The sequence below is a fragment of the Agromyces cerinus genome (assembly GCF_016907835.1).
GTDB classification, from domain to species: domain Bacteria; phylum Actinomycetota; class Actinomycetes; order Actinomycetales; family Microbacteriaceae; genus Agromyces; species Agromyces nitratus.
Genome location: NZ_JAFBCT010000001.1, coordinates 1,936,604 through 2,167,289, shown reverse-complemented (window position 1 = coordinate 2,167,289; position 230,686 = coordinate 1,936,604). Strand labels below are relative to the sequence as shown.

Annotated in this window: 197 protein-coding genes, 3 tRNA genes and 2 pseudogenes (2 of these 202 cut by a window edge); 137 read left to right on the top strand and 65 right to left on the bottom strand. The window is 70.2% G+C overall.

What is annotated here, in order from left to right:
* On the top strand, window positions 1-317 hold the 3' end of the coding sequence (locus JOE59_RS10010) for an ATP-dependent helicase (protein ID WP_204460214.1). 1,528 nt of this gene lie to the left of the window's left edge; 317 of the gene's 1,845 nt are visible here — the last part of the coding sequence; the start codon falls outside the window, past its left edge; it ends in the stop codon at window positions 315-317.
* Here JOE59_RS10010 and JOE59_RS18745 read toward each other — a convergent pair.
* Window positions 256-1,029, bottom strand: a pseudogene (locus tag JOE59_RS18745) (TOMM precursor leader peptide-binding protein); the annotation flags it as partial. The gene JOE59_RS10010 and the pseudogene JOE59_RS18745 sit on opposite strands and share 62 nt — an antisense overlap.
* An 87-nt stretch (window positions 1,030-1,116) precedes the next feature.
* Complete coding sequence (locus tag JOE59_RS10005; protein WP_307837026.1) at window positions 1,117-2,487, bottom strand: zinc-dependent metalloprotease; 1,371 nt, start codon at window positions 2,485-2,487, stop codon at window positions 1,117-1,119.
* Window positions 2,488-2,638: 151 nt separating this feature from the next.
* Between JOE59_RS10005 and JOE59_RS10000 the strand changes: the two genes are divergently transcribed.
* From JOE59_RS10000 to JOE59_RS09990, 3 genes are all read left to right on the top strand, one after another.
* Window positions 2,639-3,772 (top strand): YlbL family protein, encoded by a 1,134-nt coding sequence (locus JOE59_RS10000; protein WP_239560196.1) that lies wholly within the window; start codon window positions 2,639-2,641, stop codon window positions 3,770-3,772.
* Window positions 3,773-3,842: 70 nt separating this feature from the next.
* Window positions 3,843-6,737 carry a UPF0182 family membrane protein gene (locus JOE59_RS09995; RefSeq protein WP_204460213.1) on the top strand — a complete coding sequence of 965 codons (2,895 nt, stop codon included), beginning with the start codon at window positions 3,843-3,845 and terminating at the stop codon, window positions 6,735-6,737.
* 1 nt (window position 6,738) lies between these two features.
* Window positions 6,739-7,605, top strand: a complete 867-nt coding sequence (locus JOE59_RS09990; RefSeq protein ID WP_204460212.1) for a class I SAM-dependent methyltransferase — start codon at window positions 6,739-6,741, stop codon at window positions 7,603-7,605.
* Window positions 7,606-7,692: 87 nt separating this feature from the next.
* Here JOE59_RS09990 and JOE59_RS09985 read toward each other — a convergent pair whose 3' ends face one another.
* Complete coding sequence (locus JOE59_RS09985) at window positions 7,693-9,075, bottom strand: glycoside hydrolase family 18 protein (protein ID WP_204460211.1); 1,383 nt, start codon at window positions 9,073-9,075, stop codon at window positions 7,693-7,695.
* A gap of 276 nt (window positions 9,076-9,351) precedes the next feature.
* Here JOE59_RS09985 and JOE59_RS09980 point away from each other — a divergent pair.
* The 11 genes from JOE59_RS09980 (at window position 9,352) to JOE59_RS09935 (ending at window position 24,959) form a co-directional block, all read left to right on the top strand.
* Window positions 9,352-9,428, top strand: a tRNA-Met gene (locus JOE59_RS09980).
* A gap of 345 nt (window positions 9,429-9,773) precedes the next feature.
* Window positions 9,774-9,850: transfer RNA gene (locus JOE59_RS09975), tRNA-Met, on the top strand.
* A 334-nt stretch (window positions 9,851-10,184) separates the two neighbouring features.
* Complete coding sequence (locus tag JOE59_RS09970; RefSeq protein WP_307837025.1) at window positions 10,185-11,219, top strand: LacI family DNA-binding transcriptional regulator; 1,035 nt, start codon at window positions 10,185-10,187, stop codon at window positions 11,217-11,219.
* Window positions 11,220-11,303: 84 nt separating this feature from the next.
* Window positions 11,304-12,236 carry an ROK family protein gene (locus tag JOE59_RS09965; RefSeq protein ID WP_204460208.1) on the top strand — a complete coding sequence of 311 codons (933 nt, stop codon included), beginning with the start codon at window positions 11,304-11,306 and terminating at the stop codon, window positions 12,234-12,236.
* Window positions 12,233-14,038: a class I mannose-6-phosphate isomerase gene (locus JOE59_RS09960; RefSeq protein WP_204460206.1), complete on the top strand. Its 1,806-nt coding sequence runs from the start codon at window positions 12,233-12,235 to the stop codon at window positions 14,036-14,038. The genes JOE59_RS09965 and JOE59_RS09960 overlap by 4 nt, the downstream gene beginning before the upstream one ends.
* A gap of 212 nt (window positions 14,039-14,250) precedes the next feature.
* Entirely contained in the window at window positions 14,251-15,474 is a 1,224-nt protein-coding gene (locus JOE59_RS09955; protein WP_204460203.1) for an ROK family transcriptional regulator, read from the top strand.
* Between the two features lie 214 nt (window positions 15,475-15,688).
* Entirely contained in the window at window positions 15,689-16,966 is a 1,278-nt protein-coding gene (locus tag JOE59_RS09950; protein ID WP_204460201.1) for an ABC transporter substrate-binding protein, read from the top strand.
* Window positions 16,967-17,052: 86 nt separating this feature from the next.
* On the top strand, window positions 17,053-17,964 hold the full coding sequence (locus JOE59_RS09945; protein WP_204460199.1) for a carbohydrate ABC transporter permease: 912 nt from the start codon (window positions 17,053-17,055) through the stop codon (window positions 17,962-17,964).
* Window positions 17,961-18,920: a carbohydrate ABC transporter permease gene (locus tag JOE59_RS19100; protein ID WP_307837024.1), complete on the top strand. Its 960-nt coding sequence runs from the start codon at window positions 17,961-17,963 to the stop codon at window positions 18,918-18,920. The genes JOE59_RS09945 and JOE59_RS19100 overlap by 4 nt, the downstream gene beginning before the upstream one ends.
* Before the next feature lie 26 nt (window positions 18,921-18,946).
* Complete coding sequence (locus JOE59_RS09940) at window positions 18,947-21,472, top strand: glycoside hydrolase family 38 N-terminal domain-containing protein (RefSeq protein ID WP_307837132.1); 2,526 nt, start codon at window positions 18,947-18,949, stop codon at window positions 21,470-21,472.
* An 85-nt stretch (window positions 21,473-21,557) separates the two neighbouring features.
* The gene (locus JOE59_RS09935; RefSeq protein ID WP_204460196.1) at window positions 21,558-24,959 is read left to right on the top strand and encodes a glycosyl hydrolase family 95 catalytic domain-containing protein; all 3,402 of its coding nucleotides are present in this window, start codon (window positions 21,558-21,560) and stop codon (window positions 24,957-24,959) included.
* A 141-nt stretch (window positions 24,960-25,100) separates the two neighbouring features.
* Here the strand turns inward: JOE59_RS09935 and JOE59_RS09930 are convergent, their stop codons facing one another.
* Complete coding sequence (locus JOE59_RS09930; RefSeq protein WP_204460194.1) at window positions 25,101-25,358, bottom strand: hypothetical protein; 258 nt, start codon at window positions 25,356-25,358, stop codon at window positions 25,101-25,103.
* A 96-nt stretch (window positions 25,359-25,454) separates the two neighbouring features.
* A complete protein-coding gene (locus JOE59_RS09925; protein ID WP_204460192.1) occupies window positions 25,455-25,619 on the bottom strand; it encodes a hypothetical protein in 165 nt (54 codons plus the stop codon).
* Window positions 25,620-25,874: 255 nt separating this feature from the next.
* On the opposite strand from JOE59_RS09925, the gene JOE59_RS09920 reads away from it, so the two are divergent.
* Both JOE59_RS09920 and JOE59_RS09915 read left to right on the top strand, forming a co-directional pair.
* Window positions 25,875-26,039, top strand: a complete 165-nt coding sequence (locus JOE59_RS09920; RefSeq protein ID WP_204460189.1) for a hypothetical protein — start codon at window positions 25,875-25,877, stop codon at window positions 26,037-26,039.
* Window positions 26,036-26,308, top strand: a complete 273-nt coding sequence (locus JOE59_RS09915) for a hypothetical protein (protein ID WP_204460187.1) — start codon at window positions 26,036-26,038, stop codon at window positions 26,306-26,308. Before JOE59_RS09920 ends, JOE59_RS09915 begins: the two co-directional genes overlap by 4 nt.
* Window positions 26,309-26,351: 43 nt before the next feature.
* Here the strand turns inward: JOE59_RS09915 and JOE59_RS09910 are convergent, their stop codons facing one another.
* The 4 genes from JOE59_RS09910 to JOE59_RS09895 form a co-directional block, all read right to left on the bottom strand.
* The gene (locus JOE59_RS09910) at window positions 26,352-26,678 is read right to left on the bottom strand and encodes a DUF7882 family protein (RefSeq protein WP_204460185.1); all 327 of its coding nucleotides are present in this window, start codon (window positions 26,676-26,678) and stop codon (window positions 26,352-26,354) included.
* 45 nt (window positions 26,679-26,723) lie between these two features.
* Window positions 26,724-27,158, bottom strand: a complete 435-nt coding sequence (locus JOE59_RS09905; protein WP_204460183.1) for a hypothetical protein — start codon at window positions 27,156-27,158, stop codon at window positions 26,724-26,726.
* 99 nt (window positions 27,159-27,257) lie between these two features.
* Window positions 27,258-28,421 carry an MFS transporter gene (locus JOE59_RS09900; RefSeq protein WP_204460181.1) on the bottom strand — a complete coding sequence of 388 codons (1,164 nt, stop codon included), beginning with the start codon at window positions 28,419-28,421 and terminating at the stop codon, window positions 27,258-27,260.
* A gap of 21 nt (window positions 28,422-28,442) precedes the next feature.
* The gene (locus JOE59_RS09895) at window positions 28,443-28,805 is read right to left on the bottom strand and encodes an ArsR/SmtB family transcription factor (protein ID WP_204460179.1); all 363 of its coding nucleotides are present in this window, start codon (window positions 28,803-28,805) and stop codon (window positions 28,443-28,445) included.
* Window positions 28,806-28,894: 89 nt separating this feature from the next.
* Between JOE59_RS09895 and JOE59_RS09890 the strand changes: the two genes are divergently transcribed.
* From JOE59_RS09890 to JOE59_RS09860, 7 genes are all read left to right on the top strand, one after another.
* On the top strand, window positions 28,895-30,250 hold the full coding sequence (locus JOE59_RS09890; RefSeq protein WP_204460177.1) for an NAD(P)-binding domain-containing protein: 1,356 nt from the start codon (window positions 28,895-28,897) through the stop codon (window positions 30,248-30,250).
* 36 nt (window positions 30,251-30,286) lie between these two features.
* Window positions 30,287-31,174 carry a metalloregulator ArsR/SmtB family transcription factor gene (locus JOE59_RS09885; protein ID WP_204460176.1) on the top strand — a complete coding sequence of 296 codons (888 nt, stop codon included), beginning with the start codon at window positions 30,287-30,289 and terminating at the stop codon, window positions 31,172-31,174.
* A 35-nt stretch (window positions 31,175-31,209) separates the two neighbouring features.
* Window positions 31,210-31,947 (top strand): aquaporin, encoded by a 738-nt coding sequence (locus tag JOE59_RS09880; protein WP_239560194.1) that lies wholly within the window; start codon window positions 31,210-31,212, stop codon window positions 31,945-31,947.
* A gap of 24 nt (window positions 31,948-31,971) precedes the next feature.
* Window positions 31,972-32,382 carry an arsenate reductase ArsC gene (locus JOE59_RS09875; protein WP_204460174.1) on the top strand — a complete coding sequence of 137 codons (411 nt, stop codon included), beginning with the start codon at window positions 31,972-31,974 and terminating at the stop codon, window positions 32,380-32,382.
* Window positions 32,383-32,384: 2 nt separating this feature from the next.
* Window positions 32,385-33,053 (top strand): arsenate reductase ArsC, encoded by a 669-nt coding sequence (locus tag JOE59_RS09870; RefSeq protein WP_204460173.1) that lies wholly within the window; start codon window positions 32,385-32,387, stop codon window positions 33,051-33,053.
* Window positions 33,046-34,035 (top strand): thioredoxin-disulfide reductase, encoded by a 990-nt coding sequence (trxB, locus tag JOE59_RS09865; protein WP_204460172.1) that lies wholly within the window; start codon window positions 33,046-33,048, stop codon window positions 34,033-34,035. Before JOE59_RS09870 ends, trxB begins: the two co-directional genes overlap by 8 nt.
* 200 nt (window positions 34,036-34,235) lie before the next feature.
* Window positions 34,236-34,724 (top strand): universal stress protein, encoded by a 489-nt coding sequence (locus JOE59_RS09860; RefSeq protein WP_204460171.1) that lies wholly within the window; start codon window positions 34,236-34,238, stop codon window positions 34,722-34,724.
* Between the two features lie 80 nt (window positions 34,725-34,804).
* On the opposite strand, the gene JOE59_RS09855 is transcribed toward JOE59_RS09860, so the two are convergent.
* Window positions 34,805-35,200, bottom strand: a complete 396-nt coding sequence (locus JOE59_RS09855) for an SHOCT domain-containing protein (protein WP_204460170.1) — start codon at window positions 35,198-35,200, stop codon at window positions 34,805-34,807.
* A gap of 345 nt (window positions 35,201-35,545) precedes the next feature.
* On the opposite strand from JOE59_RS09855, the gene JOE59_RS09850 reads away from it, so the two are divergent.
* A complete protein-coding gene (locus tag JOE59_RS09850) occupies window positions 35,546-36,760 on the top strand; it encodes an AI-2E family transporter (RefSeq protein WP_204460169.1) in 1,215 nt (404 codons plus the stop codon).
* Window positions 36,761-36,776: 16 nt separating this feature from the next.
* Here JOE59_RS09850 and JOE59_RS09845 read toward each other — a convergent pair whose 3' ends face one another.
* Window positions 36,777-37,133 (bottom strand): carboxymuconolactone decarboxylase, encoded by a 357-nt coding sequence (locus tag JOE59_RS09845; protein WP_204460166.1) that lies wholly within the window; start codon window positions 37,131-37,133, stop codon window positions 36,777-36,779.
* A 154-nt stretch (window positions 37,134-37,287) separates the two neighbouring features.
* On the opposite strand from JOE59_RS09845, the gene JOE59_RS09840 reads away from it, so the two are divergent.
* The 9 genes from JOE59_RS09840 (at window position 37,288) to JOE59_RS09795 (ending at window position 45,835) form a co-directional block, all read left to right on the top strand.
* Window positions 37,288-38,052: an IclR family transcriptional regulator gene (locus JOE59_RS09840; protein ID WP_204460164.1), complete on the top strand. Its 765-nt coding sequence runs from the start codon at window positions 37,288-37,290 to the stop codon at window positions 38,050-38,052.
* A gap of 90 nt (window positions 38,053-38,142) precedes the next feature.
* Complete coding sequence (locus JOE59_RS09835; protein WP_307837023.1) at window positions 38,143-39,333, top strand: 4-hydroxybenzoate 3-monooxygenase; 1,191 nt, start codon at window positions 38,143-38,145, stop codon at window positions 39,331-39,333.
* 2 nt (window positions 39,334-39,335) lie between these two features.
* The gene (gene pcaH / locus JOE59_RS09830) at window positions 39,336-40,130 is read left to right on the top strand and encodes a protocatechuate 3,4-dioxygenase subunit beta (protein WP_204460163.1); all 795 of its coding nucleotides are present in this window, start codon (window positions 39,336-39,338) and stop codon (window positions 40,128-40,130) included.
* Window positions 40,123-40,740, top strand: coding sequence for a protocatechuate 3,4-dioxygenase subunit alpha (gene pcaG, locus JOE59_RS09825; protein WP_204460162.1), 618 nt, complete (start codon window positions 40,123-40,125; stop codon window positions 40,738-40,740). Before pcaH ends, pcaG begins: the two co-directional genes overlap by 8 nt.
* Entirely contained in the window at window positions 40,737-41,918 is a 1,182-nt protein-coding gene (locus JOE59_RS09820) for a lyase family protein (protein WP_204460161.1), read from the top strand. The genes pcaG and JOE59_RS09820 overlap by 4 nt, the downstream gene beginning before the upstream one ends.
* Window positions 41,915-43,156 carry a bifunctional 3-oxoadipate enol-lactonase/4-carboxymuconolactone decarboxylase PcaDC gene (gene pcaDC / locus JOE59_RS18735; protein WP_239560193.1) on the top strand — a complete coding sequence of 414 codons (1,242 nt, stop codon included), beginning with the start codon at window positions 41,915-41,917 and terminating at the stop codon, window positions 43,154-43,156. The genes JOE59_RS09820 and pcaDC overlap by 4 nt, the downstream gene beginning before the upstream one ends.
* A 17-nt stretch (window positions 43,157-43,173) precedes the next feature.
* Window positions 43,174-43,968, top strand: coding sequence for a CoA transferase subunit A (locus tag JOE59_RS09805; protein ID WP_204460160.1), 795 nt, complete (start codon window positions 43,174-43,176; stop codon window positions 43,966-43,968).
* The gene (locus JOE59_RS09800; RefSeq protein WP_204460159.1) at window positions 43,968-44,621 is read left to right on the top strand and encodes a CoA transferase subunit B; all 654 of its coding nucleotides are present in this window, start codon (window positions 43,968-43,970) and stop codon (window positions 44,619-44,621) included. The genes JOE59_RS09805 and JOE59_RS09800 overlap by 1 nt, the downstream gene beginning before the upstream one ends.
* Window positions 44,621-45,835, top strand: coding sequence for an acetyl-CoA C-acetyltransferase (locus tag JOE59_RS09795; protein WP_239560192.1), 1,215 nt, complete (start codon window positions 44,621-44,623; stop codon window positions 45,833-45,835). The genes JOE59_RS09800 and JOE59_RS09795 overlap by 1 nt, the downstream gene beginning before the upstream one ends.
* Before the next feature lie 12 nt (window positions 45,836-45,847).
* Here JOE59_RS09795 and helR read toward each other — a convergent pair whose 3' ends face one another.
* On the bottom strand, window positions 45,848-48,046 hold the full coding sequence (gene helR / locus JOE59_RS09790) for an RNA polymerase recycling motor ATPase HelR (protein ID WP_204463344.1): 2,199 nt from the start codon (window positions 48,044-48,046) through the stop codon (window positions 45,848-45,850).
* Between the two features lie 269 nt (window positions 48,047-48,315).
* Between helR and JOE59_RS09785 the strand changes: the two genes are divergently transcribed.
* Window positions 48,316-48,657 (top strand): carboxymuconolactone decarboxylase family protein, encoded by a 342-nt coding sequence (locus JOE59_RS09785; RefSeq protein WP_204460157.1) that lies wholly within the window; start codon window positions 48,316-48,318, stop codon window positions 48,655-48,657.
* Between the two features lie 9 nt (window positions 48,658-48,666).
* Here JOE59_RS09785 and JOE59_RS09780 read toward each other — a convergent pair whose 3' ends face one another.
* Window positions 48,667-50,925, bottom strand: coding sequence for a winged helix-turn-helix domain-containing protein (locus JOE59_RS09780; protein WP_307837022.1), 2,259 nt, complete (start codon window positions 50,923-50,925; stop codon window positions 48,667-48,669).
* A 228-nt stretch (window positions 50,926-51,153) separates the two neighbouring features.
* Between JOE59_RS09780 and JOE59_RS09775 the strand changes: the two genes are divergently transcribed.
* Window positions 51,154-51,561 (top strand): DUF7144 family membrane protein, encoded by a 408-nt coding sequence (locus JOE59_RS09775; RefSeq protein WP_204460155.1) that lies wholly within the window; start codon window positions 51,154-51,156, stop codon window positions 51,559-51,561.
* A gap of 108 nt (window positions 51,562-51,669) precedes the next feature.
* Window positions 51,670-52,503 carry a carbon-nitrogen hydrolase family protein gene (locus JOE59_RS09770; RefSeq protein WP_204460153.1) on the top strand — a complete coding sequence of 278 codons (834 nt, stop codon included), beginning with the start codon at window positions 51,670-51,672 and terminating at the stop codon, window positions 52,501-52,503.
* Here JOE59_RS09770 and JOE59_RS09765 read toward each other — a convergent pair.
* Entirely contained in the window at window positions 52,490-53,749 is a 1,260-nt protein-coding gene (locus JOE59_RS09765) for an aminotransferase class I/II-fold pyridoxal phosphate-dependent enzyme (protein ID WP_307837021.1), read from the bottom strand. The genes JOE59_RS09770 and JOE59_RS09765 overlap by 14 nt on opposite strands.
* A 203-nt stretch (window positions 53,750-53,952) precedes the next feature.
* Here JOE59_RS09765 and JOE59_RS09760 point away from each other — a divergent pair, with 203 nt between their 5' ends.
* From JOE59_RS09760 to JOE59_RS09740, 5 genes are all read left to right on the top strand, one after another.
* Window positions 53,953-55,704, top strand: a complete 1,752-nt coding sequence (locus JOE59_RS09760) for a S1C family serine protease (protein WP_204460151.1) — start codon at window positions 53,953-53,955, stop codon at window positions 55,702-55,704.
* Between the two features lie 142 nt (window positions 55,705-55,846).
* Window positions 55,847-56,878, top strand: a complete 1,032-nt coding sequence (locus tag JOE59_RS09755) for a glycosyltransferase family 2 protein (protein WP_239560191.1) — start codon at window positions 55,847-55,849, stop codon at window positions 56,876-56,878.
* A 5-nt stretch (window positions 56,879-56,883) separates the two neighbouring features.
* Window positions 56,884-57,696 carry a CDP-alcohol phosphatidyltransferase family protein gene (locus tag JOE59_RS09750; RefSeq protein WP_204460149.1) on the top strand — a complete coding sequence of 271 codons (813 nt, stop codon included), beginning with the start codon at window positions 56,884-56,886 and terminating at the stop codon, window positions 57,694-57,696.
* Window positions 57,697-57,748: 52 nt separating this feature from the next.
* The gene (locus tag JOE59_RS09745; RefSeq protein WP_204463341.1) at window positions 57,749-58,594 is read left to right on the top strand and encodes a glycosyltransferase family 2 protein; all 846 of its coding nucleotides are present in this window, start codon (window positions 57,749-57,751) and stop codon (window positions 58,592-58,594) included.
* 120 nt (window positions 58,595-58,714) lie between these two features.
* The gene (locus JOE59_RS09740; RefSeq protein WP_204460148.1) at window positions 58,715-60,013 is read left to right on the top strand and encodes a CDP-glycerol glycerophosphotransferase family protein; all 1,299 of its coding nucleotides are present in this window, start codon (window positions 58,715-58,717) and stop codon (window positions 60,011-60,013) included.
* A gap of 39 nt (window positions 60,014-60,052) precedes the next feature.
* Here the strand turns inward: JOE59_RS09740 and JOE59_RS09735 are convergent, their stop codons facing one another.
* Genes JOE59_RS09735 through JOE59_RS09725 form a run of 3 tightly spaced genes read right to left on the bottom strand, consistent with a single transcriptional unit; the run spans window position 60,053 to window position 62,347 of the window.
* Window positions 60,053-60,514 carry a GbsR/MarR family transcriptional regulator gene (locus tag JOE59_RS09735; protein WP_204460147.1) on the bottom strand — a complete coding sequence of 154 codons (462 nt, stop codon included), beginning with the start codon at window positions 60,512-60,514 and terminating at the stop codon, window positions 60,053-60,055.
* The gene (locus JOE59_RS09730) at window positions 60,507-61,313 is read right to left on the bottom strand and encodes an alpha/beta fold hydrolase (RefSeq protein WP_204460146.1); all 807 of its coding nucleotides are present in this window, start codon (window positions 61,311-61,313) and stop codon (window positions 60,507-60,509) included. The genes JOE59_RS09735 and JOE59_RS09730 overlap by 8 nt, the downstream gene beginning before the upstream one ends.
* A 17-nt stretch (window positions 61,314-61,330) precedes the next feature.
* Window positions 61,331-62,347 (bottom strand): hypothetical protein, encoded by a 1,017-nt coding sequence (locus tag JOE59_RS09725; RefSeq protein WP_239560188.1) that lies wholly within the window; start codon window positions 62,345-62,347, stop codon window positions 61,331-61,333.
* Between the two features lie 228 nt (window positions 62,348-62,575).
* On the opposite strand from JOE59_RS09725, the gene JOE59_RS09720 reads away from it, so the two are divergent.
* Window positions 62,576-72,559: a calcium-binding protein gene (locus tag JOE59_RS09720; protein ID WP_204460144.1), complete on the top strand. Its 9,984-nt coding sequence runs from the start codon at window positions 62,576-62,578 to the stop codon at window positions 72,557-72,559.
* Window positions 72,560-72,602: 43 nt separating this feature from the next.
* On the opposite strand, the gene JOE59_RS09715 is transcribed toward JOE59_RS09720, so the two are convergent.
* Together JOE59_RS09715 and JOE59_RS09710 are read right to left on the bottom strand one after the other, a co-directional pair.
* Window positions 72,603-73,364 (bottom strand): ABC transporter ATP-binding protein, encoded by a 762-nt coding sequence (locus JOE59_RS09715; RefSeq protein WP_204460142.1) that lies wholly within the window; start codon window positions 73,362-73,364, stop codon window positions 72,603-72,605.
* Between the two features lies 1 nt (window position 73,365).
* Window positions 73,366-74,184, bottom strand: a complete 819-nt coding sequence (locus JOE59_RS09710; protein ID WP_204463340.1) for an ABC transporter permease — start codon at window positions 74,182-74,184, stop codon at window positions 73,366-73,368.
* A gap of 82 nt (window positions 74,185-74,266) precedes the next feature.
* Here JOE59_RS09710 and JOE59_RS09705 point away from each other — a divergent pair, with 82 nt between their 5' ends.
* On the top strand, window positions 74,267-74,809 hold the full coding sequence (locus tag JOE59_RS09705; protein WP_204460140.1) for an ECF transporter S component: 543 nt from the start codon (window positions 74,267-74,269) through the stop codon (window positions 74,807-74,809).
* Between the two features lie 89 nt (window positions 74,810-74,898).
* On the opposite strand, the gene JOE59_RS09700 is transcribed toward JOE59_RS09705, so the two are convergent.
* The gene (locus JOE59_RS09700; RefSeq protein WP_307837019.1) at window positions 74,899-75,588 is read right to left on the bottom strand and encodes a phosphocholine cytidylyltransferase family protein; all 690 of its coding nucleotides are present in this window, start codon (window positions 75,586-75,588) and stop codon (window positions 74,899-74,901) included.
* Between the two features lie 1,121 nt (window positions 75,589-76,709).
* Here JOE59_RS09700 and JOE59_RS09695 point away from each other — a divergent pair.
* Genes JOE59_RS09695 through JOE59_RS09685 form a run of 3 tightly spaced genes read left to right on the top strand, consistent with a single transcriptional unit; the run spans window position 76,710 to window position 79,385 of the window.
* Entirely contained in the window at window positions 76,710-77,537 is an 828-nt protein-coding gene (locus JOE59_RS09695; protein ID WP_374191136.1) for an ABC transporter ATP-binding protein, read from the top strand.
* Window positions 77,513-79,087, top strand: coding sequence for a hypothetical protein (locus JOE59_RS09690; protein WP_204460137.1), 1,575 nt, complete (start codon window positions 77,513-77,515; stop codon window positions 79,085-79,087). Before JOE59_RS09695 ends, JOE59_RS09690 begins: the two co-directional genes overlap by 25 nt.
* A gap of 10 nt (window positions 79,088-79,097) precedes the next feature.
* Complete coding sequence (locus tag JOE59_RS09685) at window positions 79,098-79,385, top strand: DUF3039 domain-containing protein (RefSeq protein ID WP_074261323.1); 288 nt, start codon at window positions 79,098-79,100, stop codon at window positions 79,383-79,385.
* 7 nt (window positions 79,386-79,392) lie between these two features.
* On the opposite strand, the gene JOE59_RS09680 is transcribed toward JOE59_RS09685, so the two are convergent.
* On the bottom strand, window positions 79,393-80,667 hold the full coding sequence (locus JOE59_RS09680) for a nicotinate phosphoribosyltransferase (RefSeq protein ID WP_239560887.1): 1,275 nt from the start codon (window positions 80,665-80,667) through the stop codon (window positions 79,393-79,395).
* 100 nt (window positions 80,668-80,767) lie between these two features.
* Here JOE59_RS09680 and murI point away from each other — a divergent pair, with 100 nt between their 5' ends.
* The 3 genes and pseudogenes from murI to rdgB all read left to right on the top strand — a co-directional run bounded on the left by murI (window position 80,768) and on the right by rdgB (window position 83,001).
* Entirely contained in the window at window positions 80,768-81,613 is an 846-nt protein-coding gene (murI, locus tag JOE59_RS09675) for a glutamate racemase (RefSeq protein ID WP_204460133.1), read from the top strand.
* Window positions 81,610-82,384 (top strand): annotated as a pseudogene (gene rph / locus JOE59_RS09670) (ribonuclease PH). Before murI ends, rph begins: the two are co-directional and overlap by 4 nt.
* Window positions 82,385-82,389: 5 nt before the next feature.
* A complete protein-coding gene (gene rdgB / locus JOE59_RS09665) occupies window positions 82,390-83,001 on the top strand; it encodes an RdgB/HAM1 family non-canonical purine NTP pyrophosphatase (RefSeq protein WP_204460130.1) in 612 nt (203 codons plus the stop codon).
* Between the two features lie 106 nt (window positions 83,002-83,107).
* On the opposite strand, the gene JOE59_RS09660 is transcribed toward rdgB, so the two are convergent.
* Window positions 83,108-83,356 (bottom strand): WhiB family transcriptional regulator, encoded by a 249-nt coding sequence (locus JOE59_RS09660; protein WP_022893204.1) that lies wholly within the window; start codon window positions 83,354-83,356, stop codon window positions 83,108-83,110.
* Window positions 83,357-83,560: 204 nt separating this feature from the next.
* Between JOE59_RS09660 and JOE59_RS09655 the strand changes: the two genes are divergently transcribed.
* Window positions 83,561-84,028: a hypothetical protein gene (locus tag JOE59_RS09655; protein WP_239560185.1), complete on the top strand. Its 468-nt coding sequence runs from the start codon at window positions 83,561-83,563 to the stop codon at window positions 84,026-84,028.
* A gap of 61 nt (window positions 84,029-84,089) precedes the next feature.
* Here the strand turns inward: JOE59_RS09655 and bcp are convergent, their stop codons facing one another.
* The 3 genes from bcp to aroA form a co-directional block, all read right to left on the bottom strand.
* Complete coding sequence (gene bcp / locus JOE59_RS09650; protein ID WP_204460128.1) at window positions 84,090-84,566, bottom strand: thioredoxin-dependent thiol peroxidase; 477 nt, start codon at window positions 84,564-84,566, stop codon at window positions 84,090-84,092.
* A 78-nt stretch (window positions 84,567-84,644) separates the two neighbouring features.
* The gene (rsgA, locus tag JOE59_RS09645) at window positions 84,645-85,733 is read right to left on the bottom strand and encodes a ribosome small subunit-dependent GTPase A (protein ID WP_204460126.1); all 1,089 of its coding nucleotides are present in this window, start codon (window positions 85,731-85,733) and stop codon (window positions 84,645-84,647) included.
* Window positions 85,730-87,100: a 3-phosphoshikimate 1-carboxyvinyltransferase gene (gene aroA / locus JOE59_RS09640; RefSeq protein WP_204460124.1), complete on the bottom strand. Its 1,371-nt coding sequence runs from the start codon at window positions 87,098-87,100 to the stop codon at window positions 85,730-85,732. Before aroA ends, rsgA begins: the two co-directional genes overlap by 4 nt.
* Window positions 87,101-87,212: 112 nt before the next feature.
* Between aroA and JOE59_RS09635 the strand changes: the two genes are divergently transcribed.
* The 3 genes from JOE59_RS09635 to JOE59_RS09625 all read left to right on the top strand — a co-directional run bounded on the left by JOE59_RS09635 (window position 87,213) and on the right by JOE59_RS09625 (window position 90,442).
* A complete protein-coding gene (locus JOE59_RS09635; RefSeq protein WP_204460121.1) occupies window positions 87,213-87,890 on the top strand; it encodes a sigma-70 family RNA polymerase sigma factor in 678 nt (225 codons plus the stop codon).
* Window positions 87,887-88,138 (top strand): zf-HC2 domain-containing protein, encoded by a 252-nt coding sequence (locus tag JOE59_RS09630; protein ID WP_074261315.1) that lies wholly within the window; start codon window positions 87,887-87,889, stop codon window positions 88,136-88,138. Before JOE59_RS09635 ends, JOE59_RS09630 begins: the two co-directional genes overlap by 4 nt.
* 72 nt (window positions 88,139-88,210) lie before the next feature.
* A complete protein-coding gene (locus JOE59_RS09625) occupies window positions 88,211-90,442 on the top strand; it encodes an MMPL family transporter (RefSeq protein ID WP_307837018.1) in 2,232 nt (743 codons plus the stop codon).
* 71 nt (window positions 90,443-90,513) lie between these two features.
* Here the strand turns inward: JOE59_RS09625 and JOE59_RS09620 are convergent, their stop codons facing one another.
* Window positions 90,514-94,296: a multifunctional oxoglutarate decarboxylase/oxoglutarate dehydrogenase thiamine pyrophosphate-binding subunit/dihydrolipoyllysine-residue succinyltransferase subunit gene (locus JOE59_RS09620; RefSeq protein ID WP_204460119.1), complete on the bottom strand. Its 3,783-nt coding sequence runs from the start codon at window positions 94,294-94,296 to the stop codon at window positions 90,514-90,516.
* Window positions 94,297-94,438: 142 nt separating this feature from the next.
* Here JOE59_RS09620 and guaB1 point away from each other — a divergent pair, with 142 nt between their 5' ends.
* The 4 genes from guaB1 (at window position 94,439) to JOE59_RS09600 (ending at window position 98,845) form a co-directional block, all read left to right on the top strand.
* On the top strand, window positions 94,439-95,878 hold the full coding sequence (guaB1, locus tag JOE59_RS09615; protein WP_204460117.1) for a GMP reductase: 1,440 nt from the start codon (window positions 94,439-94,441) through the stop codon (window positions 95,876-95,878).
* Window positions 95,879-96,014: 136 nt separating this feature from the next.
* Window positions 96,015-97,343 carry a hemolysin family protein gene (locus JOE59_RS09610; protein ID WP_204460114.1) on the top strand — a complete coding sequence of 443 codons (1,329 nt, stop codon included), beginning with the start codon at window positions 96,015-96,017 and terminating at the stop codon, window positions 97,341-97,343.
* Window positions 97,340-98,377, top strand: a complete 1,038-nt coding sequence (locus tag JOE59_RS09605; protein ID WP_204460112.1) for a hemolysin family protein — start codon at window positions 97,340-97,342, stop codon at window positions 98,375-98,377. Before JOE59_RS09610 ends, JOE59_RS09605 begins: the two co-directional genes overlap by 4 nt.
* Window positions 98,378-98,470: 93 nt before the next feature.
* The gene (locus JOE59_RS09600; protein ID WP_204460110.1) at window positions 98,471-98,845 is read left to right on the top strand and encodes a VOC family protein; all 375 of its coding nucleotides are present in this window, start codon (window positions 98,471-98,473) and stop codon (window positions 98,843-98,845) included.
* 24 nt (window positions 98,846-98,869) lie between these two features.
* On the opposite strand, the gene JOE59_RS09595 is transcribed toward JOE59_RS09600, so the two are convergent.
* Window positions 98,870-99,508, bottom strand: coding sequence for an HAD family hydrolase (locus JOE59_RS09595; RefSeq protein WP_204460107.1), 639 nt, complete (start codon window positions 99,506-99,508; stop codon window positions 98,870-98,872).
* A gap of 23 nt (window positions 99,509-99,531) precedes the next feature.
* On the opposite strand from JOE59_RS09595, the gene JOE59_RS09590 reads away from it, so the two are divergent.
* Window positions 99,532-100,377, top strand: coding sequence for an ADP-dependent NAD(P)H-hydrate dehydratase (locus JOE59_RS09590; protein ID WP_204460105.1), 846 nt, complete (start codon window positions 99,532-99,534; stop codon window positions 100,375-100,377).
* Between the two features lie 37 nt (window positions 100,378-100,414).
* Here JOE59_RS09590 and JOE59_RS09585 read toward each other — a convergent pair whose 3' ends face one another.
* From JOE59_RS09585 to JOE59_RS09575, 3 genes are all read right to left on the bottom strand, one after another.
* Window positions 100,415-101,176 carry an amino acid ABC transporter ATP-binding protein gene (locus tag JOE59_RS09585; RefSeq protein WP_204460103.1) on the bottom strand — a complete coding sequence of 254 codons (762 nt, stop codon included), beginning with the start codon at window positions 101,174-101,176 and terminating at the stop codon, window positions 100,415-100,417.
* The gene (locus JOE59_RS09580; protein ID WP_307837017.1) at window positions 101,173-102,051 is read right to left on the bottom strand and encodes an amino acid ABC transporter permease; all 879 of its coding nucleotides are present in this window, start codon (window positions 102,049-102,051) and stop codon (window positions 101,173-101,175) included. The genes JOE59_RS09585 and JOE59_RS09580 overlap by 4 nt, the downstream gene beginning before the upstream one ends.
* Window positions 102,052-102,164: 113 nt before the next feature.
* Window positions 102,165-102,992 carry an ABC transporter substrate-binding protein gene (locus JOE59_RS09575; RefSeq protein ID WP_204460101.1) on the bottom strand — a complete coding sequence of 276 codons (828 nt, stop codon included), beginning with the start codon at window positions 102,990-102,992 and terminating at the stop codon, window positions 102,165-102,167.
* A gap of 94 nt (window positions 102,993-103,086) precedes the next feature.
* Between JOE59_RS09575 and JOE59_RS09570 the strand changes: the two genes are divergently transcribed.
* Entirely contained in the window at window positions 103,087-104,388 is a 1,302-nt protein-coding gene (locus JOE59_RS09570; protein ID WP_204460098.1) for a glycosyltransferase 87 family protein, read from the top strand.
* A gap of 25 nt (window positions 104,389-104,413) precedes the next feature.
* Here the strand turns inward: JOE59_RS09570 and JOE59_RS09565 are convergent, their stop codons facing one another.
* A complete protein-coding gene (locus tag JOE59_RS09565) occupies window positions 104,414-104,788 on the bottom strand; it encodes a hypothetical protein (protein WP_204460097.1) in 375 nt (124 codons plus the stop codon).
* A 63-nt stretch (window positions 104,789-104,851) separates the two neighbouring features.
* Here JOE59_RS09565 and JOE59_RS09560 point away from each other — a divergent pair, with 63 nt between their 5' ends.
* Together JOE59_RS09560 and JOE59_RS09555 are read left to right on the top strand one after the other, a co-directional pair.
* A complete protein-coding gene (locus JOE59_RS09560; protein ID WP_204460096.1) occupies window positions 104,852-105,169 on the top strand; it encodes a thiamine-binding protein in 318 nt (105 codons plus the stop codon).
* 57 nt (window positions 105,170-105,226) lie between these two features.
* Window positions 105,227-106,501, top strand: a complete 1,275-nt coding sequence (locus tag JOE59_RS09555) for an MFS transporter (protein WP_204460095.1) — start codon at window positions 105,227-105,229, stop codon at window positions 106,499-106,501.
* A gap of 34 nt (window positions 106,502-106,535) precedes the next feature.
* On the opposite strand, the gene JOE59_RS09550 is transcribed toward JOE59_RS09555, so the two are convergent.
* The 6 genes from JOE59_RS09550 to JOE59_RS09525 form a co-directional block, all read right to left on the bottom strand.
* Entirely contained in the window at window positions 106,536-107,186 is a 651-nt protein-coding gene (locus JOE59_RS09550) for a response regulator transcription factor (protein ID WP_056014193.1), read from the bottom strand.
* Window positions 107,186-108,448: a hypothetical protein gene (locus JOE59_RS09545; RefSeq protein WP_204460093.1), complete on the bottom strand. Its 1,263-nt coding sequence runs from the start codon at window positions 108,446-108,448 to the stop codon at window positions 107,186-107,188. Before JOE59_RS09545 ends, JOE59_RS09550 begins: the two co-directional genes overlap by 1 nt.
* The gene (locus JOE59_RS09540; protein ID WP_204460091.1) at window positions 108,445-109,602 is read right to left on the bottom strand and encodes a sensor histidine kinase; all 1,158 of its coding nucleotides are present in this window, start codon (window positions 109,600-109,602) and stop codon (window positions 108,445-108,447) included. The genes JOE59_RS09545 and JOE59_RS09540 overlap by 4 nt, the downstream gene beginning before the upstream one ends.
* 101 nt (window positions 109,603-109,703) lie before the next feature.
* A complete protein-coding gene (gene metX, locus JOE59_RS09535) occupies window positions 109,704-110,909 on the bottom strand; it encodes a homoserine O-acetyltransferase MetX (protein WP_204460088.1) in 1,206 nt (401 codons plus the stop codon).
* 129 nt (window positions 110,910-111,038) lie between these two features.
* Window positions 111,039-112,361, bottom strand: a complete 1,323-nt coding sequence (locus tag JOE59_RS09530) for a bifunctional o-acetylhomoserine/o-acetylserine sulfhydrylase (protein WP_204460086.1) — start codon at window positions 112,359-112,361, stop codon at window positions 111,039-111,041.
* A 157-nt stretch (window positions 112,362-112,518) separates the two neighbouring features.
* Window positions 112,519-113,571, bottom strand: a complete 1,053-nt coding sequence (locus JOE59_RS09525; protein WP_239560184.1) for an acyltransferase family protein — start codon at window positions 113,569-113,571, stop codon at window positions 112,519-112,521.
* 96 nt (window positions 113,572-113,667) lie between these two features.
* Between JOE59_RS09525 and JOE59_RS09520 the strand changes: the two genes are divergently transcribed.
* The 11 genes from JOE59_RS09520 (at window position 113,668) to JOE59_RS09470 (ending at window position 124,459) form a co-directional block, all read left to right on the top strand.
* A complete protein-coding gene (locus tag JOE59_RS09520) occupies window positions 113,668-114,453 on the top strand; it encodes an SDR family NAD(P)-dependent oxidoreductase (protein ID WP_204460082.1) in 786 nt (261 codons plus the stop codon).
* 2 nt (window positions 114,454-114,455) lie between these two features.
* Window positions 114,456-115,247 (top strand): potassium channel family protein, encoded by a 792-nt coding sequence (locus tag JOE59_RS09515; RefSeq protein ID WP_204460081.1) that lies wholly within the window; start codon window positions 114,456-114,458, stop codon window positions 115,245-115,247.
* 66 nt (window positions 115,248-115,313) lie between these two features.
* Window positions 115,314-115,838, top strand: a complete 525-nt coding sequence (locus tag JOE59_RS09510) for a phosphoribosyltransferase (RefSeq protein WP_204460080.1) — start codon at window positions 115,314-115,316, stop codon at window positions 115,836-115,838.
* Window positions 115,835-116,554, top strand: a complete 720-nt coding sequence (locus JOE59_RS09505) for a Type 1 glutamine amidotransferase-like domain-containing protein (RefSeq protein ID WP_204460079.1) — start codon at window positions 115,835-115,837, stop codon at window positions 116,552-116,554. Before JOE59_RS09510 ends, JOE59_RS09505 begins: the two co-directional genes overlap by 4 nt.
* A 15-nt stretch (window positions 116,555-116,569) precedes the next feature.
* Window positions 116,570-117,250, top strand: coding sequence for a uracil-DNA glycosylase (locus JOE59_RS09500; RefSeq protein ID WP_204460078.1), 681 nt, complete (start codon window positions 116,570-116,572; stop codon window positions 117,248-117,250).
* 54 nt (window positions 117,251-117,304) lie between these two features.
* Entirely contained in the window at window positions 117,305-117,883 is a 579-nt protein-coding gene (locus JOE59_RS09495; RefSeq protein ID WP_204460077.1) for a GNAT family N-acetyltransferase, read from the top strand.
* A gap of 68 nt (window positions 117,884-117,951) precedes the next feature.
* Window positions 117,952-119,376, top strand: a complete 1,425-nt coding sequence (locus tag JOE59_RS09490) for an amidase (protein WP_204460076.1) — start codon at window positions 117,952-117,954, stop codon at window positions 119,374-119,376.
* Between the two features lie 106 nt (window positions 119,377-119,482).
* Window positions 119,483-120,355, top strand: coding sequence for an ABC transporter ATP-binding protein (locus JOE59_RS09485; protein WP_204460075.1), 873 nt, complete (start codon window positions 119,483-119,485; stop codon window positions 120,353-120,355).
* 67 nt (window positions 120,356-120,422) lie between these two features.
* The gene (locus tag JOE59_RS09480; protein ID WP_204460074.1) at window positions 120,423-121,403 is read left to right on the top strand and encodes an iron-siderophore ABC transporter substrate-binding protein; all 981 of its coding nucleotides are present in this window, start codon (window positions 120,423-120,425) and stop codon (window positions 121,401-121,403) included.
* The gene (locus tag JOE59_RS09475; protein WP_204460072.1) at window positions 121,375-123,483 is read left to right on the top strand and encodes an iron ABC transporter permease; all 2,109 of its coding nucleotides are present in this window, start codon (window positions 121,375-121,377) and stop codon (window positions 123,481-123,483) included. Before JOE59_RS09480 ends, JOE59_RS09475 begins: the two co-directional genes overlap by 29 nt.
* Before the next feature lie 37 nt (window positions 123,484-123,520).
* Window positions 123,521-124,459, top strand: a complete 939-nt coding sequence (locus tag JOE59_RS09470) for a siderophore-interacting protein (RefSeq protein ID WP_204460071.1) — start codon at window positions 123,521-123,523, stop codon at window positions 124,457-124,459.
* Here the strand turns inward: JOE59_RS09470 and JOE59_RS09465 are convergent.
* From JOE59_RS09465 to JOE59_RS09425, 9 genes are all read right to left on the bottom strand, one after another.
* Window positions 124,422-124,865: a Fe-S oxidoreductase gene (locus JOE59_RS09465; RefSeq protein WP_239560182.1), complete on the bottom strand. Its 444-nt coding sequence runs from the start codon at window positions 124,863-124,865 to the stop codon at window positions 124,422-124,424. The genes JOE59_RS09470 and JOE59_RS09465 overlap by 38 nt on opposite strands.
* Window positions 124,862-126,382 carry a dihydrolipoyl dehydrogenase family protein gene (locus tag JOE59_RS09460; protein WP_204460070.1) on the bottom strand — a complete coding sequence of 507 codons (1,521 nt, stop codon included), beginning with the start codon at window positions 126,380-126,382 and terminating at the stop codon, window positions 124,862-124,864. Before JOE59_RS09460 ends, JOE59_RS09465 begins: the two co-directional genes overlap by 4 nt.
* Window positions 126,383-126,463: 81 nt before the next feature.
* Window positions 126,464-127,315 carry an arginase family protein gene (locus JOE59_RS09455; protein WP_204460068.1) on the bottom strand — a complete coding sequence of 284 codons (852 nt, stop codon included), beginning with the start codon at window positions 127,313-127,315 and terminating at the stop codon, window positions 126,464-126,466.
* A gap of 143 nt (window positions 127,316-127,458) precedes the next feature.
* Window positions 127,459-128,196: a PspA/IM30 family protein gene (locus JOE59_RS09450; RefSeq protein WP_204460067.1), complete on the bottom strand. Its 738-nt coding sequence runs from the start codon at window positions 128,194-128,196 to the stop codon at window positions 127,459-127,461.
* Between the two features lie 90 nt (window positions 128,197-128,286).
* Window positions 128,287-130,293 (bottom strand): TPM domain-containing protein, encoded by a 2,007-nt coding sequence (locus JOE59_RS09445; RefSeq protein WP_204460066.1) that lies wholly within the window; start codon window positions 130,291-130,293, stop codon window positions 128,287-128,289.
* A gap of 89 nt (window positions 130,294-130,382) precedes the next feature.
* Entirely contained in the window at window positions 130,383-131,840 is a 1,458-nt protein-coding gene (locus JOE59_RS09440; RefSeq protein WP_204460064.1) for a coiled-coil domain-containing protein, read from the bottom strand.
* Between the two features lie 159 nt (window positions 131,841-131,999).
* Window positions 132,000-132,072 (bottom strand) — tRNA-Arg (locus JOE59_RS09435).
* 65 nt (window positions 132,073-132,137) lie between these two features.
* Complete coding sequence (locus JOE59_RS09430) at window positions 132,138-133,319, bottom strand: ROK family transcriptional regulator (RefSeq protein WP_204460063.1); 1,182 nt, start codon at window positions 133,317-133,319, stop codon at window positions 132,138-132,140.
* A gap of 16 nt (window positions 133,320-133,335) precedes the next feature.
* Window positions 133,336-133,956: an iron ABC transporter ATP-binding protein gene (locus JOE59_RS09425; protein ID WP_204460062.1), complete on the bottom strand. Its 621-nt coding sequence runs from the start codon at window positions 133,954-133,956 to the stop codon at window positions 133,336-133,338.
* 39 nt (window positions 133,957-133,995) lie between these two features.
* Here JOE59_RS09425 and JOE59_RS09420 point away from each other — a divergent pair, with 39 nt between their 5' ends.
* The 8 genes from JOE59_RS09420 (at window position 133,996) to prfA (ending at window position 145,259) form a co-directional block, all read left to right on the top strand.
* A complete protein-coding gene (locus JOE59_RS09420; protein ID WP_204460061.1) occupies window positions 133,996-135,669 on the top strand; it encodes an arginine--tRNA ligase in 1,674 nt (557 codons plus the stop codon).
* Window positions 135,670-135,695: 26 nt separating this feature from the next.
* On the top strand, window positions 135,696-136,697 hold the full coding sequence (locus tag JOE59_RS09415) for an LmeA family phospholipid-binding protein (RefSeq protein WP_204460060.1): 1,002 nt from the start codon (window positions 135,696-135,698) through the stop codon (window positions 136,695-136,697).
* Between the two features lie 212 nt (window positions 136,698-136,909).
* Window positions 136,910-138,334: a diaminopimelate decarboxylase gene (gene lysA, locus JOE59_RS09410; protein ID WP_204460058.1), complete on the top strand. Its 1,425-nt coding sequence runs from the start codon at window positions 136,910-136,912 to the stop codon at window positions 138,332-138,334.
* On the top strand, window positions 138,331-139,641 hold the full coding sequence (locus JOE59_RS09405) for a homoserine dehydrogenase (RefSeq protein ID WP_204460057.1): 1,311 nt from the start codon (window positions 138,331-138,333) through the stop codon (window positions 139,639-139,641). Before lysA ends, JOE59_RS09405 begins: the two co-directional genes overlap by 4 nt.
* On the top strand, window positions 139,638-140,738 hold the full coding sequence (gene thrC / locus JOE59_RS09400) for a threonine synthase (RefSeq protein ID WP_307837016.1): 1,101 nt from the start codon (window positions 139,638-139,640) through the stop codon (window positions 140,736-140,738). Before JOE59_RS09405 ends, thrC begins: the two co-directional genes overlap by 4 nt.
* Window positions 140,735-141,706, top strand: a complete 972-nt coding sequence (gene thrB / locus JOE59_RS09395; RefSeq protein ID WP_204460056.1) for a homoserine kinase — start codon at window positions 140,735-140,737, stop codon at window positions 141,704-141,706. Before thrC ends, thrB begins: the two co-directional genes overlap by 4 nt.
* A 258-nt stretch (window positions 141,707-141,964) precedes the next feature.
* A complete protein-coding gene (rho, locus tag JOE59_RS09390; protein WP_204460055.1) occupies window positions 141,965-144,175 on the top strand; it encodes a transcription termination factor Rho in 2,211 nt (736 codons plus the stop codon).
* 7 nt (window positions 144,176-144,182) lie between these two features.
* Window positions 144,183-145,259: a peptide chain release factor 1 gene (gene prfA / locus JOE59_RS09385; protein WP_204460054.1), complete on the top strand. Its 1,077-nt coding sequence runs from the start codon at window positions 144,183-144,185 to the stop codon at window positions 145,257-145,259.
* 79 nt (window positions 145,260-145,338) lie between these two features.
* On the opposite strand, the gene epsC is transcribed toward prfA, so the two are convergent.
* Both epsC and cysK read right to left on the bottom strand, forming a co-directional pair.
* Window positions 145,339-145,917: a serine O-acetyltransferase EpsC gene (gene epsC / locus JOE59_RS09380; RefSeq protein WP_204460053.1), complete on the bottom strand. Its 579-nt coding sequence runs from the start codon at window positions 145,915-145,917 to the stop codon at window positions 145,339-145,341.
* A gap of 87 nt (window positions 145,918-146,004) precedes the next feature.
* Window positions 146,005-146,940 (bottom strand): cysteine synthase A, encoded by a 936-nt coding sequence (gene cysK, locus JOE59_RS09375; RefSeq protein WP_204460051.1) that lies wholly within the window; start codon window positions 146,938-146,940, stop codon window positions 146,005-146,007.
* 86 nt (window positions 146,941-147,026) lie between these two features.
* Between cysK and prmC the strand changes: the two genes are divergently transcribed.
* Complete coding sequence (gene prmC / locus JOE59_RS09370) at window positions 147,027-147,911, top strand: peptide chain release factor N(5)-glutamine methyltransferase (protein WP_204460049.1); 885 nt, start codon at window positions 147,027-147,029, stop codon at window positions 147,909-147,911.
* 11 nt (window positions 147,912-147,922) lie between these two features.
* Here the strand turns inward: prmC and JOE59_RS09365 are convergent, their stop codons facing one another.
* Window positions 147,923-148,930 (bottom strand): TetR/AcrR family transcriptional regulator, encoded by a 1,008-nt coding sequence (locus tag JOE59_RS09365; RefSeq protein WP_307837015.1) that lies wholly within the window; start codon window positions 148,928-148,930, stop codon window positions 147,923-147,925.
* A gap of 131 nt (window positions 148,931-149,061) precedes the next feature.
* Here JOE59_RS09365 and JOE59_RS09360 point away from each other — a divergent pair, with 131 nt between their 5' ends.
* The 15 genes from JOE59_RS09360 to JOE59_RS09290 all read left to right on the top strand — a co-directional run bounded on the left by JOE59_RS09360 (window position 149,062) and on the right by JOE59_RS09290 (window position 162,050).
* Window positions 149,062-149,970, top strand: coding sequence for an ATP-binding cassette domain-containing protein (locus JOE59_RS09360; RefSeq protein WP_204460048.1), 909 nt, complete (start codon window positions 149,062-149,064; stop codon window positions 149,968-149,970).
* Between the two features lie 5 nt (window positions 149,971-149,975).
* On the top strand, window positions 149,976-150,818 hold the full coding sequence (locus tag JOE59_RS09355; RefSeq protein ID WP_204460047.1) for an ABC transporter permease: 843 nt from the start codon (window positions 149,976-149,978) through the stop codon (window positions 150,816-150,818).
* A gap of 125 nt (window positions 150,819-150,943) precedes the next feature.
* The gene (locus JOE59_RS09350; protein WP_204460046.1) at window positions 150,944-151,807 is read left to right on the top strand and encodes an L-threonylcarbamoyladenylate synthase; all 864 of its coding nucleotides are present in this window, start codon (window positions 150,944-150,946) and stop codon (window positions 151,805-151,807) included.
* Complete coding sequence (locus JOE59_RS09345) at window positions 151,804-153,129, top strand: MraY family glycosyltransferase (protein WP_204460045.1); 1,326 nt, start codon at window positions 151,804-151,806, stop codon at window positions 153,127-153,129. Before JOE59_RS09350 ends, JOE59_RS09345 begins: the two co-directional genes overlap by 4 nt.
* Complete coding sequence (locus tag JOE59_RS09340; RefSeq protein ID WP_204460044.1) at window positions 153,126-153,602, top strand: Cg1360 family ATP-synthase-associated protein; 477 nt, start codon at window positions 153,126-153,128, stop codon at window positions 153,600-153,602. The genes JOE59_RS09345 and JOE59_RS09340 overlap by 4 nt, the downstream gene beginning before the upstream one ends.
* A gap of 181 nt (window positions 153,603-153,783) precedes the next feature.
* Window positions 153,784-154,563: a F0F1 ATP synthase subunit A gene (gene atpB, locus JOE59_RS09335; protein WP_239560178.1), complete on the top strand. Its 780-nt coding sequence runs from the start codon at window positions 153,784-153,786 to the stop codon at window positions 154,561-154,563.
* Window positions 154,564-154,608: 45 nt separating this feature from the next.
* Entirely contained in the window at window positions 154,609-154,842 is a 234-nt protein-coding gene (gene atpE / locus JOE59_RS09330; protein WP_022888426.1) for an ATP synthase F0 subunit C, read from the top strand.
* 28 nt (window positions 154,843-154,870) lie between these two features.
* Complete coding sequence (locus tag JOE59_RS09325) at window positions 154,871-155,434, top strand: F0F1 ATP synthase subunit B (protein WP_179549661.1); 564 nt, start codon at window positions 154,871-154,873, stop codon at window positions 155,432-155,434.
* Between the two features lie 3 nt (window positions 155,435-155,437).
* Entirely contained in the window at window positions 155,438-156,232 is a 795-nt protein-coding gene (locus JOE59_RS09320; RefSeq protein WP_204460041.1) for a F0F1 ATP synthase subunit delta, read from the top strand.
* A 77-nt stretch (window positions 156,233-156,309) separates the two neighbouring features.
* Window positions 156,310-157,950 (top strand): F0F1 ATP synthase subunit alpha, encoded by a 1,641-nt coding sequence (gene atpA, locus JOE59_RS09315; protein WP_204460039.1) that lies wholly within the window; start codon window positions 156,310-156,312, stop codon window positions 157,948-157,950.
* 94 nt (window positions 157,951-158,044) lie between these two features.
* Window positions 158,045-158,956 carry a F0F1 ATP synthase subunit gamma gene (locus JOE59_RS09310; RefSeq protein ID WP_179549664.1) on the top strand — a complete coding sequence of 304 codons (912 nt, stop codon included), beginning with the start codon at window positions 158,045-158,047 and terminating at the stop codon, window positions 158,954-158,956.
* Window positions 158,957-158,979: 23 nt separating this feature from the next.
* Window positions 158,980-160,443: a F0F1 ATP synthase subunit beta gene (gene atpD, locus JOE59_RS09305; protein WP_204460038.1), complete on the top strand. Its 1,464-nt coding sequence runs from the start codon at window positions 158,980-158,982 to the stop codon at window positions 160,441-160,443.
* Window positions 160,444-160,445: 2 nt separating this feature from the next.
* Complete coding sequence (locus JOE59_RS09300) at window positions 160,446-160,706, top strand: F0F1 ATP synthase subunit epsilon (protein ID WP_056014040.1); 261 nt, start codon at window positions 160,446-160,448, stop codon at window positions 160,704-160,706.
* A 10-nt stretch (window positions 160,707-160,716) separates the two neighbouring features.
* Window positions 160,717-161,289 (top strand): P-loop nucleotide/nucleoside kinase family protein, encoded by a 573-nt coding sequence (locus JOE59_RS09295; RefSeq protein WP_204460037.1) that lies wholly within the window; start codon window positions 160,717-160,719, stop codon window positions 161,287-161,289.
* Window positions 161,289-162,050 (top strand): YaaA family protein, encoded by a 762-nt coding sequence (locus JOE59_RS09290; RefSeq protein ID WP_204460036.1) that lies wholly within the window; start codon window positions 161,289-161,291, stop codon window positions 162,048-162,050. The genes JOE59_RS09295 and JOE59_RS09290 overlap by 1 nt, the downstream gene beginning before the upstream one ends.
* 24 nt (window positions 162,051-162,074) lie before the next feature.
* Here the strand turns inward: JOE59_RS09290 and JOE59_RS09285 are convergent, their stop codons facing one another.
* Together JOE59_RS09285 and JOE59_RS09280 are read right to left on the bottom strand one after the other, a co-directional pair.
* Entirely contained in the window at window positions 162,075-162,665 is a 591-nt protein-coding gene (locus JOE59_RS09285) for a DNA-3-methyladenine glycosylase I (RefSeq protein ID WP_204463331.1), read from the bottom strand.
* Between the two features lie 5 nt (window positions 162,666-162,670).
* Window positions 162,671-163,162, bottom strand: a complete 492-nt coding sequence (locus JOE59_RS09280; RefSeq protein ID WP_204460035.1) for a methylated-DNA--[protein]-cysteine S-methyltransferase — start codon at window positions 163,160-163,162, stop codon at window positions 162,671-162,673.
* A 92-nt stretch (window positions 163,163-163,254) separates the two neighbouring features.
* Between JOE59_RS09280 and JOE59_RS09275 the strand changes: the two genes are divergently transcribed.
* Window positions 163,255-164,496 carry a DUF4192 domain-containing protein gene (locus JOE59_RS09275; protein WP_204460034.1) on the top strand — a complete coding sequence of 414 codons (1,242 nt, stop codon included), beginning with the start codon at window positions 163,255-163,257 and terminating at the stop codon, window positions 164,494-164,496.
* On the opposite strand, the gene JOE59_RS09270 is transcribed toward JOE59_RS09275, so the two are convergent.
* Genes JOE59_RS09270 through JOE59_RS09260 form a run of 3 tightly spaced genes read right to left on the bottom strand, consistent with a single transcriptional unit; the run spans window position 164,483 to window position 167,837 of the window.
* Entirely contained in the window at window positions 164,483-165,934 is a 1,452-nt protein-coding gene (locus JOE59_RS09270) for an NAD(P)/FAD-dependent oxidoreductase (RefSeq protein ID WP_204460032.1), read from the bottom strand. The genes JOE59_RS09275 and JOE59_RS09270 overlap by 14 nt on opposite strands.
* Window positions 165,934-167,322: an aspartate aminotransferase family protein gene (locus JOE59_RS09265; protein ID WP_374191122.1), complete on the bottom strand. Its 1,389-nt coding sequence runs from the start codon at window positions 167,320-167,322 to the stop codon at window positions 165,934-165,936. The genes JOE59_RS09270 and JOE59_RS09265 overlap by 1 nt, the downstream gene beginning before the upstream one ends.
* A 32-nt stretch (window positions 167,323-167,354) precedes the next feature.
* Window positions 167,355-167,837 carry an Lrp/AsnC family transcriptional regulator gene (locus tag JOE59_RS09260; protein WP_204460027.1) on the bottom strand — a complete coding sequence of 161 codons (483 nt, stop codon included), beginning with the start codon at window positions 167,835-167,837 and terminating at the stop codon, window positions 167,355-167,357.
* A gap of 224 nt (window positions 167,838-168,061) precedes the next feature.
* Between JOE59_RS09260 and JOE59_RS09255 the strand changes: the two genes are divergently transcribed.
* From JOE59_RS09255 to JOE59_RS09195, 13 genes are all read left to right on the top strand, one after another.
* Window positions 168,062-169,102 carry an FHA domain-containing protein gene (locus JOE59_RS09255; protein WP_204460025.1) on the top strand — a complete coding sequence of 347 codons (1,041 nt, stop codon included), beginning with the start codon at window positions 168,062-168,064 and terminating at the stop codon, window positions 169,100-169,102.
* A 25-nt stretch (window positions 169,103-169,127) separates the two neighbouring features.
* A complete protein-coding gene (locus JOE59_RS09250) occupies window positions 169,128-169,955 on the top strand; it encodes a PP2C family protein-serine/threonine phosphatase (protein WP_204460024.1) in 828 nt (275 codons plus the stop codon).
* Between the two features lie 134 nt (window positions 169,956-170,089).
* The gene (locus JOE59_RS09245) at window positions 170,090-171,511 is read left to right on the top strand and encodes a serine/threonine-protein kinase (protein WP_204460022.1); all 1,422 of its coding nucleotides are present in this window, start codon (window positions 170,090-170,092) and stop codon (window positions 171,509-171,511) included.
* A complete protein-coding gene (locus tag JOE59_RS09240) occupies window positions 171,511-177,399 on the top strand; it encodes an Ig-like domain-containing protein (protein ID WP_204460020.1) in 5,889 nt (1,962 codons plus the stop codon). The genes JOE59_RS09245 and JOE59_RS09240 overlap by 1 nt, the downstream gene beginning before the upstream one ends.
* Before the next feature lie 12 nt (window positions 177,400-177,411).
* Entirely contained in the window at window positions 177,412-178,383 is a 972-nt protein-coding gene (locus JOE59_RS09235; protein WP_204460018.1) for an AAA family ATPase, read from the top strand.
* Window positions 178,380-179,702, top strand: coding sequence for a DUF58 domain-containing protein (locus JOE59_RS19095; protein ID WP_204460016.1), 1,323 nt, complete (start codon window positions 178,380-178,382; stop codon window positions 179,700-179,702). The genes JOE59_RS09235 and JOE59_RS19095 overlap by 4 nt, the downstream gene beginning before the upstream one ends.
* Entirely contained in the window at window positions 179,699-182,047 is a 2,349-nt protein-coding gene (locus tag JOE59_RS09225; RefSeq protein WP_204460014.1) for a transglutaminase TgpA family protein, read from the top strand. The genes JOE59_RS19095 and JOE59_RS09225 overlap by 4 nt, the downstream gene beginning before the upstream one ends.
* A complete protein-coding gene (locus tag JOE59_RS09220; RefSeq protein WP_204460012.1) occupies window positions 182,044-182,655 on the top strand; it encodes a zinc-ribbon domain-containing protein in 612 nt (203 codons plus the stop codon). Before JOE59_RS09225 ends, JOE59_RS09220 begins: the two co-directional genes overlap by 4 nt.
* A 119-nt stretch (window positions 182,656-182,774) precedes the next feature.
* Entirely contained in the window at window positions 182,775-185,789 is a 3,015-nt protein-coding gene (locus JOE59_RS09215; RefSeq protein WP_204460010.1) for an FtsK/SpoIIIE domain-containing protein, read from the top strand.
* Between the two features lie 148 nt (window positions 185,790-185,937).
* On the top strand, window positions 185,938-187,152 hold the full coding sequence (locus JOE59_RS09210) for an ABC transporter substrate-binding protein (RefSeq protein ID WP_307837013.1): 1,215 nt from the start codon (window positions 185,938-185,940) through the stop codon (window positions 187,150-187,152).
* Between the two features lie 2 nt (window positions 187,153-187,154).
* A complete protein-coding gene (locus JOE59_RS09205) occupies window positions 187,155-188,354 on the top strand; it encodes an ABC transporter ATP-binding protein (RefSeq protein WP_204460009.1) in 1,200 nt (399 codons plus the stop codon).
* A 2-nt stretch (window positions 188,355-188,356) separates the two neighbouring features.
* On the top strand, window positions 188,357-189,268 hold the full coding sequence (locus JOE59_RS09200) for an ABC transporter permease (protein ID WP_204460008.1): 912 nt from the start codon (window positions 188,357-188,359) through the stop codon (window positions 189,266-189,268).
* An 80-nt stretch (window positions 189,269-189,348) separates the two neighbouring features.
* Complete coding sequence (locus tag JOE59_RS09195; RefSeq protein ID WP_179552645.1) at window positions 189,349-190,164, top strand: ABC transporter permease; 816 nt, start codon at window positions 189,349-189,351, stop codon at window positions 190,162-190,164.
* A 148-nt stretch (window positions 190,165-190,312) separates the two neighbouring features.
* Here JOE59_RS09195 and JOE59_RS09190 read toward each other — a convergent pair whose 3' ends face one another.
* Window positions 190,313-191,302 (bottom strand): asparaginase, encoded by a 990-nt coding sequence (locus tag JOE59_RS09190; RefSeq protein ID WP_204460007.1) that lies wholly within the window; start codon window positions 191,300-191,302, stop codon window positions 190,313-190,315.
* Window positions 191,303-191,307: 5 nt separating this feature from the next.
* Window positions 191,308-192,684 carry a 4-aminobutyrate--2-oxoglutarate transaminase gene (gene gabT / locus JOE59_RS09185; RefSeq protein WP_204460006.1) on the bottom strand — a complete coding sequence of 459 codons (1,377 nt, stop codon included), beginning with the start codon at window positions 192,682-192,684 and terminating at the stop codon, window positions 191,308-191,310.
* An 82-nt stretch (window positions 192,685-192,766) separates the two neighbouring features.
* Here gabT and JOE59_RS09180 point away from each other — a divergent pair, with 82 nt between their 5' ends.
* Entirely contained in the window at window positions 192,767-193,252 is a 486-nt protein-coding gene (locus JOE59_RS09180) for an OsmC family protein (protein ID WP_204463329.1), read from the top strand.
* An 18-nt stretch (window positions 193,253-193,270) separates the two neighbouring features.
* On the opposite strand, the gene JOE59_RS09175 is transcribed toward JOE59_RS09180, so the two are convergent.
* Window positions 193,271-194,209, bottom strand: coding sequence for a hypothetical protein (locus JOE59_RS09175; RefSeq protein ID WP_204460005.1), 939 nt, complete (start codon window positions 194,207-194,209; stop codon window positions 193,271-193,273).
* A gap of 46 nt (window positions 194,210-194,255) precedes the next feature.
* Entirely contained in the window at window positions 194,256-195,014 is a 759-nt protein-coding gene (locus JOE59_RS09170; RefSeq protein WP_204460004.1) for a lysophospholipid acyltransferase family protein, read from the bottom strand.
* A gap of 92 nt (window positions 195,015-195,106) precedes the next feature.
* Here JOE59_RS09170 and JOE59_RS09165 point away from each other — a divergent pair, with 92 nt between their 5' ends.
* The 6 genes from JOE59_RS09165 (at window position 195,107) to JOE59_RS09140 (ending at window position 200,821) form a co-directional block, all read left to right on the top strand.
* On the top strand, window positions 195,107-195,745 hold the full coding sequence (locus JOE59_RS09165; protein WP_204460002.1) for a 4'-phosphopantetheinyl transferase family protein: 639 nt from the start codon (window positions 195,107-195,109) through the stop codon (window positions 195,743-195,745).
* Between the two features lie 144 nt (window positions 195,746-195,889).
* Window positions 195,890-196,981, top strand: coding sequence for a 1-deoxy-D-xylulose-5-phosphate reductoisomerase (dxr, locus tag JOE59_RS09160; protein WP_204460000.1), 1,092 nt, complete (start codon window positions 195,890-195,892; stop codon window positions 196,979-196,981).
* 82 nt (window positions 196,982-197,063) lie between these two features.
* Entirely contained in the window at window positions 197,064-198,389 is a 1,326-nt protein-coding gene (locus JOE59_RS09155; protein ID WP_204459998.1) for a M50 family metallopeptidase, read from the top strand.
* 115 nt (window positions 198,390-198,504) lie between these two features.
* Window positions 198,505-199,719 carry a sensor histidine kinase gene (locus JOE59_RS09150; RefSeq protein ID WP_204459996.1) on the top strand — a complete coding sequence of 405 codons (1,215 nt, stop codon included), beginning with the start codon at window positions 198,505-198,507 and terminating at the stop codon, window positions 199,717-199,719.
* On the top strand, window positions 199,716-200,378 hold the full coding sequence (locus JOE59_RS09145) for a response regulator transcription factor (protein WP_204459994.1): 663 nt from the start codon (window positions 199,716-199,718) through the stop codon (window positions 200,376-200,378). Before JOE59_RS09150 ends, JOE59_RS09145 begins: the two co-directional genes overlap by 4 nt.
* 131 nt (window positions 200,379-200,509) lie before the next feature.
* The gene (locus JOE59_RS09140; protein WP_204459992.1) at window positions 200,510-200,821 is read left to right on the top strand and encodes an SHOCT domain-containing protein; all 312 of its coding nucleotides are present in this window, start codon (window positions 200,510-200,512) and stop codon (window positions 200,819-200,821) included.
* Window positions 200,822-200,892: 71 nt separating this feature from the next.
* On the opposite strand, the gene JOE59_RS09135 is transcribed toward JOE59_RS09140, so the two are convergent.
* Together JOE59_RS09135 and JOE59_RS09130 are read right to left on the bottom strand one after the other, a co-directional pair.
* Window positions 200,893-202,197: a low temperature requirement protein A gene (locus JOE59_RS09135; protein ID WP_239560176.1), complete on the bottom strand. Its 1,305-nt coding sequence runs from the start codon at window positions 202,195-202,197 to the stop codon at window positions 200,893-200,895.
* Window positions 202,198-202,294: 97 nt separating this feature from the next.
* Window positions 202,295-203,479: an acetyl-CoA C-acetyltransferase gene (locus tag JOE59_RS09130; protein ID WP_204459990.1), complete on the bottom strand. Its 1,185-nt coding sequence runs from the start codon at window positions 203,477-203,479 to the stop codon at window positions 202,295-202,297.
* A 121-nt stretch (window positions 203,480-203,600) separates the two neighbouring features.
* Between JOE59_RS09130 and JOE59_RS09125 the strand changes: the two genes are divergently transcribed.
* The 6 genes from JOE59_RS09125 to JOE59_RS09100 all read left to right on the top strand — a co-directional run bounded on the left by JOE59_RS09125 (window position 203,601) and on the right by JOE59_RS09100 (window position 208,025).
* The gene (locus JOE59_RS09125) at window positions 203,601-204,374 is read left to right on the top strand and encodes a CoA transferase subunit A (protein ID WP_204463327.1); all 774 of its coding nucleotides are present in this window, start codon (window positions 203,601-203,603) and stop codon (window positions 204,372-204,374) included.
* A 1-nt stretch (window position 204,375) separates the two neighbouring features.
* On the top strand, window positions 204,376-205,008 hold the full coding sequence (locus tag JOE59_RS09120; RefSeq protein WP_204459987.1) for a CoA transferase subunit B: 633 nt from the start codon (window positions 204,376-204,378) through the stop codon (window positions 205,006-205,008).
* A 416-nt stretch (window positions 205,009-205,424) separates the two neighbouring features.
* A complete protein-coding gene (locus JOE59_RS09115) occupies window positions 205,425-205,751 on the top strand; it encodes a hypothetical protein (protein WP_204459985.1) in 327 nt (108 codons plus the stop codon).
* A gap of 16 nt (window positions 205,752-205,767) precedes the next feature.
* Window positions 205,768-206,526: a hypothetical protein gene (locus JOE59_RS09110; RefSeq protein ID WP_204459983.1), complete on the top strand. Its 759-nt coding sequence runs from the start codon at window positions 205,768-205,770 to the stop codon at window positions 206,524-206,526.
* A gap of 87 nt (window positions 206,527-206,613) precedes the next feature.
* Window positions 206,614-207,744: a flavodoxin-dependent (E)-4-hydroxy-3-methylbut-2-enyl-diphosphate synthase gene (gene ispG / locus JOE59_RS09105; RefSeq protein ID WP_179549697.1), complete on the top strand. Its 1,131-nt coding sequence runs from the start codon at window positions 206,614-206,616 to the stop codon at window positions 207,742-207,744.
* A gap of 74 nt (window positions 207,745-207,818) precedes the next feature.
* Window positions 207,819-208,025, top strand: a complete 207-nt coding sequence (locus JOE59_RS09100; protein ID WP_204459981.1) for a hypothetical protein — start codon at window positions 207,819-207,821, stop codon at window positions 208,023-208,025.
* Window positions 208,026-208,050: 25 nt separating this feature from the next.
* On the opposite strand, the gene JOE59_RS09095 is transcribed toward JOE59_RS09100, so the two are convergent.
* Both JOE59_RS09095 and JOE59_RS09090 read right to left on the bottom strand, forming a co-directional pair.
* Window positions 208,051-209,484 (bottom strand): RNB domain-containing ribonuclease, encoded by a 1,434-nt coding sequence (locus tag JOE59_RS09095; RefSeq protein WP_204459980.1) that lies wholly within the window; start codon window positions 209,482-209,484, stop codon window positions 208,051-208,053.
* A gap of 63 nt (window positions 209,485-209,547) precedes the next feature.
* Entirely contained in the window at window positions 209,548-210,573 is a 1,026-nt protein-coding gene (locus JOE59_RS09090) for a phosphotransferase family protein (RefSeq protein ID WP_204459978.1), read from the bottom strand.
* 71 nt (window positions 210,574-210,644) lie between these two features.
* On the opposite strand from JOE59_RS09090, the gene JOE59_RS09085 reads away from it, so the two are divergent.
* The 3 genes from JOE59_RS09085 (at window position 210,645) to JOE59_RS09075 (ending at window position 214,972) form a co-directional block, all read left to right on the top strand.
* On the top strand, window positions 210,645-210,863 hold the full coding sequence (locus JOE59_RS09085; RefSeq protein WP_074261228.1) for a hypothetical protein: 219 nt from the start codon (window positions 210,645-210,647) through the stop codon (window positions 210,861-210,863).
* A gap of 55 nt (window positions 210,864-210,918) precedes the next feature.
* Complete coding sequence (locus JOE59_RS09080) at window positions 210,919-212,682, top strand: proline--tRNA ligase (RefSeq protein ID WP_204459977.1); 1,764 nt, start codon at window positions 210,919-210,921, stop codon at window positions 212,680-212,682.
* Window positions 212,683-212,950: 268 nt separating this feature from the next.
* On the top strand, window positions 212,951-214,972 hold the full coding sequence (locus tag JOE59_RS09075) for a PhoX family protein (protein WP_204463326.1): 2,022 nt from the start codon (window positions 212,951-212,953) through the stop codon (window positions 214,970-214,972).
* A gap of 67 nt (window positions 214,973-215,039) precedes the next feature.
* Here the strand turns inward: JOE59_RS09075 and JOE59_RS09070 are convergent, their stop codons facing one another.
* Complete coding sequence (locus JOE59_RS09070; protein WP_204459976.1) at window positions 215,040-216,653, bottom strand: flavin monoamine oxidase family protein; 1,614 nt, start codon at window positions 216,651-216,653, stop codon at window positions 215,040-215,042.
* A gap of 167 nt (window positions 216,654-216,820) precedes the next feature.
* On the opposite strand from JOE59_RS09070, the gene JOE59_RS19090 reads away from it, so the two are divergent.
* The 5 genes from JOE59_RS19090 to rbfA all read left to right on the top strand — a co-directional run bounded on the left by JOE59_RS19090 (window position 216,821) and on the right by rbfA (window position 222,361).
* Window positions 216,821-217,375 (top strand): helix-turn-helix domain-containing protein, encoded by a 555-nt coding sequence (locus JOE59_RS19090; RefSeq protein ID WP_204459975.1) that lies wholly within the window; start codon window positions 216,821-216,823, stop codon window positions 217,373-217,375.
* Between the two features lie 132 nt (window positions 217,376-217,507).
* On the top strand, window positions 217,508-218,506 hold the full coding sequence (gene nusA, locus JOE59_RS09060; RefSeq protein ID WP_204459974.1) for a transcription termination factor NusA: 999 nt from the start codon (window positions 217,508-217,510) through the stop codon (window positions 218,504-218,506).
* 77 nt (window positions 218,507-218,583) lie between these two features.
* Window positions 218,584-218,844: a YlxR family protein gene (locus JOE59_RS09055; protein ID WP_204459973.1), complete on the top strand. Its 261-nt coding sequence runs from the start codon at window positions 218,584-218,586 to the stop codon at window positions 218,842-218,844.
* An 83-nt stretch (window positions 218,845-218,927) separates the two neighbouring features.
* Window positions 218,928-221,750, top strand: coding sequence for a translation initiation factor IF-2 (gene infB, locus JOE59_RS09050; protein WP_204459972.1), 2,823 nt, complete (start codon window positions 218,928-218,930; stop codon window positions 221,748-221,750).
* A gap of 122 nt (window positions 221,751-221,872) precedes the next feature.
* Window positions 221,873-222,361: a 30S ribosome-binding factor RbfA gene (gene rbfA / locus JOE59_RS09045; protein WP_204459971.1), complete on the top strand. Its 489-nt coding sequence runs from the start codon at window positions 221,873-221,875 to the stop codon at window positions 222,359-222,361.
* Here rbfA and JOE59_RS09040 read toward each other — a convergent pair whose 3' ends face one another.
* Window positions 222,362-223,252 carry an iron-sulfur binding domain-containing protein gene (locus tag JOE59_RS09040; RefSeq protein ID WP_204459970.1) on the bottom strand — a complete coding sequence of 297 codons (891 nt, stop codon included), beginning with the start codon at window positions 223,250-223,252 and terminating at the stop codon, window positions 222,362-222,364.
* 47 nt (window positions 223,253-223,299) lie between these two features.
* Between JOE59_RS09040 and JOE59_RS09035 the strand changes: the two genes are divergently transcribed.
* From JOE59_RS09035 to JOE59_RS18710, 3 genes are all read left to right on the top strand, one after another.
* Window positions 223,300-223,902: a nucleoside/nucleotide kinase family protein gene (locus tag JOE59_RS09035; RefSeq protein WP_204459968.1), complete on the top strand. Its 603-nt coding sequence runs from the start codon at window positions 223,300-223,302 to the stop codon at window positions 223,900-223,902.
* 273 nt (window positions 223,903-224,175) lie between these two features.
* A complete protein-coding gene (locus JOE59_RS18715; protein WP_239560173.1) occupies window positions 224,176-226,479 on the top strand; it encodes an InlB B-repeat-containing protein in 2,304 nt (767 codons plus the stop codon).
* Between the two features lie 341 nt (window positions 226,480-226,820).
* Entirely contained in the window at window positions 226,821-228,281 is a 1,461-nt protein-coding gene (locus JOE59_RS18710; RefSeq protein ID WP_239560165.1) for a hypothetical protein, read from the top strand.
* A gap of 130 nt (window positions 228,282-228,411) precedes the next feature.
* Here the strand turns inward: JOE59_RS18710 and JOE59_RS09020 are convergent, their stop codons facing one another.
* Window positions 228,412-229,407, bottom strand: a complete 996-nt coding sequence (locus JOE59_RS09020; RefSeq protein WP_204459966.1) for a ketopantoate reductase family protein — start codon at window positions 229,405-229,407, stop codon at window positions 228,412-228,414.
* A gap of 58 nt (window positions 229,408-229,465) precedes the next feature.
* Here JOE59_RS09020 and truB point away from each other — a divergent pair, with 58 nt between their 5' ends.
* Together truB and JOE59_RS09010 are read left to right on the top strand one after the other, a co-directional pair.
* Window positions 229,466-230,419, top strand: coding sequence for a tRNA pseudouridine(55) synthase TruB (gene truB, locus JOE59_RS09015; protein WP_374191121.1), 954 nt, complete (start codon window positions 229,466-229,468; stop codon window positions 230,417-230,419).
* Window positions 230,416-230,686 carry the 5' portion of a hypothetical protein gene (locus tag JOE59_RS09010; RefSeq protein WP_204459962.1) on the top strand. The gene runs 98 nt beyond the window's last position, so only the first 271 of its 369 coding nucleotides appear in the window; it begins with the start codon at window positions 230,416-230,418; its stop codon lies beyond the right edge, outside the window. Before truB ends, JOE59_RS09010 begins: the two co-directional genes overlap by 4 nt.

The following is a 230,686-nucleotide window of genomic DNA, read 5'->3' as shown; positions in this document are numbered from 1 at the left end:
TCGCCGCGGTGACGCTCGCGACCCTGCACTCGGCCAAGGGCCTCGAATGGGACCAGGTGCACATCGTCGGCCTCACCGAGGGCATGCTGCCCATCGCCTATGCGAAGAGCTTCGACGCGATCGACGAGGAGCGGCGGCTGCTCTACGTCGGCATCACGCGGGCACGGCGGCGCCTCGAGTTGAGCTGGCCGCGTCAGGGCGGCGGCTATCGAGGCGAACGGGAGCCGTCGCGGTTCCTGCAGGAACTCGGCACCCGCACTCGGGGTGCCGGCGGTGCGGCGTCGTCGGCACGGTCTCGCCCGGGCGCCCGAGCCTGATCGAGGCGCCCCGCAGGGGAGTGCGCGCGCCCGCGAGGCGGTCGTCGACGAGCGACGCCACGAGCGCGGCGGCGTCGTGCACCGCCCTCGGCGTGCAGCTCGCGGCCGGGCGCCCGGCGAGCTGCGCGGCGATCACGGGCCACGCGGGGTCGTCGTCGCGGCGCGCCAGTTCGAGGCAGCGCAGGCACGGCCCGTCGCCCGGCTCGACGAGCGGACCCACGCGGGTGCCCTCGTCGTCGAACACGATCGCGAGATGCGGCACGTCGGCGCGCAGCCACGGCAGGTGCCGCCCCGGGGAGACCACCCAGGTCGCCGCGACGACCGCGAGCGCCGTGTGCTCGACCTCGGCTTCGGCGGCGGGCACCGGTTCGTAGCCGAGGCGTGCGAGGTGTTCGGCGAGACGGTCGCTGATCTCGCGCGGTGCGTCGAGGGCGACGCATCGGGGCGATCGAACGGATGCCGCGGCATCCGTCGCCGGTTCGAAGGCCGGTGCGAGCAACTCGAGGAGTGCGTGCACGGTCTCAGCGGTGCCGCCGAGCGCGGTGCCGATGGTCTCGAGGGTCGAGGCCGAGGCGCCGTGCCGGAGCGCCGAGATCAGTCCCGTCTCGAACGCTCCGGGATCGCGCAGCACGACGCGCGGTGTCGCGCCGAACTGCAACTCGGCGGGGGAGCGCCACACGATGGGGAGGATCGGGTCGATGCGCGGTGACATGCCGAGAGCATGCCGGAAACGCTGCGGGCATCACGGAATCCGTCCACAGGCCGACGAGCGCACAGGAACCTCGAGCCCTGCCGCGGGTCAGCTCGTGGGTTCTTCGCCGTCTTCGCCGGGTGCCGCTGGGGTCTCGCCGCGCAGCAGCTGCTCGAGCGCCTGGTCGAACTCGTCGTCGGCCTCGGTCGTCTCGGTGCCGGTGAGGCGTGCGATGAGGGCCGCGGGGTCGTCGAGGTCGTCGGCCGTCGGCAGCAGGTCGGGGTGCGACCAGAGCGCGTCGCGCGCCTCGATGCCGACCGCATCGGTGACCGCGCGCCACATGGCGGTGGCCTCGCGGAGACGACGGGGGCGCAGCTCGAGGCCGACGAGCGTCGCGAAGGCGGACTCGGCCGGGCCTCCGGAAGCGCGGCGGCGGCGGATCGTCTCGGCGATCGCCACGGACTTCGGCAGTCGAGCAGTTGCGTCGGCGGTCGCTGCGTCGACCCAGCCCTCGACGAGCGCGAGCATCGTCTCGAGGCGGGCGAGCGCCGCCTGCTGCGATTCGCTCTTCGCACGGATGAGCGCGCCGTTGACGACGGCGTTGCGCAGTTCTTCGGTGTTCGACGGGTCGAAGCCCTCAGCGAGCTCTTCGAGGCGCTCGGTGTCGATGTCGATGCCCCGTGCGAACGCCGTGATCGCCGTGATGAGGTGCAGTCGCAACCAGCGCGCGTGCCGGAAGAGGCGGGCGTGGGCGAGCTCGCGCACGGCGAGGTAGAGCTCGATCTGGTCGGTGGGGATGTCGAGGTCGTTGCCGAACTCGGCGACGTTCTGCGGCAGGATCGCCGCTCGGCCGTCGTCGAGGAGAGGGATGCCGACGTCGCCGCCCGAGACGACCTCGGTGGCGAGCTGGCCGACGACCTGGCCCAGTTGCATCGCGAAGAGCGCCCCGCCGATGCCGCGCATCATGCGACTTGCGCCCTCGATCATCGAGCGCATCTCTTCGGGAGCCTGTTCGCTCATCACCCGCGTGAGGGCGTCGGAGATGGAGAGCGCGACCGGCTCGGCCAGCTGCGACCAGATGGGCATCGTGGCGGCGACCCATGCGCGCCGCGTCAGGAGCTCGGGCGTGGTCGGCAGGGCGCCGAAGTCGACGGCCTCGTCGAGCCACAGCGAGGCGACCTGGAACGCCTGGTCGAACCGTGCTCGCTCATCATCGGCGATCTGGCGCTGACCGGTCGCGGCGCGCTCTTCGCCCTGTTTCACCGCGACGGTCCAGTCGATTCCGTCGTCGGCCTTGTTCATCGCCTGCTGCAGTTGCGCGAACAGGGCGGCGAGGCTCGCCGGGTCGTTGGGCAGGCCGGCCGCTCCGGCGAGGCTCGAGGGATCGATGCCACCGCCGCCGGACAGCATCTCGCGGAGCATCTCGCGGAACTCGTCTTCGGGGCTCCGGTCGTCGGGCTCATCTTGCCGATCGGCCACTTTCGCCACCTCCCAGTCGCGTCTGGTTCAACCGTAACGCGGGGGCACGGCGGAGTGTCTGGGAAATGGCCTAGGCTGGGCGTTCCGGGTGTCCGCCCTTCGCGAACAGGGCCGGCACGCGCGTTCCAACACCCGCCCGGAAGGATGTCGGTTGAGCATCTTCGACGACGAGCCCCCACTGTCGGAGGACTCCCGCTGGAAGTCCGAACCGAGCACGGGGCGGCGTCCCCTGCGGGAGCGCATCGGATGGATCGCGCTCACCATCGCGATCGTCATCGCCGTGCTCTTCGCGTTCCTCCCCTCGCCGTACGTGATCGAGCAGCCCGGGCCGGTGTACGACACCCTCGGCGTCGCAGAGAACGCCGAGGCCGAAGAGGTGCCGCTCATCGAGATCCCCGATGAGACGACCTATCCCACCGATGGCGAACTCAACCTCCTCACGGTCTCGGTCGTCGGGCGCCCGGGGCAGACGCCGAGCTGGCTCGAGGTGCTCACCGCCTGGTTCGACGGCACCCGCTCGGTCATCCCGGTCGAGGCGATCTTCCCCCCGGGCATCAGCAGCGAAGACCGCGACGCCCAGAACCAGGCCGCGATGGTCGATTCGCAGCAGGACGCCATCGCGGCGGCGCTCGTCGAGCTCGGGTACGACTTCCCCCGCGAGGTGACCGTCGCGGGGCTCCTCGACGGGTCGCCCGCCGACGGCATCCTCGAAGAAGGCGACATCGTCGTCAGCTTCGCCGGCACCGAGGTGCATTCGATCAACGAACTGCAGACGGCGGTGCAGGAGCACGGTGCGGATGAACCGGCGCAGATCGAGATCATCCGCGACGGCGCCCCCCTCACCGTCGAGGTGACGCCCACCGTGCGCGACGGCAGGGCCGTGCTCGGCATCGGCGTGCGCATGGTCTACGAGTTCCCGATCGACGTCGAGCTGCAGCTCGACGACGTCGGCGGCCCGAGCGCGGGCATGATGTTCGCGCTCGGCATCGTCGACAAGCTGACGCCCGGGGCCATGACGGGCGGCGAGATCTTCGCCGGCACGGGCACGATCGACTCGGCCGGCCGGGTCGGACCGATCGGAGGCATCCGTCAGAAGCTCTGGGGCGCCGAGGGTGCCGGCGCCGACTGGTTCCTGGCCCCCGAATCGAACTGCGACGAAGTGAGCGGCAACGTGCCCGACGGGGTCACCGTCTTCGCGGTGGAGACCCTCGACCAGGCCCGAACGATCGTCGAAGACGTCGCCGACGGCGAGCTGACGGGGTCCTACGCCTCCTGCCCTGCGTGACAGGCGATTCAAAGGAATACGACCCTAGGATGGAATCCCGATCCCATCCCGACCGAGCACGAGGCCGAGAGTGTCAGCACAGCCGCAAGAACCGAGGGTCCAGCGCAGGCGCGCTCCGATCGCGATCACGATCGGCGTCGTCGCCGTGCTCGTCATCGCGTTCTTCGCCTTCGCCGGCATCTACGCCGACGTGCTCTGGTACGACCAGCTCGGCTTCCTCTCGGTGCTCACCACCGAGTGGATCGCACGCATCGTGCTCTTCGTCATCGGCTTCGCGGCCATGGCACTGCCGGTCTGGGGTTCCATCCAGATCGCCTACCGCTCGCGGCCCGTCTACGCGAAGCTGAACTCGCAGCTCGACCGGTACCAAGAGGTCTTCGAGCCGCTGCGGCGACTCGCGATGTACGGCATCCCCATCGTGCTCGGCATCTTCGCCGGCGTCTCGGCCTCGACGCGCTGGGAGGGCACGCTCGCGTGGCTGAACCGCACGCCGTTCGGCACGACCGACCCGCAGTTCGGGTTCGACGTCGGCTTCTACGTGTTCGAGCTCCCGTTCTACCGGTCCATCGTGGGCTTCGCCTCGGCGGTCGTGCTGCTGTCGCTGCTGCTCGTGATCGCCACGAACTACCTCTACGGAGCACTTCGGGTGAGCGGCCGCGAGGTCGTCATCTCGAAGTCGGCCCGCATCCAGATCGCCGTCACCGCGGGCATCTACCTGCTCCTGCAGGCCGTCAGCATCTGGCTCGACCAGTACGCGACCGTGACCGAGACGAGCACGCTCATCACGGGTGCCTCCTACACCGACGTCAACGCGACGATCCCCGGGCGGGGCATCCTCGCCGCCATCGCTGCCGTCGTCGCCGTGCTCTTCTTCATCACGGCGATCATCGGCCGTTGGCGCCTGCCGCTCGTCGGCACGGCGCTGCTCGTCGTGTCGAGCCTCCTCATCGGGTCGCTGTACCCGTGGGTCATCCAGCGCTTCCAGGTCGACCCGAGCGCGCGTTCGCTCGAAGAGCCCTACATCCAGCGCAACATCGACCTCACCCGAGACGCGTACGGCATCGCCGATGTCGAGGAGATCCCGTTCGAGGCGAAGACCGACGCCGAGCAGGGCGCGCTGCGAGCGGATGCCGCGACGACCGCGAGCATCCGCCTCATGGACCCGCTCGTGATCGGCCCCGCGTTCCAGCAGCTCGAGCAGTTCCGCCAGTACTACCAGTTCCCGTCGGCCCTCGACGTCGATCGCTACGAGATCGATGGCGCCTCTCAAGACACCGTCGTCGCCGTGCGCGACGTGAACCTCTCGGGCCTCGGCGACGCCGAGACCTGGTTCAACTCGCACCTCGTCTACACGCACGGTTACGGACTCGTCGCCGCCGCGGGCAACCAGCGCTCGGTCGACGGTCAGCCGGTGTTCCTCCAGTCCGGCATCCCGTCGTCGGGCGTGCTCGGCGACTTCCAGCCCCGTGTGTACTTCGGCGAGTCCTCGCCCGCGTACTCGATCGTGGGGGCGCCGAAGGATGCCAAGCCGATCGAGCTCGACTACCCGTCGGGCTCCGAGGGCGCCGACCAGACGCAGACGACCTTCGAGGGCAACGGCGGGCCGAAGCTCGACAACGCCTTCACGAAGCTCGTCTACGCCCTGAAGTTCCAGTCAGAGCAGATCTTCCTCTCCGACCAGGTCACGACCGATTCGCAGATCCTCTACGACCGCGACCCGGTCGAGCGCGTGCAGAAGGTCGCGCCGTACCTGAGGCTCGACACCGACACCTACCCGTCGGTCGTCGACGGCAAGATCGTCTGGATCGTCGACGGGTACACGCTCTCCGACCAGTACCCGTACTCCAACAAGGTCAGCATGAGCGAGGCGATCGCCGACAGCGAGACCCAGGCCCCGACGCTCGCATTCGATGACGTCAACTACATCCGCAACTCGGTGAAGGCCACCGTCGACGCATACGACGGCACGGTCACGCTCTACGCCTGGGACGAAGAGGACCCGATCCTCCAGACCTGGCAGAAGGTCTTCCCGACGACGATCGAGCCGATGAGCAAGATGTCGGGCGACCTCATGAGTCACGTGCGCTACCCCTCCGACCTGTTCAAGGTGCAGCGCGAGGTGCTCGGCCGCTACCACGTCACCGACGCGATCCCGTTCTACTCGCGTGAAGACGCGTGGACGACGCCGAAGGACCCGACCGCCGATGCAGCAAGCCAGCTGCTGCAGCCGCCCTACTACCTGACGATGCAGATGCCCGGTCAGGACGAGCCGAGCTACTCGCTCTATTCGACCTTCATCCCCGAGGCGCGAGGCGAGCAGAGCCGCAACGTGCTGCGAGGCTACCTCGCGGTCGATGCCGACGCGGGCGCGACCGACGGCGAACGCGCCGACGGCTACGGCAAGCTCAGGCTGCTGACGCTGCCCGAAGACGACAACGTGCCGGGCCCCGGCCAGGTGCAGGCGAAGTTCAACTCCGACCCGACGGTGTCGCAGTCGCTCAACCTGCTGAAGCAGGGCCAGTCGAACGTGATCAACGGCAACCTGCTCACCGTGCCCGTCGGCGGCGGCCTGCTCTACGTGCAGCCGGTCTACGTCGAGTCCACCGGCAGCACGAGCTACCCGCTGCTGCAGAAGGTGCTCGTCGCCTTCGGCGACCAGATCGCGTTCCAAGACACGCTCGACCTCGCGCTCGACGTGCTCTTCGGCGGCGACTCCGGCGCCGACGCGGGCGACAACGAAGTGGATCCTGGTGCGACTCCGCCGCCGCCCGACGAGGGCGGCGAGGGCGGGGAGACTCCCGCGGCTCCGAGCGACGAGGTGCAGGCCCTGCTGAACCAGGCGTCGCAGGCGCTGAAGAACAAGCAGGCGGCACTCACCGAGGGCGACTGGGCGGCGTACGGCGCCGCCGACGCGCAGCTCGCCGAGATCATCGCGAAGCTGCTCGAAGCCACCAAGGAGGAGTGACGTGGGCGTCGACCTGCGCGGTGGCGAGTGGCTCGACGACAACCTCGCCAACTGGGACGAGCGCGTCGCGGTGCACGTCGCGTCGGAGATGTACGACCGCACGCGGCTCCGCGAGGGCGGCGATGTGCTCGACCCGATCGTGCGCGAGACGCTCGCTCGCCTCTATCCCGATGGGCTCGAGGGTGTGCGGGTGCTGCACCTGCAGTGCCACTTCGGTTCCGACACCCTGTCGCTCGCGAACCTCGGCGCCACGGTCGTCGGCATCGACTTCTCGCCGCAGGCGGTCGCCGAGGCGCGTCGCATGGCCGACGAGCTCGGCCTCTCGCACCGCGCTCGGTTCATCGAGGCGAACGTCTACGACGCCCGCCACATGCTGCCCGAGCCCGAGTCGTTCGACCTGGTGTTCACCTCGTGGGGCACGATCGGCTGGCTTCCGGATGTCGCGGAGTGGGCGCGCATCGTGTCGTGGTTCGTGAAGCCGGGCGGCCGGTTCGTCTTCGCCGACGGCCACCCCGCCGCGTTCGTGTTCGACGGCGACAGCGGGCCCGGCGGCCTGCCCGCGTTCGCGTACCCGTACTCGAACGAGTCGCCCGACATCATCGACGACCCGAGCGACTACGCCGACGCCGAGGCGGCGCTCGCCAATGCGCGCACGTGGGAGTGGACGCATCCGCTCGGCGAGGTCTTCGGTGCACTGCGCGGAGCCGGTCTCGACATCGAGACGTTCACCGAGCACTACCGGGTGCCGTGGCGCATCTTCCCGGCGACGATCGATCTCGGCGACGGAATGTACGGCTGGCCCGCCGAGCAGTGGCTGCCGCTCTCGTACGAGCTCGTCGCGGTGCCGCGCACCCCATCGGGCGCGTAGCGCGAAGCGCGTATCGAGGCCACGGCCCCGATCAGCACGGATGCCTCGGAGCGAGTCCGCTCCGAGGCATCCGTCATTCTCGGGGAATCAGTCGAGCGGGCCCTCGTCTGCCGAGCGCAGTGCGTCGCCGAGTGCGTTGCCGAGCTCGTTGTCGTAGTCGCCCGAGAGGTCCCACCACATCGCGCCGCCGTAGCCCTGGCTCGCGAGCCACTCGGCCTTCGCCGTGACCGAGTTCGGGTCGTCGAGGCTCCACCACTGTCCGCTCGCCGCGTCGAACCGCCAGGAGGCACCGAGCGCCGGATCGAAGTAGCCCTCGCCGATGTCACGGATCTCGTAGTACGGCTTCGTGCCGATCGAGGTGACCGCGGGGTCGGGCGTCCACCCGGCGCGGTCGCCCACCGTCACACCGGTCCAGCCCTGCCCGTAGGCCGCGAGGCCCACGTTCAGCTGGTCGGGGCGGGCGCCGCCCGCGGTGTACAGCGCGATGGCGTTGTCGATCGCGAGGCCCCAGTTGTTGGCGCCGTCGGGGTGCAGGTTGCCCTGGTGGCCGGTGTTGCCGGTCCATCCGCCGGCGTAGTCGTAGCCCTGCACGTTGAGCCAGTCGATCGAGGCGAACAGGCGAGCCGTGTTCCATCCGCCGGCGTTCGTGTTCCAGCCGCCGGCGGGGCCGAACGCGGTGAGCAGGTAGCGCTCGCCGGTCTCGGCGCCGTACGCGTCGAGCTGCGCGCGGAACTCCTCCATGAGGGCGAGGAAGTTCTCCTTGTCTTCGGGCTTTGCACTCGCCGTCTCGCCGCCGTTGACGGGCCACTCCCAGTCGACGTCGATGCCGTCGAAGATGCCGGCCGCGGCGCCCGGCCCGCCGAGGGAGCCGACCTTCGGCAAGTCGCCCCTGAGGTAGACGTCGATGCACGAGGAGACGAGCGCGGTGCGGCTCTCGGGGGTCGATGCCGCCTCGGAGAAGTTGTCGGACCAGGTCCAGCCGCCGAGCGAGATGAGCACCTTCGTGTCGGGGCTGACCTCCTTGAGCTTCTTCAACTGGTTGAAGTTGCCGGCGAGTCGCTGGTGCTTGTTCGCCTTGTCCTTCTTGCCGTCGACGGAGTCGGCCGCCGTGACGAGTCGCAGGTAGTCGTTCTGCGCGTCGCCCTCGCCCGGGACATCCGTGATCTCGCACTTCAGGTTCGACGTGACGTTGCCGAAGGCGTAGTTGATGTGGGTGACGTCTTCGATCGCGCCCGTGCGAAGCAGGTCCTCGATCTGGTAGTCGCGGGTGACCGGGGTGTCCGCCATGAGGTAGCCGACCGAGCGGTATCCATTGATATCGGTCGGGCCGGCGGAGTCGGCGTGCCCGTGCCCGTGGCCGTGGCCGTTGCCGTCGCCGTGCGCGAGTGCGGGGGAGGCCGCAGCGGCGGCGATGAGTGCGGTGGCGGCGGCCGTGACGGCCGCTCCTCGGAGCAGATGGCGTGGTGACATTGAATCCTCATCGATCGTCGTCGGAGCCGTGCTGGGTGAACGGTTGCGGCGACCGTAGCAAGATCGGATCGAGTTTGGAAAGAGTCCTAACAAAGAATGTGGGATCGCGCGCATCGATCGCCGAGTTCGTTGCCGATTCCTCCATCGAATCGCGCGAGGAGTGCAGCGGCCGCACACGGCGTGAGGGCACGCGAACAGCGGATGGCGGGGCATCCGCACCCGCGACCGCCTCGATTCGACGGGGCTCGATACTCGTGATAGTGTTTCTTCTTGTGCCGCGGGGTGGAGCAGTTCGGTAGCTCGCTGGGCTCATAACCCAGAGGTCGTAGGTTCAAATCCTGCCCCCGCAACCAAGGTGTTCGTCAGAACGCACGAAGAAATCCCGGTCTCGAACGAGGCCGGGATTTTTGCGTTACATGGCGCTCCATGACGGGATCGATCTCGCGCCCGTGACCGGATGTTGCGGTCGGCGGCGATCACGGTGCTGCCGGTGTCGGACTACGTCGCGGCCTGGTAGCGGCGGGCGAATTCGCCATCTTCCTCACGAAGGAAGCTGCATTCGGCGGGCGCGCCATTGTCTTGTCTGGTCGAGCGCACTCGAACCGTGTCGTAGACTGATCAGATCATCGCAAGTAGCTGGATCGAGGAGACTCGATCCGACTCGAGACGATGGATGACTGCCGCGAGGCAGTCGGTGCCGCGGGGTGGAGCAGTTCGGTAGCTCGCTGGGCTCATAACCCAGAGGTCGTAGGTTCAAATCCTGCCCCCGCAACCACGGCGGCATTGAAGAATCGGATTCCGATTCTTGTGAAATCGCACAGAAGAGGCCGGGACTGAAGAAATTCAGTCCCGGCCTCTTCTATGCGTCCTGAAGTGACCCGAACGCAGATCGGGTCGCTCGAGGGGGTCGGGTCGCACGTGTGGATGACTTCCGCGGCTGGCTCTCGGCGGGAGGCGTCTCCACCCCGTGGCTCGGCCGCCGGTGAAGTTGGATCCTTCGTGAGCGGCGTGTGATGAGCGGGCTTGGTAACGTTCTCTCGACCGGCACCGTACCTCTCGCTGCGCTATTCAGGTGAGCAGCGGGCGAACAGTGCGGTCGAGAGAGGTGAGTGGGAGTGCCGGGGCAAGCAAGGTCGAACAAGCAGCCGACGATCCGTGAGGTTGCTGTTCATGCTGGCGTGAGTCCGATGACCGTGTCGCGCACATTGTCCGGTGGTGCGAATGTGCGGCCGGATCTTCAGGAGAAGGTTCTCGTCTCGATCCGCGAGCTCGGATATCACCGGAACGAGAACGCGCGAAGTCTTCGCCCTGGTCACAGCACCGGGTTGATCGGGGTGGCGATCACGAACCTCGGCAACCCGTACTACGGGAACTTCGCGCTCGGGGTTGAAGAAGTCGCGGCTCAGCACGGGCGACGCATCATCATCGGCAGCACGGGGGAGGACCCCGCGCGCGAACGCCAACTCGTCTCCGACTTCATCGGGCGTCAGGTGGAGGGCCTTGTGCTCGTGCCATCAGGAGGCAGCGGCGATCATCTGAGTCCCGACAGGCTCGGCGGAGTGCCTCTGGTGCTCGCTTCACGAGGTCTGGATGGACGCGACGTGGATACCGTGCTCCTCGATGATGTCGGAGGTGCGGCAGAAGGCACGAGGGCACTGTTGGAGGCCGGGCACACGCGTATCGCATTCCTCGGCAATGCTCGATCAGTGTTCACCAGCGAGCGGCGGTTCGAGGGGTTCGCTCGGGCGCTCGCCGAGCGCGGCCTCGTACCTGACGACGAGCTCGTGGAACGCGGCCAGCAGGACGTCGCGTCTGCTGAGGTCGCCACCCGTCGACTCCTCGATCTCGAGCATCCGCCGACCGCGATCTTCAGCGCCAACAATCGCAATTCAATTGGAGCTCTTCACGAGATCGCTCGGCGGCTGAAGACCGGTGAGGTCGCGGGCGCGATGCCCGCCCTGGCCAGCTTCGATGCCTTCGAGCTCGCTGGCCTGATGCCCGTGCCCGTCACCATCGTCGATCACGATCCTCGCGAGTTGGGGCGGCAAGCAGCGCACCTCCTGTTCGCTCGCCTCGGCGACGAGTCCGTGGGACGCGCGGCGAGGATCGTGGAACTGCCGATCCGGGTCGTCGCGGCGACGTAGCAGGTGCCGGCGTTTCGAGGCGGGATTGGAGCCGCATTCGATCTGGTAACGTTACCAATCGCATCGCAAACGGAAGGCACGATCATGCGAACCGCCGCAATCGATCTGGGTGGCACCACCCTCAAGCTGGGTGTGGTCGAGGACGGGGTGCTCGTGGCTCGGACCGAGCTCCCGCTGGCGCCGTCATTCCATCTCGATCAGGTCGCGACAGCCGTTCGCGCTCAGCTCGGCGGCGCCTCTGTCGACGCGGTCGGTATCGCGGTTCCCGGTATCGTCGATGCGGCCGGATCCAGGCTGGTGGCAGCGCACGGCAAGTACGCCGGCCTGCATCAGGTGAACCTGTCCGAGTGGTCGCTCGATGAGTTCGGTCGCCTCGCGCGTGTGGAGAATGATGCGCGTGCCGCCCTTGTGGGTGAAGTCACCGACGGCATCGCGGCCGGCGCTCGCGACGTCGTGCTGCTGACGTTGGGCACCGGGATCGGGACCGCTTCGATGATCGGCGGTCGCCTGGTCAGAGGCCGACATGGTCACGCCGGGATCCTCAACGGCCATGTCACGGTCGCGTACGACGGGCGACGATGCCCGTGCGGCAACATCGGCTGCGCGGAGACGTTCGCCAGTACCTGGGCGCTTCGGCAAGCCGTCGGTCGCGGCGAACTCGTGCCAGGTGCGGATCTCGCCGAGCGGCTCCACGCCCACGGCTCGATCGGCATCCGCGACATCGTCGAGACCCGACACGAACCGGCATCGGCCGCGGCGCTCGAACGCTTCTACGGTGTGTGGGCTGCCGTTCTCGTCACCCAGTGCCACGCATTCGATCCCGAAGTCGTGGTCGTGACCGGCGGGGTGATGCGGTCCGCGGATGTGATCCTCCCCGAACTCAGCCGCAGGGTTCACGACCGGCTCTGGTCTTCGTCGTTCCGGCCCCCGCTCGTCACCCCCACCGACCCGGCGACCTCGGTGCTCAGAGGCGTCGCCGCACTCGCTTCCACCCTCGACAACGAAGGACATCCATGACGACCGATCACCTGCCCGCCATCGCGAACGCGCAACCCACGGGCTACGTGAAGCTGCCCACCATTCCGCTGCCCGAGGGCAGTGAGGTGCTCATCGGTGACCAGGCGTGGCCTGCAGCCGTTCGCATCGCTCAGGAACGTGCGACCGGAGTGCCGCTCATCGCCGTCGACGTGTACCCCGGGGCCGACGTCGCGGCGCTCATGGCGAGCATCGCTGCGGCACTGCCCACCGCGGAGATCATCGGCGTCGAGGATGTCGCGGCTGCCGACCCGACGGTCATCGACGCGCTGATCGGACGTCATCTCACCGACGACCGCGTCTTCGGAGTGATGAGCCACTTCACGGTCGATGAGTTCTACGACGCCGGCAAGGTCGAGCAGCTCCGCGAGCGCATTGCCGCACGCCGATCGCCGATCGTCCTCGTCGGCTGGGGGGCCGACCTCATCGCCGAGCGGAGAGCAGACGCGCTCGTGCTCGTCGACATGGCCCGCTGGGAGATCCAGCAGCGGCAGCGGCGCGGCGCAGCCAACTGGCGTGCCGGCAACCACGACGAAGACGTGCTCCGGAAGTACAAGCGCGGGTTCTTCGTCGAGTGGCGGACTGCTGACCGGCACAAGCGCACCTTGTTCGACCGCATCGACCTGGTCGTGGATGGGAACGCCGCGACTGCGGTCGCGGGCGCCGTGACCGGCGATGCGTTCCGGGCGGCGATGCGGACCGCGACCACGCAACCGTTCCGCGTGGTGCCGTTCTTCGACCCTGGCGTCTGGGGTGGTCAGTGGATGAAGGAGAAGCTCGATCTCGACCCGACCGCCGACAACTTCGCATGGTGCTTCGACTGCGTGCCGGAAGAGAACTCGCTGCTCCTCGAGGCCGACGGGAAGGTCGTCGAGATTCCCGCCATCGACCTGGTCCTGAGTCAGCCACGCGAGCTGCTCGGCGAGCGGACCTTCTCCCGCTTCGGTGCCGAGTTCCCGATTCGATTCGACTTCCTCGACACCATGGGCGGGGGGAACCTGTCACTCCAGGTTCATCCGCTCACCGACTACATCCGGGATGCCTTCGGCATGTCGTACACGCAGGACGAGAGCTACTACATGCTCGACGCCGCCGATGACGCCGTGGTCTACCTCGGCGTCAAGCCGGGCGTCGACCCGAAGGAGATGTTCGAGTCCCTTCGCGCAGCAACGGACGGCAAGCACCCGTTCGACGCTGAGCGGTACGTGAACACCTACCCGGCGAAGAAACACGACCATTTCGCGATCCCTGCCGGCACGATCCACTGCTCGGGGGCGAACTCGATGGTGCTCGAGATATCGGCGACCCCGTTCATCTTCACGTTCAAATTGTGGGACTGGGACCGGGTCGGGCTTGACGGCGTGCCTCGGCCCGTCCACCTCGATCACGGGGAGCGCAACGTCCGGTGGGAGCGCGATGACGAGTGGGTCGACCGGAACCTGGTCGGCCAAGTGCAGGAGATCCGACGTGAGCCGGGCCTCGTGGAGGAACGCACCGGGTTGCACGAGCTCGAGTTCATCGAGGTGCGCCGCCATTGGTTCGAGCAAGAGGCGGCGCACGACACCGAAGGCACGGTCAACGTGTTGAACCTCGTCGAGGGCGACGAGGTGGAGGTCGTGAGCCCGACGGGCGCGTTCGCTCCATACCGAGTGCACTACGCCGAGACCTTCATCGTCCCGGCCGCCGTCGGGGAGTACCTCATCCGGCGCTCGTCGAACTCGCGAAGCGAGCGGTTCGCCACGGTCAAGGCGTATGTCAGGGGGACCCTCGCGAGCGACGACTGAGGCTGAGGGGACGAGGAGGCGTGCCGCGGCCGCGTACTCTCCTCGCGTGTCTTGCGCTCCATGGCATTCGCGTACTTCGGCGATTGTCCAGCGCGTTCGGGTGACTGGGATATGTTATCCACAGTCGATGGATGAAATAGGTCGCAGGACCGTTCGTCCACGCCCGAGCGGTGATGGCCCTCGGCTGTCGTTTCTGAGCGAAAGGGGAGCGGATGCCTCGTGGAACGAACCTGCCCGCTGTGGGCGGATTCAATCAAAGTGTCATTCTCGACTTGATTCGCCGCCATCCCGATGGCGTCAGTCGAGTCGAGATCTCCGAAATGACCGGGCTGGCGCCGCAGACGATCTCCAATGCATCCAAAAGGCTGCTCGAGGATGGACTCATCCGCGAGGGTGGGCGAAAGATCCAAGGTCGCGGCAAGCCTCGCGTGATCCTCGAGCTCATTCCGCAGAGCCGGTTCGCGGTCGGGGTGCACCTCGACCCGACGGTCATCACCTACGTCGTCCTCGATCTTCAAGGGTCGGTCGTCGCCCATCGTCGTGCCCGCACGCCGAGCATCGCCGACCCAGACGAGGTCGTCGTCGCGATCAGCGAATCCGTCGCGGCGATCATCGACGAGGCGGGGGTGAACCGTGAGCAGGTGCTGGGCATCGGCATCGCGTCGCCGGGGCCCATCGACCTCGCTCGTGGTGTCGTCGTCGACCCGCCGTTGCTCGAGGGCTGGCGCAATGTGCCGCTCAGGGATTCGTTGGCGCACCTGACGGGGATGCCGGTGGTCTTGGAGAAGGACGTGAACGCCGCAGTCGTCGCTGAGCTCTGGACCCACGCGGAAACCGCTGGTGACGTGGCGTTCTTCTACCTCGGCACCGGCATCGGCATCGGCCTCGCCATCGATGGCGAGGTCATCCGCGGCGTGACCGGGAATGCGGGTGATGGAGGAACGCTCGTCGTGCCGGCGCGTGGCCTCCCTCCCCGGCGGCGCAGCGAGAAGCTCGGTCATCTCGCCACTCCGCAGTACCTCGTCAGTCAGGCGGTGGATGAGGGCGTGCTCGCGGAGGCGCCCGATCCGCACGACCTCGCGGCGATCGATGACGCGTTCTCGATGCTCGTCGACAAGGCGTCTGCCGGCAACGAGGAGGCGGAGCGGATCCTCGATCGCGCTGCGGGTTTCATCGCGTCGGCGCTCGTCTCCGTCATCAACCTCCTCGACGTCGACGAGATCATCTTCGGCGGTCCGGCATGGGCGCGATTGAGCCGGCGCATGAGGCCGGAGATCGCCCAGCTTGTGGCCGACTCCCCGGATCGAACCGCACGGCGGCCCGTCGGCATGGTCGACAGTCGCGTCGGCGAGGATGTGGCCGCGGTGGGCGCTGCCTGCCTGGTGCTCGATGCCCGGCTGACGCCACGACCGTCCACGTTGCTCATCACCAGCTGAGGTCGGCTGGCGCTTTCCAGTTGACATGGAAAGTCATTCGTGATTTCGTACTCTCAATTAAGTCCATCATTTAGTCATAATGGTCTTCGTTACCAGGCTCCCGAAGAGTTGGGCCGGCCTGACCACCAACCCGACGGTCCCCGGACACCCCGGAGACCACACAGCACTATCGCGCTCCCGGACAGCCTGGAGCGCGATCATCAAGGAGGATGAAGTGAAGCGCAATCGAGTCTTCGCAGCAGTTGCCGTCGGCGCCATCTCACTGCTCGGCGTCACCGCATGCTCGACCTCGGCACCCAAGGACGACAAGGCGTTGACGTTCATGGTGTTCGAGACGCCGGCCCTCGACGCCACGTTCTGGGACGCGTCGATCGACAACGCACTCGAAGGACTGTCCGGTGTCACCGTCGAGAAGATCGTCAGCCCCGACGCGGACCGCAATGCCTACGCGAAGCAGCTCCAAGCGAGCGGCCAGTTCCCGGACATCCTGTCCTCCATCAACCCGAAGGACTTCCTCGACGCCGGTCTGCTCGAGCCCTTCGACCAGAGCTGGCTGAAGGAGAACTTCCTCCAGCCCGAGGCGAACAACATCGACGGCGAGACCTACATCCCGCCGACCAACGCCCAGGTCATCCCGCTCGTCTTCTACAACAAGCAGATCTTTGCCGACAACAACATCGACGTCCCCACCACGTGGGCCGAGTTCGCCGACGTCATCAGCAAGCTCAAGGCCGCCGGAGTCACCCCGCTCGAGCTCGCAGGTGCCGAAGCCTGGGCTGCGAGCATGCCGTTGGTCGGCCTGGCCAGCGCCGACGTGCTCGGACAGGACCCGGAATGGATCCAGAAGCGATACGACGGTGACGTGCACTTCACCGACCCGCTGTTCGCCGACGCGATGCAGAAGGCCGCCGACCTCGTCGACGCCGGAGCCTATGATTCCGCCGCGCTGAGCGTCGACTACGCCACCGCCAACCAGAACTTCCTCGACGGCAAGAGCGGCATGTACCCGATGGGCAGCTGGTTCACCGGCTCCAGCTACCTCACCCCCGAGCAGGCGGCCAACATCGGCGCCTTCCCGTGGCCGACCGATGACGGCACCGTCGTCATCCCGTTCAACATCGGCGGCACCACCTCGGTCGCATCGCAGTCGAAGGATGTCGGGAACGCCAGCGAGTTCGCCCAGAACTGGTCGCTCGACCCCCGCAACCTGTCGGTGCTCATCGAGACCGACGGCGCCTACCCGATGATGAAGAACCTCACCCTCGACGACTTCGATGTCGAGGTCAGCGATCTGTACACCGAGACCTACGGGCTCGTCACCGACGAGAACACCAAGGTCTCCGCGTTCGGCTGGATCAACAACGACGATGCGCTCGCCCCGGGTCTGAACGACCTGTTCTACGCCATGTCCCAGTCGCTGTTCTCCAACAGCGACGTCGAAGCACAGCTCGCGCAGCTCGATGCCGACTGGGATGCCGCCGTCGGCCAGTAGTCCGCTTCGCCGGCACCACGGGGGTGCGCCGCGGGACCCCATCGCCCCGCGGCGCCCCCCACCACACACCATCCGGAAGGATCTCCATGTCCACCCAGGTCGCCGCTCGACGGCGTGGCAGCGGCACTCGCCGCCGGGGCCTCAGCCTCGCCCCCGTTGCCTGGATCGCGATCGCGCTCTACGCCGCGTTCCTGCTGTACCCGATCGTGCAGAGCGTGATCCAGAGCTTCACTGACCGCAACCCGCTGAAGCCCGAGAGCTCCTTCGTCGGTTTCGCCAACTACATCGAGCTGTTCCAGGACCCGCGACTCGCCCGAAGCCTCGGTTTCACCCTCGTCGTCGTCGTCTTCGTCACCGTCGTCGCGAACACCCTCGGGCTGATGTTCGCGATGCTGCTGAACCGTTCCACCGTGAACTACCGCGTGATGCGAACCCTGATCTTCATTCCGCAGGTGCTCTCCGGCGTGATCGTGGCGTTCATCTGGCGGAGCATCCTGACGCAGAACGGTCTGCTCAACGTCACCCTGCAGAATCTCGGCCTGACCGACACCGCGATCTCCTGGATCGGAACGCCCGAGTTGGCGACGCTGTCCATCTGCGTCGTCGTCAGCTGGATCACGATCGCGTTCTCCACCGTCGTCTACACGGCCTCCCTCCAATCCGTCCCGGCCGAGCTGTACGAAGCGGCGAAAGTCGACGGCGCCGGCGTCTTCGGACGATTCCGGAACGTCACCTTCCCCATGATCGCTCCCGGCATGACGATCAGCGTGACGTTGTCATTGATCACCACCCTCAAGCTCTACGACGTCATCGCGGTGCTCACCGGCGGCGGTCCTGCGAACTCGACGAAGTCCGTCGCCTACTACTTGATCGACGTGGCGTTCACGAACAACCGGTTCGGATACTCGAGTGCCATCGCCATCTTCCTGCTCGGGCTGACCGCCCTCGTCGCCTACACCACCACCGGACTGCTCCGTCGACGGGAGGCCCACCTGTGAGCACCACGGACACGCCCATGGCATTCGCCGCCGGCGATGAAGGGACCACGTCCGAGCGCGAGGCCGAGATCATTCTCGCGTCGTTCGAAGACCCTGCGCCCCGCAGGTTCGGGCCGAAGAGCCGACGCCGGATTCTTCGTGCCGGGGGACACCTCGTCGCGGCCTGGCTCGTCACACTCGCGTTCGTGCTGCCGATCTACATCGCACTGTCCAGCGCGTTCAAGAGCCAGGATCAGATCCTCGCCAACCCCCTCGCGCCCCCGGCCCCGTTCACGTTCGACAACATCCTGACTGCGCTGCAACGACCCGATCAATTGGTCCAGAGCGGTCTGATGAACTCGATCCTCGTCACCGCGCTGACGCTCATCTTCCTGATTCCGCTGGCGTCGGCCCTCAGCTTCTGGATCTCGGAACGGCCCCCGGTGCTCAAGGGGATTCTGCTGGCCGTGTTCGCACTGGGCCTGATGGTGCCGCCGCAGGTGGTGCTGCAGCCGATCGTCTCCCTGCTCCAGACCATCGGGCTGCAGAACAGCTATCCGGGCCTCATCCTGTCCAACATCGGCGGGGGATACATGGCGTTCGCCGTGTTCGTGTTCGTCGGATTCCTCAGAACGCTGCCCAGCGAAGTCATCGAAGCTGCACGGGTCGACGGCGCCGGCGACCTGCGAATCTGGTGGACCATCGTGATGCCGCTGATGCGCCCGGCCACGGCGACCGTCGGGATCTTCCTCGGACTCTGGGTGTGGAACGACTTCCTCAACCCGCTGTTCATTCTCGGACCCCTGCAGGGGCAGACCATCACGACCGGTATCTACCAGTCCCTCGGTACCTACTCGACCGACTACGGCCAGCTGTTCGGCATCATGCTCCTCGCAGCGATCATCCCCGTCGTCGGCTACCTCGTCACTCAGCGCGAGTTCATTCACGGACTCATGTCCGGAGCCTCCAAGGGCTGATCGCGGTTCCGCGACCCTACCTCGCCGTGTGGGGTCTCCTCCGCATCGCGCGATGGCGCACCCGCATAGGTCCAGCACGTCGCGCTGTGAGCACCGCTCACGCGCACACGAAATCCCCTCTGAAAGGCAGCACCGTGTCAGTAACGTCCGTCGAGGAGATCCTCGTCCTGCACCACAGTCATCTCGATGTCGGCTACACCCACGCACAGCCCGTCGTCTGGCAGTTGCAGGGCGAATACATCACGCAGGCGGTCGAATGGCTCGAGGCCACCGCGGACTTGCCGGTCGAGGCGCAGCCCAAGTGGACCTGTGAGGCCTACGAACCTGTCTTGCGATGGCTTCGAGCGGCACCGCAATCGCAGATCGACCGGTTCGTCGCGTTGCACCAAGCAGGCCGGATCGGGGTCGCGGCGCTCCGATGGAACGTCAGCGCGCTGCCCGACCGGCCCGGCCTCAACCGACTGATCGAGGGCAAGCGCGAGCTCGAGGCCGTGCTCGGATCCCGTGTTTCGGTCGCATGCCAGCACGATGTGCCCGGAGCACAATGGGCACTCGCCGACGTGCTCCTCGACGCCGGTGTCGACATGTTGATCATGGGGGCGAATCTGCACTCCGGTCGCCCGGTGCAGCCACGCCCGGGCATGTTCGGGTGGGAGGCCCCATCCGGTCGGACCTTGCGCGTCTTCAACGGTCACCACTACACGATGTTCGACCAGTTGCTCTACTCGTGGGACGACTCGGTGGATCGAATGCAGGAAGGGTGGGAAGAGACATCCGCACATCTGCAGCGTTCCGGATACTCGCTCCCGTTCCTCTACCTGTCGAGCACCTGCTCGCCGGTGATGTGGGACAACGCACCACCGAATCCGTACCTGCCCGGTCTGATCCAACGGTGGAACGAGCGCGGCGAGGGCCCCACGATCCGGTACGCGACGTTCGACGACCTGCGCGATGCCGCCAGCGTTGTTCCACACGACCAGCTCGAGGTTCGCCGAGGCGACTGGACCGACTACTGGACCTTCGGTGCCGGGAGCACGCCGACGGCCACGTCGGCATCGCGGCATGCGAAGGCTCGTCTGCACGAGGTCGCGGCGATCGGAACGGACCGCCGCGATGTCGTGCACACCGCGCAGGAACGCACGGATCTCTTCGACGAGCACACCTGGGGGTTCTTCGACCCGTCGCCGGCGAACCCGCAGGCCGTGACGACCGAGCTGCTGAAACGCGCCCTGGCACATGAGGCCGACGAGCTGGCCGGCTTCGCCCTCATGTCAGGACTGGAAGCACTCGCGGAGAATCCGCCCGCCGATCGCGGGCTGTCCGGGGTACTCGTCGTCAATGCCGCTGATCATGCGCGCACCGTGCATCCTGAGATTCCGGAAGCCTGGTTTCGCGACGCCCGCCCTGCGGGGGAGCGCACCTACCGCGCCCGTCGCATGGCGTACGACTCCCGCCCGTGGCGCGTGCGCCTGCCGAATGACGAGGTGCGTCGGGTGCAGGGAATCGAACTTCCCGCTCGCAGCTACCGCATCGTGCCCTTCGCCGAGTTGCGTGGAGTCCAATCCTCAACGATCCAGCACCACACGGAGCAACAGCCGACTTTCGGTTCGCCGAGCTGGGACGCGTTCTCTGAAGTCGCGCGGGTCACGGGCACCATCGAAACCCCATTCCACCGAGTGCAGTACGACGGTGAGACGGGGCGGATCGTGTCGCTGTTCGACATCGTGAACGGGGCCGAGCTGACGAACACCGATGACGAGTACGACTTCTTCGAGTTCGTCCGCGAGCGTGCCGACGCCATGGTCGACGGCACCCGTGAGGCGTTCTACAAGCGTGATCTCGACGGTGAGAAGTTCGATCAACTCGGGTGGGATGCGTGGCGTCCGATCCGCGAACGTGCACGGCGGCCGCTGTCCTGCAGCGTCGTCGTCGAAGACGACCGCGCCACGCTGACACGGCGGATCGACGCGCCGGGTCTGAGCTTCTTGACGCAGCGGTTCACCTTCTCGAGCAGCTCGCCCGTGATCGAGGTCGATGTCGAGTTCGAGCTCCTCGCCGACACCACACCGCAGGCGATCTACTTCGTCACTCCGCTGAACATGCCCGCGAACTGGAGTGGGAGTTTCGACTCCGCTGGCGAGGTCGTCCGGCTCGATGACGATCAGCTCGAGGGTGCGTGCCGGGGATGGGCGACCGTGGAGACCTTCGCGGCGATCTCGGGCTCGTCACTCACGCAGGTGCTGTTCACTCCCGATGCGCCGCTCGTCCAGTTCGGCACCTTCCACTTCGGGCCACCGATGGATCGTGTGCCCCGTGACTCGAACCCGCGCATGCTGGCGTGGGCGTACAACAACTACTGGATGACCAATTACCCGCTGACCGAGCCGGGCGTGGTGCGCCTCCGGTTCGGATTCGCCTCGTATGCGCACGTCGCCGATCAGGAGCTGCGAGAGCGGGCCTACGACTTCGCCCACGCTCCGATCATCTGGCCGGTCACGACGCACGGGCGATCGCCAGGCGCGGGGCGCCTCACCGCCCCGTCGGCAGTGTGACACCGACTCGGAAGGAGAACCGGGCACGTCGGGGACGAGTTCGTCCCTCAGGAACATCAGCTGAGACGAATCGAGGAGGATTCGAATGAGAAACACACGCTATCGACACCGCATCGGCGCCGCAACGATCGCCGTGAGCATGTCCATCGGGTTGACGGCAGTGGCCGTGCCCGCGGCTGCGACGGTCGACGACGGCTCCGGTGCGGCACCCGGCCCCGCTTCAGCGGACTGGGAGCGGATCAGCGAGATCGTCGGCGGAATCACCGGAAAGTGGACCGGTGACGGCTACCCCGGTGCCTACTCCGACAAGGTGCCGAACACCGCACTGCTCGGCAACGGCGACCTCGGGGTGACCTCCGCCGGCGCGGCGGGCCAGAAATCCTTCCTGCTGTCGAAGTCCGACTTCGTCTCGGCGGGAGACCTCAAGGGCGTCTTCAACAGTGGCGACAACCTCACGAAGCCGCTGCCGATCGGCGGCATCACGATCCAGGAAGCAGCGGACGAGACCGCGCGGAACCTCGCGCCCGGCTACTCCGCGGTCACGGCGAGCTCGCAGCATCCCGACTTCGCACCGAAGCGCGCGGTGACCGGCACCCCTGCCGGTGAAGGCTGGGTGTCGCAGGTCGGCAAGCAGCAGTGGCTCGAGCTCTCGTTCGCCGAGCCGATCGACGTGCAGCGCTGGGTGGTCTGGAACGATGGCGGCGTCCGCCCCGGGCAGAGCAAGAACAACACGAGCGACTTCCGGTTGCAGGTCAGCGAGACCGGCGGGCCGAACGGGGTCTGGACCGATGTCTCGGTGGTCGACGACAACGCCGCCGACGTCTTCGACCAGAACCTGGAGACGAGCGTGCGCTCTGCGCACTTCCGGCTGTACATCACGGAGCCGCTGCAACCGAGCAACACCGATTCGTCTCCCCGTGCCCGGATCGGGCAGCTCGAGCTGTATGAATCGGCCAAGGCACCCGGGACGGCGGTCACCACGACCGAGACGCAGGACATCCTCAATGCTGAGGTCCGAACCTCGATGGCGATCGGCGGCGTGCCCGTCGACATGGAGACCTGGCTCGCACCGGATGCCAACGTGCTCGTCACCGAGGTGACCTCGAAGGGCGAATCCGCGGTCGATCTGGACGTGAAGACCTGGGGCAAGCCCGGAAACGCGAAGTACCCGGTGACGAGCGCGGAGGAGCACGGAGTCGCGACGGCCACGCGTTCGACCTTCAACAACGCACCGGCGAACCCGGCATCGTGGCGATCGCAGGCGACACTGGCGACCGCAGTGGTCGGAGCGGACGCTGCCGCAACCGCAGATTCCACGAAGGGCGAGGCGTACACCACCTTCACGCTCGAGCCGGGGGAGACAGTGCAGATCGTCACCGCCGTCGGCGGCGGCGGGAAGACGTTCGCACCCGACGGTTCACTGAACGGTGAGGACCCGAAGGCGGAAGCGCTGACGCTGCTCGCCGGCGCCGCCGACGCCGAACGCCTGGGCGACCTCGAAGCCGAGCGGACGGAGTGGTGGAAGGACTTCTGGTCGGCGTCGTTCATCGACCTGCCGAATCGACCCGAGGTCATGCGCTACTACTACGGAGCTCAATACTTGCTCGGCAGCACGTCGAGAGACGGCGAACTCGCTCCCGGCCTGTACGGCATCTGGCACACGACCGACAACCCGAGTTGGTCGTCGGACTACCACCTGAACTACAACTTCATCGCGACGTTCTACGGCACGGACTCGAGCAACCGGCCCGAGTTGTCATTGCCTGCTGCGGACGCGATGTTGAGCTTCATGCCGGAAGGTGAGCGCCGTGCCGCCGACCCGGCACAGTTGCGGCGGATCAATAGCGCCTACATCGACAGCCGACCCGATCTGCAGAACGGCATCGCCGACGCCGTGCTCTATCCGGTGGGAATCGGGCCGTGGGGGACGGTCACCGACGATCACTACCTTTCTGAAGCGCTCAATGCCGCGTACAGTGCCAACCCGCTGATCGAGTACTACCGATACACCCAGGACACGGAGTATCTCGAAAGCGAGGTGTACGACTATCTCGTGCACTGCGTCAACTTCTACGACGCATGGCTCGACAAGTCCGGTGAGGCGTACACGCTGTACGCCGGTTACAACGAGGGCTCGTGGGCGAAGAACCCCGCGGTGGAGCTCGCGGCCCTGAAGAACGTGCTCGGTGAGCTGATCGATGCGAGCGAGACGCTCGATCGTGATGCCGAGAAGCGAGCGCACTGGCAGGACCTCTTCGACCGCTTGGCGCCTCAGCCGACGAGCACGTGGAACGGCAAGCAGGTGTACTCGCTTGCAGAGAAGGAGTGGAAGAACGGTCAGTGGGTGCCGCTCGCGAATCCGGTGCCGGCGGACGGCAACATCATCCCGCTCGACATCGTCGTGCCGGGCGGTCAGCTCGGGTTCTACTCGCCGAGCGACGAGCTGGAGATCGCGCGCAATACCATCGACGTCTTCGGCGACGGTGCGTGGCGTCAGATCAACAACTTCCCCCGCATCTTCAACGACGCGGTGCAATCCCGGTATCCGGCCGGCACGGTGCTCGAGAAGCTGACCCGAACCATCAACGAGCAGATCCAGCCCAACCTGCGCATCAGCGACGGCGTGCACGGGGTGGAGAAGATCGGAGCCACGGCCGCGATCAACAACATGCTGCTGATGAGCGACCAGGGCGTCGTCAAGGTGTTCCCGAACTGGGTGGCAGGTGAGGATGCATCGTTTGCTCGGCTCCGTGCCGAGGGTGCGTTCGTCGTCTCCGCGGGCTACGACGGTGCCGCCAATCGCGTCGGTGAGGTCTCCGTCACGAGTGAGGCCGGGCAGCGACTGACGATCGCTTCGCCGTGGGCCGAAGGTGTCGACGTCTTCGATTCCGCCGGCGTGGAGGTCGAGACCGTGCACGGCACCGCCCCGAACTGGTCGAGCGAGGTGACCTTCACGTTCGACACGCGCAAGGGCGAGACCTACACGCTTCGATCCCACACGCCGAAGTTCGAGGTCGAGGTCGACAACGGCGAGGCATCGCCCTCAGCCGCACGGGCAGGTGAGACAGTGACGCTCACCGCGGACGCCCCGGCCGATTTCCACGAGTTCGACCGCTGGATCACGGATGAGGTGACCGTGGCCGACGACGGCGCCGCAACAACCACGTTCGTGATGCCAGATCACCAGGTGACCGCCGCTGCAACGTATCGCAGCACGGTTCCCGTGCTCGATTCACGGGTCTCGTACACGGATGACTATGCCTTGATCACCTTCCCGATTCGCGGCGCGAACGGCAAAAACTACGAGGTGTACGTGTCGAAGACGGGTGAGCCGGGTTCGTTCACGCAGTACCGCGACGTCCGATTCAACTCGAAGGGCGCCCGCCTGTACGGGCTGGAAGATGGCACCAAGGTTTACGCCTACGTCGTATACCGAACGGGTGGCGACGTGGTCGAAGTCACCGCTCCGGTTGTGATCGAACCGTAGGTCCCCGCCCATCGGGCGTGTGGGTTCTGAAGCCATCAGTACCCACACGCCCGATGCGTGCAGACGGCTCGCCCGAAACAACGCAGTGGCCGGTCGCCGCCTCGTCGCCGCACCGCACTCGACCAGACCCACGTGTAGCAGTCATGACCGTTGCGCTGCCATCGGACGTGCACCGCACCGTCGGTCCGGGGGTGCCTTGTGCTTCATCAAGTCGCGCAGCTCGAGCTCATTGAAGAGCATGGTGATGTCGCCGTCCGTGTCGGCAGGGTCGTCATTTCGGGGCAGGATGTCCCAGACCGTGAGATACAGGTGGTCACCGAGACGCTCGAACTTCGGGTGCTGCCGCCCTTCGAGCAGATCGGACACGATGAGCGGGTGCAGCCCGAGCTGATGCTGCACCTGCGAAGAGCTCCTCAGGACTTGGATTCGAGAGGCGAATCAGCTGGAGCGACGGGTGGTCGAGTGGAAGCGGTGCCCCCGCCGTGCGCTCGTCGTTCACACGCTGTTGCGCCCGGCGATCATCCGGATGAGCCAGGCGATCACCGCGATGGCGAGCAGGACGAGTCCGACCCACAGCAGGAAGTTGAGCGACTGCACGAGGCCGCCCGTGATCGCCAGGATGACGGCGACGACGACGACGATGATCAGCAGGATGTTCATGACGGTTCCCTTCGTCTCTCCGGGGACGTCGAGGTCACCGGGATATCCACGTGATCGAACGTTATGGCTGCGTGGAGGTTCAGGGGAGGGGGTTGACATCTCGCGCTCGCTGATCTGTCATCTCCGCCTCGCGCCGGGCGTCGTGGCCCGGACTCCGACCGCCCGAAAAGTCAATCCCTTTCAGGTCGGATCGGACACGCGTACGTTCGAATCGGCGGCCCCGATGGTGAGGCCGCATGAACGAGGAGCACGAGAATGAGAGATCCAGATCCCGCTGAATCGAGCGGTTCGGACCAACTCGACGAGGCCGTCGAAGCGGCCGAGCAGCATCAACAGGCCGATGAGGATGCCGACCCGAACGAGCACGTCGTCGTCCGCGACCCCGAGACCGGTCGCCTTCGCGAGGAGCGGGCGCAATGAGTTCCGTCCTCGATGGCGTACCGCACGACGAACGCGTCGCCAATGCGAACGGCCTTCCCCCGATCGGGCTGTGGTGGCCCATGCTCGAACGACCGCTGCGGCGAGAGGTGCTGGAGAACGTCCACGCGCCACTTCGAGCCGTCGTCGTTCGTCGCATCTACGAACTCTGCGAACTCGACCCGGGCCACGCGCCGCAGCTCGGTATGCGGCTCGGCGAGAACGAGCGCGCCTACATAGCGGGTTGGATGCACTCCGTCGACTGGAACTGACGATCAGTAGTCGGCGTGCCTTTCGGTGTTCATGCCGCTGGGCTCAAACCGGGTGGCTGGTGATGAACGCCTCCGCATCACCCTCGGGCAGGATGATCATGCCGCGGTCACTCAGGGTCGTGAGCTCGAGGGCCTTCACCCAGGTTCGGTTGAGCTCCGGCGGCGAGTTGCCGTTGAAATGGAATTGCAGCGGGATGCTGTCGGACAGCCAGATGCTGACTCGACCCGACCCGTGGTCGGCGGGGATGATCCAACTCAGGAAGAAGGATTCGTGGCGGCGCAGCTTCGCGCCGACTGCGACCTTCACGTGCGACAGCGTTCGGTCCTCCATCTCATAGCGAGTACCGGTGCCGTAGATGAGCTGGCCCATGTCACTCGAGCCGGCGCCGTGCGTGATCGATCTCCGACATGGTCTTCACTCGCTTCCACTCTCGGCGTTGCGACTGAGGCCATCGCCTCGGTCGGGGGTCACGGCGATCTCCGTCGAGGCACGGTCGATCTCCTCGGACGGTACATCGAGCTGCGCGTCCGTGACTCGTTGAGCGAGAGCCGAACGGATCTGCTCCGCCCGGCGGCCCTCGAGATCGGCTCGAGTCTGGGCGATGATGCCCTCCCATTTCGACTGGTCGGAGGCGTTGTCCCCGTCCATCACCGGTCCATCCTGCTCGGGCTGCCGGTTGCGATCCACTGCGGTGTCGTCACCGGTGCCGGAATCAGGCGCGCCTGCACGCACGACGTCGCGAAACTCCTCTTCCTCGGCACGCACTCGTGCGTCGAGGTCCGCGTCCTTGTCATTCTTCATGGTGCCCACGCTGCTCTGCCGGTCGGCTGGAGGGAAGGGGCTTGACATTGCTGGCACCGTAGCTGAGGTCTTGCGGTCTGCTGCGGGTCGACCGTTGCGTCAACGGTCGGTCGGAGCCGGTCTGCGCCGGCGAGATGAGGGAGAGGGTCATGAGAACTTCGCGGTGATCACCGCGATCATCGCGAGACCGGCCATGACCAGGGCCATCGCGGAGTAGCCGCCGACGGCAACGGCGACGACGGGACCAAGGGCCGGCCCGAGTGCGGAGATCGCGGTGATCGGCGCGGCGAACACCCCGTTGATGCTGCCGTAGTTGCGGGTGCCCCATCGGTCGGCCACTGCGGACCCTTGCACCAGCGTCTGGGCGCCGCGAACGGCGCCCGCGATGATGCCGATGCCGATGAGGAGCCATGGCGGCCCGGGCACCAGGCCCATCAGTGCCAGGAGCACGACGGCGAGACCCGACGTGATGGCGAGCGGGATCCAAGGGGCGGTCCTGTGCGGGACCGCGACGTACAGCAGCCGGCCGATGACTTGACCCGCGCCGAGCAGGCCGAGCGCCCATGCGGCGAGCTCGTACGTCATGCCCTTCTCCATGTAGAGCGGGATGATGGCGAGGGTGACGCTGAACAGTGCGGCCGCAAGCGTGACCATCGACACCTCGAGCATCCAGAACCGGCGCGTCCGGATCACGGTTCCGACGTGATGCACCGCTTCTCCGGCGTGGGCCGGCGAAAGCGGAGCCCATGCGCGTTCGAGGAAGAACCAGTGCAACGGCACCGTGAGGACGAGCAACGCACCCGCGAGGATGAGGAACGTCGCGCGCCAGTCGAACGCGGTGAGGAGGCCGGCGACGACGGGAGCGAACACGGTCGAGGCGAGGCCGCCGGCCAGGGTCAGGATCGTCATCGCGCTGCGCCGCGAGTCGCCGTGGCGGCGGGCGATGACCGTGAACGCCGCCTGGTAGAGCACGGCCGACTGCGCGAGTCCGCACACCACCCAGCCGAGCGTGAAGACGACCAGATCGGATGCCGCGCTGACCACGACCAGGCCCAGGCTGCCGACGACGGCTCCCAATGTCATGACGAGGCGCGGGCCGCGATCGTCGAGCCACCTGCCGACGACGATGCCGGCCGCGGCAGAGACGATCAGCCCGCCCGAGAAGCACAGCGTGATCGTCGCAACGCTCCAGCCGGTCTCGTCCGCGATCGCCGGCGCCGCGACGATCAGGGCGTAGTACAGGATGCCCCAGCTGATGACCTGGCCGATGGAGAGCGCGGCCAGGCGCACACCGAGCGGACGATTCGACACGGACGGGCCGGGTGCTGGCCGTCAGCGGGAGGCGGTGACGTCGAGCAGCTGCGACAGCTGGCCGAGCGCCCCGGGCACGAGCTTGTAGTACGCCCAGGTGCCGCGCTTGCTGCGGGTGAGGAAGCCCGCCTCCATGAGGATCTTCAAATGATGCGACACGGTCGGCTGGCTGAGCCCGACCGGTTCGATGAGATCGCACACGCACGCCTCGCCACCCTCTGACGCGGCGACGATCGAGACCAGGCGAAGCCGGGTCGGGTCGGCGAGAGCCTTCAGCTTCTTCGCGAGGTCGTCCGCACGCTCCGCATCGATGGCCTCGCTGGTCAGCGGCGTGCAACACGCGACGGACTCCGGCTGGATCACAGGCAAGAGCGTGGTGGACATGTCGGTCATCCTATCCGAATATTGACAAACGTCGATGGAGTGCCCAAACTCAATATCGAAGTTCATCGATGCCTAGGAGGCGCACCACCATGACGCTGATCGATCTCACCGTCCCGAGCCTGCAGCAGCGCAGCCTCGACACCCTGCCCGTCGCGATCATCGGCGCCGGACCGGTCGGGCTCGCAGCCGCCGCGAACCTCGTCGAGCGCGGCATCGACTTCGTCATCTGCGAAGCGGGAGAGGAGATCGCATCGAGCATCCGCCAATGGGGGCACACCCGCCTCTTCTCGCCGTGGAAGCATGTGGTCGACCCGGCTTCACGCCGACTGCTCGAGGCTGCCGGGTGGCAGCTGCCCGCCCCCGAGAGCCTCCCGACGGGCACTGAACTCGTCGAGCAGTACCTCGAGCCGCTCGCCGCGCTCGACGTGATCGCCGACCGGATCCGCACGGGTGTCCGGGTCTCCGCCGTCACCAGGCAGGGCATGGACCGCACGCGCACCGCCCGTCGCGCCTCGACGCCGTTCCTGCTTCGCGCACTCACCCCCGACGGGGTCGAGGAGTTCACCGCGCGCGCCGTGATCGACACGTCCGGCACGTACGCGCACCCGAACAGCCTCGGCTCCTCGGGTCTGGAGCCCCTCGGGCTCGCCGAGGTCGCCGACCGCGTCAGCCACGCCCTGCCCGACGTGCTCGGGCGTGAGCGAGCACGGTTCGCCGGTCGACACACCACGGTCGTCGGTGCCGGGCACTCGGCGGCGAACACCCTGCTCGCGCTCGCCCAGCTCGCCGAGCAGGAGCCGGAGACGCGCATCACCTGGTTGATCCGCAACGCCAGTGCGGTCAGGGTCACGACATCCGACGACGACGGCCTCGCCGCCCGTGCGTCGATCGGTCGCCGCGTCGACGCGCTCGTGGCCGCCGGTCGAATCACCGTGGTCGACCGATTCGAGATCGTCGGCCTCGGCCGCGCCGGCGACGGTGTGCGCGTCTCCGGCGTTCGCCGCGGCGAGTTGGTCGAGCATGACACCGACCTCGTGGTCAGCGCCACCGGCTTCCGGCCCGACCTCGACATGCTCCGCGAGGTCCGCCTCGAGCTGGACGAGATCGTCGAGGCTCCGAAGCGCCTTGCGCCGCTGATCGACCCGAATGTGCACACCTGCGGAACGGTGGAGCCGCACGGATTCGCCGAGCTCACCCATCCCGAGCCAGGGTTCTTCCTCGCCGGAATGAAGAGCTACGGCCGCGCCCCGACGTTCCTCCTCGCGACCGGGTACGAGCAGGTCCGCTCGATCACCGCGTGGCTCGCCGGCGATGTCGCGGCGGCCAGCAACGTCGAACTCGTGCTGCCCGAGACCGGCGTGTGTTCGACCAGCCTCGCACCCGACGGCTCGTCGTGCTCGACGGACGACGCAGCCGGCGGGTCGCAGAGCAGCTGCTGCAGCTAGGCCTCCGCGCGGCCTCCGTGACATAGACTTCCGTCTATGAATGATGTTGCGGAGGCCGCGCGAGAGCTTCGGCTCGTGTCCGACCCGACGCGCGCCCGGATTCTTAAGAGGCTCCTCGGCTCCCCGGACGGACGCGTGCTCGTCGGGCGTCTCGCCGAGGAACTCGGCCTCAGGCAACCGACCGTGAGCCACCACGTGAAAGCGCTCCTCGACGAAGGCCTGCTGCAACGCGAGCCCGATGGGCGCCGGACCTGGTACTCGCTGGCACCGGCCCACGCGGATCGAATCGCAGAGATGCTCGGCAGGCCCGAAGGCGAGGTCGAGGTCGATCCCATCCTCGACCGGGTCGTGCAGGATCTCAGCGAACGATTCCGAGGGGTGTTCAGCGCAGAGACGGTTGAACGGTACGTCCGCGAGAGCTATGCGCTCCTTGCGGCGCGACCGACGCCCGGTCAGCGCGTTCCCTCGCTCGCCGCCCAGTTCGCGGCAGACCGCCTCGACGCGCTCGCCCGCCATGAGGCCGCGCCGAGCGATTCTGCGCCGGAAGTGCTGTTCGTCTGCGTGCAGAACGCCGGCCGGTCGCAGATGGCCTCGGCGATCCTCCGGCACCTCGCCGGTGACCGGGTCCATGTGCGGACCGCGGGCTCTGACCCGGTCGGCGAGGTGCGGAACTCCGTCCTGACCGCTCTCGACGAGATCGGCGTTCCGCTCGCCGGCGAGTACCCGAAGCCATTGACCGACGAGGTCGTGCGCGCCGCCGACGTCGTCATCACGATGGGCTGCGGCGATGCGTGCCCGATCTACCCCGGCCGGCGATACCTCGACTGGGATCTGCCCGATCCGGTTGGCAAGCCCCTCGCCGAAGTGCGTCAGATTCGAGATGACATCGAGCGCCGCATCCGCGAGCTGCTCACCACCCTCTGAGATCGACAGGACCGATGAGCGCCAACGAGTCACCCATGCCCAGCCCTGCCCCGCTCGCCCGCCGCCTCGTCGCCGAATTCATCGGCACCGGCCTGCTCGTCGCGATCGTCGTCGGATCCGGGATCGCCGCATCGAGGCTCTCCCCGGAGGACATCGGCCTGCAGCTGCTCGAGAACAGCACTGCCACCACCCTCGGCCTGGCGATGCTCATCGCCGTGCTCGCACCCCTATCAGGTGCCCATTTCAACCCGGTCGTCTCACTGGCCGACTGGTGGATGTCGCGCCGATCGAGTCAGCCCGGATTCGCCGCTCGCGCCATCGCGCCATACGCCGTCGCGCAAGTGCTCGGCGCGATCGGCGGTGCACTGCTGGCGAACGCCATGTTCAACATCCCTGCCGCGATCTCGGCGACCGAACGCGCGACGCCGGCGACATTCCTCGCCGAAATCGTGGCAACCGCGGGTCTGGTGCTGGTCATCTTCTCCCTCGTGCGCAGCGGCAACGCACGGATGATTCCTGCGGCGGTCGGCGCATACGTCGGAGCCGCGTACTGGTCCACCAGTTCCACGTCGTTCGCGAACCCCGCAGTGACGATCGGTCGCATCTTCACCGACACGTTCGCAGGCATCGCACTCGCCTCAGCCGTGCCATTCCTTGCCGCGCAGCTGCTCGGCGGAGTCATCGGCGTGCTCCTCGTGAGCTACCTCTACCCGGTGGTCGCCGCTGCTCCCGAAGTCGCCATCACGAAAGCGGCCACCGAAGTAGTCAAATGATAGATGAACGTCTATCATTTGATTATGAGCACTGAGAAGCCCTCCGTCCTGTTCGTGTGCGTCCACAACGCCGGCCGTTCCCAAATGGCCGCCGGCTACCTTCGCGCCCTCGGCGGCGACAATGTCGAAGTTCGTTCGGCCGGGTCCGAGCCGAAGGACCGGATCAACCCGGTCGCCATCGAGGCGATGGCCGAGGAAGGCATCGACATCACCGGCAACATGCCGAAGATCCTCACCGTCGATGCTGTCAAGGAATCCGACGTCGTGATCACCATGGGCTGCGGCGATGCCTGCCCGATCTTCCCCGGCAAGCGCTACGAGGACTGGGAACTGGTGGACCCGGCCGGCAAGGACATCGAGACCGTGCGCCGCGTTCGCGACGACATCCGGAGCCGCGTGGAAGCCCTCCTCGCCGAGATCGCTCCCGCCGCGTAGTCATGTCCGACTTCAACGCCGCCGGGCGACGCGGGTTGTCAGGCATCAGCTATCCGGAGCGATATCTGCACGATTTGTCGCTGCAGCTCGCTGAGAGATTCGACGGAACGTTCAACGCCGAGACGGTCGAGCGGTACGTATTGGAGTCGTACACGGCGCTGCTCCGCACTGCGACGGTCAAAGCGCACCTCGCGACCCGGGTCGCCCGCTTCGCCGCCGATCGGATGACCGCCCTCGCCCAGGCGAAGGGTGCGATCGCTCGCGACGTACCTGAGGTGCTCTTCGTCTGCGAGCAGAACGCTGGACGCTCGCAGATGGCGGCCGTGCTCACCCACAGCATCGCTGGCGACCGCATCCATGTGCGCTCAGCGGGGTCCGCGCCGACCGCGGAACTCAACCCCGCCGTCGTGCTCGCGCTCGAGGAGATCGGCCTCGATCCCAGCCGCGAGTTCCCGAAGCCCCTGACCGACGACGTCGTGCAGGCCGCCGATGTCGTCGTCACGATGGGCTGTGGCGATGCCTGCCCGATCTACCCGGGCAAGCGCTACCTGGACTGGCAGCTCGACGATCCCGAGCTCCTCGGTCTGGATGAGGTGCGCCGGGTCCGCGACGAGATCCGCGCCCACATCGAACAACTCCTGCAGACACTGGAAGGCGGGTCCGATGAGTGACCAGACCGTCGAGAACGTCGTCGTCATCGGCTCAGGCCCCGCGGGCTATACGGCCGCGGTCTACCTCGCACGTGCAGGACTCGCGCCGGTCGTGCTCGCGAGCTCGGTCGAGGCGGGCGGCGCCCTCGTCACGACGACCGAGGTCGAGAACTTCCCCGGCTTCGCCGAAGGCATCATGGGACCCGACCTGATGGAACAGATGCGGCAACAGGCCGAACGATTCGGCGCCCGCATCGTCTACGACGACGCCACCGAAGTCGAACTCACCGGCGACGTCAAGATCATTCGCACCATCAACGGCGTCGAATACCGGGCGCATGCCGTCGTCCTCGCGATGGGCTCCGCCTACCGCAAGCTCGGGATCGAGGGCGAGGAGCGGCTCACCGGCCGCGGTGTCTCGTGGTGCGCCACGTGCGACGGCTTCTTCTTCCGGGGCAAGGACATCGCGGTCGTCGGTGGCGGCGATTCGGCGCTCGAGGAGGCGATGTTCCTCACGCGCTTCGCCGACTCCGTCACCCTCGTGCACCGCCGTGACTCACTGCGCGCCTCCCGCATCATGCAGGAACGGGCACTGGCGAATCCGAAGATCCGCCCCTACTGGAACGCCGAGGTCATCGCGGCCGAGGGTGACGACGGGCTCGAGCGCCTCCGATTGCGAGACACCACGACCGGTGAGGATGCCGCGCTCGACGCGACCGGCCTGTTCATCGCGATCGGCCATGACCCGCGCAGTGCGCTCGTCGCCGGCCAGGTCGAACTCGACGCAGACGGCTACGTGAGGGTGCGGCATCCGTCGACTCATACGAACGTCGAGGGCGTCTTCGCGTGCGGCGACCTCGTCGACAAGCGGTACCGGCAGGCCATCACCGCTGCGGGCACCGGATGCGCAGCCGCACTCGACGCCGAGCACTACCTGGCGGCGCACGGCCTCGCCGACCCGGTTGCAGAGCAGGCGGCCATCATCTTGGAAACGCCGTTGTAGGGATGCTTCACGCTGCAGGCCCCTCTTCCGCGATCGCCTCGGGGCCATCATCCAGGGTGCAACGGCGACCGCCGCACGAAAGCCTTGACCGACGCAGCGTCATCGGCACGTTCACTTGCCACTGTCGCAGGGGGTGCGAGTCATGTTTGACTGGCGCGAAGGCGTTCCATCGAGCTCGGCGGAGAACTGGCGGTAGCGACATGTCGGAATCGGCAACCCATCTCGAAGACGGCCCGATCGTGGTGGGCATCAAGCCGGGTCTGCCGTCGCGGCTCATCCAGACGGCCGAACGCACTGCTCGTTCGTTCGACTGCGAGGTCATCTTCGCCTACGTCGAGCTCAACAGCGCGCTCGTCGAACTCGACTCCACCGAACCGCGCACGCGCGAGTCGCTCGATCCTGAGATGGACGAGGAGATGGCGGGCGTTGCAGCGGGGGTCAGCGACATGCTCAGCGCGGCACTCGCGGAAACCGACATCCGCTGGTCCTTCCGCGTGCTCGCGGGGGATCCGGCGAGCGCCTTGTCACGGCTTGCCGCGGACGTCGACTCGCGGATGCTCATCGTCGGCACGCGCCGGCACGGGACGCTCCACCGCGTGGAGGAGTTCTTCACCGGCTCACTGGCGAAGGCGCTCGCGATGGGGCAGGACCGCCCCGTGCTGCTCGTTCCGATCAATCGCGACGCCTGACCTCTGACGCCCCGTCGGCCGCACACGACGATGCCGGGCGTCGCCCGACGCCCGGCATCCCTCGTGTTCGAGTCCGCGTACTACGCGGACTGCAGCGCCTTGGACTTCAGCGCATCGAACTCGGCCTGGGTGATCGCGCCGCTGTCGAGGAGCTGCTTGCCCTTCTCGATCTCGGCTGCCGTCGACGATGAGCCGGAGGAGCCCGCGACGCTCCGGATGTAGTCGGCGCTCGCCGCCTGGGATTCCGCGACCCTCGCTGCGTTGCGTTCCGCCATGCCTCGACCGCGGGCGATCAGGTAGATGAACGCCGCCAGGAAGGGCACGAACACGAGGAACAGCACCCAGAGCGCCTTCATCCACCCGTTCAGCGAATGGTCCCTGAAGATGTCGACGATCACGGTGATGAAGATCCAGATGCACGCGATGACCACGTAGAACCAGAAGAGCCAGACGATGAAGTCCCAGAAGCTGTTCATATCGACGCCTTTCGTATCGTTGCGGGGTTCACCGCACCTGCCGCGAGAGTACGGCTCGGGAGTTTCGGGCGCATCATGCGATTCGGATGAAGTCCCGGGTGCCCGCGACATCCGACCTGGATTCGCGTTGGGGGCACACCACACCGGTTCGATCGCGACGCTCATCGGCCGAGCCTCGGATGCTGCACGGGAGGTGCACCCCCGCTGCATCACGCAGATCGAATGATTCGGACTGCCGCTGCGCTCGGTAGCGTCGTCGCGCACCGGAACGGGACCGGCGCCCGCGAATCGGCCGACCGGCGCGCATCGAGCCGGCCGTCGGCGCGACCGAGATCGGAGAACACCATGTGGTGGAACAGGAAGCGGACTGCGGAGCATTCGCCCGGTGACGAGACCGAGGATTCGACCGCACTGGCCGAGCCGACGAACCCTCACCGCAACGCGTTCATCATGATGGGGATCGGCGGGGCGACCATCGCGGCCTTCGGCCTCGCGGCGATCGCCGGCATCTTCGCCCCGTTCTTCCTCGGCGTCGTGCTGACGATCTGCGTGCATCCGCTCCGTGTGTGGCTCGAGAGGCGCGGTGTGCCTCGGGGCATCGCGACCGGGGCGGTGATCGTGACGGTCATCGGGCTGCTGCTCGCGCTGGGCTACGCGATGGTGGTCGCGTTCGGGCAGTTCGGTGCCCTGCTGGCGGAGTTCAGCGACCAGATCGCCGCGTTCGGGCAGGATGTCGCGGCCTGGCTGTCGTCGATCGGCGTCGCCTCCGGCGAGGTCGACAGCATCTTCGCGAGCTTCGACCCGGCCTCGCTGCTCAGTTTCCTCGGCGGCCTGATCGGCGGTCTCACGGGGTGGCTCTCGCTGCTCGTCATCATCTTCACGATGCTGCTGCTGATGGGCATGGACGCCGGCTTCGTGCCGACCCTGCTCAAGCAGCTGTACCCGGCACGGCCGCTGATCGTCGCCTCGCTCGTGACCTACGGGGCGAACGTGCGCCGGTACATGGTCGCGACCACGGTGCTCGGCCTCGCGCAGGGCATCGTCGACTGGATCGCGTTGCTGATCATCGGGGTGCCGGGCGCGTTCATCTGGGGTCTGCTCGCGTTCGTCTGCTCGTTCATCCCGAACATCGGCTACTTCATCGCGCTCATTCCGCCGATCATCTTCGCCGCGCTGGTCGGCGGGTGGCCGATGGTCATCGTGGTCGTCGTCGTGTACGCCATCATCAACGGCGTCATCCAGTCGGTGATCCAGCCGCGGGTCATCGGCAAGGCCGTGAACCTGAGCCAGACGATCACGTTCTTCTCGGTGCTGTTCTGGGCCGTCGTGATCGGCCCCATCGGAGCGATCCTCGCGATCCCGCTGACGCTCCTGGTGCGCCTCATCCTCGTCGACTCGAACCCGCAGATGAGCTGGATCCGGCCGATGCTCGGCGAACTCGACGAGACGCGGGAGGTCATGGCCGAGCTCGACGCCGCGGCGAAGGCCGAGCGCAAGGCGCGCAAGGCCGAGAAGGCGAGCGGTGCGCCACGAGGCATTCCGCCCGCTTCCGCCATGTGATCAGCGGGCGGTCGCGTCAGGACTGCTCGTCGTCGTCCTCGTCGAGGAGGGCGATCTCGAGATCGTCCAGCGCGATCTCGGTCGCGAGCGCCTTGACGATGTTCGCGGTGGCCGAAGCGACCCTGGCTGTGCCGACGATCGGCGCGATCGCGGTGAGGACGCCGCGCAGACTCTCGGCATCGATTCCGACCTCGCCGCCGACGTCGAGGTTGAGCGCGTAGGAGACGGGCGCCGCATCGACGGCGACGAGTGCGGCGATGCGCACGAGCATCAGCGTCTGGAGATCGAGGGTCGATGCCTCGAACGAGTCCGCGGTCATCCGCGTGAGCAGGTCGAGCACGGGGGCGTCGTCGTCGTTCATCTCATCGGACATGATGGGTCCTTTCCAAGGGGTTCGTGGCGGAGCACAGCGGCGCCCCAAGCGCCATTGGAGTCGGGACGCGAGGGCGCGGCATCACCGAGATCGAACGAAACGCCCGGAGCATGTGTCTCACCTCCTCATCGGCCACGCGTCGTAAGGTGATCGCATGGCGGGTGGAGGCGGTGATCAGCGGTCGGTCGCCCGCAAGGTCTTCGCGATCGCCGATGCCTTCAGCGGCCGGGAGCAGCTCTCGCTGAGCGAGATCGCCGGCCGTGCGAACCTGCCGCTGTCGACCGCGCACCGGCTCGTGGCCGAGTGGGTCGAGTGGGGCGGCCTCGAGCGCGGCGACGACGGCACCTATCGGATCGGCGTGCGGGTCTGGCGACTCGGGGTTCGGCAGCCGACCGCCATGCGGCTTCGACGAGTGGCGATGCCGTACCTCGAGGACCTGCTCGAGTCGACGCACGAGCACGTGCACCTGGCGATCCGCGACGGGCTCGGCGCCACCTACCTGGAGCGGCTCTCCGGCCCGGCGGCCGTGCCCGCCATCTCCGATATCGGTTCGCGGCTGCCGCTGCACGCCACGGGTGTCGGCCTCGTGCTGCTCACGTACGCGCCGCCCGAGGTGCTCGACGACCTGCTCGCCTCGGAGCCCCGCGCGTATCAGCCCCGCACGATCACCGACGAGCGGGGCCTGCGCCGGCGCATGGCCGAGATCCGCTCGACCGGCATCGCGACGACGGTCGAGGAGCTCACGCCCGGCGCGTTCTCGATCGCCGCCCCGGTGCGCGACGCCACCGGCGAGGTGCTCGCCGCCGTGTCGATCGTCGCGCACGTCGACCGGCTGGCCGAGCCGCAGATCTCGCTCGGCGTGCGCATGGCCGCGCGGGGCATCTCATCGGCCCTCGGATATCGCGCGCACGTCGACTGAGCCCTTCCGCTCAGCGGAAGCCATCGTCGACGGCGAGGTCGTTCGCGCCAAGCTCGTCACGACCATCCCGACGACGCGAGAGGCTCGTACGTGCCAGCATCCACCTCAGTGGCCATCATCGGCGCGGGCCCGGCGGGCCTCATGCTCGGCCACCTCCTCGCGCAGGCGGGGGTGCCCTTCGTCATCCTCGAGGCGCAGACGCGCGAGCACGTGCTCGGACGCATCCGCGCCGGCGTGCTCGAACAGGGCTCGGTCGACCTCCTCGCCCGGCACGGCCTCGATGCCGACCTCCGCGAGCGCGGGCTCACCCACCACGGCATCTACCTGCAGTACGAGGGCGAGCGCCACCACATCGACTTCCTCGATCTCGTCGGGCGCACTGTCACCGTCTACGGGCAGCAGACGCTCGTCGCCCACCTGCTCGCCGAGCACGACCGCATCGGATCGACGATCGTCTTCGAGGCGAAGGAGGTGCAGCCGGCCGGCGTCACCGGCCCGCGTCCCACGGTGGGCTACACGCACGACGGCGTCACCGTCGAGATCGAGTGCGACCTCGTCGTCGGCGCCGACGGCTACCACGGCGTCTGCCGCCGCTCGATCCCCGCCGGCGAGATCGAGGCCTTCGAGCGCAGCTATCCGTTCGGCTGGCTCGGCATCCTCGCCGACGTGCCGCCGTCGACCGACGACCTGATCTACGCCCTGCACCCCGACGGCTTCGGCATGCACTCGATGCGCTCGCTCGAGGTCTCGCGTCTCTACGTGCAGGTCGCGCCCGACGAGTCGATCGACGACTGGAGCGACGCGCGCATCTGGGATGGGCTGCACGAGCGGCTCGGCCTCGAGGGCTGGCGGCTGCAGGAGGGCCCGATCACCGAGAAGTCGGTGACGCCGATGCGCAGCTTCGTGACGTCGACCCTGCAGCACGGTCGCATGTTCCTCGTCGGCGACGCCGGTCACATCGTGCCGCCGACCGGCGCGAAGGGGCTGAACTCCGCGCTCGCCGACGTGGCGATGCTCGGGCGGGCGATCCTCGACCACCGCGCCGGCGACGACACCGGCCTCGCCCGGTACAGCGACCGCGCCCTCGCCCGCCAGTGGAAGGTGCAGCACTTCTCGCAGTGGATGACCGAGATGCTGCACGTGCACCACGAGGTTCCGGATGCCTCGGCGCGCGCCTTCCGCTATCGCAGCCAGGTGGGCCAGCTCGACCACCTCACCGGTTCCCTCGCCGCTCGCCGGAGCCTCGCCGAGCAGTACACCGGCCTTCCCTTCACGGAGTGACCATGCCACGACCAGCACCCCAACCCGGCGAGACCCAGCAGGTCATCAGCACCGAGATCGCCGCGCTCCACCGCGCCGCACACGACGCCGCGGCATCCGGCGCCCCGGTGCCCGCCCACCCGCCGCGGGACTTCCCGCCGTACCGCTCCACGCGGCTGCGGCATCCGACGCATGAGCTCGTGCGCGCCGACCCCGAGGAGATCGAGCTCGTCTCGCCCGCGTTCGGGCACACGGATGTCGCGGCCGAGGAGGCCGACCTGACGATCCAGCACACCGGCGAACCGCTCGGCGAGCGCATCATCCTCACCGGGCGGGTGCTCGACGGCGAGGGTCGGCCCGTGCGGAACCAGCTCGTGGAGATCTGGCAGGCCAACGCCTCGGGTCGATATGTGCACAAGCGCGACCAGCACCCGGCGCCGCTCGACCCGAACTTCACGGGCGTCGGGCGCATGATCACCGGCGACGACGGCTCGTATCGGCTCACGACGATCAAGCCGGGCGCCTACCCGTGGAAGAACCACCGCAACGCCTGGCGACCAGCGCACATCCACTTCTCGTTCTTCGGCTCGGAGTTCACGCAGCGACTGATCACGCAGATGTACTTCCCGGGCGACCCGCTCTTCGCGCTCGACCCGATCTACCAGTCGATCAGCGACCAGGGCGCGCGCGACCGGCTCGTCGCGACGTACGACCACGACGTGAGCGAGCCCGAGTGGGCGCTCGGCTACCGGTGGGACGTGGTGCTCACGGGCTCGAAGTCGACCCCGATGGAACCGGAGGACGCCGACCATGCCTGAGCAGCCCACTCATCAGCCACTCGCGCAGACTCCCGCCCAGACCGTCGGCCCGTTCTTCGGGTACGCGCTGCCCTATGCAGGCGGGTCAGACGTGCGCGCAGCGTGGCAGTCCGACGCCATCCGCCTGCACGGCACGGTCTTCGATGGCGCCGGCGATCCGATCCCCGACGCGATCGTCGAGATCTGGGGTGCGGATGCCGCGGGCCGCCCGCCCACGGAGCGAGGCGTGCTCGACCGCGACGCGCACGGGTTCTCGGGCTTCGGGCGAGCGGCCGTCGACCGTGGCGGACACTACGCGTTCACGACGATCAAGCCGGGTGCGACCCGCACGGGCCTCGCGCCGTACCTGCTCGTGACCGTCTTCGCGCGCGGCGTGCTGCACCACCTCTTCACGCGGGCCTACTTCGACGACGAGGCCGCGGCGAACGGCACTGATCCGCTCCTGTCGAGCGTCGACCCGGCGCGGCGGAACACCCTCGTCGCCGTGTCGGACGCACCGGGTTCCTACCGATTCGACATCCGGCTGCAGGGCGAGGGCGAGACGGTGTTCCTCGAATTCGCAGCCCTCGATTTCGGGCTCGACGGCCGACACGAGGAGATGCAGCGATGACCGACTGGGGACTCCTCGATCCGGGCGCGGCAGACCGCGCCGGCACCGACGACGACGCGGTGCTTTCGGCCATGGTCGAGGTCGAGCGGGCGCTCCTCCGAGCCTGGGGGAGCGTGCTGGGCGATCCGCTCGACGCGGCGGCCGACGTGCTCGACGCGGCGTCCCTCGACCGGGCCGCGCTGCAGCGCGGCGTCGCCCGCGACGGCGTGCCCGTCGTCGCCCTCGTGCCGGCGCTCCAGGCGCAGCTGTCGGCGGCGGGGTTCGACACGGCACCGCTCCACCTCGGCGCGACGAGCCAGGACGTCGTCGACACGGCCCTCATGCTCGTCGCGCGCGACGCACTGCACGATGCCCGCGCCCTCCTCGTCGAGGCGGGCAGTGGGCTCGTGGCGAGTGCGCAGCTCGAGCGGCACAGCCCGCGACTCGCCCGCTCCCTGGCGCGACAGGCCGAGGCGAGCACCCTCGGCGTGCTTGCCGCGGGCTGGCTCGACGGCCTGGCCTCGGCCGTCGACGCGATCGATGCGGTCGTCTTCCCGGTGCAGTTCGGCGGAGCCGTCGGCACGGGCACGGCAGCGGATGCCGCGGCCGCACGGCCGGGCGGCTCCGAGGAGGTGCGCGCCGAACTCGCGGCCCTGCTCGGGCTCGCCGATCCCGACCGTTCCTGGCACACCGAGCGCACCCCGGTGCTGGCCGTCGCGTCGGCCGCCGCCGCCGTGGTCGCCGTGCTCGGCCGCATCGCGGGCGACGTGACCTTCCTCTCCCGCGAGGAGATCGGCGAGGTTCGCCTCTCGGGCGGCGGCGGTTCGTCGGCGATGCCGCACAAGCGCAACCCCGTCGACGCCGTCGCGATCACGGCTGCCGCGACCGAGGCTCCCGGCCTGCTCCAGGTGATCGCCGCCGCCGCGATCGCCGGCGACGAGCGCTCCGCGGGCCGCTGGCACGCCGAGTGGGCATCGCTGCGGCGACTCGTGCGACTCGCGCGATCCGCCTCCGCCTCCGCAGCTCGCCTCCTCGGCAGCCTCGAGTTCGACCGCGACCGCGCCGTCGAGCTCCTCGAGCACGCCGGCCCGGCCGGCGAGCGCCCCTCGCGCGACGTGCTCGCCGCGGCATCCGATCGCGTCGTCGACCGTGCCGTCGCCCGCTTCACCCGAATCGCCGACCAGGAGCCGCACGCATGACCGTTCCCAGACTGCTCGGGGCGTTCGCACCGGGCACCGCGCCCGCAGCATCGAATCCGCTCCTCGTGCTGCTGCCCTCGCTCGGCACGACCGCCGCCCTCTGGGATGGCGTCGTCGACGCGATGCGGGCCGACGACCGCACCGCGGGGCTTCGCGTGCTCCGCATCGACCTGCCCGGGCACGGCGCGAGCCCGGCGGCGACCGAGCCGTTCACCATCGCCGAGCTGGCCGACGCCGTGCTCGCCGTCGTCGACGAGGCCGGCGGCGGGGCGTTCCACCTCGCCGGCGTCTCGCTCGGCGGCGCGGTCGCCCTCGAACTCGCGCTCGCCCGCCCCGAACGAGTGCGGAGCCTCGTATCGAGCTGCAGCGGCGCGCGCATCGGCACCGCAGACGGCTGGCTCGATCGTGCGGCCGCGGTGCGGGCGAGCGGCACCGCGTCCCTCGTCACCGGCAGTGCATCGCGCTGGTTCGCGCCCGGGTTCCTCGAACGGGACGCGTCGGGTGCGGGCGCACGGGCGCTCGCCGCACTCGTCGACGTCGACGACGTGTCGTATGCGCGCTGCACCGAGGCCCTTGCCGGCTTCGACCGCACGGGCGATCTCGCCGCGCTCGCCGTGCCGGTGCTGGCCATCAGCGGCGAGTACGACGCGGTCACCACCCCGGCATCGACGCAGGCCCTCGCCGATGCGATCCCCGGTGCCCGCCACGTGTCGCTCGACGACGCGTCGCACCTCGCCGTGCTCGAGCGACCGCGACAGGCCGCGGAGCTCATCGCCGACCACCTCGCCGTCGCGGAGCGGGCCGCCGCGGCTTCCATCGCCCACGACCGCGGCATGCGCGTGCGCCGCGAGGTGCTCGGCGACGCGCATGTCGACCGCGCCGTCGCGGGCACGACGCCCGAGACCGCCGTGTTCCAGGACTTCCTCACCCGCTACGCGTGGGGAGAGGTGTGGGAACGACCCGGACTCTCGCGCCGCGAACGCTCGATCACGACCCTCGCGAGCCTCACGACCGGCGGCCACCACGGCGAGATCGCGATGCACGTGCGCGCGGCGCTCCGCAACGGACTCACCCGCGACGAGATCGCCGAGGTGCTGCTGCACACTGCCCTCTACGCGGGACTGCCCGCGTCGAACGAGGCGTTCGCGATCGCGCGCGAGGTGTTCGCCGAGGCGGATGCCGCGACCCGCGATGCCGCATCCGGCGATGCGACCGCGGCATCCGACCCGAACGACTGACACAGAGGAATCACCCCATGGACAAGAGCTCCGAGAGCGCCGCCGCCGCGGTCGCCGACATCCCCGAGGGCGCCTCGCTCGCGGTCGGCGGCTTCGGGCTGTCGGGCGTGCCCATCACGATCATCCGGGCGCTGCTGGCGAGCGGCGTCGGCGGACTCGAGGTCGTCTCGAACAACTGCGGCGTCGACGGCTGGGGCCTGGGCGAGCTGCTTTCCGCGGGCCGCATCCGCCGCGTCATCGCGAGCTACATCGGCGAGAACAAGGAGTTCGGCCGCCAGTACCTGTCCGGCGAGATCGAGGTCGAGCTCACGCCGCAGGGCACGCTCGCCGAACGGCTCCGCGCCGGCGGCGTCGGCATCCCCGCGTTCTATACGGCGACGGGCGCCGGCACGGCGGTCTCCGACGGCGGCATGCCGCTGCGCTACGCGCCCGACGGCTCGGTCGCGATCACGAGCGACCCCAAGGAACTGCGGCCGTTCGACGTCTTCGGCGCGCCCCGGGAGTACGTGCTTGAGCGTGCCATCCGCACCGACTACGGCCTCGTGCGCGCGGCCGTCGGCGACCGGCACGGCAACCTCCGCTTCGAGAAGGCGGCCCGCAACTTCAACCCGCTCGCGGCCATGGCCGGCCGCATCACGATCGCCGAGGTCGACGAACTCGTCGAGCCGGGCGTGCTCGGCCCCGACGACATCCACCTGCCGGGCATCCACGTCGACCGGGTCGTCGTGCTCACGCCCGAGCAGTCCTCCGACCTGCCCATCGAGAAGGTGACCGTGCGGCCCCGCCCCGCGGGCGCCGGAACGGAACGCTGATGCCGCTCACCCGCGACGAGATGGCCGCCCGCGCCGCCCGCGAACTCGAGGACGGCACCTACGTCAACCTCGGCATCGGCCTGCCGACGCTGATTCCGAACCACCTGCCAGAGGGCGTCGAGGTCGTGCTGCACTCCGAGAACGGCGTGCTCGGCGTCGGGCCCTACCCGTGGGAGGGCGAGGAGGACCCGAAGCTCATCAACGCCGGCAAGGAGACCGTGACCGTGCTGCCCGGCGCGTCGTACTTCGACTCGGCGGCGAGCTTCGGCATGATCCGCGGCGGGCGCATCACGACCGCGGTGCTCGGGGCGATGCAGGTCTCGGCGCACGGCGACATCGCCAACTGGGCGGTGCCCGGCAAGATGGTCAAGGGCATGGGCGGGGCCATGGACCTCGTGAACGGCGCCGAACGCGTGATCGTCGTCATGGAGCACGTCGCGAAGGACGGCTCGCCGAAGATCGTCGAGCTCTGCACCCTGCCGCTGACCGGCAAGGCCTGCGTCGACCGCATCGTCACCGACCTCGCGGTCTTCGACGTCACCGGCGACGGGCTCGTGCTCGTCGAACTCGCCCCCGGCGCCACGATCGAGCAGGTGACGGATGCCACGGGCGCCCCGTTCGCCGTCGACGACGCCGTCGAGGCGGGGGCGTGATGACCGAACTGCGTGAGGTCGTCGTCTGCTCGCCGCTGCGCACCCCCGTCGGACGCATGGGCGGCGCGCTCGCCGCGGTGCCGGCCCTCGACCTCGCGACGACGGTGCTGACCGCGCTCGTCGAACGCAGCGGCGTCGACGTCGCGGCGATCGACGGGGTCATCGCCGCACAGGGCTACCCGACGATGGAGGCGCCGGCGATCGGCCGCGTCGCCGCCCTCGACGCCGGGTTCGGCGTCGAGACGACCGGCTACCAGCTCGACCGCCGCTGCGGCTCGGGCCTGCAGGCGGTGCTGAACGCCGCCATGGAGGTGCAGACCGACGTCGCCGATGCGGTGATCGCGCTCGGCGTCGAGTCCATGTCGAACGCGCCGCTGTACACGGTGGAAGGTCGCCGAGGCGTCACCGGTGCCGGGCTGCTGCTCCGCGACGCACTGTCGCGCGGCCGCGAGGCGGTCGGCGGCCGGCGATTCCCGACACCCGACGGCAATGTCGGCTCGGCCGAACTGCTGCGCGCCGAGTACGGCATCTCGCGCGAGGCGCAGGACGCGCTCGCCCTGCGCTCGCACCAACGGGCCGTCGCCGCCCAGGAGTCCGGCGCGTTCGACCCCGAACTCGTGCCCGTCGAGGTGCCCGGCCGTCGTCGGTCGGTGCTCGTCGATCGCGACGAGCATCCGCGCGCCGACACCTCGCTCGCCGCGCTCGGCGGCCTCCGGCCGATCCTCGGCCGCACGCACGCCGGAGCGACCGTGACCGCGGGCAACTCGAGCGGGCAGAACGACGCGGCCGCCGCGTGCATCGTCACCACGCCGCAGCGGGCCGCCGAGCTCGGGCTCGTGCCGATGCTGCGGCTCGTCTCGTGGGCCGTCGCCGGCAACGACCCGCTGCGCTTCGGCGTCGCGCCCGTGCCCGCGGCGAACCTCGCGCTCGCGCGCGCCGGAATCGGCTTCGACGATCTCGACCTGATCGAACTCAACGAGGCGTTCGCGGTGCAGGTGCTCGCGTGCCTCGCCGACTGGCGCGTCGACGCCGACGACCCGCGGGTGAACCCTCGGGGGAGCGGCATCTCGATCGGTCATCCGATCGGCGCCACCGGCATCCGCATGCTCGCGACGCTCGCGCACGAGCTGCCGGCCCTCGACGGCTCGCTCGCCCTCGAGACCATGTGCATCGGCGGCGGCCAGGCGCTCGCTGCGGTCTTCGAGCGGGCCTGATGCCGAGCGCGATCAGGCGCTCGTGAGGATCACGAGCCGCTGCGTCGCCCGCGTCATCGCGACGTAGCGGTCGACCGCCCCCTCGACGCCGGTGCCGAAGGACTCGGGGTCGATGAGCACGACGAGGTCGAACTCGAGGCCCTTCGCGAGCTCGGGCGTCAGCGACCTGACGCGCGGCGGCAGCCCGGATGCCGCGGTGCTGCCGCCGACGCCGACGCCGGTGCCGCCGCTGCCGATGCCTGCGTCGTCGCGTGCGATCACGCACGCGGTGCCCTCGGCGTGCTCGGCGAGCCAGGCCTCGAGGATTCCGTCGAGTTCGGCCACCGACCTGTGAGCGACCGGGACGCCGCTGCTGCGCACCGACGTCGGCACGTTGGCGTCGGGGATCGCGGCCCTGATGACGGGCTCCGCCTCGGCCATGACCTCTTCGGGCGTGCGGTAGTTGATGGTGAGGTGGGCGAGCGCGACGTGGTCGAGCCCGACGCGGGCGAGGCGCTGCTGCCACGACTCGGCGAACCCGTGCCTCGCCTGCGCACGGTCGCCGACGATCGTGAGGCTCCGCGAGGGGCAACGGGCGAGCACCATCCGCCACTCGGCATCCGTCAGCTCCTGGGCCTCGTCGACGACGATGTGCGCGAACGGGCCGGCGAGCTCGTCGGCATCGCGGCTCGGCAGTTCGGCCTCGTCGATGAGCGAGTACTGCACGTCCTGCCCGCGCAGCATCGTCATGACGCCTTCGCCGTCGTCGTGCACCTGCGACTCGAGCAGGTTGTCGATGACCCGCGCCATCTCCTCGCGCTGGGCGGCGGCTGCGGCCTCGCGCCGTCGACGGTCGAGGGATGCCTCGGGTTCGCCGATGCGCTGCCGTGCCGCGTCGAGGTACGGGAGGTCGGCGACGGTCCACGCACGCGGGTCGGGGCGCTGCAGCACCTGCACCTCGTCGTCCGAGAGCCAGGGTGCGCATCGCCGCAGGTACGCGGGCACCGACCACAGGTCGGCGACCACGCCGGCCGGGTCGAGCACCGGCCAGGCGCGGTTGAAGGTCACGCGCAGTTCACGGCTGTCGGCGAGCGCAGCGCGGAGCTCGTCGGGCTCCACGTCGTCGTCGCGTCGGTCGCTCAGGATGCTCAGCAGCTCCTCCCAGACCTGCAGGCGCCCCTCGTTATGCGGGGTGGCGGGTTCGGGTGCGTCGAACGCCTCCTGCCAGTCGTCGGGGTCGACCCAGACGTCGGCCCACGGCGTCTCGACCGTCATCCCCTCGCGCGGCGGGCGTTCGTAGTGGCCGACCGCGCGTTCGACGGCCCGCACGAGCTCACCCGACGCCTTCGCGCCGGCGACCGCGGGGTCGGCCTCGCTCACGGCGGCAGCACCCTCCGGGACGAGATCGCGGAGGGTGCACGTCGCCACGCCCTCCTCGCCGAGGCCGGGGAGGATGTCGGCGACGTAGTCGAGGTACGGCTGGTGCGGTCCGATGAACAGCACGCCGCCGCGGCGGTGCCCGAGTCGCGGGTCGGAGTACAGCAGGTAGGCGGTGCGGTGCAGGGCGACGACGGTCTTTCCGGTACCCGGCCCGCCGTCGACGACGAGGGCGCCGCGAGAGCCCGCGCGGATGATGGCGTCCTGGTCGGCCTGGATGGTGCCGAGCACGTCGTGCATCCTGGCCGAACGGGAGCCGCCGAGGCTCGCGATGAACGCCGACTGGTCGTCGAGCGCCGCGTGCCCGGCGAGCGCGTCGGGCGTGAACACCTCGTCCCAGTAGTCGGTGACGCGGCCACCGGTCCAGCGGTACCTGCGGCGGCTGGTCAGGCCCATCGGGTCGCCGTGCGTCGCACCGAAGAAGGGCTCGGCGGCGGGGGAGCGCCAGTCGAGGAGCAAGCGGCGACCATCGGCGCCGGTGAGGCCGAGGCGCCCGATGTACACGGGTTCGCCGCCGTCGGCGGCGACGATCCTGCCCAGGCACAGGTCGAGGCCGAAGCGGCGAAGCGTGCCCAGGCGCCCGGAGAGGCGGTGGATCTCGAGGTCGCGGTCGAGCGCCGCCTGGCCGCTCCCGCCGGGCGATCGCAGTTGGACCGCGAGACGGTCGGAGACCTCGGCGATGGAATGCCGGAGGGCGTCCGCGATGGCGGCGAAGTGCTCCTCGTCGCCGGCGATGAGCGCCGGGCCGGCCTTCGCGGCGAGGCTGTCGGGCAGGTCGAATACGTGCGAAGTCAGTGCGGCTCCTCTGGGTCGCGAGCGGAGGTCTCCGGCTCGGCCGATCAGTATGCGCCGTCGAGGGGCCCTTGCCGCAAGCCCCCCTCTCCGCGATATCCTGAGAGTGGAGAGCAGGCGTGCTCTCCTTTTTCATGCCCGCGAATCATTCGTTCGCAGGCGCGGATCATCCCCCTCACGCGCGAATCATCCCTTGTAGGTGATGCGGCCGGAGCCCTGACGGGGTTGCCTGTCACACGATGCAGGTCTCGGCGCGCGGAGGAGATGACGTCATGGACTACACCGATCGGCTTCGACGGCTCGCGATCAACGACGACCGTCTCGCCGAGGATCTCGATGAGGTCGTCGACGGTCCCGGTCGGCTGGACCCGAAGTCGTTGGCCCTCGCGCGGATCGCCGCGCTCGTCTCGATCGGCGGAGCGGAGCCCTCGTTCGGCGCGCAGGTCGATGCGGCCATCAGCGCCGGCAGCACAGCGGCGCAGATCGTGGACGTGCTGGTCGGGGTCATCCCCGTCGTCGGGCTCCCGCGCGTCGTCGCCGCCGCGCCGAAGATCGCGCTCGCGCTCGGCCACGACGTCGATGTCGACGTCTTCGGCGACCAACCGTCCCGGTGAACCGGCGGCTCAGAGCCCCGAGCCGAGCAGCCCGAGCTGCGTGGCACGCTCGACGGCCTCGCTCCGGGCGGAGACGCCGAGCTTGCGATAGATCGATCCGAGTTCCGAGCTCACGGTGTTGCGCGAGACGAAGAGCCGCTCTCCGATCTCCCGAACCGAGAGGTGGGTCTGCAGGTAGGGCAGGAGGCGAAGCTCCGCCGGCGTGAGGGGCGGGCCGCCCTGCTCGCCCTGCTGCTCGTTCGCGGCGACGAAGCGGCGGAAGTCGTCGACCTGGTCGACGAGCGTGCCGAGATCGGGGCGGATCAGCAGGATGTCGTCGATCTCCCGCAGCAGGTGATGCGCGGTCGAGTGATCGGCGATCGCCCAGTGGACCTTGGCGAGCTGCAAGCGCGTCCGCACAGCGAGGTACGGAACCGCATCGGTGCAGGCAGGGCGGGCTCGCATCGCACGGGTGAGCTCCCGCCGCACGGCGACGAGATCGCCCCGGTGGAGTGCGAGTCGTGCTGCCTGCGTGAACGCGAGCACCGCGGTCGCGTAGTCGTCCATGTGCAGTTCGTCGATCGCGCCGAGTGCCACCGTGAGGTGCGTGGTGGCATCGTCCCACCGCCCGTCATCCATCGACAGCAGGGCGAGCTCGGCCGTCGAGAGGATCAGGCCCTCGGCGTTGCCCGTCGTCGATGCGATGGTGGCGCTATCGCCGAATGCCGCAACAGCACCCGCGTTGTCGCCGATGAGCAGGCGCGCTTCGCCCAGCAGCAGGAGTGCCTGATCGCGCCAGGCACTCCAGCTCGGTTCGGCCGCGCAGGCGTACTCGGCGTCCGTCAGCGCCTGTGCGGGTCCGGCAGGGCACATCACCGAGCGGAGCATCGCGCGCGCGGACTCGAACGAGGCGGATCCGTCGTCGGGCCGGCCCTCGTAGGAGACGCGTTCGAGCACGGAGGCCCATCGCGCCGCCTCCGTGGCCTGCCCTGAGAGCGCCATGACCCACCCGGCGAGCACGGCCAGGGGCGGGTAGCCCTCGATCGCCGGATCGCCGATCGCCGTCATCCAGCGCTGCACGGTCGCGAACTGTCCGGCCTGGTAGCTCGGCAGCGCCGTCGCGGCGATCAGGCGAACGGTACGTGCGCGTTCGTCGGGCTGGTCGAGCAGGAGCTCGATCGCCATCGCGGGCGACCCATGCAGCTCGAACCAGCTCGCCGCGCGACTCTGGAGCTCGGGCAGCGCCTCGGGCTCGAGCCGCCGGAGTTCGCCGAGCAGGAACTCGCGGTAGAGCGCGTGATAGCGGTACCAGCCCCGGCTGCGGTCGAGCGGCACGATGAAGACGTTGGACGCGTCGAGTTCCTGCAGCATCGACTGCGCGTCGTGGGTCTCGAGGACCGCGTCGCAGAGGGGCGCCGAAATGGTGTCGAGCACCGCCGTGCGACGCAGGAACCGCTGCTGGTGCTCGGGAAGGGTGACGAGCGACTCGCGGTAGAGATAGTCGGCGACGTAGCGGTCGTCTCCCGAGACCGTCTTGGGTGCCTCGCCGATCTCCTCCGCGATCGCCGCCGCGAGCACGACGCCGACCGGCCACCCCTCGGTGCGTTCGACGAGTTCGACCGCGTCCTCGGGTGAGAGCGGCACCTGCGTGCCGGCGAAGATCGCACGGGCGCCGGCCTCGTCGAGCGCCAGGTCGTGCGCCGTGATGGCGAAGGCATCGCCGTCCGCGCGAGCACGCGGCAGGTGCTGCTGCTCGCCGCGGCTGGCCGCGACGAGTTGAGAACCGGTGGGGATCCCCGCGAAGACCACGCTCAACACGTCGTGACAGGCGGGGTCGCGCAGTTCCTGCAGATCGTCGAGCATCAGCACGAACGGGTGCGGCGCGTGACGCAGCGCGGCGGCGAGCAGCGGCGCCCCGCGGCCGAGCACTGCGGCGGCGTGGCCCGTCACCCGTTGCGGCAGCCGGGCGGCGCCGGGCTCGATGCGGGCGAAGGCTTCGGCGAGGAGCGCCAGCAGCGCTGCCGGGTCGTCGTCGTACCGATCGAGCGACACCCACGCCACCGGGCGGCTGTCGCGGCGCGCCCACTCGGCGAGCAGGCTCGACTTCCCGTATCCGGCGGGGGCGGTGACCCCGACGAATCGGCGCCCGCTCGAGCGGGCCGCCTCGATCTGCGGGGCGCGGCTGACGTAGCCCCGGGCCGGCGGCTCCGGGGCTGACAGCTTGGCGTCGAGCAGCTGTCGTTCGAGCTCGACTTCCGGCGTCTCCGCCGACAGGGCATCACCGCGCACGGTCGAAGCATATTGAGCGGGAGTGCCGGCAACAACGCCCCGATCAGGGTGTGTCGGGATACTGCTGGAGGCGCCGCGAACCGCGAACGCCCGCAGAACCGCGGAAACCGTCAATCATGCGATCTGAATGATGCCCTGCGGGCCGATCAGCGCCACGCTGACGAGTGTTCAACCGAATCGCCGGCCGACGCACTCGTCGACGGCGCCGAGCAGGAGGGCGTCACGATCATGAGCACTGCACCACAGCAGACCGGATGGATCGGATGGATCGGCTTCGCGGCCATCATCCTCATCCTGAACGGTGCGTTCAGCGCCCTTCAGGCGTTCATCGCACTGCTCGGCTCCAACACCTACTACGCGGCCACCGAAGAGGGACTCTTCCTCTTCGACATCACGGGCTGGGGATGGTGGAACCTCATCATCGGCCTGCTGCTCGTGCTCACGGGTGTCGCGCTCCTCTCGGGTGCGACCTGGGCGAGGGTCGTCGCGATCATCGTCGTCTCCCTGAGTGCTCTCGGGCAGCTGCTCCTCATTCCGGCGCAGCCGTGGTGGTCGGTCATCGTCATCGGCATCGACATCCTCGTCATCTACGCGATCACCGCCCACGGCCGGGAACTCGCGCAGGCGGACGGATAGTCACCGCCGAACTTCGAGACTGCCGCAGGCGCTGGGACCGGGGGGTCCAGTGCCTGCGGCCATGTCGTGCGACCGGTCACCCGCCGCAGAGCGCCATAGGCTGTGGGCATGCAGAGGGAGAGCGAGGGCTTCGGCATCGCCGTCGCGCAGTTCGCACCGAGTGACGACGCACCGCGCAATCGCGCCGAGATCGAGCGACTCGCCGCGCTCGCCGCAGCGCGTGGCGCGGGCCTCGTGGTCTTCCCCGAGTACTCGAGCCACTTCACCCCCGAACCCGGTGAGGGATGGCTCACCGCGGCGGAGTCCCTCGATGGCGCGTTCACGGCCCATCTCGCCGCGGTCGCCGATCGGCTCGGCGTGCACCTCGTCGCCGGCATGATCGAACGGCTCGACCGCGAGGGCGACGCCGCCGACGACCGACGCGTCGCGAACACCGTCGTCGCGGTCGCGCCCGGCGCGGGCATCGTCGCCACCTACCGCAAGCTGCACCTCTACGACGCATTCGGGCAGCAGGAGTCGGAATGGGTCGCCCCGGGGGCGATCGAGGAGCCCGAGACGTTCGAGGCCGGAGGCATCCGCTTCGGCCTGCAGACCTGCTACGACGCGCGGTTCCCCGAGGTCACCCGGCGCATCGTCGACGCCGGCGCCGACGTCGTGTGCATGCCCGCCGAGTGGGTGCGCGGCCCGTTGAAGGAGGCGCACTGGCGTGTACTCACGACCGCGCGGGCGCTCGAGAACACGATCTACGTCGCCGCGGCCGACCACGCGCCGCCGGTCGGCGCGGGCAACAGCATGATCGTCGACCCGATGGGCGTCGAACTCGCCACCATCGGCGAGACGACGGATGTCGCGGTCGCCTGGATCTCGAAGCAGCGCATCGACGCCGTGCGCGAGGTGAACCCCGCACTCGCGCTGCGGCGTTTCACCGTCACCCCGCGCTGAGCCGGGAGAGTCTGGCCGAGGCCTCCTCGAGCACCTCGCGCCGCTTGCAGAACGCGAAGCGCACGAGGCTCGCGTAGTCGCCCTGGCGATCGGGGTGCACGAACGCCGTGACGGGCACGCCGACGACGCCCGCGAGCCCCGGGAGGGCCCGGCACAGCTCGGCGCCGTCGGTGAACCCGAGCGGCGCGGCATCCGCGATGACGAAGTACCCCGCCTGCGGGAGCGAGAGCGCGAAGCCCGCGGCCTCGAGGCCGGCGGCGAGCACGTCGCGCTTGGCCGCGAGGGTTGTCGCGGCATCCGTGAAGAAGGCGTCGGGCAGGCCGAGCCCGGTCGCGATCGCCGGCTGGAAGGGAGCGCCGTTGACGTAGGTCAGGTACTGCTTCACCGCGAGCACGGCCGTCACGAGCGGTGCCGGCGCGGTGAGCCAGCCGATCTTCCACCCCGTGGTCGAGAAGGTCTTGCCGCCCGACGAGATCGAGATGGTGCGCTCGCGGGCGCCCGGGAGGGTCGCGATCGGGGTGTGAGCTGCGCCGAACACGAGGTGCTCGTAGACCTCGTCGGTCACGATCAGCACGTCGTGCCGTTCGGCGAGCTCGACGACGAGCGCGAGCGTCTCGGCGTCGAGCACCGCGCCCGTCGGGTTGTGGGGCGAGTTCACGAGGATCACACGGGTGCGGTCGGTCACGGCCGCGCGCAGCTCGTCGTGGTCGGGCCGCCAGCCGGAGCCGGTGCTCGAAGTTGTGCCCGGCTCGCCCGGCTCGCGCCTCCAGCGCAGCGGCACCGTGCGATGCACCCCGCCGGCGCGGGCGATGATCGCGGCGTAGGCGTCGTAGTACGGCTCGAACGTCACGACCTCGTCTCCGGCGTCGACGAAGGCGAGCAGGGTGGCCGCGAGTGCCTCCGTGGCGCCCGCCGTCACGAGCACTTCGGATGCCGCGTCGAGCTCGATGCCGTACCACCGGCGCTGATGGGCGGCGATGGCCTCGCGCAGCACCGGCAGGCCGAGTCCCGGCGGGTACTGGTTCACGCCGTCGGCGATCGCCTGCCGCGCGGCCTCGAGCACCTCGGCCGGGCCGTCCTCGTCAGGGAAGCCCTGCCCGAGGTTGATCGCACCAGTGCGGGCGGCCAGCGCGCTCATCTCGGCGAAGATCGTCGGGGCGATCGAGCCGTCGGCGGCGAGGAGACCGGCGCCGGCCGCGGTGCGCTGCCATGGCGCGAGGCCCGATGCGGGGGAGAAGTCGCTCACGGTCTCACCGTACGCGAGCGGCACTCGCTGATCACTCCCGTTCTCACCGAACGCGAGGGTGGGGCCGGTACGCTGGCGCAGGCAGCGGAGCTCCCCGACCGCATTCGGAGAAATCCCGGCGCGGGGATAGCAGAGTCATAGACTCCGCCGATCGGGCACACAGCTTGCTTCGGGATGCTGGCATCGCTTGGAAGGAGCACACCATGACCGACACCACGAACGGAGCCGCGGGGGAGCCCCGCGAGGACGACGTCACTCCGACGCCCGCGGCCGCCGAGAGCGCTGCGCCCGTCACCCCTGAGACTTCCGCCGCAGCGAACGAGACCGCGGCGCAGAGCGAGACTCCGGCCCCCGAGGCCCGGCCGACGGATGTCGCGGCGCCCGCCGCGCCCGAGACCCCGGCGGCACCCGCCGCCCCGGCACCGGCGGCCCCTGCGGCCGCCCCGGCCGCCGCACCGGCCCCCGCTGCACCTGCCGCACCGGCGCCCGCTGCGACCGGCACGGTCTACGAGCCCGGGCAGGAGCCCCAGCCCTACAGCGCCCCCCAGTACACGAAGCAGCCGGCCCAGCCCGTGGCCGCTGCACCCGCGCAGCCCGGCCAGGTGCCGCCCGCATTCGGCGGACCCGCAGCGCCGCAGCACCCGACGCAGCCGACCGTGCCGCTCACCGGCCTCCCGGCCGAGGGCGCCGCGCCCGCCGCGCCCAAGCAGCGCCGCGTCGGACTCGGCGTCGCCGCCGCGATCGTCGCCGCCGCCCTCATCGGCGGTGCGTCGGGCGCCGGCATCACCGCGCTGCTCACGAACGACAACGGCACGCCCTCGAGCGAATCCGCGAACTCCGCGCAGAACATCGTCGTCAACGACACCGACTCGGTGAACCAGATCACCGCCGTGGCCGCGAAGGCGAGCCCGAGCGTGGTCACGATCTCGGTCTCGGGCGGCGAGTCCGGCGGCACCGGTTCGGGCATCATCCTCTCCGAGGACGGCTACGTGCTGACGAACACCCACGTCGTGACGCTCGACGGCGCGACCGGCGACCCGGCCATCCAGGTCAAGACGAATGACGGTCACCTCTACTCGGCCGAGCTCGTCGGCACCGACCCGCTCTCCGACCTCGCGGTCATCAAGCTGGTCGACGCCTCGGGCCTCACGCCGCTCGACTTCGCCGACTCCGACAAGCTCAACGTCGGCGACACGGCGATCGCGATCGGTGCGCCGCTCGGCCTCTCGGGCACCGTCACCAACGGCATCGTGAGCGCGCTCAACCGCTCGATCGACGTGGCCTCATCGGCTGCGCCGACCACGCCCGACGACGCGCAGGGCGACAGCGGCGACCAGGGTGAGGAGCCCGCCCCCGGCGACGAGGGCAGCCCGTTCGACTTCTTCTTCGACCTGCCCGACCCCGAGGGCGGCGAATCGCCGCAGCAGCCGAGCGCTTCGTCCGGCCAGGTGTCGCTCCCGGTCATCCAGACGGATGCCGCGATCAACCCGGGCAACTCCGGTGGTGCGCTCGTCGACTCCGACGGCAAGCTCATCGGCGTGAACGTCGCGATCCTCTCCACGGGCGGATCCGCGCAGGGCGAGACGGCGGGCAACATCGGCGTCGGCTTCGCCGTGCCGTCGAACCTCGCCAAGCGCATCGCCGACGAGATCATCGAGAACGGTTCGGCCACGCACGGCCTGCTCGGTGCGACGGTGACGTCGGCCGAGGCCGAGGGGTCGAGCGACACCGTCGGTGCGCTGATCTCCGAGGTGCCCGCAGGCGGCGCTGCCGCAGATGCCGGCCTCAAGTCCGGCGATGTCGTCACCGAGTTCAACGGGGTGCCGATCACCGATCAGACCGACCTCACCGCGCAGGTGCGGGCGCTGCCCGGCGGCGCGAAGGCCGAGCTGACCTTCACGCGCGACGGCTCGTCGAAGACGGTCACCGTGACCCTCGGCACCTTCGAGGGCTGATCGACGAGACCGACCGGCGGGTCCGGGTCCGAAAGGACCCGGACCCGCTTTCGTGCGCCAGCAGTCGCTCGAAGGCGCTGCTGCTAGGCTCGATCGACCCGAGCGACGAGTGAGGAACATGCCCGAGAACCACCCTGAAGCGATGCCCGCATCGCTCCTCGGCGTCTCCTACGTCATGCCGGTGCTGAACGATGCGACGCACGTTCGTGCGGCCGTCGAGTCGATCCTCGCGCAGGACTACACGGGGCCCGTCGAGGTGCTCATCGCGCTCGGCCCGTCGATCGACGGAACGAATGAGCTGGTGGCAGACCTCGCGGCACGCGACGACCGAGTGCGCGTGCTCGAGAACGAGGTGGGCTCGACACCTGCCGGCCTCAACATCGGCATCCGCGCGGCGCGGTATCCCGTCGTCGTGCGGGTCGACTCGCACTCGATGCTGCCGCCCGACTACGCGCGCATCGCCGTCGACGAGCTCGAGCGCACCGGGGCCGACAACGTCGGAGGCATCATGGATGCCCGCGGCGAGACCCCGTTCGAGCATGCCGTCGCCCTCGCCTACACGACGAAGGTCGGCCTCGGCGGATCCGCATTCCACGTCGGCGGCTCGGCCGGCCCGGCCGACACGGTCTACCTCGGGGTGTTCCGCCGTGACGCGCTCCTGCGCGTCGGCCTCTTCGACGAGACCATCAAGCGCGGCCAGGACTGGGAGCTGAACCGGCGCCTTCGCGAGACAGGCGGCGTCGTCTGGTTCACGCCGCGGCTCGCGGTGACCTACCGGCCCCGTTCCACCTTCGACCGACTCGCCCGGCAGATGTTCTCCACCGGGCTCTGGCGCGGCGAACTCGCACGCCGGTTCCCGTCGGCGAACGGCATCCGCTACTTCGTGCCGCCCGCGATGGTGCTCGGCGTCGCGCTCGGCCTGATCGTCGGCATCGCCGGCCTCGTGCAGGCCGCGCTCGGCGCGACGCCCTGGCTGCTCCTCGGCTTCATCGTGCCGGTCGTGTACGTGCTCTTCGTGCTCGCGGCGACCCTCGTGTACGCGAGCGGGCGCGGTGCACGCGCCGCGGCGTGGTTTCTCGTAGTGTTGCCGTGCATACACGTCTCGTGGGGAGTGGGCTTCGTGCTCGGATACCTGTCGCTGACGAGCAACATCGCCAGGCACACGGGAAGGTGACACGGATGTCGCAGACCGGTCCGGTCACCACGAGACCAACCAGCATCGCCCAGCTCAGAGAGGTGACGCAGCCGCCCGAAGTGCGGGGCCGGCGCAACGCCGAGCACTGGACGGCGTCGCTGTATCTCCGCAAGCTCTCGCCGTACCTCACGTGGATGCTGCTGAAGACCTCGATCTCGGCGAACGGCGTGACCGGGCTCATGATCCTCGTGGGCTGGTCGACCGCCGCGGCGCTGCTGATCCCCGGCATCTGGGGCGCGCTGCTCGCAGTGGTGCTCGGCCAGTTGCAGATGCTCGTCGACTGCTGCGACGGCGAGGTCGCGCGTTGGCGACGCACGTCGTCGCCCGCCGGCGTCTTCCTCGACAAGGTCGGGCACTACACGACCGAGGCGCTCATCCCGCTCGCGCTCGGCATCCGCGCGGCCGCCTACCCGCTCGAGTTCCCGGCCGACTTCCTCTGGACCACGATCGCCGCGCTCCTCGCGCTCGTGATCGTGCTCAACAAGGCGCTCAACGACATGGTGCACGTCGCCCGTGCGAACGCCGGGCTCGCGAAGCTCGCCGACACCCACGGCGAGACGGCTCCCCGCGGCGGGCTCGTGGCAACGCTGCGCAAGGCCGCGCGCTTCCTGCCGTTCCACCGCCTGTACCACTCCGTCGAGCTCACGCTCATCGCGTTCGCCGCGGCGGTCGTCGGGCTCGTCGTCGGGCAGCCCGTCACCGACCGCGTGGTGCTCGCGGTGCTGCTGCCGCTCGCCGTGCTCTCCGTGATCGGGCACTTCGTCGCGATCATGTCCTCCCGTCGTGTCCGGTCCTGACGCCGACGCGGCCGGCGTCGTCCTCCCGCGTGTCGGCGTCGTCGTACTCACCATGGGCACGCGGCCCGACGACCTCGTACGCGGTATCCGCAGCATCCTCGACCAGCAGGGCGTCGTCACCGACGTCGTGTGCGTCGGCAACGGCTGGGATCCGGCGACCGCCGAGCCGGCGCTGCCGGCCGGCGTGACGACGCTGCACCTGCCCGAGAATCTCGGCATTCCGGCCGGACGCAACCGCGGGGTGCCGCTCGTGACGGGCGAGGCGCTCTTCTTCCTCGACGACGACGCGTTCCTGCCGAGTGAGACCTTCCTGGCCGACGGATGCCGCATGCTCGCCGATCGCCCCGAGATCGGCTTGATCCAGCCCCGCGTGGTCGACCCGACGGGCCGCGTCTCGCCGCGCCGCTGGATCCCGCGCATCCGCAAGGGCGACGCATCGCATTCGAGCAACGTCTTCTCGTGCTGGGAGGGCGCCGTACTCATGCCGCGCGCGGTGTTCGATGCGACCGGCGGCTGGGCCGACCCGTTCTTCTACGCGCACGAGGGCATCGAGCTGGCCTGGCGGGTCTGGGACACCGGGCACGTCGCGTGGTACGCCGGCGACCTCGAGGCGGGGCATCCGGTCATCGACCCGGCTCGTCACGCGTACTACTACCGACTGAACGCGAGGAACCGGGTCTGGCTCGCACGCCGCAACCTTCCCGCCGTGCTCGTGCCGTTCTACGTCGGCTCCTGGACCGCGATCCAGGTGCTGCGCTGGGCGCGGCAGCCGGCGGCACTGAAGGCGTGGTTCGGCGGATGGCGCGCCGGCTGGCGCGAGCATCCGGGGGAGCGGCGGCCGATGCGCTGGCGCACGATCTGGCGCATGACCCTCGCCGGGCGACCGCCCGTGGTGTGATCAGCAGCGAAGCGGGCGACCCGACAGCGGATACCGCGAACCGGTAACGATCGGCTCTCAGTGCCGCCGCCGCACCGGCTCCGGGGCATCCGCTCAGGCCGACCTCGCTACCCTTGGACGGTGGGATTGAGGAAAGACGCGCGACGCGCCGTCAAGCTGGCCAAGGACATCATGTGGTCCAGACGTGCGCAGCGTTCGCTCGGCGTGAAGCTGGCGGAGCAGGAGCCGCTGCCGCCGCACCGGTTCCGTGTCGGCGTCTACTTCGCCGACGGCAAGGTCAACCTCTACCAGCTGCGTCAGTGGTACGCCCCCCTCGCCGAACTGGCTGAGCGTCACCCCGTGCTGATCCTGAGCCGTGCGTCGGGCGCAGCGCTCACACTGCTCGACGAGTCGCCGGTGCCCGTCGCCTACGTGCGCCGAGTCGCCGACCTCGAGCGGGTGATCGCCGAGCAGGACCTGCACGTCGTCTTCTACGTCAACCAGAACGCCAAGAACTTCCAGATGATGCGCTACGGCCGCCGCTGGCACGTGTTCATCAACCACGGCGAGTCCGACAAGATGTACATGACCACGAACCAGTTCAAGGCCTACGACTACTCGCTGATCGCGGGCGACGCGGCACGGGCACGGCTCGAGAAGGTGCTCTGGGACTACGACTTCGACAAGCGCGCCATCCCCATCGGCCGCCCGCAGGCCGATCACTACCTCGACGGCGCGGCCCTGCCGTACACACCCGACGATCGTGAGGTCGTGCTCTACGCGCCCACCTGGGAGGGCGACCGCGGCGCCGCGGCCTACGGGTCGATCGCGACGCACGGCGTGACGCTCGTGAACGGGCTGCTCGCCACCGGACGCCACCGCGTCATCTACCGGCCGCACCCGCGATCGGGTGTCGTCGATCACGAGTACGGCGCCGCGAACCGCGCGATCATCGCCGCGATCGAGGCGGCGAACGCCGCCGATCCGACCGCGCAGCACATCTACGACGACGGCCCGAAGCTCGGCTGGCAGCTCGCCGCGGCGGATGTCGCGGTCGTCGACATCTCCGCGATGGTCTACGACCGCCTGGCAGCCGGCAAGCCCCTGCTGATCACGCGCCCGGCCAACCCCGATGCGCAGATCGACACGTCCGGCTACCTGCAGGCGTGCGAATGGCTCGAGGTGACCGATTCCGCGGCGATGGTCGCACGCGTCGACGTCGTCGCGCACGATGAGGCGGCGCTCGAGCGGCTCGGCTTCTGGGTCGAGCGCTATTTCGGCGACCCGACTCCGGGTGTCACCACGGCGCGGTTCCATGCGGCGGTCGACCACCTCATGGCCGAGTGGGAGCGGTTCGCCGCCCTGCACGCCGCAGACGGCGACATCGACGAGCGCGACGTGCGCGCCGGCGAGCAGGACGACGAGGAACTCGAGGCCTAGCCGCCCCGCCGGTCGACCGACGATGGCATCCGTGAGGGGTCAGCGCCGCGGATCGCCGTCCTCGACGCGATGGCGTCGCAGCATCTGGTCACCCGCGTCGACGTAGCCTTCGAAGAGGCCGACGACGGCCCGGAGGCGTTCGCGCGCGCGTGCACCCTCGGTGAGCGCCGCTCCGGAGTGCAGCGTGCGTATGAAGGTTCGCGTGCGTTCGTGACTCGCGGCGAGCAGCTGCTCGAATCCACCGACGGCCTCCACGAGGAGGCGGCGGCTGCCGGGCTGGGGGATCGTTCGCGCGAGCCCCCACGACACGAGCTCTCGGACCGCGGTGCTGACGCCGCCGCTGCTGAGGCTCAGTTCCGCCCCGATGGTGTCGAGGGTCTCGGGTTCGGTCCTGAGCAGCAGGAACCCGTAGACCCGCCCGGTCGCGCGGGAGAGGTGCCAGGACGCGAGGGCGTCGCCGACCGACTCGATGAACTCGGCCCGCTCGTCGTGCTCAGGCATGGGGCACCGACGCGAGCAGGTCGAGGAGCGCCGTCGTCGTGGCTTCGGGCGCATCGAGGGTCACCACGTGGCCGGCGCCCGCGACGATATGCTCGCCGACGCCTTCGACCCTCGCCCATTCCGGCATCGCCGTCGCGATGTTGCCCGTGCGATCCAGTTCGCCGCGGATGAGGCCGAGGGGGACGGGCACCCGGTAGTCGGGGTCGGGATCGACGAACGCGACGGTCGCACGCCAGACCTCGAGGAACGAGCGCTTCGGCATGCGCGCGAACATCGCCTCGGTGGTCGCGACGGCGCCGGGCGTCACCGCCGACGCGCGAGCGAGCATGCCGGGCAGTCGCGCGGCGGGGATGAGCGCGAGTGCGGGAGCAGCGAGTCGGAGTGCGATGCGCTCGCCGCGCGAGAGCGGGCCCGCGTTCCAGGTCGAGTCGGCCACGACGAGGGCGCCGGCGCGGCCCGGATCGCGGCGCACGAGCTCCTGCGCGACGTTGCCGCCGAGCGAGTGTCCCACGAGGGCGGGCCGATCGAGACCGAGGTGGTCGAGGAGCGCCGCGAGATCGTCGAGTGCGGCCTGCCCGGTGAAGCGGATGCCGGGGTCGAGACGCGAATTGCCGTGGCCGCGCTGATCGAAGGCGACGACCGGGTGGCCCGCTCGATGCAGGGCGAGCGCCTGCGCCGTGAACATGGAGTGATCCATGCCGGCGCCGTGGATGAGCACGACCGCTCGCCGGTCGCCGTCGAGCATCGTGAAGCGGACCGTCGCGTCCGGGCGCACGAGCGTCCGATTCAGATTCAGCATATTCTGAATATAACGAACTACTGGGTGCCGGGCGACTCTTCCGCGTGGTCGGCGGTCTCCGGGGCCGCCCCGTCGTCGGGCCGTCGAGTGATCGCACCTCGTGCGGCCCGCCCCGCGGCCCGCCCCGCGGCCTGCCCCGCCGACTGGATGCCGCGGCCCGCGGAGAGCACCACGCCACCGACGGCGGTGCCGGCGCGCGACAGTCGCGACGCGGCCGAAGTCAGCACGGAGTCGCCCTCACGCGGCTCGAGGTCGGGCGGAAGCACCTGAGGAGCCTGACCGAATGCCGATCGCGACTGCTTCAGCACCCGGCGGCCGAGCACGCTGTTGCCGATGCCGCCGATCGCGGCGCCGATGCCGAACGGGATCGCCTTGCCGATGATGCCGGCGCCGCCGCGCACGGCGAATTGCTTGATGAAGACGCTGCGGAGCTTGTCGACCACCGGTCCCATGATCGCCTTGGGCATGCTGTTCGTGATGAGCTCGCCCCAGTAGATGTTGCGAGTCGCGCCAGAGCCCGAGGCCTGACCGGCGAGCTGCCGCACCAGGTCGACGCCCTCGTTGCCGAGCATGAGGGTCATCACGAGGGCACGCGCACGGTCGGGGTTGTCGATGGCGATGCCGTGCACCTCCGCGACGGATTGGGCGAACAGGGCGGTCGCCTCGAGGAAGCCCGCCGTCTCGACGCCCGACAGTGCGAGCGTGACACCGGTGCCGATGCCCGGGATCACGGCCGTCGCGCCGACGGCGGCGCCTCCGGTCGTGACGGCGGCGAGATAGCGACGCTCGAGGATTCGCACGATCTGCTCAGGGCTCGCATCGGGTGAACGGCGACGGATGCTGCGGAGATGGGCGACCACGATCGGACGCTGGATCGCCAGCACGCGGTCGATGCCGCGCTCCATGCCGTGGGCGCGGCCCTCGTCGGCGGCGAAGCCCGGGTACGCGGTGCTCCCGGCGCGGTCGGATTCGGGGGCGCCCTCTCGCGGCGCTCCCGAGCCCATCGAGGTGATGGTGTGCACACGGTCCTGCATGAGGTGATTGTAGGTGGCGGAGACGGGAGGCGGCCGTGCGAGGCATCCGTGCTCGGCATTCGTGCACCCGAATCGGCCGAAGGAGCCTGCGTGCCGGGCGTCGAGGTCGTTTTTGCCCCCCAAAGTGAGGGTTTCTCTTGTCAGCGAAGTCTGCATCGGAGTAGAACGGGCATCGAGCGTGCGACGACCCGACGCGCGCTGGGGTGGCATCGACCCGGGGGGACAATCATGCGTGCCCAGAACGACTCGAACAACTCGTCGCGCTCGCTTGCGGTCGGACACCGACTGCACCGGCCGCGCGGCTGGCGACCCGGGCTCGCGGTCGTCGCCTCGGTCGGTGCCTGGGCGCTCGCCCTGACGGGTGCGCAGGTCGCGTACGCGGATCCGGTGACGGACTCCGCAGATGTCGCCGAGCTCCGACGCGGCATCGCCGCCCTCGCCGAGGTCGCCCTCGGCGACTACGAGAACGTCGGCCCGCTCGCGACGGCCCTGCCGCTCGCCGACACCGCACCGGGTGTCGCCGTCGTCCGCCCCGGCGCGGCCATGCAGCTCAAGAACACGTTCGACCTCGGTGTGAAGGGCGCACTGCTCACCCTCGCGCAGCAGGCGACGACCGCCGACTTCATGGCCGGCGTCGACGGACTCGACGCCGAGATCGCGGGCACGCAGGTCGAGCTGACGACGGCGAACCTCGTCGATTCCGGAGACACGCGCGGGTTCGACCTCACGATCCGGGCATCGCGCACCGTCGACTCGCCGCTTGCGATCGTCGACCCCGACGGACCCGGCGGAGAGCCGCTGCGCCTCGTGACCGCCGAGGCCGACCCGGCTCCGTACGAGCTCTCGTTCGAGTTCAGCGGAACGGTGCGCACCGACCCGCAGGGTGTGCGCTTCTGGCTCGACACCACCGCAGGCGAGCCCACCGTCGAGTTCGCCGCCGAGCTCGCCAGCGGCGACGCGTTCGCCTTCCCGGGCGGTGCGGCGGCGATCGGCGTCGGCGACGTCGAGATCCTCGACGACAGCACCGTGGATGTCTCGGCCGTGTGGTCGGGCACCATCGACGACGTCAACGGCGACGGCCGGCTCGCGATGTTCGAGCCGCCGGCATTCGAAGGCGGTGAGGAGACGCCCGGCGAGCTCACCGTGCCCGCCGACCAGCTCACGACCTTCGACCTCGCCGGCTCGGCGACCGCCGACATCCGCTTCGGCTCCGACCTGCTCGGCCTGTCGTCGAGCCCTGCGCCGTCGCTGACCATGGACGCCGACCTCGCGCAGGTGCCCGAACCGCTCGCCGAACTCGTCGCGAGCGACGGCGACCTCGCCGCGTTCGAGGCGTTCACCCGTCTAGGCCCGGTGGACCTCGTCTCCGGCATCGTCCAGTACGGCACCCTGCTTCGGGCACTGCAACGGCACGAGAACGTCGATGCCGCGCTGCCGCTGGCGAGCGGCACGCTGAGCGAGCTCTACGATCTCGGCGGCGAATTCGCGAAGCTCGCCGAAGACCTCATCGACGTACAGCCCGACCCCGACCCCGACCCCGCGGACCCGCAGCCTGTGATCGACGTCGGCATCTCGACGGTCGGCGACCTCGCCGACCGCATCGAGAGCGACATCCCGGGTGCGCCCGCCGTGATCACCCCGGTCTACGACCGCGACGACGCGGAGGTGCGGCTCGACTTCACGATCCACACCGCACTCGACGGCGACGCCGACGTGCCGCCGGTACTCGATGACCAGCCCGTCGACGACACGCCACCGCCCGGACAGACGGCGTTCGGCGACCAACTCCTCGACGACACCGGCCTGCGGGGCGTCGCGGCGAGCGGCGATCCGGTCGTGGTCGAGACGGATGTCGCGATCGACATCGACCTGCCCATGCTGATCGACCTCGGCGAGGCAGCGCCGGCGCCCGACAAGGGCGCCACCGCCGTCGTCGAGTTCGAGTCGCCGATGGTGTACGAGCGATTCGGCACCGAACTCATCGACGGAGCGGAGCTGCGCATCACCGAGGTGGCGTCGGCCGTCGTGCACGGCGAAGGCCAACTCGGGTTCGTGCCCGCGACGATCGGCGGCACGTGGAAGCTCCTCCAGGACGGCACGGAGCCGACGACCCGGGCCGACGTCGATCCCGCCGCCGGCAACGCGGCGACGCCTCGCATCGTCGACCTGCTCGCGGGGCTCTACGAACGCGACGGGCAGCCGCCCGCGTACCCCGTCGACGACGCCGACCGTCGTGCGGTGATCGACGCGGACTACACGGTCGACGGGCACGGTCACGATCTCGCCCAGCACCTCACCGTGGCGCCAGGCACCTTCACCGTCGACGGCGCAGTGTTCGCCGACACGGACCCCACGGTGGTGCTCGGCAACGACGAGATGACCCTGTTGCGGGCACTCAACATCGACACCGACGAACCCGACGTCCTGCTGGGCCGCGCGCTCGACGGAGTCGGCGCGGTGGTCGACCAGCTCGACGCGGTCGACAGCCTGGTCGGTGGCGAGACGGTGCCGTTCCTGAACCGCGGTGTCGAGAGCGTCCTGCGCGAGGCGACGGGGCTTCGCCAGCGCTACAACGACTTCCGGAGCGGCCTGCTGCCGACCGACCTCGGCAAGCTCGAGACCGGACTCGAGACCGCACTCGGGCTGGGCGTCACGTTCCGGCTGCGCGACCTCGACGGCAGCGGCAGCGTGGAACCCGCGCTGATCGCGGCGATCGACGGCACGCGAACCGAGGATGCCGACGTGCCGATGTCACTCATCGATGCGTCACTGCCCGCGATCGCCGGCACGGAGGGGGAAGGCAAGCTGCACGCCGCGCTCGAGGCGAAGCTCGACCTCGGTCTCGTCGTCGGTCTCGACCCCGATCCGGCTGCGGCACCGCCGCGCCTCCTCGACTCGAGTCGGGTGAGCGTGACGGCCGAGGTCACCGAGCAACCGGCCGGATCCGTGCAACTCGGCGTGCACCTCGGCCCGTTCTCGGCGCAGCTCGGCGATGCAACCAACCACACCGGCCGCATCGCGGTCGGCGTGCGATTCGCGCTCGCGCGCACGGGTGCGCCCCTGCCCGGGGACCCCGCCGAGACACCGCTCGCGCTCGACGACTTCTTCGACAGCGACTTCACGGCCGACGCGACCTCGCCCGCAGCGGGCGGAACGTACTCGTGCGCTGCGCCGGGTCAGGCCCCGGTTGAGGGCAAGTTCGCGTGCGCCGCGCTGCCGGTGCTCGTCGATGTCGGCTCGGGACCGGCGCTGCCGAGCGGTGCACCCGCGAACGCCCCGACGGCTGACGACTATCTCACCGTGTCGTACGACGACCTCTCCGCTGCACCGGATGTCTCCGCGCCGTCGGCGCTCGCGAGCATCCTCGACTCGGCGAGCTTCAGCTTCGACAGCTTCGGCGAGGGCTTGCAGTCGATCAGCAAGGTGCTCGGGCTCGCGATCGACGCGAGCAAGGCCGGCGGAGACCTGCCCGTCGTCGGCAAGGACCTCACCAAGCTCGCCAACGGTCTGGTCGAGGTGAAGGCGTTCCTCGACAACCCGCAGATCCCGGGGCTGCCCGACGCCGATGTGAATGCCGCGGTCTACGGCGCCGGCGGCATCCGAGAGGTGCTCGCGCAGAAGTTCATCGCCGCCGGCGTGCTGCGCGACAGCGAGTACCAGGCGGTCGGCACCATCCCGGGTGACGCCGACACCGTGCCGAGCGCAACCGACATCCGAGTCGTCGCGATCTGCAACGACGGCGGCGTCGAAGCCCTCTGCGACGGCACCGAACAGCTGACCTTCCTCGTCGACCTGCGATTCGAGCTCGAGCTCGGGCAGGGCGCGCGCGCGTTGACCGGCGGCTGCCCGGTCGGCGATGCCGCGGCGTGCCCGGGAGTCTCGACCATCCCGCTCGAGCTCGGACTGCCCGGCCTGCCCGTCTCGCTCACCGGCAGCGTGACCGCGAGTGCGGGATGGACCGTCGAGCTCGGCTTCGGCGTCTCGCGGAACGACGGGTTCTACCTCCTCGACAACCCGGTCCCGGGCACCGGCGTCGCCGACCCGGAGACGGGCGGTCTGGAGGAGATCCGGGTGAACGTCGGGGCGAACCTCACCGCCGGCGAGCCCATCGCCGGGCGGATCGGCTTCATCGGCATGGAGGCCGTCGACAACAGCACCGCTCCGAGCGCGCCGAGCGGCGCGCGGCTGAGCGCGCAACTCGGCCTCGAGACATCCGGATGCCAGAACCTCGACGTGACCACGTACGGGTCCGGCGTCGCGGGCACGCACTGCACGAGCGTGATCCCGATCAGTTCATTCCTCTCGGGCGACATCGGCGACCTGCTCACCGAGCCGCGCATCGAGGGCGGCATCAACCTCGACCTCCACATCGACACCGGCATCGCGACGGGCGGCAACGTCAACACGACCCTCCCGACCTTCGAGCTCGATTTCGGACTCGTCTGGGCGTTCGACGGCAGCGGGGCCGGGGATCTCGAGCTGGAGCTGCGCGACATCGGCGTCGCGCCCGGACAGATGTTCACGAAGCTGTTCGGCGAGGTCCTGCGCACGCTCGACCCGATCCTCGCGCCGACGAAGCCGGTTCGTGAGTTCCTCTTCTCGCCGATTCCGGTGATCAGCGACCTGTCGGAGTACTTCGGCGGCGACCCGGTCACGATGGTCACCCTCGCGAAGGCGCTCGGCGTCGTCGACGTCTCGCTGCTGGAGGACATCGACCAGCTCTTCGACTTCCTCGAGATGATCGAGGGGCTCGCCGACGGCTCGCCGTTCCCGCTCGTCGACAAGCTCGAGCTCTCGCCCGAGACGGCGCGCGGCGCCCCGCTCACGCAGGATCAGGCGCTCACCGCGGTGAAGGGCTCGGCCGCGATGACCGGCGACCCCGAAGCAGCCGTCGGCACCGCGCTGGGCGGGTCCTCCGACGACTTCGACAAGCTGCGGCAGAAGAGCGCGCCGAGCGAATCGGACTTCTCGTTCCCGATGTTCGACGACCCGACCTGCCTGGTCGGCCTGCTCCTCGGCAAGGACTGCGCGGTGGTCGAGTGGCGGCCGGATGCGCTCGCCGTGCACATGGAGTACACGCAGAGCTTCGGGCCGTTCTTCGGCGTGCTGTACATCACGATCGGCGGTGCCCTCGACGCGAAGGCCCAGGTCGGCGGAGGCGTCTCGACCCGCGGCATCCGGATGCTCGCCGAATCGATCATCGGCGGCGAGGTCGACAGTCCGCTCGACGCCGCAACCAAGGCGGGCAGCGCGTTCCTGCAGAGCCTCTATCTCACCGACCTCGACGCCGAGGGCAAGGACGTCGCCGAGTTCGAGATCTCGGGCACCATCACGGCCGGAGCGAAGCTCGACATCTTCATCGCGGAGGCCGGCGTGAAGGGCGGCATCACCGCCACCTTCGGGCTCAACCTGAACGACACGCCCGAGGCAGACGGCCGGATGCACATCGACGAGATCGTCGCGAAGTTCAAGACGCCGATCTGCCTCTTCGACATCGAGGGCAAGCTCATCGCCTTCCTCGAGGTCTACGCGGAGTTCGGGCCGTGCCCGTTCTGCTACTCCGACAGCTGGCGGCTCGCCGAGGTGACCCTCTTCGAGTTCTCGTCATCGTGCGCGAACCAGACCCCGGTGCTCGCGGCCGAGGAGGGCGGCTGGGTCGTGCTGAACGTCGGCTCACGCGCCGTCGACCGCGGTGCGTTCATGGACGTCGAGAACGAGTCGTTCACGGTGCATCAGTTGAGCGAGACGCCGCAGGCGGGCGTCTACGAGTTCAGCATCAGCGCGTTCGGGTACACGGAGACGAGGAAGGGCGCCGGCGTGCGCATCATCGATGCACTCGGCGGCAACGACTCGTTCCTGTTCAACGGGTCGGGCGCCGGCGCGAAGCCCGGTGACCTGAACCCCGAGTCATCCGACCCGCCCGACGACGGTGAGTGGGCCTTCAGCGCCCCCGTCGATGCGAAGACCCTCGGCATCGGCGACGACCGCATCATCACGGGTGCCGGCGACGACACGGTCAACGGCGGCGATGGTGCCGACACGATCAACGTGGGCGATGGAACCAACACCGCTTCCGGCGACGCCGACGACGGCACGGGCACCGGTCGCGACACCGTGACCGGCGGCGAGGGCGTCGACACCCTGCGCGGCGGCGGCGACAACGACACCGTCGACGGCGGACTCGGTGGCGACACGCTCCGCGGCGACGCCGGCAACGACACGCTCCGCGGCGGCAAGGACAAGCTCTCGGTGCCACCCGGCGTGACACCGCCGTCGGGCAAGCCGAACCAGTTCGACACTGCCGACCTCATCGTCGGTGGCCCGGGTGCCGACACCGTGCTCGGCGGTGCCGGCGGGGACCGGCTCTTCGGCGATGACACTCCCGACGCGACGCCGTGGGACGACCCCGTCGACGCCGAGGGTGCTGCGGCGCCCGGCACCGACGGCGTGGACCGCGTCGAAGGCGAGGCCGGTGCCGACGTGATCTTCGGCGGCGGAGCGGCTGACGAGCTGTTCGGCGGGTTCCGGCTCGTCGCATCGGGCGTCGACACCGACGCAGACCGGATCCAGGGCGGCGACGGCGCCGACCAGGTGTTCGGTTCGAGCGGCGCCGACCTGCTCTACGGCGGCCGCGGCGGCGATGCACTCGCGGGCGAGGCGGGCGCCGATGAGGTGCACGGCCAGTCCGACGACGACCCGGCGGTCGGCGGCGGCGCCGACGGAGACAAGCTGTGGGGTGGCCCCGGCGCCGACACGATCACCGGTGACGCCGGCGACGACGAACTCGTCGGCGACGGTGACGGTGCCGACGGCTCGACCATGGGCGGCGACACCGCCGCCGGCGGCGACGGCGCCGACCTCGTGCTCGGCGACAACGGCACGATCGACGGCGGGCCCGGGGCGCGGGTCGCGCACCCGAGCGAGACCGCGGGCGCCGGTGATCCGAGGCTCGCCGGCGACGGCGGCGCCGATCGGATCTACGGTGAAGGCGGTGCCGACTTCGCGTACGGCGGCGCAGGGCCCGACCTCGTGCACGGCAACGGCGGCGGCGACCAGCTGAACGGCGAGACCGACGACGACGAGGTCTGGGGCGACGCCGACGCCGACTTCGGCTTCGGCGGACCGGGCGACGACGTGGTCTTCGGCAACGCGGGCGGCGACCAGCTGCACGGCCAGGAGGGGATCGACCTCATCATCGGCGGCCACGACGACCTGACGGGCGCCGACGTCGGCGACACCATGTACGGCGGGCCCGACGACGACCGGGCGTTCGGCGACGACGTCGACATCGACATCGAGGGCACGCTCGACGCCCTCGACGACGTGACGATCACCCCCTCGGCGGACTCGAGCACCTACGGGCCCGACACGGGCGACGGCGGCACGGGCTCCGACGAGTTCCACGGCCAGGACGCGGTCGACACCCTGTACGGCGCCGAGGACTACGACCAGTTGTTCGGCGAGCTCGACGGCGACGTCCTGGTCGGCGGCGCCGGTCCCGACGACATCGTCGGCGACCGCGGCGTCATGTCGCCGGCCGCCCGGGCGGTCGAACCGCCCGACGGCGGATGGGACCCCCGCACCCCGAACGGCTCGCCCGACGTCGACATCGTGCTCGTCGCACCGGCGACCGGCGGAGGCGATCTCATCTGGGGCGACTTCGACACGGTGGATGCCCCGTGGTCGACGGGCGGCGACGACCGCGCCTTCGGCGGCAATGCCGCCGACACGCTGCGCGGCGGTGCGCACGACGACCATCTCGAGGGCAACGGGGGACAGGACCGGATCTTCGGCTTCAACGAGGACTCCGACCACCCGAGCGACGGTGCCGACGACCTCATCGGCGGCTCCTCGCCGGTGAACCCGCAGGCCGACCCCGACGGCGCGAACCTCGCGCCCGACGAGGGCGAGATCGAGATGCAGGGCAACGGCGAAGACGACGTCATGACCGGCGACAACGCCGTCCTGACGCGCGAGCCCGACCCCGACGACCCCGATGCCTGGCGCACCGACCCCGTGACGGGCGGCGTGTTCCGCGAGGTGGAGCTGCTCGACACCGAGAAGAGCGGCGCGAGCCTCGACACCGTCTCGGGCGGTGACTACATGCTCGGCAACGACGAGAACGACCGGATGTTCGGCGAGGGCGGCAACGACCTCGTGCAGGGCAACGCGCACGACGACCTCGTCGAGGGCGACCAGGACGGTGACTGGCTCGAAGGCAACGACGACGAGGACGACCTCATCGGCGGTTCCTCGTTCCCCGACCAGCCCGACTCGGGCGACGTGCTGTGGGGAGGCGGCGGCGCCGACGTGGCGACGGGCGACAACGCCTGCATCGTGCGCGACGTGCCCGGCGTCGAATTCGACCCGAGCTCGTGCCCGGCGCTCGACACCCCGGCACCCGCTGAATTCCACTACGTGACGAGTCAGCTCGGCGTGGAGACGCGACGGGGTCTGGTCATCCACGATCTCGACGGACCGGTCGCCAGCGAATTCGGGCGCGACATCGTCAACGGCGGCTCGGGCGTCGACGCCGAGTTCGGGCAGGACGGCAACGACTTCCTGTTCGGCGACGGCGGCGCCGACTTCCAGCACGGCAACGGCGGAGCCGACGTCGTCGTCGGCGACCGGCCATTCGACCTGTACGGCGGCATCACCCTGCCGCCGGAGGTCGGGGGCGTGCTGCCCGCGATCGTCTCGCCGCCGGCGGGCCTGCCCGGTACCCCGAGCGTCGGAGCCGACCTCGTCGGCCCGCCCGAGGCGGACGGCCAGGACGACCAGTTCGGCGGCTCGAACCTCTCGGGTCACCGGGATTCGGGCGACTGGCTCTTCGGCGACGGTGAAGCGGACTTCCAGCTCGGCGACAACGGCGAACTGAACCGCACCGTCGAAGGCGAGGGGTCGGATGCCGCGTACGCCGTGTACGAGGAGCGCTACCCCGACAACGAGCCGCCCGCCGACGGCTCGGCCGTCATCGAGCGCGACGTGACCCGGTACGACGTCGGGGCCCCCGCGGGGGCGGGCGTCTGGGGCGCCGACCTCATCTTCGGCGGCAACGGCACGAACCCGTTGATCTCCGCGGGAGCGGGCGACGGCGACGACAGCCAGTGGGGTCAGGACGGGGACGACCGGCTCTTCGGAGAGGACGGCGACGACGACCAGTTCGGCGAGCTCGGTGCCGACACGATGTGGGGCGGCGATGGCGAGGACGCCATGGTCGGCGACCGCGGCGGCGTGCAGACCCGCTTCGTCGAGGCCGACGGCGGCGACGCGGACGACCCGGACATCCTCACCCACACGAGCCAGGGCCCTCCCGGCATCAACCTCGGCGGGCCCGACTCGGGCGCGCAGGACGCGGTGCTGCACCCGTTCGAGGCGCACTCGCTCTACCGCGGCACCTCGCTCACGCACGACCGGGACGGTTCGGTGCTCGTCTCGAACGGGCACGAGGCCGGCGGTGCCGACCGCATGCGCGGTGGCCCCGGCCACGACTCGATGCACGGCGGCGAGGGTGCCGACCTCATGAACGGCGACTCCGGCGGCGACTACGCCTACGGCGACGACGGGGCCGACGTCATGTGGGGCGGGCGCGGCAACCCGGCGATCGCCACGCCCGATCTCCCGGGCCGGAACGCTCCCGGTGCGAACGGGGAGTGGATCGACGTGCTGTTCGGCGGCTTCGGCGCGAACGCGACCGAGGCCGGCGCCGACATCATCGACTACCAGCCGCGCCCGGGCGTCGACCCGGCGGTGTGGGGCACGATGGTGGCGGCCTACGCCGACACCGCACCCGAGAACACCGGTGCAGAGACCCGGCAGCACCACCACGGCACCGACTGGCAGTACGGCGGCTGGGATCGCGACGTGCTGCAGGCGGATGTCTCGGCCAACGGCCCGAACGACGGCGACAAGCTGCTCGACTGGGGCGGTGCGTACAACCTGTACACCGCGTGCAACTCGGCCTACGGCGGCTGGAACGACGTGCGCAAGATCGACCCGAACAACCTGCTCGGGCTCGAGAAGCTCGCCTACGTGACGGGCGCCCGCGCCGACTTCGACGGCGCCCCGACGCTCGGCGACGTGCAGGCCTCAGGCGGCTCCGCGTATCGGGAGGCGGCGATCGTCTACACGAAGGACCTGAAGAACAACACCGGCAAGGCGTTCTCGGGCACACCCGGCCACTTCGAGGACTTCATCTGCACGAGCGACTGACGGCGCCGCGGATGTCGCGGGGCCCCGAACCCGCGGCATCCGCCTATGCGCCGTGTTCGGCGTTGTAGCGCGCGAGCACCTCGTCGATGGGGGCGTCGAGCACGAGGGAGCCCTTGTCGAGGTAGAGGCCGCGCGTGCAGAACCGGCGGAGGTCGCGTTCGTTGTGCGAGACGAAGAAGAGCGTGCGACCGCCGGCGAGCAGTTCGTCGATGCGGCGGTAGCACTTCTCGCGGAACGCCTTGTCGCCCACGGCGAGCACTTCGTCGACGAGCATGATCGGCTCTTCGAGCTGGGAGATCACGGCGAAGGCGATGCGCACCTTCATGCCGCTCGAGAGATGCTTGTAGGGCGTTTCGAGGAAGTCGCCGATGTCGGCGAACTCGATGATCTCGTCGAACTTCGCATCGATCTGCGCGTTCGTCATGCCGTGCAGTCCGGCCGTCAGGTAGACGTTGTCGCGCACGGTGAGGTCGTCGACGAACCCGCCGGTGATCTCGATGAGGGGGGCGACGCCGCCGGTGATCTCGACGGTGCCCTCGTCGGCGATCATGACGCCCGCGACGAGCTTCAGCAGTGTCGACTTGCCCTGGCCGTTGCGGCCGACGACTCCGATCGCCTCGCCGGGTCGCACCTCGATGGAGACGTCGCGCAACGCCCAGAACTCCCCGGGACGCGTGCGACGGCGGCGGCCGGCGAGGAGGTCCTTGAACGAGCGCCGCCCGCGGCGGTTTCGCCGGAACCGGATGCCGAGTCCGGTGGTGCGGATGGCGAAGGGGGCCGAGGATGCGGCGGTCGAGGCATCCAAATCAGATCTCCTTCAGGACTTGGCGTTCGGCGGAACGGAACACCCACAGTCCCACCGCGAGGATCGCGAGCGACATGAGTGCGGAGATCGCGACGTTGAACCAGTCGAGCTCGTCGGGGTAGAACCCTGCCCGGTAGAGGCCGAAGATGCCCGAGAGCGGGTTGAACGCCGCCCAGAAGTGCAGCTGCGGCGGCAGGTCGGTGACGCCGTAGATGATGGGGGAGGCGTAGAACAGGAACCGCAGTGCGAGCTTGACCGCCCGCTCGAGGTCGCGGAAGAAGACGACGAGCGGTGCCACGATCAGGGCGACGCCCGCGGTCAGCACCGCCTGCAGCACGATGGCGAGCGGGAAGAGCACGAGCTCCCAGTGCAGCCGGAGCTCGTCGCGGAAGATCACGGCGAACAGCGCGAGCACCGGCAGGGCGAGCAGGAACTCGATGCCCTTCGACAGCACGATGCGGTTGACCCAGATCGTGCGGGGGATCATCGTCGAGCGCACGAGCTTGGCGTCCTTCAGGAACGCGCGCGTCGAGTCCGAGACCGAGCCGTTGAACCACATCCACGGCAGCAGGGCCGACAGCAGGAAGACGAGATAGGGCTCGGTGCCCACCGGCCGTTGGAAGACCTGGGTGAAGACGAACCAGTAGATGCCCGCCATCACGAGCGGATCGAGCACCGACCACACGTAGCCGAGGGCCGACGTCGAGTAGCGCACCTTCAGGTCGCGGGTCGTGAGCAGCCAGAGCGAATGACGGTACCTGTCCCACGGCGTCCGCTGCAGCGGATGGGCATCACCGTATGCGTTCGACACCGTGCTCATCACGCTCTCATCGTAGATGCCGAGCCGGGGTAGATTTGTCTCAGACGGGTGGCAAGTGCCGAGCCCAGTCGGAAGGAGCCTCGTGCACCGCACCAGCACCCGCGTGATTCTGAGCTGCGCCGCCATCGGTGTGGGCGGCGGCCTGTTCGCCGCCGGGGCGGGCTACGCCGCCGGACTCATCGCCGGCATCGCCCCGATGCTCTACGGCATCACGATCGGCTCGCACTTCCTGCCGAGCGCCGTGGCGCTCGCACTGCTGAAGCGCCCGGGCGTCGGCATCCTCACCGGATTCATCGCCGGCCTCGTCGGTGCGGCGTTCGCCCCCCACTGGATCCTGCGCTTCCTCGGCACCGGCCTCCTGGTCGGCGCGCTCCTCGAGCTGCCCTTCTTCATCACGCGGTACAAGAACTGGTCGCCGTGGCTGTACTACGTTGCGGCAGGGGCATCCGGTCTGATCCTCGCCGCAGGCACCTTCATCGCCCTCGGGCCCGAGCACTACGCGCCGTGGTTCTGGACCCTCTATCTCGCGATGTTCGCCCTCAGCCCCATCGCGTTCACCTGGCTGGGTCGGGTGATCGCCGCGTCACTCGCTCGAGCGGGCGTCGCCCGCACGCTGACCTCCTGAGGCGAGCGAGACGAAAGAGAGCACAAAGAAGAGCGGATGCCTCGTGGCATCCGCTCTTCTCTGCTTCAGTGCTGTTGCTGTGGTGCAGGTCACACGAAGTGGTTCGCGCGCTCCAGGTCTTCGGCGAAGTCGATCTCGACCGCGTAGAGGTCGGAGATGTCCATCGGCTCGACGAGGATGCCGTTCTGCTCGATCGCGAGCTCGAGGCCGCGCTCGAAGTAGTCCTGGTCGCCGACGCGCTGCAGGTGGGCGAGGAACGTCGCCTTGTCGCGGCTCGAGATGTAGTTGATGCCGACGGCCTCGCCGAGACCGCCCTTGACGGTCTTGGAGAGCTCCTTGATGTAGCCCTCGGCGCTCGTCGTGTACTTCACCTCTTCGTCGGACACCTTCGAGGTGTTGACCGTGACGAAGGACTGGTCGCGCGCGATGTAGGGCAGCGCACGGTCGAGGATGCTCGGGTCGAAGACGACGTCGCCGTTCATCCAGAGCACGCCGCCGGGCTGCGACGCCGCGAGGGCGCGCATGAGGCTCTTCGAGGTGTTCGTCTGGTCGTACTCCTCGTTGTAGACGAACGACGCCTGCGGGAACGCCTCGATGATGTGCTCGAGCTTGTAGCCGACGACGATGGTCACGCCGGCGTTGCTGCCGAACGCGTGCTCGACGTTGTCGAACTGCTGGCGCATGATGGTGCGGCCGTCGCTGAGCTCGGTGAGGGGCTTGGGGAGGGATCGCCCGAGCCGGCTCCCCATGCCGGCCGCGAGAATCACGATCTGGGTCACTGCATCTCCTTCGGTGGGTCGGATGCCCCGGGCCCCCCTCCTCGTCGCCGAGGATTGGCCCGGATTTCATCCGGAAGTTCACATATGGACACGCCGTTATGCCGTAAATCAGGATAACGGGGGCGCCTGCCGCCCACCATCCGGGGGACAAGGTCGTAGTGGGATCGTGATACGACGCTCAGCCGATACCCAGTCTCCCTCGGCATTCGCCGTGCGACAAGGCTCGCAACGGCGGCGCTGGTTGATAGGTTGTCTGGGTGACTTCCGTTTCGCGCTCCGAACACGACGACGAAACTGCCGAAGGCACCGGCGCGGGGGCGACCGAGACGACGGAGTCCCAGCCGGCGCGGTCGGCGGCGACGGCGAAGCGCCCCGCGCGCACGGCCGCTCCGAAGACGACTGCTGCGGCGGCGAAGACGACCGCTGCGAAGACGACGGCGGCGAAGACCGCCGCGGCGAAGACTGCCGCTGCGAAGACGGCTGCGGCGAAGACGGCCGCCGCGAAGAAGCAGGCGGCCGACGCCGCCGAGCCCGCAGAGGGCTCGCCGACCGAGAGCGGGCCGGCCTCCAAGCGCACGGCGGCATCGCGCTCCGCCTCGGCGAAGGCCGCCGCGACTCGCGGCGAAGCTGCGAAGACCACGAGAACGCCGCGCGCGTCGGCCGCCGAGACCACAGCAGACGGCGCGAGCCGTCGCACCGAGGCGGTTGCCACAGCAGCATCGCGGCGCCGATCGCAGCAGGTCGCCGCGGCACTCACCACCGAGACCACCGCGGCCGAGCGGCCCACGCGCAAGGCTCCCGACACCGCCGCCGCGACGGTGTCCGAGCCGCCGGTGGTGCCCGAGACACCCGCGGTCCGCTCCGAGATCGACGAGGAGACCGTCGAGCGCGCGCCGAGGCGCCCGGCTGCAGCCGCCGCGGCAGTCACGGTTGCGGCAGCCGCCGCCGAGGCCGCCGCCGCCGAGGCAGCCGCCGCTGAGGCCGTCGTGGCCCCGGCGCCAGTCGTCGCAGAAGCATCCAGCGCCGCCGCCCCGCCCGTCGAGGCCTCGCCGCCGGTCGAGGAGACGAGCGGCACCGCGGCATCCGGCAGTTCAGCTCAGGCCGTCGCCGTGATCCAGCCCGTGAAGAAGCCCGCTGCGCGGAAGAAGCGCTCGCTGCGCCCGGCCCGCAGCGCACCGCCGGCGAGCGCGCCGAAGGTGCTCGCGATCGAGGGGCTCGTGAAGAAGTTCGGCGAGAACACCGCCGTCGACGGCATCAGCCTCGATGTGCGCGCCGGTTCGTTCTTCGGCATCGTCGGTCCGAACGGCGCCGGCAAGACGACGACCCTCTCGATGGTCACGGGCCTCCTCCGCCCCGACGCGGGCACGGTGCGCATCCACGACATCGACGCCTGGGCGCACCCTCAGGCGGCCAAGCGCGCCACCGGCGTGCTGCCCGACCGGCTGCGGCTCTTCGACCGGTTGACCGGTGCGCAGCTCCTCTACTACTCGGGGGAGCTCCGCGGGCTCGACAGTCGCACCGTGCGTGAGCGCAGCGCCGACCTGATCGCGGCATTCGGCCTCGACGACGCCGTTGACCGGCTCGTCGCCGACTACTCCGCGGGCATGACGAAGAAGATCGCGCTCGCCTGCGCCATGATCCATTCGCCTCGCCTCCTCGTGCTCGACGAGCCGTTCGAGTCCGTCGACCCCGTCTCCGCCGCGAACCTCACCGAGATCCTCGAGCGCTACGTCGCGGGCGGTGGCACGGTCGTGCTCTCGAGCCACGGCATGGACCTCATCGAGCGCGTCTGCGACTCGGCGGCGATCGTGGTGGCCGGGCGCGTGCTCGCGGCGGGCACACTCGACGAGGTGCGTGCCGGGCAGACCCTCGAAGACCGATTCGTCGAGCTCGCCGGCGGACGCAAGGCTGCGGAAGGCATGGAATGGTTGCACAGTTTCTCCGACTGAAACTGCGACTGCTCGGCAACATCTTCCGGCGCAGCACCTGGCAGGTCGTCGGCATCGTCATCGGACTGATCTACGGACTCGGGCTGGCGGCACTGCTGTTCGCCGGACTCGTCGGGCTGCGCTTCAGCGATGACGTCGAGATCATCCGCAGCGCATTCGTCGTCGCCGGGTCGCTCACCGTGCTCGGATTCATCGTCGTTCCGTTGATCTTCGGCGTCGACGACACGATGGACCCGCGGCGCTTCGCACTCTTCGGGCTGCCCGACCGCACACTCGCGATCGGGCTCGCCGTCGCCGCCGTCATCGGCGTGCCCGCCCTCGTGCTCGCCCTCGTGCTGCTCGGAACGGTCGTCACGTGGTCGCGCGGCGTCGGCGAGACCCTGCTGGCGATCATCACCGCAGCGATCGCCTTCGCCACCTGCCTCCTGCTGGCCCGCGTCTCGACCGGCATCGCCTCCCTGCTGCTCGCCACCCGTCGGGCGCGCGAACTCAGCGGCGTGCTCGGGCTGCTCCTGATCGTCATGGCGTCGCCGATCATCGTCGTGCTCGTCTCGGTCGACTGGGCGAGCTCTGGCGTCTCGGTCATGGAGTCGATCGCCGCGGTGCTCTCGTGGACGCCGTTCGGCGCGGTCTTCGCGGTGCCCGGCGATGCCGCCGCCGGGCAGTGGGGCGCCGCGATCGTGAAGCTGCTCATCGCCGCCGCGACGCTCGCGGTCATCTGGTTCGCCTGGCAGGCCCTCGTGGCCAAGATGCTCGTGACCCCCGGCCGTGAGGCCTCCGCGAAGAGCTACCGTGGACTCGGCTGGTTCGACCGGATGCCGCAGGGCGCCGCCGGTGCCGTCGCCGCACGAAGCTTCACCTACTGGTTCCGCGACGCCCGCTACTGGGTCTCGCTCATCATGGTGCCGATCGTGCCGGTCATCGTCATGGTGCCGCTCAGTCTCGCCGGCGTGCCGACCGAGTACCTCTGGCTCATCCCGGTGCCGCTCATGTGCCTGTTCCTCGGCTGGAGCCTGCACAACGACACCGCCTACGACTCCACGGCCATCTGGCTGCACGTCGTCTCCGGCGTGCGCGGGGTCTCCGATCGACTCGGCCGCCTCGTGCCCGTGCTGATCGCGGGCGTGCTCGTCATCGGCCTCGGCAGCGCGGTCACGGTGTTCGTGCTGAACGACTGGAGACTGGTGCCGTCCCTCCTCGGAGTCAGCACGGCACTCCTCCTCGGCGGGCTCGGTGTCGGGTCGATCACGTCGGCCCGATTCCCCTACCCGGCCGTCAAGCCCGGTGACAGCCCGTTCCAGCAGCCGCAGGCGACCGGAACGATCACGGCGCTCGTGCAGACGGTCACGATGCTCGGTTCGCTGCTCGTCGCACTTCCGGCCGTGGCGTTCGCGGCGGCCGGCATCTTCGTCGACCCGGCGTGGCACGCGGCATCCCTCGCCTCGGGGGTCGCCCTCGGACTCGCCGTGCTCGCGATCGGCGTGATGGCGGGCGGCAGGGTGTTCGACCGTCGGGGCCCCGAGATCCTCGGTGCCGCGATCCGCGCGTAGAATCGATCGCATGATCTCCTCCGTGCGCGCGAGCATCGCCGACCCCGGTTCCCCCGGCGGCGGTACCGACGTTCTCGACCGCGAGCTCGAGAAGCTCCTGAACGAAGAGGCCATCGAGCCCGGCGATCACGAGCGCTTCTCGCACTACGTGCAGAAAGACAAGATCCTGCAGTCGGCCCTCACCGGCAAGCCCGTGAAGGCGCTGTGCGGCAAGAAGTGGACCCCGGGGCGCGACCCCGAGAAGTTCCCCGTCTGCCCGACCTGCAAGGCGATCTACGAGAAGATGAAGGCGGAGTAGCCGCAGCTCAGAGGTAGGTCGTCGGGATCACCGGTTCGCCGCGGCCCAGGCGGAACGCCTCAACCGGCAGTTCCTGCATGACCGTGGAGCGGTGGGCCCGTGCAGCCTCGGTGCCGGCCTTGCCGAGGAATGCCGGGTCGGCTTCGCCGCCGGTCATCAGCTGCACCATGAGCGGTCGCAGCTGGTCGTCGGCTTCGTACTCGGCCTCGCCGTCGGGGCCGTCGCCGACGAAGACGAGCTCTTCACGAGCGGTACGGGTCGAATCGAGGCGTCGTGCGGCGTTCTTGCGGCCGCCGACGCTCGCCTTCTGCGTCGATGCCTTCGCGACCGACACCCAGTCACCGGCGTCGTCGCGGCGTGCGACGAGCTTGAACACCATTCCGGCGGCCGGGAACCCCGAGCCGGTCACGACGGCGGTGCCGACGCCGTACGCGTCGACCGGTGCCCCCGAGAGGCCGGCGATCGTGAACTCGTCGAGGTCGCTCGTGACGGTGATGCGCGTGTCGACGGCGCCGAGGGTGTCGAGCTGCTCGCGCACGGCGGCGACGACGGTCGGCAGATCGCCCGAGTCGATGCGCACGGCGCCGAGCTCGGGGCCGGCGATCTTCACGGCGAGCTCGACGCCCTTCGTGATGTCGTAGGTGTCGACGAGCAGGGTGGTCTTCGGCCCGAAGGCCTCGACCTGAGCGCGGAACGCCCCCTCTTCGGTGTCGTGCAGCAGGGTGAAGGCGTGCGCGGCCGTGCCCATGGTCGGGATGCCCCAGGTGCGCCCGGCCTCGAGGTTCGAGGTGGCGTCGAAGCCCGCGATGTACGCGGCTCGGGCAGCGGCGACGGCCGCACGCTCGCTGGTTCGCCGCGAGCCCATCTCGGCGATCGGGCGGCCGAGGGCGACGGAGACCATGCGGGCGGCGGCGCTCGCGACCGAGGAGTCGTAGTTGAGGGTCGAGAGCACCACGGTCTCGAGCATCACGGCCTCGGCGAAGCTCGCCTGGATCGTGAGCAGGGGAGAGCCCGGGAAGTACGCCTCGCCCTCGCGGTAGCCCCAGATGTCGCCGGTGAACCGATAGTCGGCGAGCCAGTCGAGGGTCGCGGGTCGCACGACCTCGTGTTCGCGCAGCCACTCGAGCTCGGCCTCGTCGAAGCGGAAGCGCTGGATCAGCTCGAGCAGGCGGCCCGTGCCCGCGACGATGCCGTACCGCCGCCCGTCGGGCAGGCGCCTCGCGAATGCCTCGAACAGGCTCTCGCGATGCGCGGTGCCGTCGAGCAACGCGGCATCGACCATCGTCAGTTCGTATCGGTCGGTGAAGAGCGCTGCTGAGCCGGTCACCCGGACAGCCTATCGAGGAGGGCGCGTTCAGCGGGGAGCGCTACGCTTGCATGTCGTGACGGATGCACCGATCGGGATCTTCGACTCCGGGGTCGGCGGGCTCACCGTCGCCCGGGCCGTGAAAGACCAACTGCCCAACGAGTCGATCCTCTACATCGGCGACCTCGAGCACTCGCCGTACGGCCCGAAGAAGATCGCCGACGTGCGCGGCTACGCCCTCGCGGTGCTCGACGACCTCGTGGCACAGGGCGTGAAGATGCTCGTGATCGCGTGCAACACGGCCTCCGCCGCGATGCTGCGCGACGCCCGCGAGCGCTACGACGTCCCCGTCGTCGAGGTGATCCAGCCGGCCGTGCGCCGGGCCGTCGCGACGACGAAGACCGGCCGGGTCGGCGTCATCGGCACCGCCGGCACGATCTCCTCGCGCGCCTACGACGACGCGTTCGCCGCCGCTCCGCACCTGGAGCTCTTCTCGCAGGCGTGCCCGAGATTCGTCGAGTTCGTCGAGGCGGGTGTCACCACCGGCGATGAACTGCTCGCCATCACCGAGGAGTACCTCGCCCCGCTGAAGCGGGCGCGCATCGACACCCTCGTGCTCGGCTGCACGCACTACCCGTTCCTGAAGGGCGCGATCTCCTACGTCATGGGCGAGGAGGTCTCGCTCGTCTCGAGCGACGTCGAGACGGCGAACGACGTCTACCGCGTGCTCGTCGGCACGGGTGCCGAGCGCCGCGCCGCGACCCCGCCCAGCTACCGCTACGAGGCCACGGGCCGCTCCACGAGCGCGTTCCTCGACCTCGCCCACCGACTCATCGGCCCCGAGATCCCGAGCGTCGAGCTCGTGCAGACCGGTGCCGTCACGATCCCAGACCACGTACGGCTTCGACAGGAGAACGCATGACCGAGGCATCCGAGCCCACCACCATCATCCGCGCCGACGGGCGCACCGCCGACCAGTTGCGCGAGGTGACCATCGAGCGCGGCTGGAGCGAGCACGCGGAGGGCAGCGCCCTCGTCTCGTTCGGCAAGACCAAGGTGCTCTGCACGGCGTCGTTCACGAACGGCGTGCCCCGCTGGATGAACGGCAAGGGCAAGGGCTGGGTCACCGCCGAGTACTCGATGCTGCCCCGCGCCACGAACACGCGCAACGACCGCGAGGCCGTCAAGGGCCGCATCGGGGGGCCGTACCCACGAGATCAGCCGCCTCATCGGCCGGAGCCTGCGCGCCGTCGTCGACATGAAGGGTCTCGGCGAGAACACGATCCAGATCGACTGCGATGTGCTGCAGGCAGACGGCGGCACCCGCACGGCCGCGATCACGGGCGCCTACGTGGCGCTCGCCGATGCGATCGAGTGGGCACGTGACAAGAAGTTCGTCGGCCAGCGCGCCCAGCCGCTCATCGACACCGTCTCGGCCGTCTCGGTCGGCATCATCGACGGCACGCCGATGCTCGACCTGGCCTACGTCGAGGACGTGCGTGCGGAGACCGACATGAACGTCGTGGCGACCGGCCGCGGCCTCTTCGTGGAGGTGCAGGGCACCGCCGAGGGCGCGCCCTTCGACCGCCGCGAGCTCGACTCGCTGCTCGACCTCGCCCTCGCGGGCACCGCGGACCTCACGCGCATCCAGCAGCGCGTGCTCGCTGAAGCCGTCGCCGCAGCGGGGGAGTGACGCCGATGAGTCTCGAGGTCGTGCTCGCCACCCACAATCAGCACAAGGTCGACGAGTTCCAGAAGATCCTGGGCGAGCGGATGCCGGGGCTCACGGTGCTCGCCTACGACGGGCCCGAACCCGTCGAGGACGGCACGTCGTTCGAGGAGAACGCCTTCATCAAGGCGCGTGCCGCTGCGGCGCACACCGGACGCATCGCCCTCGCCGACGACTCCGGCATCGCCGTCGACGTCATGGGAGGTTCACCCGGCATCTTCTCGGCCCGTTGGGCGGGACCGGGCAGGGGGGCGCAGGCGAACCTCGACCTGCTGCTCGCGCAGCTCGGCGACATCCGAGATCCGAATCGCCGTGGTCACTTCCACTGCACCATCGCACTCGTGGTGCCCGAAGCCGCCGGCGGGCCGCACGAGTACGCCGCGGTCGGGCTGTGGCCCGGACGCATCGCGCTCGAGGAGTCGGGGGCGCACGGGTTCGGGTACGACCCGATCTTCGTGCCGGAGGGTTTCGAGGTCTCCGCAGCGGAGCTCGCGCCCGAGGTGAAGAACACGCACAGTCATCGGGCTCGGGCGTTCTCAGCGCTCATCCCCGAGCTCGAGCGGATCATCGCGGCTCGGTGAGTCGCGGGGTCGCCGAAGGTCGTGACGCGTCGGCGAACGGGCAGGGCCGTCAGCCGTGCGAAACGGTGAGCGGAAACGGCGGCCGGGTCGACCGGCCGCCGAGTCGCTAGGAGGCGCGGCGGGCGCGTGCGGCGCGGCGCTTGAGGGCGCGGCGCTCGTCTTCGCTGAGGCCACCCCACACGCCCGAGTCCTGGCCGGTCTCGAGGGCGTACTGCAGGCAGATCTCGGTGACGGTGCAGCGACCGCACACGGTCTTCGCCTTCTCGATCTGGTCGACGGCGGGACCGGTGTTGCCGACCGGGAAGAAGAGTTCCGGGTCTGCGGTGAGGCAGGCGGCCTTGTCGCGCCAATCCATATGGGGATGCTCCTTGCGGGGTGTACTTCGATTGCAGACGCGCACGATTGCGCTTGCCGAAACCGGCTGCTGCAGGGGGAAAGCCGAATCTCGGGAAGTAGGATCAGTGACTGATCGGCTCACGTCCCTGTGAGCATCAATTCGGCCTCATAAATGGTCGCATAGCGGAGAGATCGAATCAATAGCTGTGTATGGGATAACCCTGTGAATCGGCGCGACGACGCCTCCCTCGAGGCGCGAGACGGCTCGCCCGAGCGGCACGAAACTCCCGAGTCGGGTGTGCGGGTCGCGCTCATCGTCGTGAGCGTGCTGCTCCTGCTCGAGGCGGCGGCGATGATCGCCCTCGTGATCTGGCTCGTGATCGACCTGTTCTCGCTCGAACCGTCGTCGTACACGACGGCGATCGCACTGCTCGTGCTCGTCGCGATCGGCGCGATCTGGGTCGTGACGGTCGCCGTCGGTTCGATCCGTCAGGCGCCGTGGTCGCGCGCAGCGGCCATCGTCTGGCAGATCCTGCAGGTGTCGGTCGCGGTCGGCGCCTTCCAGGGCCTGTTCGCCCGGCCTGATGTGGGATGGGCGCTCCTGGTGCCTGCGATCACCGTCATCGGCCTGCTGCTGTGGACGCCGGTGCGCCTGGCGTACACCCGCCCCGAGGATCACGCCGCGGCGTGACCCCCGGAGTCGGGCTGGTGCATCTGCTGGTCGGGACCTGCTGGTCGGGGTCTGTGCCGACTCAGCCGTCGAGGCCGAGGTCGCGGCGCAGCCGCGCCACGTGGCCCGTCGCCTTGACGTTGTAGAAGGCACGCTCGATCGTGCCGTCTTCGGCGATCACGAAGGTCGACCGGATGGAGCCGACGACGATCTTGCCGTAGAGCGCCTTCTCGCCCCAGACGCCGTACGCCTGCTGCACGGCGAGGTCGGTGTCGGAGAGCAACGTGTAGGTCAGCCGGTCGCGAGCCGCGAACGCGGCGAGCTTGGCCACGTCGTCCTTCGAGACGCCGAGCACGCGGATGCCCGCGCTTCCGAACGAGTTCAGGTTGTCGCGGAAGTCGCACGCCTCGGTCGTGCAGCCGGGGGTCATCGCCTCGGGGTAGAAGTAGAGCACCACCTTCGAACCGCGAAGGGCCGAGAGGGTGACCGGTTCGCCGTTCTGGTCGAGCAGGGTGAAATCTGGAGCGAGGTCGCCGGGGGCGAGTCGTGCATCGGTCATGCCTCAATGGTAAGCACGTCGACGGATGCCCCGGGGCCGCAGAACGCCCGCAGGGGGCACGGCAGGCTCATCGCAGCCTCAGACCGCGGCGCCGCCCGCGAAGGTCGTCAGCAGGCGCTGGAGCGATTCGAGGCGGGCCGCACCGGTCTCGCCGAGCTCCCCGGCCTCAACGGCCTCGACGATGGCGCAGTCGGGGGCGTCGGGCAGGTGCGTGCACCCGCGGGGGCAACGCTCGGCGAGGCGGTCGAGGTCGGTGAAGGAGCGCAGGATGTTCGCACGGTCGACGTGGCCGAGGCCGAACGAGCGCACGCCGGGCGTGTCGATCACCCAACCGGTCCCGGTCGCCGCATCGGGCACGTCGGCAGCCGGCAGGTCTGCGGCATCGAAGCGCAGCCACACCGTCGACGAGGACGTGTGGCGGCCCCGGCCGGTGACGACGTTGACGTGCCCGGTGGCGCGCTTCGCGCTCGGCACGAGGGCGTTCACGAGCGTGGACTTGCCGACGCCCGAGTGGCCGACGAACACGGTTCGGTGGCCGACGAGCACGCGGGCGATCTCGTCGAGCGGCATCTCGTGCTCGCCGCTCAGGAAGACCGTCAGGTCGAGACCGGCGAAGTTGCGCAGGAACTCGGCGGGGTCGGCGAGGTCGGTCTTGGTGATGACGAGGAGCGGGCGGATGCCGGCATCGAACGCCGCGACGAGATATCGATCGAGCAGGCGGATGCGCGGTTCGGGATTCGCCGCCGCGACGACGATGAGCATCTGGTCGGCGTTGGCGACGATGACGCGCTCGACCTCGTCGGTGTCGTCGGCGCTGCGTCGCAGCAGGGTGGTGCGCTCGCCGACCCGCACGATGCGCGAGAGGGTGCCCGGCTCGCCGGAGGTGTCGCCGACGAGGTCGACGTGATCACCGGTGACGACCGACTTGCGGCGAAGCTCGCTCGCGCGGGCCGCCGTGATCACGCGTTCGTCGGGACCGTTCTCGTCGATCAGCACGCTGTAGCGACCGCGGTCGACGCCGATCACCATGCCGGCGACCGCATCGGCGTGCTCAGGTCGCTGCTTCGTGCGCGGCCGGCTGCCGCGCCGGCTCGGCCGCACGCGCACATCCGACTCGTCGAACTCGGGCTCGTCGTCCTCGTCGTCGTCGGTGCTCCACCAGGTCATGCCAGCATCTGCTCCCAGAGCGCGGTGAACTGCGGGAGGGTCTTGCCGGTCGACGCGATGTCGTCGACGACGACGCCGGGCACGGCGAGGCCGATGATCGCCCCGCTCGTGGCCATGCGGTGATCGGCGTAGGCGCGCCACGGTCCGCCGTGGAGCGGGGCGGGGTCGATGCGCAGGCCGTCGTCGAGCTCGGTGACCCGGCCTCCGAGACCGTTGATCTCGGCGGTGAGGGCGGCGAGACGGTCGGTCTCGTGGTGACGGATGTGGCCGATGCCGGTGATCGTCGACGGTTCGTCGGCGAGGGCCGCGAGCGCGACGAGGTTGGGCGCGAGTTCCCCAGCCTCGGAGAGGTCGAGGTCGACACCGCGGATGCCTCGGCGGCTGCCCTCGCCCGGCTCGGGCGCGTGCACCGTGAGCCGGTCGCCCTCGACCACGACGCGAGCGCCGAACTTCGGCAGGATCTGTGCGAGCTGCGCCCCCACCTGCGTGGTCTCGGCGGGCCAGCCCGTGATGGTGACGGAGCCGCCGGCGACGAGTGCAGCGACGAGGAACGGCGCGGCGTTCGAGAGGTCGGGCTCGATGTCGACGTCGATCGCGCGGATGGCGCCGGGTGCGACGACCCAGCGACCGGGCTCGGGGCTCGTCACCTCCACGCCGCGGGTGCGGAGGGTCTCGACGGTCATCTCGATGTGGGGCAGGCTCGGCAGCCGCTCGCCCGAGTGGCGCAGGTCGAGTCCGTGCTCGAATCGCGGGGCCGACAGCAGCAGTGCCGACACGAACTGGCTCGACGCCGATGCGTCGATCTCGAGTGCGCCGCCGCCGATCGCCCCGGTGCCGTGCACCGTGAACGGCAGCGTGCCGCGCCGGTCGTCGTCGAGGTCGACGCCGAGGGCGTGCAGCCCGTCGATCACGCCGGACATCGGGCGACGTCGGGCGTGCTCGTCGCCGTCGAACATCGTGGGGCCGAGTGCGAGTGCGGCGACGGGCGGCAGGAACCGCATGACCGTACCGGCGAGCCCGCAGTCGATCGTGGTCGAGCCGAGCAGTTCCTCGGCGGGGGTGACGCGGAGGTCGTCGCCGAATCCGCCGTGCCCCGGCACTCGCTCGAACCCGGTGCCGAGCGAGCGCAGACCCTCGATCATGAGTTCGCTGTCGCGCGACCACAGCGGCGCGCGCAAGGTCGACGGCCCGTCGGCGAGTGCCGCCAGCACGAGCTCGCGATTCGTGAGCGATTTCGAACCGGGCAGACCCATGATCGCGGAGAGCGGGGCCACGGCGACCGGAGCGCGCCAGCCTTCATCCGTCTCGGTCTCTCTGGCGTCGCCGTACGGATCGAACTCAGGCTCGGAATACTTCGAAATCAGCATCGGTTATCAACAGTAGCGTCCGGAAACGCGGAAGGAGTCGGTGTTGCGCATGTCGACAGGAGTGCTCGAACGCCCCGCAGTGGTCGGGGTCGACGATCTAGGATTGCGGGTGATGACTGCCGATCAGATCGACGCGACGCCGAACGACCCCGTGGCCGCCGACTCCGGGGGCGAGACCCCCGAAGTCGAGGAGGCGGCACGGCCGCTGAGCGAGCTCTTCGAAGAACAGGCGCTGCCGTTCATCGACCAGCTCTACGCCGCCGCCCTGCGCATGACGAAGAACCCGGCCGATGCGCAGGACCTCGTGCAGGAGACGTTCGTCAAGGCGTTCGCCGCGTTCGGGCAGTTCACCCAGGGCACCAACCTGAAGGCGTGGCTGTACCGCATCCTCACGAACACCTTCATCAACAGCTACCGCAAGAAGCAGCGCGAGCCCTATCAGGGCACGATCGACGATCTCGAGGACTGGCAGCTCGGCGGTGCCGAGTCGACCACGGCGCGGGCGAGCCGCTCGGCCGAGGCCGAGGCCATCGACCACCTGCCCGACAGCGCCGTGAAAGACGCACTGCAGGCGCTGCCCGAGGACTTCCGGCTCGCGGTGTACTTCGCCGACGTCGAGGGCTTCTCCTACCAGGAGATCGCCGACATGATGAACACCCCCATCGGGACCGTGATGAGCCGTCTGCACCGTGGCAGGCGCCTGCTCCGCGAGTCCCTCGCCGACTACGCCCGCGAACAGGGATTCGCAGCGGGCGAGAAGGCGGCCAAACCCACCAGGAGCAAGAAATGACCGACTGCGGCTGCGACAAGGCCAGGGCCGAACTCGAGGAGTACCTGCACAACGAGCTGCGGGCGGCGGATGCATCCGACATCCGCGAGCACGTCGCGAACTGCGCCGACTGCCAGGCGGAGCTGCGCGTCGGCGTTGCGATCACCGAGGTCGTGCAGCGTGCATGCCGCGAGAGCGCACCCGAGCAGCTGCGGGTGCAGGTGCTCACGCAGATCCGGCTGTACCAGTCGACGCACACCGTCGCCTGACGGGTTCGTGCGGCGCACTCTCAATCGTTCGTTCGATGCGGGCGATGACGTTCGAGCCATAGCGTCGAGGATGTGATCGACAACTCCGACCGAACGCCGAAGCAGCGCGTGCCCACGTGGCTGCGCGTCACCATTCCCGCCGCCCTCATCCTGATCTGGTTCGCACTGTTCGGTGCCGGAGGTGCCGCGTTCGGTTCGCTGAGCGACGTCTCGACGAACGACCAGGCCCAGTTCCTTCCCGCGTCGGCCGAGGCCACCGAGGTGACCGAGCTGCAGGAGGGGTTCCGAGACTCCGACGACATCCCGGCGATCGTCGTGATCTCCGGCGACGAGGAGCTCGACGACGACCAGCTCGCGGCGATCGACGACCTCAGGGACGAACTGCTCGCGGTCGACGGCGTGAACGCCGAGGGCGCGTCCCCCGTGCTGCCGTCGGACGACGGCGTCGCCGTGCAGATGATCCTGCCGATCGAGAAGGTGGAGGGCGGCGAGAAGCCGGCCGAGATCGTCGCGGAGGTGCGCGCCGTGCTGACGGAGAACCCCGTCGACGGCACGACGTCGGCCGTCACCGGTCCCGCGGGCTTCACCGCCGACCTCTCCGCCGCGTTCAGCGGAATCGACGGCCTCCTGCTCGCCGTCGCCCTCGCCGCGGTCTTCCTCATCCTCATCGTGGTGTACCGCTCGCCCCTGCTCCCGTTCATCGTGCTCTTCACGAGCCTGACGGCGCTGTGCGCCTCGGTCTTCACGGTCGTGGCACTCGCACGCGCCGACATCCTCCTGCTCTCGGGGCAGACCCAGGGCATCCTGTTCATCCTCGTGATCGGTGCCGCCACCGACTACGCGCTGCTCTACATCTCGCGCTATCGCGAGGCACTCGCACAGCACGAGCGCAAGTGGGACGCCACCTGGGCGGCACTGAAGGGCTCGTGGGAGCCGATCGTGGCCTCGGGTGGCACCGTCATCGTCGGGCTCCTGATCCTGCTCGTGAGCGAGTTGACCTCGAACAAGGTGCTCGGGCCGGTCGCGGCGATCGGCATCGTCTTCGCCGTGCTCGCTGCGCTGACGCTCCTGCCCGCGCTGCTCCTCTGGGCGGGTCGCGCGGCCTTCTGGCCGAGGAAGGTCGCCCACGTCGGCGACGCGACCGAGGTGCACGCCCGCCATGCCGCAGGCGTCATCGACGCGTCGGCACCCGACGAGGCGGACCTGCCCGATCGCGGTATCTGGGCGGGCGTCGGCCGACTCGTCTCGAAGCGTCCGCGCACCGTCTGGATCGTGTCGGTGCTGGCGCTCGGCGCCATGTCGCTCGGACTCGCGCAGCTCGACGCCGACGGCGTCGCCTCGAGCGAGTTCGTACTGGGCGAGTCGCAGGCGCGCGACGGCCAGGCGATGCTCGGCGAGCACTTCCCAGCAGGATCGGGCACGCCGGCGATCGTCATCGGCCCGGAGGACGAGCTGCAGCAGATGGCGGATGTCGCGCTCGACACGGCGGGCGTGGACTCCGTCGCCGTGGTGAGCGCCGACTCGCCGGCCGGTAGCGCGCCGGTCACGAGCGACGGCATCGAGGCCTTCGGCCCGCCCGGAACGCCCGCGCCTGCGCCGACCGTCGTCGACGGCGAGGTGCAGTTGCAGGTGACCCTCACCGACCCGTCGGACTCGCTCGAGGCCGAGGCGACCGTCGAGCAACTCCGCTCCGACCTCGACGAGGTCGGCACCGACGTGCTCGTCGGCGGGCAGACCGCGGTCGCACTCGACACGAACGCGGCGGCGATCGCCGACCGCACCCTCGTGATCCCGCTCGTGCTCGCCGCGATCCTCGTGATCCTGATGCTCCTGCTGCGGTCCATCGTGGCGCCGCTCATCCTGATCGGCAGCGTGGTGCTCTCGTTCGCGGCGGCGCTCGGGGTCTCGGCCCTCGTGTTCGAGCACGTGTTCCACTTCCCCGGGGCGGACCCGTCGGTGCCGCTCTTCGGATTCGTGTTCCTCGTCGCCCTCGGTGTCGACTACAACATCTTCCTGATGACCCGGGTGCGCGAGGAATCGCTGCGGTTCGGCACGCGCTCCGGCATCATCCGGGGTGTGCGGCTCACGGGCGGCGTGATCACCTCCGCAGGGCTGGTGCTCGCAGCTACGTTCGCGGCGCTCGGCGTGCTGCCGATCCTGTTCCTCGCGCAGATCTCGTTCATCGTCGCCTTCGGCGTGCTGCTCGACACGTTCCTCGTGCGCACGCTCCTGGTGCCCGCGCTCGCGTACGACATCGGGCGCGCCATCTGGTGGCCGAGCCGGCTCGGGCGCGGCAAGGCCTGAGCAGGCGGAGACGACGAAGCGAGCGGATGCCCCGGGGCATCCGCTCGCTTCGTTCGTTTCGTGCTGCCGCGCTAGAGCGTGGTCGCGGTGCGCACCAGCTCGGCCTGCTCGGTGGCATGCCGCTTCGCGGAACCGGTGGCGGGCGACGCCGCTGCCGTTCGCGCGACGACGCGCACCGCGCGGTCGCCGAGCTTGTTCGTCTCGATGATGAAGTACGGCCAGGCGCCCTGGTTCTCGGGCTCGTCCTGCGCCCACATCAGCTCGGCGTTCGGGTACGAGTCGGCGACGGCCTTGAGCTCGCCGGCGGGCAGCGGGTAGAGCTGCTCGAGGCGCACGACCGCGACCTCGGTGTTCTGCTGCTTCTCGAGCTCGGTGATCAGGTCGTAGTAGATCTTGCCCGAGACGAACACGACGCGCTTGACGGCGGCCTTGTCGGCGATGCGGGCGTCGTCGATGACCGGTTCGAAACGGCCGCTCGTGAAGTCGGCGACCTCGCTCGTCGCGCCGCGGAGGCGCAGCATGGCCTTCGGGGTGAAGACCACCAGCGGACGGCGCGGGCGGGCGTAGGCCTGCCGGCGCAGCAGGTGGAAGTACGACGCGGGCGTCGACGGGCGGGCGACGGTCATGTTGTTCTCGGCGCAGAGCTGCAGGTACCGCTCGATGCGGGCGCTCGAGTGGTCGGGGCCCTGGCCCTCGTAGCCGTGCGGGAGCAGGAGCACGACGCTCGAGCGCTGGCCCCACTTCTGCTCGGCCGAGGAGATGAACTCGTCGATGATGGTCTGCGCGCCGTTCGCGAAGTCGCCGAACTGCGCCTCCCACATGACGAGGGCGTCGGCGCGCTCGACGGAGTACCCGTACTCGAAGCCCATCGCGGCGTACTCGGACAGCAGCGAGTCGTAGATCCAGAAGCGGGCCTGGTTCTCGGAGAGGTTCTGCAGCGGCAGCCACTCCTGGCCGTTCACCCGGTCGTGCAGCACGGCGTGGCGCTGCACGAACGTGCCGCGGCGCGCGTCTTGACCGGCGAAGCGCACCGGGGTGCCTTCGAGGAGGAGCGAGCCGAGGGCCAGCAGCTCGCCGAAGCCCCAGTCGACCTTGCCGTTGCGGCTCATGTCGAGGCGCTTCGTCAGGAGCTGCTGGATCTTCGGGTGCACCGTGAAGCCCGACGGCTTGTTGTTGAACGCGTCGCCGATCGCGTGCACGACGTCGGTCGAGACGCCGGTGGTCTCGAGTTCGCCCGCGACGGGTTCCTCGACTCGGGCCGTCTCGGTCGCCCCGATGATCGGGATCGCACCGGTCTGCGCCGCGTGCGTCTCGGCGAATGCGCGCTCGAGACGGTCTTGGAAGTCGCGGTGCGCCTCTTCGTATTCGACCTCGGTGATGTCGCCGCGACCGACGAGGGCCTCGGTGTAGAGCTTGCGCACCGAGCGCTTCGCCTCGATGAGGTTGTACATGAGGGGCTGGGTCATCGAGGGGTCGTCGCCCTCGTTGTGGCCGCGACGACGGAAGCAGACGAGGTCGATGACGACGTCGCGCTTGAACTCCTGGCGGTAGCGGAACGCGAGCTCGGCCACACGCACGACGGCCTCGGGGTCGTCGCCGTTCACGTGGAAGATCGGGGCCTGGATGGTCTTCGCGACATCCGTCGAGTAGATCGACGAGCGGGCGTCGCCCGGCACCGTTGTGAAGCCGACCTGGTTGTTGATGTTGACGTGGATGGTGCCGCCGGTGCGGTAGCCGCGGAGCTGCGACATCTGCATGGTCTCGAGCACGACGCCCTGACCGGCCATCGCCGCGTCGCCGTGCACGAGGATCGGCAGCGTCGAGAACGTGCCGATCGGCTTCCGGTCCTGCTTGGCGCGCACGATGCCCTCGAGCACGCCGTCGACCGCCTCGAGGTGCGAGGGGTTCGCCGCGAGCGAGACGGGGATCTGGTGCCCGTCATCGGCCGTGAAGGTGCCCTGGGTGCCGAGGTGGTACTTGACGTCGCCCGAACCCGAGAAGCCCTTCGACTGCTGGGTGCCCTCGAACTCGCGGAACACCTGGCCGTAGGTCTTGCCGGCGATGTTCGTGAGCACGTTCAGGCGGCCGCGGTGCGCCATGCCGATGGCGACCTCGTCGAGGCCCTCCTTCGCCGCGCCCTGCAGGATCTCGTCGAGCAGCGGGATGACGGACTCGCCGCCTTCGAGGCTGAATCGCTTCTGGCCGACGTACTTCGTCTGCAGGAAGGTCTCGAACGCCTCGGCTTCGTTGAGCTTGCCGAGGATGCGCATCTGCTCGTCGTGCGTCGGCTTCTCGTAGCTGCGCTCGACCTCGTTCTGGATCCACTTGCGCTGCACGGGATCTTGGATGTGCATGTACTCGATGCCGATGGTGCGGCAGTACGAGTCGCGGAGCACGCCGAGGATGTCACGGAGCTGCGCGGTGCGCGTGTCGCCGAAGCCGCCGGTGACGAACTCGCGGTCGAGGTCCCAGAACGTCAGGCCGTGGCTCGCGATGTCGAGGTCGGGGTGCGAGCGCTGCACGTACTCGAGCGGGTCGATGTCGGCCATCAGGTGGCCGCGCACGCGGAAGGCGTTGATGAGCTCCTGCACGCGAGCGGTCTTGTCGATCGCGCTCGCGATGTCGACCGAGATGTCGGGCGCCCAGCGGATCGGCTCGTAGGGGAGACGGAGGGCGGCGAAGAGGTTCTCGTAGAAGCCGCGCTGGCCGAGGAGCAGCTCGTGCACCTTCTTCAGGAACTCGCCCGAGCCGGCGCCCTGGATGACGCGGTGGTCGTACGTCGACGTCAGCGTGATCGTCTTGCCGATCGCGAGGTGCGCGAGCGTCTTCTCGGAGGCGCCCTGGAACTCGGCGGGGTACTCGAGGGCGCCGGCGCCGATGATGCAGCCCTGGCCCTTCATGAGCCGGGGCACGGAGTGCACGGTGCCGATGCCGCCGGGGTTGGTCAGCGAGACCGTGGCGCCGGCGAAGTCGTCGGCCTTCAGCTTGTTCTGGCGGGCACGCTGCACGAGGTCTTCGTAGGCCGTGAGGTACTCGTTGAACGTCATGGTCTCTGCGCGCTTGATCGCGGGCACGAGCAGGGCACGGGTGCCGTCGGGCTTCGGGATGTCGATCGCGATGCCGAGGCCGATGTGGGCCGGCTTGACGAGGCTCGGCTTGCCGTCGGGCTCCGCGTAGTAGACGTTCTGGCTCGGGAACTCCTTGAGCGCCTGGATGAGCGCCCAGCCGATGAGGTGCGTGAACGAGATCTTGCCGCCGCGCGAACGCCGCAGGTGGTTGTTGATCACGATGCGGTTGTCGATCATGAGCTTCGCCGGGATCGTGCGGACGCTCGTGGCGGTCGGCACGGTGAGCGAGGCGTCCATGTTGGCCGCGAGCGCCTTCGGCATGCCCTTGAGGGTGACGACCTCGTCTTCCTTCGGGGCGTCGGCCACGATGGGCTGCGGGCTCGTGACGGGCACATCGGCCGGCACGGGCTGCGTGCGGGGGGCGACCGACGTCGTGCGCGCGGCAGGCGTCTGCCCGATGACGGGCACGGGGGCAGTGGACGGCCCGGCGGTCGGTGCTGCGGCGGTCGATGCTGCTGCGGCCGTGGTCTCCGCGGGGGCAGCAGGCGCAGCCGGGGCTGCGTCAGGCGCCGGCGCGGCGGCGTCCGTCGCCGGTGCAGTGGTCGATGGGTCTCCGCCCTCGGTCTTCACCTGGCGGTAGTGCTCGAGCACCGGCCACCAGGTCTTGTCGACCGATTGGGGATCGACGAGGAACTTCTCGTACATCTCGTCGACGAGCCATTCGTTGGCTCCGTATTCGCCCGACGTCGTCTCGTCGGATCCCGACCCGGTCAATTGGCTCGACACAGCCTCTCGCCCACTCTCTCCATTGATGCTGGAATTACCTGCTTCGCGGTCTCGCCATACGCGCGGGCATGACGAATCACCGTCTCCCAGCCTAATCCCCTGAATGGGGCCGCGAGCACGGCACGGCGGTAGCGTGGCAAGCATGGAGTTCTACCGGACGACACCCAGCCACGACCTCACCTACTCGGACGTGTTCCTCGTTCCGAGTCGTTCCGCCGTCACGAGCCGCCTCGATGTCTCCCTCGCACCCGATGACGGGTCGGGTGCCTCCATCCCGCTCGTGTCGGCGAACATGAACTCGATCACCGGTCCGCGACTGGCCGCGACCCTCGCCCGCCGCGGCGGGCTCGGGGTGCTGCCGCAAGACCTGCACCTGCAGGATCTCGATGAGGCGATCCGCTCGGTCAAGTCGCAGTCCCCGCGCTTCGACACCCCGCACGGCTTCAGCCCGGATGCCACGGCCGCCGACGCACTCGAGGTGCTGCCGCCGATCGCGGGACACGGCATCGTGCTGCACGACGCCCGAGGCGAGTACGTCGGATGCATCCCCGCCGATCGCCTTGCGACGGCATTGCCCGACGCCCGCCTCGGCGACCTCGTGCACGGCGGGCTCGCCTCCCTCGACGCCGACGACGTGTCGACGCCGCGCCGGGCATTCGACCTCATGGTCGAGGCCGACCTCGAGTTCGCCCCGGTCGTCGAGCACGGGCGCGTCGTGGGCACCCTCAGCCGGCGGAGCGCGCTTCGCGGCACGATCTACGAACCGAACGTCGATGCAGAGGGGCGACTCCGCGTCGCCGCCGCGGTCGGCATCAACGGCGACGTCGCCGCGAAGGCGACGGCGCTCGCCGCCGCGGGGGTCGACATGCTCGTCATCGACACCGCCCACGGACACCAGGAGGGCATGCTCCGGGCCGTGTCGATCGTGCGCGACCTCGATCTCGGCATCCCGATCGTCGCCGGCAACATCGTGACCGCCGACGCGGTCGCCGACCTCGTCGAGGCCGGCGCAGACGTGCTGAAGGTGGGCGTCGGGCCCGGCGCCATGTGCACGACCCGCATGATGACGGCGGTCGGACGGCCGCAGTTCTCCGCGGTGCTCGAGACGGCGGAGGCCGCGCGCGAGCTCGGCGCCGCCGTGTGGGCCGACGGCGGGGTCCGCTACCCGCGCGACGTCGCTCTCGCGCTCGCCGCCGGGGCGGCGTCGGTCATGATCGGCTCCTGGTTCGCGGGCACGATCGAGGCTCCGGGCCTGCTGCGGCACGATGCATCCGGTCGCCTCTACAAGGAGAGCTGGGGCATGGCGTCGACGAAGGCCGTGCGCGAGCGGTTCGACCGCCTCTCGCCGTACGAGCTCGCGCGCAAGGAGCTCTTCGCCGAGGGCATCTCCTCGTCGGCGATCTCGCTCGATCCGCTGCGGCCCTCGATCGAGGACCTGCTCGACATGATCACCTCGGGGGTGCGCAGCTCGTTCACGTACGCCGGCGCGCGCACGCTCGAGGAGTTCCGCGACCGTGCCCTCGTCGGCATCCAGTCCGCCGCGGGATACGAGGAGGGCAAGGCGCTGCCGGTCAGCTGGTGAGCCCCGTGTGACGCTCCGGTTACAGCTGGGGGATCGGGCGGGACGCGCCGATATACTGAGGCGACAATGGACGATCCTCCTTCTGCCACTGCCCCCGGTCATAGACCCCCGCCCGTGACTGCTCGCGGAGGTGACGATGTCTGAGTGGATCCTCCTCGGCATCGGGCTCCTCCTCACGATCGGCACGGGCTTGTTCGTCGCCAGCGAGTTCGCCCTCGTCAATCTCGATCGGGCCGACCTCGAAGCACGGCGCGCGAGGGGTGAGACGAAGCTCGCGCTCACCATCTCGGCACTGAAGATCACCTCGACGCACCTGTCGAGCGCGCAGCTCGGCATCACGCTCACCACGCTGCTCACCGGCTACACGATGGAGCCGGCGATCTCGTCGCTCCTCTCGGGGCCGTTGACCGCCATCGGCGTGCCCGAGGCGTTCGTGCGCCCCGTCGGCACGATCACGGCGATCGTCGTGGCCACACTCCTGTCGATGGTGATCGGCGAGCTCGTGCCCAAGAACTTCGCGCTCGCCCTCCCGCTCGCGACCGCGAAGCTCGTGATGCCGTTCCAGACGGCGTTCACGTGGGTGTTCCGCCCCGCGATCTCGCTGTTGAACGGCAGCGCGAACGGAATCCTCCGATCCTTCGGCATCGAGCCGAAGGAGGAGCTCTCGGGCGCCCGGTCGGCCGAGGAGCTCTCGTCGCTCGTGCGCCGCTCGGCGAGCGCCGGAATGCTGGAGCAGGACACCGCGACCCTGCTCGGCCGCACCCTGCGCTTCGCCGAACACGACGCATCCGACGTCATGACCCCGCGCCCCCGGGTCGCCGCCGTGCAGCGCCAGGAACCCGCCGAGGCGGTGCTCGAACTCGCACGCACGACCGGGTACTCGCGCTTCCCGGTGTACGACGAGAACCTCGACGACGTCGTCGGCCTCGTGCACGTCAAACAGGCCGTTGCGGTGCCGCGGGAGAAGCGCTCGGACGTTCCGGCGTCGGCGCTGCAGTCCGACGCGCTCCGCGTGCCCGAGACGATGAAGCTCGACACCCTCCTCGGAGAGCTCCGTGGGCGCGGCTACCAGATGGCCGTCGTCGTCGACGAGTACGGCGGCACCGCGGGTGTCGCCACCCTCGAAGACCTCGTCGAAGAGCTCGTCGGCGAGGTCTCCGACGAGCACGACCGCACGCGGGCGGGCATCGTCCGCCGCGGCGACGACGTGAGCTTCCCCGGAATACTGCGACCCGACGAACTGCTCGAGCGCACCGGCATCCGCGTGCCAGAGAACGGAGACTACGAGACCGTGGCCGGATTCGTCATGGCCGAGCTCGGGCGACTGCCCGCGGTCGGCGACGAGGTGCTCATCGACGAGGGCACGCTCGTCGTGCAACGCCTCGACGGGCGTCGCATCGACCGCGTGCGGTTCGTGCCGAACCCGATGCCCGAAGCCGACGACCTCGACGGGGGAGAACGATGAGCGACTGGGCCGGCATCGCCTGGCTGATCGTGCTGCTCATCGCCAACGCCTTCTTCGTCGGCGCGGAGTTCGCGGTCATCTCGGCGCGGCGATCGCAGATCGAGCCGCTCGCCGAGCAGGGCAAGCGCAGCGCCAAGACCGCGCTCTGGGCGATGGAGCACGCCACGCTCATGCTCGCCATGAGCCAGCTCGGCATCACGATCTGCTCCCTGCTGATCCTGAACGTCTCCGAGCCCGCGATCCATCACCTGCTCGAGGTGCCGCTGCACCTCACGGGCTGGTCGGCCGAGGTCGTCTCGACGATCGCGTTCATCGTGACGCTCGTGCTCGTGTCGTACCTGCACGTCGTGTTCGGCGAGATGGTGCCGAAGAACCTGTCGTTCTCGGTGCCCGACCGCGCAGTGCTGCTGCTCGCGCCGCCGCTCGTCTTCCTCGCCCGCATCTTCAAGCCGATCATCGTCGCGCTGAACGCCACCGCCAACGGCGTGCTGCGGCTCTTCGGCGTCGAGCCCAAGAGCGAGGCGAACTCGACCTTCACCCTCGAAGAGGTGCAGACGATCGTGCACCAGTCACGGCGCGAGGGCGTGCTCGACGACGCGAGCGGCACACTGACCGCCGCCTTCGAGTTCACGACCAAGCGGGTGCAGGATGTCGCGGTGCCGCTCGATTCGCTCGTCAGCCTGCCGCCCGGCGCGACTCCGGCCGACGTCGAGCGAGCGGTGGCCCGTCGCGGGTTCTCGCGGTACCCGATCCTCGACGAGTCGGGAGAACCCGACGGCTACGTGCACCTGAAGGACGTGATCGACCTCGACGACGACGAGTTCGACGACCCGATCCCGGCCAAGCGCGTGCGTCGCCTCGTGTCGATCTACGCGGGCACCGACCTCGAAGACGCCCTGTCGACGATGCGCCGCCTCGGCACGCACGTGGCGCGCACCTTCGACGAGGAGGGCGCGACGACGGGCGTCATCTTCCTCGAGGACATCATCGAGGAGCTCGTCGGCGAGGTGCAGGACGCCACCCGACGCGGCTGAGCCGAGGTGGCCGGTGGTCTCCCGTATGGGGGACTGCCCGCCGCCTGCTGGCGCGCGTAAACTCCGCAGCAGTCACGAAAGTGAGGTGGCGTCATGTTTGAGTCTGCGCGCGCCTATTCGATTCTTCCGGCATCCGACCTCGAGCGGGCCGTCCGATATTGGAAGGACACCTTCGACCTCGACCCGGTCATGACCGACGAGACCGGGGTGCTCTTCGAGATCGGGGGTTCGCGCGTGCTCGTCTACGAGACGCAGTTCGCCGGCACCGCGAAGAACACCGCGTTCGGCATCGACACCGACGACCTCGAGGCGGCGATGTCGGAGCTCCGGTCGCGCGGCGTCGAGTTCGCCGACTACGACATGCCGGGCTTGAAGACCGTCGACGGCGTCGCCGATCTCGGCGGCGAGCGATCGGCGTGGTTCACCGACAGCGAGGGCAACATCCTCGCCATCGGTCAGCGGACCTGACCCGGCCGGAGGATCGCCGCAGCCTCAGGCGCGGCCGCGGAGCCAGGACTCGAGCGAGGCGGCATCCGTGAAGACGTGCCCGTCGCCGCCGACCGCCTTCGCGCCCTCGACGTTCTCGGCCTTGTTGTCGATGAAGACGAAGTCGGATGCCGCGATGCCGAGCTCGTCGATGACGTGCTCGTAGATCGCGGCATCGGGCTTGACGAGGCCCAGCTCGCCACTGACGAACACGCGCTCGAAGAGCGGCGCGAAGGAGCCGTGCCGAAGCCAGCCAGAGAAGTCCGCGCCGGCGTTCGACAGCAGCGCCAGGCGTGTGCCGCCCGCGGCGAGGGCGTGCAGCACGCCGAGCGTGCCGGGGTCGACCGAGAGCCATCCGCGGTGATCGAGCGCCCAGAGTTCGTGCACGTCGATCGGGGTCCACTCGGTGCCGAGGTCGGCCGCGACGGCCTGCCAGTACTCGGTGATCGACGTCGTGCCGCGGTCGAGGCCGAGGCGGTGCGCCCAGTACGACGCCCAGAACGGCGCGGCGTCGGCAGTGGCGCCCGCCCGGTCGACGAGGGCGGCACGGTCGGCGGCGGTCGGCTCGCGCGAGATGACCTCGCCGTAGTCGAACACGACGACGCGGGGAGCGAGGCTGATCGGTGCGGGAACAGTGGGAGTCATCCTCCTCAACCTATCGTTGGAGCATGGACACATGGCAGGAGTGGACCGCAGCCGACGCGGCCGAATGGATCGTCGCGCCGGTCGCCGATGACGACAAGTACTCGCGCGGCGTGCTCGGCATCGTCGCCGGCTCGCCCGAGTACCCGGGCGCAGCGGTGCTCGCCGTCGAGGCCGCGCACCGTGCCGGCCTCGGCATGGTGCGCTACACCGGCCCGCGTGCGGTGCGCACGGCGGTGCTCGCACGCCGACCCGAGACCGTCACCGCGCCCGGTCGCGTTCAGGCGTGGCTGGTCGGCTCCGGCATCGACATGGGTCGGCGCTCGTTCATGCTGCTCGGCGACCTGCAGGGGTCGCTCGCGTCCGGCCTGCCGGTCGTGCTCGACGCCGGTGCGCTCGACCTCGTCGGCACGCACACGGCACCAACGGTGATCACGCCGCACGCCAGGGAGCTCGCGGCGCTGCTCGCCTCGCGCGAGATCGACACGAGCATCGCGCAGGTGCGTGCCGCCCCGGCCGAGTGGGCGCTCAGGGCGGCGAAGGACCTCGGCGTCGCCGTGCTGCTGAAGGGCGCGGTGACCCACGTCTGCGACCCCGACGGCGTGCGATACACGGTCACGGCGCCGACGCACTGGCTGGCCTCGGCCGGCACGGGCGACGTGCTCGGCGGCATCCTCGGAGCGCTCGTCGCCACGCACCACGAGCAGCTCGCGACCGACGCCGGGGTGCTGAGCGCGCTCGCGGCGACGGCCGCGTGGGTGCACGGCGAGGCGGCGAGACGTGCGACGGCCGCGGTCGACGGCGGGCCGATCACGGCGCTCGACATCGCCGAGGCGATCCCGCCGGTCATCGGCGCACTGCTCGCGCCCTGAGACGCTCGGCTGCACCGCCCGGCGGAGCGACGTCCGCTCAGCCGGCCAGGAACCTCGCGAGGAACTCCCGGGTGCGCTCTTCGCGCGGCGCCTCGAAGAACTGCCGCGCGGGGGCGTCTTCGATGATCCGGCCGGCGTCGAGGAAGACGACGCGGTCGGCGACCTCGCGTGCGAACGCCATCTCGTGCGTGGCCATCACGATCGTGGTGCCGCCGTCGGCGAGCGAGCGCACGAGGGCCAGCACCTCGCCGACGAGCTCGGGGTCGAGGGCGCTCGTCACCTCGTCGAGCAGGAGCAGCTCGGGCCCGGTCGCGATCGCGCGCACGATCGCGGCGCGCTGCTGCTGGCCGCCCGACAGCCGGTCGGGGAATGCACGCGCGAAGTCGGCCAGCCCGATCGATGCGAGCAGCTCGAGCCCGCGACGCTCGGCCTCGGCTCGGGGCACGCGGTGCACGAGCCGTGAGGCGAGCGTCACGTTGTCGAGCACACTGAGGTGCGGGAAGAGGTTGTAGGCCTGGAAGACGACCCCGATGCGGGCGCGCACGCCGTCGGCGTCGACGCGCGGGTCGCTGACGTCCTGCCCGCGCAGGAAGATCTCGCCGTCGTCGACGCGCTCGATGAGGTTGATGGTGCGGAGGAGCGTCGACTTGCCCGAACCGCTCGCCCCGACCAGCGCGACGACCTCGTGGGCCGAGACGTCGAGGTCGATGCCCTCGAGCACGACGTGGTCGCCGAACGCCCGGCGAACGCCGCGGAGGCGCAGCACCGGATCGGCGACCGAGGCGGATGGCTCGTTCATACGATGCTCCCGACCTGCTCGCGCGCCCGCATGCGCGCCGACAGCCAATCGGTGAGCCGGATCATCGGCCAGGCGAGCAGCACGAAGAGAAGGCCCGCCACGACGTAGGGAGTGAAGTTGAAGTAGTGCGCCGTCTCGATCTGCGCCGCTCGCACGGCGTCGACGGCCCCGAGCACCGAGATGAGGCCGACGTCCTTCTGCATGGCGACGAAATCGTTCATGAGGGCAGGCGTCACCTTGCGGAACGCCTGCGGCAGCACGATGCGTCGCATGGTCTGCCCGTGGCTGAGACCCAGCGACCGGGCGGCGAGCCGCTGCGAGGGGTGCACGGCCTCGATGCCGGAACGGAACACCTCGGAGACGTACGCCGAGTAGGTGAGGACGAGGGCGATCGTGCCGAGGACCGCGACGGGCACGCGAGGGAAGAAGTCGAGCCCCGGCACGCCGTAGCCGATGAGGTAGAGCACGATGATGAGCGGCATCCCGCGGAAGAGGTCGGTGTAGCCGGCTGCGAGCGCCCGCAGCGGGAAGAACACCGGGCCGCGGAGCGTGCGCATCGAGGCCAGCAGCAGGGCGACGATCACGACGCCGATGCTCGCGGCCACGAGCACCTGGATGTTCAGCCAGAGGCCCTCGAGGATGCGGGGGAGCGATGCGATCGCGACCGTCGGGTCGAAGAAGGTCTGCTGCACCTCCGCCCACCCCGGCGAGCCGATGAGGGCCCATGCGAGCAGACCGGCTAGCACGATCGTCGAGAGGGCGCTCACGAGCACCGAGCGGCCCGTCTGCCGTCTGCGGAACGCACGCCGCTCGAGCTCGATGGCGCTCGGCTGCCACACGGGCGCCGAATCGCGGGCGTCGGTCGTGTCGGTCACGGATTCACGTTAGCGGCGGTCGGGGGATGCCGCGGCATCCGGCGACCGGACGCCGACGCCGCTCGGGAATGCCGGAGTCGCTCGGAGCGCCCGTGTCACTCGGAGGACCGGCTTCACTCGAGGACGGGCGCGCCGCCCTCGCCGCCCAGCCATTCGGCGGCGAGTTCGTCGAGGGTGCCGCGCTCGCGAAGCGCATCGACGGCCGCCGTGACGTCGGCCGTGAGCGGGGACTCCTTGGCGAGCACGAGACCGAAAGCGTCGCCGCCACCGGCGGTCGCCGGAAGCTGGCCGATGATCTTGCCGCCGTCGAGTTCGACGCCCGTGAGGTAGAACGCCGTCGGCAGGTCGACGACGATCGCGTCGACCGTGCCGCTCTGCAGGGCGAGCTTGGCGTCGTCGTTGGTGTTGAAGACCTGGGCGCCGGCGGTCGGTGCGATGACCTCTTCGACGGCGTCGAAGCTCGTGGTGCCCGTCTGCGCTCCGACGAGGAGGTCTTTCAGGTCGGCGATCGAGGTGGCCGAGGCCGCCGGCGAGGAGTCGACCGTGATGACGACCTGCGTGGTCTCGTAGTAGGGCGACGAGAAGTCGACGTTCTGCTCGCGCTCGTCGGTGATCGAGAACTGCTGCAGGTTGATGTCGAAGTCCTTCGGCCCGGGCGCGATGGCCTGCTCGAAGGTCGAGCGCACCCAGACGACGTCGTCGGCCGCGAAGCCGAGCTCGTCGGCCACGGCGTAGGCGACGGCGGCTTCGAAGCCCTCGCCCGACTCGGGGTCGTCGTCGAGCACCCACGGGTAGTACGCCGGCTCACCGGTCGCGATCGTGAGCTTGCCCTCGGTCACGTAGTCGCCGCCCGAGGCATCGCCCGAGCCGCCGGAGCACCCGGCGAGGGCGAGGGTCGCGGTTGCCGCGATGATGATCGCGGTGAGCGTGCGTCGGGTCATGGTGGCCTCCATACGGTGTGCCTCCAGCATCGCGGATGCCACCGACTGTGGAGGAGCGCGTGGCGGAATGTGACGCTCGGCTAGGCTCGTCGCCATGACGGACGGGGCGCAGCGCGAGGCATCCGCTCACCGAATCCGCCGGTTCCTCGGTACTCGAGCGGCACTCTGGACGGGCTTCGCCATCGTGCACGCCGCGCTCATCGTGCTGAACCTGACGGCTCCCGGCTACCCGCTCGGCGACGTGACGGCCGTCTACCGGCTGTGGGCGGAGAACGCCGCGCACGGCTGGCTCCGCATGGGCATCGATGCGCCGTGGGTGTACCCGATCCTCGCCTTCGCGCCGATGGCCGCCGCGCTCGCGCTCGGTTCGGCGTGGTACGCGCAGACCTGGCTCGCCATCGTGACCGTGCTGAACGCCATCGCGTTCGGTGTGCTCATCGGCCGTGCGAGGCTCTCGCGCCCGCGCCGCATCGCCGCCTGGTGGTGGCTCGGCTTCCTCGCCCTGCTCGGCCCCATCGCCTTCGGCCGCATCGACGCGATCACGGTGCCGTTCGCGATCACCGGCCTGTTGTGGGCGGCCGGTCGGCCGCGTGTCGCCGCCGTGCTGCTCACGATCGGCGCCTGGATCAAGGTCTGGCCGGCGGCCCTCGTCGCCGCGCTCGTGATCGCCGCGCGCCGTCGACTCGAGGTGTTCACCGTCGCGCTGTCGCTCAGCTTCGGCATCCTCGCCGTGAGCCTCCTCGCCGGTTCGGGCGCGAACGCGATCGGCTTCATCGCCGAGCAGGCGGGGCGAGGGCTGCAGATCGAGGCGCCGCTCGCGGTCGGCTGGCTCTGGCAGATCGTCGCGGGCTCGAAGACGGTGCGCATCGTCTACGACCGCCAGATCCTCACCTTCCAGATCGATGGGCCCGGTGCGGATGCCGCGGCGGCACTGACCACGCCGCTCATGGCGATCGGGGTGCTCGTCGTCGTGCTCGTCGGCATCCGCGCCGTGCGCCGCGGGGCCGCGTTCGGGCGCCTGCTGCCGCCGCTCGCGCTGTCGTTCGTCGTGGTGCTCATGCTGGCGAACAAGGTCGGCTCGCCCCAGTTCGTCACGTGGCTCGCGGCTCCGGTGATCCTCGGACTCGTCTTCCGCCCGGCGCCGTTCGCGGTGCCGGCGTTCGTCGCCGCATCGATCGCGCTCATCACGCACATCATCTACCCGTACTGGTACGGGTGGCTCCTCATCGCCGACCCGGCCTTCGTCTTCCTGCTGACGGCCAAGTCGCTGCTGCTCGTGGTGCTGCTCGTCTGGGGCATCCGCTCGATCTGGCAGCTCGGGTCGCCGCGTGCGCCGCGGTCGCTTGCCAGCGGTGCAGACACGGTCAGCAGCACCGTCGACTTCGAGGATCACTGACGGATGGCACGCGAGTGTCTGGTGATCAGCCGAGCACGCGCGGGTCTTCCCACGTCGTGATCTGATCGATCGTGGGCAGCCTCCGGTCGACTTCGTCGTAGCAGTAGTACTCGAAATCGTCGATCCGCCCGTTACGGACCCACAGCATGACGCCTCCATTGGGCGAGCCGCTCTCAGTGAGCACCGGGCGATCGCTGGGCAGGAAGATGCCGTCCTCGACGTCCATCCGAGGGCAGACTCCGTCCGTCAGGATGTGGAAGCTCGGATCGCCGGGCGACCACTGGCCCGCGTGGCGGGCGGTGCTGATCTGGGTGCGGGCGGCCGCAGATCCCTCGAAATCTCCATCGGTGAGGTGTTCGAGAATCGCGCGCTCTTCGGGCGTCAGGTCTCGCGTCGTCACGGCCGGGGCTCCCTCTGGTCGACAATGGCTTGAGGATAAGCGATCGAAGTCGAGGAGACGAACATGCTGGTTGCATTCTCAGTCGCGCCGAGCGGCACGGGCAGAAGCGACGGTTCGGTGCACGACGCCGTCGCCGCGGCGGTGCGCATCGTGCGGGAGTCGGGACTTCCGAACCGCACCGACTCGATGTTCACGACGATCGAGGGCGAGTGGGACGAGGTCTTCGACGTCGTGCGCCGCGCGACCGAGGCCGTCGGCGAATACGGCTCTCGGGTCTCGCTCGTGCTGAAGGCCGACATCCGCCCGGGATACGCCGGCGAGCTCGAGGCCAAGCTCGAGCGACTCGAGACGGCGATGGACGGGCTCGACGCCGACGACTGAGACGGCGCGGGTCACCCGGCATCGAATCGATTCGACCTTCTGTGCGAGAATCGACTGGTGACCCTCCCCAACGACGGGCCGACGACATTGTCGCCGGCCCGCATCCGTTTCGCGCTCCTCGCGCTCGCCCTCGGCGGCTTCGGCATCGGTTCGACCGAGTTCGTCGCCATGGGCCTGCTGCCGAACATCGCCCTCGACCTGCTGCCCGAGCTCTCAGCGCAGTCGACAGCCGCGGCGAACGCGAACGCCGGCTGGATCATCTCGGCGTACGCCCTCGGCGTCGTCGTCGGCGCGCCCACGATCGCCGCCGCCGCCGCGCGCTGGCCCCGGAAACGGCTGCTGCTCGCGCTCCTCACGGCCTTCACGCTCGGCACCATCGCCTCGGCCGTGCTGCCGAGCTTCGAGCTCGTGCTCGTCGCCCGCTTCATCTCGGCCCTGCCGCACGGCGCCTACTTCGGCATCGCCTCGCTCGTCGCCGCGAGCCTCATGGGCTCCGGCAAACGGGCGCGAGGTGTCGCCCTCGTGCTCTCGGGCCTCACGATCGCGAACGTCATCGGAGTGCCTGCGATCACCTGGCTCGGCCAACTCGCCGGGTGGCGCACCGCCTACCTCGCCGTGGCGGCGATCTTCGCCCTCACCTTCATCGCGGTGCTCATCGCGGTGCCGTGGCAGGCGGGCGACCCCGGAGCGACGATGAAGCGCGAGCTGAAGGCGTTCACCCGGGCCCAGGTGTGGTTCGCCCTCGGCATCGGCGCGGTCGGCTTCGGCGGGCTCTTCGCGGTCTACAGTTACGTCGCCCCGCTCGCCACCGAGGTGACGGGGCTGCCCGAGGAGCTCGTGCCCGTCGTGCTCATCGCGATCGGCGTCGGCATGACCATCGGAAACCTCGCGGGCGGTCGGCTCGCCGACTGGAGCGTGCGACGCTCGATGTACCTCTTCTTCGCCGTGCTCGCGGGTGCACTCGTGCTGCTCGGCTTCACCGCGTCGAACCCGTTCGGCCTGCTCGCGGGCGTGCTGCTCGTCGGCGCGGCAGCCGCTGCCCTGTCGCCGACCATCCAAGCCAGGCTCATGGATGTCGCGCGCGACAGCCAATCGATCGCCGCAGCGCTGAACCACTCCGCACTGAACATCGGCAACAGCCTCGGCGCTCTGCTCGGCGGCATCGCGATCGCCGGCGGACTCGGCTACGTCGCCCCGATCTGGATCGGGCTCCTGCTCACCATCGCCGGGGCCTTGCTCGCCGTCGTGTCGTTCGCGCTCGACCGTTCGCGCGTGCGCCGCGGGGTCGCGGTGCCGTATGCGACGGGCGCGATGCACGCCGTCGAGTTGTAAGCGGGCGCAGCAGGGAGGACGGCTCCCGCGCGACTCAGTCGGACTGCAGCAGGATGCCGTCGAGGATGGCGCGCTTGCGGAGCGCCACCTTGGTGCCCACGTCGTACCCTGCGGCTCGGTACTTCTCACGGATGCGCTTGAGGTAGCTCTTCGCCGTCTCCTCGGAGATGCCGAGCTGGAACGCCACGGCCTTGACCGGCTGGCCGGCGCCATAGAGCGCCATCACGCGGCGCTCCTGCGCCGAGAGCTTCGGCGACGTCCCCTCAGCGGTGAGCGCGAGTTCGAGTTCGGGCGTCAGGTACGACTCGCCGATACGCGCCGCACGGATCGCCTCGATGATGGTCTCGACGGGCTCCGACTTCACGAGGTAACCCAGAGCCCCCGAACCGAGGGCCTCGCGAACGACGGTCGGCTCGGAGTAGGTGCTCATGAGCATCGTCTGCACGCCGGCTGACTTCAGCATCGACAGCTTCAGCGAGATCGGGATGTTGTCGCGCAGGTCGAGATCGAGGAGGACGACGTCGACCGGGAACTCGGGGTGGGCGAGGAGCTCGGACCACGATGGCACCGCGGCGAGCAGCTCGATGTCGGGTGCCGCGGTGCGGATCCACTCGGAGAGCGCCCCCAGCAGCATGCGATGGTCGTCGACGATCGCCAGACGGATCGGTGGAGCGCTCTCAGTCATCAGATTCCCCTTTGACGGGCCGCCCCGCGGACGGCCGTAACGCCTGCCGAGACGTTCGGGTCGACCCGGCAGTCGATGTCGATCCGGAATGAATCGGGCCCCGCAACGACATCGTGTGTACCGACTGTACCGAGTGCATCCCAAGTTGCGGGATCGACGCGGCGTTGAACGACACCTGAGACGTCGATCGAGAGGTGCACATCGGGCGATCGCGGGTCGGATGCCGCATCGGGCTCGCGACACGTGACGTGCGCAGCGAGCTCGGCAGTGCCCTTCGACTGCTCGCCCACGAGGAACCACAGCGCGAGCAGCAGTCCGTCGCGCTGGTCGGGCGAGAGCACGCCGGCGAGCCCGCCCGGATCGTCGACCGTGACCCGATTGCTGAGGTACGCCGATTCGGTGACGGCATGCCGGAGCCACGTGTCGTTGCGGCCCTCGATGAGCCGAACGCGGAGCCGTGCGGCGAGGTCGCCCGCGCGCTCGGCCGCCTCGGCCGGGAGGGGGATCGCGATGCGCCCGGAACCGACGTCGTCGAGGAGCGACTCGGCGTCGAAGTCGAGTTGTGCGAGTTCTTCCGAGGCGCGCATGCCGACCGCGGTGCGGGGGGTCGCGACCGTGCTCTGCACGAGGGAGAGGTCGAGCTCGCGGCGGATGAGCCGGCGGAAGCCGCCGATCGCGATCACGGCGACGGCCATCGGCAGCACGGTGGTCGCCGCGACGGCGAGCCCCGTGATCGTGTACTGGCCGGCCGTCGCGGCCTGGAGGAGCGCCGAGCCCGCGATGACCGCGCCGATCATGCTCGCCACCAGCATCGGGATGCGGGTGCCCCGGATCGCGGCCACGGGCATGAGCACGGCCCCGGCAGCTGCGGCCGCGGTCGGCGTGACCCCGAGGTGCAGCAGTCCCATCGACGAGGTCACGTCGAGCCAGACCGGCGCGATGAGCGCGACGAGCAGCACGACGTAGAGCACATCGGGCAGGGGGGTGTTGCGCGAGACGAGGCGGGAGACCACGCCGATGCCGACGACGCCGGCGAGGGCGAGCCAGGCCGCCCAGGGCCCGGGGCCGGGCGGGAAGAGCGGCGCCAGCGTCACGGCATGCGCGAAGTGCCCGATGATGATGAAGGCCGACGCGATCGTGATGCCGGTGGCCAGACGCCGGCCTCCGTGGCTCTCGCGCACGTCGCCCGCGGCCCGTGCCGACCGGCTCGGCCGCCGGAACTGGCGTCCGAGCGTGGTCGTCGGGATCTGCGCGTCGCTCATGGCTTCGGCACCTCGAGCATCACGGTCGTGCCCGAGCCGGGGGAGGAGAAGATCCGGGCCCGACCGCCGACCATGCTGAGTCGACCGACGACGGACTCCGAGTATCCGAGTCTGGCGCCGTCGACCGAGGCCGGTTCGAACCCGGAACCGGCGTCGGTGACCATCGCACGAACCGTGCGCTCGTCGTCGCTGACGGTGACATCCGCCGCACTGACTCCGGAATGCCGGCGCACGTTCTCGAGGCACTCGCCGAGGGCGCCGAGGAGGGCGTCGAGAGTGTCGCGGGGCAGCGCGAGCCGGCCGGCACCGTGCCAGTTCACATCGAGGCCCATGCGGGCGAACCGCTGGCGCACCGACTCGAAGGTCACGCCGAGACTGTCGTCGTCGGACTCGGGCGAGAAGACCGCGGTCGAGCCCCGGTCGAGGGGTGCGCCGAGTCGCAGTTGCTTGAGCAGACGCGCGTCGTCACCGGCCTGCTGCCGAAGCGCGCCGGCGCCGACGCCGACGCCGGAGTGGGCGAGCAGGCTCAGCGTCGCGAGCACGGTGTCGTGCAGCACTCGGGCGTCCTGGCGCTGCTGCGATTCGAGTTCGCTCGCGAGGCGCTCGGCCTCGTGGGCCCGGCCGACCTCGTGGATGCGGTCGGACGCAGTGGCGATCGACCGGTCGAGCCAGATGCCGATCGTGGCGTTGGCCGCCCAGCCCATGAGCGTGCTGATGGCCACGACCTGCATCGAATGGCCCGTGATCGCGACGACTCCGACGGCGATGAGCACGGCCGCGACGAGGCCGAGCACGATGAATGGCCCATCGGGACGCACGATGAGCGGGATCGCGACCGAAGCGGCCGTGACCGACGCGGTGACGGCCATCGCGGCGGCGGCGGCGGGATCGATCGTGGGCGCGGCGCCGAGGACGCTGATGAGCCCGATCGAGCAGGCGACCGCCCCCAGGGCGGGTGCGATCGCGCCGCGAGCGGAGTACAGCGTGATGAAGACGATGGCGCCGGCGCTGAGCACCGCCGAGAGCAGGAGTTCGAGGCCGGTCGAGGCACCGGGCACGAGCAGGCACAGGAACGACCCGACCGCGCCGCTCAGTCCGGAGACCTTTGCGAGCGTGCGGAGCAATCGGTCGCGTTCCTTGTGGATGCGTTTCATGACACCCCCTCGGCATGGTCGGCGGCCATGGGATCACACGCCGTCACTCGAAGGGTAGCGGAGTCCGCCCGGTGCGGGGAGGTCGGGGCGCCGGCAGCCGTTCAGGCGGCGAGCAGCCCGCCGAGTGCGGCCGCGATCGCGTCGTCCTCGATGAGGAACGCGTCGTGGCCGTACTCGGAGGAGACGACGACGGGGGCCGGCCCGTGCACGCTCCCGGGCAGTCCGGCGGCGATCTCCTCCTGGCCGGACAGCGGGAAGTAGCGGTCGCTGTCGATGCCGAGCACGAGGCTGCGGGCCTCGATCGCTGCGAGCGCCGCCGAGACGCCGCCGCGACCGCGACCGATGTCGTGCGAGTTCATCGCCTGCGTGAGCACGATGTAGCTGTTGGCGTCGAAGCGCCGCGTGAACTTGTTGCCGTGGAAGTCGAGGTAGGACTCGACGGCGAACCGGCCGTCGCCGCCGAGCGGGTCGAGATCCGACTGCCAACTGCGGGCGAACCGCTGGTTGAGTTCGCTCGCGGTGCGGTAGTTGAGCATCGCCATGCGCCGGGCGAGCGCGAGACCCCGGGTCGGGCCGTCGCCGTCGGGCGCGTCGTAGAACGCACCGCCGCGGAACGCCGGGTCGGTGCGGATCGCCTCGATCTGCACCGAGTTGAGGGCGACCTGGTCGGCCGAGGTCGCGGCCGGGGCCGCGAGCACCGCGATGCGCTCGACCGCGTCGGGGGCCATGATCGCCCACTCGAGCACGTGCATGGCACCCATCGAGCCGCCGACGACCGCGGCGAAGCGCTCGATGCCGAGCTCGCGGGCGAACGCGATCTGCGCGCGCACCTGGTCGCGGATCGTGAGGAAGGGGAAGCGGATGCCCCATTCGGCACGGTCGGGCGCGAGGGAGGCGGGCCCCGTCGAGCCCTGGCACCCGCCGAGCACGTTCGGCGCGACGACGAACCAGCGGTCGGTGTCGATCGCGAGGCCGGGGCCCACGATGCCGGGCCACCAGCCGGCACTCGGGTGCGCCGGGCCGGCCGGCCCGACCACGTGGCCGTCGCCGGTCAGCGCGTGCAGCACGAGGATCGCGTTGTCGCGCGCGGGGGAGAGCGTGCCCCACTGCTCGTAGGCGATGCGGGCGGAGGGCAGCACCCGCCCGGACTCGAGGGCCACATCGCCGATGTTCACGAACCGTCGGTCGCCGACCGCGTCGCCCTCGCGCCAGGCGCCGGTGGCGGGGGCACGGCCGGCCAGCGACGCGGCGCGCGCCTCGGTGACGATGCTCGCGGGCACCGCGTCAGCCGTCGTCTGCCAGTCCATGCTTCGATTCTTCCCGAGCCGGGCGACCTGCCGTGCATTGTTACGCCGGCCACCACCGGTGCGGTGCCGAGAACGACGGATGCCGCGGTCCCGTGCAGGCCCGCGGCATCCGTCGTTCTCGGTGGCGCGTCAGACGCGAGCGGCCTCCGTGGCTGCGCGCGCGGCGGCGAAGCCCGCCTCGAGGTCGGCCTTCAGGTCGTCGATGTTCTCGATGCCGACCGACAGGCGCACGAGGCCCGGCGTCACGCCGGTCGTGAGCTGCTGCTCGGGGGTCAACTGCGAGTGGGTCGTCGACGCGGGGTGGATGACGAGCGAGCGCACATCGCCGATGTTGGCGAGGTGGCTGAACAGCGACAGGTTGTCGACGAGCGCACGGCCGGCGCCGACCCCGCCCTTCAGCTCGAACGAGAGCACCGCGCCGACGCCCTTCGGGGCGTAGGTGTTGGCCGCGGCGTACCAGGGACTCGACGGCAGGCCCGAGTAGTTGACGCTCGCGACGTCGGGGTGGTTGTCGAGCCACTCCGCGATCTCCTGGGCGTTCTGCACGTGGCGCTCGATGCGGAGCGAGAGCGTCTCGATGCCCTGGATGAGCAGCCATGCGCTGTTCGGCGAGATCGCGGCGCCGAGGTCGCGCAGCAGCTGCACGCGCGCCTTGATGATGTACGCGAGACCGTCGCCGACCGCTGCCGTGTAGCTCGCGCCGTGGTACGAGGGGTCGGGCTCGGTCAGGCCGGGGAACTTCTCGACGTTCTTCGACCACTCGAACCTGCCGCCGTCGACGATGACGCCGCCGATGGTGGTGCCGTGACCGCCGAGGAACTTCGTGGCCGAGTGGATGATGATGTCGGCGCCGTGCTCGAACGGACGGATCAGGTAGGGCGTCGCGATCGTGTTGTCGACGATGAGCGGCACGCCGGACTCGTGCGCGACGTTCGAGACGAGGCCGATGTCGAGCACGTTGATCTTCGGGTTGCCGATCGTCTCGGCGAAGAAGAGCTTCGTGTTCGGACGCACGGCACGGCGCCACTCGTCGGCGTCGTCCTGGTTCTCGACGAAGGTCGCCTCGATGCCGAGCTTGGCGAGCGTGTACTTGAAGAGGTTGTAGGTGCCGCCGTAGATCGACGACGACGAGACGATGTGGTCGCCCGCCTGGGCGATGTTCAGCACCGCGAAGGTGGCCGCCGACTGGCCCGAGGCGACGAGCAGTGCGCCCGTGCCGCCCTCGAGGGCCGCGACGCGCTCTTCGACGACCGCCTGCGTCGGGTTCTGGATGCGCGTGTAGATGTTGCCGAACTCGGCGAGCGCGAAGAGGTTCTGAGCGTGCTCGGCGCTGTTGAACACGTAGGACGTGGTCTGGTAGATCGGCGTGGCGCGGGCGTTGGTCACGGGGTCGGGAGCGGCCCCCGAGTGCACCTGCTTGGTCTCGAAGCGCCAGTCGGCGGTCTCGGTCATGGACGTCTCCTCAGGGAACGGCTCGGGCGGGTCCGCCGCGGCTTTCGAGCCACGTTAGGCGGGCAGGCGACGACGGGCAACGGATGCCGCAACACGGCGTCACGCTCGATGCGCGGCGCCCTGCGGCATCCGCTGGGGGGCGAGGCCGCCGCCCCGGTCAGCGCAGCTCGCCGTCGGGCGGCAGCACGATCGTGCCGGTCGCCGTCGACGGTTCGGGGCGGAACATCCACCGCGCCCGGGGCTCGACGAGCGGCCGGAACACCCGGCGCACCGGTTTCAGCGAGAGCACGATCGAGATCGCGATGCAGAACAGCATCATCGCCGGCAGCACCCAGAACGGCTGGTCTCCGGCGAGCACCTCCGTCTCCCGGAACGGGAAGAGCACGAAGGTGTGCAGCAGGTAGATGTACATCGTCGCGGTGCCGAACGGGGTGAACCAGGTCGCACCGCGCGGCATCAGCACGAGGAACGCGAACGAGAGGAGCATCGCGAACAGCAGCAGCCCCAGCCGGATGGCGCCGGACCACGGCTCGTCGTAGCCGATGGCCTCGTACGACTCGTCGTAGAGCATGAACCGGCGCAGCTTCAGGTCGCGCCACGTCTCGATCGCGAGGGGCATGAGCACGAGCGTCACGCCGAACAACGCGATCGCGCCGGCCCGCCAGCGCCAGGCCACCGCCGAGCGGAGCTCGAGCCAGCGGCCCGTCAGCTGCCACTGCCGCAGCTTCCAGCCGAACACGAAGAACGGGAGCATGCCGAACGTGCGTGAGAGGGCGAAGGTCGAGTCGATCGACTCGGTGTACCCGGCGCCGATCGAGATCGCGATCGCGATGAGCAGCGGGTAGCGCAGCAGCACGAGGTACGGCAGCACGATGCGCCACACCGCGAGGGCGATGAGGAACCAGAGCGTCCACGACGCCGTGGCGAAGTCGAGTGAGAACTCGCCCCCGAGCAGCCACTTGATGATCGTCCAGATCGTCTCGAAGATGAGGAAGGGGAAGACGATGTCGGTGAGGATCTGACGGAGCGCCCTCGCGTTCGGCGGGCCTGACTTCGCGAAGTACCCGCTGACCGTGACGAAGACCGCCACGTGGAACGAGTAGATGAACAGGTAGACGCTGTAGGCCGAGTTCGACTCGCCGATGAGCGGGAGGATGCCGTGGCCGATGACCACGAGCGTGATCGCGATCCACCGGGCGTTGTCCCACATGGGGACACGTCTGCGCTTGGTCGGGTGTGCCGGCTGTCGCGAATGCATCAGTCCATTCAACCGCACGAGCGGTGCCGGGCAGGGCAGAATGGGCGCATGAGCGAGCTGCGAGTGGTCGTGACCGGTGCGAGTTCCGGCATCGGCGAGGCGACCGTGCGGGCGTTCCGCGCGGCCGGTTGGGACGTCGTCGGGGTCGCGCGCCGTGAGGAGCGCCTGCGGGCGCTCGCCGAGGAGACCGGGGCATCCGTGGTGGTGGCCGACCTGACGAAGCAGGCCGACGTCGACCGGCTGCGCGACCACCTCGAGTCGACCGGACCGGTGCACGCACTCGTCAACAACGCGGGCGGGGCGAAGGGCCTCGACTCGGTCGAGGACTCCGACGTCGACGACTGGGCGTGGATGTTCGAGGTCAATGTGCTCGCCCTGAAGCGGGTGACGAGCGCGCTGCTGCCGCTGCTGCGCCGGGGCGCCGTCGATCGCGGAGTCGCCGACATCGTGAACGTCACCTCGATCGCCGGGCACACCGCCTACGTCGGCGGAGGCGGGTACAACGCCGCGAAGTTCGCCGCGCACGCACTCACCGAGGTGCTTCGGCTCGAGCTCAACGGCGAGCCGCTGCGCGTGATCGAGATCGCGCCGGGAATGGTCAAGACCGACGAGTTCGCGCTCGTACGCTTCGGCGGCGACCGTGCGAGGGCCGATGCCGTCTACGACGACGTGCCCGAGCCGCTCGTGGCCGAGGACATCGCCGCGGTGATCGCCGACGCGGTGCTGAAGCCCAGGCACGTCGATCTCGACCTCATCGTCGTCAAGCCCGTCGCCCAGGCGGCGCCGTACCGCTTCACGAAGGGGCCGCTCGCCGTGCGCCCGGAAGGCGCCTGATCATGGCGCATCGGTCGGCACCCGCCCCCCGCCGCCACGGCTGGGAGCAGCGCACGACCGTGCCGCTCTTCGCGCTCGGCGTCGCCTTCATCATCGCCTACTCGGTACTCGTGCTCGTGCAGGACCTGCCCCCCGAGGTGCGCCTCTGGCTGATGGTCATCCTCGGCATCACCTGGGTGGTGTTCATCGTCGACCTCGTCGTGCGCGTCTCGCTGACCCCGCACGGCGACAAGTGGCACTTCATCGGGACGCACCCGATCGACGTGCTCTCGGCCCTGCTGCCCGTGTTCCGCGCCTTCCGGGTGCTCGTGCTGCTGCGCGAGGTGCCGTACCTGCAGCGGAAGAGCGGCGCAGCGGTGCGCACCAACATCGTGATCTACGCCATCTGCTACTCGGTGCTGTTCATCTACTTCATCTCGCTCGCGACCCTCTCGGTCGAGCGGGACGCTCCCGGCGCGTCGATCACGAGCTTCGGCGAGGCCCTCTGGTGGGCGGTCGTCACGGTCGCGACCGTCGGCTACGGCGACGCCTACCCGGTCACGGTGCCCGGGCGCCTCTACGCCGTGCTGCTCATGGCCGGCGGCGTGGCGATCGTCGGCACCGCGTCGGCCACGATCATCTCGCTCATCAATGAACGCATCGGCCTCGTGCGGATCTCGCACGAGGCGCCGGTCACGGCGAGCGGGGCTCCGTCCGCCGCGACCCCCGCGGAGGAGCCCGTCGGGGGCCCCATTCCGATGGCGGATCTGCTCGCCGACGCGCCCGACGACCCGCTCACCGACCGCGAGACCTGAGCGAGCGGATGCCGCGGCATCCGCTCGGGCGCGCCGGCATGCAGCTTCGGCGGATACCCTGATGACATGACTTTCGACGCCAACGACGCAGCCCTCGGATCCGATGGCATCCAGCGCGAGATCCTCACCTGGGACGAGTTCGGCGAGGCGGCGCGCACGCTCGCCGGCGACGTGCTCCGCTCGGGCTTCCGCCCCGACGTCGTGATCGCGATCGCCCGCGGCGGACTGCTGCTCGCTGGGGCCATCTCCTACGCACTCGGCACCAAGGCCTGCGGTTCGATCAACGTCGAGTTCTACTCGGGCATCGACGAGCGACTGCCCGAGCCCGTGCTGCACCCGCCGATGCTCGACGCGCCTGCGCTCGGCGGCAAGCGCGTGCTGCTGGTCGACGACGTGTCCGACTCCGGCCGCACGCTCGCCAAGGTGCTCGCGCTGCTCACCGACGAGGGCGCCGAGGTGCGCACCGCAACGCTGTACACGAAGTCGCACACGGTGCTCGCGCCCGACTTCGACTACCGCCGCACCGACGACTGGATCGTCTTCCCGTGGTCGGCGCTGCCGCCCGTCGAGGTCGTCGAGGGCGCCGCGTGAGCATCCACCTCATCGGCGGCGGGGCGACCACCGTCGCGGATGCCGCGCTGTACGCACCGTTCGTCGCCGAGGCCGCAGCACGGGCGAGCGCAGCAGGCCGCGCCCGGCCGCGCATCGCCGTGATCTCACTGCACCCCGAGGCACAGGAGAAGGCGACGGCGCTCGCCGAACTGCTGACCGCCGCCGGCGACGGCATCGAGGCGCACGCGACCGCGGGTCGGTCCGGCGAGCCGGTCGCCCTCAGCGCGATCGCCGACGTCGACGGCATCGCCGTGGGCGGCGGCGTGGTCGAAGAGGTGCGCGCCGGGCTCGAACCGCTGTTCGGCGAGCTGCGTCGGCAGGTCGCCGCCGGCGTGCCCTACCTCGGCGTCTCGGCCGGCGCGATGGTCGCGGCGGAGGGCTCCCTCGGGAGCGGCTCGCGCATCGGCGGCGTGCCCGTCGCGCCCGAGGACCCTGAGGAGCCGGGATTCGAGCTCGAGATCGAATCCGGGATCGGCCTGGTCGATGTCGCCATCGAGGTGCACGTCGCCCAGCGCGGCATGCTCTCCCGACTGGTCGCCGCCGTCGAATCCGGGCTCATCGCGGGCGGGCTCGGCATCGACGAGCGCACGGCGCTGATCGTGGGCGATGGCCGCCTCGGTTCCGAGGGCGAGGGCAGTGTCTGGCGGGTGCTGCCGACCGAGGGCGGCGTGCTGGTCTCCACGATCGGCATCTGAGTGGCCTCGGGGCAGTTGCCTGAGGAGTTCGCGGCCGGGCTCCTCGACCCCGGCTGGGCCGAGGCGCTCGCCCCGGTCGCACCGACCATCGCCGAGCTCGGCGGGTTCCTCCGGGCCGAGGTCGCGGCCGGGCGCGGGTATCTCCCGGCGGGCGAGCAGGTGCTGCGCGCGTTCCGCGAGCCGCTCGACGACGTGCGGGTGCTCATCGTCGGCCAGGACCCGTACCCCACGCCGGGGCATCCGATCGGGCTCTCGTTCGCGGTCGACGGACATGTGCGCCCGCTGCCGCGGAGCCTCGCGAACATCTCCCGCGAACTCGTCGACGACCTCGGCGTCCCGCCGCTCGTGCACGGCGACCTCACGCGTTGGAGTGCGAACGGGGTCATGCTGCTGAACCGGGTGCTGACCGTCGAGCCGGGTGCGACCGGCTCGCACCGCGGTAGGGGCTGGGAGAAGGTCACCGACCATGCGATCCGTGCGCTCGTCGCGCGCGACCGCCCGCTCGTCGCGATCCTCTGGGGGCGCGACGCGCAGCGCCTCGAACCGTTGCTCGGGTCGACGCCCGTGATCGAGTCCGCGCATCCGAGCCCGCTCTCGGCGTCGCGCGGCTTCTTCGGGTCGAAGCCGTTCAGCCGGGCGAACGCGCTGCTCGCGGCGCAGGGCGCCGACCCGGTCGACTGGAGCCTGCCGGCGTGACCGGCATCGCGACCGTGTAACCCGGCCGCAACACGCCGCGGGTATTCTGGCCGCATGCTCGAAGAGGAATACCAGGAGCGCCGCGTGCTGCCGCCCCATCTTCGCAAGCCCGTGCCTGCCGAAGCGCCGTTCGAGTACGCGATCCGCGACGCCGCCGCCACCGACCTGCCGGCCGTGCGCGAGATCTACAACTACTACGTCGCCAACTCCACGGTCACCTTCGACGAGGACGCGATGACCCTGCAGGAGTGGAAGGCGAAGTTCGCCTACCTCGAGAAGCTCGGCATGCCCTTCATCGTCGCCGAATCGCCGAGCGGCCAATTGCTCGGCTACGCCCTCGTGTCGCCGTGGAAGCCGAAGCGCGCCTACCGGTTCACGGTCGAGAACTCGATCTACCTCGGCCCCGCGGCATCCGGCAAGGGACTCGGCCGCGTGCTGCTCGCCGAGCTCATCGACCGGTCGAAGGCGGCGGGACTCAAGGAGATGATCGCCGTCATCGCCGACCAGGGCGCCGAGGCCTCGATCGCGCTGCACGAGAAGTTCGGCTTCGAGGAGATCGGCCGCATGGGCCGCGTGGGCTTCAAGTTCGACCGATGGCTCGGCACGGTGCTGCTGCAGCGGTCGCTGAAGTAGTCGAGCGGATGCCGCGGCGCGGGTCGTCGACCGCGTCGTCGCCGCGCACGCCGCCGTAGGCTCGATGCATGACGTCCCTGCACGATCACACGGCCCTCGAACTCCACCAGATGCTGCAGCGTGGCGACGTCTCGCCCGTGGAGCTGACGGAGCACTACCTCTCCCGCGTCGAACGGCTGAACCCCGAGGTCGGCGCCTTCGCGACCGTCACGCCCGAGGCCGCGCTCGAACGGGCGCGCCACGTGGCGGCCGAGGTGCCGAAGACCGCGCCACTCTGGGGGCTGCCCCTCGCCGACAAGGACCTGCACCTGCGGGCCGGGGTGCCCACCCGCTTCGGCTCCCGGGTCTTCACCGATTTCGTGCCGGATGCCTCCGACGAGCTCGTGCAGGCGGTCGACGCGGCCGGGGCGGTCAGCCTGGGCAAGTCGCAGACGCCCGAGTTCGGGCTGCCCTCCTACACCGAGGGCGTGGGAACGATTCCGACGCGGAACCCGTGGAACCTCGCGCTCGGCGCGGGCGGCTCCAGCGGGGGAGCCGCGGCGGCCGTGGCATCCGGAATGCTGCCCTTCGCACCCGGCTCCGACGGCGGCGGGTCGATCCGCATCCCGGCGGCCTCGTGCGGTCTCGTGGGCGTCAAGCCCAGCCGTGGCAGGGTGCCCGCCGGGTCCGGGCTCACGAGCCTCGCCGGGCTCGGCGTCGCCGGGCCGCTCGCCCGCACGGTCGCCGACGCCGCGCTGCTCCTCGACGGGTTGATCGCCCCGTCGGGGTATCCGGCGGCGCATCGGTTCGCGCTGCGTGCGGCCGGCGACGACGGGCCGTTCCTCGGCGCGGCGATCCGCGGCGAGGGCCGGTTCCAACTGGGCGTCATGACCGATTCGCCGTGGGACGACGCCTACGACATCGCGATCGCCCCCGAAGCGCGCGCTGCGCTCGATGTCGCCATCGAAGCCCTCGAGCGCCTCGGCCACGGCATGGAGGCGATGGCGCCCGCGCCGGAGCCGGGCTATTCCGAGGCGTTCCGCACGATCTGGCAGGCGGGAGCCGCGACGATCCCGGTCGACGGCGAACCCGAGGCGCTGCTCGAGCCGCTGACGCAGTGGCTGCTCGCCCGCGGCAGGGCGCTGCCGGCTCGGCAGCTGGCCGAGGCGCTCGCATGGCTCACGGGCTTCGAGGAGCGCGTCATCCGCCGGTTCGCCTCGTACGACGCCGTGCTGACGCCGGCACTGGCACTGACTCCGCGACCGGTCGGCTGGTACGACCCCGACGACGGCGAGCACAACTTCGCCCAGCAGGTGCAGTTCACGCCGTTCACGTCGTTCGTGAACGTCTCGGGGCTGCCGGCGATCACCGTGCCGGTGTCGGAGACCGCGAACGGCGTGCCGATGGGCGTGCAGCTCATCGGGCGCCCGGGCGGAGAGGCGACCCTCTTCGCGATCGCCGCGCAGCTCGAGCGACGGGTGGGGCGGAGCCGGAGGCATCCGGAACTCTGGTGATCCCGGCCGCGCGCTGGCCGCGCTGACGGGCCCTGCCGGGGTCTGTGACGGCCGGTTGCGACATCGGATTGACGAAGTTAGGTAAGCCTCACCTATAGTTGATCCCATGCTCGGTCTCGACCTCACCCTCTCCTACGACGGCGCCCCCGTGGTGCACGGCGCGGAGATCCACCTCGAACCGGGCAAGGTCACCGCGCTCGTCGGCCCGAACGGCAGCGGCAAGTCGACGCTGCTGCGCTCGCTGGCCCGCCTGCACCGGCCCGACGCCGGTCGCGTGCTGCTCGCAGCCGACGACGGCCACACGATCAGCGCCGGCGCTCACGGCACCGAGCCCGCCGACCTCATCGAGCACGGCATCGACGCCGCCTCGCTGAACGGGCGCGAGTTCGCCCGGCGCGTCACCCTGCTCGCCCAGAGCCGGCCGACCCCCGGCGGCATCACCGTGCGCGAGCTCGTCGAGTTCGGCCGGCACCCGCACCGCGGCCGGTGGATCGCCGGCGACCCCGACGGCGCCGCGATCGTCGGGCGCGCGATGGAGCTCACGGGCGTCGCCGAGTTCGCCGAACAGCCCGTCGACCGACTCTCGGGCGGGCAGCTGCAGCGAGTGTGGCTCGCCTCGTGCCTCGCGCAGGACACGAGCGTGCTCCTCCTCGACGAACCGACCACCTACCTCGACCTGCGCTACCAGGTCGAACTCCTCGACCTGATCCGCGAGCTCGCCGACGAGCACGGGGTCACCATCGGCGTCGTGCTCCACGACCTCGACCAGGCCGCCGCCGTCGCCGACCGGGTGGTGCTGCTCGAATCCGGCCGCGTCCGCGCCGTCGGCACCCCGGCCGAGGTGCTCGTCACCGACATGCTGAGCTCGGCCTACGGCATCCGCGTCGACGTCATCACCGACGACCGCGGCTGCATCACGACGTGCCCCATCGGCCGCTACAACACTCGGCAACGCATCGAACGCCTCGTCGTCGCCTAGCGCGGCGCGGCCCATCCAACCCCCCTCGCGTGGGACACCCATGCCCGCGCACCGATCGAAGGACACCATGAGAAGAGCTGCCGTCACCCGGCCGACCATCGCCCTGACCGCCCTCGCCGCGGCATCCGTGCTGCTGCTGACCGGCTGCGGCACGACCGAGGAGGCCGGCGCCGCGAGCGGCGATGCCGCGATCGTCATCACCGACGACCGCGGCGAGTCGATCGAGCTCGCCGCCCCCGCGGAGAAGATCGTCGCCCTCGAGTGGAACACCGCGGAGAACCTCGTCGCACTCGGCGTGATGCCGGTCGGCGTCGCCGACGTGGAGGGCTACAGCGCCTGGGTGAAGTCCGAGGCGCTCGACGACGGCGTCACGGATGTCGGAGGCCGCGGCGAGCCCTCGGTCGACGCCATCGCCGGCCTCGCGCCCGACCTCGTGCTGACCACCACCGACCTCTCGGAGTCGGTCATCGCGCAGATCGAGGAGTTCGCACCCGTGCTCGTCGTGCGCGGCGCCGACGCCTCGAACCCCATCGGCCAGATGGAGTCGAACCTCGAGCGCATCGCGACCGCCACCGGCCACGAGGCCGAGGGCGAGGAGCTGCTCGCGGGCTTCGACGAGAAGCTCGCCGAGGGCAAGGCGGCGCTCGAGGCCGCGGGTCTCGCGGGTGCCCCGTTCATGATGAGCGACTCCTGGGCCACCGGCGGCCAGGTCTCGATCCGCCCGTTCGCCGAGGGCGCGCTGCTGACCGCCGTGACCGAGGAGCTCGGGCTCGAGAACGCCTGGACCGAAGAGGGCGACGCCGACTACGGCCTCGACTCGACCGACGTCGAGGGCCTCACCGCCGTCGGCGATGTGGAGTTCCTCTACATCACGAACGGCGAGGCCGACGCCTACCAGGTCGAGCTCGCGGACAACGCCGTGTGGACGTCGCTGCCGTTCGTGCAGAGCGACTCGGTGCACCGTCTGCCCGACGGCATCTGGATGTTCGGCGGCCCTTCGTCGATGAACGACTACATCGATGCCGTCGTCGCGACCCTTGCCGGCTGAACAGGCTGAAGCGCTGATTCCCGCCCGAGGCGGGGCCACCCGGCCCCGCCTCGGTGCGGTGCTCCTCATCGCGCTCGGGCTCGTCGTCGCGACACTGCTCGCCGCGGTGCATGTGACGCAGGGTTCGGCGGATGTCGGTCTGCCCGAGCTGCTCGGACTGCTCACGGGTGCGTCCGACGACCAGTCGGCCGCGGTGCTCCTCGCCTCGCGGATGCCGCGCCTCGCCGCCGGCGTGCTCATCGGCATCGCGCTCGGCGTCGCGGGTCTCGTGATGCAGAGCATCTCGCGCAACGTGCTCGCCTCGCCCGACACCCTCGCGGTCAACGCCGGCTCGTACCTCGCCGTCGTCGCGGTCGCGGCGTTCGGCATCGCACTGCCCGTCGCGGGCGGCGGCGCGGTCGCCTTCCTCGGCGGCCTCGCGGCGGCCGGTCTCGTGCTCGCGTTGTCGGCGGGCGGCGGTCGCGGCGGCGGCACCGTGCGTCTGGTGCTCGCCGGCTCGGCCATCGCTCTCGCGCTGACGGCGCTCACGACGATGCTGCTGCTGCTCTTCCCCGAGCGCACCGAGGGCCTCTTCGCGTGGGGCAACGGCACGCTCGCCCAGACGGGCATGGAGCCGATGCTCCAGCTCGGGCCCGTCGTGCTGCTCGCCGTCGCCGCCCTCTTCCTCTACGCCCGCCAGTTCGACCTCATCGCCCTCGGCGAGGACACGGCGACGGTGCTCGGCGTTCAGGTGCGTCGCACCCGCCTCATCGGCCTCCTCCTCGCGGTGCTCCTCTCGGCTGCCGCGGTCACCGTCGCCGGCCCCATCGGCTTCGTCGGTCTCGCGGCACCCGCGATCGTGCGCCTCATCGCCGTGCGCGTGCCCGGCATGCAGCGGCACGTGCTCCTCATCCCCGCGGCGGCGGTCATGGGCGTCATCGTCGTGCTCGGCGCCGACGTGCTGCTGCGTCTCGCGTTCGGCGGGCAGGCGGCCGTCGAGGTCCCGACGGGCGTCGTCACCACGATCTTCGGCGCGGTGTTCCTCATCGCGCTCGCCCTGCGCGCCCGCGCCTCGTCGGAGAGCGGCACCGGGTTCGTCATCGGCGCTGGGCTCTCGCCCCGCGGGCGCGGGCTGGTGATCGCGGCATCCGCCGTGCTGCTCGTCGTGCTCGCCTTCGTGTCGCTGCTGCTCGGCGACGCCAAGATGCTCGGCGGCGACGTGCTCAACTGGATGACCGGGCAGGCCGGGCCGCTCGTCGAGTTCGTGATGAACACGCGTGCGCCCCGTGTCGCCGCGGCGATCCTCGCCGGCGCCGCGCTCGCGCTCGCCGGCACCGTCGTGCAGGCGGTCTCGCGCAACCCGCTCGCGGAGCCCGCCATCCTCGGCGTCACCGGCGGTGCCGGGGTCGGCGCCGTGCTCGTGATCACGTTCTGGCCGCTCGCGACGTTCCTCGGCGTGACGCTCGGCGGGCTCGCCGGTGCCGCGCTCGCGGCGCTCATCGTCTTCGGGCTCGCGATGCGGGGCGGCCTCGCCTCGACGCGGCTCATCCTGATCGGGCTCGGCGTCTCGGCAGCGGCAGCCGCCATCACCTCGATGCTCATCATCGCGACCGACCCGTACAACGCGGCCAAGGCGCTCACCTGGATGTCGGGCTCCACCTACGGACGCACCTTCCCCCAGCTGATCCCGCTCGCGCTCGTGACCCTCGTCGCCGTGCCGCTCCTCGCCTCTGCACGCCGCGAACTCGACCTGCTCGCGTTCGACGACGACACTCCGCGGGTGCTCGGCGTTCGACTCGGCTCGGCGCGTCTCGGCCTGCTCGCCGTCAGCGTCGCGCTCACGGCGACCGCGGTCTCGGCGGTGGGCGTGATCGGCTTCGTCGGTCTCGTCGCACCGCACGCAGCGCGGGCGCTCGTGGGCTCGCGGCACGCCCTCGTGCTGCCCCTGGCGGCCCTCCTCGGTGCCTTGCTGGTGTGCGTCGCCGACACGCTCGGCCGCACGGTCATCGCGCCGGCGCAGCTGCCCGCCGGCCTCCTCACCGCGGTCGTCGGCGCCCCCTACTTCGTCTGGTTGCTCTGGCGTTCGCGCCGCAGCGCCTGACCCACGACCCTTCGCCCTTCCGACAGGAGAAATTCGCATGGCCAAGCCCGGATACCGAGTGTTCGACACGAGTGTCGCCGAGATCCGGCGGATGTCGCCGCACTTCGTGCGCGTGACCTTCCGCTCCGACGACCTGCGGGAGTTCGGCTGGGACGGCCCCGACCAGCGCATCAAGGTCGTGCTCCCGCTCGCTGCGAGCGGGTTCGACGACGTCCCGTTCGAGGGGGACTGGTACGCCTCGTGGCGCGCGCTGCCCGACGACCGTCGCAACCCGATCCGCACCTACACGATCCGCTCGTCGCGCCCCGCGCTCGGGGAGCTCGACGTCGACTTCGTCGCCCACGGCGACAGCGGGCCGGCGTCGCGCTGGATCGCGGCGGCGGCAATCGGCGACCGCATGCTGATCATCGGCCCCGATGCGACGAGCGACGAGGAGTCGGGCGGGTGGGAGTGGAAGCCCGGCGCGGCGCGCACGCTACTCATCGCGGGTGACGAGACGGCGGTGCCCGCGGTCGGTGCGATCCTCGAGCAGCTGCCTGCGGATGCGCGGGGAGCGGTGTTCCTCGAGGTGCCCGAGGCGGGCGATGCGCTCGAGCTGCGCGCGCCCGCGGGGGTCGCCGTGCACTGGCTGTCGCGCGGCGACGCGGCGAGCGCGCAGGCGGGGCAGACCCAGTACGGCGCCCGACTCGTCGACGAGGTCACCGCTTGGGCCGACGCCTGGGTCGCGGCGGATCCCGCGGCCGCAGCGGTTCCGGCCGCCGCCCCCGCTGCGGCGCGCGAGCTGCCGGCGCTCGACGACGACGAGATCCTCTGGGAGGTGCCCGCCGCCACCGACGACGGCGGGCTCTACGCCTGGCTCGCCGGCGAGGCCTCGGCGATCACGACCCTGCGTCGCCACCTCGTGAAGGGCATCGGCGTCGATCGGCGCCGGGTCGCGTTCATGGGGTACTGGAAGCTCGGCCGCGCCGAGGGGTAGGCAGGTAGCCGCCCGCCTCGAGTCCCGCCTCGATCTCGAAGCGGTTCTTCAGCGGGTCGCGCCCGGCGAAGAGGTAGAGCAGCGGGAAGAGCATGCCGTACTTCAGCCACTGCTCCTTGTGCACCGCCTCGTGGCCGAGCACGCGCTCGCCGATGTTGCGGTTCGTGAGGTAGCAGCCGCCGACGCACGAGCCGCCCCTGCCGAAGGTCCATTTCGGCATGCCCGTGAAGACGAAGAGGCCGTGTCGGCGTTCGACCCTGCCGGTGCTCCAGATGAAGCCCCAGGTGAAGCCGACGGCGGTCGCCCACCAGTAGCCGAGGCGGCTGATGGGGGAGCCGGTCAGGCGGATGCGGAGCGTTCGGTCGCGCGGTCGCTCGGGCCGGTCGCCGGTCACGTCGTCGCTCATGCTGCGGCCTCGGCGCCGTCGGTGCGTGCGCCGGAGTCGTCGGCTCGGTCGGCAACGCCGGGCGCCGAGGCATCCGCCGCCCCCGGCCTGCCGAGCGCCTCGAGCAGCCGCAACCAGACCTCGCTCATGGTCGGGAACGCCGGCACGGCGTGCCAGAGCCGGTCGATCGGCACCTCGCCGACGATCGCGATGGTCGCCGATTGCAGGAGCTCGGCGACGTCCTGGCCGACGAAGGTCGCTCCCACGACCGTGTTGCGCTCGGCGTCGACGACGAGCCGTGCCTGCCCCTCGTAACCGTCGGCGAGGATGCCGGCACCGCTCACCGAGGAGAACGACACGTCGGCGATGCGCACCTCGCGCCCATCGCGCTCGGCCTCGGCGGCGGTGAGGCCGACCGAGACGGCCTCGGGCTCGGCGAACACGACCTGCGGCACGGCCGTGTGATCGGCCGTCGCGACGTGCGCACCCCACGGCGCCGTCTGGTCGGGCCTGCCGAGGGCGCGAGCGGCGACGAGGTCGCCCACGGCGCGCGCCTGGTACTTGCCCTGGTGCGTGAGCAGCGCGCGGTGGTTGAGGTCGCCCGCCGCGTAGAGCCAGGGCGCCGCGTCGTTGCCGGAGGCGCCCGTCGCGAGCATCGTGTCGTCGACCGCGACCCAGTCGCCGGGTTCGAGGCCGACCGTCTCGAGCCCGAGCCGTTCGGAGCGCGGCCGGCGCCCGGTGGCGACGAGCACCTCGTCGGCGGTGATCGTCTCGCCGCCGTCGAGGGTCACGACGACCTCGCCCGACTCGGTGCGCTCGACCCGCTCGATGGCCGCATCGAGGCGAACGGATGCCCCGAGCTCCCGGAGCCCCTTCGCCACGGCTTCGCCGGCGAACGGCTCCATGGTGCCGAGCAGGCCGCTGCGGGCGAGCACCGTGACCTCCGTGCCGAATCCGGCGAACGCGGTCGCCATCTCGACCCCGGTGACCCCTCCGCCGACGACCACGAGCCTCGCCGGCGGTTCGGTGACGCTCGTGGCCTCGCGGCTCGTCCATGGCGCGGCCTCGGCGAGGCCGTCGATCGGCGGCATGACGGGATCGGACCCGGTCGCGACGATCACCGCATGTCGAGCCCGGTACGCGACCGCTTCGCCGTCGGCGCGTTCGACGACCACGCGTCGCACGCCGTCGAGGCGGCCGTGCCCGCGTTCGAGGCCGACGCCGATGCTCTCGAGCCAGTCGGCGCCGCCCTGGTCGCTCCAATCGGAGACCCAGTAGTCGCGCCGGGCGAGCACCGCCTGCACGTCGAGTCGGCCGGTGACCGCCTGCTTCGCCCCGTCGACGCGTCGGGCGGCGCGGAGTGCGGCCGCGCTCCGCAGCAGCGTCTTCGAGGGGATGCACGCCCAGTACGAGCACTCACCGCCCACGAGCTCGCGTTCGACCAGCACGACCTCCAGTCCGGCGGCGCGCGCCCGATCGGCGGCGTTCTCTCCGACCGGACCACCGCCGATGACGATGACGTCGACTTCGCGTTCCATCCCGTTCCCCTCCGGTGCGCCGGCGCGTGCCGACGGCCCGATCCCCAGCCTAGGCAGAAGTGGGCGCCGGCGTGGAGGCGGTCAGCGGGGCGTGGCGCCGCCGGAGGTGAGCGCGCCGATGAGGCGCAGGATGGTCGGAAGGTCGTCGTCGGCCGACTGCGGCGACGACGGCGCGAAGCCGGCGATCGCGGCGCCGGCGAGCGGGAAGCGGGTGGCGACGGCGCGCACGAGCGCGACGAGCTCGGCGACGCCGATGCCGAACGGCATGGGATACGAGAGGCCGGCGAGCGTCGCGGGGTCGAGCACGTCGAGGTCGATGTGGATGAAGACCTGCGACGCGCCCGTCGCCTCGAGGGCGGCGATCACGAGCGACGGGTCCGAGAGGTCTTCGACGGTGAGCGTCGCCACGTCGTGCGCCTCGATGAATCGGCTCTCCTCGTCGTCGATGGCGCGGATGCCGCCGAGCACGAGTCGTTCGGGCGCGACGCGGGTCTCGGGGTCGAGGGCGAGCCCCTCAGCTCCTTCGCCCGTGATCGCGCGCAACGTCATGCCGCCGAACCCGCCCGACGGCGAGGTCTCGGGGGTGTTCAGGTCGGGATGCGCGTCGAGCCACAGCACCGCGAGGTCACCGGCCGCGCGCGCCGAGGCATGAGCGACCGAGGCGAGTGAGGCGCTGCAGTCGCCACCGATCGTGATCGCCCAGCCGGGCACATGCGAGAGTACTGCGGACGTGCGCTCGTGCACGCGCAGGATCGTGCTGTACCGCTGCACGCCGGTGCCGAGCGACTCGCCCGCCTCGATCGGCACCTCGACCACGACGGTCGAGGAGCTCGGGAGGTCGCCGCGGATGGCTTCGGCGCCGTCGGCGTGGCTCATGGCGCGAGATGAGACGGATCCCTGCCAGAGCGGGACCACCACGAACGTTGCGGGCATGTTCTCAAGTATCTCGTGTTCCACTGCGGGTCGAGCCTGTCGAGGCCCCGTGAGGTTTCGACAGGCACGACCCGCAGATCGGTCGAGCCTGTCGAGACCGCGTGAGGTTTCGACAGGCTCGACCTGCAGATCGGACGGGTCGATCAGCCGCCGATGGCGCCCTGGCCGGAACCGCCCGCCTTCAGCGCGGCGAGTCGGGCGTCGACCTCGGTGAGCTCGCCGAGGTCATCGAGCTCGTTGAACTGCGCGTCGAGGCTCGACGCGGCGAGCTCGGCCTGGCCGCGCACGACCGCCTCCTCTCGGCGGATCTTGTCTTCGAAGCGGCCGATGTCGCTCGTCGGGTCGAGGATGTCGATCGACTTGACGGCGTCGTGCACCTGCTTCTGCGCCTCGGCGGTCTTCGCACGGGCGACGAGCTCGGAGCGCTTGTTCTGCAGCTGGACGAGCTTCTCCTTCATGCCGTTCAGGCCCGACTTCAGCTTGTCGACGACCTCGGTCTGCGCGGCGATCTGCGGCTCGGCCGACTTGGCCTCGTTCTCGGAGGAGATCTGGCGGCTGAGAGCCACCTTCGCGAGGTTGTCGAACTTGTCGGCGCCCGATGCGTCGCCCGCGGCACGGAGCTCGTCGCCCTTGCGGCTGGCTGCGACGGCCTTCTCGCCCCACTCGCGTGCTGCTTCGACGTCTTCGCGGTGGTCGTCTTCGAGGAGGCGCAGGTTGCCGATCGTCTCGGCGATGGCGGCCTCGGCGTCGGCGATGGAGTTCGTGAAGTCGCGCACCATCTGGTCGAGCATCAGCTGCGGGTCTTCCGCCTGGTCGATGAGGCCGTTGATGTTGGCTCGCAGGAGCTGCGAGATCCGTCCGAAGATGGACTGCTTTGCCATGGTCGTTCCTTTCGTGGTGATCAGGGTTCGGTCGTGCCGGTTCGTGGTCGGTCGGAGGTCAGTCGGCGGCCGAGCGGTTCGTCGGGGGGCTCAGAATCGGCCCCCGCTCCCGCGCCGGGAGCGCGTCGCCGAGCCGCCGAAGCTGCCGGCGGAGCGGCCGCTGCTGCGCCCGCCGCCGAATCCTCCCGAGGAACGACCGCCGCCGTAGCCGCCACCGCCCCCGCCGCCGAGGACCGAGTTGATGAGGATGCCCCCGAGCACGGCGCCGAAGACGTCGCCTCCGCCGCTCGAAGAGCCTCCGGTGCTGCCGCCGTAGCCGCCCATGCCGCCGAAGCCCCCGACGTCGCGCTGCGCGAGCGACATCGCCTCGGCTGCGAGGCGTTCGGCCCGCTGTGCGGAGGCGAGCGCGGCAGTGGGGTCGGTCGTGGCGGCGCCCTGGGCCTCCACGAGCAGGCGCCCAGCCTCGGCCAGGCGCGTGCGAGACTCGGCGCCGATCGCTCCGCGACGCGCGACGAGGTAGTCCTCGGCGGCCTGCACCTGCGATCGCGCGGTCGTGAGCGATCGGGAGAGCTGGGCCTGCACGCGGGCGGCCTGCTCGGCGGCATCCCGCACGCTCTGGATCACGGCATCGATCTCGGCATCGACCTGTTCGAGCCTCGCCTGCAGCGCGATCGGGTCGCGGCCGGGCGCGCTGATCGCCGCTCTCAGGGCGGCCGACTCCGCGGCCACCCGATCGGCGACCGCCGCAGCTTCGGCGTGCTGCAGGCCGCGTGCGGTCGCGACATCGCGGTCGAGCTCGTCGACGCCGGCGGCGACGGCGGTGTCCGCTGCTGCGAGATCGGCGGCGAGCCGCTCGACGGCGGCCGTCAGCAGGGTCGTCTGGTCGACGGACTCCTCGGCGGCGCGGATGCCGACCGCGGCCTGGGCGGCGTCGCCCGCCGCGACATCCGTGCTCGCTGCCGCCAGCGCCTCGCGGGTGAAGCCGATGCGCGATCGCGCCTGCGTCAGGTTGTCGGCGACGGGCGCGGTGGCGGATGCCGCGTACTGCGTGCCGAGTGCGGCGAGGCGCTGCTCTGCCGGCGCGATGGTCGCCTCGGCCGCGGTCGCCTCCTCCTGCACCCGCGCGAGCTGGGTTGGGGCGTCGCGTTCGAGCGCCCGCAGCTCGTCGAACTGCTCGGCCTGCTCGTCGAGGAGGGTATCGGCCTCGCCCGTGAGCCGGATGATGCCGCCGTACCACTCGCGGCGCTCGTCATCGGCGTCGGGCGTGGCGTCGTCGAGCTGCTGCTGCAGGGTGAACGCCTCGGCGACCTTCGCCTTCGCGGCGTCGAGGGCGGTGCGGAACGACTCGGTTGCGGCCTCGCCGTAGGAGGCGACGGCGAAGCCGAGCTCCTCCTCGCTCGTCTTCACCGCGTCGTCGATCTGCACGAGGGCGCTGCCCGCCTGACGACGCAGCTCCTCGATCGAGGGGAGCGGCACCTGGCCGGCACCATCGGCACCGCTCGCTGCGCGCTTCCTCTTGCGTCGTGCGAGCACGATCGCGATGATCACGACGACGATCGCGGCGATCACGATGAACCAGACGAAGCCCCAGCCGCTGCCACCGCCCGCGCCGCCGCCGGCCGATCCGTCGGCGATCGCATTCGCGCCCGCGATCGCCGCGCCGGCCCAGTCCTCGGTGCGGAGGTTCGGCTCGATGACCTCGAGGCTGATGCGGTCGAGCTCCTCAGGGGAGATCGACGCGTCACTCGCTGCGGAGAGGTAGTAGGCGCGGCCGTCGACGGCCACGGCGAGCAGGTAGTCCTCACTGCCCATGTTGTTGGCGATCGCCGTCTCGTCGGCCCACTCGGCCGCCGAAGCGGGATTCGTGAACTCGTCGACGTAGGCGACGAAGAGCTGGCGCCCACTGCGGTCGGCAGCGTCATCGAGCGCGGCGACGACGTCGTCGGTCTCGCCGCCGAGCACGCCGGCCGTGTCGACGACGGGGGAGGACGTGAATGAGACGGGGTCTTCAGCCCATGCGAGCCCGGTCGCGCCGGTCCCGATCACCGCCCCTGCGACGATCGCGAGAGCCGCGGACCACTTGCGTACTGCGCGCATGCACCAGTGCCTTTCCCCCGTCCGAACGGACGAACCCGAGTCTATGGGGAGGCGCTGCGCCTCGTCCATGGTCTGGAGAGCGTGTGCGTTCAGTCGCCGCGAGCTGCGGCATCCCGCTCGTCGGCGCGCTCGAGGAGACCCGCCACGAGATCGGCGAAGAACCCGTCGCCGCCTGCCGCGCGATCGAAGAGGCGCCCGCCCGAAGCCGGGGTGCCTGCGGCATCGTCGCGGGCGATCGCCAACGACCGGCGCGCGAGGTGTGCCGCGGCATCGGCCCGCTCGCGGGCATCGCCGGGCGCGAGATCGGGGCGCGCCGCCGCCGAGAGCAGGTCGCGCGCTTCGGCGAGCAGTGCGAGTGCCTCGTCGCGGCGGATGCGGGCGGCGGCGTCAGCGGGTTCGGCTGCGAGGGCGTGCTCGGCCGTGCCGACGAGCATCCGGGCGGAGGCGAGCGAGCTCGATCGCTCGGCGAGCACGCGTTGCGACAGCGCACCGGCACTCGCGCCGGCGCGGATCTCGGCGTCGATCGCGGCATCCGCCCGCACGACCCTGCGGCCGAGCGAGACGGGGTCGCGGCCGGCCGCCGCGAGCGCCTCGCGGAGGGCCGCGGCCTCGATGGTGAAATCGTCGGCGACGGAACCCAGGCGAGCGCTGTCCATCGCGCGGGCGACCTCGATGTCGCGCTCGAGGGCGGCGATGGCGTCGGCGACGGCGAGGTCGCTCGCCGTGAGCGCAGCGAGGTCCGCCTCGGCGGCCGCGACCCGATCGGCCGCGTCGCGGAGCTCGGCGCGGGCCGAGGTGAGGTGCACTGCCGCAGCGGTGCCGGGCGCCGCAACGGCGGGGGAGGAGAGCCGTGCGCGGACATCGCCGAGGGCGGCGCGGGCGTCGTCGAGGGCCGTCGCCGCGGGGTCGAGGGCTTCGGCGGCGTAGCGGCCGGCCGCGTCGGCGAGTCGGGCGGTCGAGCCGGCCGCGTCGCGTTCGACTGCCGCGAGCTCGCCGAGGAGCGCGTCGCGTTCTTCGCCGGCGCGGGCGCCGAGTGCGCGCAACTGCTCGAGCGAGCGCGCGTCGCGGTCGAGGGCGGCGTCGACGGCGTCGGTCAGTCGGAGGATCCGCTCGTAGGCGGCGCGCCGTTCGGCGTCCGGGGCGCTCGTGAGGCCGGCGTCGCGCTGCACTGCGAACGCCTCGGCGAGCTGCTCACGCGCCTTCGCGTGCGCCGAACGGAGCACGGTGGCGACCTCGTCGCCGTCGAGCGCACCCGCGTAGTCGACCTCGGCGGCGGCGGCGGTGACGCGGTCGTCGGATGCCACGAGCGCGAGCCCGGCTCGGCGTTCGAGTTCATCGAGCTGCAAGCTCGGCGGCGCCTGGGCCGCACGCGCGGGGGACGGCGCGAGTTCACGGCGCTTCGCCCGCGCGTCGAGCAGGCGCAGCACGATCATGCCGACGACCAGGCCGCCGACGATCAGGAAGGGGAGGAGCCGATCGAAGCTCCACGGGTTCATCCAGCCGAGGGGCGATGCGATGAGCTGCAGAGCTCCGGTGCCGGCGTGCATGCGCGGGGCCTTCCTCGTCGAGCGGGTGCGACCAGCCGAGTCTACGGGCGTCGCGGGTGTCGAGCGGGCGGACGAGAAAAGCCCCGGCCATCGGCCGAGGCTTCTCGAATCGTGTGCTGGATCATCGGCGCAGATCGCCGACGCCACCACTTGCAAACGTGCCCCCGGAGGGATTCGAACCCCCGACCTACGGTACCGGAAACCGGCGCTCTATCCCCTGAGCTACGGAGGCGCACAGCTAGAGACATTACCACTTCGCGCGGCCGCGCCCGACCCGTCGGGCGGCGGTGAGGCGGCTCAGGAGAGGCTGAGGCGGGCGACCGTGCCGAGCAGGTCGTCGCGTACCTTCGCGGTGAGGAACGCGCGTGCGCCGTGCAGCACGGGGTCGTGGTCGATGCGCGTCGCGACGACCTCGGGGTACCACCGGCTGATGCTGCGGATGCCGCGTTCCACCGCTTCGGCGAGGGGCTGGCCGCCGACGATCGCCGTGGGGCCGGCGAGCACGAGCCGGCCGGGGTCGAGCGTCGCGAGGAGCGGCAGCGAGACGTGCGCGACGCGCTCTCCGATCTCCTCGATGATCGCCGCGCGCTCGGGGCTCGCGGCGATCGCGTCGAGCGCCGAGCGGTGATCGGTGCCGTCGAGTCCGTGGGCGGCCGCGATGCGGCGCACGGCCACGGCGCCGGCGAGGTCCTGACTCGTGACGGCGTGCTCGTCGAGCGCCTGGGCGGCGGCCGACAGCGGGAGGAAGCCGATCTCGCCGGCGCCGCCGAAGCTGCCGCGATGCAGGTCGCCGGCCACGTCGAACGATGCGCCGACGCCGTTGCCGAGCCAGAGCAGTGCGAACACGTCGCGGCCCTCGCCCGCGCCCGACTGGCGTTCGGCGATCGCAGCGAGGTTCACGTCGTTCTCGACGAAGACGGCGACGCCGAGCTCGGCCTCGAGGGTGCGTCGCAGGCCGCGGACCGGCCACCCGGGGAGGGTCTCGCTGAAGAGCGTGCCCTCCTCACCCGGGTCGACGTAGCCGGCCGTGCCGATGCAGACGGTGTGCACCACCGAGGGATCGGTGCCCGCGGCGGCGCTCGCGTCGCGGATCGCCGCAGCGACCTCGCGCACGGCGTCACGGTCGGCGGGGTCGCGGGAGAGCGGGGTGCGCACGATCGGCCGCTCGCCGCCGGCCGCGTCGACGACCGATGCGCGGAGTTCGTCGGCCTCGATCACGATCGCGACGCCGAGGGGACGATCGGTGCGGGCGGCGTAGAGCGTCGCACTGCGGCCCGGGTTGCCGGCCACCTGGCCGCGCTCCTCGATCACGCCCGCGGCGATCAGCCGGTTCATCATCATCGAGGCGGTGGGCTTGGACACTCCGACGAGTTCGCAGATGCGGTTGCGTGTGAGCGGTCCGTGGTCGAGCAGCGCCGAGAGCCCGACACGGTCGTTGACCGCCCCGAGCCACGAGGGCGTTCCCTGTGCTGATCTCATCGTCGCTGCGTGCGCGTCAGGCGGCGGGAAGGTTGGCGAGCACGTCGGCGACGAGCTTGCCGGCGTCGCCGGGTTCGAAGAGCGCCGCGGAACGGATCACGATCCAGTACGGGCCGCTGAAGATCTGCGCCTCTCCGCTGCCGTCGGCCTGGGTGAAGTAGCCCTCGAGCTCGGGCGGGGTCCCGTAGGTGGGCACGGGAGTGGAGTTCACGGCGGCATCGCTCTGGTGGGCGAGCAGCGCGGCCTCGGGGGGAGTGGCGACGCCGATCTCGATGACCTCGCCGCTCGTCTGGTTCAGCCAGCCGCACACGGTTCCCTCCTCGTCGACCACGGCGGCGAGGCGATCGCCCGTGGGGGTGAAGTCGGGAGCGCTGCCGAAGTTCGGGTTGAACGCGTAGACCTGATCGGGCGTCAGCAGCGCGTCGCAGTCGATCGCGAACGGCACCGGAGGCTCTGCGGTCTCGGTCGGCTCGGCCGGCGTCGTCTCGATCGGCGTCTCGCTGGCCTGCGGCGGGGCGGTCGTCGTGTCGGGGTCGGGCGCTTCGCCGGTGCATCCGCCCAGCAGCATCGCGGATGCCGCGACCACGAGTGCGATGGCGGCGGGACGGGTGCGGGACAGACGGGACGAGCGCAGCATGTGACGAACCTTATCAATGGCGGCGGGTAGGATTTGCGGGTGACTCCCGCCGATCTTTCGCACGCCCTGCACGCCCTCGTCCTCGCCATCGTCGAGCGACGTCGCGCTGCGGGCGACGAGGTCGCGTTCGACCTCACGGCGAACGACGTCGCGCTCGAGCGCCCGAAGAACCGCGAGCACGGCGATTGGGCCTCGAACATCGCGATGCGCGTCGCGAAGCCGCTCGGCGTGAACCCGCGCGAACTCGCGACCGAACTCGCGACCGGCCTCGCCGGCGTCGACGGCGTCGCGAGCGCCGAAGTGGCCGGCCCCGGCTTCATCAACATCCGACTCGACGCCGCGGCCGCCGGCGCGCTCGCCAAGTCCATCGTCGAGGCAGGGCCCTCCTACGGCACGAGCGACACCCTCGCGGGCAGCGTCATCAACCTCGAGTTCGTGTCGGCGAACCCCACCGGTCCGCTGCACATCGGCCACACCCGTTGGGCTGCGCTCGGCGACTCGATCAGCCGGGTGCTCCGTGCCGCGGGCGCCGAGGTCGCCAACGAGTACTACATCAACGACGCCGGCAACCAGATGGAGAACTTCGGTGCGTCGGTGCTCGCAGCGGCGAAGGGCGAGCCCACCCCCGAGGGCGGCTACCCGGGCGCCTACATCGGCGAGCTCGCCCGTCAGGTGCTCGAGCGCGAGCCGAAGCTCCTCGACCTCGACGACGCCGTGGCCCTGCACACCGCGACCGAGATCGCCTACGAGCTGCAGCTCGCCGAGATCCGCGCCTCGCTCGCCCGGTTCAACGTGCACTTCGACGTGTGGACGAGCGAACGCCGCCTGCACGCGAAGGGCGACGACGGCCTCTCCGACATCGACACGGCCGTCGAGCGGCTGCGGGCCCAGGGCCACGTCTTCGACCTCGACGACGCCGTGTGGGTGCGCACGACCGACTTCGGCGACGACAAGGACCGGGTCATCCGTCGCGGCAACGGCGTCTACACCTACTTCGCAGCCGACGCCGCGTACTACCTCGACAAGGGCGACCGCGGGTTCGGCCACAAGATCTACCTGCTCGGCGCCGACCACCACGGTTACGTGCACCGTCTGAAGGCCCTCGCCGGCGCCGCAGGCGACGACCCCGAGCGCGACGTCGAGGTGCTCATCGGCCAGCTCGTGTCGATCAACGGCGCGAAGCTCTCCAAGCGCGCCGGCAACATCATCGAGCTCGACGACCTGCAGGCCTGGCTCGGCACCGACGCGCTGCGCTACACGCTCGGCCGGTACCCCGCGGATTCGCCGCTCACGATCGACCCCGAGATCCTGCAGCGCCGCACGAACGACAACCCCGTCTTCTACGTGCAGTACGCCCACGCCCGCACGTGCGCGGTCGACCGCAACGCGGCATCCGTCGGCCTCGACCGCGCGTCGTTCGCGCCCGAGCTCCTGACCCACGAAACCGAGTCGGCGCTCCTCGGCGCGCTGCAGGAGTTCCCGCGAATCGTCGCCCAGTCGGCCGAGCTGCGCGAACCGCATCGCGTTGCGCGCTACATCGAGGAGCTCGCCGGGCTCTACCATCGCTGGTACGACAACTGCCGGGTGCTCCCGCTCGGCGAGGAGCCGATCGGCGAGCTGCACCGCACGAGGCTCTGGCTGAACGACGCGACGGGGCAGGTCATCCGCAACGGTCTCGAGCTGCTCGGCGTGTCGGCACCCGAACGCATGTGACCCACCACCCCGATCCGGAGGCCCCGATGGCGAAGCACGGCGACGAGCACGACGCGGGCGACGCCCCCGAGACGACCGGGCCGGTCGAGCCGGTCGGCATCGACGAGACCGGCGACGACGGGTCGGGCGACACCCTGGTCATCGAGACGGATGCCTCGGACGAGCAGCCGACCGAGGTGATCGAGCCGTATGCGGCCGCGGGTGCCGCGGCCGGCGCGTCCGCCGCGGCCGCCGGTGCCACCGCCGCCACGCCTCCGACCGATGCCGACGAGCCCCGCGAACGCCAGCGGCTCGGACGCGCCGCCCGCATCTGGATCGTCGTCGGCATCGTGCTGGCGGTGGTCGTGGCGCTCGTCGTCGTGGCCGACCTCGTCGCGCGCGGCATCGCCGAGCAGCGGGTCGCCGAGGAGATCGAGGCCAATCTGCCCGACGGCGTCGAAGGCGATGTCACCGTGGCGATCGGCGGGTTCTCGGTGATCGGGCAGTACCTCTCAGGCACGATGCAGCACGTCGAACTCGATGCGCCCGCCCTGACCGTCGAGGGCGCACCCATCGCCGTCTCGGTCGTCGCCGAGGGCATGCCGGTCGATCTCGCTTCGCCGGTCGAGCAGCTGACGGCGACGATCACCGCCGACGCCGACTCGATCAACCAGCTCATCACCGTCGCGGGGGTCGAGACCGGGCTCACCCTCGGCGACGGCACCGTCGGCTACGAGGGGAGCATCGAGATCTTCGGCCTCCCGATCACGTACCAGGTGACGGCCACCCCGGTCGCTGCAGGCGACTCGGTGCTGCTCGAACCCGAAGGCGTCGAGGTGGGTGCGGTCGGCGCGTCGATCGACGTGTCGGGCGTCATCGAGCGTCTCCTCGGCGGCGACCCGCTCGAGATCTGCATCGCCGACCGGCTGCCCGAGGGCGTGCAGCTCGAGTCGATCGCGGTGGCGCCCGGTGCCGCAGCGATCCGGCTCCAGGCCGACGGTCTCGTGCTCGACTCCGCGAGCCTCGAGCAGAAGGGCACGTGCGGGTAGACCCCGCCCGGCACCGCCTCGCCGCGGAACCGACTCCCGGCTCCGCCGTACGGGGCGCGCGACGGGCCCGATTCGGCTCGGCATGCACGCCTCGGTAGACTCGCGGTACGCCGACCCACAAGGTCGACGCGCACAGCAGGCTTCAGGAACCGATCCGGGTTCGCTCGCCGCGAGCGATCCATGCAATCGTCTTTCGTCCGTGAGGTTCCCCCGTGGCATCCACCGCACCCGCCCCCGGTCAGCTCAGCGTGCCCGACGACGCCAACGCGCTCGCGCCACTCGTCTGGCCGTCGACCGCCGCGCGCGATGAGGCCGGCCGGCTCGTGATCGCCGGCCGCGACGCGGCCTCGCTCGCCGCCGAGTTCGGCACTCCGCTCTACGTCGTCGACGAGGCCGAGGCGCGCGCCCGGGCCGCACGCACGAAGCGGGCGTTCGACGACGCCGCGGCATCCATCGGCACGACTGTGACCGTCTATTACGCCGGCAAGGCGTTCCTCTCCGGCGCGATCGTGCGCTGGGTGACCGATGAGGGCCTCGCCGTCGACGTGTGCACCGGCGGCGAACTCGCCGTCGCGCTCGCAGCGGGCGCCGACCCCGCCCGCATCGGATTCCACGGCAACAACAAGTCGCTCGCCGAGATCGAGCGCGGCGTCGCCGTGGGCGTCGGCGTGATCGTCATCGACAGCGAGATCGAGATCGAGCGCGTCGCGGATGCCGCGGCGCGCGCCGGCCGGGTGCAACCCGTGCGGCTCCGCGTCAACAGCGGCGTGCACGCCTCGACGCACGAGTTCCTCGCGACCGCGCACGAAGACCAGAAGTTCGGTGTGCCGCTCGCCCGCGCCGTCGAACTCGGCGCCCGAATCCGCTCGCACGCCTCGCTCGAGTTCCTCGGCCTGCACTGCCACATCGGCTCGCAGATCTTCGACGCCGCGGGTTTCGCCGAGTCGGCCGAGCGACTGCTCGCCGTGCACGCGGAGCTCTCGCAGGCCGCCCCCGTTCCCGAACTGAACCTGGGCGGCGGCTTCGGCATCGCCTACACCGCCGTCGACGAGCCCGCCCCGATCGAGGAGATCGCGCAGGGCATCGTCGCAGCCGTCGCGAACGGATGCCGCGAGCACGGCGTGCCCGTGCCGAAACTCGCCTTCGAGCCCGGCCGTTCGATCATCGGCCCCGCGGGCGTCACGCTCTACACGGTCGGCACCATCAAGCCCGTGCCGATCGACGGCGGGGTGCGCCACTACGTCTCCGTCGACGGCGGCATGAGCGACAACGCGCGCACCGCGCTCTACGGAGCCGAGTACTCCGCCCGCATCGCCTCGCGCGCCTCCGACGCGGCGCCCGCCCTCGTGCGGGTCGCGGGCAAGCACTGCGAGTCCGGCGACATCGTCGTCGACGCCGAGTACCTGCCGGGCGACGTCGCACCGGGCGACCTGCTCGCCGTGCCGGCCACCGGCGCCTACTGCTGGTCGCTCGCCTCGAACTACAACCACGTGCCCCGGCCGCCGGTCGTCGCAGTGCGCGACGGCGTGGCGCGCGTCATCGTGCACGGCGAGACCGAGGCGCAGCTGCTCGCTCGCGACGCCGGGCTCGAGGCATCCGCCGGCGCCGACCCCGCCATCGAAGGGAACCCTGCATGATCGAGTACCGCTCCATCCGAGTGGGCCTGCTCGGAGCGGGCTCCGTCGGCTCGCAGGTGGCCCGCCTCCTGCTCGAGCACTCCGACGAGCTCGCCCAGCGCATCGGCGCCCGCATCGAGCTCGTCGGCATCGCCGTGCGCGACGTCGACGCCAAGCGCGACGCCGAGCTGCCGCGGGAGCTCCTGACGACCGACGCCGACGCGCTCATCCTCGGGTCCGACATCGTGATCGAGCTCATGGGCGGCATCGAGCCGGCCCGCACGCTCGTGCTGCAGGCGATCGCGTCGGGTGCCGACGTCGTCACGGGCAACAAGGCGCTGCTCGCCAGCCACGGCCCAGAGCTCTTCGCCGCCGCGGAGCAGGTGGGCGCGCAGCTCTCCTATGAGGCAGCCGTCGCCGGTGCCATCCCGATCATCCGGCCGCTGCGCGACAGCCTCGCGGGCGACCGCATCGACCGCATCCTCGGCATCGTGAACGGCACCACGAACTTCATCCTCGACCGCATGGACCAGACGGGTGCCTCGCTCGAGGACGCCCTCGCGACGGCGACGGAGCTCGGCTACGCCGAGGCCGACCCGACCGCCGACATCGGCGGCTACGACGCTGCGCAGAAGGCCGCGATCCTCGCGAGCCTCGCGTTCCACACGAGCGTTCCCGTCGAGGCCGTGCACCGCGAGGGCATCACCGGCGTCTCGGCCGAGCAGGTCGACTCCGCGCGACGCGCTGGCTACGTCGTGAAGCTCCTCGCCATCTGCGAGCGGCTGACCGACGCCGAGACCGGCGAAGAGGGCGTCTCGGCGCGGGTCTACCCGGCGCTCGTGCCGCGTAGCCACCCCCTCGCCGCCGTGCACGGCGCGAACAACGCCGTGTTCGTCGAGGCATCCGCTGCCGGGCCCCTCATGTTCTACGGCGCCGGAGCCGGGGGAGTGCAGACCGCCTCCGCCGTGCTCGGCGATCTCGTCGCGATCGCCCGCCGCCACGTCATCGGCGGCCCCGGCACCGCCGAGTCGACGCACGCGGCGCTGCCCGTGCTCGAGATCGGGCGCATCACCACGCGCTACGCCATCACGCTCGAGGTGGCCGACGAACCGGGCGTGCTCGAGCAGATCGCCCGCATCTTCGCCGACCACGGCGTCTCCGTGGAGCAGTTGCAGCAGACCGTCAGCGAGGGCTCGGAGCGGGCTACGCTGGTGATCGGGACGCACGAGGCGAAGGAGTCCGCGCTCGCCGAGACCGTCGCCGCCCTCGCTCAGAGCCCCGTCGTCGCATCCGTCGCGTCCGTCCTCCGAGTCGAAGGAGCAGTGTGAACACCCCCATCACCCCCAAGGCAAACTCGCGTCAATGGCGCGGAGTCATCCGCGAGTACGCCGACCGGCTCGACGTCACCGACGCGACCCCGGTCGTCACGCTCGGTGAGGGCGGCACGCCGCTCCTGCCGGCGCCCGCACTCTCGGCCCGCACCGGCGCCGACGTCTGGGTGAAGTTCGAGGGCATGAACCCCACGGGCTCCTTCAAGGACCGCGGCATGACCATGGCCGTCACGAAGGCCGTCGAGCACGGCGCCAAGGTCGTCATCTGCGCATCGACCGGCAACACCTCCGCTTCGGCGGCCGCCTACGCCACGCACGCCGGCATCAAGGCCGCGGTGCTCGTGCCCGAGGGCAAGATCGCGATGGGCAAGCTCAGCCAGGCCATCGCCCACAACGCAGAACTGCTGCAGGTGCAGGGCAACTTCGACGACTGCCTCGACATCGCCCGCGACCTCGCTGCGAACTACCCCGTGCACCTCGTGAACTCGGTCAACAACGACCGCATCGAGGGACAGAAGACGGCGGCGTTCGAGGTCGTCGAGGCGCTCGGCGACGCGCCCGACTTCCACTTCATCCCCGTCGGCAACGCCGGCAACTACACCGCGTACACGCGCGGCTACCGCGAGGACATCGCCGTGGGCAACGCCACGCGCATGCCGCGGATGTTCGGCTTCCAGGCCTCGGGTTCCGCGCCGATCGTGCGCGGCGAGCCGGTGAAGGACCCCGACACCATCGCGAGCGCCATCCGCATCGGCAACCCGGCATCGTGGGAGCTCGCCCTGCAGGCGCGCGACGAGACCGACGGCTACTTCGGTGCGATCGACGACGACAAGATCCTCGAGGCGCAGCGCATCCTGTCGGCAGAGGTCGGCATCTTCGTCGAGCCCGCGTCGGCCATCTCGGTCGCCGGCCTCCTCGAGCGCTCGGCCGCCGGAGTCATCCCGGCCGGCGCGCGGGTCGTGCTCACGGTCACCGGCCACGGCCTGAAGGACCCGCAGTGGGCGCTCCGCACCGCCGACGGCTCGGACGTGCAGCCGACGATCGTGCCCGTCGACACGGCGCAGATCGCCTCCGTGCTCGGACTCAGCTCATGAACGCTGCGGTCGTCGCCTCGGGCGACGTCGCGACGTCGCTGACCGGCCGCCGCGTCGTCGTCAAGGTGCCGGCGACCTCGGCCAACCTCGGCCCCGGTTTCGACACGCTCGGGCTCGCGCTGGCCAGGTACGACGAGCTCGAGGTCTCGGTTCCGGATGCCGCGACGGCACAGGATGTCCCGGGGCTCGAGATCGAGGTGCACGGTGTCGGCGAGGGCGAGGTGCCGCTCGACGAGTCGCACCTCGTGGTGCGTGCGATCGCCCACACCTTCGCCCGCGCAGGCGTGCCGCTGCCGGCGCTCAGGCTCGTGGCGCACAACGTCATTCCGCACGGCCGCGGGCTCGGCTCGTCGGGCGCAGCGATCGTCGCCGGCGTCGTCGCGGCCAAGGGGCTGCTCGAGGGCATCGTCGACTTCAGCGCCGACGAACTGCTCGACCTCGCCACGGAGCTCGAGGGGCACCCCGACAACGTGGCCCCCGCCCTCTTCGGCGGGCTCACGATCGCGTGGGTGACTCCCGAGGGTCCGCGGCACAAGAAGCTCATGGTGCACCGCGGCGTCTCGCCCCTCGTGCTCGTGCCCGAGCACGAGATGTCGACGGCGCTCGCCCGCTCGCTGCAGCCCGAGTCGGTGCCGCACGAAGACGCGGTGTTCAACGTCTCGCGCTCGGCGCTGCTCGTGGCTGCGCTCATCCAGAGCCCCGAGCTGCTCTTCCAGGCCACTGAAGACAAGCTGCACCAGCACTACCGTGCAGCAGCCATGCCCGAGACCGACCGGCTCATCCGAGTGCTCCGCGAGGCGGGGCATCCGGCGGTCGTCTCCGGTGCCGGGCCGTCGATCCTCGTGCTCGCGAGCGACCCGAGCGAACGTATCGCGGCGATGGCCCTCGTCGAGGCGACCGCCGACACAGCCTGGCAGGCGCTGCCCCTGGCCGTCGACTTCAAGGGCGCGACGGTTCAGAGCGCGTAGCGGTCCGAAGAGACCGCCACGATTCGCCCATCCACAGGCGCGTCGCGTGGCGGGACGAACGGCTCGGGGATGTTAGACTGACCACGCACCCGGCAGGTGACGCACTGTTCGCGTCCCAGCTCGCTCGTGCAATTCCCGGCAATCTATTGCTTTCGCTCTCGCGCGTGTCTGCGCCATTGTGCGCACCGGCATCGTTCGTGCCAGCGATCAGCTCTCCTGAATCCGCAACTCTTGCGACAGGGGAAAGGAACATACCCAGTGACCAACGGAACCGACCACGCCGATCGCGTGGCCAACACCGCCCGCCTGTCCGCCATGAAGGTCGCCGAGCTCCAGGAGCTCGCCGCATCCCTCGGCCTCGCGGGCGGATCGAAGCGCCGAAAAGGAGAACTCGTGGAGTTGATCTCCGAGCACCAGGCCTCGGCGGCCGACGGCGGCGCCGCCGCATCGGCTGAGCCGCTCGAGGCCCCAGCGGCCGAGCAGGCCGCTCCCGTCGAGCTCGACGAGCCCGCTGCAGCCGAGGCTCCCGCCGAGACCGCGACCCCCGACGTGATGACCGAGGCTGCGGCCGAAGCGCCCGCCGCCACGGCGCCGACGCGTCAGCGCCGTCAGCCGCGTCGCGCCACGAGCGCGACCACCTCCGCCGTGCAGCACGTCAACGCCGGCGGCGCCGGTGTCGGCCTCGTGCCCGAGGCCGCCCCGGCGACCGAGACCGACGACGCCCGCGAGGCGGCACGAGCCGCGGTGCGCGAAGAGCTCGCCGCAGCGACCGGTGAGGGCGCACGCGGCTCCAAGCCCGCCGAGGGCGAAGGCGATGCTGCAGCCTCCGACGAGCCCCGACAGGGCCGCAGCCGCAACCGCGGTCGTCGCGGTGGCGAGCGCGGCGACCGTGCCGAGCGCGGCGACGACGCCCAGAAGACCGAGCAGAAGCAGGGCGAGCGCCAGTCGGGTCGACAGAACGACCGCCAGAACGGCGAGCAGCCCCGCAAGGGCGACGAGCAGGGCGGCCGTTCCGGCGAGCCCCGTCAGGGCGGCGACGCCGACAAGTCCAAGCAGCAGGGCGAGGGGCGCGGCCGCGATGGCCAGGCCCGCGATGGCCAGGCCCGTGACGGCCAGGCCCGTGACGGCCAGGCCCGCGATGGCCAGGCGCGTGATGGCCAGGCGCGTGATGGCCAGGCGCGTGACGGCCAGGCGCAGCTCGACGGCGAAGGCGGCCGTCGCAACCGCTACCGCGACCGCAAGCGTCGCGGCCAGGGCATGGGCGACGAGCTCGAGCCCGAGATCCTCGACGACGACGTGCTGATCCCCATCGCGGGCATCCTCGACGTGCTCGACAACTACGCGTTCGTGCGCACGACCGGCTACCTCCCGGGCCCGAGCGACGTCTACGTCTCGCTCGGCCAGGTGAAGAAGTACAACCTGCGCAAGGGCGACGCGGTCGTCGGCGCCATCAAGCAGCCGCGCGACAACGACTCGAACAGCCGTCAGAAGTACAACGCGCTCGTGAAGGTCGACTCGATCAACGGTCAGACGACCGACGAGGCTGCGGCCCGTGTCGAGTTCCAGAGCCTCACCCCGCTCTACCCGCAGGAGCGCCTGCGCCTCGAGACCGAGCCCACCAAGCTCACGCAGCGCATCATCGACCTCGTCGCACCGATCGGCAAAGGCCAGCGCGGCCTGATCGTCGCGCCCCCGAAGGCCGGCAAGACGATCGTGCTGCAGCAGATCGCCAACGCGATCTCGATCAACAACCCCGAGGTCCACCTCATGGTCGTGCTCGTCGACGCGCGCCCCGAAGAGGTCACCGACATGCAGCGCACGGTGAAGGGCGAGGTCATCGCCTCGACCTTCGACCGCCCGGCCGAAGACCACACGACGGTCGCCGAGCTCGCCATCGAGCGCGCGAAGCGCCTCGTCGAGCTCGGTCACGACGTCGTCGTGCTGCTCGACTCGATCACGCGCCTCGGCCGTGCGTACAACCTGGCCGCACCGGCATCCGGTCGCATCCTCTCGGGCGGTGTCGACGCCTCGGCGCTGTACCCGCCGAAGCGCTTCTTCGGCGCTGCGCGCAACATCGAGAACGGCGGCTCGCTCACCATCCTCGCCACAGCGCTCGTCGAGACCGGGTCGAAGATGGACGAGGTGATCTTCGAGGAGTTCAAGGGCACCGGCAACTCGGAGCTCCGCCTCTCACGTCAGCTCGCCGACAAGCGCATCTTCCCGGCGGTCGACGTCAACGCGTCGTCCACGCGCCGCGAAGAGATGCTGCTCTCGGCCGACGAGGTCAAGATCACCTGGAAGCTGCGCCGCGCCCTCGCCGGCCTCGAGCAGCAGCAGGCGCTCGAAGCCGTGCTCGGTCGCCTGAAGGAGACGCAGTCGAACGTCGAGTTCCTCATGCTCATGCAGAAGTCGATGCCGGTCGCCACCGGTCACGGCAACTCGCACGGGCACGAGACCGACCACCGCTGAGGCATCCGTGTTCGAGTCCGTCCAGAGCCTGCTCTCCGAGCACGCGAAGCTGCAAGAGGAGCTCGCCGACCCGGCGCTCCACGCCGATGCCGCGCGGGCGAAGAAGGTCAACCGGCGCTACGCCGAGCTGAGCCGGATCGTCTCCGCGCACTCGGCGTGGCTCGAGGCGCAGGACGACCTCGCCGCCGCGCGTGAACTCGCGAAGGAGGACGAGGCGTTCGCCGACGAGGTGCCGGCGCTCGAAGAGGGTCTCGCCACGGCGCAGGAGCGGCTCCGCCGTCTCCTGATCCCGCGCGACCCCGACGACGGCCGCGACGTGATCATGGAGATCAAGGGCGGGGAAGGCGGCGCCGAGAGCGCCCTCTTCGCCGGCGACCTGCTCCGCATGTACATGCAGTACGCGCAGTCGAAGGGCTGGAAGATCGAGCTCCTCGATCAGAACGAGTCCGACCTCGGCGGCTACAAGGACGTGCAGGTGGCGATCAAGTCGAACGCGACCGACCCGTCGCAGGGCGTCTGGGCGCACCTCAAGTACGAGGGCGGCGTGCACCGCGTGCAGCGCGTGCCCGTCACCGAGACGCAGGGGCGCATCCACACCTCGACGACGGGCGTGCTCGTCTTCCCCGAGGTCGATGAGCCCGAAGAGGTCGACATCAACCAGAACGACCTGAAGATCGACGTCTACCGGTCGTCGGGCCCCGGCGGCCAGTCGGTCAACACGACCGACTCCGCGGTGCGCATCACCCACCTGCCCACGGGCATCGTGGTGTCGATGCAGAACGAGAAGTCGCAGCTGCAGAACCGTGAGGCCGCGATGCGCGTGCTCCGCGCCCGCATCCTCGCGCGTCAGCAGGAGGAGATCGCGGCCGCGGCGTCAGACGCCCGCAAGTCGCAGATCCGCTCCATGGACCGCTCGGAGCGCATCCGCACGTACAACTTCCCCGAGAACCGCATCGCCGATCACCGCACCGGGTACAAGGCGTACAACCTCGACCAGGTCATGAACGGCGCGCTCGAACCGATCATCGAGTCGGCCATCCAGGCCGATGAAGAGGCGCGGCTCGCCCACCTCGGCGACCAGTAGCGCAGCGACGACGAAACGGATGCCCCGGACACCTCGAGTGTCCGGGGCATCCGTCATCTGGCGCGAGTGCCCAGAGCGCTCAGATGTGCCAGTCGTGGATGCCGCGTGCGGCGTCGGCCGTCTCGTGCGAGAGCGGCTTGAACGTCGCGGGAATGCCGACGACGAGCGAATGCGCGGGCGCGTCCTTCGTGACGACGGCGTTCGCGCCGATCGCACTCCACGCGCCGATCGTGATGTCGCCGAGCACCTTCGCGCCCGCACCGACGGTGACCCCGTCGTCGAGGGTCGGATGCCGCTTCGCCCCGCGGTCCGCGCCGCGAGCGGCCTTCCCGCCGAGGGTGACGCCGTGGTAGAGCATCACATCGTCGCCGACGATCGCCGTCTCGCCGATGACGACGCCCATGCCGTGGTCGATGAAGAACCGGCGGCCGATGGTGGCGCCGGGGTGGATCTCGACGCCGGTGAGGAAGCGCACGATCTGCGAGACGAGACGAGCGGGCAGACGCAGCCCGCTGCGCCAGAGCACGTGCGCGAGCCGGTAGCCCCAGATGGCGTGCAGGCCGGAGTACGCGAGGAACACCTCGACGTTTCCGCGGGAGGCGGGGTCGTGCGCGCGCGCCGTCGCGATGTCCTCGCGGAGTGCTCGGAAGAAGGTCACGTCGATAGTCAATCAGTCCGTACGTCGATCGGATGCACCGAGCGCCCGGACAGCGTCGTCGACGCTGCGCCGGGCGCTCGCGGTCGCTCAGTCGCGCAGGTCTTCGTAGAGCACGGTCGAGACGTACCGCTCGCCGAAGTCGGGCACGATGACGACGATGGTCTTGCCGTCGTTCTCGGGGCGCTTCGCGACCTCGAGGGCGGCCCAGACGGCTGCGCCCGAGGAGATGCCGCCGAGGATCGCCTCGTCGGTCGCGAGGGCGCGTGCGGTCGCGATGGCGTCGCTCGTGGCGACGTCGATGACCTCGTCGTAGACCTCGCGGTCGAGCACGTCGGGCACGAAGTTGGCGCCGAGGCCCTGGATCTTGTGGGGGCCGGGGGTGCCCTGCGTGAGGATGGGGGAGTCGGCCGGCTCGACGGCGACGACCGCGAGGCCCGGCTTCTGCTCCTTGAGGTAGCGGCCGGCGCCCGTGATGGTGCCGCCCGTGCCGATGCCGGAGACGAGGATGTCGACGCCGCCGTCGGTGTCGGCCCAGATCTCGGGGCCGGTCGTCGCGTAGTGGATCGCCGGGTTCGCCTCGTTCTCGAACTGGCGCGCGAGGATCGCGCCGGGCGTGGCCTCGACGATCTCGTTGGCCTTCGCGACCGCGCCCTTCATTCCCTCGGAGCCGGGGGTGAGCACGATCTCGGCGCCGTAGGCACGCAGCAGCACGCGACGCTCGACGCTCATCGTGTCGGGCATGGTGAGGATCACGCGGTAGCCGCGAGCAGCGCCGACGAGGGCGAGCGCGATGCCGGTGTTGCCGCTCGTGCCCTCGACGATGGTGCCGCCCGGGGTCAGCTCACCCGACTTCTCGGCCGCGTCGATGATGGCGACGCCGATGCGGTCCTTGACGCTCGCGGCGGGGTTGTAGAACTCGAGCTTGGCGAGCACCGTTGCGCCCGCGCCCTCGGTCAGGCGATTGAGACGCACGAGCGGAGTGCGACCGACGACCTCGGTGATGTTCTCGTAGATCTGCGCCATGGGCTTGCCTCTCGGGTCAGGTGGTGGACGACGGCCTCAGCCTAGGCTTCGGCTCCCGTGGAGGCGAGTGCGTTACATTCCATTGCGTGGATACGACGACCCCCGATGCCCGAGCGCGATCCCTGCGCGAGCTCCGAGACGAGACGGTGTCGACACTCGCCTCCGCCGGCGTCCCCGATCCCGAGGTCGATGCCGACCTCCTGATCGGACACGTGCTCGGCCTCTCGCGCGGCGCCGTGCAGGCGCGCATAGTGGTCGGCGCCGTGGTCGGCGAAGCGGATGCCGCGGCACTCGCCTCGCTCGTCGGGCGTCGTGCCCTGCGTGAGCCGCTGCAGCACATCACGGGTCGTGCGGCGTTCCGCAACCTCGATCTGCAGGTCGGCCCGGGTGTCTTCGTGCCGCGACCCGAGACCGAGCAGGTCGCCCAGCTCGCGATCGACGCGCTCACCTCCGCAGCCGAGCCCGAGCCGATCGGCGTCGACCTCGGCACGGGCAGCGGCGCCATCGCGCTCGCGCTCGCGACGGAGGTGCCGCACGCGAGGGTGTGGGCGGTCGAGAAGTCGCCCGAGGCATTCGTGTGGACGCGGCGCAACGTCGCCGAGGTGGCCGCCCCGAATCTCGAGCTCGTCTTCGGCGACCTCGCCGACGCCCTGCCCGAACTCGATGGCCGGGTGGCGGTCGTGGTCTCGAACCCGCCGTATGTGCCGCTCCGCGACATGCCGCGCGACCCCGAGGTGCGCCTCCACGACCCCGAGCTGGCGCTCTACGGCGGCGCCGACGGGCTCGATGTGGTTCGCGTGCTCTCCCGGCGCGCGCTCGCCCTGCTGCGTCCGGGCGGCGCGCTCGTGATCGAACACGGCGAGGAGCAGTCGGCGGCGATCGCCGCGATCCTCGCCGCCGACGGCTGGCGGGCGATCGCGCACCACCGCGACCTCACGACCCGCGATCGGGCGACTTCGGCGGTGCGCTGAGCGCCCGGGCGCTACTCCTTCTTCGCCCGCTCCGCCTTCTCGCGAGCGAGCTGCTCACGCTCGAGCGCGTGCTTCTCGCGTTCGAGCGCGTGCTTGATCGCCTCGCGTTCGCGCTTCTGCGCCTCGCGCAACGCCTTCTCGGCCTCGCGTCGGGCCTTCGCCGCCTCGCGCACCTGCTTGTCGCGGGGCAGTTCGAGCGCGGGAGGCAGCGGCTCCGCGGCGACGGCGCCGGCGCCCGAATCGACCCGGCCCACGTGGTACTCGATGCCGTCGAGGATGCGCTGCAGCCCGAATGAGAAGTCGTCGTCGCTGTCGTCGGGGTCGGTGCCGGGTTCCGCCACGTAGCCGCCTGCGGCGAGGAGCGGGCTCAGGTATGGGAACCGTTCGGGGGTCACGAGCTCGGCGAGCGCCTCGAAGTAGTTCGCACCGGTGACATCCGCCGGGTCTGCCGCTGCTGCTGCGGCGGCGCCGATGTCGCGTTCCTGCGCGCCGGTGGCGCGCGCGTAGCTCGTGAGCAGCAGCAGGGTCGACATCTTCTCGCCGTCGCTGAGGGGGAGTGCGCGCACCTCGCGCAGGAACCAGTCGACGATGAGCAGGCTGTTGGGCGTGATCGGCGCACCCGAGATCGGGATGTCGACGAGCCAGGGGTGCTCGCGGTAGGCGGCGCGCATCGCGAGCACCCACGCAGTGACGCCGGCGCGCCATCCGCGTTCGACCGTCTCGTCGGGCACGGGCGGCGTGACCGCACCCTCCTGCATGAGCAGGATCAGGTCGTCCTTGCTGGTCACGTACCGGTAGAGCGACATCGTCGTGAAGCCGAGCGACGCGGCGACCCGGCTCATCGACACCGCCCCGATGCCCTCGGCGTCGGCGATCTCGATGGCGGCGTCGACGATGCGCTCGATCGAGAGCTCCCGCTTGGGCCCGCGTTGCGGGTTCGCCGCGACGCCCCACGCGAGGGCCACCCCTCGGGGGAGTTCGGGATCGCGTCGCTCGGGGCTCACACGCTCAGGGCTCACAGGGGGTCCGTTCTCGAGAAGGTGTTGACGACAGTCTAGAACTGTGTATTACTTAAACAACAGTGCATCACGTAAACAGTTTGCGCCATACGCATAAGCATGGGCCGCAGACGAGAGAACAGGAGAGATCCATGTCAGTCGCGATCGACACGCACGGGCTCAGGAAGCGGTTCGGGGCGACCGAAGTGCTCGCCGGCCTCGACCTCAGCGTGCCCGCGGGCTCGGTGTTCGCCCTGCTCGGCCCGAACGGCGCCGGCAAGACGACCACCATCAACATCCTCACGACGCTCGTGAAGCCCGATGCCGGCATCGCGCGGGTCGCGGGATTCGACGTCGCAGCGTCACCCGAGGAGGTGAAGCAGCGCATCGCCCTCACCGGCCAGTCGGCGGCCGTCGACGAGGTGCTCACCGGCACCGAGAACCTCGTCATGATGGGCCGGCTCTCGGGTCTCGGCCGCCAGCAGGCACGGGATCGCGCCGCCGAGCTGCTCGAACGGTTCGATCTGACGGATGCCGCGCGCCGACGCCTCGGCACGTACTCGGGCGGCATGCGCCGACGTCTCGACCTCGCCCTCAGCCTCGTCGTCGACGTGCCGATCCTGTTCCTCGACGAGCCGACCACCGGCCTCGACACGCGCAGCCGCCAGGAGCTCTGGAACGTCATCCGCTCGCTGACCGAGGCCGGCACGACGGTCTTCCTCACGACGCAGTACCTCGAGGAGGCCGACCGGCTCGCCGACCGCATCGCCGTGCTCGACCGGGGCCGCATCGCCGCAGAGGGCACCGCCGACGAGCTGAAGGCGCGCATCGGCGGCGATGTCGTCGAACTCCGCGGCGCCGACGGCGAGCTGCTGCTCGAACTGCCGACCGACGGCAGCGTGCACGGACTGCGCGCCGCCATCGACCTGCTCGACCACTCGCCGGTCTCCGCCGCCGAGGGGTCGCAGGTGTCCATCCGCCGCCCGAGCCTCGACGACGTGTTCCTCGCGATCACTGCAGGCGCAGCGGCATCCGCCCCCGACCTCATCGAATCGAAGTGACCATCATGACCACCCTGACGACCGCCACCACGACATCCGCCTCGAGGGGTGCGGGCGCCGGCATCGCCCCCGCGCCCGCCCGAGCGAAGCTCGGCCCCTTCACGGCCGAGTCGACGTTCATCGCGCGCAGCTTCCGCCACTCGGTGCGCGACATCGACGCCATGCTCATGGCGGTACTGCTGCCGACGATGCTCATGCTGATGTTCACCTTCATCTTCGGCAACGCCATCGACCCGTCGGGCGGCTACGTCGACTACGTCGTGCCCGGCATCATCCTGCTCTGCGCGGGGTTCGGCGCGTCGTCGACGGCTATCTCGGTCTCCCGCGACATGACGACGGGCATCATCGACCGCTTCCGCACCATGCCGCTGCGGAGCGGCGCCGTCACCACCGGGCACGTGGTGGCGAGCCTCGCCCGCAACCTCGTGGCGACGGGGGTCGTCATCGCGGTGGCGCTCCTCGTGGGCTTCCGGCCGAGCGCGACGCCGCTCGAGTGGCTCGCCGTGTTCGGCCTCGTGGCCCTCTACATCCTCGCGATCACCTACCTCTTCGCGGCGATCGGCCTTGCGGCGTCGAGCCCCGAGGCGGCGAGCGGCTACGGTTTCATCCTGCTGTTCCTGCCCTACCTCTCGAGCGCGTTCGTGCCCGTCGAGACGATGCCCGAATGGCTGCAGTGGATCGCCGAGAACCAGCCGATCACCCCGGTCATCGAGACGATCCGCGGCCTGCTCATGGGTACGCCGATCGGCGACTCGGCATGGTGGGCGATCGGCTGGTGCGTCGGCATCGTCGTGGTCTCGGTCGTCTGGGGCGGCTGGCTGTTCCGTCGCAGGGCGGGCCGCCGCTGAGCCCGTCGAACGGCAGCGGATGCCGCGGCGCACGCCTGCGCCGCGGCATCCCTTCGACAGGCTCAGGACGGCGCCGCTGCCCGTCGAGGTTCCGCATCGGGGCGCTGGTCTAGAATCGGCAGGTCATGACTGCCATCTACGACTGTTCGGTCGACTCAGAGCTCCTCACCGGCATGCGCCTCGCTCGAAGCGCCATCGGGCGCGGAGAGCTCGTCGTCATCCCCACCGACACGGTCTACGGGGTCGCGGCCGACGCGTTCGCCCCGAAGGCCGTCTCCCGGCTGCTCGACGCGAAGGGGCGCGACCGCACGTCGCCCCCTCCCGTGCTCATCCCCGGCATCCCGACCCTCGACGCCCTCGCGAGCGAGGTGCCGCCGGCCGTGCGCGAGCTCGTCGGCGAGTTCTGGCCCGGGGGGCTGACCGTCATCCTGCACGCGCAGCCCTCGCTGCAGTGGGACCTCGGCGAGACGCGCGGCACGGTCGCGCTCCGCATGCCGGCGAACCCCATCGCCCTCGAACTCCTCGCCGAGACGGGTCCGCTCGCGGTGTCGTCGGCGAACCTCTCGGGCGAGCCGTCCGCCACCACGGCGGCGGACGCCTCGGAGATGCTCGGCGACGCGGTCAGCGTCTACCTCGACGGCGGCCCGGCCGGCGGCTCGTACGAGGCCATCGGCGAACGCGAGGGCGACACCTCCTCGACCATCGTCGATGCGACGGGCCTCGCCCGCGAAGGCGGACGGCTCCGCATCGTGCGCGCCGGAGTGATCTCGCGGGAGCGCATCGCGGCCGTCGTGGGGGAGGACCTCCTCGAGCCCGAGCGCGCGGCGGAGCCCGCCCTCGAGGCAGAGCCTGAGCCTGAGCCCGTCGCACCCGCAGCAACCGCCGCCGAACAGCCGGCCGAGGCGGGGCCAGCGGCCTCCGCTGCCGAGCCCGCGACCTCCGCCGAGCCCGCGACCTCCGCCGACGACGGGGACGCTGCCGCCTCATGACCCTCTTCCTGGCCATCGCCCTGCTGACGGCGCTCGTCACCTTCGGCGGATCGATCATCGTCTGGAAGCTGAGCCTGAAGTACAAGCTCTACCCGAAGATCCGCGAGCGCGACGTGCACACGCGGCCGACGCCGCGCCTCGGCGGCGTCGCGATGTTCGTCGGCATCCTCATCGCATTCGGCGCCGCGGCGTTCGTCTCCACGCTCGGCTCCTCACGGTTCTCGAACATCGCGATCGTCTTCCAGAACCCGGGCCAGATCCTCGCGATCCTCGGCGCCGCGCTCCTCATCGTCATCGTCGGCGTCGCCGACGACATCTGGGACCTCGACTGGACGACGAAGCTCGCCGCCCAGTTCCTCGCCGCCGGGCTCATCACCTGGCAGGGCGTCTCGATCGTGTCGCTGCCGATCGCCGGCATCACGGTCGGCTCGTCGTGGATGTTCGCGATCATCACCGTCTTCGTCATCGTGCTCGTGATGAACGCCGTGAACTTCATCGACGGGCTCGACGGGCTCGTCGCCGGCGTCGCCCTCATCGCGAACGGCGTGTTCTTCCTGTACTCGTACCTGCTCGTGCAGCAGACGTCGCCGACGAACTACTTCAACCTCGCCTCGCTCGTGGCCATCATCCTGGTCGGCGCGTGCGCCGGGTTCCTGCCGCTCAACTGGCACCCCGCGAAGCTCTTCATGGGCGATGCCGGCGCCCTGCTCATCGGGCTCCTCATGGCGACCTCCGCCGTCGCGGTCACCGGCCAGCTGAACCCGACGGGCGTCGGTCTCAACCAGTTCGTGGCGGCGTTCATCCCGATCCTGCTGCCGTTCGCGGTGCTCGTGATCCCGCTGCTCGACTTCGGGCTCGCGGTCATGCGGCGCCTGCGCGCCGGCAAGTCGCCGTTCTCGGCCGACCGCAAGCACCTCCACCACCGCTTGCTCGACATGGGGCACTCGCACCTCCACGCGGTGCTGATCCTCTACGGCTGGACCGCGGTCGCATCGATCGGATGCCTCCTCACCTACGTCTTCCCGGTCTACTTCAAGATCTCCTCCCTCTGGGCGCTCCTCGCGCTGTTCATCGGCTTCGTCATCTGCGCCGTGATCACGCTCGCCCCGCTCGGCCGCCGCAAGCGCCTCACCGTCGCCGCCGAGGCGGTGGCGGTCGACGAGATCCCCGAAGCGGAAGTCGCAGGGCTCGACGAGCTCGCGGGCGTCGAGGCATCCCTTCGACAGGCTCAGGACGGCGCCGCTGCAGCCGACGGGGGCCGCCCGGCGTCCGCTCAGGACGGCTCGGTAGAATCCGGCGACCCCGAAACTGGAGCACGATGAACGACGCACGACCCGAAGCCGACCGCACGCCGACCTCGAACCCCGTACTGCGAAGGGCGCTCGTCTGGGGCGGTGTGCTCGCCGGGGTGATCCTGGTCGTCGGCGCGATCCTCGGCTACGTGCTCGCCGGCGTGCCAGGCCTGCTGGGCGCCCTCATCGGCACGCTCATGGCCGTGGTCTTCATGGGCATCACGGCGGCGAGCATCCTCGCGGCCAACCGCTTCGCCTCGAGCGACCTGTTCGTCGGAGCGTTCTTCGGCATCGTGCTGGGCGGCTGGATCCTGAAGTTCATCGTCTTCATCGTGCTCGTCGTGGTGCTGCGCGACGCAGAGTGGCTGAACACGACGGCGCTCTTCCTCAGCCTCGTCGCGGGCGTGCTCGCGTCGCTCGCCGTCGATGTCATCGTCGTCGCGAAGTCGCGCCTGCCGTACGTCAGCGACGTCGAGCTGCCCAAGGCGCCGACTGAAGAGTGAGGCCGTCTCGGCGATTCGTCGACAGCCCGAAGTATTGCTAGAGTAATGGGGATCCCCCCACGGTTCTGCCCTGCTCGCGCACGGGCTGCCGAGGTCCATGTTCGTCGCCGCGAGAGCCGAGCTCCACGCCCCGAAACAGGAGAAAGCGCTGCTAGCTAACGCTCTGAACCTGCTGGTTCCGATGTCAACCGACGATGGTGGCTTCCACGGGCCGTCGATCGACGAATTCTTCCCCGGGCCGCTGCTCTTCGAAGACACCCCCTTCGAGATCAACCGCATCATCCTCGTCCGCTACGTCGCGGTCATCGCGCTGCTGCTCGTGTTCTGGCTCGGCACCCGTCGCATGAGCATCGTGCCCGGGCGCTTCCAGAGCCTCGTCGAGATGGGTCTCGACATGGTGCGCGTCAACATCGCCGACGACCTGCTCGGCAAGAAGGACGGCAAGCGGTTCCTGCCGATCCTCACGACCATGTTCTTCATGATCCTGTTCATGAACCTGACAGGTGTCATCCCGTTCCTGAACATCGCCGGCACCTCCGTCATCGGCGTGCCGCTCGTGCTCGCGATCGTCGCGTACGTCACCTTCATCTACGCGGGTGTCAAGAAGAGCCCCAAGAACTTCTTCAAGAACTCGCTCTTCCCCTCGGGTGTGCCGTGGCCGGTGTACATCATCGTCACGCCGATCGAGTTCATCTCGACGTTCATCATCCGTCCGATCACCCTCACGCTCCGACTCATGATGAACATGATCGTCGGCCACCTCCTGCTGGTGCTCTTCTTCGCGGCGACGCAGTTCTTCGTCGTGCAGATGAGCGGCTGGTGGACCCTGCTCGGTGTCGGAACGCTGGCCTTCGGCCTCGCGTTCACGCTGTTCGAGGTCCTCGTCGCCGTCCTGCAGGCGTACGTCTTCGCACTTCTCACCGCGGTCTACATCCAGCTCGCGGTCGCAGAAGAGCACTGAGCCCGGGCATCCGCCCAGAACATTCCCTAGGAAAGGAAACCCAACGTGGACGCAACCACCGTTCTCGCTGAGATCAACGGCAACATCGCGACGGTCGGCTACGGCCTCGCCGCCATCGGCCCGGCCATCGGCGTCGGCATCGTCGTCGGCAAGACGATCGAGGGCGTCGCCCGCCAGCCCGAGCTGGCCGGCCGCCTCCAGGTCCTGATGTGGATCGGTATCGCCTTCACCGAGGCGCTCGCCTTCATCGGCATCGCCACCTACTTCATCTTCGTCTGATCCACCCGCCCCAACTGAGGAGGCCAACGTGCTTCAAGCAGTACTGAGCGCTGCAACCGAGGGTGGCGAGACCCACAGCCCGGTGATTCCGGAGTGGTACGACATCATCTGGTCGTCGGTCTGCTTCGTCATCATCCTCATCTTCTTCTGGAAGTACGTGCTGCCGCGCGTGCAGAAGCTGCTCGATGAGCGGGGCGAGGCGATCGAGGGCAACATCGCGAAGGCCGACGAGGCGCAGCGCAAGGCCGAGGCGGCTCTCGAGGAGTACACCGCCCAGCTCGCCGACGCGCGCACCGAAGCCGGTCGCATCCGCGAGACGGCTCGCGATGACGGCAAGAAGATCGTCGCCGAGGCGAAGGACGCCGCCACCGTCGAGGCTGCTCGCGTCACCGCGAGCGCACAGGCGCAGATCGAGGCGGAGCGCCAGACGGCACTCGTCACGCTCCGCTCCGAGGTGGGCACGCTGGCCATCGACCTCGCTTCCGGGGTCATCGGCGAGTCGCTCTCCGACGACGCGAAGGCGACTGCGGTCGTCGACCGCTTCCTCGCCGAACTGGAGGCCTCCGAGGCCACCGCCGGAGGGAAGAAGTAGTCCATGGGTAGCGCTACGAGAGAGGCCCTGGCCGGCTCGAAGGCCGCGCTCGCGGAGCTCGGCCGAGCCGACCTTCCGGTTGCCGAGGCCCTCCTCGCCGCAGGCCGAGTCATCGGCGAGTCCGCGCACCTGCGCACGGCTCTCATCGACACCGAGGCCGACGTCGCGCAGAAGCGCGCGCTCGTCGAGGCCGTGTTCGGCGCCCGCATCCCGGCCGAGGCCGCCTCGCTCCTCGTGAGCGCGGCTTCGCGCCGGTGGTCGTCGGGCGACGACTTCCTCGCCGGCATCGAAGAGATCGGCATCCGCGTCGCCGCGGACTCCGCTTCCGACGACGTCGACCTCGACGCCGAGCTGCTCGCGTTCGAGCGGGCGGTCGCGAGCGACGCCGAGCTCGAGCTCGCGCTCGGGTCGAAGCTCGGCGAGACCGTCGCCAAGACGCAGATCGTCGACCGGCTCCTCGAAGGCAAGGCATCGCCGCAGACCGTCGTCATCGTTCGGCACCTCGTGCAGCAGCCTCGCGGCCGCCGCATCGGCGAGCTGCTCCGCCACGGGGCATCCGTCGTCGCAGACCAGCGCGGATTCGACATCGCGACGGTCACGAGCGCCGTTCCGCTCACCGCCGCCCAGCTGGGCCGGCTCGAGCAGGGCCTCGCGGTCCAGGCGGGCCGCCGTGTCCGCTTCGACACCATCGTCGATCCTGCCGTGCTCGGCGGGATCCGCGTGCAGATCGGCGACGACGTCATCGACGGCAGCGTCGCCTCGCGCCTCAGTTCGCTGCGGCAGAAGCTTGCCGGCTGACGCCGGTTGAAACGACCGGCGCTCGCGCCGTGACACACCAGTAGCTGTACAACCGGTACAGAAAAAGGGAAAAGACAATGGCAGAACTCACCATCAGCCCCGACGAGATCCGTTCGGCTCTCTCGGAGTTCGTCTCGTCGTACGAGCCGGGACAGGCGGAGAAGACCGAGGTCGGGTACGTCACCGACGCCGGCGACGGCATCGCGCACGTCGAAGGTCTTCCCTCGGTCATGGCGAACGAGCTGATCCGCTTCGCGGACGGCACGCTCGGTCTCGCGCAGAACCTCGACGAAGACGAGATCGGCGTCGTCGTGCTCGGCGAGTTCACCGGCATCGAAGAGGGCATGGAGGTGACCCGCACTGGCGAGGTCCTCTCCGTTCCCGTCGGCGAGGGCTACCTCGGCCGTGTCGTCGACCCGCTCGGCCACCCGATCGACGGCCTCGGCGAGATCACCGGCCTCGAGGGCCGTCGTGCCCTCGAGCTGCAGGCGCCCGGCGTCATGCAGCGCAAGTCGGTGCACGAGCCGCTGCAGACCGGCATCAAGGCCATCGACGCGATGATCCCCGTCGGCCGCGGCCAGCGCCAGCTCATCATCGGCGACCGCCAGACCGGCAAGACGGCCATCGCGATCGACACGATCATCAACCAGAAGGCCAACTGGGAGACCGGCGACCCGTCGAAGCAGGTTCGCTGCATCTACGTCGCCGTCGGCCAGAAGGGCTCGACGATCGCCTCGGTGAAGGGCGCCCTCGAAGACGCCGGAGCCATGGAGTACACGACGATCGTCGCCGCTCCCGCCTCCGACCCGGCCGGCTTCAAGTACCTCGCACCGTACACCGGGTCGGCCATCGGCCAGCACTGGATGTACGACTCCAAGCACGTCCTCATCATCTTCGACGACCTGTCGAAGCAGGCCGAGGCCTACCGTGCCGTGTCGCTGCTCCTGCGTCGTCCGCCGGGACGCGAGGCGTACCCCGGTGACGTCTTCTACCTGCACTCGCGTCTGCTCGAGCGTTGCGCGAAGCTCTCCGATGAGCTCGGCGCCGGCTCGATGACGGGTCTGCCGATCATCGAGACCAAGGCCAACGACGTCTCGGCGTACATCCCGACCAACGTGATCTCGATCACCGACGGCCAGATCTTCCTCCAGTCCGACCTGTTCAACTCGAACCAGCGCCCCGCTGTCGACGTCGGCATCTCGGTCTCCCGAGTCGGCGGTGACGCACAGGTCAAGTCGATCAAGAAGGTCTCCGGCACGCTGAAGCTCGAGCTCGCGCAGTACCGCTCGCTCGAGGCCTTCGCGATGTTCGCATCCGACCTCGACGCGGCCAGCCGCCGTCAGCTCGCCCGAGGAGCACGCCTCACCGAGCTGCTGAAGCAGCCGCAGTACTCGCCGATGTCGGTCGAGAAGCAGGTCGTCTCGATCTGGGCCGGCACCAACGGCAAGCTCGATGAGGTTCCCGTCGAAGACATCCTCCGTTTCGAGAGCGAGCTGCACGACTTCCTCGCTCGCAACACCGAGGTGCTGAACTCGCTGCGCGAGACCAACGTGCTCTCCGACGAGACCGCGGCCGAACTCGCGACGGCAGTCGACACGTTCAAGCTCGAGTTCCAGACGGGTGAGGGCAAGCCGCTCGCCTCGGTCGGTTCCGAGCAGTTCGAGGCGATCGCTGCAGAAGAGGTCGTCCAGGAGAAGATCGTCAAGGGTCGCCGCTAGTCATTCCGAGGTTCCCTGAGGCTCTCGACGGGAACTGACCTCACGGGGTCGAGTCGAGAGCCTCAGTACCAGGAAGACAGGACACAGGAGAAACATGGGAGCGCAGCTTCGGGTCTACCGGCAGAAGATCAAATCTGCCCAGACGACCAAGAAGATCACGCGGGCGATGGAGCTCATCTCCGCCTCGCGGATCCAGAAGGCTCAGGCGCGCGTTGCGGCGTCGGAGCCGTATTCGACCGCCATCACTCGGGCAGTCTCGGCCGTTGCGAGCTACTCGAACGTGGCTCACGTGCTGACGACCGAGCCGGAGCGCATCGATCGCGCCGCGATCGTGATCTTCACGTCGGACCGCGGCCTCGCCGGCGCCTTCAACTCGCAGGTGCTGCGCGAAGCAGAGGAGCTCACCGAGCTCCTGAAGAGCCAGGGCAAGTCGGTCGAGTACTTCCTCGTCGGTCGCAAGTCCGTCGGGTACTTCAACTTCCGGCACCGCGCCTTCGAGCGCAGCTGGATCGGCGGCACCGACAACCCCGACTTCGACACGGCGAAGGAGATCGCCGACGCGGTGCTCGAGGCGTTCCTCCGGGACGCGGGCGACGGCGGCGTCGATGAGATCCACATCGTCTACAACCGCTTCGTGAGCCGCATCACGCAGGTTCCGGTGGTCACCCGCCTGCTCCCGCTCGAGGTCGTCGAGAGCGATGAGGCCCCCGAGGCCTCCTCGACGAAGCACGAGGTCTTCCCGCTCTACGAGTTCGAGCCCGACGCGGAGACCGTCCTCGACGGACTCCTGCCGGTCTACATCGAGAGCCGCATCTACAACGCGATGCTGCAGTCGTCGGCGGCCAAGCACGCCGCGACGCAGAAGGCGATGAAGTCGGCCAGCGACAACGCCGACAAGCTCATCACCGACTACACGCGTCTGGCGAACAATGCGCGCCAGTCCGAGATCACCCAGCAGATTTCCGAGATCGTGGGCGGCGCTGACGCGCTGTCGTCCGCCAAGTAGCCCCTTACGAAGAGAGAGAACACATGACTGACACCGCTACCGCCCCGGCCGCGGCCGCGCCTGTGGCCGGCGCCGTCGGCCGCGTCGCCCGGGTCACCGGCCCCGTCGTCGACATCGAGTTCCCGCACGACTCGATCCCCCCGATCTACAACGCGCTGAAGACCGAGATCACGATCGACGGCAACACCACGGTGCTGACCCTCGAGGTCGCACAGCACCTCGGTGACGACCTGGTCCGCGCGATCGCCTTGAACCCGACCGATGGCCTCGTCCGCGGCCAGGAGGTCTCCGACACCGGCGCATCGATCTCGGTGCCCGTCGGCGACGTCACCAAGGGCAAGGTCTTCAACGTCATCGGCGAGGTGCTGAACGCAGAGCCCGGCGAGCAGATCGAGATCACCGAGCGCTGGCCGATCCACCGCAAGGCTCCGGCCTTCGACCAGCTCGAGTCGAAGACCTCGATGTTCGAGACCGGCATCAAGGTCATCGACCTCCTCACGCCGTACGTGCAGGGTGGAAAGATCGGCCTCTTCGGTGGTGCAGGTGTCGGCAAGACCGTCCTCATCCAGGAGATGATCCAGCGCGTCGCGCAGGACCACGGTGGTGTGTCGGTGTTCGCCGGTGTCGGCGAGCGCACCCGTGAGGGCAACGACCTCATCCACGAGATGGAGGAGGCGGGCGTCTTCGACAAGACCGCCCTCGTCTTCGGCCAGATGGACGAGCCGCCGGGAACGCGTCTTCGCGTGGCGCTGTCGGCCCTGACCATGGCGGAGTACTTCCGCGATGTGCAGAAGCAGGACGTGCTGCTCTTCATCGACAACATCTTCCGCTTCACGCAGGCCGGTTCCGAGGTCTCGACGCTCCTCGGCCGCATGCCGTCGGCCGTGGGCTACCAGCCGAACCTCGCCGACGAGATGGGCGTTCTGCAGGAGCGCATCACCTCGACGCGTGGACACTCGATCACCTCGCTGCAGGCGATCTACGTCCCCGCCGACGACTACACCGACCCGGCCCCGGCCACGACGTTCGCGCACCTCGACGCCACGACCGAGCTCTCCCGCGCAATCGCGTCGAAGGGCCTCTACCCGGCCGTCGACCCGCTGACCTCGACGTCGCGCATCCTCGACCCCCGTTACCTGGGCGAGGACCACTACCGCGTCGCCACCACGGTCAAGCAGATCCTCCAGAAGAACAAGGAACTGCAGGAGATCATCGCCATCCTCGGTGTCGACGAGCTCTCCGAGGAAGACAAGATCACGGTGTCGCGCGCGCGCCGTATCGAGCAGTTCCTCTCGCAGAACACCTACATGGCGAAGAAGTTCACCGGTGTCGAGGGTTCGACCGTTCCGCTCAAGGACACGATCGAGTCCTTCGACGCGATCGCCAAGGGCGAGTTCGACCACGTGGCCGAGCAGGCCTTCTTCAACGTCGGTGGCATCTCCGACGTCGAAGAGAAGTGGGCTCAGATCCAGAAGGAGAACGGCTGAGCATGGCCAGCCTCAACGTGAGTGTCGTCTCGGCCGACCAGCAGGTCTGGTCGGGCGAGGCGACCATGGTGGTGGCGCGCACCGTCGAAGGCGAGATCGGCATTCTGCCGGGTCACGAGCCGATGCTCGCGATCCTCGCCGGCGGCGAGGTGCGGGTCACCCTGCCCGGCGGTGAGAAGATCACCGCCAACGCCGACGATGGATTCCTGTCGGTGCAGGCGAATGCGGTGCAGGTCGTCGCGTCCCGCGCCGAACTCGTCTGAGGAGTGCCGGATGCAGGGGGAGCAGCCGATCGAACGCCAGTTCGGTGACCTGAGTGTCACCCAGCTCATCGTCATGGCCGGGTTGCCGGGTGCGGGAAAGTCGACGATCGGAGAGATCGTCGGCGCCCGCCTCGGCGCCACGGTCGTGTCAGTCGACCCGATCGAGTCTGCGATCCTGCGGGCCGGCATCGAAGCCGACCAGCCGACCGGTCTCGCGGCATACCTCGTAGCCGAGGAGATCGCCGAGAAGGAGCTCGACTCGGGACGCACGGTGATCGTCGACGCGGTCAACGCCGGTGAGGCTGCGCGCCTGCAGTGGCGCGACCTCGCGGAGCGTGCCGAAGTGCGCCTGCGGGTGATCGAGGTCGTGTGCTCCGATGAGGAGTTGCACCGCGCCCGCCTCGAGAAGCGCGAGCGCAAGCTCCCGCACCTCGAGGAGACCACCTGGCGCGCCGTCGAGCAGAGCCTCGAGGGGTATGCGGCCTGGACCGGCCCGTCGTCGGCGCTGCCGCGAGTGACGATCGACAGCATCGAGTCGCTCGGGTCGAACGTCGACGCCGCACTCGCCTTCATCGGCTCGTAGTGCGGCTGCTGCTTCCGCCGTCCGAGACCAAGCGCGACGGCGGCGTCGACGTCGCGCTCGATCTGCGCGCGCTCTCGTTCGGCTCGCTCACCCCGGTTCGGGCTGAGACGACCGCAGCCGTTGTCGCGCTCGCGCACGACCCCGCCGAGATGATGCGGGCGTTGAAGCTCGGACCTCGGCAGGCGCACGAGGTCGAGCGGAACCGGCACCTGCTCGACTCGCACACGATGCCCGTGCTCGACCGGTACACGGGCGTGCTCTTCGATGCGCTGGACGCCCCGACACTCGATGCCGGTGCTCGCGCCTACGCCGCGGAGCACGTGGTCGTGCACTCAGCACTGTTCGGTCTGCTCGGGGCGATGGACGTGATTCCGGCGTACCGGCTCTCGCACGATTCGCGCCTGCCGGGCGTGCGGATGAAGGCGCTGTGGCGGGAACCGATCACGGCGGCACTCGAGGCGGCCGGCGGTCTGCTGCTCGACCTCCGCTCCGAGGCGTACGTCGAACTCGGACCCGTTCCCGCGCACACCGAAGCGGCGTTCGTGCGGGTCGTCTCCGTCGACGGTGCCGGCCGGAAGCGCGCGCTGAACCACTTCAACAAGCGCGCGAAGGGGCTCTTCACCCGCGCCGTGCTGACCGCGCAGCCGCAGCTCGCCTCGATCGAGGAGCTGATCGACTGGGCGCACGAGGCCGGCTTCTCGCTCTCGCTCAGCTCGGAGCGAGTCGGCGCGGGCGTTCGCGAACTCGAACTCGTCGCCTGACCGAGGCTTCGGCCGCGGGAGAGCTCACGCGGCGACTGCACTCGCCGATCGGTGGCACGCGGCCAGGTGGTCGTCGACCATGCCGGCCGCCTGCATGAGCGCGTACATCGTCGTCGGCCCGACGAAGCGGAATCCGCGACGGCGCAGCTCCTTGCTCATCGCCGCTGACTCCTGCGTCGTCGCCGGCACCTCGGCGAACGTGGCCGGCGCCACCCCGCGCCGCGCGGGTGCGAAGCTCCACAACAGCTCGTCGATGGGCAGGTCGAGTTCGAGCGTGGCACGGGCGTTCTGGATCGTCGCCTCGATCTTGCCCCGGTGACGGATGATGCGCTCATCGCCGAGCAGGCGCGAGACGTCGTCGTCGGTCATGGCGGCGACACGTTCGGCATCGAAGCCGTGGAAGACCTCGCGGAAGGCCGGACGACGCCGAAGGATCGTGATCCACGACAGACCCGCCTGGAATCCCTCGAGGCAGACCTTCTCGAAGAGCCGCACCGGATCGTGCTGCGGCGTGCCCCACTCCTCGTCGTGGTACCGGCGGTACTCGGGGTCGGTGGCGCCCCACCCGCATCGGGCGAGTCCGTCGTCGCCGACGACGATCTCGGGTCTGGGAATGACGCTCACGCGGCGAAGCCGATCTGCTCGTGGCCGAGCAGCCAGAGTTTGGTGGGAACGCCCTCGCCGCCGGAGTACCCGGTGATGCGCCCGTCGCTCGCGAGCACGCGGTGGCAGCCCACGATGATCGGCACGGGGTTCGCGCCGACCGCGCCGCCGATGGCCCTGGCGGACCCCGGCTTGCCGACTGCGGCCGCGAGTGCGCCGTACGAGGTGGCCTCACCCCAGCGCAGTCGCTCGAGCTCGGCCCAGACGGCCTGCTGGAAGGGGGTGCCGGTGAGTCGCACCGGAACGTCGAAGTCGAGGCGCTGCCCCGCGAAGTACTCGTCGAGCTGTTCGCGAGCCGCGCGGAGCACATCGTTGGGGCGTTCGGGCGTGTCGTCGTGGGGAAGCACGCCGCCGCTCTCGATGGAGAGGCTCGTGACGGCCTCGTCGTCGGCGACGAGTTCGAGACGCCCGATCGGGCTGTCGAGGCGGATGAGATACACGTTCGTCATGTTCCGAGCGTAACCGCGGCGTCCGACACCGGCTCGCGGGAATCGGACATCGCGGAACCTGCTCCCGACCGCGCGCTGTGGAGGAGGAGTCGGTGGGACCCGTCCTCCACATCGGCGATCTCGTCTCGATCGGATACGGATCCGAGACCGGCGCCGCCGGAAGCGCGGCAGCAGGCGAGGCTCGGCGCATGACGACCATCATCCGCGCCGAAGCGGCGCACGACTTCCTCGCCCTCGTCCCGGCGCTGGCCGGGTTCCAGCCCCAACGGTCGCTCCTCTGCGTGGCGTTCAGCGGCAACCGCACGGCCGGCGTGCTGCGGTTCGACCTCCCGCGACGGGCGCGCGATCGCGAAGCGCTCGCCGCCATGGTCATCGGCACGCTCTGCCGGATGCGAGGCGTCGACGCAGTCGTGCCGATCGTGTACACCGAGGCGCGATTCGGCGCGGGCCGGGGGATTCCGGGGCGATCGCTGCTCGGAATGCTCACCGCCCGCGCCGAGGAGGCCGGATTCCTCGTGCGCGATGCACTGTGCCGGGCATCCGACGGATGGGGGTCGCTGCTCGATCCGCAGACGCCGGCCACGGGGCATCCGCTCGCCCTCATCGACGAGAGCCCCGTGACGCGCCTCGCCGCCGGCGCGGGGGAGTCGGTGGCCTCGTCGCCGGCCGCGAGCGCGGACCTGCCCGAGCCCGAGCCCGACGGCGCCGCTCGACTCGCTGAATCGCTCGCCGAGCTCACCGGCGACGGGCGCGAAGACGCGCTGAGGCGACTGGGGGAGAACGCCGATCCGGTCGCACTCGTCGAGACGCTGCTCGTTCGCGACGGCACGCATCCGCCGCTCCGCCTCGCGTGGTTCCTGCACCTCTCGTCCGTTCCCGCCGTGCGCGATGCCATGATGCTGCAGATCGGGTTCGGCGCGCTGATCGGCGAGGCGGCGCACGATGACGCGGTCGCCACGGCCGAGCGCGCGGCCGAGCACGACGAGACCGTCGAGCGTCTCGTCGTGCGGGAGTCGGCGACCGGTGCGACCGGCGAGGTGAGCGACATGCTCTCCCGGCTCATGGTCGGCCAGTCGCAGTTGCGCCCCGATGCCCGTCGGGTCGAGCGGGCGCTCGCGCTGCTGCGCCAGCTGGTCGCGAACGCCCCGACGACCCATCGCGTCGGCCCGCTCTGCATCGCCGCATGGCTCGCGTGGTCGCTCGGCAGGGGCTCGGCGGCCGGGGCGTACCTCGATCGGGCCCTGGAGATCGATCCCGATCACTCGATGGCTGGTCTGCTCGGCGCACTCGTCGGCAGCGGCACGCTGCCCGAGTGGGCGTTCAGTGGCCGGTGAGCCCGCCGACGGCACGGGCGAGCAGCGACGTCCGGCCGGTGAGCCGTTCCTCCGCGTCGGAGAATCGCATGCCGAGCACGCCGAGGTTCGCACCGAGGTACCGAAGCGGCTCCGGCTCCCACAGCGGCGACCGGTGATTCACCCACGGGAGGGCGGTCAGGTTGCTCTGCACGCCGCGCACGAGGTCGGACATGGTTCGGCCGGCGAGATTCGTGGTCGAGAGGCCATCGCCGACATACGCGCCGGCGAACCCCACGCCGGTCTTCGGGTTGTAGCTCGCGGTCGCGTTCCAGTCGCGTGCGACGCCGAGCGGGCCGCCCCAACGATGGGTGATGCGGGTGCCGGCGATCGCGGGGAAGAGCTCGAACAGTGCGGCGCGCAGCCGGCTGAAGACGGCCTCCGCCTGTTCGAACGCGGGATGCAGCGCGCTGCCCCAGTGATAGCTCGCGCCACGGCCGCCGAAGGCGAACCTGTTGTCGGCCGTGCGCTGTCCGTAGACGAGCAGGTGGCGGAAGTCGCTGAACGTCGTGCCGTGCGCGAGGCCGATCTCGTCCCAGACCTCGTCGGCGAGCGGTTCGGTGGCGATCATGAGGGAGTAGAGGGGGAGGATGCGCCGGCGCACACGCGGCAGGCTCGCGCCGTACCCCTCGGTCGCGACGATCACGTGTCGCGCCGAGACCGTGCCCTCGGCGTCGTTGCCGTCGAGCGTGCGGAACCGCACCCTGCCCGCCGACCAGTCGACGACCTCGGTCTGCTCGAACACCGAGACGCCGAGCTCCTCGACGACACGGGCGAGGCCGCGCACGAGCTTCGCCGGGTGCACCCGTGCGCACGACGGATCGAAGACCGCGTCGGGTGCCCGGCCGTCGAGACCGGTCGCACCGTACGTCGCCGCGACGACGTGCGCTTCCCGGTACTCGAGCGCGTCGACCCCGAACCGGCGTGCGTCGTCGACCTCGGCGGCGGCGAGTTCGCGCTGCGAATCACTCCGTGCGAAGGTGACGGTGCCGCCCTTCACGAAGTCGCAGTCGATGCCCTCGCGTGCGGTGATGCGGCCGACCTCGTCGACGGTGTCGAGCATCGCACGTCGCATCGCCACCGCCTGGTCGTAACCGTGATCACGTTCGATCGATGCGGCCGACTGCGGGAACAACGCCGAGCACCAGCCGCCATTTCGGCCGGACGCCCCGAATCCCGAGAACTCGCGCTCGAGCACGGCGATGCGCAGGGTCGGATCCGCCTGCACCAGAGCGTAGGCGGTCCAGAGGGCCGTGAGTCCGCCGCCGATCAGGCAGACGTCGAACCGGGCGCTCGAAGCGAGGGCGGTGCGCGGGCGGAGATCGTCGAGCCCGCGCACGACCAGGTCGTCGAGCCAGAAGCTCACCCGACGGGACGAATCCGGTGAGGCATCCGTCACCGTCGGGCGAGCCCCCGCCATCAGAGCCGGTTGGAGGCTTCGGTCAGCACACCGCGCAGCTTCTGCTCGATCTCGGCGAACTCCGCCGGGCCGATCGTGAGCGGCGGCGCCAGCTGGATCACGGGATCGCCGCGGTCGTCGGCGCGGCAGTAGAGACCCGCGTCGAAGAGCGCCTTCGACAGGAACCCGCGGAGCAGGCGCTCGGACTCGTCGTCGTCGAAGGTCTCGCGCGTCTCCTTGTCCTTCACGAGTTCGATGCCGAAGAAGTAGCCGTCGCCGCGCACGTCGCCGACGATCGGCAGGTCGAGCAGCTTCTCGAGCTCGGCACGGAACAGCGGCGAGTTCTCGAGAACTCGTTCGTTCAGCTTCTCCTCCTCGAAGATGTCGAGGTTCTCGAGTGCCACTGCGGCCGACACGGGGTGACCGCCGAACGTGTAGCCGTGGTAGAACGACGTGTTGCCCTCGGCGAACGGGGCGTAGATCTTCTCGGAGACGATCGTCGCGCCGATGGGGGAGTAGCCCGAGGTCATGGCCTTCGCGCACGTGATCATGTCGGGCACGTAACCGTAGGCGTCGCACGCGAACATGTGGCCGAGGCGGCCGAAGGCGCAGATGACCTCGTCGGAGACGAGGAGCACGTCGTACTGGTCGCAGATCTCGCGCACGCGCTTGAAGTAGCCGGGGGGCGGCGGGAAGCAGCCGCCGGAGTTCTGCACCGGCTCGAGGAACACGGCGGCGACCGTCTCGGGGCCCTCGAAGAGGATCATCTCCTCGATGCGGTTCGCCGCCCAGAGACCGAAGGCCTCGAGGTCGTCGGCCGGGGCGCCCATCTCGGCGGCGCGGTAGAAGTTCGTGTTCGGCACGCGGAAGCCGCCGGGGGTGACCGGCTCGAACATCTCCTTCATGCCGGGGATGCCGGTGATCGCGAGGGCGCCCTGAGGGGTGCCGTGGTAGGCGACCGAGCGGGAGATCACCTTGTGCTTCGTCGGCCGGCCCTGGAGCTTCCAGTAGTACTTGGCGAGCTTGAAGGCCGTCTCGACGGCTTCACCGCCGCCCGTCGAGAAGAAGACCCGGTTCAGGTCGCCGGGTGCGTAGCCCGCCAGTCGGTCGGCGAGCTCGATCGCCGAGGGGTGGGCGTACGACCAGATCGGGAAGAAGGCGAGCTGCTCTGCCTGCTTGGCGGCGACCTCGGCGAGCCGCGCGCGCCCGTGGCCCGCGTTCACGACGAAGAGACCGGCCAGACCGTCGAAGTACTCCCGGCCCTGGACGTCGTAGATGTGGTGGCCCTGACCGCGGGTGATGATCGGCACCCCCGACGTCTCCATGGTGGACTGCCGGGAGAAGTGCATCCAGAGATGATCCTTCGCCTTCTGCTGCAGCACGTCGTTGTCGTAGACCGTGTCGGTCATTGCCATCCCTTTCTCGATGAGCACCCGCTGACTCAGCGGGTGCCCCAGTTGTAGAACTGCTTCTGGAGCTTCAGGTAGACGAACGTCTCGGTCGACTGCACGCCCTCGATCACGCGGATCCGCGTGTTCAGGAGTTCGAGCAGCTCGTCATCGTTCTCGCAGACGACCTCGGCCATCACGTCGAAGCTGCCCGCGGTGAGCACGACGTAGTCGATCTCGGGGATCTCGGCGAGGCGAGCGGCCAGCACGCGGGTGTCACCCGCGGTGCGGATGCCGATCATCGCCTGCGTGGTGAATCCGAGCTGCATCGGGTCGGTCACGGCCACGATCTGCATCACACCCGACTCCGTGAGCCGCTGCACGCGCTGGCGCACGGCGGCTTCCGACAGGCCGACGGCCTTGCCGACATCGGCGTACGAGCGCCGCCCATCGGCCTGCAGCTGTTCGATGATCGCCTTCGAGACGTCGTCGAGCTGCACGGGTCGGGGCTGCGAGGAACGCCCGTTGTTCGTCATGCCACGATTGTGACAGTGACGAATGCCCCGTGCAAGCGATTCCGTTGAATATCGGCGCAAAATCGACTGAATCCACAGCAATAGCCTGGTTTGGGCTGCGGATCGCGGAGGCGCCGATGCTGCGCAGCCCCGTCGTGGCCCGGTATCCGGCGTCCACGAATTCAGGATGGACGACCAGGCACGACCCCTCGTGCGCAGACCCCGCACGGTGCCAGAATGTCCGCATGGTCTCAGGCGCTGTCTCGAGTTCGGCGTCGGCCGGTGCCCCCGCGTGGGATGTGATCGTGGGAGACCGGTTCATCGCCGCGGTCGCCGCACCCGCTCCCGAAGCGGTGCTGAACGCGCTCTCCGAAGCGGCGAGCGACGGTCGACTCGCGCTCGAGACGCTCGTGGGGCTGGTGCCGTCGGGCCGCGTCGACCCGGTGGAGTCGTTCGGTCTCGTCTGGTGGGCGGAGGAGGCGGTGACGAGCGTGACCGCCGTCGTTCGCGGCGACGCGGTCGTCGACCTCGCCTCACCGGGCGGCAGCCGCAGGTTCGACGCGCGCGGCATCCGTCCGTGGCACCTCGCAGACTTCGACGACGTGGTGGCGCTGCGCATCACCGACGCCGCAACGCCGCTCGAACGCGAGCAGACCGCTGGCGAACCCGTGGTGCCTCGACGGGCGAGCCTGCGAGCCTCCTCGGTCGGGTGGACGGCGGCCGGCAGTCCGGCGGATGCCCCTGCTCCCACGCCCTGGCTCGACGCCGACACATTGCTCGCGCCCCGCCAGCGGGAGGCGGACCTCGGAGCGTCCGTCGCCGACACGGTCATCACCCCGCGGCAGGTGCGGCGCGTGCCAGACGACATCGGCACCTCGCCGACCGGATCGCCCACGTCTCCGACGGGTGCCGCGGCGGATCCGGCACCGAGCGGTCCTCGCTTCCGCATCGGCGACGGGCAGCCCATGACGATCACGGCACCCGTGCTCATCGGTCGGAAGCCGCTGCCTCCGCGTGTCGCGGGCAGCGGCATGCCGCCCGAACTCCTCACGGTCGAATCGCCGGCGGCGATCGTCTCGGGCACGCACCTCGAGCTGCGCATCGTCGGCACCCGACTCGTCGCGACCGACCTGCACTCGACCAACGGCACGGTGCTCCGCACGCTGTCCGGCGCACGACGGCTCCGTGCGGGGGAGTCGGTCGTGGTGCTTCCGGGCACCGCTCTCGATCTCGGAGACGATACGATCATCGAGATCCTCCTCGCCCAGGATTCCCCCGGCGCATGACCCCTACAGACAGCAGGCTTCACAGGTGACCCAGATCGGCAATGGCAACGCCCGCCATCGGATCACGCTGCCCGACGGCACCGAGGTCACCCTCGCCTGGGCCGCGGTCACCGACACCGGCCTGCGCCGCGAGGTCAACGAGGACAGCTTCGTCGCCCAGGCGCCGATCTTCGCCGTGGCCGACGGCATGGGCGGCCACGCCGCCGGCGACTTCGCGAGCGCCGCGGTCGTCACCCGGCTCGCCGAGCACGGTGGCAAGACGCTCGTCGGCACTCCCGAGATCGACCACGCCCTCCGCCTCGCGGTGCAGGACATGGGCCGCGGCGCCGGCGTCACCGACGAGGGCAGCGGCACGACGGTCACAGGTGCCGCGATCGGGGCGATCGCGGACGAGCCGGCCTGGATCGTGTTCAACATCGGAGACTCGCGCGTCTACCGGCTGGTGGGCGGGGTGCTCGAGCAGCTGACGGTCGACCACTCGATCGTGCAGGAACTCGTCGACGCCGGGCAGATCACTCGCGAAGAGGCCGACACCCACCCGCACTCGAACGTGATCACGCGTGCCGTCGGATTCCACGAGGCGCCGATCCCCGACTATCGCGCGATCGCCGTCGAGCCCGGCATGCGGCTGCTCATCTGCTCCGACGGGCTCACGAAGGAGCTCACGACCTACGGCATCCGCCACTTCCTCGTCGCCAATGCGAAGGCCGAGAAGGCCGCGCACCAACTGCTCGAAGCGGCGCTCGGCAACGGAGGACGCGACAATGTCACGGCGATCGTGGTCGACGTCCTGAAGGTCGTGCGCCCCGAGGGCGCGCAGCCGTCGGGCGAGGTCGAGCCGGCGCACCGCTGATCCGAGGCCGCGGCCCGGTTGTCGTGATGTGCACCGCACCACGAGGCATCCGTCGCCCGCGGATACAATGATGGGCACCGGGCGCCACCGGCCACCGGGCGGCGTCCCACCGACCCAGAGCAGGCAGGAGGATCGTGTCTCGACGACTGCCGTCCACGCCGCCGAACCTGCCGGGTTTCGCGTTCATCCGCGTGCTCGGGTCGGGCGGATTCGCCGACGTCTTCCTCTACGAGCAGAACATGCCGCGGCGCCTCGTCGCGGTGAAGGTGCTGCTCGCCGAGGTCGTCAACGACGACCTGCGGCAGATGTTCCAGGCCGAGGCGAACCTCATGGCCCAGCTCTCCTCCCACCCGTCGATCCTGACGGTCTACCAGGCCAGCGTCGCGGCCGACGGCCGGCCGTACCTGGTGATGGAGTACTGCTCGGCCTCGCTCGGCCAGCGCTACCGTGCGGTGCAGTTGCCGCTGGCCGAGGTGCTCGCGGTCGGCGTGCGCATCGCGAGTGCGGTCGAGACGGCGCACCGGCAGGGCGTGCTGCACCGGGACATCAAGCCGTCGAACATCCTCACGACCGCCTACGGCCACCCCGTGCTCTCCGACTTCGGCATCGCGGCGACCCTCGGCGAGGCCGAGTCCTCCGACGCGGTCGGCCTGTCGATCCCGTGGTCGGCGCCCGAGGTGCTGCACGACGAGGTGTCCGGCAGTGTCGCGAGCGAGGTCTGGTCGCTCGGCGCGACCGTGTACTCGCTCCTCGCCGGTCGCAGTCCGTTCGAGACACCGGGCGGCGACAACGGATCCGGCGCGCTCATGGGCCGCATCGACAAGGCGAAGTACACCCCGACAGGGCGACTCGACGTGCCGAAGAGCCTCGAGCAGGTGCTCGCGCGTTCGATGTCGCGTCGACCGTCGAACCGGCAGTCCAGTGCGCTCGAGTTCGTCCGCGACCTGCAGTCGGTCGAGGAGGAGCTCGGCCTCTCCCAGACGCCGCTCGAGGTCGCGATGGACGACTGGGCGCTCGCGACCGCCGTCGACGTCGACGAGCAGACCCGCATCAGCGGTGCCCACGGCATCGGCGACGCGGCACCGCGTCGGCGGCGCGCGCGGAGCGGTGCGTTCGGCGCCACCCGGTCGGAGGCGGACTCCCGCCCTCGTGACCTCGGCACGAGCCGGATTCGAACGACCCCGCCGACGTCTGCGCGCCTCGCCTGGGGCATCTCGCTCGTCTCGGTGCTCCTGATCGCGCTCGTCGGCGCGGGTGCGTACTTCGTGATCCAGGGCACCAGGTCGATCCCAGTCGTGACCGACGTGCAGGGCGTCGATGCGGGTGAGACCGTGACCTTCTCCTGGAACGACCCGGGGCTGCAGAGCTCCGATGCGTATGTCGTGACCGTCGACGGCGAGACCCAGCCGCTGCAGCGAGAGGCGCGGGTGACCGTGCCGGCCGAAGACGGCGACCGGGTCTGCGCGAGCGTCCGGGTGGTGCGCGACGGAAAGTCGGGTGCCGCGAGCGCCGAGCGCTGCGTCGAGGTGTCCGTCGATCTCGGTGATGGTGCATGATGCCGCGGCTTCCCGACCTGACCAGACTCCCCAAGCCGCGATCCGCTGTCGTCACCGCCGCGGCGACCACCGCCGTGGTCGCACTCGTCGCGGGCGTCGCGATCGCGTCCGGCGGGTACGCCGCCCAACGGGTCGACCTCGGCGATGCCGCCGTGTGGGTCAGCAGCAACGAGTACCAGGCCATCGGCCGTGCGAACACGGCGCTGCTCGAACTGAACTCGGTCGTCGAGACCGGCTCGACCGGCACGGAGATCGTGCAGCAGGGGGCCACCGTGCTCGCGCTCGATCGTGTGAGGGCGACCGTGCGGATCGTCGACGCGACGACCTCGAGCCTCACCGAGACCGTCGCGGTCCCTCCCGACGACGCGACGCTCGCCCTCGCCGGTTCGAGGGTCGTCGTCACCTCGGACGGCGACGTCTGGACGACGCCGGTCGACCGGTTCGCGCAGTTCGACGCCGACTCCGAGCCGATGCTCGCGTTCGGCACCGGGTCGGTGACGTCGGTCGATCCCGACGGCACGCTCTTCGCCTACACGCCGTCGACCGGTGACGTCGCGCAGGTCGATGCGGCCGAGGCCGAGACCGTGCGCACCCGCTGGCAGACCGCGGCGGTCGCTCGCGACGCCGAGGTGCAGATCACCTCGGTCGCCGACCGCTGGGCCGTGTTCGACGTCGGCACCCGGACGCTCCACCTCGATCGGGGTCCGGTCGACCTCTCAGCACTCATCGCCGCCAACGACGCCCCGGTGCTCCAACGCCCGTCGAGCGGTGGCGACGACGTCGCGATCGCCACCCGCCGAGGCCTCATCACCGTCGGGCTCGACGGCGACGAGCCGCGCACCCGCGTCGACGAACCATCGGGACTGCCGGCTGCACCGTACATGCACAACGGATGCCTCTACGCGGCGTGGGCCGGGGGAACCGCGTGGCGGTCCTGCACGGCGGGCGGCGACGAGGACCCCGTCGAGCTGCCCTCGGCGACCGCGAGCGGTGACTACACCTACCTCGCCAACGGCGCCACGCTCGTGCTCAACGAACGGCGCACCGGCAAGACCTGGGCCGTCGGCGCCGCGTTCGGCCTCATCGACAACTGGGAAGCGCTCCTCAAGATCGAGCGCGACGAGGAGACGATCGAGCAGAACGACCCCGACACGCCGCCGACGACCGAGAAGAGCCAGGTGGCGCCCGTCGCGGCCGACGACGAGTTCGGTGCGCGCCCGGGGCGGACGACGCAACTGCCGGTGCTGCTGAACGACTACGACGCCAACGGCGACGCCATGGTCGTCGACGCCGTCGACGGCGAGCTGCCGGCGGGCGTCGCCCTCGATCGGATCGCCGACAACCAGCAGTTGCAGCTCGTGCTCGGCGACGAGGCATCCGGTGTCATCAGCTTCGGCTACACGGTCGACGACGGCTTCGGCGGCACCGCCCACGCCACGGTGAGCGTGACCGTGCGCGATGCCGAAGAGAACTCACCGCCCGAACAGCGACGGCCGACCAAGACCCTCGTGCAGGAGGGGGGCCGCGTCAGCACGGCCGTGCTCGGCGACTGGGTCGACCCCGACGGCGACCCGTTCTTCCTCCGGCGCGCCACGGCCGCCGAACCGGACTCGTTGTCATCGACGGCCGACGGCGTGGTCGTGTTCGACGAGAAGGGCGGCGCCGGAGCGGACCGGACCGTCTCCCTCGAGGTGTCCGACGGACGAGACGACGCCGTCGGCGCACTCGGCATCGGCGTTCGGGCGCCCGGCAGCGTGCAGCTCATCGCCGATCCGTTCGTCGTGCTCGCGACGGCGGGGCAGGAGGTGCGCATCGACCCGCTGCGGCACGTGCGCGGCGGCTCGGGCCAGGTGCAGCTGACCGCGGTGCCCGCGAAGCCCGACGCGCAGCTGACGCCCGACTTCGACGGCGGGACCTTCCGCTTCTCGAGCTCGGCTGTGCGGACGCATTCGCTCGAGTACACCGTGACCGACGGCGTCTGGACGACGACGGGTCGAGTCCGGGTCGACGTCTCCGCCCCGCCCGAGCGCGACACCACGCCCATCACCGTTCCGCACACGGTGTTCATCAGGGGCGGCCAACCCGTGGACGTCGACGTGCTCGCCACGGACATCGACCCGACCGGCGGCGTGCTGATCCTCACCGGTCTCGGCGAGCCGAAGGCGGAGGCGGGCGTGCAGGTCGAGGTCGTCGACCACCGCATCCTCCGCGTCACCCTCATCGGTCCGCTCCCGAACGGATCGAGCGTGTTCGGCTACCGCGTCAGCAACGGCCTCGCCGAAGCGGTCGGCGAGGTCACGGTCGTCGAGGTGCCGCAGCTCGAGTCCCCGCAATCGCCCGTCGCCGTGCCCGACAAGATCTCGGCACGCACCGGCGACGTGGTCGACATCGCGGTGCTGGCCAACGACGAGCATCCCGACGCACTGCCGATCACGCTCGAGCCGACCCTCGACCAGGCGCCGAAGGCGGGTCTGCTCTTCGCCGCCGGCGACCGGCTCCGCTACTTCGCTCCAGACGAGCCGGGGGAGTACGAGGCGGTCTACCGCGTGACCGGCCCCGACGGTCAATGGGCCACCGCGACCGTGCAGATGTCGGTGCGCGAAGCCGACCCCGACAGCAACACGCCGCCGGTCCCGGCGACCGTCACCGCCCGGGTGCTCTCGGGAGAGACGGTGCGGATCCCCGTGCCGCTCGGCGGATCCGACCCCGAGGGCGACAGCGTGCAACTGCTCGGCCAGGGCGGCAACCCCGACCTCGGCAACGTCACCGCGCACGGGGCCGACTGGCTCGAGTACCAGGCGGGGGAGTACTCCGCCGGCACCGACACGTTCGAGTACGAGGTCGTCGACGCGCTCGGCGCCCGCGCCGTGGGCACCGTCAGGGTCGGCATCGCACCGCGACTCGACGGGGCCCGCCGCCCGACCGCCGTCAACGACGTCGTCGTGGTGCGGCCGGGTCGCACCGTCGCCGTTCGCGTCCTCGAGAACGACTCCGATCCCGACGGCGGCGCGCTGACGCTGAAGGACGTCACTGCGACCGAGGGTGATGCCGTCGCCGAGATCGTCGACGATCGAATCGAGGTCGCGCTCCCTCCGGGTGAAGGGAAATACGGCTTCAGCTACACCATCGAGAACGAGCAGCTCGGCCACGCATCGACCTTCCTCAGCATCACGGCGAGCGAGGACGCCCCGCTCGCACGCCCCGAGGCATCCGACACCGTCCTCACGCTGAGCGACATCCTCGACGAGGACGTCGTGGACGTCCCGGTGCTGCGCAACGTCTTCCTCGCCGACGCCGACGTCGCCGATGTCGTCGTCGGACTCGTCGACGGCTACGACCGGGGCGCCGAGGTACGCCGCGACGGAAGCATCCGCGTGCAGGTCGAAGACCGGCGGCGCGTCATCCCGTTCTCGGTGGCCCACCCCGAGGACCCCTCGATCGTGTCGTACGCGTTCATCTGGGTGCCCGGGCGCGACGATGCGCTGCCGCAGCTTCGGGCCGATGCTCCCGACGTCGTCGTGGTGAGCGGAGACGAGGTGACGCTCGATCTCGAGGACTTCGTCATCGCCGCGTCGGGACGCCCGGTGAAGATCACGGATGCCGCGACCGTGCGTGCCTCGCACAGCGACGGCTCCGACCTGGTCGTCGACCAGGACACCCTGCGATATCGCAGCGAAGAGGGCTACTTCGGCCCGGCGTCCCTCTCGTTCACCGTCACCGACGGGGAATCGGCCGCCGACCCCTCTGCACGGACCGGGACCATCGTGATTCCGATCGATGTGCTGCCGACGGAGGACCAGCCGCCGGTGTTCACGGGCGGCGTCATCGACTTCGAGCCCGGGGAGTCGAAGGAGATCGACCTCCTGAAGCTCACGAACTACCCGTATCCGGCCGCGCGGGGTGAACTCGTCTACCGGTTGCTGCCGCCGCCGACGGAGGGGTTCCGCTTCGAGCTCGACGGCTCCGACCTCACGATCGAGGCGGAGGCATCGGCGTCCAAGGCGTCCCGGACGGTCGCGATCGGCGTCGCCGATGACTCGGGCGACGGCAAGCCGGGGCGCATCGAGCTGCGCGTGGTGCCGTCGACGAAGCCGATCGCGAGGCCCGCTCCCGACTCCGCGATCGTGCAGCGCGGACGAACGACGACGATCGACGTGCTCGCCAACGACGGGCCGACCAACCCGTTCCCCGACGTCCCGCTCCGCGTCGTCGATGTCCGCGGCACCGATGCGGACAGCCTCCCGAGCGGCGTGTCGATCGAGCCGAGCGAAGACCGGTCGCGACTCGAGGTGACGGTCGCGCCCGGGGCGGCTCCGGTGAACTCGACGGTGCAGTACGAGGTCGCCGATGCGACCGGCGACGCGGCTCGCAACGCCTGGGGCCTCGTCACGATCTCGGTGCAGGATCGACCCGATGCCGTCACCGGCGCTCGGGTCACGGGTTTCGGGGATCGCAGCCTCGACGTCGCGTTCGGGGCGGGCGCCTTCAACAACTCTCCGATCACGGGCTACGAGATCCAGCTCGTCGATGCGGGCACGGGCGAGGTCGCGAGCTCGTCGGTGTGCGCCGCGACGACCTGCACGGTCACGACCCCCGGCAACGGGCAGGCCGAGGCCGTGCACGTGCGGATCCGCGCGAGGAACGGGATCGGCCTCTCCGACCCGGTCGATGCGCCGGGCCCGATCTGGTCGGACGTCGTCCCTCCGCCGCCCACCGGAGTGCGCGCTCTCCCGCGCGACGGGTATCTCCGCCTCGAGTGGTCCCCGGTGCCCGAGGGGTCCGGAAGCGCCATCGGATCGTACGTGGTCACCGTCGCCGGGGTCTCGACCGAGGTCTCCGCAGCGGCGGTGTGCACGGCGACCGTCTGCTCCACGGACTCTCAGCCGCTCGAGAACGGAAGCCAGGTGCCGATCACGATCAGTGCCAGGAACCAGGCCTTCCCGGCGCTCGCGGTCTGGACCCAGGCCGGCGCCAGCGGCACTCCGTTCGGACCGCCCGTCGCCGGCGGGATCTCCGTCAGCGGCGATGCGGCGGCCGGCACCGTCACCGTCGCCTGGGACGCCTTCGCCGGAAACGGGGATCCGATCGGCGGATACTTCGTCCAACGTCTCGTCGACGGGGCCTCCGGGGTGCCCGCCGGGGCGCAAGCGTGCTCGGTGACCAGTCCCGCTCCCGGAACCGTCGTCGCGCCGTCCGGCGGCGGAACCGTCGCCGAGGTCGTGCACGTCGGCCCGGGCACGACCAGCGTGCAGTTCTCGGGCACGGCGACGGAGGCCACGAAGTACTCGTTCCTCGTCTGGGGCTACAACCGGGCCGCCTGCGCGAACACGGAGGTGGTCGGCACCGTGGTGCGGCCGGCGCCCGACTCCATCCGGAGGGTCGACAGCCACATGGAGATGCGCACCGCCGACACCTACGACCGCTACATCTCGGGCGTCGCGCCGGGAGCCTGGCGATACGACATCGTCGCCGTCGACGGAAACGGTGCGCAGATTCCCGGCACGCAGCAGAGCTTCGACGGTTCGGGGTGGGCGCAGGACCTCTTCGCCAGGCCGTACGGCGAAGCGGTGCGGTTCCAGGTGCGGAGCTGTTCGATCTGGGGCAGCTGCGGTCCGTGGTCGGACGTGCTGCCCGCCGATGCCCGCCCGTCGCTGACGTTCGCGCTGCCGAGCCGGGTCTGGAACGAGAGCACGAAGACCTGGTCGTGGACCTCGGTGCCCGAGAACTCCGGGCTTCCGGTGGCGTTCACCTGCGGCGTCGACGGCGACCGCAACGGCAAGCCGGCGCAGACCCCGACGAGCTGCCAGGTCCCCGAGGCGAAACCGGGCGACCGTGTCTGGTTGGATGTTGAGATCGCGGACGTCGTCGTCCGCTACCAGAACCGCTGAGAAGGAGCCGAGATGACCATGACCCCCGAGGAGGCCGCGCGGTTCGCCGCGACGCTCGATCGACTCGTCGGCGCGGTCGAGGAAGTGCTGCTCGGCAAGAACCGGGTCATCAGGCTCGCCTTCACGGCACTCCTCAGCGAAGGCCATCTGCTGCTCGACGACGTGCCGGGCACGGGCAAGACCTCGCTCGCCCGGGCGATGGCCCAGTCGATCGACGGCTCGAGCAATCGAGTGCAGTTCACCCCCGACCTGCTGCCCGGCGACATCACGGGCGTCACGGTGTACGACCAGCGTTCCGGCGTGTTCGAGTTCCACCCCGGCCCGGTGTTCGCGAACATCGTGCTCGCCGACGAGATCAACCGGGCGAGCCCGAAGACGCAGTCGGCGCTCCTCGAGGTCATGGAGGAGGGCCAGGTCACCGTCGACGGGCAGACCCACCCCGTGGGGCATCCGTTCATGGTGATCGCGACGCAGAACCCCGTCGAGCAGGCCGGCACCTATCGTCTCCCCGAGGCGCAGCTCGACCGGTTCCTGATGCGCACCTCCATCGGCTACCCCGACCACGCCTCGACCATCCGCATCCTCGAGGGCGCAGACCAGCGCGCTCACGAGCATCATGTCGCCTCGCAGCTCGCGGCGGCGGAGGTCGTCGAGATGGCCGCGGTCGCACGCACGGTGTACGTCGATCCCACGATCCACGACTACGTCTCGCGCATCGTCGACGCCACGCGTACCGCTCGCGAGGTGCGCCTCGGCGTCAGCGTTCGCGGCGCGCTCGCGCTGATCCGCGCGGCGAAGACCCACGCAGCGGGTCGGGGTCGTCACTACGTGGTGCCCGACGACGTCAAGGCCCTCGCCGAGCCGGTGCTCGCGCACCGGTTGATCCTCGACCCCGAGGCGGAGTTCGACGGCGTCACCGCATCGAACATGATCGCCCAGGTGTTGATCGAGACACCGCCCCCTTCGACCAGGCAAGCCGTGTGACACTCACCCAGACCCGAACGACGATCCCCGAGGAAGCCAGACGAGAGGGCCTGCTCGCGGTCGTGATCGGGCGCGCCGTCGTGGCCGCTCGCCATGCCGGTGCGACCCTCGCGCGCGCCGGCCGGATGGTGCAGGGAGTCGTGACCCCGATCGGCTGGTCGGTCATCGTCGTCGCCGTGCTCGCCCTCGCCGGCGGCTACACCTGGGGATGGCTCGAGCTCATCGCACTCGGGTGGGGCCTCGTCGCGCTCGTGGCCGCGGCATCCGTCTGGCTGATCGGTCGCGGAGCCGGCACCATCCAGCTCGTGCTCCCCTCGCCGCGAGTGGTCGTCGGCGAGCCGGCCGAGGCGCGACTGATCGCCGCCAATCCCGGTCGTCGCCGGTTCGGCGGCGTGCAGCTCGAGCTTCCGGTCGGCCGCCGCATCGTCGAACGGGTCCTTCCCGGGCTGCCGCGTGGCGGGGTCTTCGATGAGCAGTTCACGATTCCCACGGAGCGGCGGGGGGTCGTGCCGGTCGGCCCGGCGCGCACGGTGAGGGCCGATCCGATCGGCCTCATGCGGCGCGAGTTCGTCTGGTCGGAGACGGCCGAACTGCATGTGCATCCGCGCACCGTGCCGATCAACGCCCTCAGCACCGGGTTCATCCGCGATCTCGAGGGCACGCCGACGCGCGACCTCACGGCCAGCGACATCGCCTTCCATGCGCTGCGCGAGTACGTGCCCGGTGACGACCGCCGCTTCATCCACTGGCGCAGCTCGGCCAAGACCGGCACGTTCATGGTGCGTCAGTTCGAGGAGACCCGGCGCAGTCGCCTCATGGTGCTGCTCGATCTCGACCCGGGCGCCTACGTCGATGACGCCGAGTTCGAGCTCGCCGTCAGCGCCGCGGCATCCGTCGGCGCACGGGCGATCCGCGACGCGCGCACCGTGTCGTTCGTGGTCTCGGGGCGGCAGCCGAGCGCCGGCCCGCGCCGCAGCGCCATGCGCGAACTGCCGACCGTCTCCCGAGACCGTCTCCTCGACGCGCTGTGCCTCGTCGAGATGGCGACCGATGCGGTGATGCTCCCCGACGTGGCCCGTGCCGCGAGCGAGACGCTCGCCGGTGTCTCCCTCGCGTTCATCGTCACCGGAACGGCACGCGGCGTCGCACCCCTGCGAGCCGCGGCGACCCGGCTGCCGCCGGGGGTCGAGAGCATCGCGGTGCAGTGCTCGCCAGAAGGAGAGGCGCATGCGCGCACGATCGCGGGCCTGACCGTCTTCGGCATCGGCTACCTCGAGGACCTGCGCGCCATGCTCGCGAGATCGGCCTCGATCTCATGACCGCCCGCGTTCCCGCCGGCGCCCGCAGGTTCGGGCCCACCCTCGTCACCGTGGTGCTCGTCGTCGCCATGCTGGCCGCGGCGATGCTGCCGTGGTGGCCCGTCTACGAGAGTCCCGCCTTCCTCGTCGCTGCGGCGATCGCCATCGCGGCCGGAGTCGCGATCGGCGTCATCGGAGCGCGATTCCGCCTGGCGTCGTGGATCATCGTGCTCTCCGTGTTCGCCGCGTACCTCGTGCTCGGCGTGCCGGCCGCGGTGCCCGGTGCCGCGATCGGCGGCATTCTGCCGACCCCGTCCGGGATCGTCGAACTCCTCGCCGGAGCGGCGCTCTCCTGGAAGCAACTCGTCACGATCTCGGTCCCGGTCGGGTCCTATCAGGCGCTGCTCGTGCCGCCGTTCCTGCTGGGTCTCGTCACCTCCACCGCCGCGATCTCGATCGCGCTGCGCAGCAGGCGACCGGCGGCCGCCGCCCTGCCGCCCGCCGTGCTCCTCATCGCGGGCATCGCCCTCGGCGTCGTGCACTCGGCGCTCGCCGTCGAGGCCGGCATCGCATTTCTGATCACCGCCGTCGCCTGGCTCGTTCGAGTCGCCATCGCCGACCGGCGTGCGATCACGAGCGGGCGGCGGGTCGAGGCGGTGCTGACCGACGCACGTCGTGTGCTCGGCGCCTCCGCCCTCGTGGCCATCGCGGTCGTCGGTGCGACCGCGGCATCCGTCGCCCTGCCGGTGCCGCCCCGCAACGTCGTGCGGGCCGAGTTGCAGCCGCCGTTCGAGCCGAGACGGCACGACAGCCCGCTCGCCGGCTTCCGCGCCGCATTCGACGAGGATGTCGCCGACGACGTGATGCTCGACGTCCGTGGGCTCCGGGAGGGCGCGGGGCTGCGCATGGCGGCCCTCGATTCGTACGACGGCATCGTGTTCACGGTCGGCGGCGCCGAGTCCGCTTCGGCCTCTGGACGTTTCACGCGGGTGCCCTACCGGCTCGACCAGTCAGGCGTGAGCGGCGACACCGAGCCGCTCGCGATCGAGGTCGAGGTCGAGGGCTACGCCGACGTGTGGGTGCCCGGGGTGGGCCGTCTCGAACGCATGACGTTCGGCGGGCCGCGCGCCGAGGTGCTCACCGAGTCGTTCTTCTACAACGAGGTGACGAGCACGGGCGCAGTGCAGCGCCCGCTGCAGTCCGGCGATCGGTATGCGGCGAGCTCGGTGGTGCCCGTCGCCCCCGAGGAACTCGCCGAGCTGAGCCCCGGCTCCAGTGTGCTCCCGGCCGTGCCGGAGATGCCCGAGAAGCTCGCGCAACTGCTCGACGAGTGGGCCCCCTCGTCCGACGAGCCCGGAGTCCGGCTGCAGGCGATGATCGAGGGATTCCACGAGAACGGCTACGTGAGCCACGGTCTCGGAGAGGTACCGAGCAGATCGGGGCACTCGCTCGATCGACTCGCCGATCTCGCGACGGAACGGCCGATGGTCGGAGACGGCGAGCAGTATGCGGTCGCCGCAGCGCTCATGGCGCGTCGCATCGGATTCCCGGCACGAGTCGTCGTCGGCTACCTCCCGGGCGGAGCCGAAGAGGCCGCCTCGGTCGCCGGCGAGGCGGAGCAGGGCGAATCGGATGTCGAGAGCGACCCCGTACCCGACGGCGTCACCCGGTTCGTGAGCGGCGACAAGCAGGCGTGGATCGAGGTGCAGCGCGCCGATGGCGCCTGGATCGCCGTCGACCCGAACCCGAACCCGCGCCCGATCCCCGAGCGCGAGCCCGATCAGCCGACGATCGTGTCGAGGCCGCAGTCGGCGCTGCCCCCGCCGGCGGAGCGCACGCCGGTCGATGATCTGGCGAACGAACCCGAGACGCCTCCCGACGAGCCCGACGACTCGGCCGATGCCTGGGTGCAGACTCTGCTCGCGGTGCTCGGGGTGTCGGGCATCGTGCTCGGCGTGCTCGCCGTCATCGCGAGCCCGTTCCTCGCGATCATCGTCGCGAAGGTCCGGCGGCGGAGGCTTCGGCGGAAGGCGCCGAGCGCGGTCGAGCGCATCGAGGGCGGCTGGCAGGAGTTCGCGGACTCTGCTGCCGACTACGGGTATCCGATCCGGCCCATGTCGACGCGTGCCGAGCAGGCGGCGACGGTCGGCGGTCTCGCGCCGCTCGTGCTCGCCTCGGTCGTCGACCGTGCCGTGTTCGCACCCGATGGGCCGGCCGAGGGCGACGACCTCCTGGTCTGGGACTCGGTCGATGAACTCCAGGAGCGTCTCGGTGCTCCGCGGTCGCTGCGCGAACGGTTGCGGGCGGCGGTCTCGCTCACCTCGCTCGGCGGGTACGCTGTGACCCGGAGAGGAGGGCGTCCGTGACGTGTCGGATCTGCGGCGCTGAGCTGCCCGAAGGGGCCATGTTCTGCGGTGAATGCGGCAGCTCGACGAGCGCGACCCCCGAATCCCGCCGACGGCCCGACCCGCGGCCCGGCGACACGACGGTGATCGAACGGCCCGCCAGACGCAACAGCGGGGTGATCTCGATCCCGGTCGACGGCTTCCGCGCGGCAGTCGCGATCGGGTCGGTCGACGACGCCGGCGGTGAACTCCTCGCCCCTGCAGCGCCCGCGATGCACGAACCGCTGCCGACTGCCCCCGCTGCGACGCGCTTCGTGCTGACCTTCAGCACCGGTGAGACGCGCACCGTCTTCGGTTCGGGCCTGATCGGTCGTCGCCCGCTGCCGCAGCCCGGCGAGGTGTTCGACCATCTCGTGCAGATCGCCGACCGCTCGTTGTCGGTGTCGAAGACGCACGTCGAGTTCGGGGAGCACGACGGCACGCTCTGGGTCGCCGACCGGTTCTCGGGCAATGGCACGATCGTGCGGCGACCCGATGACGGTGCGATGCGCTGCGAGCCCGGTCGGCGTTACCTCGTGCCGCGGGGGAGCCGGGTCGAGCTCGCGGAGCAGTTCTTCGTCGTCTCCTGAGACGTTTCCGACGGCATCTGCGCCGCCGACTCGTCCTCCACAGGCGCACCGTCGGCCGGTGCTGCGCCGCGACGGCCGCCGCGATCGATGCCCGGCGGTTCGCGTGATCGGATCGCACGGTGGACCGATTCGACCTCGCCCCAGTCTCGCTGGACACCCCGCTCGCGCTGCCGCCGGCGCCGGCCGATCCTGCCCGAGCCGGCTTCCCCCTCATCGCGTCGCTCGCGCCCGTCGCCGGCGCGCTCGCGTTGTGGGCGATCACGGGTTCGCCGTTCTCACTCGTGTTCGCGGTGCTCGGCCCGATCGTGGCGATCGGCTCGATGCTCGACGCGCGACGTTCGGCACGACGTCTGCGACGACGGGCTTCGGTCGAGCGGCGGCGACTGCTCGATGAGCTCGTCGCCGAGATCGCGCAGCGACACGACCTCGAGCGAGGGGCGGCATGGCAGCGTTCGCCGTCATCGCGGCGACTGCTCGAGCAGTCGGAGCATCCGGCGTGGCGCGAGGCTGCCCCGCCGCCGATCGTGCTCGGCCGGGGCGCTGCGGCGAGCGCTCTGCGGGTCGATGGTGCGCCGGTCGACGCCGGCGACCGTGAGGTGCTGCTCGCCGCGGCCAGGCTCGACGATGCGCCGATGACCGCCGATATCGGAGCCGGGATCGGGTTCGTGGGCGAACTCCACCTCGCGCGGGCGGCCGCACGTGCGAGTGTCGTGCAGTTCGCCCATCATGCGCATCCGCAGCGGATCGCGATCGAGGTCGCGGAGGGCACCGATGGCGCCCACTGGGAGTGGCTGCGTGCGCTGCCGCACCGCGGGGGCCGCACGCGTACCGGTCTGGTCGTCGTCGATCCGACCGACGGGAGGCAGCGGCCCCTCGGGCCCTCGACGCTCGTTCCCCATGGCGAGCGCCCGCCCGCCATGGTCGTCGCGGTCGCGCGCACCGCGTCGGACCTGCCGCCCGGTCTCGGCACGATCGTGACGATGCAGACCCCCGATGCGGCGGTCGTGCGTCGCCAGCAGCAGGGCACCGCCGAGATGCTGATCGCCCCCTCGCTCGTCGGCATCGCGGAGGCCGCCGGGTGGGCGCACTCGCTCGCGGCCGTCGCGGAACGAGCCGGGCTCGGCGACCGCTCCAACGACCTTCCGCGACGGCTGGAGCTCGGCCGAGTGCAGGGCCGGCCCGACGAGGGTGACGACCGATCGAGCCTCGCCGTGATCGTCGGACAGTCTGCGGGAGGCGCCGTCGAACTCGACCTCGCACGGTGCGGCCCGCACGCGCTCGTCGCCGGAACGACCGGAAGCGGCAAGAGCGAGTTCCTGCTCGCGTGGATCGTCGCGCTCTCGGCCGCCCACCCTCCCGCCCGCGTCTCGTTCCTCCTCGTCGACTTCAAGGGCGGGGCGGCGTTCGAGCCGGTACGGGGCCTGCCGCACGTCACCGGTATCGTGACCGACCTCGATGACTCCGAGGCGGAGCGGGCCGTGCTCAGCCTGCGCGCCGAGCTCACGCACCGCGAGACGGTGCTCGCTCGGGCGGGCGCACGTGACATCGCCGGGCTCGATGACGACGTCGACCTGTCGCGACTCGTGATCGTCGTCGACGAGTTCCAGGCGATGATCGAGCGCTTTCCCGAGCTCGGGGCGGTCATCGGCGACATCGCCGCACGCGGTCGTTCGCTCGGGGTGCACCTCGTGCTCGCCTCGCAGCGGCCGAACGGTGTCGTCCGCGAGCAGGTCACCGCGAACTGTCCCATCCGAGTGTCGTTGCGCGTGCTGCAGCGATCCGACAGCGAGGCGGTGGTCGGAACGGCCTCGGCCTCGGAGATCCCGTCGGATCTGCCCGGCCGAGGCGTCGTCGATCCGGGCGACGGATGCCCCGTGCTCTTCCATTCGGCCATCGCGACGCCGGCCGTGATCGCCGAGGTCGGCGAGCGCGCGGCCGGATTCCCGCGCGCCCGCCGTACGTGGCTCGACCCGCTGCCGGGCCGGATCGCGCCCGATGCCGTGCGCGAGCTCCTCGGTGCGCTGCGACCGCCCGCGACGCCGGCGCAGAGCACGGCCGAACCGGCAGGCGACGGCGACGGTATCGGCTTCGGCGTCGTCGACGAGCCCGAGCGGCAGCGTCGCAGCCTTGCGCGGTGGGTGCCGCGACGCGACGGCGGCCTCCTCGTGCTCGGGAGGCCGGGCAGCGGGCGCAGCACGGCGCTGGCCGCGATCGAACGGGCCGCGATCCAACGGTCGGCGATCGAGCCGGCTGGCGCCGCACAGGTGACAACCGAGTCGGGTTGGGCAGGCGACCGCGCTTCGGGCGCACTCCGGCTCTCCGGGCCGTCGAGTGCGGTCTGGGACGGGCTCGTTGCGGCGCAGACGGCGGTTCGCGGCGGCGCAGCGCCCCCTGCTCTCGTCGTGCTCGACGACCTCGACACCCGGTTCCGCGCCTGGCCCGAGGAGTACCGGCACGCGGCGTTCGCGATGGCGGAGTCCCTGGTCAGGGAGGGACGCGGCCGGGGCGTCGCGGTCGCCGCATCGGCGGCCGACCTGCACGCCCTCGGCAGCGGTCTGCGTGAGGCGTTCGGAGCACGGCTCCTCCTCCGCCACGCGGCCCGCTCCGACCTGGTGCAGTCCGGTGGCCGCGGCGAGCTCTGGCGCGCGGGCGACGGTGCCGGCGCGGGTCAGTGGCACGGGCGCCGAGTGCAGGTGATCGAGGCGACGCCGGTCGCCGCACCGGCCTCTCCCACGGTTCCGCCGCTCCGGCTGCGTCCCGAGCTCCCGTATGCCATCGCCGCTGCCGAGCCCCGCGCGGCCGCGGCGGTGATCACCGAGGCCGGGCGAACCGCGATCGTCCTCGTCGCCGGCGGGGAGTCCGCCGTCAGGGCCGCCGTCGCCGCGCACCGGCTCGATGCGTCCCCGCCGGTGATCGTCGGCGACGCGGAGGCATGGGCGGCGAGCTGGTCGTTGACGGCAGCGCTCCGCGAGGAGGCCGGGCTCGTCGTGCACGGCGGCGCGGGGGAGTACCGGGCACTCGTGCGCTCCCGAGAGCTGCCGCCCCTGCTCGACGACGGGGCGGGGCAGTGCTGGCTCCTCGAACCGGGGCAGCGTGTTCGCCGCGCGGTCTGGCCGAGACGGCGCAACCACTGAATCGGTCGCGGGATCGGGCGAGAAGCGCTGATTCCGCACCAGATGTTCGCAGAAATTAACGATTTGGACATCATCGAGTGATTTCCGCCCAGCAGTGTGGCAGTATCTTCCCACCCTTGCACTGCTGCAAACCGAAACGGAGTCCCCCGTGAATCGACGCCCCCTGCCCCAGGACCCGATGATGCGATCGCTGATCCTCCAGGCCCGACAGATGCAGCTCAATCGCCGCACGTTGCTCGCCGGAGCGGGTGCAGGAGCCACTGCCCTGGCCCTCGCTGCGTGCTCGACCGGCGGAGGCCAGGCCAAGCCCACCGCCGCGGCGGACACCTCTGCCACCGACAAGACGGTCAACTGGGCCAACTGGGCCGCCTACATCGACGAAGACGACAGCGGCGCGTACCCCACGCTCGAGCAGTTCACCGAGGAGACCGGCATCGCGGTCAACTACGAGGTCGCCGTCGACGACAACAACACGTACTACGGCAAGGTGAAGGACCAGCTCGCCCTCGGCAAGGACATCGGCGCCGACACGGCCGTGCTCACCGACTGGATGGCAGCCCGCTGGATCCGCTTCGGCTACACGCAGGAGCTGAACCACGACAACATCCCGAACATCGTGAACCTCAACCCGGCGCTGCGAGACCCCGACTTCGACAAGGGCCGGGCCCACACGCTGCCCTGGCAGGGCGGCTTCGCCGGCATCTGCTGGAACAAGGAGGCGATCCCCGGCGGCATCGAGTCCGTCGAAGACCTCTGGAACTCCGATCTCAAGGGCCGCGTCGGCGTGCTCTCCGAGATGCGCGACACGATGGGGCTCATCCTGCAGCAGAACGGCGTCGACATCGCGAGCGACTGGGGCGACCCGGAGTTCGACGCGGCCATCGAGGTGCTCCGCGAACAGGTCGAGTCCGGTCAGGTGCGCAACATCAAGGGCAACTCCTACCTCGAAGACCTGAAGAGCGAAGACACCCTCGCGGCGATCTGCTGGTCGGGCGACATCACGGTCATCAACGCCGAGGCCGGCGACAAGTGGGAGTTCGCGATCCCGACCGCGGGTGGCACGCTGTGGAACGACAACTTCCTCGTGCCGATCGGCTCGCCGCGCAAGGCCAACGCCGAGGCGCTCATGAACTTCTACTACGACCCCGAGGTCGCCGCGGAGGTCGCCGCGTGGGTGAACTTCATCACGCCGGTCGCCGGTGCGAAGGAGGCCGCGATCGCGATCGATCCCGAGCTCGCCGAGAACCAGCTCATCTTCCCGAACGAAGAGACGCTGTCGAACGCGCACATCTTCCGATCGCTCAGCGGTGCCGAGGAGCAGAAGTACCAGGCGCAGTTCCAGAGCATCCTCCTGGGAGCGTGAGCGTGTCGGTACGCGAGTTCGCCGAACGCGGCGCAGACCTCGAACTCGTCGGCATTCAGAAGCGATTCCCCGGGTTCACCGCGATCGAGGACCTCGATCTCACGATCCCGGCCGGTTCGTTCTTCGCCCTGCTCGGCCCGTCGGGCTGCGGCAAGACGACGACGCTGCGGCTCGTCGCCGGTCTCGAGGAGCCCACGAGCGGTCGCATCCTCATCGGAGGCCGCGACGTCACGGGAACCAAGGCGCATGAGCGCCCGGTCAACACGGTGTTCCAGAGCTACGCGCTCTTCCCGCACATGTCGGTGCTCGAGAACGTCGCGTTCGGACTCAAGCGCCGTCGCATCGGTGACGCGCTCGGCCGTGCGCACGAGGCGCTCCGGCTCGTCGAGCTCGATCACCTCGCCCAGCGCCGTCCGGCACAGCTCTCGGGCGGCCAGCAGCAGCGCGTCGCGCTCGCCCGGGCCATCGTCAACCGCCCGGCGCTGCTCCTCCTCGACGAGCCGCTCGGCGCGCTCGACCTGAAGCTCCGCCGTCAGATGCAGCTCGAGTTGAAGACGATCCAGGAAGAGGTCGGACTCACCTTCCTGCACGTCACGCACGACCAGGAGGAGGCCATGACCATGGCCGACACCGTCGCGGTCATGAACAAGGGCGCGATCGAGCAGATGGGCGCCCCGGCCGAACTCTACGAGTTGCCGCGCACCTCGTTCGTCGCGAACTTCCTGGGCCAGTCGAACCTGTTCACGGGTGACGTCGCCGGCTCGACGGATGCCGCGATCTCGGTCGACATCGCAGGCGCACGGGTGACCGTGCCCGCTGCACGGGCCCAGCGGCACAAGGGCCGCGTCACCGTCGGTGTGCGACCCGAGAAGGTCACCCTGCTCCGGGAAGCGCCGGCCGAGTCATCCGATCACAACGTCCTCGGCCCGGGCCGGATCATCGACGTGTCGTTCTCGGGCGTGAGCACGCAGTACATCGTCGCGATCCCCGAAGCCGGCACCGTCACCGTGTTCGCGCAGAACACCGGTTCGGGTCCCGTCGTCGGCGAAGGCGCCGAGGTGTGGGTCTCGTGGCCGGTCGAGCACGGCTTCGGCCTCGACGACGTGGCCGAGCCGTCGGCGCGGTTCGCCGCCGACGACGACACGACGTCGATCGCCGCGCAGCGCCGTGAGGAGCTCGTCACGGAGCTCGAGGAGGGCTGACCATGGCCTTCGCCGCCTTCCAGACCGCAGAGGTCGTGCCGCAGGCGCCGAGGAAGCGCAGCCGGATCGCCCTGTTCCTGCTGCTTCCCGGTCTGCTCTACCTCGTGCTGTTCTTCATCACGCCGCTCATCTCGCTCCTGCTCACCTCGTTGCAGGCTCCGGCCGAGTTCGGTGACATCGGCCAGTACGACTACGCGTTCAACTGGCAGAACTACGTCACGGTCATGAGCGACTACTGGCCGCACATCGTGCGCTCCTTCGGGTACGCACTCGCGGCCACGGTGTTCGCGCTGATCTTCAGCTACCCGCTCGCCTACTTCATCGGGGTGAAGGCGCGGCGGTGGCCGATGCTGCAGGGGCTCATGCTCGTGCTCGTCATCGCACCGTTCTTCATCAGCTTCCTGCTCCGCACGCTCGCGTGGAAGCAGTTGCTCTCCGATGAGTCCTTCATCATCACGTCGTTGAAGGCGCTCTCGCTCATGGCGCCCGACGCGCACTTCACGGGCACGCCGTTCGCGGTGATCTTCGGTCTCACGTACAACTTCATTCCGTTCATGACCCTGCCGTTGTACACGACGCTCGAGCGGCTCGACCTGCGCTACCTCGAAGCGGGCAGCGACCTGTACGCGAATCCGTTCACGGTCTTCCGCAAGGTCACCATCCCGCTGTCGATGCCGGGCATCGTCGCGGGAACGCTGCTCACGTTCATTCCCGCCGCGGGCGACTACGTGAACGCGAGCCGCGACTTCCTCGGCGGGCCCGACACGCAGATGATGGGCAACGTGATCGAGGCGAACTTCCTCGTGCTGCTGAACTATCCGGCTGCCGCGGCGCTCTCGATCATCCTCATGGCCGCGATCCTCGTGCTCGTCGGCGTCTACGTCAAGCGATCCGGAACGGAGGACCTGCTGTGAGCGGAGAAGTCCAGGCGGCTGCCGTGCTCGGCGGCCTCGGCGAGAGCCAGGAGCTCGATTCGCGGCGTCCCGGAGGGCGGGTGCGCGGGCGTCGACTCGGGCTCGGCGACTGGCTGCTGCCGGCCTACACGATCATCGCGTTCGTGTTCCTGCTCATCCCGATCGCCTACACCTTCGTGTTCTCGTTCAACGATTCCATCAAGTCGAACATCGCCTGGCGCGGGTTCACCTTCGACAAGTGGCTGAACGTCTGCACGGTCGAGGGCGGGGCCGTGTGCGAGGCGTTCGGCAACAGCATCATCATCGGCATCGCCGCCACGGTCATCGCGACGACGCTCGGCACGATGATCGCGATCGCCCTCGTGCGCTACCGGTTCCGTGCCCGAGGTGCGATCAGCCTGCTGCTGTTCCTGCCGATGGCGACGCCCGAGGTCGTGCTCGGTGCCGGGCTCGCGGCGCAGTTCCTCGCGGTCGGCGTCGCGAAGGACATGACGACGATCATCCTGGCGCACACGATGTTCTGCATCAGCTTCGTCGTGGTGACGGTCAAGGCGCGTGTCGCGAGCCTCGACCCGGCGCTCGAAGAGGCGGGCCGCGACCTCTACGGCTCGCCGTCGCAGGTGTTCTGGAGGGTGACGTTCCCGCTGCTGCTTCCCGGCATCGTGGCGGCGGCGCTGCTGTCGTTCGCGCTCAGCTTCGACGACTTCATCATCACGAACTTCAACTCGGGCGCCGTCTCGACGTTCCCGAAGTACATCTACATCTCGGCGTCGCGCGGCATCCCGGCCGAGGCGAACGTCATCGCGTCGGCGGTGTTCCTCTTCGCCCTGGTGCTCGTGATCGTCGCGCAGGTCTCGCGTGCGGCGCGCGCGAAACGGCTCGCGAATCTCGGCTGATCCGACCGTTCGAGAGAGCGGATGCCGCGGCGGGAGTGATCCCGCCGCGGCATCCGTCGTCGTGGTGCATGCTGCCGGCGCGAACGCCGGCGCCGACATCGGCGCTACGCCGACACCGGCGCGTACGCCGCCGTCGGCCCGCGTCGGCTCAGACGGTGGCGCGGATCGAGCCGACGCGCTGCTCGCCGCCCATGACCCACAGGTCGAGCTCGGTCTGCACGGCGTCGATCGCCTCGTGGTCGATCGCGTGCGACTGCGCGAGCAGTCGCAGCGCGATGATCGTCGATGCGCGTGCGGAGCCGTCGAGCACCTTGAGCGCCACGGTCGTGCCGTCGGGCGCCGTCATGACCATGACGCCTTCGGCGCCGATCTTCGCGAAGACGCCGAGCCGTTCGATCGCGACCGTGTCGGGCTGGCCGGGGCCGCCGACGGCCCAAGCATGCTCGCGCACCGCTTCGGTGAGCGCGGCGGCCTCGCGGTACAGCGCGAAGGGCGAGCCCGCGGCGGCGGTGGTGATCTTCTGGATGCCGCGGCCGAGGCCGCCCAGGCTGATCGCGTGCACGGGCGCACCGCAACCGTCGACCGCAGTCGCCGCCGGCCGCTCACCGGTGAAACGCTCGATCACGTCGAGCACGCGCTTCTGCAGTGGGTGGTCGACCTCGAGGTAGCCCTCGAGCGGCCACTCGTTGGCGACGCACGCGAGCAGCATCGCCGAGTGCTTGCCCGAGCAGTTCATGTACACACGCTCGCGCGACCCGCCCGTGCGGATGAGCTGTTCGCGCGCCGTCTGATCGGACGGGGCCGCCGGAGGGCAGCCGAGCGCCGACTCGGGGAGCGATTCACGCTCGAGCAGGCGTCGCACGAGGGCGACGTGCGCTGCGGTGCCCGAGTGGCTCGCGGTGGCGATGGCGGCGTCTTCGCCTCGGAGCGTGACGCCCGAGGTCATGACGGCGACGGCCTGAAACGGCTTCAGGCAGGACCGGGGGAAGATCGGGGTGACCACGTCGCCGAGGGCGCGCAGCACCTCGCCTTCGGGGGAGAGCACGACGGCGGAACCCGCGTGCCGGGACTCGATGAAACCATTACGCTCGACCACGGCGAGTTCGACGGAGTCAGTGACTGAGAATGTGCCGGCCACCTGCACTATCCGAGCGAGGCGAGGGCGTCGTCGAGCACGCGGAGCCCGTCTTCGATGAGCGCGTCGCTCACCGCGAGGCTGGGCAGGAAGCGCAGCACGTTGCCGTAGGTGCCGGCGTTGAGGAAGAGCACCCCCTGCTGCGCGGCGAACGCGACGATCGCCGTGACGGCTTCGGCGTTCGGGGCCTTCGAGGTCTGGCCGGTACCCGGCTGCACGAGTTCGATGGCGATCATCGCGCCCTTGCCGCGGATCTCGCCGATGACGTCGTAACGCGCTGCGAGCTTCTCGAGCCCGGCGCGGAACGTCGCCTCGATGCGCCGGCCCTCGGCGAGGAGGTCGTGCTCCTCGATCGACTCGAACACGGCGATCGCCGCGGCGCACGCGACGGGGTTGCCGCCGAAGGTGCCGCCGAGGCCGCCGGGCTGCGAGGCGTCCATGATCTCGGCGCGGCCGGTGACCGCGGCCAGGGGGAGGCCTCCCGCGATGCCCTTCGCCGAGAGCACGAGGTCGGGCTCCCAGCCGAAGTGCTCGCTCGCGTAGTAGCGGCCGGTGCGGGCCATGCCCGACTGGATCTCGTCGGCGATCATGACGACGCCGTGCTCGGTGCACCACGTCTGCAGGGTCGGCAGGAACCCGTCTGCGGGAACCATGAAGCCGCCCTCGCCCTGAATGGGCTCGACGACGAGGCAGGCGAGGTCGCTCGCCCCGACGACCTTCTCGAGGTAGGCGATCGTGCGGGCCGCGGCGTCTTCGCCGGACAGCCCGTCGCGATAGGGGTACGAGTTCGGCGCGTGGTAGACGTCGCCGGCGAGCGGGCCGAAGCCGGTCGCGTAGGGCATCGCCTTGTAGTTCATCGCCATCGTGAGGTTGGTGCGGCCGTGGTAGGCGTGGTCGAGCACGGCGACGGCACGACGGCCGGTGTGCTTGCGCGCGATCTTGACGCCGTTCTCGACGGCCTCGGCGCCCGAGTTGACGAGCACGCTCTTCTTCTCCCAGTTGCCGGGGGTGTGCTCGGCGAGGAGTTCCGCCACGCGCACGTACTCCTCGTAGGGGGTGATCGTGAAGAGCGTGTGGATGACGTCTTGGAGCTGGTCGGCAGCGGCGGCGACGACGCGCTGCTCGGTGTGGCCGATCGTCGTCACGCCGATGCCGGCACCGAAGTCGACGAACTGGTTGCCGTCGACGTCGACGAGGATCGCGCCGTTCGCGCGCTCGATGTACACGGGCAGCGCCGAGGAGACGCCGGAGGAGACGACCTTCGATCGTCGGGCCTGCAGCTCCTGCGACTTCGGACCGGGAATCGCGGTCACGATCTTGCGCTCCTGCGGCACGGTGTAGACCGGGGCGGCGGCTGTCTGGGCGTCGATGCGGGTATCAGTCATGGTGCCTCCACCCTATCGCCGCGTCACGACCGGCATCGGGCAGAATCGGATGGCGCGGGCCGCGCGCACGATCGGAGGAAGCATGCTCGGCGAACACCGCTACGAGATCGAGGTCGAGTGGCAGGGCGACCGCGGAACCGGCACCTCGGGCTACCGCGACTACGGCCGCCAGCACGTCGTTCGGGCGGCAGGCAAGCTGCACGAGATCGCCGGGTCGAGCGACCGCACCTTCCACGGCGACCGTGAGCGCTGGAACCCCGAGGAGCTGCTGCTCGCTGCGCTGAGCGAGTGCCACATGCTCTCGTACCTGCACGTCGCGACGAACCACGGCGTGGTCGTGCGCGGCTACTCCGATCGGCCCGTCGGGCTCATGCGGGAGGACGGCAGGGGCGGCGGCGCATTCGTCGAGGTCGTGCTGCGACCGCGGATCGAGGTGGCGGACGCCTCGATGCTCGAGCTCGCCGCCGCGCTCCACGTCGAGGCCTCCGCGAAGTGCTTCATCGCAGCATCCGTCAACTTCCCGGTGCGTCACGAACCGGTCGTGACGGTCGGCGCCTCCACCGCCTGAGCCGACGACGCGTCGGCGTCAGTCGGCTTGCAGCCCGACCGGCGGCACGGCCGGCAGAGTGGCCTCGGGGATCGGGCAGGCGTGCCCGCCGACGAGCCTGCTGCACGGCGGCAGGAATCCGGGGTAGCGCTCCGCCTCCGGATCGCCGAACCAGCGGTGCCAGAGCCGCCAGAAGTTCAGGTTGCCGAAGGCCGAGCAGCCGTCGCCGACCTCGGGGTCGGCCACTGCGGCCGGGTTCGGCTGGTACGGCGTGTAGTTGTAGAGGTTGGCCGTGGCCTGGTTGGCGATGGTGACGGATGACGCGCCGCACGCGGCATCCGGATGGAACCCCACATCGACGGCGCCGATGCGGTAGGCGCGGTCGGGCTGCTCGGTGTACTGCCGGAACTGCCAGGCGGCGTTGTAGACCTGGTTGAAGAAGCCGAAGTACTCGGTGTCGCAGTCGGCGGTGTCGGGGCAGCCGTAGCCCGTCGCGCGGAGGTAGCCCGACTCGCTCGGCCGGGTGAGCAGCGACTGCTCCTTCTGCAGCAGCACGAGCAGGGTCTTCGGGCTCACTCCGCATGCCGCGGCGACCTTCGAGACGATGCGGCTCGCACGTTCGCGGATGCCGCCGCGGTACTCGGTGCAGTGCCCCTGGCCCGCGGCGGCCTGGGTCGTGGTGCTCTGCATGTAGTCGGCCAGGCATGGCACGCGGTCCTGCGGCCGGCAGTCGACCCCCTCGAAGAAGGCCTGGATCTCGTCTTCGCTCATCGCGCCGCTGTCGTAGAACGAGTCGTCGCTGACGATGAATCCGGGATCGAACTCGGTCGCCGGTGGGATCGGGAGATCGACGACGTCGGTCGCCTCGACGCGCCCGGCGGCCGCCCGCTGCACGTCGATCGGAGCGCTGCACGCCGCGAGAGCGAGCACGACGGCCACCGTCGCGGTGACGCGGCTGATGATCGAAGCGGGGCGCATCGGACTGACGATACCGGGGCGTGGCGGGGAGCGGCTGGGAATCCGGTCAGATCCGCTCGCGCGGCACGACCCGGTCGGCGAGCTTGGCGAGGGCGCCCTGCGGCGGGGTCTCGTTGTAGACGCCTGCGAGCTCCTGCCCGCTGAGCGCATGGATCGCCGCCATGATCTCGTCGGTCGCGGCACGGCGAGCTCGCCCCGAGGTCGCCTGCCCGTGACGGCTCAGGTCGAGTGGTTCCCCGAAACGAACGGTCACCGGGCGCACCCGGGGCAGCTTCGCGCCGACCGGCTGGATCTCCTCGGTGCCGATGAGGCCCACGGGCACGACCTTGGCGCCCGTCGTCAGCGCGAGCCAGGCCACGCCGGTGCGGCCGCGGTAGAGGCGGCCGTCGAGCGACCGCGTGCCCTCGGGATAGAGGGCGAAGGCGTTGCCGGCATCGAGGATGCGGCGGCCGGCGTCGAGGGCCTCCTGCGCCTGCGAACCGGCACCGCGCTCGACCGCGACGGCGCCGATCGCGCCGAAGAAGGTGCGCGAGACCCAGCCCGAGAACCCGGTGCCGGTGAAGTAGGTCGACTTGGCGAGGAACTGCACCGGTCGCGGCGACGCGAGCGGGATCACGACGCTGTCGACGAACGAGAGGTGGTTCGAGGCGAGGATGACCGGGCCCCGCATGGGCACGTGCTCGGCCCCGGTGATCTTCGGCCGGTAGATGAGTCGCACGAGCGGGCGGAGGAAGCCGCGGACGATGCGGTAGAGCGGGCCCTGCCGCACAGGAGCTGGCACGGCGTCGCCTTCGATCTCTGTCACCGTTCGACCCTACGCGCGGCGACATGCACGGCGCGGCATATCGGATCGGCCCGCGCGTCGAAGTCTTCGGCGCCGTGCGAGAAGATGGGGGCATGGATGTCGCGGCCGAGGGCGAGCTGATCGAGCTCGAGGCCTCCGGCGTGCGTGTCGTGGTGGTGATGCGCGGGCGCCGGGGCCCGGCCGCCGACACCGTGCTGCGCGGGCTGCTCGCGGACAGCACCGGCGTGCCCGCCGACGACGTCGAACTCGTACACGCCTGCGCCGAGTGCGGGGCGCGCCACGGCCGGCCTTCGGTCGCGTACCCGCTCACCCCGTCGGGTGCGACCTGGTACGCCGATGTCGCCGTGTTCGGCGACGCGGTCGTCGGCGCAGCAGCCACGAGGCATCCGGTCGGTGTCGGCATCGAGTCGGCCGCCCTCGAGACGGGCGCCGTCATCGATGAGGCGGCGTTCCACGCGAGCGAGCGGGCAGCGCTCGACCGCTTCGACCCGGCGGGGCGGGCGATCGCCCGTGCGACGCTGTGGGCGCGCAAGTCCGCCCTGCTGCGTGCCGTCGGCCACACCGAGTTCATCGAGCCGTCGAGGCTGGCGCTCACCATGCCGAGCGACGACGGCGGGGTCGGTCGCATCGAGGTGAGCCCGCCCGAGTTCGGTTCCGGATGGCGCGGCATCCGCTTCCACGACATCGACGTGCCCGGAAACCGGGCGGCGACGGTGGCCGTGCTCTCCTGACGTGCCCGTCAGTGTTCCCATGCAGTCGGGCGGCGACGGTGGCCGTGCTCTCCTGACGTGCCCGTCAGTGTTCCCATGCAGTCGGGCGGCGACGGTGGCCGTGCTCTCCTGACGCCCGGCCTCGTGCTCCCATACAGTGGGGATGTGCGCTCCGTCATCATCCTCGGCTCATCCGGTTCGATCGGCACCCAGGCCCTCGACGTCATCAGGGCGAACCCTCGCCGATTCGACGTCGTCGGCCTCGCAGTGGGGTCCAATCGCGCGCTGCTCGAGGCGCAGGCTGCCGAGTTCGGCGTCGAGCACACGGCGGTCGGCATCGAGGAGGCCGAGCAGCTCGTGCGCGAGGTCGACGCCGACGTCGTGCTGAACGGCATCACCGGCTCCGTCGGCCTCGGTCCGACCCTCGCCGCCCTCGAGCGCGGCACCACGCTCGCCCTGGCGAACAAGGAGTCCCTCATCGTGGGCGGCGATCTCGTGACCCGCCTCGCGAAGCCCGGACAGATCGTCCCAGTGGACTCCGAGCACTCGGCGATCGCGCAGGCCCTGCGCTCGGGCACCGACGACGAGGTGCGCCGGCTCGTGCTGACCGCCTCGGGCGGTCCGTTCCGAGGCCGCCGTCGCGACGAGCTCACGGCGGTCACCCCCGCCGAAGCCCTGGCGCACCCCACCTGGGACATGGGCCTCGTCGTGACGACCAACTCGGCGACGCTCGTCAACAAGGGACTCGAGGTGATCGAGGCGCACCTGCTCTTCGACGTCGAGTACGACCGCATCGACGTCGTCGTGCACCCGCAGTCGATCGTGCACTCGATGGTCGAGTTCGTCGACGGCTCGACGATCGCGCAGGCGTCGCCGCCCGACATGCGACTGCCGATCTCCCTCGGCCTCGACTGGCCCAACCGGGTCGCCGCGGCCGGCAAGCCCCTCGACTGGACCCGCGCGCAGGAGTGGACGTTCGAGCCGCTCGACGGCGAGGCGTTCCCCGCGGTCGCGCTCGCCAAGCAGGTGGGACGCGCGGGCGGCGAGTACCCCGCCGTCTTCAACGCGGCCAACGAGGAGGCGGTCACCGCGTTCCACGCCGGTCGCATCGGCTTCCTCGACATCGTCGACACCGTGCGCGACGTGGTCGAACACCACGAGGCATCCGACGCCGCCCTCTCGGTCGCCTCGCTCGCCGAGGCGGAGCGCAGCGCCCGTCGAGCCGCCGAGACCCGCATCGCCCGCATCTCAGGCTGATCCCTCCGGGTTCAGGCGCCGCTCGCCGAGCTCACAGCCGACCGACAGCGCACTCGAAGCCAGCGGCACTACGCTTGCAGCCGTGGATTCCGTGCTCGCCTTCATCATCGGCGTCGTCATCATCGTGATCGGCCTGGCCGTGTCGATCGGCCTGCACGAGATCGGGCACCTGGTGCCGGCGAAGCTCTTCGGCGTCAAGGTCACGCAGTACATGATCGGCTTCGGCCCGACCATCTGGTCGCGCAGGAAGGGCGAGACCGAGTACGGCCTGAAGGCGATTCCGCTCGGCGGCTACATCTCGATGATCGGCATGTTCCCGCCCGCCAAGGGTGAACGCGTGCACGCCGACAGCACCGGTTTCTTCCGCGGGCTCGTGCAGGACGCCCGCGATTCGAGCACCGAGTCGATTACGCCCGGTGACGAGCACCGCGCGTTCTACCTGCTGCCGGTGTGGAAGCGCATCATCGTCATGTTCGGCGGACCGTTCATGAACCTCCTGCTCGCGATCGTGCTCTTCGGCGTGCTGCTCATGGGCTTCGGCGTCGCGCAGGCCTCGACGACCGTCGGCTCGGTCTCGGCGTGCGCGCTGCCCGCCACGAGCGAGCGGCAGACGTGCGAGCCCGGCGACCCGGCGGCTCCGGGCGCCGCGGCCGGCATCGAGCCGGGCGACGTCATCGTCTCGGTCGCCGGCGAGCCGATCGAATCGTGGAACGAGTCGACCGCGATCATCCGTTCGCACCCGGGCGAGCCCGTCGCCTTCGTCGTCGAGCGCGACGGCGAGACCGTCGAGCTCGAGGTCACTCCGATGCTCAGCGAGCGCTACGTGCTCGACGAGAAGGGCCAGATCGCGACGGATGCCTCCGGCGCCCAGTTGACCGAATCGGCCGGGTTCGTCGGCATCGGCGCCGCGACGGAGATCGTGCAGCAGCCGGTGACGGCCGTCCTGCCCGCCGTCGGCGAGAACGTGGCCGGCGTCGCCGGAATCATCCTGAACCTGCCCCAGCGCATCGTCGACGTCGCGAACGCCGCATTCGGGCCCGAGGAGCGCGACCCCAACGGCCCGATGTCGGTGGTCGGCGTCGGCCGCCTCGCCGGCGAGATCGCGACGATCGACGAGATTCCGATCGCCTCGAAGGCCGCCACCATGATCGGCATCCTCGGGTCGCTGAACATCGCGCTCTTCGTCTTCAACCTCATCCCGCTGCTGCCGCTCGACGGCGGGCACATCGCCGGTGCGCTCTGGGAGGGCACCCGGCGTGGGTTCGCCAAGCTCTTCCGGCGCCCCGACCCGGGACCCGTCGACCTCGCGAAGCTCATGCCGGTGACCCTCGCGGTCGTCGTCATCTTCGGCGCCATGAGCGCGCTCCTGATCTACGCCGACATCGTCAAGCCGGTGCAGCTGTTCTGACCGCACCGCTGATCGTCCGCACCACGGCGCGCACCCGCTCGTACTCCGCAGGGAGTAGCGAGTGAGTCTCCGCGGGGCCGATTCGGGCCGGCGGCGCCGGCGATACGATCTGGGGATGCCCGTGTCCCAGTGGGACGGACCGCCGCCGTGGCAGGCATCATGGGGCGGCCGCCCCGAACGATTCCGGCCGCCGCCGGGCTTCGTGCTGCTCGCGCCGGTCGTCATCAGCCTCCTCGTGCAGGTGCCCGCCGCGATCGGCATCGCCGTGTGGACGCAGGTCGGGTGGGCCGCGGGCCTCGGCCAGGTCGCGCTCGCAGCGGCCGGTCCGCTGGCACTGCTCGGTGCACGGCGATACCCGGGACCGACGGTCGCGGTGGTCTCGGCCGCCGCGCTCGCCGACCTCGTGCTGACACCCGACCTCGGGCCGCCGTACATCGCCGTGGCGTTCGCGATCGTGCTCGCCGTCGCGCGCGGCGCCGTCATCTGGGCGGTCACCTCCGTCGTCGTGGCGTGGGTCGCGGCCATCGTGCTGGCCTCGGTGGTCGGCACCACATGGCATCCGTTCCGCATCGCCTTCACGACGCTCGCGCTCGCCGTGTGCTTCGGCATCGGCTGGTTCGTGCGGGTGCGTCGAGCGCGGGCGTCGGCGTTCCGCGCCGAGGCGATGCGGCGCCGTCAGAGCGCCGAGGAGCGCGAGCGCGTGCGCATCGCCCGCGAGCTGCACGATGTCATCGGGCACGCCCTGTCGCAGATCAACGTGCAGGCGAGCGTCGGCCTGCACCTCATGGACCGCGACCCCGAGCAGGCCCGCACGGCGCTCGGCAGCATCAAGGAGACCTCGAAATCGGCGCTCGACGAGGTGCGAACGGTGCTCGGCGTCATCCGCGACGGCGATGCCCCGCTCGTGCCGCAGGCCGAGCTGGCCGAGCTGCCGAGGCTCGTCCGCGGCATCCGCTCGCCCGAACTCGACGCGCAACTCGTCGACCGGCTGTCGGAGCCGCCTCGACGGGCCGTGCAGTTCGCCGGCTATCGCATCGCACAGGAGGCGCTGACCAACGTCGTGCGCCATGCGGGCGCGACACAGGCGATCGTCACCGTCGAGCGTGCGGGTGACGAGTTCGTGCTCATGGTCGATGACGACGGTGCCGGGCGGGTCGTCGTCGCGGGCGCTGACGCCGAGGAGTTCGACGCCGCCGACCACGGCGACGGCAGCGGCATCCTCGGCATGCGCGAGCGCGCCGCCCTCCTCGGCGGCTCGGTCGAGCTGGGCGCATCGCCGCTCGGTGGCACGCGCGTCACCGCGCGTCTCCCGTGGGGAGGGGTGGCATGATCCGCGTCGCGCTCGCCGATGACCAGGTGCTCGTGCGCGCCGGCTTCCGCGCGCTGCTCGCTGCCGAAGACGACGTCGAGGTCGTGGGGGAGGCGTCGAGCGGCAGCGAGCTGCTCGAGCTCGTGCGTCGCGAGCCGGTCGACGTCGTGCTCATGGACATCCGCATGCCCGACGGCGACGGCCTCTGGGCGACCGAGCAGATCGCCGCCGACCCGAAGCTCGCGGGGGTGCACGTGGTCATCGTGACGACCTTCGAGCTCGACGAGTACGTCGCGAGGGCCGTGCGCGCAGGGGCGAGCGGATTCCTCGTCAAGGACACCGAGCCCGTCGACCTGATCCGGGCAGTCCGGGTGGTCGCGAGCGGCGAGGCGCTGCTCTCGCCCGGTGTGACGAAGCGTCTCCTCGAGCGAATGTCGTCGGGACTCAGGGACGCGCCCGACGCGACGCGACTCGCCGCGCTCACCGATCGGGAGCGCGAGGTGCTGCGCCTCGTGGGGCTCGGCATGACGAACGACGAGATCGCCGAACAGCTCGTGCTGAGCCCCCTGACCGCGAAGACGCACGTCTCGCGCATCATGTCGAAGCTCGCCGCCCGCGACCGCGTGCACCTCGTGGTGGTCGCCTACGAATCGGGGCTCGTCGCTCCGGGCTGGCAGTAGCCGCGGCGCGTCCGACTGCTCCCGGGGGAGTAGTCGAAGTGACTCCGCCGGGCGGATTCGCGGAGAGGTCCGGCTCGCGAGACTCGACATCGACGGCCTGAACCGCAGGCCGCACGATCAAGGGACACCTCATGCTCGCCACCCTCGCCACCACCGCGGTGGTCACTCACGCCGGCCCATGGGCGGCCGGGTTCGGATGGGTCTTCTTCCTCATTCCGATCTTCTGGTTCCTCGTCATCGGGCTGATCATCTTCCTGGTCACGCGGAATCGTCGTCGCTACTGGGCGCACGGCGGCCCCGACGGCTCGTACGGCCCGCCGTGGATGCGCACCGGCAGCGCCGAGTCGACCCTCTCCGAGCGGTTCGCGAAGGGCGACATCGACGAGACCGAGTATCGCGCACGCCTCGAGGTGCTGCGCGCGAACCGGCCGAACGCCTCCTGAGCGCGTTTCGAGGGGCGGATGCCGCGGCATCCGCCCCTCGAGTGCGCCGTTGCCGGCCGTCGAGCGCGGCGCTACCGGTCGAGGGCCCGGTGCAGCGCCTCCGCCTGGTGCCGATGGCCGATGGTCTCGTAGCCGACGATGACGACGAGCGGTGCGCACGCGGCGAGCACGATGCCGACCGCCATGCTCGCACCGGCCACGACGGCCAGCACAGAGATGCAGAGCGCCACCATGCTGAGCACGAACAGCAGGATGTGGAACCGGTCGAACTCGCGCAGCAGCAGCGAGTAGATCGTGAAGAGCGCGATGAGGAAGAGGCCGACGGGTACCGCGACCGTGAGCATGGCCGCCACCTCGCCGATGTGGGCGGTCCCATCGATCTCGAACGCCGCGACGTGCAGGCCGGCCCCGGTCGCCGCGATCGACCCGAAGATCACGAGATGGCCGTAGCCCCACACGAAGCCGCGTTCCCTGAACCGGTGCAGTACCTTCGCCGACGGCATCGTGAAGTAGACCCACCACATTCCGAATGCGAGCGCCGTGCCGCCGAAGGCGACGAGCACCGCGTCGACGCTCCATTCGTGCTGCTTCTCGATCACGGCCGAGATCGTGAGGATCGTGCCGAGCACGACCTCGCCGAGCGTGATGATGACGAGCAGGCCGTATCGTTCGGCGATGTGATGGGCGTGCCAGGGCGTACCGCCGATGCGTCGCTCGATCAGGTACGGGCCGAGCAGTTCGAGGGTGCCGAGGAAGGCGAAGAGGCCGAGCATGACGGGCAGCGAGGGGTTGATGAAGATCGTGGTCACCCAGCCGACCTGGATGATGCCGACGACGGTCGCGTAGGCGAGCGCGCTGCGCCGGTGGGAGGGATCGTGGCGGGCGATCCGCAACCAGAGCGCAACGGTGGCGACCCGCATGACGACGTAGCCCGCGACCACCACGCCGTTGTCGAGGTGCTCGCCCTCGTCGATCGAGTGGAACATCGGCGGCAGCCCGAGCGCCAGCACGAGCACGCCCAGCATCTGCACCATGGTCGCGATGCGGAAGAACACGTCGTCATTGTCGTAGGCCGATGCGAGCCACGAGTAGTTGATCCAGGCGAGGCAGATCGCGAACACGGCGATCGTGAACCCGATGATGGCGGGCGCGAAGTGCCCGATCTCGAGCAGGTGGGCGGCTTGCGTGCCCGCCTGGCTGAAGGCGACCACGAAGGTGAGGTCGAACAACAGCTCGAGCGGCGTCGCGGTGCGGTGCGCCTCGTCGGGGTCGCGGCCGACCATGCGCCGAAGCCGGTGGTCGAGCGGCGGGTGAACGGATGCCCCGGCGCCGGCGTCGCTCGCCGAGCCGTGGTCGCTCGTCTGGCGATCGGCCATGCTGCACCCCTCCCGTCGGCGCACGGGCGGCGCCGGTGGCTAATGCTGCCACAGGCGCCGCCCGCCGCGCAGGAGTCCTGACGCGTCGAACGGCGTATCAGCGCGAGAGCAGCAGGGCCTCGCCCTGGCCGCCGCCGCCGCAGAGTGCGACGGCCGCACGGCCCTCGCCGCGGCGGGAGAGCTCGAGCGCGGCGTGCAGGGCGAGTCTCGCACCGGACGCCCCGATGGGGTGGCCGAGGGCGATCGCGCCGCCGTGCACGTTGACGACGTCGGCGGAGACGCCGAGCTCGCGCGCGGATTCGAGCGAGACCGCGGCGAATGCCTCGTTGATCTCGACGAGGTCGAGTTCGGCCGCGGTGCCGCCGGACTTCTCGAGCGCCGCGGCGATCGCGTTGGCGGGCTGGGCGTGCAGCGAGTTGTCGGGGCCGGCGACCTGTCCGGCTGCGCCGACGACTGCGAGCCAGGGGAGTCCGCGGGACTCGGCCCATTCGCGGCTCGCCACGACGACCGCTGCTGCGCCGTCGGAGAGCGGCGAGGAGTTGCCCGCCGTGATCGTGCCCTCGGCGCTGAACGCCGGTCGAAGCCTCGCGAGCACCTCGACGGTTGAGTCGGGGCGCACGCCCTGGTCTTCGGCGACGACCACGGGGTCGCCCTTGCGCTGCGGGATCTCGACCGGCACGATCTCGTCGGCGAAGAGGCCGTCGGCCTGTGCGGCGCCGGCGCGCACGTGGGATGCCGCGGCGACCTCGTCCTGCGCTTCCCGCGTGATCTCGTAGCGGCCGTTGAAGCGCTCGGTGGAGGCGCCCATCGATTCGCGGTCGAAGGCGTCGGTGAGGCCGTCGTGGGCGGCGTGGTCGAGCATCTCCCACGAGCCGTAGGCCTGGCCGCGACGCGAGCCGGGCAGCAGGTGCGGGGCATTCGTCATCGACTCCTGGCCGCCGGCCACGACGACGGATGCCTCGCCGAGGCGGATGAGCCTCGCGGCATCCGTGATGGCGACGAGGCCCGACAGGCAGACCTTGTTGACCGTGGTGGCGGGTACCCGCCACGGGATGCCGGCTGCGACGGCCGACTGCTTCGCGGGGTTCTGGCCGGCACCGGCCTGGAGCACCTGGCCCATGATCACGGCGTCGACGTCGGCGGGGGAGACCCCGGCCTTCTCGAGGGCGCCGCGGATCGCGACGGTGCCGAGCTCGACCGCCGTCCGGTCCGCGAGGTTGCCGTTGATGCGTGCGAACGGCGTGCGCGCGCCCGCGATGATGACGACGTCGGGTAGGGACATGTTCAGGACTCCTTCGTCAGTGCGCGGCTCTTGCGCGATGGAACCATTCTACGATTCAGTTAGTGAGTATTCACCGGAGATTCCACCCGTGAAGCAGCACGTCGACATGGAGGTCGCGAACATGACACTCGACAAGGTGGTCGGGTCCGCTCACGAGGCGGTCGCCGACATCCCGCCAGGAGCCAGTCTCGCCGTGGGAGGATTCGGGCTCTGCGGCATCCCGATGGTGCTGATCCAGGCCCTGCTCGACGCCGGGGTCGACGGGCTCTCCGTCGTCTCGAACAACTGCGGCGTCGACGACTGGGGGCTCGGCGTGCTGCTCGCGAAGCAGCGCATCGCCAAGATGACCTCGTCGTACGTGGGCGAGAACAAGGAGTTCGAGCGGCAGTACCTCTCGGGCGAGCTCGAGCTCGAGCTCACCCCGCAGGGCACCCTCGCCGAGAAGCTGCGGGCGGGCGGCAGCGGCATCGCCGCGTTCTTCACCCAGACCGGTGTCGGCACGCAGGTCGCCGAGGGCGGCTTGCCCCGGCGCTATCACCCCGACGGGTCGATCGCCGTCGCAAGCCCCGTGAAGCCCGTGCAGACGTTCGACGTTGCAGGGGTGCCCCGCGAGTTCGTGCTCGAAGAGGCGATCACGACCGACTACTCGCTCGTGCACGCGCTGAAGGGTGATCGGTACGGCAACCTCGTCTTCGACAAGTCGGCGCGCAACTTCTCGCCGCTCGCGGCGATGGCGGGCCGGGTCTGCATCGCACAGGTCGAGGAGATCGTCGAGCCGGGCGAGCTCGACCCCGATGCCGTGCACCTGCCCGGCATCTACGTCGACCGCATCGTGGTCGTCGGCCACGACATCGAGAAGCGCATCGAACGCCGCACCGTGCGAGAGGGGAACTGAGATGGCACTGACTCGCTTCGAGATGGCCGCCAGGGCCGCCCGTGAGCTCGCCGACGGCTCGTACGTGAACCTCGGCATCGGCCTGCCCACGCTCGTGCCGAACTACGTGCCCGACGGCGTCACGATCCTGCTGCAGTCCGAGAACGGCATCCTCGGCGTCGGCCCGTACCCGACCGACGACGCCGTCGACCCCGATCTCATCAACGCCGGCAAGGAGACGGTGACGGTGCTGCCCGGCGCCGCCTACTTCGACTCGGCGGCGAGCTTCGGCATGATCCGCGGCGGAAAGATCGACGCCGCCATCCTCGGGGCCATGCAGGTCTCCGCCACGGGCGACCTCGCCAACTGGATGATCCCCGGCAAGATGGTGAAGGGCCCGGGCGGCGCGATGGACCTCGTGCACGGCGCCCGCAAGGTGATCGTGCTCATGGAGCACGTCGCGAAAGACGGCTCCGCGAAGATCGTGAACGAGTGCTCGCTGCCGCTCACCGGGCGCGCGGTCGTGCACCGCATCATCACCGACCTCGCCGTCATCGACGTGACGCCCGAGGGTCTGCGGCTCGTCGAGTGCGCGCCCGGCGTGACGGTCGACGAGGTCGTCGCGGCAACCGAGCCGCCGCTCATCACGGACTGAACGGACTCGCGCGCAACGCTCGAAGCGATCGTGGAGCACGCCGTCGACCTGCGCGGGTTCGGTGACCGCGAGACGCTGCCGGTCGATGCCGCCGTGCCGGATCGCTACTCGGATGTCGGCGGCCGCGTCACCGAACCCGAATGATCGACTTGGCCGACCCACCGCATCAGGGCCGACACTGGGGCCCGGAGTTCCCGCCGTGCCCGATACTGTTCGGAGCAACGAAGCGGAGGACCATGAACCATTTCCCGGCAATGCACGGAGCCATTGCGGTCGCAGCGACATTGACGACGGTGTTCGGCGCGCCTCCGACTGTTGAGGAGGACCCGGGATCGAGCGGCGAACCGCCGAGCACCGTTCACCGGTGGGACGGATTCGAGCTGCGGGAGCCGCGATACGGCGGCGTGGCAGCTGACATGGCGCCGTCCCTCTCGCTGCCGAACTTCAGGGTCGTGTTCACGACGGCCGCATCCGGCGACGTCGAGCTCACGACGACCTCGGGTCGCGTCGTCGGTGAATCCTGGTCCGACTTCGCGGCATCGCCCGACGCGGCGAAGAACGGGTTGTGCGTCGAGCGGTACGGCGAGGTCGTCGTCCTGCCGATGACATGTTCCGACGGCACGGTGGAGGATGCCCGGAACTCGATCGAGTTCCAGCCGTCCGACGACGAGACGGTCATCGCGAGCGTCGAAGCGCGACGGGTGCGCATAGCGCCCGGAACCAGACCGGGCCACATCGGGTGAGGAAGAGGACACGACGTTGAACAGACCGGCACTCGTCAGGTGGGTGCTCGCTGCCGTGGCACTGTCGATGACCGCGGCGATGACCGGCTGCATCGGGCCGAGCCCGATGCCCACGGTATCGCCGACGGCGACCGTGGAACCGACGCCGACTTCGACGCCGACGCCGGCGCCTGCGGCCGATCCTCTCGACGGCGTGGTCGCGCTCGTCGCCACCGCCGAGACCCTCGACCTCCGCGATCGCGACGGCGCGCTGGTCGAGCAGTTCCACTACCTCGACCAGCCGGCGGGTGTCATCGATGCGCTCTCGATCGTGTTCGGTGCAGCGCCGGTCGACGAGGAGAGTCCGGGGAGCAATCACACGCCGCCGTCGACATCGCATGTCTGGGGCGACGTCGAGATCGAAGAGCGGCACTACGACGAAGCCCGTCGTGAGGCGGAGTCGATCGGAATGTCGTGGCCTCGGTTCTCCGTGTACTTCGACGCACCGACGTACGACGACGTCGAGCTCACCACACCCTCGGGCTACCAGGCCGGTGACATCCTCGCCGATCTCGCTCCCGGCTTCGATACCGACTGGACGTGCGTGGGACAGGGGGTCGACGTCGTCACCATCGACGAGTACGTGGAATGGCAAGGCGGGAATGTGGAGCGCGAATACGGCGTCGCGCTCGCGAACTGGGACTCGATGGGCGGGCCGCCCGACGGCGTCGACGACGACGACGGCACCGTCATCTGGATCGGCGCGCCCTACGTCGTCGCCGAGGGCTGCGCGTAGCGATCGGCGAGCCGGCGGATGCTACCTCACAGCCGACGACCCTCCGCGCGGAAGTAGACTCGTCTCGTGCCTGCTGTGAATCTCGGAATGCCCAAAGTCCCTGAGGTACTGGCCCCGCGACGCAAGTCCCGCCAGATCAAGGTGGGCAAGGTGCTCGTCGGCGGTGACGCACAGGTGAGCGTGCAGTCGATGACGACGACGCCCACGACGAACATCAACGCCACGCTGCAGCAGATCGCCGAGCTCACGGCATCGGGCTGCGACATCGTGCGTGTCGCCGTGCCGAGCCGCGACGACGCCGAGGCACTGCCGATCATCGCGAAGAAGAGCCAGATCCCGGTCATCGCCGACATCCACTTCCAGCCGAACTACGTGTTCCAGGCGATCGACGCCGGCTGCGCCGCGGTGCGCGTCAACCCCGGCAACATCCGCAAGTTCGACGACAAGGTCGGCGAGATCGCTGCTGCGGCGAAAGCGGCGGGCGTGAGCCTCCGCATCGGCGTGAACGCCGGCTCGCTCGACCCCCGACTGCTCCAGAAGTACGGCAAGGCGACGCCCGAGGCGCTCGTCGAGTCGGCGGTGTGGGAGGCGAGCCTCTTCGAGGAGCACGACTTCCACGACTTCAAGATCTCGGTCAAGCACAACGACCCCATCGTCATGGTCAAGGCCTACCGCCTGCTCGCCGAGCGCGGCGACTGGCCCCTGCACCTCGGCGTGACCGAGGCCGGCCCCGCCTTCCAGGGCACGATCAAGTCCGCCACGGCGTTCGGCATCCTCCTCAGCGAGGGCATCGGCGACACGATCCGCGTCTCTCTGTCGGCCCCGCCGGTCGAGGAGGTCAAGGTGGGCCTGCAGATCCTGCAGTCGCTGAACCTCCGCGAGCGCAAGCTCGAGATCGTCTCGTGCCCGTCGTGCGGTCGCGCGCAGGTCGACGTGTACAAGCTCGCGAACGACGTCACCGACGGACTCGAGGGCATGACCGTGCCGCTTCGCGTGGCCGTCATGGGCTGCGTCGTCAACGGTCCGGGCGAGGCCCGTGAGGCCGACCTCGGCGTCGCATCCGGCAATGGCAAGGGCCAGATCTTCGTGAAGGGCGAGGTCATCAAGACCGTGCCCGAGTCCGAGATCGTCGCGACGCTCATCGAAGAGGCCAACCGCATCGCCGACGAGATGGGCGCCGATGCGCCGGTGGGCACCCCCGAGGTCGTGACCCCGTAGTCGCGGGCGCCGCCCGAGCGTATCGTGGGCGGCAGCGGATGCCCCGGGGCATCCGATCGCGAGAGGAGACCGCGATGAGCGGCGACGGCAGCGAATTCGAGTACCCCGACACGGCGGGCTACCCCGACGGCATGGGCACCCTGCACGAGGGCACCGACGACGGCGCCGACGAGGGCCTCGACGACGGCTCGGACGAGGGTACCGACGATGCGGCGGCGGCGGCGGAGGGCGACCTCGAGGCGTTCGCGCTCGACGACGAGGAGGACGTCGAGGGCGTCTGACGAGCGCCGCGAGCGGCCCGGCAGGTCAGGCGACTCCGGCCGCCCGGAACTCGATCGTGCCCGTGGCGATGTCGGCCGCGAGCAGCTCGACCTCGAGCGAGGTTCCCGCGCGAACCTCGGCGGGCGCCGGACACATCGCGGTGACCGCGGGGTCGGCGAGCTGGAGCACCGCCCGATCGCCCCGCACCTCGAGCACGGTCGCGGTGAACCGCTCGCCGACCCGCGCGCTCAGCAGTGCGGCCTCGACCCGCGCGATCGACTCGGCGTCGAGCCGGCTCGCGCGCTGCGACGAGGCGCCCATGAGCGACGGCAGCTCGCCGAGCGAGGAGCGCGCCCATCCGGGCACCTCGCGCCCGGCGCAGAGCGCCTCGCAGACGACGAGCCCCCAGCGGTCGACGAGACGGCGCAGCGGCGCGGTGACGTGCGCGTACGGCGCCGCGAGCGCGGACTGGATCGGATCGGACGGAACGTCGCCGTCGACGGCGAGATAGCCGGCACCGCGGAAGAGCCCGGACGCCGCCTGCATCACCGCGAGCGAGGCGGGGTCGTCGCGGTCGAGGCCGCGGAGGTATTCGCCGTACGAGATCGACTCGGGCCACGGGCGCCCGAGTGCGTGCGTCTGCGCGCGGAAGGCCGTGACGCGCTCCTCGCTCGGCTTCGGCATGGTGCGGAGCACGCCGATGCGTCCCTCGAGCATGAGCTGCGCGGCCGCCATGCCCGTCATGAGCGACAGCTGCGCGTTCCACTCCTCGACCGGCAGCGGGTGCCGGCGTTCGAGCGAGTAGCCGCCGCCCGCAGTGCGCACGATCTCCTCATCGGGGGAGTTGAGGCTCGCGCCGCCGCGGGCGCGCTCGAGCTCGATGCGCAGCAGCCCGACCTCGCGCAGCAGCGCCAGGGAGGAGTCGCCGTCGCCGGCATCGATGCGGGCCTGTGCCTCGTCGTAGGTGAGCTGTTCGCGCGAGCGCACCGTCGCCCGGCTGAGCCCGGTCGACGTCACCGTTCCCCGCTCGTCGAGTTCGAACGCCCACACGAACGCGCTCCGGTCGGAATCCGGCAGCAGTGACACGCGGTCCTCGCTGAGCACCACGGGGTGCAGCGGCACCCGGCCGTCGGCGGCGTACAGGGTCTGGCCGCGGCGCCGGGCCTCGAGGTCGACTGCCCCGTCCGGGACCACCCAGCCCGGCACATCCGCGATCGCATAGTGCACCAGGAAGCCGGCGGCCCGGCGCTCGATGTGGAGGGCTTGGTCGAGATCGGTCGAACCGGGCGGATCGATCGTGACGAACGCCAGCTCGCGCAGGTCGGTCTCGGGAACCGCCGCACGTGTCGACTCGGCCTCGGCGAGCACCTCGGGCGCGAACGACTCGGGCACGTCCAACTCGGCGCGGAGCTGAGCGAGGGCGACCGCCAGCTCGCTCTGCGCGACGGACTCCGTGACGTGCGTTCTGCGGCTCGGCATGCGCCTCAGCCTACGAGCAGCAGGGCGATCGGATGCCTCGGCGTGCGGTGGCCCGTCGCCGCGTCACGCCGAGCCGTCGTCGCGGCCGGTCACGCGGGTGAGATGTCGCAGCACCGCCTCGCCCCACTCGCCGATCTCCTCGTCGTCCGCGTCGGCGAGGCAGTCCCACCAGGTGAACGCCCGGTTGACGGCCTGGGAGACCTCGGCGGCTGCCGTGAGCGCGGCCCAGTCGGCGTCGTCGAACCCGGCGACCACGGACCACGCGTCGCGGAACGCCCCGACAACGGGCGCCGGATCGAGACCCCCGTACTCCATGACCGCCATCGGGATGAGCACCGCTTCGACGGGGTGCGCCCATTGGGCGTCTCCGAAGTCGAACACCCGCAGTCGGCCGGGCTCGCCGGGCGCCGCCGCGAACACGTTGCCGGGATGCAGGTCGCCGTGCTGCAGCGTCGACGGCAGATCGCTCGAGACGAGCTCGGCGGCGGCCGTCGCCACGCGGGAGCGCGAGCCGAGCAGCGCCGCCGCGGTCGCCGGATCGGGTGCCGACGGATGGGACGGGGGCAGCGCGAGCACCCGTTCGAGCATGCGTTCGAAGCGTTCGGGCACCGTGGCCGGCGAGCAGTCGGGCACGCCGAGCGCGGTGACGTCGACGGCGTGCGTCGTGAGCGCGTGTTGCACGCGGGTCCACTCGTCGACGACGGTGAGCCAGTCGTCGACGGTGGCGCCGGCATCGCCGCGGGCCTCCCGCAGCGTCGCGCCGAGATCGGCCGAGATCATCCACCCGCGCTCCTGCTCCGTCGCGATGGGCGCAGCCGCCGCATCGGGCAGCAGCTCGGCGATGAACGAGTGCAGCGCCGGCTCGAACGACTGCGCGGGGCAGTTCGCCTTGAACCAGAACCGGCTGCGGCCCGCCGGCGTCTCCGCCTCGATCACCAGCTGCGTCGACCACGGGCGCACTCTCGGCTGCGTCACCGCGAGCACCCGGCCGTCGAGCGCCGCCACGGTTTCAGCAGCCCAGGCCTCGGCCTCGCGCCGCCAGGTCGCGGAGGAGACCTCGACCGAGAACGGAATGCCAGCCGGATGCATGTCAGCACACTAGGGCAGGAGGCATCCGTCGTGCGCGTCGGCGATGCGAGGTCCGCCGGTAGAATTCGAGGATGACCATCAACAGCCGCCACCTCGAGAACGCTGCCAACGCCCGCGACGACGCGTACCACCTCATCGAGGAGTTCGCCGACGGCGACGTGCACCCCCGCGTGCTCGAGGTGCTCGAGAGCCTCGACACCGCGCTGTTCGACCTCATCAACTGGGCAGACCAGGTCACCCGCCACCTCGCCGAGAGCGGCGTCGAAGTGGTCGACGTCGACCTCACCTGACCCCCTCCGGCGCACCCGGGCGGGAGGCATCCGTCGTGCTCAGTAGAATCGTCGGGTGCCCACACGCCTGACGAACTACTTCCTCCGTACGCTCCGCGAAGACCCCGCCGACGCCGAGGTCACGAGCCATCGCCTGCTCGTGCGCGCCGGCTACATCAGGCGCCAGGCGCCAGGGGTCTTCGCATGGCTGCCGCTGGGCCTGCGCGTGAAGGCGAAGATCGAGGCGATCATCCGTGAAGAGATGACGAACGCGGGCGCGCACGAGGTGCACTTCCCGGCGCTGCTGCCGCGCGAGCCCTACGAGGTCACGAACCGCTGGACGGAGTACGGCGACAACCTCTTCCGCCTGCAGGACCGCAGGGGCGCCGACTACCTGCTCGCGCCCACGCACGAAGAGGTCTTCACGCTGCTCGTGAAGGACCTCTACAACTCGTACAAGGATCTGCCGCTGTCGATCTACCAGATCCAGGACAAGTACCGCGACGAGGCCCGGCCGCGTGCCGGCCTCCTGCGCGGCCGCGAGTTCACGATGAAGGACGCGTACTCGTTCGACATCTCCGACGAGGGGCTCGACGCGAGCTACCAGGCGCAGCGCGACGCCTACGAGCGCATCTTCACGCGCCTCGGCCTCGAGTACGTGATCGTGAAGGCCGATGCCGGCGCAATGGGCGGCTCGAAGAGCGAGGAGTTCCTGCACCCGACCCCCGTCGGCGAAGACACCTTCGTGCGCTCGGCCGGCGGCTATGCGGCCAACGTCGAGGCGTTCGAGACGGTCGTGCCCGAGCCGATCCCCTTCGACGGTCTTCCGGCACCGCTCGTGCTCGACTCCCCGAACACGCCCACGATCGCGACGCTCGTCGACCTCGCGAACGCCGAGTACCCGCGGCCCGACGGGCGCGCATGGACCGCGGCGGACACCCTGAAGAACGTCGTGCTCGCCGTCGTGGCGCCCGACGGCACCCGCGAACTCGTCGTGATCGGCCTGCCCGGCGACCGCGACGTCGAGATGAAGCGCGTCGAGGTGGCATTCGCCCCCGGCGAGGTCGAGCCCGCGACCGAGGCCGACTTCGCGAAGCGCCCGGGCCTCGTGAAGGGCTACATCGGCCCCTGGTCCGAGACCGGCGCCGTGCTCGGCGAGGAGTCCGCGACCGGCATCCGCTTCCTGGTCGACCCGCGGGTCGTCGACGGCACCGAGTGGATCACCGGCGCCAACGTCGACCAGAAGCACGTGTTCGGGCTCGTGGCCGGACGAGACTTCGTCGCCGACGGCACCGTCGAGTCGTCGAACGTGCTGCCCGGCGACCCCGCGCCCGACGGCTCGGGACCGGTCGAGCTCGCGCGCGGCATGGAGATCGGCCACGTCTTCCAGCTCGGCCGCAAGTACGCCGAGGCGCTCGGCCTCAAGGTGCTCGACGAGAACGGCAAGCTCGCCACCGTCACCATGGGTTCGTACGGCATCGGCGTCACCCGCATCCTCGCGATCATCGCCGAAGACAACAACGACGACAAGGGCCTCGTCTGGCCGGCGACCGTCGCGCCCTTCGACGTGCACGTGGTCGCGACCGGTCGCGACGAGGCGGTGTTCGACGCGGCCGAGACGATCGTGGCCGAGCTCGAGGCATCCGGTCTCGACGTGCTCTTCGACGACCGCCCGAAGGTCTCGCCCGGCGTGAAGTTCGGCGATGCCGAACTCATCGGCGTGCCGAAGATCGTGATCGTCGGTCGCGGCGTCGCCGACGGCATCGTCGAGGTCTGGGACCGGGCGACGGGCGACCGCACGCAGGTCGCGATCGGCGAGGTCGTGACAGCACTCGCCTGACATCGGCAGGTCTCCTGAACCGCTCGCTCCCATCGATGGGAGCGAGCGGTTCAGTGCTTCTCGCGCGTCTCGTGCAGGTGGTCGCGGTGCTCAGCTGCGAGACGGCGGCGCGCCGGGGCGAGCGCGCCGGTCCGTTCATCAGGGGTTCACCGCGCGTTCAACGGTCGTCCGATGCCGATTCGGTTTCCGGGAGCACTCTGCAGAGTGGAATCCCGACCACGAGCGTGAGGACCGATCCGTGACGATCACCGATATCCAGCTGTTCCCGATGGCCGATCACGTGCGAGGCAAGCGCTCGCCGGTGACGTGCCACTTCAAGTGCGGCAACGCCTGTCTCGGTCCGGAGTGCAACACGTCATCGAACCCCGCCTTCCGCGAGATCGCCTCCGCCGCACTGTCGCGTCGTGCGCTGCTCGGACTCGGCGCCGCGGGAGCCGTGGGCATCGCGCTCGCCGCAGCGAGCCCGGCCGGAACCGCTGTCGCCGCGCCCGGCGGCGGAGCCTCGGGCGGCGGCGGCCTGCAATTCGACGCCATCTCGCCGGTGCCGAAGATCGTCGACGACTTCACCGTGCCGGCGGGCTACACGTGGGCGCCGATCATCCGCTGGGGCGACCCGCTGTTCTCGGGCGTGCCGGCGCTCGACTTCGACAACCAGACGCCAGAGGCGCAGGCGGGCCAGTTCGGCTACAACTGCGACTACCTCGACATCCTCGCCGATCGGAGCGGCCGCACCGGCGTGCTCGTGAACAACCACGAGTACGTCAACCCGGGCATCATGTTCCCCGCGACGAGCGACGCCGCCGAGCTCGACCGCCGCGCAGCGATCTTCAAGGCCGCTCACGGCTTCTCGGTCGTGGAGCTGCGGCGCAGCAAGCTCGGCCGGCCCTGGCGCTATCTCGTCGACGGTCGCCGCAACCGCCGCATCACCGCCGACACCGTGTTCGAGCTCACCGGCCCCGCGGCCGGCACCGACCTCGTGAAGACCGCCGAGGACGCCGAGGGGCGCTGGGTGAAGGGCACGCTCGGCAACTGCGCCGGCGGCACCACGCCGTGGGGCACCGTGCTCTCGGGCGAGGAGAACTTCGACGGCTATTTCGCCTGGGCCGCCGACACCGCGGGGCAGAAGCGCTACCGCGCCACGCCAAGCGCGAAGTCCACCTACACGTTCGAGCGCATCGACCCGCGCTTCGACGCGCACGATGCCGGCTTCGTGAACGAGCCCAACCGCTTCGGCTGGATCGTCGAGATCGACCCCGAGGACCCGTCTTCGACGCCGCGCAAGCACACGGCGATGGGCCGTTTCAAGCACGAGGGCGCCAACGTCATCATCGCCGAGGACGGCCGCGCGGTCGCCTACATGGGCGACGACCAGACGAACGACTACCTCTACAAGTTCGTCTCCAAGGGCACGTTCGATCCGAAGAACACCCCGGTCGCGCGCCGCAAGAACCTCGGCCTCCTCAGCGAGGGCGACCTGTACGTCGCGAAGTTCACGGGCAACTCGCCGGCCGCCGAGATCACCGGCACCGGAGCGCTGCCTGCCGACGGGCTCTTCGACGGCACCGGCCAGTGGATCCCGCTGACCCAGGGCGGCGAGAGCGTCATCCCCGGCATGACCACCCAGGAGGTGCTCGTCTACACGCGACTCGCGGCCGACACCGTCGGCGCGACGAAGATGGACCGCCCGGAGGACGTGCAGCCCAATCCGAAGACCGGGAAGGTGTACGTCGCCCTCACGAACAACTCGTCGCGGAGCCTCGCGACGATCGACGAGGCGAATCCCGTCACCGGCAACCGCAACGGGCACATCATCGAGCTGACCGAGACCACAGGGCAGTCGGGCACCGCGTTCGGCTGGAGCATCCTGCTGCTCTGCGGCGACCCGGCAGTCGACCAGAACACCTACTTCGCCGGGTTCCCGAAGGAGCTCGTCTCGCCGATCTCCTGCCCCGACAACGTCGCGTTCGACTCCGAGGGCAACCTCTGGATCTCGACCGACGGCGCGCCCAGCAAGATCGGGTTCAACGACGGTCTGTTCAAGGTGCCGCTCGAGGGGCCCGACCGCGGCCGCGTGCAGCAGTTCCTCTCCGTTCCGCGCGAGGCCGAGACCTGCGGCCCGGTCATCCACGACCAGGAGGGCATGGTCTTCGTCGCCGTGCAGCACCCGGGCGAGGAGGGAACGGTCGGTGCACCGACCTCGTACTTCCCCGACTACGTGCCGTCGCACCGCCCCGACACCGGGCTCGTAGCCGCGCCGCGGCCCTCGGTCGTGCAGGTCTGGCGGGCGTAGCGGGCACGTGCAGCACAGACGAGGGTGACGGATGCCACGCGGCATCCGTCACCCTCGTCACCCGTCGCTAGGCGGCGACCGCCTTCGCGGCCCGCTCACCCGAGACGACGGCGCCGTTCAGGAAGCCGAAGTACTCGACGCTCGTGTGCTCGCCTGCGAAGTGCACGTTGCCCTCGGGCGTCGACCCGGCGCCGAACAGCGTGGTGTACTGGCCGGGCCGCAGCACCGTGTAGGACCCCTTCGACCAGGGGTTGGCCCACCAGAAGTCGCGGTAGGACTTGCCGGTGTATGCGGCGGTCATACCGGGGAAGATCGGCTCGGCCTGCGCGAGGAGGCCGCTGACCTGCGATGCGCTCGCCGGGCCGAAGGCGTTGCCCGTCCACGCCTTGACCTGGTCGCCCGACGGGAAGAAGTTGAAGACGCCCGTCGGCAGGGGGTGGTCGGCCGTGTCGTCCCATCCGCACTGGAACCCGCTCTTGTTCGTGTACGCGGCGCCGCCGTACCCCTGCTCGACCCACGGCCGGTGGCTCACCTGCACGTGCACCTTGGCGTTCGCCCCGAGTCCGACCTCGTTGATCGCCCGCCGTTTCAGCGCCGAGAATCCGGACTGGCTGAGGTCGCAGTCGCGCAGCGTCGTGAACGGCACGGCGAGGATGGCGCGGTCGGCGGTCTGGTCGACCGTGGTGTTGCCGACCCGGAAGCTGAGGCGCACGGTGCCGTCGGCATTGCGCTTGACCGCGGTGAGCTTGTAGCCGTAGCGCACGGTGTTCGCGGGCAGTTCCTCGAGCATGCGGGAGACGATGAGGTCGTTGCCGCCGTTCACCGAGTACTTCTCGTCGGCGCCGTTGACGGGCGAGAGGCTGTTCTGCGCGTTCCACCCGAGCAGGTAGACGAGGCTCAGCGCCGACTGCTCATGCGGTTCGAGGCCGTACTCGCTCATCACGTTCGACTGCATCAGCTTGGCGAAGCGGCTCGAGAGGCCCCCGGGCACGTTCGCGGCGAGCCACTGGTCGACGTTCATCTGGTCGAGGGCGACCCCGGCCGCGGTGTGGCTGTCGTAGGTCTGGCAGTACGGCGCGCTCGCGAGCGCGGACTTGAAGGCCTGGTAGACGACGCCCCAGTCGGCGTTCGCATCGTCGTACGGGTAGTCGGCGCCGTCGATCCAGTACTTGTCGTCCCAGCCCTGGTAGCTGCCGCCGGCGACGACGTCGAGGCTCAGGCCGAGGTTCGACGCGAGATTGCGCGTGGCGTTGTGGTCGGTGTTGATGAGGGCGCCACCGTGCTCCACGACGATGCCGTCGTCGAAGTGGCCGCGCAGGCTGTAGCACCGGCCGCCGGCTCGGGCGCTGCCCTCGTAGATGGTCGACGCGATGCCCTTCACCCGCCAGAGCCAGTGGGCGGCGCGCACGCCGGCGAGGCCGGCGCCGACGATCACGACCTTCGGTGCCGGGCCGGGCTTGGCCACTGCCGCGTTGGCGGGCGTCGCCATGGCGAGCGCCGCGCCGGCGCCGATCGCGCCGCCGGCGATGAGCGCATCGCGCCGGCTGACGCCGTGCTGCCGCTCGGGCTCGCGCCCGAGCACGTCGTCGACGGGGACGCCCGTGCGATCGGCTTCGGCATGGGCGCGGATGATCCGGCCGAGCCGTGAGCTGAGCGGAGTGGTGCCTCGGGAACCTGTCATGATGAAAGCCTCGCAATCCGTGGTGGGGTTGGGATCGGTGGTGCTTAACATGTTGCTTAGTGCAATTGAGCAGGATGTCTCGTGGGCGCGTCAACCCCCAAGTTCTCGCGACCGCGGCGGGCCCGGCGCCCCGCGGCATCCGTGATCTGTGACCTGGAGGTGGAGGAGTGACCGGCAACGACGTCGGCGAACAGGTGCGCCGCTACCGTGTCGCCCGGCGGCTCTCGCAGCGTGCGCTCGGAGAGCAGGCGGGGGTGACCTCGGGCTTCCTCAGCCAGCTCGAGACGGGCCGCACCAACGCGAGCGTCTCGACGCTGCGCCGCCTCGCCGACGCCCTCGGCGTCGGACTCGCCGATCTCGTCGAACCCGGCCCGGTGTCGGCGGCACGCGTCGTGCGCGCCGACCTCCGGCGCACACTCTCCGCGAGCGACGGCATGACGAAGGCGTTCCTCACCGAGCCGCCGTTCGGCCACGTCGAGATGTACGCCGTGACCATGGAAGTCGGGGGATCGACCGGTTCCAGCCAGTACCGGCACGGCGACTCGGAGGAGGTGCTGCTCGTGCTGCGGGGGAGCGTGCGCGTCGAGCTCGCCGACGAGATCCACCTGCTCGCCGCCGGCGACAGCATCGTGTTCGCGAGCAGCACGCCGCACCGGGTCGCCAACGACGGCGACGGCGAGACCGAGCTCGTCTGGGTGAACAGCCCGCCCACGCCCGATTGAGCCGCCGACCGACCGTCGAGGGCGTCGCGAGCGTCCATCGTGGCTGCCCGAGTGTCATGACATCCGGTACCGTAGAGTCCTGTCCGCTCCGAGGGGAAGCGGCGTGAGAGCTGAATAGAGGAGGCCGGGTTCATGGATATCGACCTCAGCGTGCTGCGGATGATGGAGCGCGAGAAAGAGATCCCATTCGACGAGCTGGTGGAGATCATCGAGCAGGCCATCCTGATGGCCTACTTGAAGCACACCCATCCCGACCAGCACGGACATGCGAACCCCGACGGCGCACGTGCGCACCTCGATCGCAAGACCGGCCACGTCTCGGTGTTCGTTCCCGAGCTCGATGAAGAGGGCAACGTCATCGGCGAGGCCGAAGACAGCCCGAGCGACTTCGGCCGCATCGCCGCGTTCGCCGCGAAGCAGGTCATCAACCAGCGCCTGCGCGACATCGCCGACGACGCCGTGCTCGGCGAGTTCCGCGGGCGCGAGGGCGACATCGTCGCCGGCATCATCCAGCAGGGTCCGAACCCGCGCATGGTGCACATCGACCTCGGCACGGTCGAGGCGATCCTGCCGCCCGAAGAGCAGGTGCCCGGCGAGGAATACCTCCACGGCCAGCGCATCCGCGTCTACGTGACGAGCGTCGCCAAGGGGCTCAAGGGCCCTTCGATCACCGTCTCGCGCACCCACCCCGCGCTCGTGCGCAAGCTCTTCGCACTCGAGGTGCCCGAGATCGCGTCGGGCGTCGTCGAGATCGTCTCACTCGCCCGCGAGGCCGGCCACCGCACCAAGATCGCCGTGCGCGCGACCCAGCCCGGCGTCAACGCCAAGGGCGCCGCGATCGGCGAGCTCGGGCAGCGCGTGCGTGCCGTCACGGCCGAACTCGGCGCAGAGAAGATCGACATCGTCGACTGGAACGAGGACCTCGCGACCTTCGTCGCGAGTGCGCTGAGCCCCGCGAAGGTCACGAGCGCGTTCGTCATCGACGAGGCGACGCGTGCCGTGCGCGCACTCGTGCCCGATTACCAGCTCTCGCTCGCGATCGGCAAGGAGGGCCAGAACGCCCGCCTCGCCGCGAAGCTGACGGGCGCGAAGATCGACATCCAGCCCGACTCGGTCCTCGAGTCGGACTGACCCCAACGGCCGTCGAGCGGCCGCCGCCATGTCCACCGATCGGCCGCCGTCGGCGGCCGCACAGCGCAGAGTGTAAGATGGAACCCGTCAGAACGTGCATCGGATGCCGTTCGCGTGCCCCACGAGCCTCACTTCTGAGGCTCGTCGCCCAGAACTCCCACGTCATCGCAGATGATGCGGCCGTGCTTCCGGGCAGGGGGGCGTGGATGCATCCGACACTCGAGTGCTACCGGCTCGCTGAGCGGCGACGCGCCTTCGGGCGTGCGCTCCGCATTCGCGGCGAGGTGGACACCAGCAACGTAGAGAACAGGCTGAACGGCGTGATCACTAATGAGTAACGACTCATGAGCGGCTCGAAATGAGACCCGTCCGTCATTGATGGTCTGCCCCTGTCCGGGGTCGGACCCGGAACAGGAGAGAAGTGGCTGCCAAACCACGCGTACACGAGATCGCAAGCGAACTCGGTGTCGACAGCAAGATCGCCCTTGAGAAGCTCAAGGAGATGGGCGAGTACGTCAAGGGACCCTCGTCGTCCATCGAACCCCCCGTCGCACGTCGCCTGAAGGCGGCGCTCGAGGCTGCAGGCGCGGCCGCTTCCGCGGCTCCTGCCGCTCCGGCACCGGCGAAGCCCGCAGCGGCCTCCGCTGCGAAGCCCGGCGCCAAGCCCGGCCCGAAGCCGGCTCCGAAGGCTCCGGCCGCCCCCGAGGCTCCGGCCCCGGTCGAGGTCGCAGAGGCCCCCGTCGCCGAGGTGCCGCTCACGGTCGCCGAGCGCCAGGCGCAGGCTGAAGAGCGCGCAGCGCAGGCTGCGGCCGAGAAGTCGACGGATGCCCCGGCAGCTGCGTCGACCGAAGGCGATGGCGACGTCGCCAAGCCCGGCGGCGCTCCGAAGCCCGGTGCTGCTGCAGCTCCGCGCCCCGGCGCCCCCCGCCCCGCAGGCGGCGGCACGCCCCGCCCCGGCAACAACCCCTTCTCGAGCTCGCAGGGCATGGGCTCGCGCCCCGCTCAGCCGCGCCCGGGCAACAACCCGTTCTCGAGCGCGCAGGGCATGGGCCAGCGCCCGAGCCCCGGCAACATCCCGCGTCCGCAGGCGCCGCGACCCGGTTCGCCGCGTCCCGGCGCTCCGCGTCCGGCCGGTGCAGGCGGTCGCCCCGGCGGCGGCTTCCAGCGCCCCGGCGGCGCCGGTGCCGGTGCAGGCGCTCGTCCCGGCGGTGCCGGCGGCGGCTTCCAGCGCCCCGGCGGCGCGCCCGGCGGCGGCTTCGGCGGCCCGCGTCCCGCGGGTGGCGGCGGCCGTGGTCGCGGCCCCGGTGGTGGCACGGCCGGTGCCTTCGGTCGTGGCGGCGGCAAGAGCAAGTCGCGCAAGTCGAAGCGGACGAAGCGGGCCGAATTCGAGATGCGGGAAGCCCCGTCGCTCGGCGGCGTGAGCGTTCCCCGCGGCGACGGCAACACCGTCATCCGTCTGCGTCGCGGCTCCTCGATCTCCGACTTCGCCGACAAGATCGACGCGAATCCCGGTTCGCTCGTGACGGTGCTGTTCCACCTCGGTGAGATGGCGACGGCGACCGAGTCGCTCGACGAGGCCACCTTCCAGGTGCTCGGCGAAGAGCTCGGCTACAAGATCCAGGTCGTCTCGCCCGAAGACGAGGACCGCGAGCTCCTCGAGGGCTTCGACATCGACCTCGACCAGGAGCTCGAGGACGAGACCGACGAAGACCTCCAGCAGCGTCCTCCGGTCGTCACCGTCATGGGTCACGTCGACCACGGTAAGACCCGACTCCTCGACGCGATCCGCAACGCGAACGTCGTCGCAGGCGAGGCCGGCGGCATCACCCAGCACATCGGTGCCTACCAGGTGCACACCGAGCACGAGGGCATCGACCGCGCGATCACCTTCATCGACACCCCGGGTCACGAGGCGTTCACCGCCATGCGTGCACGTGGTGCGCAGGTGACCGACATCGCGATCCTCGTGGTCGCGGCCGACGACGGCATCATGCCGCAGACGGTCGAGGCGCTCAACCACGCCCAGTCGGCGAACGTGCCGATCGTGGTCGCGGTGAACAAGATCGACAAGCCCGACGCCAACCCGGCGAAGGTCCGCCAGCAGCTCACCGAGTTCGGCCTCGTCGCCGAGGAGTACGGCGGAGACGTCATGTTCGTCGACGTCTCGGCTCGCGAGAACATCGGCATCCAGGACCTGCTCGACGCAGTGCTCCTCACGGCCGACGCCGGTCTCGACCTGCGTGCGAACCCCAACAAGGACGCCCGCGGTGTCGCCATCGAGGCGAAGCTCGACAAGGGTCGCGGTGCGGTTGCGACCGTGCTCATCCAGTCGGGAACGCTGCGCGTCGGCGACGCGATTGTCGCGGGCACGGCCTACGGCCGCGTTCGTGCGATGGTCGACGAGAACGGCGACCCCGTGGCCGAGGCCACCCCGTCGCGCCCCGTGCAGGTGCAGGGCCTCTCGAGCGTTCCTCGCGCCGGCGACACCTTCCTCGTCACCGAGGAGGACCGCACCGCGCGTCAGATCGCCGAGAAGCGAGAGGCCGCGGAGCGCAACGCCCAGCTGGCCAAGGCGCGCAAGCGCATCTCGCTCGAGGACTTCACCCGTGCGCTCGAAGAGGGCAAGGTCGAGTCGCTCAACCTCATCATCAAGGGTGACGTGTCGGGTGCCGTCGAGGCACTCGAGGAGTCGCTCATGAAGATCGAGGTCGACGACAGCGTGCAGCTGCGCATCCTCCACCGCGGTGTCGGTGCGATCACCGAGAGCGACGTGAACCTCGCGACGATCGACAACGCGATCATCGTGGGCTTCAACGTGCGTCCCGACACGAAGGCGCGCGAGCGCGCCGCTCGCGAGGGCGTCGACATCCGCTTCTACTCGGTGATCTACAACGCCATCGACGAGATCGAGGACTCGCTCAAGGGCATGCTCAAGCCCGAGTACGAAGAGGTCCAGTCGGGCGTCGCCGAGATCCGCGAGGTGTTCCGCTCCTCGAAGTTCGGCAACATCGCCGGTGTCATCGTGCGGTCGGGAACGATCACGCGAAACGCGAAGGCTCGTGTCATCCGCGATGGCGTCGTCGTCGGCGACAACCTCGCGATCGAGTCGCTGCGCCGCTTCAAGGACGACGTCACCGAGGTCCGCACGGACTTCGAGGCGGGCATCGGCCTCGGCAAGTTCAACGACATCCAGGTCGGCGACGAGATCGAGACCATCGAGATGCGGGAGAAGCCCCGCGCGTAAATCGTGGGAAGGGGTCCCCGTTCTTTCACTGAGGTGAAGAGCGGGGACCCCTACCCCGATTCACGTCGAGGCGGCCAGGGCGGCGAAGCCGTTCAGGCCTTGCCACGAAAAGGAGAGACAACATGGCGGATCCGGCACGGGCCAGGAAGATGGCCGATCGCATCAAGGAGATCGTGGCCAAGCGGCTCGACAAGGGCCTGCGCGACCCGCGGCTCGGGTTCGTCACCATCACCGACGTTCGCGTCACCGGCGACCTGCAGCACGCGAGCATCTTCTACACGGTGTACGGCACCGACGAGGAGCGCGAAGACTCGGCCAAGGCGCTCGCAGCGGCGACCGGCATGCTCCGCAGCGAGGTCGGCCGCAACATCACGGCGCGGCTCACCCCGTCGCTCGAGTTCATCGCCGACGCGATCCCGGAGAACGCCGAGCACATCAGTGCGCTCCTCCGTGAGGCGCAGACGCGCGACGCCGAGACGGCCGAGCTCGCGGCATCCGCGGAGTACGCCGGCGAGGCCGACCCGTACGTCAAGCCCCGCGAGTTCGACGAAGACGGCGACGAGGTGCAGGGCGGCGACGAGAGCGTCGACGAAGCGGATGCCGCGCGCTGATCAGCCCTCGGGCAGTCGATAGCCCTCGGCGTCGCAGACGGCGAGTCCGTCGGCGACGAGCGTCGTGAGTGCACGGTCGAGCTGAGCGACGTCGGCCCAGACGGGCTCGAGCTCGGCTCGGCCGACGGGGCGGTGCGCCGCCCTGAGCTCGCGCATGACGAGTCCGCGCACCTGGCGATCGGAGCCGGCGAAGCGGGCCTGCACGGCCTTCCTGGGGCCCGCGTAGGCGGGATAGCCGGCGGCGCGCCACGCACATGAGCCGGCGATCGGGCACGAGTCGCACTCGGGTGTCCGTGCCGTGCACACCGTCGCGCCGAGTTCCATCGCGCCGGCGTTGAACCGACGGGCGGCGTCGTCGTCGCGGGGGAGCAGCTCCGCCATCGCGGCGAGGTCCCGCTTCGTCGACGGCGGCCCGGGCTCGGCCTGCCCTGAGACCGACCGGGCGATGACCCGTCGCGTGTTGGTGTCGACGACCGGCACCCGCAGCCCGAAGGCGAATGCGGCGATCGCGCGCGCCGTGTACGGACCGATGCCCTGCAGCGCGAGGAGCGCATCGAGGTCGCTCGGCACCTCGCCGCCGTGACGCTCGACGATCTCGACCGCCGCGCGGTGGAGCCAGAGCGCCCGACGCGGGTAGCCCAGCCGATCCCACGCCCGCACCGCCTCGGACGGCGGCTCGGCGGCGAGGGCCGCCGGTGTCGGCCAGCGTTCGATCCACGCCTCCCACCTGGGCACGACTCGCGCGACCTGCGTCTGCTGCAGCATGAACTCGCTGACGAGCACCGCCCACGGCGAGACGTCGGCGGCGCGCCACGGCAGCGGCCGCGCGGCATCCGCGAACCAGGCGACCACGGGGGGCGCGATCGCATCGGGGCCGGGCGTTCGGGGCATCCGTCCAGCCTACGGCGAGGCGGATGCCGCGGAGCTAGGCTCATCGCATGAGGCTCGTCACCACGCCCCGGGTCACCTTCCTGCGCTCCATCGCCGACGAGGTGCTGCAGCATCACGGCCGCGGGCGCACGATCGTCGCGATCGACGGGCCGCTGCGGAGTGGCAAGACGGCGCTCGCCGACGATCTCGCGGCGGTGCTCGCGGAGCGCGACCATGCGGTGTTCCGCGCGAGCATGGAGGGCTTCCACCGGTCGCGCGAGGCCCAGGCGGCGTTCGGCGCCGACACCCCCGAGCGCTACTACCGCTACGGATTCGACGAGTCCGCACTGCGTCGCGTGCTCGTCGAGCCGTTCCGCCTCGGCGGCTCGACCGCATTCGTGACGCGAGTCTGGGACCCGACCCGCGACGCGTGGGTCGAGCCCAAGTGGATCACCGGATCCGAGGACGCGATCCTCGTGCTCGACGGGCGGTTCGTGCTGCGCCCGCGACTCGCGGGCCTCTGGGACGTGCGGATCGCCCTCGACGGCGACCCGGTCGACCCGGCCGACAGGATCGCCTACGCAGAGAGCGACCCGCGCCTCGCGGCATCCGTCGTGATCGACGACAGCGACCCCGAGCACCCCCGTCGACGCGTCGTCGACCACCGCTGACGAAGGGCCGTTCGACCGGGCGACGACCCGTTTGTCCCCCGTTCGGGAGGAACTTTGTACCCCGATGGGGCAAATGGGTGACACGTCCCCGTTTCGGGGGACATAATGGGGGACACAGCCAAGCCCCCCGGCGACGCGAACCCGAATCACCACCCGAACCACCCGACGTCAGTCGACGAGTGCACCGCGCCCGTCGGCATCGCTGTGCGCCCCGAGCGCCGCCGTCACCTCGGATTCGACGACTCTGCCGGGCCGACCGATGGAGAAACCCGAATGAGCAAGCCCGGCGCCGCTCTGGCGCACGCCGACGGCGATGCCCGCACTCGCGTGCGATGGTCGTCACGACGCCCGTTCCGCCGCTTCGCGGCGATCCTCACCTCACTCGCGCTCGGCGCGGGATTCGCCCTCGTGGGCGTCGCGGCGCCCGCGAGCGCCCATCACAACACGATCAGCCCGGCGGTCGTCTGCGACGCCGACGGAACACCGTCGATCGAGTGGACGGTGACGAACTCCGAGTCCAAGAAGGACGAGAAGATCATCGCGTCGAGCGATGAGCGCATCGTGAAGGTCGGCACCGAGATCAAGAAGGGCAAGAGCGCGACCTTCACGCAGGCCGACGTGACGCCCGGCACCTACACCCTGAGGCTCACGGCCGAGTGGAGCAACGGCGCCGAGAATGACGACAGCGCCAGCATCACGATCACCGAAGAGCAGTGCGAGACCGTGCCGACGGTGAAGAAGATCACCTTCTGCCACGCCACGCACAGCGAGACGAACCCGTTCGTGAAGCTCACGACCTCGGTCAGCGCCTTCTTCCGCTCCGGTCACGACAAGCACCAGGACCTGGAAGACATCTACCCGGCGTTCAGCTACATCAAGCACGGCAAGACCTACACGGTCGAGGCCCGCGGCGATCAGAGCCTGCTCCAGTACCCGGACTGCACGAAGCCCATCGTCAAGATCCCGGTCGAGGGCGCGCCGACGTACGTCGACGTGTGCGGTCCCGACAACGAGAAGCTGACACTTCCCGAAGACACCGCGACGATCGACTGGAACTCGTCCGAGTCGAACGGCGTCATCACGGTGACGGCGACGGCGAAGCCCGGCTACGAGTTCACGAAGGACTCGAAGACCGAGTGGACCTTCACCATCGATGACGAGCCCTGTGTGGTGCAGGTCGTCGGTGCGCCCGAGTTCGTCGACACGTGCGGTCCCGACAACGAGAAGCTGACGCTTCCCGAAGACACCGCGACGATCGACTGGAACTCGTCCGAGTCGAACGGCGTCATCACCGTGACGGCGACGGCGAAGGCCGGAAACGTCTTCCCCGAGGGTGCGACGACGAGCTGGACCTTCCCGATCGACGACAAGCCCTGTGTGGTGCAGGTCGTCGGTGCGCCCGAGTTCTCCGACAAGTGCGGACCCGACAACGAGAAGCTCACGGTTCCCGAGGACACCGAGACGATCGACTGGAACTCGTCCGAGGAGAACGGCGTCATCACGGTGACGGCGACGGCGAAGGCCGGCAACGTCTTCCCCGAGGGTGCCACGAAGACCTGGACCTTCACGATCAACGACGTGCCGTGCATCATCGAGGTCGTCGGCGAGCCGACGTTCAGCGACAAGTGCGGTCCCGACAACGAGAAGCTGACGGTCCCCGAGGACACCGACACCATCGACTGGAGCTCGTCCGAGGAGAACGGCACGATCACGGTCACCGCGACCGCGAAGCCCGGCTCGGCGTTCCCCGAGGGCGCCAAGGACGAGTGGACGTTCACGGTCGATGACTCGCCCTGCGTGATCGAGCTCGTCGGCGCGCCCGAGTTCTCCGACACGTGCGGTCCCGACAACGAGAAGCTGACGGTCCCCGAGGACACCGACACCATCGACTGGGCCTCGGCCGACGTCGCCGGGGTCTGGACGGTCACGGCGACGGCGAAGCCCGGATACGCGTTCGCCGAGGGCGGCCCGGTCACCTGGACCTTCCCCTACTCCGACGCCGACTGCATCGCGCCGTCGCTCACCGGCTCGTTCGCGACCGGCACCTGCGTGGCGGACTCCCCGTGGATCACCTTCGACGTCGAGATGACCGACCCCGACAAGCAGTCGACCGGCAACACCGCCTCGCTCGTCCTGACCGACGGCACCAACACCGAGACGATCGTGCTCGGCGACCTGAAGGACGGCAGCCTGAAGGGCGAGGTGCTGTGGCCCGGCGCCTCGGTCGACGAAGACGGCAAGGCCAACGGCTGGCCGGGCTGGGCGCTCGTCGGCGACAAGTGGATCGAGGTCGACGACAACTTCGCCTGGACCCGCGGTGACATCACGGCCAAGCTCGTCGTGAACCCCGAGGTTCCGGTGACGATCTCGTACCCGCCGGCGACGCCCGAGTGCGCCACCGGCCCGAAGGTCACGCCCCCGGGCGGCGGCGAGGGCAGCACTCCGCCCGAGCCGAACGGCGCGGGTCTTGCCAGCACCGGTTTCGCCGGCACGTCGATCGCGATCGTCGCGGGCATCATCGTGATCGCCGGTGTCGCGTTCCTCGTGGTGGCTCGCATCCGCCGCAAGCGCGCGTAACGCGTCGCTGACGCACACCGAGGGGGCCCGGTTCACCGGGCCCCCTTCGTGCACGATGCGCGCCATGAGCGCCGCTCGACAGGGAGGGCGGGGCCGATACGTCCCCCGTTCGGGAGTGATTTCGTACCCCGGTGGCGAAAATGACTGACGAGTCCCCGTTTGAGGGGACATACTGAGGACACAGCCCAGCCCCCCGGCTACGCGAACCCGATTCATCACCCGAACCACCCGACGTCAGTCGACGAGCGCCTCGGCGCCCGTCGACATCGCTGTGCGCCCTGAGCGCCGCCGTCACCTCGGATTCGCCGACCCTGCCGGGCCGACCGATGGAGACACCCCGAATGAGTACGCCCCGCGCCGCTCTGGCGCCCGCTGCTGTCAGCGGCAGCAGAACATCCAGGCGATCGTCATCGCCGAGCCCGCTCCACCGCGTCGCCGCGGCACTCACCGCACTCGTGCTCGGCACCGGCCTCGCCCTCGTCGGCATCGCCGCACCCGCGTCGGCGGGAGGCGAAGGCAATGAAGGGAAGGTCTGCGCCAACCTCGACACCGGGCACAAGTCCGACGCCGTCGGAGCGTCGTTCACGATCGAAGCGCCCGAGGGCAAGCTCATCGCCGAGGTCTGCGTCAAGGCCGGCTCCGACAACCAGGGCGACGGACCCGTCTCCACCACGTACGACCCGCCCGTCGCGTCCGTCATCATCTCCCACCCGTCGGGCAAGGACATCAGTCACTACTCGGTGCGCTACGTCGACGTACCGGTCGAGCCCGAGGTCGTGAAGGTCGAGGTCGAGCCCACGTCCGTCGACCCCTGCGGCACGGCGAACGACTCGTACTCGCAGCCGAGCGACACCACGGCGATCACCTGGTCGGTGACCGGGTCGGTCCAATCCGGCACCGTGGTGCTGACTGCGGCGACGAAGCTCGGCTTCGTCTTCGAGGCCGGCGCGCAGAAGGTGTGGACGTTCACGTTCACGAACGTGCCGTGCGAAGAGGAGCCCGAGGTCATCGTCATCGAGATCGTGCCGACGTCGATCGACCTCTGCGGCACCATCGACGACGGGTTCACGGCTCCGACGGACACGACCCGCATCGACTGGACCGTCGACGGCACGGTCGCGTCGGGCAAGGTCGTCGTGAGTGCGGTCGCCGCTGCCGGCTACAAGTTCGCCGACGGCGCGAAGACCTCATGGACGTTCGAATTCACGGATGACCCGTGCGAGGTGGAGCCGAAGGATCCGACACTCGAGGGCTCGTTCGCGACCGGCACCTGCGTGGCGGACTCGCCGTGGATCACCTTCGACGTGAAGCTGACCGACCCCGACAAGCAGTCGACCGGCAATACGGCCTCGCTCGTGCTCACCGACGGCGTGAACACCGAGACCATCAAGCTGGGCGAGCTCGAGAACGGCAGCCTCAAGGGCGAGGTGCTCTGGCCCGGTGCTTCGGTCGACGAAGACGGCACGGCCAACGGATGGCCGGGCTGGGCGCTCGTCGGCGACAAGTGGGTCGAGACCGACGGCAACTTCGCCTGGACCCGTGGCGCCATCACGGCCAAGCTCGTCGTGAACCCCGAGGTTCCGGTGACGATCTCGTACCCGAAGGCCACGCCCGAGTGCGCCACGGGCCCGACGACCACGCCGCCGGGTGGCGGCGAAGGCGGCACGACCACGTCGCATGATGGCGCGGGCCTCGCCAGCACCGGTTTCGCCGGCACCTCGATCGCGATCGCCGCGGGCGCCATCGTGATCGCCGGACTCGCGTTCCTCGTGGTCGCTCGCCTCCGCCGCAAGAGCGCATGACGCGTCGCTGACGCTGACTGAGGGGGCCCGGTTCGCCGGGCCCCCTTCGTCGTGCCCGGCGTGTCAACGGGCGTCCACGAACGCCGGGCGGGAGCCGCGGCATCCGCTCGGCCAGTCTTCGCGCGGTCGCTCAGACCGGAACGTCGGCGAGCACACGCTCGGGCGGCAGCGGGCCGCCCCGCTGCTCGACCTCGTGCACGAGCGCGGTGAGCGCCCGGTTCACGGGCGCGTCGCGGCCGACGGCGGATGCCTCGCGCACGACCGCCCCGTTCAGGAAGTCGACCTCGGTCGGCTGCCCGCGCCGCAGGCTCTGCTGCGTCGACCCGAGGTTCGGCACACTGCCCATGCGCACGCGCATCGACCACGGCAGCACCTGCCCGATCACGAGCGGCATTCGCGCGAAGAGCCTGAGGCGTCGGTCGCCGAGCCCTTGCAGGGAGCCGAAGTGCACGCCCTGCGCGACGGCGACGCGCACCGTCTCCCGCATCGACGCCGCGACCACACGCCGCAGACGTCGATCGTCGACGACGTCCTGCACGCTGCGGCCGACGATCGCGGGCACGGCGTTCAGCATGTTCACGACGAGCTTGGTCCATTGCGCGCCGCGGAACCCAGGGATCGCGACGACCGGCACCGCCTCGGAGAGCACGGCGGCGATGCGGGTGCATTCCGCGTCGGCCGGTCCGTCGCCGCGGCCGAGGTAGCTCGTCGCCGGTGTCGTGACGCGCACGACGCCCGGCTCGGTGTAGTTGGCGGCGATGATCGAGAGCAGACCCATGCACGAGGCGCGGGGGAGGAGCCGCGCGGCCGTCGCCACGCCGTCGAGGCCGTTCTGCACGATCACGACGGGCACGTCACCGATGAGTTCGGCGTTCGCTGCGATCGCGGATGCCGCGTCCTGCGCCTTCGTGCAGACGAGCACGAGCTCGGGGGGCGTCGTGAGCCGTGCACCGGCCGCGACGCGGGCCCGCACCTCGCCGTACGCCCCGCTCAGGGCGATGCCCGACTCGCGGATCGCTTCGAGACCCGCGCCCCGCGCCGTGACCTCCACGTCGTGCCCGGCCCGTGAGAGCAGTGCCGCGAACGTGCCGCCGAGCGCGCCAGCGCCGATGATGCCGATCCTCACCGCTCCAGCGTAGGCGCGCGGCGGCTCCATGCCGCGCACGACTGTTAGCCTGTACCGCGTGAACAGCGGCATCCTCCTCGTCGACAAGCCGCAGGGAATCACGAGCCACGACGTGGTCTCGCGCATGCGCCGCCTCGCCGGCACGCGCAAGATCGGCCACGCGGGCACCCTCGATCCGATGGCCACCGGCCTCCTCGTCCTGGGCGTGAACGGCGCGACGCGCCTCCTGCACTACCTCGTCGGTCTCGACAAGGAGTACTTCGCCACCATCCGCCTCGGTTGGAACACGACGACCGACGACGCCGAGGGCGAGGCGCTCGACGCCGCTCCCGTCGCCGTCGTCGCCGCGGTCACCGAAACCGGCGTCCTGGCAGCGATCACGCCGCTGACGGGTGAGATCGAACAGGTGCCGAGCGCGGTGAGCGCCATCAAGGTCGACGGCAAGCGCGCGTACCAGCGCGTGCGCGACGGCGAGACCGTCGAGCTCGCATCGCGCCGGGTCACTGTCTCGGCGTTCGAGGTCCTCGGCTTCCGCCCCGGCGACGGCCATCTCGACGTCGACGTCCGCGTCGAGTGCTCGTCGGGCACGTACATCCGCGCGCTCGCCCGGGATCTCGGTGCCGCGCTCGGCATCGGGGGCCACCTCACCGCCCTCCGGCGGTCGCGCATCGGCCGGTTCAGCGTCGATGAGGCGGGCGAGCTCGAGGGCTTCGACGTCGCGTCGGCGATCATGAGCCCGGCGGATGCCGCGCGGCGGGCGCTGCCCACCGTGACGCTCACGTCCGAGCAGGCCGTCGACCTCGGCCACGGCAAGCGCGTCGACATCGCGGCGGTGGGCGGGCTCGAGGCATCCGCTGCCGAGGCGCCGCTGCCGTCAGTGCTCGCGGCGATCGACCCCGATGACCACCTGGTCGCCATCGTCGAGCCGCGCGGCCGGCAGCTGAAGGTGGTCACCGGATTCCCACCGCCCGAACCTCAGGTGCAGACCGGGACGCAGGGGGCGGACGCATGATCGAGTGGTTCACGTGGGTGCAGCTCGCCGTGGCGGTCGTCGCGGGCCTCATCTGCATCGGCATGGGGCTCGCGGGCCGGGTGCCGAGCGACCTCACGATCGGCGCGCTCGCCCTCGTCGAGGTGCTCCTCCTCGTGCAGGTCGTCGTCGCGTTCGTCGCTCCGGCGCTCGGGAACGAGCCGACGGGCAGCGTGCTCGAATTCGGCACCTACCTCGTCGGCGCCCTCATCCTGCCGCCCGCAGCGGCCTTCTGGGCACTGCTCGAAC

What these genes read in the sequence shown, in the direction of transcription:
- JOE59_RS09495 (WP_204460077.1), top strand. Translation starts at nt 117,305, where the DNA reads ATGCTCGAAGAGGAATACCAGGAGCGCCGCGTGCTGCCGCCCCATCTT.
- JOE59_RS09585 (WP_204460103.1), bottom strand. Translation starts at nt 101,176, where the DNA reads ATGAACGAGCCATCCGCCTCGGTCGCCGATCCGGTGCTGCGCCTCCGC.
- JOE59_RS09520 (WP_204460082.1), top strand. Translation starts at nt 113,668, where the DNA reads ATGAGCGAGCTGCGAGTGGTCGTGACCGGTGCGAGTTCCGGCATCGGC.
- JOE59_RS09100 (WP_204459981.1), top strand. Translation starts at nt 207,819, where the DNA reads ATGAGCGGCGACGGCAGCGAATTCGAGTACCCCGACACGGCGGGCTAC.
- JOE59_RS09180 (WP_204463329.1), top strand. Translation starts at nt 192,767, where the DNA reads ATGCTCGGCGAACACCGCTACGAGATCGAGGTCGAGTGGCAGGGCGAC.
- rbfA (WP_204459971.1), top strand. Translation starts at nt 221,873, where the DNA reads ATGGCGGATCCGGCACGGGCCAGGAAGATGGCCGATCGCATCAAGGAG.
- JOE59_RS09415 (WP_204460060.1), top strand. Translation starts at nt 135,696, where the DNA reads ATGGCGAAGCACGGCGACGAGCACGACGCGGGCGACGCCCCCGAGACG.
- JOE59_RS09430 (WP_204460063.1), bottom strand. Translation starts at nt 133,319, where the DNA reads ATGAGATCAGCACAGGGAACGCCCTCGTGGCTCGGGGCGGTCAACGAC.
- JOE59_RS09450 (WP_204460067.1), bottom strand. Translation starts at nt 128,196, where the DNA reads ATGGCAAAGCAGTCCATCTTCGGACGGATCTCGCAGCTCCTGCGAGCC.
- JOE59_RS09255 (WP_204460025.1), top strand. Translation starts at nt 168,062, where the DNA reads ATGGTCTCAGGCGCTGTCTCGAGTTCGGCGTCGGCCGGTGCCCCCGCG.
- JOE59_RS09860 (WP_204460171.1), top strand. Translation starts at nt 34,236, where the DNA reads ATGTCGGAATCGGCAACCCATCTCGAAGACGGCCCGATCGTGGTGGGC.
- JOE59_RS09760 (WP_204460151.1), top strand. Translation starts at nt 53,953, where the DNA reads ATGACCGACACCACGAACGGAGCCGCGGGGGAGCCCCGCGAGGACGAC.
- thrB (WP_204460056.1), top strand. Translation starts at nt 140,735, where the DNA reads ATGAACGCTGCGGTCGTCGCCTCGGGCGACGTCGCGACGTCGCTGACC.
- JOE59_RS09090 (WP_204459978.1), bottom strand. Translation starts at nt 210,573, where the DNA reads ATGCATCCGGCTGGCATTCCGTTCTCGGTCGAGGTCTCCTCCGCGACC.
- JOE59_RS09440 (WP_204460064.1), bottom strand. Translation starts at nt 131,840, where the DNA reads ATGCACGCCGGCACCGGAGCTCTGCAGCTCATCGCATCGCCCCTCGGC.
- JOE59_RS09070 (WP_204459976.1), bottom strand. Translation starts at nt 216,653, where the DNA reads ATGACAGGTTCCCGAGGCACCACTCCGCTCAGCTCACGGCTCGGCCGG.
- JOE59_RS09595 (WP_204460107.1), bottom strand. Translation starts at nt 99,508, where the DNA reads ATGACTCCCACTGTTCCCGCACCGATCAGCCTCGCTCCCCGCGTCGTC.
- JOE59_RS09280 (WP_204460035.1), bottom strand. Translation starts at nt 163,162, where the DNA reads ATGACGAACGTGTATCTCATCCGCCTCGACAGCCCGATCGGGCGTCTC.
- JOE59_RS09635 (WP_204460121.1), top strand. Translation starts at nt 87,213, where the DNA reads ATGACTGCCGATCAGATCGACGCGACGCCGAACGACCCCGTGGCCGCC.
- gabT (WP_204460006.1), bottom strand. Translation starts at nt 192,684, where the DNA reads ATGACTGATACCCGCATCGACGCCCAGACAGCCGCCGCCCCGGTCTAC.
- JOE59_RS09630 (WP_074261315.1), top strand. Translation starts at nt 87,887, where the DNA reads ATGACCGACTGCGGCTGCGACAAGGCCAGGGCCGAACTCGAGGAGTAC.
- bcp (WP_204460128.1), bottom strand. Translation starts at nt 84,566, where the DNA reads ATGACCGATGCACGACTCGCCCCCGGCGACCTCGCTCCAGATTTCACC.
- rsgA (WP_204460126.1), bottom strand. Translation starts at nt 85,733, where the DNA reads ATGACCTGGTGGAGCACCGACGACGACGAGGACGACGAGCCCGAGTTC.
- JOE59_RS09175 (WP_204460005.1), bottom strand. Translation starts at nt 194,209, where the DNA reads ATGCGCCCCGCTTCGATCATCAGCCGCGTCACCGCGACGGTGGCCGTC.
- JOE59_RS09770 (WP_204460153.1), top strand. Translation starts at nt 51,670, where the DNA reads ATGCAGAGGGAGAGCGAGGGCTTCGGCATCGCCGTCGCGCAGTTCGCA.
- JOE59_RS09360 (WP_204460048.1), top strand. Translation starts at nt 149,062, where the DNA reads ATGTCAGTCGCGATCGACACGCACGGGCTCAGGAAGCGGTTCGGGGCG.
- JOE59_RS09485 (WP_204460075.1), top strand. Translation starts at nt 119,483, where the DNA reads ATGCTCGGTCTCGACCTCACCCTCTCCTACGACGGCGCCCCCGTGGTG.
- nusA (WP_204459974.1), top strand. Translation starts at nt 217,508, where the DNA reads ATGGATATCGACCTCAGCGTGCTGCGGATGATGGAGCGCGAGAAAGAG.
- JOE59_RS09560 (WP_204460096.1), top strand. Translation starts at nt 104,852, where the DNA reads ATGCTGGTTGCATTCTCAGTCGCGCCGAGCGGCACGGGCAGAAGCGAC.
- JOE59_RS09150 (WP_204459996.1), top strand. Translation starts at nt 198,505, where the DNA reads ATGCCCGTGTCCCAGTGGGACGGACCGCCGCCGTGGCAGGCATCATGG.
- cysK (WP_204460051.1), bottom strand. Translation starts at nt 146,940, where the DNA reads ATGGCGCAGATCTACGAGAACATCACCGAGGTCGTCGGTCGCACTCCG.
- JOE59_RS09320 (WP_204460041.1), top strand. Translation starts at nt 155,438, where the DNA reads ATGGGTAGCGCTACGAGAGAGGCCCTGGCCGGCTCGAAGGCCGCGCTC.
- JOE59_RS09115 (WP_204459985.1), top strand. Translation starts at nt 205,425, where the DNA reads ATGGCGCCGTCCCTCTCGCTGCCGAACTTCAGGGTCGTGTTCACGACG.
- JOE59_RS09915 (WP_204460187.1), top strand. Translation starts at nt 26,036, where the DNA reads ATGAGTTCCGTCCTCGATGGCGTACCGCACGACGAACGCGTCGCCAAT.
- JOE59_RS09465 (WP_239560182.1), bottom strand. Translation starts at nt 124,865, where the DNA reads ATGAGCGACGACGTGACCGGCGACCGGCCCGAGCGACCGCGCGACCGA.
- JOE59_RS09405 (WP_204460057.1), top strand. Translation starts at nt 138,331, where the DNA reads ATGATCGAGTACCGCTCCATCCGAGTGGGCCTGCTCGGAGCGGGCTCC.
- JOE59_RS09200 (WP_204460008.1), top strand. Translation starts at nt 188,357, where the DNA reads ATGGCCTTCGCCGCCTTCCAGACCGCAGAGGTCGTGCCGCAGGCGCCG.
- ispG (WP_179549697.1), top strand. Translation starts at nt 206,614, where the DNA reads ATGCCCAAAGTCCCTGAGGTACTGGCCCCGCGACGCAAGTCCCGCCAG.
- JOE59_RS09300 (WP_056014040.1), top strand. Translation starts at nt 160,446, where the DNA reads ATGGCCAGCCTCAACGTGAGTGTCGTCTCGGCCGACCAGCAGGTCTGG.
- JOE59_RS09035 (WP_204459968.1), top strand. Translation starts at nt 223,300, where the DNA reads ATGAGGCTCGTCACCACGCCCCGGGTCACCTTCCTGCGCTCCATCGCC.
- JOE59_RS09570 (WP_204460098.1), top strand. Translation starts at nt 103,087, where the DNA reads ATGACGGACGGGGCGCAGCGCGAGGCATCCGCTCACCGAATCCGCCGG.
- JOE59_RS09605 (WP_204460112.1), top strand. Translation starts at nt 97,340, where the DNA reads ATGAGCGACTGGGCCGGCATCGCCTGGCTGATCGTGCTGCTCATCGCC.
- rdgB (WP_204460130.1), top strand. Translation starts at nt 82,390, where the DNA reads ATGAGTCTCGAGGTCGTGCTCGCCACCCACAATCAGCACAAGGTCGAC.
- pcaG (WP_204460162.1), top strand. Translation starts at nt 40,123, where the DNA reads ATGCCTGAGCAGCCCACTCATCAGCCACTCGCGCAGACTCCCGCCCAG.
- JOE59_RS09850 (WP_204460169.1), top strand. Translation starts at nt 35,546, where the DNA reads ATGTGGTGGAACAGGAAGCGGACTGCGGAGCATTCGCCCGGTGACGAG.
- JOE59_RS09895 (WP_204460179.1), bottom strand. Translation starts at nt 28,805, where the DNA reads ATGTCCACCACGCTCTTGCCTGTGATCCAGCCGGAGTCCGTCGCGTGT.
- JOE59_RS09345 (WP_204460045.1), top strand. Translation starts at nt 151,804, where the DNA reads ATGACCCTCTTCCTGGCCATCGCCCTGCTGACGGCGCTCGTCACCTTC.
- JOE59_RS09925 (WP_204460192.1), bottom strand. Translation starts at nt 25,619, where the DNA reads ATGAACATCCTGCTGATCATCGTCGTCGTCGTCGCCGTCATCCTGGCG.
- trxB (WP_204460172.1), top strand. Translation starts at nt 33,046, where the DNA reads ATGAGTGACCAGACCGTCGAGAACGTCGTCGTCATCGGCTCAGGCCCC.
- JOE59_RS09775 (WP_204460155.1), top strand. Translation starts at nt 51,154, where the DNA reads ATGAGCACTGCACCACAGCAGACCGGATGGATCGGATGGATCGGCTTC.
- metX (WP_204460088.1), bottom strand. Translation starts at nt 110,909, where the DNA reads ATGGACTGGCAGACGACGGCTGACGCGGTGCCCGCGAGCATCGTCACC.
- JOE59_RS09240 (WP_204460020.1), top strand. Translation starts at nt 171,511, where the DNA reads ATGCCGCGGCTTCCCGACCTGACCAGACTCCCCAAGCCGCGATCCGCT.
- JOE59_RS09135 (WP_239560176.1), bottom strand. Translation starts at nt 202,197, where the DNA reads ATGGCCGATCGCCAGACGAGCGACCACGGCTCGGCGAGCGACGCCGGC.
- JOE59_RS09745 (WP_204463341.1), top strand. Translation starts at nt 57,749, where the DNA reads ATGGGCACGCGGCCCGACGACCTCGTACGCGGTATCCGCAGCATCCTC.
- JOE59_RS09710 (WP_204463340.1), bottom strand. Translation starts at nt 74,184, where the DNA reads ATGAGCACGGTGTCGAACGCATACGGTGATGCCCATCCGCTGCAGCGG.
- JOE59_RS09545 (WP_204460093.1), bottom strand. Translation starts at nt 108,448, where the DNA reads ATGAGCGACGCGCAGATCCCGACGACCACGCTCGGACGCCAGTTCCGG.
- JOE59_RS09690 (WP_204460137.1), top strand. Translation starts at nt 77,513, where the DNA reads ATGGTTGCACAGTTTCTCCGACTGAAACTGCGACTGCTCGGCAACATC.
- JOE59_RS09955 (WP_204460203.1), top strand. Translation starts at nt 14,251, where the DNA reads ATGCCTCGTGGAACGAACCTGCCCGCTGTGGGCGGATTCAATCAAAGT.
- JOE59_RS09355 (WP_204460047.1), top strand. Translation starts at nt 149,976, where the DNA reads ATGACCACCCTGACGACCGCCACCACGACATCCGCCTCGAGGGGTGCG.
- JOE59_RS09475 (WP_204460072.1), top strand. Translation starts at nt 121,375, where the DNA reads ATGCCGTCGTCGCGACCCTTGCCGGCTGAACAGGCTGAAGCGCTGATT.
- aroA (WP_204460124.1), bottom strand. Translation starts at nt 87,100, where the DNA reads ATGCTGATTTCGAAGTATTCCGAGCCTGAGTTCGATCCGTACGGCGAC.
- JOE59_RS09805 (WP_204460160.1), top strand. Translation starts at nt 43,174, where the DNA reads ATGGACAAGAGCTCCGAGAGCGCCGCCGCCGCGGTCGCCGACATCCCC.
- JOE59_RS09235 (WP_204460018.1), top strand. Translation starts at nt 177,412, where the DNA reads ATGACCATGACCCCCGAGGAGGCCGCGCGGTTCGCCGCGACGCTCGAT.
- JOE59_RS09095 (WP_204459980.1), bottom strand. Translation starts at nt 209,484, where the DNA reads ATGCCGAGCCGCAGAACGCACGTCACGGAGTCCGTCGCGCAGAGCGAG.
- JOE59_RS18715 (WP_239560173.1), top strand. Translation starts at nt 224,176, where the DNA reads ATGAGCAAGCCCGGCGCCGCTCTGGCGCACGCCGACGGCGATGCCCGC.
- guaB1 (WP_204460117.1), top strand. Translation starts at nt 94,439, where the DNA reads ATGGAGTTCTACCGGACGACACCCAGCCACGACCTCACCTACTCGGAC.
- JOE59_RS09870 (WP_204460173.1), top strand. Translation starts at nt 32,385, where the DNA reads ATGTCCGACTTCAACGCCGCCGGGCGACGCGGGTTGTCAGGCATCAGC.
- JOE59_RS09750 (WP_204460149.1), top strand. Translation starts at nt 56,884, where the DNA reads ATGTCGCAGACCGGTCCGGTCACCACGAGACCAACCAGCATCGCCCAG.
- JOE59_RS09425 (WP_204460062.1), bottom strand. Translation starts at nt 133,956, where the DNA reads ATGCTGCGCTCGTCCCGTCTGTCCCGCACCCGTCCCGCCGCCATCGCA.
- JOE59_RS09265 (WP_374191122.1), bottom strand. Translation starts at nt 167,322, where the DNA reads ATGACCGACACGGTCTACGACAACGACGTGCTGCAGCAGAAGGCGAAG.
- pcaDC (WP_239560193.1), top strand. Translation starts at nt 41,915, where the DNA reads ATGACCGTTCCCAGACTGCTCGGGGCGTTCGCACCGGGCACCGCGCCC.
- JOE59_RS09590 (WP_204460105.1), top strand. Translation starts at nt 99,532, where the DNA reads ATGGACACATGGCAGGAGTGGACCGCAGCCGACGCGGCCGAATGGATC.
- JOE59_RS09460 (WP_204460070.1), bottom strand. Translation starts at nt 126,382, where the DNA reads ATGGAACGCGAAGTCGACGTCATCGTCATCGGCGGTGGTCCGGTCGGA.
- atpA (WP_204460039.1), top strand. Translation starts at nt 156,310, where the DNA reads ATGGCAGAACTCACCATCAGCCCCGACGAGATCCGTTCGGCTCTCTCG.
- JOE59_RS09470 (WP_204460071.1), top strand. Translation starts at nt 123,521, where the DNA reads ATGGCCAAGCCCGGATACCGAGTGTTCGACACGAGTGTCGCCGAGATC.
- pcaH (WP_204460163.1), top strand. Translation starts at nt 39,336, where the DNA reads ATGCCACGACCAGCACCCCAACCCGGCGAGACCCAGCAGGTCATCAGC.
- JOE59_RS09610 (WP_204460114.1), top strand. Translation starts at nt 96,015, where the DNA reads ATGTCTGAGTGGATCCTCCTCGGCATCGGGCTCCTCCTCACGATCGGC.
- JOE59_RS09795 (WP_239560192.1), top strand. Translation starts at nt 44,621, where the DNA reads ATGACCGAACTGCGTGAGGTCGTCGTCTGCTCGCCGCTGCGCACCCCC.
- JOE59_RS09085 (WP_074261228.1), top strand. Translation starts at nt 210,645, where the DNA reads ATGACCATCAACAGCCGCCACCTCGAGAACGCTGCCAACGCCCGCGAC.
- JOE59_RS09295 (WP_204460037.1), top strand. Translation starts at nt 160,717, where the DNA reads ATGCAGGGGGAGCAGCCGATCGAACGCCAGTTCGGTGACCTGAGTGTC.
- JOE59_RS09885 (WP_204460176.1), top strand. Translation starts at nt 30,287, where the DNA reads ATGAATGATGTTGCGGAGGCCGCGCGAGAGCTTCGGCTCGTGTCCGAC.
- atpB (WP_239560178.1), top strand. Translation starts at nt 153,784, where the DNA reads ATGTCAACCGACGATGGTGGCTTCCACGGGCCGTCGATCGACGAATTC.
- JOE59_RS09945 (WP_204460199.1), top strand. Translation starts at nt 17,053, where the DNA reads ATGTCCACCCAGGTCGCCGCTCGACGGCGTGGCAGCGGCACTCGCCGC.
- JOE59_RS09530 (WP_204460086.1), bottom strand. Translation starts at nt 112,361, where the DNA reads ATGACCGAGACCGCCGACTGGCGCTTCGAGACCAAGCAGGTGCACTCG.
- JOE59_RS09455 (WP_204460068.1), bottom strand. Translation starts at nt 127,315, where the DNA reads ATGCCCGCAACGTTCGTGGTGGTCCCGCTCTGGCAGGGATCCGTCTCA.
- JOE59_RS09340 (WP_204460044.1), top strand. Translation starts at nt 153,126, where the DNA reads ATGAACGACGCACGACCCGAAGCCGACCGCACGCCGACCTCGAACCCC.
- JOE59_RS09260 (WP_204460027.1), bottom strand. Translation starts at nt 167,837, where the DNA reads ATGACGAACAACGGGCGTTCCTCGCAGCCCCGACCCGTGCAGCTCGAC.
- JOE59_RS09680 (WP_239560887.1), bottom strand. Translation starts at nt 80,667, where the DNA reads ATGGTCGATGCCGCGTTGCTCGACGGCACCGCGCATCGCGAGAGCCTG.
- JOE59_RS09125 (WP_204463327.1), top strand. Translation starts at nt 203,601, where the DNA reads ATGACACTCGACAAGGTGGTCGGGTCCGCTCACGAGGCGGTCGCCGAC.
- JOE59_RS09540 (WP_204460091.1), bottom strand. Translation starts at nt 109,602, where the DNA reads ATGAAACGCATCCACAAGGAACGCGACCGATTGCTCCGCACGCTCGCA.
- JOE59_RS09140 (WP_204459992.1), top strand. Translation starts at nt 200,510, where the DNA reads ATGCTCGCCACCCTCGCCACCACCGCGGTGGTCACTCACGCCGGCCCA.
- JOE59_RS09730 (WP_204460146.1), bottom strand. Translation starts at nt 61,313, where the DNA reads ATGCTGAATCTGAATCGGACGCTCGTGCGCCCGGACGCGACGGTCCGC.
- JOE59_RS09960 (WP_204460206.1), top strand. Translation starts at nt 12,233, where the DNA reads ATGACGACCGATCACCTGCCCGCCATCGCGAACGCGCAACCCACGGGC.
- JOE59_RS09920 (WP_204460189.1), top strand. Translation starts at nt 25,875, where the DNA reads ATGAGAGATCCAGATCCCGCTGAATCGAGCGGTTCGGACCAACTCGAC.
- JOE59_RS09985 (WP_204460211.1), bottom strand. Translation starts at nt 9,075, where the DNA reads ATGTCACCACGCCATCTGCTCCGAGGAGCGGCCGTCACGGCCGCCGCC.
- atpD (WP_204460038.1), top strand. Translation starts at nt 158,980, where the DNA reads ATGACTGACACCGCTACCGCCCCGGCCGCGGCCGCGCCTGTGGCCGGC.
- JOE59_RS09525 (WP_239560184.1), bottom strand. Translation starts at nt 113,571, where the DNA reads ATGTGGGACAACGCCCGGTGGATCGCGATCACGCTCGTGGTCATCGGC.
- JOE59_RS09145 (WP_204459994.1), top strand. Translation starts at nt 199,716, where the DNA reads ATGATCCGCGTCGCGCTCGCCGATGACCAGGTGCTCGTGCGCGCCGGC.
- JOE59_RS09480 (WP_204460074.1), top strand. Translation starts at nt 120,423, where the DNA reads ATGAGAAGAGCTGCCGTCACCCGGCCGACCATCGCCCTGACCGCCCTC.
- JOE59_RS09575 (WP_204460101.1), bottom strand. Translation starts at nt 102,992, where the DNA reads ATGACCCGACGCACGCTCACCGCGATCATCATCGCGGCAACCGCGACC.
- JOE59_RS09890 (WP_204460177.1), top strand. Translation starts at nt 28,895, where the DNA reads ATGACGCTGATCGATCTCACCGTCCCGAGCCTGCAGCAGCGCAGCCTC.
- JOE59_RS09800 (WP_204460159.1), top strand. Translation starts at nt 43,968, where the DNA reads ATGCCGCTCACCCGCGACGAGATGGCCGCCCGCGCCGCCCGCGAACTC.
- JOE59_RS18710 (WP_239560165.1), top strand. Translation starts at nt 226,821, where the DNA reads ATGAGTACGCCCCGCGCCGCTCTGGCGCCCGCTGCTGTCAGCGGCAGC.
- JOE59_RS09880 (WP_239560194.1), top strand. Translation starts at nt 31,210, where the DNA reads ATGCCCAGCCCTGCCCCGCTCGCCCGCCGCCTCGTCGCCGAATTCATC.
- JOE59_RS09755 (WP_239560191.1), top strand. Translation starts at nt 55,847, where the DNA reads ATGCCCGCATCGCTCCTCGGCGTCTCCTACGTCATGCCGGTGCTGAAC.
- JOE59_RS09120 (WP_204459987.1), top strand. Translation starts at nt 204,376, where the DNA reads ATGGCACTGACTCGCTTCGAGATGGCCGCCAGGGCCGCCCGTGAGCTC.
- JOE59_RS09350 (WP_204460046.1), top strand. Translation starts at nt 150,944, where the DNA reads ATGACTGCCATCTACGACTGTTCGGTCGACTCAGAGCTCCTCACCGGC.
- JOE59_RS09840 (WP_204460164.1), top strand. Translation starts at nt 37,288, where the DNA reads ATGGCGGGTGGAGGCGGTGATCAGCGGTCGGTCGCCCGCAAGGTCTTC.
- JOE59_RS09855 (WP_204460170.1), bottom strand. Translation starts at nt 35,200, where the DNA reads ATGAACAGCTTCTGGGACTTCATCGTCTGGCTCTTCTGGTTCTACGTG.
- JOE59_RS09875 (WP_204460174.1), top strand. Translation starts at nt 31,972, where the DNA reads ATGAGCACTGAGAAGCCCTCCGTCCTGTTCGTGTGCGTCCACAACGCC.
- JOE59_RS09225 (WP_204460014.1), top strand. Translation starts at nt 179,699, where the DNA reads ATGACCGCCCGCGTTCCCGCCGGCGCCCGCAGGTTCGGGCCCACCCTC.
- JOE59_RS09270 (WP_204460032.1), bottom strand. Translation starts at nt 165,934, where the DNA reads ATGGCGGGGGCTCGCCCGACGGTGACGGATGCCTCACCGGATTCGTCC.
- JOE59_RS09735 (WP_204460147.1), bottom strand. Translation starts at nt 60,514, where the DNA reads ATGCCTGAGCACGACGAGCGGGCCGAGTTCATCGAGTCGGTCGGCGAC.
- JOE59_RS09820 (WP_204460161.1), top strand. Translation starts at nt 40,737, where the DNA reads ATGACCGACTGGGGACTCCTCGATCCGGGCGCGGCAGACCGCGCCGGC.
- JOE59_RS09965 (WP_204460208.1), top strand. Translation starts at nt 11,304, where the DNA reads ATGCGAACCGCCGCAATCGATCTGGGTGGCACCACCCTCAAGCTGGGT.
- JOE59_RS09720 (WP_204460144.1), top strand. Translation starts at nt 62,576, where the DNA reads ATGCGTGCCCAGAACGACTCGAACAACTCGTCGCGCTCGCTTGCGGTC.
- JOE59_RS09935 (WP_204460196.1), top strand. Translation starts at nt 21,558, where the DNA reads ATGAGAAACACACGCTATCGACACCGCATCGGCGCCGCAACGATCGCC.
- JOE59_RS09550 (WP_056014193.1), bottom strand. Translation starts at nt 107,186, where the DNA reads ATGACTGAGAGCGCTCCACCGATCCGTCTGGCGATCGTCGACGACCAT.
- JOE59_RS09785 (WP_204460157.1), top strand. Translation starts at nt 48,316, where the DNA reads ATGGACTACACCGATCGGCTTCGACGGCTCGCGATCAACGACGACCGT.
- JOE59_RS09515 (WP_204460081.1), top strand. Translation starts at nt 114,456, where the DNA reads ATGGCGCATCGGTCGGCACCCGCCCCCCGCCGCCACGGCTGGGAGCAG.
- JOE59_RS09130 (WP_204459990.1), bottom strand. Translation starts at nt 203,479, where the DNA reads ATGTCCCTACCCGACGTCGTCATCATCGCGGGCGCGCGCACGCCGTTC.
- JOE59_RS09165 (WP_204460002.1), top strand. Translation starts at nt 195,107, where the DNA reads ATGGATGTCGCGGCCGAGGGCGAGCTGATCGAGCTCGAGGCCTCCGGC.
- JOE59_RS09310 (WP_179549664.1), top strand. Translation starts at nt 158,045, where the DNA reads ATGGGAGCGCAGCTTCGGGTCTACCGGCAGAAGATCAAATCTGCCCAG.
- JOE59_RS09685 (WP_074261323.1), top strand. Translation starts at nt 79,098, where the DNA reads ATGATCTCCTCCGTGCGCGCGAGCATCGCCGACCCCGGTTCCCCCGGC.
- JOE59_RS09845 (WP_204460166.1), bottom strand. Translation starts at nt 37,133, where the DNA reads ATGTCCGATGAGATGAACGACGACGACGCCCCCGTGCTCGACCTGCTC.
- JOE59_RS09905 (WP_204460183.1), bottom strand. Translation starts at nt 27,158, where the DNA reads ATGTCAAGCCCCTTCCCTCCAGCCGACCGGCAGAGCAGCGTGGGCACC.
- JOE59_RS09725 (WP_239560188.1), bottom strand. Translation starts at nt 62,347, where the DNA reads ATGCAGGACCGTGTGCACACCATCACCTCGATGGGCTCGGGAGCGCCG.
- JOE59_RS09510 (WP_204460080.1), top strand. Translation starts at nt 115,314, where the DNA reads ATGACTTTCGACGCCAACGACGCAGCCCTCGGATCCGATGGCATCCAG.
- JOE59_RS09490 (WP_204460076.1), top strand. Translation starts at nt 117,952, where the DNA reads ATGACGTCCCTGCACGATCACACGGCCCTCGAACTCCACCAGATGCTG.
- JOE59_RS09075 (WP_204463326.1), top strand. Translation starts at nt 212,951, where the DNA reads ATGGCCGATCACGTGCGAGGCAAGCGCTCGCCGGTGACGTGCCACTTC.
- JOE59_RS09910 (WP_204460185.1), bottom strand. Translation starts at nt 26,678, where the DNA reads ATGGGCCAGCTCATCTACGGCACCGGTACTCGCTATGAGATGGAGGAC.
- JOE59_RS09040 (WP_204459970.1), bottom strand. Translation starts at nt 223,252, where the DNA reads ATGCCCCGAACGCCCGGCCCCGATGCGATCGCGCCCCCCGTGGTCGCC.
- JOE59_RS09055 (WP_204459973.1), top strand. Translation starts at nt 218,584, where the DNA reads ATGGAACCCGTCAGAACGTGCATCGGATGCCGTTCGCGTGCCCCACGA.
- JOE59_RS09445 (WP_204460066.1), bottom strand. Translation starts at nt 130,293, where the DNA reads ATGCGCGCAGTACGCAAGTGGTCCGCGGCTCTCGCGATCGTCGCAGGG.
- JOE59_RS09660 (WP_022893204.1), bottom strand. Translation starts at nt 83,356, where the DNA reads ATGGATTGGCGCGACAAGGCCGCCTGCCTCACCGCAGACCCGGAACTC.
- JOE59_RS09600 (WP_204460110.1), top strand. Translation starts at nt 98,471, where the DNA reads ATGTTTGAGTCTGCGCGCGCCTATTCGATTCTTCCGGCATCCGACCTC.